A 230,686-nucleotide genomic window follows, 5' to 3' on the forward strand; every position below is an offset into this window, starting at 1 on the left:
GAACACCGAGAAGATCGCGACGATCGCCGGGGCATGGTCCCCGGATGGAACCCGGGCCGCACGCGCTCGCCCAGGCGTCATGCTCGACGGAGCCGTGGCCGGTGCCTCGCGCCGGGGCTCCGCCGGCGTGTCGAATTTCGGTTCACACCCGCGCCGGCGCGGGCTTGCCTGGGGGAACGCCGGCGGAGGGCCGGCCTCACCCGAGGAGCGGAGCCATGACTCGCATCGATTCGAGAGCACACCTGTGGACCAAGGCGGCGCGGATCCTGACGGCGCTGGGCGCACTGCTGGCCGCGGCGGCGGCCCCGGCCAGCGCGCGCGCCGAGATCCTCGCTTACGACGAGCACGACGGCGAGGCGGGCGGCGCCGTCGGCTGGACGGACGATTGGCCCTTCGCGCGGGCGGGCGGCGAGCTCGCACAGACCCACGGCTACTGGCGCCGCCGGTTCGCGGCCCCGCTGTCGGCCGCGCACGCCACCCGGTGGATCGCCGTCACCGGGCGCATGGCCGCGCCCCCCGTCGGCTACGCGTACCACGTGCCCATGGGCGTCAGCTCCTGGACGACCGCCCACCAGCACCACGGCCTCCATTTCGACACGTCGAGCCCCGCGGGCCTGCTCGTCGACGACGCCGGCCCGACGAGCGCCATCGCCGGGACCACGCAGCAGACGTGGCTCGCGCGGTACGTCTTCGGCCCCACCAATGCGAGCGGCCGTCACAGCGCCACCGTGAGCATCTGGGCCGGATCCGGCGCCGGTCGCCGCATCGATCCGGGGGCGCCGCCCGTCGTCGTCCGCACGCTCACCGACACCACGCTGGACAGCCTCTATTCCGGGCAGAGCGACGCCCAGAACATCTTCTTCGTGGAGCGCGAGAGCGTCGCCACCACGGCCAGGGAGGCGCTCGCCGCGCCCGAGCGCGATCTCTACCTGGTCGCGCACCAGGACGACGACCTGCTCTTCATGAACCCCGACATCGCGGATTCGATCCAGGCGGGGAATTTCGTGCAGACCGTCTACGTCACCGCGGGCCTCGGGGGCAATGGCCTGCCCGTCATGGACGAGCGGGAGGCCGGGATGAAGGCCGCGTATGCGGCGATGGCCGGCCTCGCCAATGGCTGGAGCTGCACCGAGGCCGCGGTGCTGGGCAAGGAGCTCGTGCGCTGCGCGCTCGACGGGAGCGCCGGCCGCGTCGGGCTCGTGTTCCTGCGGCTCCCATCGTACCCGGACTCCGCGCTCCTGAGCGACCTCTGGAATGGGGGCGCGCCGACCGTGCCGCGGGTCGACCGCACCGACGACGACCCCGCCGGCGCGGTCCCCGTCGATTACACCCGCGAGGAGCTCGTCGCCGTCCTCTCGCGCCTGATGTCCGATTTCCGCGCGAGCCGCGTCGGCACGCTGAACAGCGACCACGGCCACGCCGGCGACCACACCGACCATTACTACACATCGATGTTCGCGTTCGCCGCGCACCAGGTCTACGCCGCCGGGCACGCGCTCCAGACCTACCGGGGCTACGACATCTCGAGCGAGCAGGCGAACGTCTCCGACGCCGAGTTCGACATCACGTGGGACGCATTCCGGTGGTATGCGCAATGCGACCGGTTCACCTGCACGGACATGAGCGCGTGCGGCACCGGGACCACCTGCGACCCGGACAAGCCGGACTATCGCGCCTGGGCGCGGCGCCGGTACGTGGGCTCGGCGATCGCGGGCGTCTCGGGCCGCCTCGGCGCGCTCGGGGGCAAATGCCTCGCGGCCGGCGGCACGTCGAACGGCGCGCCCGTGGTCCTCGCCGATTGCTCCACGGCCTCGGCGCAGAGATGGACCGTCGCGGAGGACCGCATCGGCGGCATCGGCGGGCGCTGCCTCGGCGTCGCCGGCGGCGGCGCCGCGAACGGCGCCCTCGTGGTGCTCGAGAATTGCGCCGAGGCCGCGGGCCAGGTGTGGACGATGCTGGACGGCGGCCAGATCCGCGGCCTCCAGGGGAGGTGTCTCGCGGTCGCCGGGGGCAACACCGCGAACGGCACGCCGGTGCAGATGATCGACTGCAATGGCGGCGAGGCGCAGCGGTTCGCGATTCAGCTCTCGGCGCCCACGCGCTGGTCGTCCGGCAACGATTTCTCGGACGCCCAGATCGGCACGAGCGAGTCCACGACCCGCACGGTCCGGCTCGGCGACGTGAACGGCGACGGCAAGGCCGACGCGTGCGTGCGGCGCGCCGACGGCGTGTATTGCGCGCGCAGCGACGGCGCAGGCGGGTTCCTCCCCGCGCAGCGGTACACGACGGAGTTCTCCGACGCGAACGGCTGGCAGCCCGCGAGATACGGCAACACGATCCAGCTCGCCGACATCGACGGCGACGGCAAGGCCGACGTCTGCGGCCGCGGCATCCACGGCATCCTCTGCCAGGTCGCGAGCGCCGCCGGCGACGCCTTCGTGATCTCCGGCGACGTCTGGTGGACGTACAGCTTCTCCGACGCGGAGGGGTTCGCCGACGCACCGAGCCATTACCGCTCGATCCACCTCGCCGACGTGGACGCCGACGGCTACGCCGACGTCTGCGGCCGCGGCGCCGACGGGGTGCGCTGCGCGATCAACACGACCGCCGGGAGCTTCGGGGCGGCGACGCTCTGGCTCGCCGAGATGTCCGACGCGAACGGCTGGCTGCCGGAGCGTTACGGCGCCACGATCCAGCTCGGCGACATCGATGGCGACGGCGCGGCGGACGCCTGCGGCCGCGGGCCGTCGGGCGTCGTGTGCGCCGTGGCGAGCGCTTCCGGCCCGGGGTTCGTGCGGCCGCACGTCTGGTCGTACAGCCGCGGGGGCGCGCCCGATTACGGCGACGCGTCCGAGTTCGGCGCGGCGCCGGGCCACTGGGGGAGCCTCGGCCTCGGCGACGTCGACGGCGACGGCGACGCCGACCTCTGTGGCCGCGGCGCCTCCGGCGCGCTGTGCGCCATGTCGAACCGCCTCGATCTCGGCGCGGCGCGCCCCGCGTCGCTCGGCGCCTTCGGCAATGCCCAGGGGTGGCTCGCGGCGCGGTACGGCGCGACGGTGCAGCTCGGCGACGTCGACGGCGACGGCCGCGCCGACCTGTGCGGCCGCGCGTCGGACGGCCTCTGGTGCGCGCTCGCGCCGTGAAGCGGTGTCCACGGTCGAGGATTCGATCACGAGCACGATGAGCGCCGTCGCATGGCGGCGGGATCGTCGACCGCGGAAGGTCGGCGGACGGTGACATCCTCGGCGCCACGATGTCCGTCGATCGAGAGCACCTCGAGCGCGAGGTCCGCGAGCGCTGCGAGAGCGGCGCCGTCACGCGGGCCGCCGAGCTCGCCATTCGCGGCGACGGGCCCGAGATCTCGGCTTCCTGACCGCGCTCCTCCGCCCCGAGGAGGACCCCGACGACGTCTTCTCGCTGTGGTGCGAGCGCATCCTGCGCGGGCTGCCGACCTTCGCGTGGGCGTGCTCGCTACGCACCTTCGCCTACACGATCGCGCGGAACGCGGCGAAGAACCACGCCCGCGACAGGCGCGTGCGCCCCTCGCTCGGGACGACGGAGCTGAGCGCGATCGAGCAGCAGGTGTGTGGCCCAGCGGGGCGCCCTGCGCCGCCGCGTCGCCCGCGGTCGAGGGCTCGCGGCATCACCGGTCCCACCGTACGGCCACGCTGCACGCGCCGGGTGACATAGAGAACCGTGACCTCCCCGAACGCGAGCTCCCCCGCACCGCGCCGCGAGCGCATTCCGTCCCATCGCACATTTGTGAACGCACACACACGTCGATGATCACATCGCCTCTGCGCCAGTCGAGCGGGCCGGCGAAGATCGCGATCCTGCGCCCACCCCGCTGAACGCGGCGCTCCGGACGGACCCTCGCTCGACGCGGCGCTCCGAAGGAGACCCGCTCGCCTCGTCCTCCCTCGGGCTCGAGGACAGCCGCAGGCCGGTCGATTGGCATTGACAATTAACATGTTAACGCTCACATTGGCCTGGAGGTGCATCCTTTTGCTTGGGCGATCGACGGCATGTCGCCGGGGTCCGTGGGGCGCCTGAAGGCCCGTGTACATCTGCCCCGTCAGCACCACGGGAGGATGGCAAGATCAAATCAACCTCGCCCGGTCGGCGCCGGGCCGGACGCTGCCGCATCCGGGTCGCGATGAATATTCATAGTATGAATCGGATCGAGGGCGACGCCTCGGGGTCATACTTGTCTACCAGCGACTCGAATCGCGGAGAGACGCGAATGGGGCCCCTCTCTTCGATCGCTCGATGAAATATGGAATCGCTATGAAGACCAAATCGAATTGGGCTGTCACCTGGGCCGCGCTGGGCATGATTGTCGGCGCTTGCGGCGGCTTGAATGACGACGGCAACCTTGGGGGAAGCGGCGGAGCCTCGGCGGCCACAGGAGGGAGCGTGAGCGGCTCGGGCGGCGAGCAGGCGGGCGCCACCGGAGGGTCTCTACCCACGGGGTCGGGTGGCTCACAGAACACGACCGGAGCGTCCGAGCCCTCCGGCTCGGGCGGCGGATCGCCTGCCGGCGGCGGGGAAATGGCGGGCGGGAACGGAGGCTCGGGCGACGGCAGCGGCGGCGGCTTCACCGGCACGTGCACCGAGTCACAGCCGGTTCGCCGAAACGTGTCGGGGAGCGGCCCTCATGAGGTGGTCGTCGAGACGAACCCAGACCCGGGCATCAACCAGGGAACTATCTTCCGTCCGGCGGATCTCGGTGGGGACGCCAAGTATCCGATCTTCGTCTGGGGGCAGGGCGGATGTTCGCGAGACGGGTTCGCGACTGAAGCGGCCATGGCCGAAATTGCCTCGCATGGCTACTTCGTGGTGGCGGACGGGACACCGGGAAACACGGAGCCCAACCGCGAGCTCGGGGGCGGAGGCGACGTGCTGCTCGCCTACGTCGACTGGGTGATCGCTGAGAACGGGAAGCCTTGCAGCGCCTACTACCAGCGTATCGAAACCACGAAGGTCGCCTCGAACGGCTTCTCCTGCGGCGGCTTGATGGCGGCGGGGACCGCCGCAGATCCCAGAATGACGACCTGGGGACACACGAGCAGCGGCTCTTTCTCGGCGAATCAGGCATTCTACAAATCGATTCATACACCCGTGTTGATCGTCACCGGCACCGAGGATAGCCTGGGCGCGGACGAGAACGGCGCGAGAGACTTCGAGAACATCGCCGCCCAGGGTGATATCCCGGTCATGATGTTCGCCAAGGTCGGCGCGGATCATGGGGGCGATCTGTGGGCTCGGAACGGCGGCGAGTTCACTCAGGTCAACCTGGCGTGGCTCAACTGGTGGCTCAAGGGCGACCAATCGGCCACCGGCAAGGGCATGCTCGTCGGCGCGAGCTGCCGCTTCTGCAGCGACAGAAGCTGGAATATCTCTTCTGCCAATCTGCCCTAGAGTGGATCGCCAACCCGCCTTGCTCCGAGGAGCAGGGCGGGTTGACCGACAAGGAGGGCCCCGCAAGCCGTGGCGTGAAGGCGCCCGGTCGATGCGTGGATAAGCTGTTTGTCACGTCGCAGGGTCATGGCGCCCCCCCCGTCGCAGGGTCATGGGGCCAGGGGGCCGCCCCCGCCCTCCACGGGCTGGCCCCATGAGGCTGCAAGCTGCCATGACCGCAAGCGGGACAGGCCGGCGCCAGCAGACGCACGCGCGGCGCGGCTTGTCCTACATCATCGCCTCCTGCTCGCCCAGGCTGCGCCTCGCGCGCTCCTCCTCGCCCAGGCTGCGCCTCGCGCGCTCCGTTGTTCAACCTTGACAGGTGAACAGTACTGCGCAAAGGTTCGACCGGGTATGCCTGCGCCCGCACCCCCTTCGAACGAGGAGACGACAATGCCCATGATCGGACGACAGTGCACACGCGATGGCAGGACGGTCTGCCTTCCGATGAGTCAGACCGGTCTGCCGGTGAATCAAGAGGAGCCCGGGCTCACGCTCGTTTACGGGTGGTCGAGCGAGGAGCGCCGCGCGCAAGGGCTTCCAGCTTCGATCCAAGGAGTCGAGCTCCGCACCGACTCGGGCAAGGTCCTCGCGTTCGACTATTGCCCGTTTTGCGGCGAGAAGTTCGCGGGGAGCGCGAGGAGCGTCCGAGCGACCGTCGCGCGGCGCACCGCTTCGGAAGGCGCCCGCACCGAGTCGCCGCCGGTGGTGGTCGAGCGCGCGCAGCGGGCCGGGCGCGCGATCGAGGTCGCGCCGCCTCCCCCTCCGAGCGCACCGGCGCGCGCGCAAGCGGCGACGGGCTCGACGACGCTGAAGGTGCTTCGCGAGAAGCTCGGCCTCTCGCAGGCCGAGCTCGGCGAAAAGCTCGGCCTCGCGCGCAGCTCGGTCGCCAACTACGAAAACGGACGGTCGCCTCTGTCGCAGCGGCTCCGCAAGTGGGTCGCAAAGCACGAAGCGAAGCTCACCGAAGGGCGAAACGGCGCAGCCGGCCGCAGGAGCGCGGCCGCCTAGGACCGCGTTCCCCGAGCTCGTCCCTGGATCTGCAGCGTGCCCTCCCCGCTGCGACGCGGCCGACCGGGCTCATGAACGGAGCGGTCGTCGCGGAACAGACGCGACGGCCGACCGCGCAGCGCCACCGCCGAGGGAGCTCCTCGAGGGGCGCGCCGTCGAGCTGTTCTCCATGGCCGGGGCGAACAGGGCGCTCGACCACACCCGCCGGGGCAAGGCGCGGCTCCGCACCGTGATGTCCGGGCTGGCTCGCAGGACCCGCCCCGCGCTCGAAACGACGAGTTTCAGCTGAAGTACAGTTGAATCGTCCTCTCCTGCCCGCTCATTTCACGACGACCTTCGCCGTCGTGAACTTGACTGTCCCGCTGTTGGACTGGGCTTCGAGCAACAGCTTGATCTCGTGCAGATTCCCGAGAGGAAGGCCGAACTTTTCCCACTGGGTGAAGTGTTCGGAAACGGAGATGGTGCCGCACGTGCGAGCCGTCCGACGGATGCTGAAATACTGATCGAACGTTTCACTTGAACCAGTGATGGCCGGCTTGTTCACGCGGGTTTTCTTCCACACGTCGTAGGTCTCGCCATCGGCAGTGAGCGTGCCCACCTCGTCCCGCGGCGTGCCGTCGGAAGAAAACCCTCCCGGCTTTTGGCTCCCCCAGTCGTCGAGGATGTAGAACTCGCGCAGCGGGTTGACGGTCCAGCCGTAGATGCCGATGTACGTGAAGCCGCCGTCCTCCTCCGTCTTTGTATGCGCGAACTCCGCCGAGATGGTGCCGATCTGGGTGTGCTTCTGGGTCTGGTTGAAGTCGAGCCCGACGCGCGCCAGGAAATCCTCGACGTCGTTCCATGCCGCGCTGAACGTGGCGTCGACGCCGTGCACGGTCATGCAGCCCGACCCGCCTCCTTCCGCCCAGAGCTCATAACCGTAACCCCTGCCCGCATTGCCTCGGCGGTTCGAACAATACTCCATGCCTCCGGTCAGGGGTGTCGCAGGCGGGCAGGTGTCCGCGCCGCCGCCCGTGGGCCCGCCGCCGCCGCCGCCGTCGCCGGTGGAGCCACCTCCACCCGTCGCTCCGCCCGCACCAGGGAGCCCGCTGCTGCTGCTGCTCGCGCCGCCACTCCCCGTGACGCCTCCAGTAGCGGAGGCAGCGCCCGCGCCCCCGGCGCCTGGTTGGCCACCGCTGCCGCTCCCGCCGGTGGATCCTGCGATCGAGCCGCCGCTCCCGTCTTCGTCCTTCACCTCCCCGGAGCCGGAACAGCCCGCGAAGGCCACGGCAGCGAGGCAAGCGGCGAGGGTACCCAGCGACCAGCGGGACGGAACGAGAACCTTCATGGCTGGAGCATGCCAGAGTCTGCACAGTTTGATCAAGAGAGGCGAACCGTTTGAAGGATAGCTCGTCGTCGGGTTGCCGCATCGGGCAGAAGTTTCCAGAACCGCGCGAAGATTCCCTTCACTTCGTCACGCCCGACCCTGCCGAGTGAGGACCAAGGTCCCCACTCACCTCACGATCGTCGCCGCGGCGCGCCCTCCCGCTGGTGGACCGTTCGACAAGCCTTTCAACGTAGTCATCGAGCAGGCCGCGCAACCGAGCGGCACCTCAGGTCCGGGACCAGCGCGAACAATGGCGAGCATTGGTTATCTTCACTGCTCGCCTGATCGCCTGAAAGCGCCTGACAAGTTGACCGGTGCGGGGGGACGGGGCGAGCAGGAGCCTGCACGGTTGCCGGGAAGCGTGGGGACGGCCACGGCTTTGCCGTGCAGCAGAGGTTGCCCGAAAGATTCCCCAGCGGGAGGGGAGGATCGGTGGTCGCATTCCGCCCCGTTCGATACTACGATGATTTTACTACGATGATGCTCGGATAACAGCGCCCCTCAACGACGCGAGGGGGGAAACGATGGAGCTGCGGGATTACACGCTGGAGAAGGTAGTCTACGACGGCGACGAGACACGGGTATGGCGCGCGGTCCATGTCCCCTCGCGGGCGCGCGTGGCAATCAAGATCCCGGTGGCCGAGGTGCCCAGTCCGCGCGTGATGGGGCGGCTGATCCACGAGCGCAAGGCGCTCATGCAGCTCGCCGAGGTGCCCGGGGTGGCGCGCGCACGGGCGCTGGAGCAGCAGGGCGGCACGGCGGCGCTGGTGCTGGAGGATCCTGGCCTCGGCTCGCTCGATCGCCTGCTCGCCAAGCAGGGGCGCTTGCCGGTCGGGACCGCGCTGCGGCTCGGCCGGCTCCTGTCACGGGTGCTCGAGGGGGTGCATGCCGCTGGCGTGATGCACAAGGACATCAAGCCGCAAAACGTGCTGGTGGACGAGGCGTGCGAGGGGGTCACGCTGCTCGATTTCGGCATCGCCTCGTTCCTGTCCCAAGAGGCGACCGAGGCGAGCATCCCCGAGGCGCTGGAGGGGACGCTGGTCTATATTTCCCCGGAGCAGACGGGGCGCACAGCGCGCGCGCTCGATACGCGCACGGACCTGTACTCGCTGGGGGTGACGCTCTTCGAGGTGATGTCGGGGCGGCTGCCGTTCACGGAGCGCGATCCGCTCTCGCTCGTGCACGCGCACCTGGCCAAGGACCCGCCTCCGCTCGATTCCGTCGCTCCGGAGGTCCCTGGGGCCGTGGCAGCCATCGTGGCGAAGCTCCTGGCCAAGGATCCGGAGCGACGCTACCAGACGGCCCGCGGCGTGGCGGAGGATCTGGAGGAGGCTCTCCGGCAATGGGACGAGCGGGGCGCGGTGGAGCCGTTCGGCCTGGGAAGAAAGGACTTCTCGCGCAAGCTCCGGTTGCCGCAGGTCCTGGTGGGGCGGGAGCGCGACGTCGAGCGGATGGGCGAGTCCTTTGCGCGCGCCGCGCAGGGCGTGACGGAGCTCCTGCTCGTCGGCGGCCCCTCGGGCATCGGCAAGACGGCGCTGGTGCGCACCGTCTACAGGGATATCGCGCAGGCGGGGCGCGGGCTCTTGATCGCGGGCAAGCACGATCAGCTCGCGCGGTCGACGCCGTACGCGGCGCTAGCGCGAGCGTTCGGGGCGCTGATGCGCCAGTGGCTCTCCAGCTCGGAGGCGGTGCTCGAGGCCTGGCAGGCGCGGATCCGGCGCGAGGTCGGGGACAACGCGCGGCTCATCGCGGACGTGGTGCCCGAGCTCGACCTGGTCATGGGCAAGCTGCCGCCGGTGCCGCCGGTGGAGGGCGAGCAGGTGCTCAACCGGCAGAAGCTGACGTGGCTGAATTTCGTGCGAGCCGTCACGGCGCCGAACCCGCCGCTCGTGATGTTCCTGGACGACATGCAGTGGGCCGACAGCGCGACGCTGATCATCCTGCAGACGCTGCTGACGGACGTGGAGCGTAAATCGCTGCTGGTGATCGCGGCGTACCGCGACAACGAGACGCCGCCCGAGCACCCGCTGTGGAAGCTCGTGGAGGCGGCGGAGAAGAGCGAGGCCAAGGTCTCGCGAATGACGGTGGGTCCGCTGTCGGGAGAGCAGGTGCAAACGTGGTGCTCGCGGACGCTGGAGAGCGAGCCCGCGCGGGTGGAGCCGCTGGCACGCGTGCTTTCGCACAAGACCCGCGGAAACCCCTTCTTCCTGGAGCAGTTGCTGCTCTCCCTGCACCGGCAGAAGCAGGTGGTGAGGGACCCGGAGAGCGGGGCGTGGCAGTGGGAGCAATCGTCGCTGGAGAAGGCGGGCGTCACCGATAACGTGGTGGCGCTCTTGACAGACGAGGTGCGCGAGATGCCCGAGCCGACGCAGCAGCTCCTGGGGCTCGCGGCCTGCGCAGGTCACACGTTCCACCTGCAGGACCTGGAGCGGCTCAGCGGGTGGGAGCGCGCCACGGTGACGGGGGCGTTATGGCCGGCGCTGGATGCCGAGCTGGTGGTGCCGGTCGATGGGGCTTACCGCCCCGCGCAGGCGCTCGGAGGCACTGGCGGGGTGGCGCTGGACGCGGCGTACCGGTTCCTGCACGACCGCGTGCAGCAGGCGAGCTACGAGCGGATCTCGCCGGAGCAGCGGGTGCTCGCGCACTTGGAGATCGGCCGGCGGCTCCAGGCGCGTTATCGTGCCGAGGGGGGTACGGCCCAGCAATTCCTGGAGCTCGTGCGGCACCTGAACCTGGGCTCGGCGCGGCTCGAGTCCGTGGAGGAGCGCGAGGCGCTCGCGCGGCTGAACCTGCAGGCCGCGCGCGCCGCGAAGGCGGCAAGCTCGTACCGATTGATGGCCAACCTGCTGGACAGCGCGCAGGCGCTCCTCGGCGAGCGCGCCTGGGAGCAGGAGCGCGAGCTGTCGGCGGAGATCGGGCTGGAGCGCCTGGAGGCCGCCTATCTGTTGCGGGAGTTCGACGACGTCGAGGCGCGGGCGCTCGCCTTGCTGGACAGGTCTCCGCCGGAGGTCGCCTGGCTCTCGGCGCAGGAGATCCGCACGCGCTGCTGTGTCGCCACGGGGCAGTACGCGCGGGGAATCGGGCTCGGGATGGCCGCGCTTGCGAGGCAGGGCATCACGTTCCCCGACACGGATGAGGCGTGTCAGGCAGCGCTCCTGCAGGAGTCCACCGAGCTGGATCAATGGCTCGAGCACGACCCGGACGGGTTTGATCGAATGCAGGTCGATCAGTCGCAGGAGCACCGGCTCATCGACGCCCTGATGACGCAGGCGCAGCTCTGCGCGATTTACGGTGGCCGGCCGATGTTGTATTCGCTCGTCATCGCCCGCATCGTGTCCGAGGCGATACGGCGGGACGCGCTCACGCCGGCTGCCACCTTCATGATCTGCAGCTTCGCCAACGCATGGTCGGTGGCGACGGGCATGTATCGCCGTGTCATGCGCTGGCTCACGCCCGGGGTGCGCGCCGCAGAGCGTGTGGGCTCCCAGATGCTCCCCGAGTGCATCGCGCTCAAGGGGATCTACCTTGTCCACTCGAGGCCCATCGATGAAGCGTCCCTCGTGTACGAGCAAGCCGTCGCAGCCGGCTTGAAGATCGGGTCGTTTCAAGGCACGAGCTGGGGGCTCCTGTCCGACCTGCTCTACTACCGGGTGTGGCGTGGTCTGCCGCTCGGCCAGGTCGATGCGCAGCAAAAGGCTCGCTGGGAGCTGGTGCAGCGCGCAGGGGACGCCGTCGGGCGACACCACTTCGAGCTGGTCGCGTCCTACTGCGAGGTCTTGATGTCTCCTGACGGAGCCAAGCGCCTCCTGGAGGAGGAGCCGTTGCCACGAGGTTCGCGCTCCCTCCTGGCCGATGGGGACAGGTACACCGGAGGGTTCGCTCGTACCCTGGAAGGGTATCTGTTCTGTGCTGTCGGCAAGTGGGAGCGGGCGCTGGCGAGGATGCGGGAGGCGGAGCTGTTCCAGGCAGACATCCTTGGAGTTCCGCCAGTGACGGACATCGCGCTCTTCCTCGCGCTCGCGGCAGCGAAGTGCTGGCCCAGCGCCGCCACGAGCGAGGAACGGGCGCGGCTGCGGCGGCACATCGAGCACGGCCTCGCGCGATTGCGCTGTTTCACCGAAGGCTGCGAGGCCAATTTCCTCCACAAGCTGCGCCTCGGCGAGGCGGAATACGCCCGCGTCCTGGGCAAGCCCGATGAGGCAGCGGCCAAATACGACGAGGCCATCGAGCTGGCGCGCGAGCACCGCTTCCTGCACATCGAGGCCCTGGCAGCCCAGCTCTCCGCCGAGTTTCGACTGGAGACGGGCAAGAGCCACGTCGGGGCGATGTACCTGCGCGAGGCTCACGATGCCTACGCGCGCTGGGGCGCTCACGCCGTGGTCGCCCATCTGCGCGCGAGGTATCCCGCCGTGCTCAAGGTGTCCGTGCACACGTCGACCCCCGAGCGTACGACCGTAACGGCGACCACCACGACCACGGGTGGGTCCACGGGCGCGCATTTCGACGTGAAGACCGCGGTGCGCGCGGCGCAGGCGCTCTCGGTCGAGCTCGACCCGGGGCGCGTGGTGGGCCGGCTGATGGAGCTCACGCTGGAGAACGCGGGGGCGCAGCGCGGCGCCCTGGTGCTCAGCGAAGGGGAAGCGCTCTCGGTCGTTGCTCGGCTATGGGTGGAGGAGACCCGCATCGAGGCGGGGCTGTCGGAGCCTCTCGGGCAGAGCCACGACGTGCCGGTGGCGGTGGTGCAGTATGCGGCCCGCACGGGCGAGCCGGTGGTGATAGGCGACGCGAGGTCCGAGGCGCGCTTCGCCGGCGACCCGTACCTGGCATTGCACGCGGTGCTCTCGCTGCTGGCGCTGCCCTTGACGCACCGGGGCCATGTAGTCGGCGTGCTGTACCTGGAGCACCGCGACGTGCCGTCGGCGTTCCCTCCCGCGCGCGTGGAGCTCTTGTCGGTGCTCGCCTCACAGGCAGCGATCGCCGTCGAGAACGCCGTGCTGTATCGGGACCAGGAGGTCAAGATCCAGGAGCGCACGGCGCAGCTGCGGATCGCCAAGGAGGCTGCCGACCGCGCCAATCGAGCGAAGAGCGATTTCCTCTCGAGCATGAGCCATGAGCTACGCACGCCCCTCAATAGCATCCTGGGTTACGCTCAGTTCCTCATGCGAGCGCCCGAGCTCTCGCCGAAGAGCCGCGAAGGGGTGCAGATCGTGAAGAGATCGGGCGAGCACCTGCTGGCGTTGCTCAACGACCTCCTGGACCTGGCGAAGATCGAGGCCGGCAAGATGGAGCTCGTCCCCCGGACGTTCGACTTCCCCTCCTTCGTGCACAACGTGGTGGACCTCTGCGGCGTGCGCGCCGAACAGAGGGGCATCGCCTTCACCCACGAGGTGCGGGCCCCGGCGCTCGCCGCCGTGCACGCCGACGAGAAGCGCTTGATGCAGGTGCTCCTGAACCTGCTCGGCAACGCCATCAAGTTCACCGAGCGCGGCGCGGTCGCCCTGCTCGTCGACGTGCTGGACGAGGGCGGAGGAGATGGGCAGCGCGAGGTGCGCTTCCGGATCGAGGACACGGGCACCGGCATCGCCCCGGAGCACCTCGCGCGCATCTTCGACCCCTTCGAGCAGGTGGGAGACCAGAGGGTGAAGAGCGAGGGCACCGGGCTCGGCCTCGCCATCAGCAAGAGGATCATCGAGCAGATGGGCGGAACCATCCATGTCGAGAGCGAGATCGGCAAAGGCAGCGCCTTCACGGTGGCGCTCACGCTAGCCGAGGCGCTCCCTCCCGCGGCCGCCGCCGGGGCCCTGGGGTGGGACACGATCACCGGTTATCGCGGCGAGCGCCGCAAGATCCTCGTCGTGGACGACAACCCCGGTAACCGCGCGTTGTTCGGCGATCTGCTGGTCCCCATAGGCTTCGACCTCGTCGAGGCCGACGGCGGCGAAGCCGCGCTGCGGCTGGCGCTGGAGCACAGGCCGGCGCTGATCCTGATGGACCTGGCCATGCCAGGGCTCGACGGCTATGAGACCACGCGTCGCCTGCGGCAGATGCCCGAGCTCGACGGGGTGGTGATCCTGGCCTCGTCGGCGAACGTCACCGCCGCCGAACAGCCGAAGGGGGCCCACGCCGGCTGGGACGACTTCTTGCCCAAACCGGTGCAGGCCGGCCTGCTCTTCGAGAAGATCGGGCGTTCCCTGGGCGTGGAATGGACGCATGAGCCGGCGAGAGCCGCGGCCCGCATGGCGGTGAAGCGGGATAGCGCGCTGGTGCCGCCCTCGGCCGAACAGCTATCGCGGCTATCGTGGCTGGTGGCGTCGGGCCATATCCGGAACGTGCTGGCGGAGGCGGAGCGGATGCAGCAAGACGAGCCGCGACTCGGCCCCTGGCTCGAGCAGCTCCAGACGCTGGCGCGGACCTATCAGCTGCGGAAGCTGCAGGAGTTCGTCGAGGAGCATGCCGCGGTAGGCCGGGCGGTGGCCGGCGAGAGCACCTGACGAGCAACCGACGAGGAGGCGGATCGTATCATGGAAGCCTGGGCGTGGACCCCGTATCAGATCATATTGCCCTCACGGCTTCCCCTGCGGCCGCGGCCAATCGGATTGCTGTCGCCCTGTCGCGCGAGTGATCGGCGTCCATGGGAAATTTCGGTCCGGCTGCCCCGGGGGTTCGCGTGGAAGGTGATGCCGGGTCTCGGTGCGCGTCTCGGTGCGCGGCGCGCCTGGGGCGGTCAGCGATCATGAGCAGAGCCTCCGCGCCCGGTGCTCGTGAGGGCACGATCCTCATCGTGGATGACATGCCCACCAACCTGGCCGTGCTGGTGGATCATCTGGAATCCGCAGGTCATCGGGCGCTCGCCGCTCAGGACGCGGAGGCGGCCTTGAAGCGGGCTGGCCTCATGAGACCCGACCTGATCCTGCTGGACGTGGTGATGCCTGGGATCGACGGCTTCGAGACCTGCCGGCGCCTGAAAGCGGCGGAGAGCACCCGAGACATCCCGGTGATATTCATGACCTGCCTCGGAGAGGTGGCGGACAAGCTCGTGGGGTTCGAGGCGGGGGGCGTCGATTACATCACCAAACCATTCGAGATTGAAGAGGTGCTCGCGCGGATCAAGACGCAACTGATCTTGCGCGAGGCACAAAAGGAGCTCGTGACGAAGAACGCGCAGCTGCAGCGTGCCCATCAGGAGCTGGAACAACGGGTGCGAAGGCGCACGGCCGAGCTGGCGAGCTCGAACGCTGCTCTCAAAGCGGAGAACGCCGAGCGCCGTCGCGCGGAATATGCTCTGCGCGAGAGCCAGCATCTGCTTCAGGCCATCGTCGAGAACTCGACAGCGGTCATCTACGTCAAGGACCTCGAAGGCCGATATTTGATGGTCAACCGCCGCCACGAAGAGTTATTTCATGTGCCCGCGCGGTCGATTATCGGCAAGACCGACTATGACTTTTTTCCCGTGGAGCATGCCAGCGCACTTCGCGCTTTCGACCAGCAGGTGGCGGCGGCCGGGGGGCCGCTGGAGAAGGAAGAGATCGTGCCCCAGGACGATGGGCTCCACACGTACATCGCGATCAAGTGCCCGCTCCTCGACGAGTCGGGCCGGCCGTATGCGGTTTGCGGGATCTCCACGGACATCAGCGAGCGAAAGCGGGCGGAGGCGGAGCGGGAGGTGCTCCTCTCTCGCGAACAGGCGGCGCGGGCGGAGCTCGAGCGCACCGGGCGGCAGAAGGATGAGTTCCTGGCGCTGCTGAGCCACGAGCTACGGACGCCGCTCACCGCGATTCTCGGCTGGTCGCACCTGCTCCGGATCCGCGGCCCCTCGGACGAGATCCTGCGCCGGGCGCTCGGGACGATCGAGCGGAACGCGCGGGCGCAGTCCAAGCTCATCGACGACCTCCTGGACATGTCGCGTATCATCAGCGGGCGGCTGAGCCTCGACGTGGAGGTTGTCGATCTGGCCAAGATGCTCGAAACGCTGCTGAAATCGGCGGAGCCGGCGGCGAAGACGAAGGGGATCCGCCTGGAGCTCAGCGTCGAGTCGACCGGAGAACAGGTCATCGGGGACCCGAATCGCCTCCAGCAGATCGTGCGGAACCTGCTCAGCAACGCGATGAAGTTCACGCGGCAGGGCGGGCAGGTGAAGGTGTCGCTTCGCCGCGAGGGTTCGTACGCGCATCTCGCGGTGAGCGACACGGGGATCGGCATCGATCCGGAGTTCTTGCCGTATATATTCGAGCAATTCAGGCAAGCAGACGCTTCGACCACGCGTGAGCACGGCGGGCTGGGTTTGGGTCTTTCGATCGTGCAGCACCTGGTGGAGCTGCACGGGGGAACGGTGGAGGCGGCCAGCGCAGGGAAGGACCAGGGGGCGAGCTTCACGGTGAAGCTGCCGCTGGAGGCCAAGCATGCCGAGGCTCTGGCCGGAGGAGAGCCGCCCTCAGCGTAGCAACGACGCTACCGCCGCAGGCTGCGGCGTGAAGGCGGTCAGCGTGGCGGCGAAGCGCGCGGGGCGCCGCACGCCGCGGGCATCCATCCACGCGTCCGCCGAGGCGACGAGCGCGCGCGCGTCGGCGAGGGCGAGGACGCGCAAGGCGATCGCCCGGGCGCCGCCGCGCGCTGCGACCGCGAGCGACGCGAGGGCGCGCAGGTAGTGGAGCTCGCCCCGCACCACCGGGATCGCGACCACGCCGGAGCCGATGAGAGGCGGCGTCCCTGCCAGGACGAAGCGCAGGGCCGGGGCCGCGTCGCCCTCGTAGAGCGCGATCCGCCCGCGGGCGAGGACCTCGCGGAAGCGCTGGAGGTGGTCGCGGTGGCGCGGGGAGCCGCCGGATGCGCCCCGCGAGCAACGCGGACAAGGTCGGCGCGGCGCCGCCCGGAGGGCCGCTCTCGCCCGCGAGGCGCGCGAGCTCGGTGATGAAGAGCGGGCTGCGGTGGGCCTCCGCCGCGATCCGCGCCGCCGCGCCGCCTGACGCGCCCGCGCCCGCGAGCAGCGCGCCCGCGAGCGCCACGGCGTCAGCGGGAGGCAGCTCGCCGACGTCGATCTCGTGCACGCGCACGTCCGCCGCGAGGCCTTCGCGCAGCGCCGCGAGCAGCGCGCGGAGGACGGGGCTCGTGGCGGCCTCCTCCACGCGGTACGAGGCGATGATATCGCGGTGGAGCTTGCCCGCCTCGTGCAGGAACGAAAGCCCCTCGGCGATCTCCCGGAAGGCCGCGCGCAGGCGCGCCTCGTCCGGGCCTTCCTCGCCGCGCACGTGCGTGATCACGTCCGTGCCCGAGACGAGCTCCAGGGTGAAGGACCAGCGCGCGTCGTCCCTGTGCAGCTCGTAGAGCCGGACGAGGCGCGGGTGGACGATCCCGGCCAGCGCGCGAAGCTCCTGCTTGAACAGGTAGATGGCCCTGGCGTCCGGGCGCCGCAGCAGCTTGAGCGCGACGAGCGCGCCGCGCTTTCCGTCGAAGGCTTCGTACACGGTGCCGAACCCGCCGCTCCCGAGGCGCCGGAGGATGGCTGGGATCGGTGCCCCTCGCGGGACAAGCAGGGGCTCCTGGGGAAGGAGCATACCGCGGGCGCGCTTCACGAGTCAGGCTCCGCCGGCGCGAACGCGGGCGTGAGGGGGTGTATTCACCCCCGAGGACGTTGTCACCGCTGCGACTGTTATCGCAGTAGCACGCTGAGGCCGCGCGTCTCCGCGCCGCGCACCAAGTCCATCACGCCGGGCTCGATCTCGGAGCTGTCGTTCCCTCTGGCGCCTCCGGGGCATGGACGCGGTTCCACGTCTCGCCGTCGAAGCGCGCGATGTCCGTGGGGCCGACGCACCAGAGGACGCCGCCGGCCTGTTCGATCGTGTGAATGTAGCGCAGCTCCTGCTCGAGGCCGGTGCGCACCCGCACGGCGCGCCGGCGCTCGAGGTCGTAGCGGAAGAGGCCGAAGTTCGACCCGAGATAGAGGGTCTCCTGGTACAGGGCGACGGCGTGGAAGAGGTGCGGGCTCCTCTCCCTCGACACGCTCTGGAAGCCGTCGCGGTGATTGCCCACGAGCAGCGCTCCCTCGTGCCCGCACACCCAGATGCGCTGCGCGCTCTCGACGTGGACCGCGTTGAGCCCGCCGATCGGCGGCACCTCGAGGCGGCGCCACCGCGGGCCGCCCAGATGATACAGGCTCCCTTCGAGCCCGAGCGGGCCGAGCTGCTGCGCGGCCAGGTAGATGTCGTCCTCCGCCGGCCCCTGGAGGTCGATGGGCCTCACGAGGTCCTTGAAGTCCACGCCGGGCGCCTGGAGGAGGCCCGCGTCCGCGTGCGCCCAGCGGCCTGGACCGAGCCTCCGGTACACCTGCCCCGCGCTCCCGCAGGCGAACAGGCGGTCGCCGACGCGGCGCAGCGCCGTGAGGAAACCGTATCCCTTCGACGTCGGCCGGTAGAGCCCGGCCTCCGGGATCTGCTCGATCACCGCGCCCCGCGCGGACAGGAGCTCGACCTCGCCGTCCAGGGAGAGCGCGCACAGCGTGAGATCTTCCCCGGGGGCGGCGAGCTTCTCCAGCCCGACCGTGAAGAAGCCGGCATCGTGCGCCGTCCACGGCGGGGCGCCGCCCTCGTCGTACAGGAAGAGCCTTGTATGCGGGGTATAATCGCCCGGCGTGGCGAAGGTCGCCGAGAGATAGACGCTGGAGGCGCTCAGGGCGAGCGCGCCCGTGATCGTCATCGGGGTGTCGCTCGGCTCGTCCGGCGTTGCTCGGGGATCCGCGCCGCTCGGGTTCATCTGATCTTCACTCGCTGGGTGGTGTCGATCCCCTGGAAGGCCCTGCCCACCTCGCGGATGATCTGGGCAGTACACTCCGGCTTGAACGCGACGGTCACGCGGAGCGCCGATCCTATGACGTCGGAGAGCGGGAGGGTGCCGTCGGTCGACAGGCCGGCGGCGACCTTGTTGTTGAGGAGGTTGTTCAGGTCCGCGTGGATGGCATTGTGCAGCGTGCCCTTGATGAAGGCATTTCCGGGGATGCAGATGGCGGCGCCGTCGTCCTCGGAGAGGATCCGGTACTGGGAGCCGTTGCGCGTGCCCGATCGCACGAACTCGTCGGGAACGATGTGGTGCGACTGGGAGCCCTCGCCCGGCAGCAGCTTGCAGATCTTCTTGAGGTCGCCGTGCCGCCCCACGAGGCACCGGGGGCCCGTGACCCGGACGTTTGTGTCGAGCCTCGGGGACGCGCGGGGGCCGAGGCCCATGTCCAGGCCCAGGAAGGGCGTGCGCATCGGCCGCTGAGACGGATCGGTGAGCGCGTCCTCGGTGAGGGCACGGGTCCGCGAGATGCCGATCAGGCCGATGCCGCCGGCGATGGCGCCCCACACCCCCGCGCCGACGGCCGCTCCGCCGGCCGCCGGGCCGAGGGTGGACAAGGCGCCCGGCGCCGCCCTCTTGGCGGCCTCCTCCGCCGCTTTCCTGGCGGCCTCCGCCGCGAGCTGCCTGGCGAGCTCCTCGTCGAGCAGCGCCACCTGCGTCCCCTCTCTCTGTGTCGTGTAGACGCGCCCGAGCGCGTTGGCGGCTGGGTTGCCGTCGCCGGGCGTCTCGCCCCGCACGGAGGCGTCGATCTGCGCGCTGGGAGGGAGGGCCACGGCGTCAGGCCTTCACGTTCATCCAGCAGCGATCGCCCCTGCGCACGATGCGCCGGCCGTCGGCGCGGACGTTCGTCGACGCCTCGTGTGACCACACCTTGCCCTGGTTCACGCCCGACTTGACGCCGCCACCGGTGCCGGGCTCGTCGCCCTGAACGGTCGGCGCCAGGCTGTGATCGTAGACGTAGGTGGGCTTGCCGTTGAGGTTCACGTGCTCGATGCACTTCATGCTGCTGTCGAAGCTCGCATAGAGCATGTACGGGACCGGCACCATCGCGCCGCCCACCGGTGTCAAGCACACGTCCGGGGCGAGGGTCACCGCGTAGAAGCTGCTGTCCTTTCGAGCTCCGATCGGCATGTTCTTCCTCCGTCCTTCGACTACGCCGCGCCCGTCTGTTTCATGTACCCGAACGCCAGGAGGCTCATGCCCTCGACCTCGAGCGACGCCGGGATGCACGCGCGCCACACGAGCGACAGGCGCATCTGCTCGAGGTCGACGATGACCGTGTCGATGGGCACGGCGGCGAAGCTCACCGCGTCGTCCTTGCCGGTGAGCCGGACGACCACGGCGGCCTCGGGCACGTGGAAGCGGCAGGCGGTGCCCGCGGTCTCGGGCGTCACGCCCGGCGCGCTCCGCGGCAGCAGGTTCCACAGCTCCGCGAGCTCGCCGCCAAACAGGTAATCGCACTGCATGTCGGGGTGCGCGCCGTTCCAGTAGGCCATGTCGAAGTCGGGCGGCATGTACGGCCAGCGCTCGGCGAGCCAGCGATCATCGAAGGTGCCGGCCAGCTTCAGCCGCGGCTGCCATGGCTTGGCGATGACGCCGACCCCGCGCGGCGACAGCTCCGGCACCTCGCCGGCGCGCACCTCGCCCGCCACCATCCGCGCGAAGATCTCCGCCGTGATCTCGGCGCCGGGCGCCTCGATCTGCGGGGCCGGCCAGCGCTTCACCTCGGCCGCGTCGGCGTACCAGCCCTCGAGGAAGCCGACGCCGAACGGATTGTACGCGCAGGTCGCGTGCGCCACCGGGGCAGCGTCCGCCTCCGGGTGCGCCCGGCGCGCCGCCTCGCTCAGCCGGTGCGCGTCGTCGACCCGCTTCGCGGCCTCGTCCTCGGCGTACACCTTGAGCTGGCCGCCGAAGGCGTGCTCGTAGCGCAGCGGCAGCGCCGCGAAGGGCTCCGGATCCGTCAGCGCCCATCCATCGTCCTTGCGCTCGAACGCCCGCGCTCCGCGGACGGCCAGGTGGTGATCCAGCAGCGTGCCGGCTTCCGCGAGGTTGGGGATCGCGGCCAGGCGCCGGATGCGGGCTCGCACGTCCACGCGCGCCACAGCCTCGCCGGCCGGAGCGTGCGCCGAGCCGATCACGATGACGTCGCACCTCGGCTTGCTCTGCGCAAGATCGCTCTCGTACTTGACGCTGCTGCGGTTGATCTCGCCGTGGACCACATCCGAGAATACGAGCTCCCCCTCGGTGATGGCGGCAACGTGGGTGATCCTCGCGCCGTCGCTCTCGCCCGCCTCCGGCGCGGCGCGCAGCGCGTAGCTGCCCCGCGCGACGACGACGTGCGATTCGTCGCCCCGAGCGTCGACGACGTCGTACTCCAGCGCAGAAAACGGAGTGCGGTTCTCGAGCTCCATCGCGGCCGCGGCAGGATACCCGACCGCTTCGGAGCGGAGCAAGGTCGCTCGCGGTGGGGACTCGCGGCGGGGATCGGCGTGGAATGGGCCGGTGCGGCTTGAAAGGCGAGGCCGCTTGGGGCGTGCGCGCCCGCATCGCCACCACGCTCTCCGCCCTCGCCGCCCGCCTCGAAGGAGGCCGCGACTACCTCGACGGCGACCGCCCGAACGCGCTCGACGTCTACGCAGCCACCTTCCTGACCCCGCTCTGCCCGATCCCGGAGAGCGACTGCCCCCGCCTCCAGCCCTCGCCCCGCCAGGCCTTCGGGACCGCGCGCGAGGAGATCGGCGACGCGGTGCCGCGTGCGCTCCTCGAGCACCGGAGCCGGATGTACGAGCGCCACCTCGGCTGGCCGATCGAGATCTGAGGGCATAGGTACCCATCCAAAGGTCGCCTTGCGCGCATTCGCGGCGAGCACGCTCGTGGCCTGCGGCGGGCCTCCCCGATCGCCCCGCACGCAGGCTGTGGAGTGAAGGCGGCCTCCTTCGATGCTTCGATGCATGGATAAATTGCTGATGTAGGATCGCCTTTTCAGGGGGGCGGATCGCATAGAGAAGCTTCTGTTATTTCGAAGGCCAGGATGGCGGGGTCTATCGCAAGCGACGCCAGCGCTTGAGCACGTGCGCGAGGTGCTTGCGGCCGGCCGAGGGTGAGCCGCGAAGACGCGGCCTCGACGGGCAGCTTCAGGATCCGGGCGACCTGGCTGACCTGGTCGCCTTCGCCGACCAAGAGCCAAAAGGAGGACAATGCGCTCTCCCGGGCCCCACCAGCGGAGCGGGTCCGGGATATTGCGCGTCTCGACCGGCCCGCGAGCGGATCCGCGAATGCCCAACGATGAGGCACCCCTGGTTCACCGCTCAGGGCGCCTGCGCTCCAGCGGGCCCAACTTGTGGCCGCCTCCGCTCCGGCACCTCCGCGACGAACTTGATGTATCCTCCGCCGGAGAGAACGCCACCCCCGATGGCGAGGACTCGACTCCGAGGAGGTCGGAGCGGAGGAGGCGAGGCACTGGCGAGCCGGACATCATCTCGCCCTCCACTCATGCTCGCGGGCGAGGTCGAGCATGTCGGCCGCGCCTTCGCCCTGGGGTGCCGGCGCTCCGAGCAGCCGTCCGATCGCCTCGTGCGCCACACGGGCCCCTTCGACGTCGTCGGCCGCGATGGCCAAGCGGAGCCCCTCCCCAAGATAGGCGAGGAGCTCGGTTCGCGGCGATCGTATCGCTATCAGTGCGCCCTCGTTCAATCGACCCGCCGCCGGTCCGCCCGCGCCCATAGAATAGCCAGCAGCGTCTCCTGAATGGCCAGCTGCCGTAGGCAACGGTGCCGAACAGCTCCGCTTCCCAACCAATTTGCTAGCTGGATCGCGCGTATGCCGCTGTAGCTCGCGTGTTTGCCTCGATCTGAAGCTGACAGAGCGCCTGCTGCGCCTGCAGCTTGAGGGCGAACGCCCGCTGCTGCCCCATCAGCGCGCCAAGCAGCCCCACAAAGCCTCCAAGAACGACGGCGCCAACCGCCGCGAAGATCTCCCAGCTGGACCGGTTGCCCAGAAGGAACGCGCCAGCAGGCGCTCCGACGGCCGTGCCGAGAAGCCCAAAGAGAAGCGCATACGTCGCGACGATCGAGTTGGCCTGCCGGTATAGGCTTGCAGCAAATTGTTGGATGATCTGCGGATCGTACTGAACCTGTGCGGTCATGCCCTCTCCCAGTAAGTGATAGCGCGATGGTGCACCTTTCTGCGGACACTGCGCAAGGAGAGAGGCGAACCGGCGCAGCCTCCGCCAATGCGAAGGTTACCATCCCGGTCTCCGGCCTCCCCCAGTTCGGCGACCCCGCCGCCCGACGGCCATCTAAATATCCGATATTGAATCGGCAACGGGCGAACTGAGCGCAGGCATCAGGATGACGGTTGAGCCTGGGTACAGGGAAAGAGCCTCCAGGCAGTCATCACCTCCTCGCCATCCACCTCCTCGGCGAGTTGGCGGATGCTTGCGCACCGGTGGTTAAGCGTGACGTTGTCGTGAACCGCTTTTCGCCTTGGGCGGCGTCCGAGGGCGCACATTACCGCAACTTCTCCGCGTACAGTTTCTTTACATGGGCATTAATGAATGCATTTAGTCCCTGCCCCGCGCATGCGAGGATCTTCATCCGCTCAACGTTTTCTCGACCAGTATCGTCAAACGTGTAGAGGTAGGTGCCGCCTCTTTTGAACGTAACCTCGATTGACTCTTCTTCGATCTTGCATGTGCTCACTCCGGAGTCGCCACCCAGGTTCTGATACAGAACGTGTCCTTTGTCCATGATTTTCCTCCGTTCATCGGCACACTGCGGGCTGATTGGTCGAGCCCATACAGGAGCATGCAGCCGGCACGTTCCGGGATCTCGCGCGCTCGGCTCACCCTGATCAGTATGTACTCCGTTCGGACCGATGCTATACGCAAATCCACGTATGGTTTGGGGCGCGTAGCCCGACTAGCTAGTATCCCACCCCTTCGAGTCGATCGGCACTGGCACAACACCATCGCTTGCGCCCGCGCCCTCTTGATGAGTTCATTCTCTCATGGCCAAGATAGACGACTTCGACGCGAGCGTACTGGAGCACTCGCCCGAGCGTCGACACGTGCACCACAATCAGGGTGCCTGCAATATAGAACAACTATCTCCATCTGTCGCTTCGGCACGTGGGCGCGGGAAAGGCTCCTCGGGGTAGCGCCGCGGCGCCGGGCCCCGCCCCGACTCACTTGCCTTGCATGTGGAACACGAGGTGCTCGGCTAGCCACCCTTCGCCCCACTGATCGAGCACCATGCGGCGACCCCGCTCAAGCGCGGCGGAGTCGGGCATGATCGCCTCGTCGAGCATCGGTTCGACGAGGCTGCCGCCGCGGCGCGCGGACGGGCCGACATGCAGCAGAAACTGCTCGATCCCACCCACGTCATCGAGCTCGATCTCTAGCGCCGTGGGCTTCGAGGCAAGCAGCTCCTTGCCTTCGACGAGGACAGTCGGCACCTGCGAGCCTCCTGACCCGTGGGTGACGAGCAGGACGCCGAGCGTACCGGCGCACTTCGAGGTGAGCTCGATGCGAACCCGATCGCCGCTGGCGAGGGAGAGGATCTCCCCAGATCCAGCGGGGCGCCACACGCCTTGATGGCGGCCGAAGACCGCCGACGTCGCCGGAGGCCATAACGCCACAATGCCGTGCGCGATTTTTTCGATCAACCCGTGTCTCTCCAGCAGGTCGACATTGCCGTCGAGCGTACGCCGATCGCGCGCCCCCAGCACCGCCTGGACTTCGTCGAGGGAGAGCGGCTCGGGATATACGTCGAGGAGGCGGGACGCGAGCTCCAACGACCCTTTCCGAGACACCGCGGCCTTGGGGCGCGCCCCGCGCCCCGCGAGCTCGTGAATCATCCCCGCATAGCGCTTTCGGTCGGCCAGCGACGGGCTGACGCTCGGCGTGAAGGCGGTGAGGCGCTCCGCGCTTTCGGACGTTCTCCGGCGTGCCCATTCGGCGAGGATCCAGCGTTCTGCATCCTTTACCTCATCGAGCTGGCAGCGCTTCACGAACGTGCCGAGCTCGCGAATGTTGCCCGGCCACGCCGCGAGGTGACGGGCCAGACGCTGAACCGCGGACAGCACGTGAGCCGCGCGCTCCGGCGACATGGTCGAGGTCTTCACTATCTCGGTCGCAATCCGCATGGCGCGCTCCGGAGCGTCGCGCAACGGGCGCAATGCGATCGGGAGGACGTTGATGCGGTGATAGAGATCTTCGCGAAAACGCCCCTGATTGCACAGCTCTAGCAAGTCCCTGTTCGTCGCCGCGATGAGCCGGAAGCTTGCGTGAAGATCGTCGACGCTGCCCACCCGGCGATACGAATGCTCCTGAAGCAGCGTGAGCAGCTTGACCTGCACGGCGAGCGGGAGCTCGCCGATCTCGTCGAGAAAGAGCGTCCCGCCGTCCGCCGCCCTCACGATGCCGTCGGCCGCCTGGTGCGCGTGCGTGAACGCCCCGCGCTCATGGCCGAAGAGGGTGCTCTCCTCCAGCCCCTTGGGTATCGCGCCGCAGTTTTGAACGACGAACCGCTTGCCCCGGCGCGCGCTCTGCGCGTGAATCCACTGGGCCAGCGCGCTCTTGCCCGAGCCGCTAGGGCCGGTGATGAGCACGTCGTCGTCCATGCCGGCCAATTGCAGCGTCCGCCGTTCGACCTCGGGATCGAGGTCGAGCTTGGTTCTGTCCGCCATGATAGTTCTCCTGGGCCTCGAGAGGGACGCCACCTCCGTCGACGATGAGTTTAACAGCCCTGCCGATCCGCCGTACGGCGGCGTCGGCGAGGAGTTAAGCGGCATCGGAGCGTGCATCCCGCAGCGCCTGACAGGCGAAGATGAGCTCGAGGCGCGAGTGGACGCCGAACGCGCGGTAGATCCTCTCCGTGTGCGTCCGGACGGTCCCCTCGCTCCGGCCGAGCTGGGCGGCGATCTGCTTGTAGGACAGCCCGGTCCCGACGAGCAGCTCGACGACGTCGCGCTCGCGAGGCGTGAGCGCCGGGCTCGCCGGTGGGTAGGTGGGCGCGCGCGGGGAGGCGCGTTCCTGGGTGCTGCGCGCCCGGCGGTCGCAGTGAAGCTTGGACGGAAAGGTCCGCTTGGGTCTCATCGATCGCATGCTGTTCGCTCCCGGGGCGCCGGACGGTCAACCCGCCGGAGCCGCTCTCACCAGGCGACCATGCGTCCCCCGGCGTAAAGAAACCATCCTCCGTTCGAAGTAAGGGAGCGGGGCCGGTGGGCCCGCTGCGTGCTGCTGCAGCCTGCAGCAAATCGGGCCCCGAGCGCTGGCCCCGTGAAAACATAACCATCCGATATTGCATTGTTTTTTCGGTGGCCCGCAGGCTGCTCTAGCGGTCCCCAGCGACGGCGAGCGCGGCGGGCCCATGGGAGGGCTCCCGCTCCGCCGTCCGGGAGACATCACGCCATGAGAGACCTCGTTTTCCGGCTTGATCGAGAGACAGACAAGCTGATCGCAAGCCTCGAAGAGCATCCCGTCGCGCGGACGCTCTTCGCCGGGACCATCGCCGCCAGCCACTATGGGGCCTTCCTCGAACAAACGCAGCACTATGTCGGGGTGGCCCACGAGCTGCTCCGCGCCTCGGGCGAGCGCCTGCTGGCCACGCGCCAGCATCCGTCCCTCGCCCGCCTGCTGATCGAGAAGTCCGAGGAGGAAGCCGGTCACGACTCTTGGGCGCGCGACGATCGCGTGGCGCTCGGATTCGGGGCGAACGACTCGGGCCCGAACGTCGCCGTCCAAGCGTACATCTTCGCTCACCGCTTCGAGGCGCAGGAGGGCTCCGGCGCGGCCTTCCTCGGCACTGCGTACGTGCTCGAAGCGCTCTCGGCGCGGCGGGCGTCCAGCATCGTCCAGAACCTCCTCCAGAGGAGCCGTATCCGCGGCATCCGGGGGGCCGTGACCTTCCTGCGCGCGCATGGCGAGGAGGACCGCGGCCACATCGAGCGGCTCGCCGGCATCCTGCGCGGCATCACCGCGAAGGCGGACACCGAAGCGATCCTGCGCTCGGCGTGCCGTACACGGCAGTTCTTCCCCGGATTCTTCTCGTCACATCGCTGAGCCGGCGGCGCTCGACAGCCACGAGCGGTCGCCGCGGGGGCGTTGACGGCGCGCGCCGTCAACGCCCCCGTCTGCCCGCTCCACCAGACCTGTTGCGGAGGAGCCATGAAGAAGCAGATTTACGCCGGCGTCGCCGATACTGAGGCGAGGATCGCAGACGCTCAGCGCGTACGACATCATGTGTTTGTGCAGGAAAAAGGCCTCTTGAGCCATCATGCCACCACGCTCGACCGGGAGATGGATTTTTACGATGATCTCGAGACGACGCTCCACTTCATCGCCTATGTCGACGGCGCCCCGGTCGCGACAGCACGCCTCATGCGCCCCAACCGAGGCGTGGCGCAGAGGATCGGGCAGCCGCTCGGGATCGATCTCGCCGCGCGCTACGACCTCGGTCCGTTCGCAACCGCGCGCGTCTCGCTCGCGGAGGTGTCGCGGATATCCGTCGTCCGGAAGTACCGAGGGACTCGAGTGCTGGGCGAGCTCTATGCCGCCATGGTCCACGAGGGCCTGCGTGTCGGCCTCACGCACTGGGTCGGCGCCGGCAACGCGGAGACCGACGCGCTCGAGGACGCAGAGATCGCCTACCGAGTCGCGGATCGCGACGCACTCGTGAGCCCTCGATGGCGCGTCGCCCCGAGGCCCGGCGCGAGCGTGCCCGGACCTTCGACGCGGCCGCTCTACACCCCGACGCAGCGCGCCCAGGCACGCGCGGGGGACCTCCGAGGGCTGAACCTGCCGCCTATCTTGGCGACGTTCGCTCGCCTCGCGGCGCGTTATATGGGGCGGCCGATCCGGGAACGGGGTTACACTGTGTGTTCGCTGCCGCTCGTCGTTGACCTCGCCGACGCGGCGCGCACCGAGGCGTTTCAGCGTTCTTTCGGCCGTCCCTGAGCTTCCCTCGCGCCGCGACCCCGTGGTAGGCTGGGGCCTATGCGGAAGGGGACCTCGCTCGGGAGCCGCGACCTGCGGAGGATGTTGGAGCTGAAGGATGCGCTCGGCGCGTCGCTCGACATGCACGTCGTGTTGGAAGACACGTTCTCCCTGCTCCTGCCGCTCCTCGAGGCCGACTGCGCTGCGCTGGCCACGACGTCCCCGGAGCGCGGGGGCAAACTCGATTGGGTAGAGAAGGGCCTGCCAAAAGCGTTCTTCGGCGCGTATGAGAAGATGGCGCCCTACGACTTTGTGCTCAGCGCGGTGCAGTCGAACCCCGGTACGGTCCTGCGTGACAGCCGGATGATCGACCGACGGACGCTCGAGCGGAACGAGCTGTACCGGTGGGCGCATGAGCTGGGCGTGCCGATCGAGCAGGTGATGGCCGTCATGTTGCCCGTCGGCGGCGGCTTTCAAAGCGGCCTCTCGCTTTACCGGGATCGAAGGCGCCCGTTCACTCTGCGACATCAGCGGCTGTTGCAGGAGCTCACCCCAGCGATCGCCAACGCGGTCCGCAACTGCTGGGTGTCCGCCAAGGCGGCGCGCCGGGAAAAGCTCCTCGGCGCGGGGGCGCGCCCGAGCGTCCTCGTTCGGCCCTCGGGGCGGGAGCTCGAACGGACAGCGGCGGCGACCCCCTTGCTCGACAAGTGGTTCCCGCCAGCCGAGCGCGTCGCCGGAAGCCTGCCTCGACCGTTGGTCGAGGGGCTGGCCCAGGCGAAGGTCGCGCGGGCGAGGGGCAATGCGCGGCCATGGGAGAGGAAAGGAGCCGCGGCGGATCTCAAGGTGAAGTTTCTCGCCTTGTCCGAGCCGGTGGACGAGCCTTCTTGGGTGGTGCAGCTCCGGGAGGTGCCGCATATCCCGACCTTGCCCGCCGCGCTGGTACAGGATCTCACGGATTGCGAGCGCGAGGTCGCCGCCAGGGTGATGCGGGGGTGGGACAATCGGCTAATCGCCGATGACCTCGGCAAGTCGCCGCTCACGGTGAGGGATCAGTTGAAGAGCATCTGTATCAAGCTCCGCGTCCCGGACCGCAAGAAGCTGATGTCGTTCCTGTGGGAGGCATCGCTCGACGCGTAGCAGGACACGGCAGGGCGCACGCGATTTCTCGTTCGGCGAGGCCTCGGTACGCAGCTCTGCGGATGGCGTTGGGCCCGCGATCGCGGTCAAACCAGGGTGTCTGTTCGAGGCGTGAGGCCCCGGCTTCCCGGATCGCCGGCGGCCTCCCTCTCCACCTGGTCGGTTCACCATGCCTTCCTCCACCCGCTTCATCCACACCGCCGATTGGCAGCTCGGCTTTCGCGCGAAGTTCATCCCCGGCGATGCCGGCGCCCTCGTGCGCAACCAGCGTTTCCAGACGCTCCGCGAGATCGGCAACGTCGCCCGCGAGACCAAGGCCGAGTTCATCGTCGTCGCCGGCGACGTCTTCGAGGACCACGGCTTGCACCCACCGACGCAGCACGGCGCCTTCGAAGCGATGGCCCAGATCCCTGTGCCGATCTACCTCCTCCCTGGTAACCACGACCCGCTCAGCTCGGATGCCCTCTACCGCAGCGAGTTCTGGCGCCGGGAGTGCCCGCGCCACGTCCACCTCCTCAACTCGCGAGAGCCGGTGATCGTCCGCGAGGGCGTCGCGCTCCTCGGCTGCCCGCTCTTCGAACGGCACACCCTCGGCGACGTCACCGAGCACCTCACACCCGAGCTCGGCCCGCGCGATCACGTGCGCATCGGCGTCGCTCACGGCGGCATCAAGGAGTTCCTCGAGCGCGTTGTGAGCGATAGCGAGCGCATCCGCAACGCCATCCCGGCGGACCGCGCGTCTCGCGCGCGCCTCGACTACCTCGCGCTCGGTGACTGGCACGGGCGCCTCCGCATCGACGATCGCACCTGGTATTCTGGCACGCCGGAGGCGACGCATTTCACCGAGAAGGACCCGGGCAACGTCCTCGTGGTGGACATCGACGCCCCTGGCGCGGCGCCGCGCGTGACGCCGCGCCCGGTGGCGGGCCTCGCCTGGGAGAGCGCTGAGCGCCACGTCGACGGCGACGCCGATCTCGTCAGCCTCCAGCGCCACCTCGACGGGTTCGACCGCAAGGGCACCACGCTGCTCGAGCTCACGCTCACGGGGAGGATCGATGCTTCCGCGCGGGCCCGCCTCGACGAGATCATTGAAGCTGCGCGCCATCGCTTTCGCTTCTTGCGGGTGCGCGACGAACGGCTGCAGACCTTTCTCAGCGAGGCCGATGCGGCGACCCTGCCGACCGCAGGCTGGCTCGGGCAGGCTGTCGCGCGGCTCCGTGGGCATATCGAAGGAACCTCGGAATCGGAGCGCGCCGAGGCGCTGCGCCTCCTTCTCCGTCTTCATGGATCGGTGTCATGAGCAAGGGAATCAAGCTCGTCCGCCTCTGCGTGCAGGATGTCGGCCCCCTCGTGGGGCGCGTCCACGTGGGGCCGTTCGCCAGCGGGGTCAACGTGATCAGCGGCCGCAACGAGGCGGGCAAGTCCACCCTCGTCGAGGCCCTGCGGGCGGCGCTCTTCGAGCGGCACGACGCCAGCCACCAGAAGATCAGGGCGCTCCAGACGCACGGGACGCGCAACGCGCCCGAGATCTGGGTCGAGCTGGACATCGGCGGCGAGCGCCTCAGCGTGCACAAGCGGTTCCTCGAGAAGCCGGTCGTCGAAGTGCGCCTGCACCGCGAAGACGCGGTCGTGCGCGGCGCGGAGGCAGAGGAGCTCTTGCTTGCGCAGCTCGAAGGACGGCGCGCGGGCAAGCGGGGAGGCACGCGGAACGACATGGGGCTGTGGGGGCTCCTGTGGGTCGCACAAGACGAGAGCGCGTATGCCGATCCCGGCGAGACGCTCGACGAGCACGTGCGCGGGGCGCTCTCCGACGCCATCGGCAGGCAGGTCGGCCAGGTGCTCGGCGGCAAGCACGGCGAGCGGTTGCGCACCCGCGTGCTCGAGCATGCCGCGCTGTTCACCAACGCGAGGGGCCCGACGGGCGAGTACCGAGCGGCGCAGGACAGGCTCGAGACAGCTCACGAGCGCGTGAAGACGAGCGCGGCGGCGAAGACCGCGGTCGAAGACCTCGCGCGAACGCATGCGGAGCTCAGCGAGCAGCTGCGCGACGTTGAGCAGAAGCTCCCGGAGCTCGACAGCGAGCTCGCGGCCGCCGTCGCGGCGGAGCGCCGCGTGCACGCGCTCGAGGAGACCGCGCGCGATGCCGATGCGCTCGTCGCGACGACAGAAGTGAAGGTCCAGGCGGCTCAGCGGGAGGTGGAGGCCCGCGCCGCGCTGACGGGCGAAGCGGCGGAGCTGGATGCAGCGATCGCTACGCACGACGAGACCGCGGCCGAGCTCGCGATGACGATCGAGAGCGCGGCGCACGACGCCGCCGCCGCCCGCGAGGACGCCGGCCGCGCAAGGGGGGCGGTCCTCGAAGCACGGGCGGCGATGGATGCCGCCGTGTCCGACCTCGACCGATCGCGCCGGCGTGACGAGGTGTTCCGCCTCGTCAAGGATTTGCGCGCGGCTGAGGAGGTGGCCGGCGAGCTCGCGCAAGCGTCGGTTCGCCTGGAGACGGAGACGATCGATGAGCCATTGCTTGAGGAGATCGAGGCCCTCACGCAAAAAGCGAAGGCTCTCCGCGCTCGGCTCGATGCCGAGGGAACGCGCCTTATCGTGCTAACCGCGGCCGGGGACAGGAGCGTCCACGCGGTCAGTGCGGTGTCGACGATCGACGTGCCTGGGCTTGGACAGCTGGAGATCGAGCCGGCTCGCCCGGGGCTCGCGCAGGCGCTCGCAGAGGCCGAGAAACAGCGGACAGGGCTCGAGGAGGCGCTGCGTGCGCTCGGCGTCGCCGACATGGCGGCGGCGCGGGCGCGCCACGCAGCGCGCGCCGAGGCCGCGCGGGAAGACGAGGCGCTCGGCGCGCTGAAGAAGAAGCTCGCGCCGAAGGGGCTGGAGGCGCTCGAACACAGGGTGGCCGCAGATCATGCACAGCGTGCGCGGCTTGAATCCGCGCTCGACGAGGCGATGCGAGCGGAGCACGAGCGCGAGGAGAGCGTGCGCCTTCTTTCGGCGAACCGCATCGACGAGGCGTCGATCGACGCGCTGCGGGAGCGAGAACGGGATCTCGCGATCCAGCGCGCGTCGTGCGATGCGATCGCGACGCGCGTGGAGGTGCGCGCGCTCGCCGACCTGCGTGTTCGCATCGCCGGCGCGCAGGAAGCCAAGAGCGTGAAGGCGGGCACGTGCGAGACGTTCACGTCGACGCTCCGTACGACCGTGGTTCTCGACGACGTCGCCGAGATCACGCTCGAGCCGCGTGGCAAGGATCTCGCGAAATCGCGGGTCGCCCTGGAGCGGAGCGAGCGCGAGCTTTCGGCGATGCTCCAAGCGCTCGGGGTCGCCGACATCGAGGGCGCGGCGCAGGCGGCTCGGGCTTGGGCGCGGCTCGACGCGGTCCGCAAGCAGACGGAGGATCGCCTCGCCAACGTGGCGCCGGACGGCATCGAGACGCTTCGCGCCGAGGTTGAGAAGGTGCGCAAGCGAAGCGTTTCGTCAGAAAGGGCGTTCGTCGAGGCGAGGGAGGCGTTCGCGCGTCACGCCGAGATCGAGGTCGCGCTCGCGCAAAACCACGTCACCGGCGAGGCGCTCACGCGGCTCGTGACCCTCGAACGCGCGCTCGCTGTAGCGGAAGCCACCGTCGCGCGGAGCCAGGCGCGGGTGCGCGCGGTCGCCGGTCCGGTTGCCTCTGGCCCCCAGCGTGCGTGGGCCGTACCGCGCGCGATGCACCCCGACGCCGTGGAGGGGGTCACCTGGGAGATCATCCCCGGCGAGGTCGATCGAGAGCTCGACGTCGACGGGACCGAACGGCGGCTCCGCGAGGCGCTGGCACGGGCGGCGGTGATCGACGTCGGCGCCGCGCGGGCACGCTTGCAGGCGCGCGTCATCACGAGTGCGCAGATCGTCGAGATGCGCAAGCGGCTCATCAGATTGGCACCCGACGGGCTGGATGCGCTGCGATCGCGTGCTGCGGCGCTCGGGAGTTTAGAGGCCGCCGCGACCGCGTCCACTGAGGGCAACGCGGCGGCAGAGAGCGGCGCGCTCCAGCAGGCCGTGGACGCAGCCCGCGAGACGTTGCCCCCGCTAGAGACACGCGCAGAGCGCGCTGCAGAGGCCCTGGATCGCGCGGAGCGGGCGGTTCGCGTGCGCCAGCAATCTCGCGGCGAGGCCCTCGCGGTCCGGAACGAGAAAGCGGCGCGACGCCGTGTGGTGGCCGAAAGGCTCACCGGCCTGCGGGAGACTGCACCCGATGCGGCCCTCTACCAGCGGGCGGAAACCGCCCGCTGGGAGCACACCCAGGCGCGTGCGCGCGCGGAGCGTGCCGCGACCGAGCTCGCGGAGGCAACCCCGCAGCTCTTGCGGGACGAGGTGCCCCGCGCGAAGGGCGCCATCGCGGCGCACAACCGGCGCCTCGCCGACCTGCACGACAAGGAGCTGCAATGCCGGACGCTGCTCGAGCAGGCGTCCGGCGACGGGCGGTCCGAGAGGCTAGACGACGCAGTGGGCGAGCAGCGCGACGCCGAGGAGGAGCTCGCGCGGATCACGCGGGAGGCGAACGCGGCCCGCCTCCTTCGCACGGTCGTCGAGGACGCCTATAAAGAGTCCCAACGCCTCTTCCTCGCGCCCGTCGAGGAGGAGGCGAAGCCGTACCTCGCTCGGCTGCGGCCCGGGACCGCGATCGAGATGACCGGGGATCTCAAGCTCGGTAAGGTGAGGCGCCGCGGCGAGGCGGAGGAGTTCGGCGAGCTTTCCGGCGGCACGCGCGAGCAGCTGTCGGTGATCGTCCGGCTGAGCCTCGCCCGCGTGATGGCCAGGGACCAGCGGTCGCTCCCGCTGATCCTGGACGATACGATGGGGTGGACCGACGACGGACGCTTCTTGTCGATGGTGCAGATCCTCCGGGACGCCGCGAGCGAGCTGCAGATCATCCTGCTCACGTGCCATGGACCGCGGTTCGAGCGGTTCCAGGCGCCGTACGCGGTCGATCTCGACCGGCTACGCGAGGCGCGCCCCTCCGCCGCCGAGGCACCAGCAGCGCATCCCGCTCCTTGATGTTGCCAATAACGCGTGGAATTCCACGCTGTTCGACGAGCATGCCACACCGGAACGACCCAGGTCGCGCTACAGCGTGGACGGAGAGGAGGGAGACTCGCATCGCCGACGTCCGACGCGCTCTTGCAGCGAGGCGTCGCAATGGGGGTTGAGGCCTTCGGCCATCCGCGCGATGGCATGTCCCGGCCGTGAGCCGTAGGAGCGCTCGCGGCGCTGCAGACTGTGAACCCCGAGGGGCCATGACGACGACAGCAGACGCGCAGAAGAAACGCGCGACCAAGAAACAAACCCGACCCGCGCAAGAGAAGCGGACGGCAAGCGACGTTGAGCGAGCCAACGGTGGGCTGACGGGGATGCAGGTGTTTGCCCTCTGGGTGCTGCTGCTTACCGGGGACGGCAAGCCCCTCTCGCAGCAAAAGGTCAAACTCGACAGGGCCGCGTTGAAGGGGCTCGAGAACAGGCGCTTGATCACGATTGAGCCCGGCCGCCGGAAGAAGGACCCAGCGTACGGCGCGAAATTTCACGTAACGGACGAGGGGTGGGCGTGGGCGAACGGTCAGGGGCTCGCGGCGGCGTTCGCGCGGACCCCGTCCGCGGCGATGTTGCTTGAGGAGCTCCTCGCCAGGCTCGGCAGATACATCGAGGTCCACGGCCTCGCGCTCGACCATCTGCTGCGGCCGCGGACCGTTGAGCAGGCAGCGACGGAGAACGCCTCGACAAGACACGAGACGCCCGGCGCATCCGCGCCGCGCGACGCCGAGCCCGCGGCGATCGAGGAGCAGATCCGTGCGGCGTACCTGCGGGTGACGGGCGGGGTCCTAAACGAGTATGTCAGGCTTGCGCTCCTTCGCGCACAGCTGGGCGACGTCCCCGTCGAGGCGGTCGACACGGAGCTCCGCCAGATGCAGCGGCGGGGTGGTGCTGTCCTCTACCCCATCGGCGACCCGAAGCAGATCCTTCCAGAAGACGATGCCGCGGCGCTCCGGGTTTCTGGTGAACGGCGTGACCTGCTCTGTATCGAGAGGTGACACGATGGATGCACTGAGAGCGTTCGAAACCATCGATTTTCAGTCGACGCAGACGTTAGACGGCGTCTGGCAAGATCCTCGCTACGACGTCCCGTCGCTCCATCAGAAGGAGCGGCGGGAGGTGCTCGCCAAAGTGCGTTCGATGGCAGCGAGTGTCGAAACTGGGTCGCCGCTGGGCTGGGTGTTCGTTGGCCCCGCGGGCATCGGCAAGACCCACCTGCTCTCCGCGATCCGGCGTGATGTTCTCACGGTCCCGGCGAGCTTCATCCTGGTCCACATGACCGACGTTCACGACTTCTGGGAGACGGTGCTGCTGAGCTTCATTGATTCGCTCCAGCGGCCTGCTGACGCGACGAACGGCACCCAAGCCCAGCTGGTCGTCCAGCACATCGCCGCCCAGGTGCGCGGCGATGATGGCGCGGCTTTGACCCGCGAGCTGGCGTCGCTCCGCCCGCCCAAGCTCGCCCGGGAAATGGATACGCTGGTGCAGCGGCTCGGCCGTACCCATCGGGCGCAGACGCTCAAACACGCCGATACGCTTCGTGCCCTCGTGTTGCTCAACTCCGACGACATGGAGCTGTCTAACCTCGGATATGCGTGGCTTCAAGGCCACGGTGTCGACGAGAGCGCGATGGAAGTGTATGGGTTCAACATCCGCGAGAAGAGGCCGAGTGCGGTTGTTGAAGGCCTATCCTGGCTCATCAGCCTGCGGTGCCCCATGGTCGTGGCCATCGATCAGCTCGACGCAATCGTGAAAGAGCATCACATGCTCGCGACCGCGGGCTCATTGCCCGAAGAGCAAGTCACGAAGCAGTTTATCTCACGCGGCATCATGGACGGGGTGGGCCGCGGCCTCCTGGAGCTTCGCGACGTGACCCGCCGGACGTTAACGATAGTTTCGTGTGTGGTGGACACATGGATAAAGATCAAGGAGACCGCTCTCAAGTCGACGACGCATCGCTTCGAAGATCAGCGGTCACTGATACACCTATCGGACGTGGCCATGGCCGAGGATCTCGTGAGCGCGCGTCTGGACGACGGCTACAAGCGCGTCGGCTTCACGCCCCCCTACCCCCGCTGGCCGTTCGCGCCCTCGGCGTTCGCTTCCATCGCGGACGGCGGGAAATCACCGCGCGATCTTCTCCGACGCTGCGAGCAGCACCGCCGCAAGTGCCTCGACGAAGAACGGGTCATTGAGCTCACGTCGTTCGTCGCCGAGGACACGCCGCCGCGGAGCACGAAGGTCGTGCCCGAGCTCAGCGAAGCGACTTTGCGCGAGTACAAATGGCTCGATGCTGAGCTCGAGCGCCTCCGCACGTCCGTCAAGGTGCCGAAGGGCGTGACCGAGCCGGATGGCGAGGACGAGCTGGGGGACCTGTTGCTCGCTGGATGCGAGCTCGTTGTCGCCGAGCAGACGCGCGACCCTGATGTGGAGATCGTGATCGACGCCGAGAGCGGTAATCAACGCAACTATCCGGCGCTTCACGCGCGCGTGCGCCAGATCTTCACCGCCCATCACGACCGCGAGCGACACCTTTGCCTGCGCGCGCTCTCGCGGGACAACGCGATCGCCTTCCAGGCACGGCTCACAGCGGCCGTGACCGCGTCCGGAATCGACCGGCAGATCGAGTTTCGCAAGCTCATCCTGGTGCGCAACGCCCCTGTGCCGAGCGGCGCGAAGACGACCTCCTTGATGGCGAAGGCGCGCTCTGCGGGTGCAGAGGTGATGCCGGCCCACGACAGCGATCTGCGCGTGCTGGCAGCGCTCGACGCGTTGCGCAAGAGCAAGCGTGTGAAGCGTGACACGTTCGAGCCGTGGCTGCGCGCGCGCCGACCCGCCTCGCAGCTCGCGCTCTTGAAGCCGGTGGTCGACTGGCTCGCGCGCTCACCGCAGACCGCTGCGCCTGCGAACGCAGCGCCTGCGGGGGCGGCGGCCGCTCAGACGGCCGGTGCGGCTGCGGCGTCGGCTTCATCCGGATCGGCGCCGCGCGCCGCGTCGTCCACGACCGCCGCGCCCATGGTCGCCTCGGGGGCTGCTGTAACCACGCCTGCGTCGCCACCGGCGGCTCACGCGAGGCCCGCAGCTCCGGTGGGGCGGCCGGTCGTCGCGGTCGGGCATCAGGTCATCGGTGACCGGCTGGGCGCGCCGCAGGTGCTCCTCGCCGAGGACCTCAAACAGCACGTGGTCGTGCTCGCCGGCGCCGGATCCGGCAAGACGGTGCTGCTGCGGCGCCTCATCGAAGAAACAGCGCTGCTCGGGATCCCCTCCATCGTTGTCGACGGCGCCAACGATCTGGCCCGGCTCGGCGAGGCGTGGCCCGCGCGCCCCGCTGAGTTCACCGACGAGGACGCGGCGAAGGCCGCCCGCTACCACGCGCAGACGGACGTGATCGTGTGGACGCCCGGGCGGTCGAGCGGCAATCCGCTGCACCTCGGCTTGATCCCCGACTTCGCCGCCGTCGCCCAGGACCCTGACGAGCTCACCCAGACGATCGCGATGACGGCCTCCACCCTGGCGGCGATGTCGGGAAGGAGGACCGATGAAAAGGCTCGCGCAATTCTCGATGCGGCGCTTCGCCTCTTCGCCCAGCAAGGCGGCGGTGATCTTGCCGCCTTTCTCGACGTGCTGAGCGACTTGCCCGAGGCGGCGAGCCTCAAGATCTCGACCGCCCGCAAGGTCGCGACCGCCCTCACCGACTCGTTGCGCGCCGCCATCCAGACGAACCCGCTCCTCCACCAAGAGGGCGAACCGCTCGATCCCGGCGTCCTCTTCGGCGTCGGCTCCGCGCGCCCCCGCGTCTCCGTGCTCAGCCTCGTGGGCCTGCCGGGGCACGATGCGCCCCTCCAGTTCGTCAATCAGCTCGCCATGACGCTATTCACATGGGTGAAGAAGAACCCTTGTCCGCCCGATCGGCCGCTGCGCGGGTTGCTCGTCATCGACGAGGCCAAGGACTTCGTGCCATCGCAGGGCTCGACCCCTTGCAAGGAGAGTTTGATCCGGTTGGCGGCGCAGGGTCGCAAGTATGGGCTCGGGGTGGTGTTCGCCACGCAGGCGCCGAAGAGCATCGACCACAACGTGATCGCCAACGCGAGCACCCAGTTCTACGGAAAGGCGAGCTCGCCGGCAGCGATCGATACCGTGGAAGAGCAGCTCCGCGTCCGCGGCGGCACCAATTTCCGCGTGGCGAGTCTGCCCAGAGGACGCTTTTACCTGGCGGGCAATGGCATGGCAGCGCCGGTCAAGATCGCGGTGCCGATGTGCCTGTCGCACCACCCCGCCTCTCCTCCGGACGAGGACGGCGTCCTCCGACGCGCTCAGGCGTCGCGCGCGAGTCTTCCGTAAGCGAGGGCGCGGAGCGGGAGAGGTGGCCCACGCCCGCAAGGGAGTGGCGAGTCGCGGCGACACGATCGAGCGAAGGTGGTTGTATGGGGACGATGGGGAAGTGGGACCGCGCGCGGATCGAGAAGTTTCAGAAGGCGCTCCTAGACGCCTTTCCGAGTCGTCCCGCGCTCGAACAGCTGGTCTCGTACGGTCTCGACGAGGACCTGGATACGCTCACGTCCGACAAGAGCCTGCAAACCGCCGTCTTCGAGCTGCTCAAGTGGGCGAGGGCGCAAGGAAGGCTCGACGCGCTGCTCGAGCAGGCCCGCCGAAGAAACCCGGACAACCCGGAGCTTCGGACCTTCGTCGAGGAGAGGGTCCCGTTCTTGGTGCCCTTCCGTCAGGAGGCGACGTTCTTCGGTCGCGACGAGGATCTTAGGCGACTTCACCACGTCTTGACGAGCGGCACCGCCGGCGTCCAGCGCGCCGCGCTCGTCGGGATGGGTGGCGTCGGCAAGACGCAGCTTGCCCTCGAATACGCCCACCGTCACCGGAACGATTATCCAGGCGGCGTCTACTGGGTGAACGCGGCAGCGCCTCTCGTGGCGGAGCTCGCAAACCTTGCGGAGAGGCTCGGGCTCAGCGAGGACGCCGTATCCGAGGCCGAGCGACCCGGGCGCCGGGTGCGCGCCTTCGAGCGGCACCTCTACGACAACCCTGACGCGCTGGTGATCTTCGACAACATCGTGGATCCGCTGGCGCTCCGCAAGGCCGCGGCAGGCATCGTCCCCTGGGAGCTACCGTGCCGGCTGCTCGTCACCACGCAGCGGCACGACCCCGATGCGGGCTTCGAGACGGTTCCTTTGGGGGTGCTTCGCGAGGACGCCGCCGTTCGCTTGCTCCTCTCGAGCCATGCGCGGAGAGGCCTCCTTGAATGCGATCGCGCGGAGGAGCGCGACGTCGCGCGGGCAATCTGCCGCGCGCTAGGCCACCTGCCGCTGGCGATCGCCCTGGCCGCCGCGTACCTCGGCAAGTCACCAGGTCTCCCGCTCTCCGACTACTATGCGCGATTACGCCGGGAGGGAGCGCTGGTCACAACGGATGCCGCCAAGGTGTACGCGATCCGTACTCCGCTCCAGCACGAGGTGATGGTGACGGTCACGCTGCGAGCCCAGTGGAACGCGCTCGGGCGCCCCGCAGCGCACCAAGCGCTCAAGGCGGCGGCGCTGCTCCACCGCGCGGCGCACGTGTCGCGGGCGACGCTCGCGCACCTCACCGGGCTGTCGGACAAGGCGAAGAATGGATACACCGCGCCGCTCGAGGAGGCGCTGAACGAGCTCTTCGAATGGTCGCTTGCCGAAGACGCGACGCAACAGGAAACACCGAGCTACAAGGCGATCCGGTTGCACCCGCTCGTGCGGGACTTCGCCATGAGGCAGATCGACAATCAGGAAAGGTTTGCCGCGGCCTGTGCGCAACGGCTCGGTGGGGCACTCGGAGATATCGGCCGGATCGAGGCGGAGGTCCGAGAGCGGGGGCTCGACGCCGTCCTCGCAGATCTGCGCCTGGGCGAGGCGCTAGCTGCCCCCGGAGAGCGGGAGCGCTTCCGACGGCTGCTGCGCCCGCTGGATCGGGTGGCGCACTGTCTGCGCCGATGGACGCCGGAATATGGCGACGGGTTCTTCCTCCAGCAGGTCCGCAACGTCAGCTTCGAGCTTGGCATGGACGAGGTGCAAGCGGAGGCCGAGACCGCCCTGCAGGCGCGTGGAGCGATGTGGCTGCGCGAGCGGCTCCGCACCAGCCGCGAGTCCGATGCGCTGGTGCGAACGCTGGCCGGTCACACCTCGTCCGTATGGGCGGTCGCTCTGCTACCCGACGGTCTATCGGCCATCTCCGCGTCCCACGACGGGACGCTCAAGCAGTGGGACATCTCGAGCGGATGCGAGCTCCGCACGCTGGCTGGCCACCCGGAGCCCGTGAACGCCGTGGCGGTGACGCCGGACGGTCGCTTCGCCGTCTCGGCGTCGGAGGACGCCACGCTCAAGGTGTGGGACCTCGCGACGGGCCATGAGCTCCGCACGTTGCCCGGCCATACGGCGCCGGTGACCGGTGTGGCGGTAACGTCGGATGGGCGCTTCGCCATCTCGGCGTCGACGGACGGCGCGCTCAAGGTGTGGGACCTCGCGACGGGAAGGCCGGTTCGCACGCTCTCCGGTCATTCCCTCCCCGTCAATGCCGTGGCCGTGACGCCGGACGTGAGGCTTGCCGTGTCAGCGTCCGAGGACTGTACACTCAAGGTTTTCGAGGTCGCGACAGGCCGCCTCGTCCACACGCTCGAGGGTCATGTCGAAGGCGTCCTCGATGTGGCGGTGACGCGGGACGGTCGTCGCGCCATCTCCGCGTCAGCGGACCATACGCTCAAGGTGTGGGACCTGCAGCGTGGCCGAGAAATTCGCCCCCTCATGGGGCACAAGGACTGGGTGAACGGCGTCGCGGTGACGCCGGACGGCCGCTTTGCCGTCTCCACGTCGTCGGACAACACACTGAAGCTCTGGGATCTATCCAGCGGCACCGAGATCCACACCCTTGAGGGACACGCCGAGTCGGTCAAGGGGGTGGTGGTTACGCCGGACGGTCGTCTCGCAATTTCCACATCTCATGACAACACCCTGAAGGTGTGGGAACTGTCGAGCGGGCGCGAGGTCTGTGCGCACGAGGGTCACGCGTGCGAAGTGTCCGGGATCGCCGTGACACCCGACGGCCGTCGTGCGGTCACCGCGTCGTGGGACCGCACGCTCAAAATATGGGAGCTGTCGACCCGTGCCCACGTGCGCACCCTGGAGGGGCATACTGCGCTGGTGATGCGTGTCGCGGTGACACCCGACGGGCTTTTCGCGGTCTCGGCGTCGGAGGACACGACGCTCAACGTCTGGGAGCTCTCCACCGGCAAGCGTCGCGCGCTCACCGGTCACACCTGGGGCGTGACAGGGGTGGCGGTGACGCCCGACGGGTGCTTCGCGGTCTCGGCGTCGCGTGATCGATCGCTCAAAATTTGGGAGCTGTCGACCGGTCGTATTCTGACGACGCTTACAGGCCACACCGCTGGCGTGAACGCTGTGGCGGTGACACCGGACGGGCGCACGATCATCTCGGCGTCGGAGGACAAATCTCTCAAAGTTTGGAGCCTGTCGAGCGAAAATGCGCAGTTCGATCTCCCTGGGCACAGTTTGAGCGTGACCGGTGTGGCGGTGACGACGGACGGTCGCTTTGCGATCTCCGCGTCAGAGGATATGACGCTCAAGGTGTGGAACCTCGAGACGAGGAAGGCGACGTGCACCCTGAGGGGCCACACGGCGATCGTGACCGGCGTGGCGGTGACCCTCGATGGACGCTTGGCCATTTCCACCTCGGAGGACGCCACCCTCCGCGTCTGGGATCTCCACGAAGAGCGCTGCATCGCCACGCTCGAAGCGCACACGCCGCTCCTCGGCTGTGCGATCGGCCCTGGAGGTCGCACGTTCCTCGCCGGCGACGGCGCGGGTGGCCTCCACGTCCTCGACTGGATCGATCCCGCGGCGGAGCCGCCCGACGGAGGCGACGCACAGCCCGTCTCTCGGAGCTCCGACGAGGAAGCGCGGCCCCCCGCTCCCGCGACATCGCCGCGAAGACCTCCTGGGGCAGCCGCCCTGCGCGGTGCGTCGGACAAACGCGGTGTCGGCGATACGCCGGCCAAAGGAGGAAAATCCCCTGCCGCGCGGCAGCGCGACCTCGCCGCCCATGAGGTGAGAACCCTGATAAGCGACGTCTTGCGCAGCGACAGCGACCTCGACGCCTTTTGCTTTGACCACTTCCCCGAGGTACATGGACGGTTCACCAATGGGATGGATCGCACCGCGAAGGTCACGTGCCTGCTCCAGCACGCACCGCACAAGCTCATCATCGAGGCCTTGACGAAGCGCCGCCCGAAAAAGCCTAGGTAACCGTGCGACAACAGCGGGACGCTTCATCACCTATCGTTCCGACTCGAACTATCCCGTGAGCCTTCGCGCCGCGGCGTCAATGCCTCGCTTGACACGCAGTACGGGCGTTTGCTCTTCCGGAATTTGCCAGATCTCAAGCGCGGCGCAGGCGAGCCGGAACGCCGGTTCTATCGGCTCGTCGAATGCGATCGCTTCATAGAAGGCCGCGGCGAACGCGGCTGCTGCCTCGTCGCGAATAGCTTGACGCATGCCGACGGCGCAGGCGATGTGCCTTACCAGCGCCCCTGCGAGCGGCTCAGTATCACAGGCGTTGAGCACGACGAGCTGCAAGCGATGCTTGAGAATGCTGATCAGGTTTACCAACGCATTCGCTTCGACAGGAGCGATGTTTCCGTCGTCGTCCTCGAAGAGGAGCTGCGCTCGGCCGGAGCCGTGGCCGGAGAAGTGCAGCACGTGCGGCTTTTCCTCGAGGAGCAGTCGCTGAAGATCGCTGCGCCGGACCGCCCAGCGTGCCACGACGTCGATGACGCGCTGATGCGTACCCGCGCCGAGCCGCTCTTTAATCCGTCGCTCCTCGCGGCTGAGGTCGAGCTGGTTCGTCGACGTCGGGTTGGAGGCGAGGAAGAGGATCTTGATAGGGCCGCCCTCCGCGGGCGTTGGGGCCGCCCGCGGCGATCGCTCGAGCAGCCGCAGGTGCTTGGCGAGCAGCCTGGGGTCCGCGTACTGGAGGAGGATGTTCGTCTTGCGTACCCGGTCCATCCCGTCCGTGAAGCGACGACTCGCCTCGGGGAATCGGTCCCCGACGAATCCCTCAAAATCGGCGTCGGATTGAAGAAGCCTGTCGACGCGCGCACGTAGCTCGGAACGGGTGGGCGGCATGGCGGTGGCGAGGAGCTTACGCCCGATCCAGCGGCGCGCGCCAGGTCGCGTCGGCGGCAGTGGCCATCCGAAATTCTTCGGATGGTGGAACGACGCGCCCGGATCTACCGTCCTGGCCACGTTCGCGCGCCCGCGCGGCGCCTGGGAGGGCCTGCATGTCAATTCCTCACGCTCACGGGTTAGATCTCCTCGACTGGTACACGCGGCGCGCCCGCGCCTTTCTGGAGCTGCATGCGGGCCAGGACCTTCCGGCCATCGATGCGCAGGCGATCCGGCTCGAGCAGCTGTCGAAGACAGTGGGTGAAGAGGTCGCTGTCTGTTTTCTGGGCGCCGCCGGCGTCGGCAAGAGCACGCTCCTGAACGCGCTGGTCTCCGATCGCTACAATATCCTTCCTCACGGTGGTGTCGGACCGCTGACAGCCCAAGCGACGGTCGTCCGATACGCGGAATCGCCGTACTTTCGGGCAAGCTACTTCCCGGCCAAAGTGTTGAACAAGGTGCTCTTCGCGCTGGAACGCGCTCACGAACGCACCGCGACCATCGCCGGGAGCGGCGCCGACGACGTCGCGACGCAGCTCGACGAGGAGGATCGGCGAGAGGCCGAGGCCACCCTGCCGATGCTCGACGAGAGCGGCCGCGCGGAAGGCCCCTGCGACAAGCTGGACGCCTACCGGCACCAGGTGCGCCTGATGATCCAGGGACGGCAGGAGGGCGAGATCGACACGACGTACTTGATGGATGCCCTCCGCGCCGCGCTCGGCCTGCCGGCGCGCTGGGGCCGAGCGCCCACGCCCGACGACGCCGCCCGCATCGAGTGCCTCCGCGCTTGCCTCCAGCTCGCGCGGAACGAAGGCGTCCACCGCGAGCGGCACGCTCAGGGTGACATGCGGGAGCTGCTCATGGATCTGCGCGACCACGCCTCCGGCTATCTGGCTCCACTCATCCAGCGACTCGAGGTCGGCTGGAACGCCGACGTCCTCAGGGATGGGCTCGTGCTTGTCGACCTGCCCGGCGTCGGCGTCGCCAATGACGAGTACCGCCGGGTCACCGCGGAGTGGGTGCGCGTGCGAGCGCGCGCCATCGCGCTCGTCGTCGATCGCGCGGGCATCACCGAGGCGAGCGCCGAGCTGCTCCGATCGACCGGCTTCCTGAATCGGCTACTCCTCGACGGCAACGAGCCGGGCGTCGACCCCGTGTCGCTCTCGACGATCATGGTGAAGGTCGACCAGTCCGCGGACAGCGCTTGGCACGACGAGACCGATTTTGACGAGGTGGGGGCGCGGTCATGGAGCGTTCACTTTCGCGAGCTCCGCGGTCGCGCCATCGAGCTCATGCGGGCGCAGGTGCGGCAGGAGCTCGATAAACTCGCTGCCGATGGCCACGAGACGCTTAGATCGGACCGCGCCGCCGTCCTCGCTCGGGTGCTCGAGACGATGCAGGCGCACGCCGTTTCGGCCCCCCAATTCCGGTCGTTCCAAGTGCCCCGGAAGGACGCTCCGCCGCGCATCGACAGCGCAGAAGAGTCGGGCATCCCCGCGGTGCGCGCGGCGCTCCACGACCTCGCCATCGCCCACCGCGAGCGTCTCCGCGCCCGCGCCGCGGACGCCGCCAAGAGCTTCCGGGAGCGCATCGACGCGGCCATCTCGATGGTTCGCGCGCAGTGGGAGGCGGACGAGCGAGCCGAGCGTGAGGCACAGGCGCTGAGCGATGACCTCGAGGCGTTTCTAGCCCCTCGGCAGCGAGAGCTCGACGCGCGACGAGGCGCCTTTCGGGAGTTTCTTCACGAGAGCGTCTCGACGCTGATTCAGAGCGAGGTGCAGTCGGCGGCGCACGTCGCGCGGGAAGAGATCAACCGTTACCTGCGCCGGCTCGGTGAGCTCCCCTGGGGAACGCTGGCCGCCACCGTGCGCAAGGGCGGCGCGCACGTCAACTCGAAGGGCAAGCGGATCGACCTGCCGAGCGAGCTGGCGCTCCGCTTCGAGGAGCCGGTCGCGGTGATCTGGTCGAAGCAGATCCTCGCGGCGCTGCGCAAGCGCACCTCGGTGCTCGGTCAGGACTATGTGGAGATGGTCGGGGAGGTGGTCGCGTGGGCGCGCGGTCAAGACGCGCGCGTGCAGCCTCGCTTCGTCGAGGCACTGCACGACAACCTCACGGCGCAGACGAAGGATCTCTCTTCGATCGGCAAAGATGCCGTCGACGAGCTCAAGGGCAAGGTCCGGACGCAGCTCTACGAGGAGCTCGTGAAGAAGGTTCGAAGGCGGTGCGAACGATTCGTGTTGGAGGGCAGTAACCACGGCCTCGGGGTAAAACGGCGCATCCTCGAGCTCTACGGCGAGCTCGCGGAAGAGGTGGTTAAAGTAGGACAGCCCATCGCGACAGAAATTCTTCTCGGCAACTACCGCGAAGTCGAACAGGAGATCGCGGGCCGCTTCAACGCCTACCGGAACCCGCTGGACGGAGCGCGCGACGCCATCGTGCGCTCCCATGAGGATAGCGTGCGTCGCAGCGACGCCCAACGCCGCAAGCGCGTGCTGGCGGAGATCGACGCAATCCTCGACGCTCGCCCGAGGGGCGCGAGCTACGCGGTGTACGCATGAGCGCCGCGCGCGTGCTCTTCCGAAAGGCGGGTGAGCCTCAGCTCTACGCCCTGCTCAGACGCTACGACAACTTCGGCATCGAGGAGCTGGATCTGATCCGCCCTCCGCGTCGCTTCTGGGCACCGAGCGAAACGGCGCCCTCCGGCGTGGAGATGAACGTGGACGCTCGCCGTGTGCAGGCGTGCCCCTCGCCGTCCGATCTGCTCGCCACGCCTCCGAGTGATAACTGGTCGGCGCTGACGCGCCGGAGCCTCGCGCGCCTCGCGGCGTGGTTCCTGATCGTCGAGGATCCGCAGCGACGGCTGGACGCGCAGCCGATTGTGACGCTCGCCCACCAGGCGAGCATGGTGCAGCACATCCGCGAGCAGCCCTCGCTCCGCCGCGTGCTGCTTGCGGATGAGGTCGGCCTGGGTAAGACGGTGGAGGCCGCGCTCTTGATCAAGGCGCTCGTCACGGAGCGGCCCGGCGCGCGGGTGCTTTACCTCGCTCCTGCACGCCTCGTGCGCAACGTCCGGAGCGAGCTTTCGAAGCTCGATCTTCTCTTCCGCTGTTGGGTGTCGACGGGCGAGCGCGACGCCACGCTCGACGACGCACGCGTCGTCGCGAGCATCCATCGCGCCTGCCACAAGGGCCGGATCGATGAGGTCCTGGCGGCGCCGCCGTGGGACATGATCGTGGTCGACGAGTGCCACCACCTCTCGGACTGGGCCCCCGGCGGTGGAAGCCCCGTGGCGCAGTACAAGCTGGTGCAGAAGCTCGCGGAGCGCCTCGGCGAGGATGGCCGCCTCCTTCTCATGAGCGGCACGCCGCACCAGGGCCACCCGGACCGCTTTCGCAACCTCCTGCGGCTGTTGCAGGCCAAGGGAGAGGTCGAGTCGCAGCTTGCTGGCCGCGTGCTCTATCGCACGAAAGAGGACGTGCGTGACTGGGATGGTCAACCGCTCTTCCCTGGCCGTCGTGTCAATCCACCTCTCGTTCTCGACTTGGGCCCTGAGCACCGCCGATGGCTCGCTGATATTCACGAGCTGTTCGAACCGGGCAGCCGCGCGGCAGCGGACCGATCGGCGCAACGACGTGCCGCGGGATGGCGAGCCGGTCAGGCGCTTCAGTGGGCCACATCAAGCGTGCAGGCAGGTCTCGGCTACTTGGTACGGCAGGCGCTTCGCGCCGGCTGTAAGCTGGAGTCGTTGCCGGGGCTGCGTGAGGCCATCGGCGCGATACGCCCCTACCGGCGCGGCGTACCGGACGAGCCGATCGACCGCCTCTTCGCGCGTATCGCGGACGAGGTCAAACAGCAGTTCGATCAGGCCGATGTGGAAGACATCGAGGAGATGGATGAGGAAGGCCGCTGGCGCCCGGATCTCGCGCTGCTTTCCGAGCTCCTGCGCGACGGCGTCGCCATTCACGGCGCGTCGGGTGATGCCAAATGGGACTTCGTCTTTGAGCGCGTGCTGCGACCCGCCGGCGAAGAGAAAGTGGTCCTCTTCGCGCAGCCGATCGAGACGGTGACGGCCGTGGCAGGCTGGCTCGCGCGCAAGACGGGACACCGGCCGGCGCTGATCCTTGGAGGTCAGTCCGAGGAGGAGCGCGCCGAACAGATACAGCGCTTCTGGGACCCGAACGGCCCGAGATACCTTGTGTCGTCGCGGGCGGGTGGCGAGGGCATCAACCTCCAGGTCGCCCGCCATTTAGTGCACCTCGATGTCCCCTGGAATCCCATGGATCTGGAGCAGCGCGTCGGTCGTGTGCACCGCTTTCTTTCGAAGCGGACTATCTTAGTAGATACGATCGTGGTCAAGGACAGCCGTGAGGTGGACACGTACGCGTGCGCTCGCGAAAAACTGAAGACGATCGCGAGCACCCTCGTGCCGGAGGAGCGCTTCGAGGCGCTCTTCGGCCGGGTGATGTCGCTGGTGCCACCCGAAGAGCTCTCCGACATCCTCGTCCAGGGCCCGGTCGGTCCACTGAGCCCCGAGGAACGCGAGAAGATCGCCGATCTGGTGACACGCGGCTTCAACCAGTGGAAGGGCTTTCACAGCCGCTACGCCAAGCAGCAGAACGAGATCCGTGGGCTCGACCCCGGGCAGGCGACGTGGGCCGATCTAGCAGCGTTGGTCGAGGACCACCTCGGCGCCAAGCGCGCCGAAGGCTTCTCGGCGCTGCACTTCCTGGAGCAGAACGGCGAAGTCGTGGAAACGTCCAAGGCCGCGCACGTCCTTGCGATCGAGGGCTCGCCCTGGGCCGCCGGCGATTACGGTGGCATGCCGGTCGTGCGCGACGACGGCGTGAAGGCCGAACAGCTCGGCACCAACGTGCTCCCCGTGACCCGCGCACTACGGGCGCAGGGTCTGCCAGAAGCCCCGGTGGGCGCCGCGCACGTGCGCTGGCCGGATGGAGCGCTGCGCCCGCACGAAGGGCTGTTCGGCGTCTTGGTCCTTGCTCGGCAGTCGATGCGCTGGGAGCAGGGCTCGTATACGGAGCATGCGACGACGCTGCACGCCTATGCGATGGCCGCGGACGGGCAAGTGACGCCGGTGAAGGCGCGCGCGAAGGGCGACCTGGTGCGCGTGCTGGTGCGGGCGACGGTGCGGCGCGAGGCGGAGGAGGCGCCGGCGCTTTTGGCGGCGATGCAGAAGGCCGAGGCGGATCTGTGGAACGAGCTGCGCCGTCCGACGGACGCGGATCGGGAGGCGCGGGTGGTGCACGCGGTGACGCCGCTCTTGGCGGCGGTGGTCTCTTGAGGTCGATGGAGACAACGCCGCTGCGCGAGGAGGCGGAGCTCGGCTTCGCAGACGCGGAGGTGATTAAGAACCTTAATCTCCTGTACGAGCTCCACCGGACGCAGCCCAACACGATTATGCAGCCGACGATCTGCAGCAGGCCGCGGATGCTGGCCACACGCTGAAGCCGTGCGACTGGATGATGCGCGAGGTCTGGAACCGAGAGGTAATTGTGTACGGAGGGCGATAAAGCGGCCACGAGCGCGCCGAAGCGGAGCATGAAGGTGCCACGATGAACAGCTCCAGGCAAGCTCCAGGCAGAAACACGGAACGGGCCAACGTCACCACGACGAGGCCACCTGTACACTGCGCATAGTCATAGACAATTAGCTCGGCGACTCTCTCAAGGAGGTCATAACATGTCAACATATTACGTCACGAAGATTCGGAAGCAGAGCGTCACGAACAAGGATGGAAATACTCACGAACATATCATCGGTGTGGTGACGAAGACTGAAGCGTTCTACACGAACAAGGAGGTGGTCGACAGCCTCGACGAAGGCCACGAATGGTATACGGAAGTAAAAAATGAACCCAAGGCAAAGATCAAGAAAAGGGGACATTGCCCAAAGTCGAACTGCGGTCACAAGCCATACCTCACCACTGACCCAGATCATACAACCAAGAACAATCTCGAGAATCTGCCACGTGGCTGAACGATAGGCCCGCCACGCGGAGAGGCGGAGAGATGCGCCGCTGCACGCGCTTCAATTGCCGACCATCGTTCGTTGACAGCGGATGGCAGTTGGGCCCTGCCCAGCCATCCGCGCCGCGGCCGTGCTGTCTGCTCTGGCACCATGTAGCGCGACACCTGTCACCCGGATACCTACCGCTCACGCTCGTACCGCGACCACGCGGCTAGCCAGCCGCGCGGTGGCGCGCTCAACCCGCGGCTCCCCCCCGGTTCGCCTGGACACGCTCTCGTCAGCTCGTCAGCTTGAGCCAGGCTCGAACCAGCCGCGTGGCCGCGCAGCCTACCCTCAATGTCTGGTATGCTCGCGGTGTGCCTTCCGCCCGCTATCCCCGCTCCGCCGCCGAGATCCTCCGCACCGTCCCGCCGCGCCACCGCGCCGTGCTGCTCGGGTTAGGCGTGAACCTGGACGACCCTGCGGACGCGGAGCTCTTCGTCTCGGGTGTCCATGCCGCAGACGACGCGATCGCGGCGCAGGAGCGCTGGGAACGGGAGAGCGGACGACGTTGAGCTGGTCCATCCCGAAGCGCGACCCGGGACCGCCTGCCTGACGCCCCCCGAAAACCGGCGACGGCGAGGCTCGGGCCGGCTATCTGCGTGGCCCGCGGAGACGTGAGCCGTGACCCAGAACATCTACGACGATCCCGGATTCTTCGAGGCCTACAGCCAGCTTCGCCGGTCCGTCGAGGGCCTTGACGGCGCGCCGGAGTGGCCTGCCCTTCAGGCCCTCGTGCCCGACCTGACGGGCCTGCGCGTGGTGGACCTTGGCTGCGGGTTCGGCTGGTTCTGCCGGTGGGCGCGCGAGAACGGCGCAGCTTCTGTGCTCGGCCTGGACGTGTCCGAGCGCATGCTGCAGCGGGCCAGGTCAGAGACCTCGGACGAGGCGATCCTCTATACGCGGACGGATCTGGAGCGCCTCGACCTGCCGGAGGCGGCGTTCGATTTCGCGTACAGCTCCCTCGCCCTGCACTACATCGAGCACCTCGGCGGGCTGCTCGCCGCGGTACACCGGGCCCTGGCGCCTGGAGGGCGCCTGGTCTTCTCGGTCGAGCACCCGATCTACACGGCGCCGAGCCGACCCGGCTGGCGCGTCGAGGCGGACGGGCGCAAGACCTGGCCAGTCGATGGCTATCTGGCGGAAGGCCCGCGCACGACGAACTGGCTGGCCGAGGGCGTGGTGAAGCAGCACCGCACCCTGGGCGCCACGCTCAACGCGCTCATCCGCGCAGGCTTCGTCATCTCGCACGTGGAGAATGGGGCCCGACCGAAGCGCAGATCGCCGCCCTGCCGGAGCTCGCGGAGGAGCGCGAGCGGCCAGTCTTCCTGCTGGTGGCCGCCCAGCGCTAGACCTCAAACAAGCGCTTGGCGACCCTCGAAATGGGCCGAACCGCCGTCTCGAATCGCCGAGCGGATCCGTCCTGCCGGAGAGCCGGGATTCGGTGATCGTCGCTGCGGCTGGTCAAGGATCCCTCGTTTCGTGGTTCGAGGTTGTGGGTTCGCGGTCGGGCTGCCCGTGCCTCAGTGCGTCGGGCAGCCCCGGCCGTCAGAGCGCATCAAGGAAGCGGAAGAAGATGGGCAGCTCGGGACGCCAGGCAAGGAGCCGATAGACGAGAGTTCGACCGGTATGGAGGATCTGCGCCGGAACGAGAATGAAACGCTGCACGAAGGAGCGGAATTCCATGCGCAGAACGCGCTCTCGATCGGCTTGGTGTGCTTCGTGCCATCGCGGCGCCGTGGGCATGAGCAAAGAGAACCAAGCCTTGAGCGACCACGCGAGCGACGCGATCACCATATAGGCCCAGTTCGACTCGAGCGTGTTCAGCGGGGCGCGCAACGCCGGGACGCCGCTCTTCAATTGCGCGAGCAGATTTTCCTGGTTGCAGCGGCAGTTGGCCTCGCGGACGACCTGCTCGCACGTCATCTCGCGATCGTTGGTCACGTAGAAAAAGTAGCGGAAGGTCTGTCCCAGGTACCGCTGGCCCCTTTCCTCAACGATCGTCTTGCGAAGCACGACGAAGCGGTACGATCGCGCCGCCTTGGTGGGTCGATGCTCGAATTCCGCCAACTCCTCACGCTCGAGGCGCATATTACGATACTCGCGCTCACGGACGATCTGCTCCTTGATGCGTGGTTGCTTCGCGCGCCGCTTGCTCTCCTCGAAGAGGGTGTCGGCCTTGCGAACGAGCTCTTGATAATCGCTCACATCGTCACCTTCAGCGCGTGCCACCATCGGCTTGTAGGCATCGTACCCGAACACGAAGCGTACGCCGTCGTCGTGCCAACGGTCGAAGTACGCGGCCTGCGAGAAGGCCGTGTCGCCGCGCAGCAGGATGTCCGTCCAGCCGGCGCGACGGCAGAGCGTGATCGCGCGCGCGAAGAATTCGGGCGCTCTCTCCTCGGAAGGTCGGTTCCCGCTGCGGTTGACGACGAACAGCGGCTCCCCGGTGTTCGCCAGCGAGACCACAAGCGGGTGGTAGCCCCATATTCCGTTGTACGCGATGTCCATGCCCTGCTTGCACTCACCGCTGGTGGCGACGAGCGAGCCGTCCGCGTCGATTCGCGCCGTCTGCTCGAAGAACGCCTGCGACTGCCTCTGCCAGACGCCGACGCGCACGTCGTTCACGACGTCCATCAGGCCCTGGATCTGCTCGGCCCCGAAGCGCCTGCAGAAGTCGCCCGCAGTGGTGGGATCCGGGATCGTACGCGCACCGAGCGCATCGAGGAACGCCCTGTCGTTGCGGCGCACCTCGATGTCATCGAGCACCGCTCCGCCGCACAGGAAATTATAGGCAATGTTGAGAACATGGTCGGCCTCGCTGTACGGGCGCCGGCGCTTCAAGATCGGCAGCCTCGTGTCGAGCGCGGTCACCAGCCCGACCTTCCAGGCCAGTTGATGAATGGCCCCGAGCCCGCCACAGGGGATGGCGTGAACCCGGTCGGACGCCTCGTAACGAATCGTGCGTGCAGCGAACTCGGGACCCGTTCCACGCGGCTCGCGTCCGCCCTCGACGGGCTTCAGTCGGCGCGCGATCTTTCTCGCTTCACTTTCGGCCCAATTTCGTCGATCCTTCACCTGAAAAGCCTCCGGGTGTTTTGTGTCAAGCTTCAGCAACTCGACGAACACCCGGGCTTTTCATTTTGATCCCGCTACGAAGCGATTTCGACGCGCTTGATCGAGGGCTAGAAGGGTCGACGACCTCGCGAGGTCCCGTCGAAGAGCCCGCGCCAGGAAGCCCGAAGCTATCCCGGCGCCCCCGCCCGGGGCGGCCGGCATGCTGTGAACCCATCCGGGTGAGCTGGCACGTCCACGCGGGAGATGGGTCGCACCCATCTCCCGGTGGACGTGCCTCCAACAAAAGATGGGTCGCACCCATCTCCCGGTGGACGTGCCTCCAACAAAAGATGGGTCGCACCCATCTCCCGGTGGACGTGCCTCCAACAAAAGATGGGTCGCACCCGTCTCCCGGTGGACGTGCCATGTGATCTCCGCGGGGATTCCGCGGCGATGTAGGGTCGAACACGGGAGCGACGACGAGACGTCGCTCGTGAGGAGGCCCTCATGAGCCAAGACCCGCGGGCGACGGCGCGCCCGCCACGGGCCGGCAACCCGAGCCTCATGACCACCGAGCTCAAGGCCACGCTCGCCGACCACGCCACCGGCAACTACCGCGTGATGATGAACCTCGCCGACGAGATGCTCGCCGTCGCCGCGGACCGCGAGCTGCCGCGCCTCGACGAGAAGCTCTACCTCGATCTCTTTGGCCAGTCTCCCAAGCCCAAGCCGCGCAAGCGCTGAAGGAGATGCGCGCCATGCTCCGCTCCCCCGCGGTGTCCTTGCCCGTCGCCGAGCCGCTCGCGCTCATCGACGCGACGCTCCTCTTCCTCGTGCAGGTTCTACTCGCCAGGCACCCCGAGCTCTACGCGCCCCCGGAGAGTGGTACCGAACCTCGGCCTCCACCCGGCACACGCGCCGCCCACCACATCATCGACGCCATTCGCGAGGTGCACAACGCCATCGAGATCTACAGCGCCGCCCTTCCTGACACGATGTCCCCCGGCGGCGCCGCTGACGACGAGATTCCGTCTTGACCCAACGCCGGCCCGTGAAGACGGGGACCCCGCCGAACAAGCAAACGCGTTCCGCAAAGTAAAGATTCTCGGAGCCGTTCCTGACTCGTGCAGACCGACCGTATGAGCTCATCGACAGAACGGGCCTTGTGCGCTCAGGCAGGTCTTCCACGCCTGAAACGCCTGGGATTACCGCGACGTAGCACCAAGCGGAAGGCATCCTACCTTATAGCTGAACCCTGCTGGCGTGCTTCCCGGGAAGGGTTTTCGCTGGGACTTGAGCGCGGCCTGATCGCAGGGTGACAAGACAGCGCGAGCGGTTGACGCGACGGCAGGCCCTGGGTCGGTTCATTGACAGCGGCGCCAGCGGATCAGCCCATCAATATAGTTAAACTCGACGGATGCTCTTCCCGTGCCACCGATCGTGGCGCGGAGCTGCACGTCGACCGTAGCCGAGGTGGCACCACACGGGGCGCTGCCCGCTTGTCCCCCGGCAGGGATAGAGAGCAGCTCGAACACCCCTTCGACGTCCGTGTCGATGTTCTCAAACGTCTTGGAGACGCTGGCCGTGCCGGCCAGTGATTGGCTTGCTTGAACCGTGACGACAGCTGCGTCCTCGGTATACACGTCTCCAAACACATCCAAGGACGGCGCATCGAACGTGTAGCCCGCTGGAAACGCATAGCTGACCTCGACGTCACAAGCGACGTCGTACGTGCCAAAGTCGTCGCGGCCCCCGCGAGCGTCATCGAACGTGAGTGCGTATTCCGCGTTGACAGCCCCAACCTGCGTATTCATGGTTCCGCAGCCGGAAGCAGTTGCCTTGATCGAGACCTGGCTCGGGTCAGGCACGTCGCCGCCGTCGAGGGCGGCCGGCTCGCTTTCCACCATCTCGCCTTCGTCGGAGGTGTCGGCGCACGCGACGCACAGGGAGGAACAAAGCAGCATCGCAAGACACGACCGAACATGACGGCTCAAAATCTCGTTGGCAAACTGGAATCGTATCATAACGTCCTCTCATGGTGACCGGACGATGCGTTACCCCCCGGGGGGCCGCGCGGCGTCGCTTCAGTCCGTGACCAGAGGCCCGATGCGGTCGGCGAACGGCCAACCCTGGCTCTCGTCGGTGTGGATCTGCCAGTCGAACGCCCCGCGGAGCGTCGGGTGGTTGCCCTCGACCTCGTTCCACGTGGGGATCGCCTCGTCGATCGACATGTAGTGCTGCGCGTCCCAGATCCCGAAGCCCACGACCACGTGCGTGGGACCGAGCAGCCAGACCCACTGGTCCACGTTGTCCACGATGTAGGACTGCTGGTCGAGGTCGGGGCCGTCGTAGTACTGCGGGGCGGCGTAGTCCATGGCGCCGGCGTCCACCATCGCCTTGCAGAAATCCTTGTCGCGCGGGTTCCAGGGCGCCGGAGGCGCGGTGATGATGAAGCCGGGGAAGCGCCGCTTCAGCTCCAGGCTGATCCAGATCATCTCCTCGGTGTCGGGGTTCTGGTTGGCCTCGAAGGTGTTCCAGTCGATCCCGTCGAACCCACCCAGGTCGTTGTAGATGCCGACCACGCTGTCGACGAACGTCTGCGACTTCCCGCGGTCCGGGAAGCTCATGCCCTGGCCGGCGCCGCCGATGGAGAGGATGATCCTGCGATCCTGGGTCGTCCGGGCGTACTGGATGTCCTCCTTGAGGTGCGTCGCCGCTCCCCTGCCGTCGCCCGGCGGCGTCCAGGTGACGGCGCCGGTGGTGCCGGGCGGCCCTCCCACGGGATGCGCGGCGAAGAGGTAGATGAGGTTGTAATTGCTGTTGATGTCGCGGATGCGGACGGGCGACGGCGTCCAGTTGGGGTAGTAGCCGGCGACGACCTTCGCGGGGAGCGCGCCGACCGCGCCGGGCTCGGGGGTGTCGGTGCAGGCGGAGTAAGGCTCCCAGAAGTACGTGCTGACCGTCGGGATATAGCCGGGATTGCCGTGCTCGGCGATGTAGGCCGATCCCTGGTAATTCACAATGGTACCCTCCTCGTACCACTGACCTTCCTGCCACTCCGGAGAGCCAGCGCACACGGCAGATTCGCTGTGCCCTACATCGACCTCGCCCTGCGACGATCCGGAATCGAGGCATCCGATTCCGCCCGCGGCGATGGCGACAAGGAGAAAAGACATCGCGGTAGCAGTGAAGATAGAACTATGCATCATGGTAGAACCCTTTTCGCACATCGGCCCAGAGCACACAGGACAGCTCGCCTCCCGGATCCGGGCAGCTCATGGACTTGATGGCGCGACGGGGACCAGCCCTTCAGATTATTTGATCAGGGCGTGTTCAGCCCGTTCGCTTGTCCGCCGCGTGATGATGCGGTTACGAACGGGTTGACCATGTACCGAGGCACGGCATTTCCTGCCGCGACAAAATCATCCGTTGTCGCGGGACCACGGATCCACCTGGGTGACGCGGTGTTGACGCTGGAGGTACGAAGCGCGGCGGTCGTCGGGGTGGCGTGCCGATGAGCGGCCTTGGCGCAGCGCTTCCGGCGGCTCCTTGAGCACGCAGAGCGCGATCTCGGGATCGCAGGTGACCTGCTCCTCGAGATCGGGGTTGATCCCGGACCCGGTGAGCCTGCCGGCCGCGATGTCTGCCTGCGGGTCGCAGAGGCCCGGGTCCGTCACGATCTCCTCCGAGCCTTCCATGGCCGGCGCGGCGCACGACACCGACGGCCACAGGCGGATAGGACAAGCAAACGCGTTCCGCAAAGTCAAGATTCTCGGAGCCGTTCCTGACTTGTGCAGTCCGACTGTGCGAGCTCATCGACAGAACGGGCCTCATGCTATCAGGCAGGTCTTCCACGCCTGAAACGCCTGGGATTACCGCGACGTTCGAGCTGTCGAGCGATGAGCGAGCAGTCGACGAGGGGCGGGATGGGGATCGCGGGGAGATTCAAACCGCCGATAAGTGCGCTGGCGAGACGTGCACGGGCTCGCACGGTGCCGCCCCGCCCAACTCGTGATCGAGGTTACGTCACCGGCCGAGGAAGCTCATGAGCCAGCTCATGGCCGGCCGCATCCTGCCGTCCGAATGCTGGAGTCCGGTGTTGTCCCGCCACGTGGCGCCGACGATGTAACCCCAGAGGGTGATGCCGGGGACGGCGGGGTGGTTCCAGAACATCGTGAACTGCTCCTCCATCACCCGCCTCTGCTGGTTGTCGTCCGCGATGCCGATGTCGTACTCGGTGATGTGCACGGGCTTGCCGAGCGAGGCGAGCCTGTCGATGTACCCCTTCACGGTGTTCGTGTTGATCTTGTAGGCGTCGTGGGCCTGCGCGCCGAGGGCGTCGACGGGGGCGCCCGCTCGGATGACCGCCTGCGCGATCCTCATGAAGTTGTCGTGATCGCCTTGGTACTCGATGTTGTTGTAATCGTTGAGGATCAGCACCGCGTTGGGGCAGTACTCGCGCGCCCACTTGAACGAGTTGACGATCCAGTCGTAGCCGCTGGCGCCGTCGCCGCCGATGCCGTTCTTGTAGCTCGGCGTCGTGTGGGGCGGCGGCTCGTTGACAACGTCGATGTACTTCGTGTCCGGGTAGCGCGCGCAGAACGAACGCATCCAGTCCTTCACGGCCGCCTGCTGCTCCGACCCGGAGAGGCCGCCGATCCAGCTCGGCTGCTGGGCACCCCACACGAACGTGTGCTGCTTGAAGATGAGGTTGTTCGCCTTCGCGTAGTTGTAGATCCGGTCGAGCGCTGCCCAGTTCTTGTTCCCGCGCGTCCGCTCGACGGCGTCCCACTTGCCCTCGTTCTCGGGCGTGATCTGGTTCCAGTACCTCGCGAAGCCGTCGCGCACGGCGCCGTTGGTCGTGATGTTGCCGACGAACTTCCCGCCGGTGGCGCCGCCACCGCCGCCGGAGCCGCCGCCGCCGCCGGAGCCGCCGCCGCCGGCGCCCGAGCTGCTGGAGCTGCTGGAGCTGCTGGAGCTGCTGCTCGAGCCGCTCCCCACGGCCCGGAGCGAGAACTTCTGGTTTGCGCCGTTCGCCCAGCCCCACTGCTGGATGCCTGTGCCGTCGGCGCTGCCATAGACGTCCAGGGACTTGCCGCTGTGGCGCGCCGTGAGACGCACGCCGCCGGCGACGTCCGTGAACGACCACTGCTGGTTTGTCCCGCTCCAGCAGGAGTATTGCTGGATGCGGGCGCCGTCGCTGGTGGAGGCGCCCGCGACGTCCATGCAACGGTTGCTGCCTACGTTGCGGACGCGGTAGTAGCCGCCGCCTGTCGACTCCACACGGAACTGTTGCCGCGTCGAGCCGTTGCAGCTGGCGATCTGCAAGCCCGCTCCGTCAGCGGTGCTGCCTCCAGCCACCTCGACGCATTTTCCGCTTTGCACGCCGACGATCGTGTAGGTCGCGCTCGCATCGATCGTGATGGCGCCCTCGAGGGTCCCCCCCTCCTCGGTCTCGGCGTCGTACGCCTCCTCGGGATCGATGACGCACGACACGGCGAGGATACCCGTCGCCGCCGCAAGCAAGGCCTGCATCGTTCCAATTCTCATTTTGTTCTCCTCGACAGCTAAGTAAGCCAAATACGGTTTGCTCTACGGATAGACGCTGCCCTCTGCGAGCGCGCCGTCACAACTGCCCGAGACGACCGAACGACAGAGTCGGTGGAAAAATCGACCCGATGACGGAGATCCCGGCGCTCATGACGACCCACGCAGGGAAGAATCGAAGGATGAGACCATTGTGAGCGCTCACATATTGGATGTCAATTCCGATCTGCCGCCCGCGGCGATCTGCCAGTTTGAACACTTCTTGATCTCCGTGGCGCGGGCGCTCGTCACCGGGCGTCGCGCACACGGCTGCCTCGTCGTTGGGGAACACGGCAGCAGGTCGGCAGCGTGAGTCGCACATCGTACCCCGCGGCGGCGGCGGCGGGCGTCGCGGGGCCGGCGCGGCGGGTCGGGTGAGTCGGTGTGCGACGATCTCCGCGCTGGTGTCTCGGCCGCTTCAGCGTAGGATGGGACGCGCTGCGAGGCAGGGATGGCGCCGATCGTTCCCGACAAGAAGAAGATCAAGAGCTCCCCTGAGGGGCCGCGCTCGAAGCGTGGCTGGCCGCAAACCACGCACGTGAAGCGGCGCTGTGGCTGAAGATCTACAAGGAGGGCTCCGGCGCGCCGACGGCGACCCGCGCGCAGGCGCTCGACGTGGCGATCCGGAACGCGAGCCCGCGGCGTGAAGCAGCGTCAGGACCGCGCGCCGAGAGCGGCGGTGGCGCCGCCGGGCAGCGGGACGACGTGCACCGCGGCGGCGGCGGGCGCGGCGGGCGAGGGGCCGCGCAGGAGGAGCGCGGCCGCGGCGCCGCCGAGCGCCGCCACGCCGACGCCGAACGCGACGTTGGCGGCGATGACCTTGGTCCGCGCCGCGTCGACGTCGGCCTCGGCGCAGCGCGGGGGGCAGGTCGTCCGCAGGCGGCCGGCGTCGGCGCGCGCGCTCAGGCCGAGCGCCGCGTAGGCGACGCCGCCAGCGACGGCGACGCCGCCGAGGCGGATAGGACAAGCAAGCGCGTTCCGCAAAGTAAAGATTCTCGGAGCCGTTCCTGACTCGCGCAGTCCGACTGTACGAGCTCATCGACAGAACGGGCCTTATGCGATCAGGCAGGTCTTCCACGCCTGAAACGCCTGGGATTACCGCGACGTAGCACCAAGCGGAAGGCATCCTACCGTATAGCTGAGGGATCCCCTCATTTCGTGACGAAATTTGGCAAAATTGATGGTCGCATAGGACCGCCCCATGATCGGCACATGCAGGCTCTTTGGCGACAGGATTCATCGATACCCTGAGCTTCATGGAGCTCGAAGCGAGGAGTTGCGTCGTGCGGGTGAGAATTCGTCGTCGCTGACCGGAATATACATTGGTAGGAGGCGACCAGCGAGCTTAGCGCATGCCCCGTTGGTCCAAGCGACCGCGCAGAGAGTGACGCATCACAGGGTGATGGAAGCCGCGGCCGCGTCGATGTTTCAGTTCACAACCACGGGAGGCCGCGGAGTCTTACGGCGCCGCGCTGCTTCCCGTCATCCGTCCTGCGCCCGGGACGGTCGTCCATGCGCGACCGCCGGCGTCGGCGGTCACTGGCATGCCATCCGTTACCCGCCGGGGGTGAACTCGTACAGCTCGATCCAGTCGTACACCGAGGCCGCACCGCGCGTCGCTGCGGTGACGGGCCCCGCCCACGCAGCGCTCGACGACGCCCAGATGGTGAGCAGTACGTTCTGGGGCAAGGTCATCAGGTCGATGCGCTTGGTCCAGGTGTGCCGGAGCACGTCGTCGACACGGAAAAACGCACCTTCCGGCGTCCACTCGATCTCATACACGTGAAAGTCCTCGCTCGAATCGAAGCCGAGGCTCACCTTCGTGGGGTCCTGCGTGGGGCTCACGGACGACGTGACCGGTGGCGTGACGGGAGCTCCGGTGTAGACCATCGCGTTGAACTGAACCTGGGACGGGTCCTGTCCCAGGCACTCGATGTCCAGCTCGTTCCAGTTGTCGGCCGGCCACGGCGTGTAGATGGTGACCAGCGAAGACACCACCGCGGAGCCTCGCGCCAGCTTGGCGCGGGTGCGCACGCGCCCGTACGTCAGGGTCGCGACCGAGCGCACCTCCGCTCCCAGGAAGGACTTGGGTGCACTGCCGTCCGTCGTGCCCTCGGGCGCGGGAAGCAGGGTGAGAGACAAGCGCCCGTCCGCGTTCGACACCGCCTTCGCGGAAAAGAGCGCCAGGTTCGTGTCCCAGGAGTGGGTCATGATGCTCCAGCGGCTCGGGTCGAGCGTGTCGAGCTCGTCGCGGAAGAGCAGGGTGAACGCCGAGTCGGGCGCAGGTTCGTCGCTGCCGCCACCGCCCGAGCCACCGACCGCCGCCGTGCTGCCCGCACCGCCCGAGCCACCGACCGCCGCCGTGCTGCCCGAGCCGCTGACCGCCGCCGTGCTGCCCGCACCGGCCGTGCCGCCGGTGGAGGACGCGCCTCCCCCGACTCCGGAGCCCGAGCCGCCGACGCCCGGCGCACCTCCGGTCGAAGCGGTTCCTCCCGTGTCGTCACCGGTACGGGTCGTTTCTCCCGTGTCACAAGCCAAGAGGAAGCAGGAGAGCAAGAGCGGCGTCCAGCGGGCGAACATGCCGACGATTTGCCGGCGGCCGGCGCGGACTGCATCTCGTTTTTTGCGCGCGGGCGCTCGACGACGCCGCTTCGCTGATCCATCTTGCCGGACGTGACCGAGGCTCTTTACCAGCCCTTTCCCATGCTCGAAGGACGCCAGGCGCAGTCGTGGCGGTACCAGCCTTCGTACACGCGCCCGCGTCACTTTCACGACGAACCGGAGATCAACGTCGTGCTGCACGGGCACGCGACCCTCGGTATCGGGCGCAACGTCCTCGAGCTTGGTCCGGGGCAGTTCGCCTGTTTCGCCCCAGGACAGGATCACGTCTTGCTCCACGCCTCGGACGATCTCGACTTGTTCGTGCTCGCGCTCACGCCCGCTCTCGCAGAGCGAGCCATGGGAGCGCGCGTCCCTCGCTCGTGTCAGCGAGCCCAGCTCTCCGAGGAGGCGCTGTCGAGCTGGCGCGATCGGCTGGTCGAGCTCGATCACACGGCGTGTGCGAGCGCCACCGAGACGTCCCTGGTCGGCCTCTTCGCGGACGCCGAGCCTCGGGTGGGCAGCGGTCACGTGACGGCGCGACGCGCGCTCAAGGAGATCTTGCGTGAGCCGGGCGTCTCGGCGACTACCCTCTCGGAGCGCCTCGGGACCGGCCCCTGTGAGCTGAGCCGCCGCGTCCACGGTCAGTGGGGGGTCCCGTTCGTCGAGCTCCGCGCGCGGGCCAAGCTGATGAAGTTCGTCGCGCTCGTGGATCGCGGATCGGCGCTGACGCGAGCTGCCCTCGAAGCCGACTTCGGCAGTTACGCGCAGTGCCACCGCGTCTTTCGCAAGCGCTTGGGTTGTTCCCCGTCGGAGTACTTCGCAGGCAGGCGCCTCGCCGTGGCCAGCGCGCTCAAAGACGGCGACGCCGCGTAGCAGCACGGCACGGACGGGGAGCGCGGCGACGGGGCTCGCGCTGCTGGTCGAGCCCTTCGGTCCTGTGTTAGAGAGGGCCCATGACCAAGTACCAGTTCGCCAACCACCGAAAGATCGACGGCGCCGACTACAAGGACGCGCGCGTCTGGGCGGGTCCGTGGTTGAAGGTCGAGCAGTTCCTGGGTCACGAGGTCGCGCAGCTGCGCGCCGTGCTGAAGGAGTACGGGATCAAGGGCGACGACCCGTTCGCGATCCCCTGCGGCAAGTTCGAGGGTCTGGCCGAGGTGCCGCTCGAGCGCTGGACGGTGACCGAGGGCGGTCAGCCCATCTTCGACGTGTGGAACTACACCGATAGCGGCACCGTCTTCCGCCACGGCACCACCGATATCGTCGGCGTCTTCGTCCAGTTCAGTGGTGAGTTCGAGGACGCGGCGCTCGCCGCCGCGCTCGAGGCCAGTCGCAAGGCCGCCAAGGTGGCAGATCCGAGCGCGTCGCTCCCGCACAGCTTTACCTGACCCGATCCCGAGTCACGCCGCCAGCAACGCCTTCTCCCGCTCTCTCTGGAGGCGACCGAGCCGATCGGCGCCCTAGCGGCGCTGCCGCTGCTCGGTGACCGCCGCCGCGGCCTCCGCCTCCGCCTGGACGGCGACGTCGTCCGGCAGCGGCAGCGCCTGAACCGCAGGGAACCGCACGCCGAACACGCCAGCGCCCGCGTCGACCGGCGCCACGCGCTCGCTCGTGGTCCGCGCGTCGAGCTCGACGATCCGGTTCACCGTGCGCTGCATGGCGATGGCGACGAACAGCCAGGTGATCGGGCCGGCCAGGAGCTGGATGTACGGGATGACGCGCGCCACACACGCCGCGATGACCAGGCCCCGCGGCACGCCGTCGGGCATGCCCCGCAGGCGGCACTGCAGGTTCACGCGATCACAGAGCCGGAGGCCGTTCCAGAAGATCCAGGCCGATAGGACAAGCAAACGCGTTCCGCAAAATCAAGATTCTCGGAGCCGTTCCTGACTCGTTCCGTTGTTCATGAACACGATTGGTGGAAATGACAACGCTCAGTCGGCGATCTCCTACTCCGCTGCCGAGACCCTCTTCAAGAGCATCTCCGCGTCGCAGGTCTTCAGCAGCCTCACCGGCCTCTTCGAGGCGGGGAAGCCGACGTCTCCGGACACCTACGCGGCGATGCGCGGCAAGAGCATCCTCGACATCATGAGGGATGATCTGCAGACGCTCGAGCGGTTCGACATGAGCCGTGCCGACAAGCAGAAGCTCGCAGCCTGGAAGGAGCTCCTCCACTCGACAGGAAACGTGGTGGTTCCTTCGCAGTGCAACACGTCCCTCGCCGCGGCGCTCGGTGTGACGCGAGAAAACATCGACCTGCAGAGCACGCGCCCGAGCGTCGACGACTGGCTGACGCGGCGAATCTCGGACGGTCTGGACGGAGCCGACCTCTATTCGAACCTCGCCGTGCTCGCGGCGGCGTGCAACGCGAACCCCGTCATCTTCCTGAAGTACCCCGCGGCCTACACCTTCAAGGGGCTCGGCCTGACGCAAGAGAGCGAAGGTCTCTCGAGTCGCTTGGACCACGCGGGAGTGCAGGGCCCCTGCGTCCCGGGTGTGCTCGACATGCTCCTCACGATCGACGACTACCATGCAAGGAAGTTCGCCCACCTCGTCGGGCAGCTGAACGGTATCGACGAGGGCGACGGGACGCTCCTCGACAACTGCGCGGCCGTCTGGTTCCAGGAGATGTCGGACGGCTGCGCCCTCAACCTCAACAACCTGCCGATCGTCCAGGTCGGCAGCGCCGGCGGCTATTTCAAGACCGGCTGGGCCGTGAACGTCGATGACGGCTCGCCCGATCTCACGACCGGCAACAGCGAGATCACGTGTGCCGAGGGCACTCCGGACGAGGTCGACGGGTACTCCCAGGAAACGGGGACCGATCCGTCGCTCGCCAGCGCGCCGATCAACAAGTACTACTGCAACTTGATGAACGCCCTCGGGGTCAAGGCGGGCGCGGATGGTCTCCCGGCGCGGGGCGGTCCGGGACCCGTGACCCACTTCGGCATGTATGACCGGACGGAAGACTTCATCGGTGGAGGGACCAATCCCCCCACCCTCCACGATCCAGGCGAGTTCACCGCGCTCAGGGCGAGCTCCTGAGCGGTCTCGTCCCCGCGCCTGTCGCGCGCCCGGATCATAGGTCCCCGACCTGCGCTGCGCGGACAATCCCGTCCGCGATCACGGAGCCCGCCTGCGCATTGCCTTTCGGTCGCACCGTCGCCCGATACCACCGGGCCCCGTACGACAGAAGTGCTGCCGGTGCGCTGCGAGACAGTTTCCTTGTCTGCGATTTTCCGTTACAGTCGACGATTCGCCCTGTAAAGCGGATGACGCGGAGAGCGCCCGCGGCCTCTCCTCATCTCGGCCTCGTCGGCGATCGAGCCGCGCGCGTCGTCGGAAGCTCGTTGTCACCCTGGCCACAGTTCTCGACGCGTGGGTCCGGTCACTCCTTGAACGGCGCCGCCAGGATGACGTCGTAGAAATTGGGGGCATGAAAGCCCGGGATCAGGCGCTCGGCGATATCGGCCGTGAAGTTGTAGAAGGCGGTCTCCGGCTTGCTGGCGAGCATGTCAGCGATCGCCTGCGGAAATGCGCGCTTGAAATCGAGACGCGGGTACGCCTGGAGCACCTCATCCACCTCGTCCGCAGAGAGCTCCTTCAAATCATTGCCAATGATGTCCATGATAGTTCCGACGTGAAGCAGCGCCACCTCGGGCCGCTTGTATGGCGGGACCCCCCTCACGGTGTGCAGCGCAATTGCGTCCCACACGACGCCGATCGCCTCCTCGGGCACGCCGTGCTGCTTCAGGAACTCGCTCGCCGCGTTTGCGCCTTCGACCTCGTACCGCTCCGGGCCCCGGAACCTCTCGGCCAGGCCGAGGTCATGGAGCGCCGCCCCGAGGTAGAACAGCTCGTGATCGAGCACGAGCCCGCGCCGCTTCGCGAGCAGCGCGCCGAAGAGGTACGTGCGCATGACGTGGTTGAAAAGGAAGGGCGCCGACATCTCCCGCGCGAGCTCGGTCGCTTCCGCAGCCAGGCGGCTGTCAGGGATGCGGATACCAGCGATCTCGTTCTTCACGGTCCTCTCTCCTTCGTGTGGCGCCGAGCCCGGAGGGGATCTTCGGCCTCGCGCCCGGCCGGGCACAGGACGGTGGTGCTGTCATCTGAACATGAATGAACATGAAGGCAGGGAGGTGGGAAGAAAACCTGAAGGACGTTCTCTCCTTCCCGTCTTCATGTGGAACCTCTCTGGGCAAATGACAGCACCATCCACAGGACCTGGGCCCTCGGCTGCCTGGCTCGGTCCGGCTTTGTTCGGCGCTCTTAGCTCCGCGGCATTCGGCCGCCCTTCTTGCCGAACAACCTGCGGGCGACCCGGCGTGACCACCATCAGAAGGATCCGCCAGCTTCGGTCAACTGCATACCCGATGTGCTGTTCACCAGGTCCGCCTGTGCCTTGCCGGGATGAATGGAAATACAGAGGTGAGAAAAAGGTAAAACAATCCCGTTCATGGCTGCCCTCGCGATGTCTTCCGCCAGCGCCTCCCTCGACGCGCACGAGGTCCACTCCATGTTCGTGACGATGCTTCCCAGCTCCACCGACGCCGCCCGAATCCACCGGTTCGGCGGTCCCGAGGTCATCACCATCGAGAAGGTGCCGGTCCAGCTGCCCGGCCCGGGCGAGGTGCTGGTCCGCGTCGCGGCGGCCGGGGTCGGGCCGTGGGACGGCTGGATCCGTGCCGGCAAGAGCGTGCTGCCCCAGCCGCTGCCGCTGACGCTCGGCTCGGACCTCGCTGGTACCGTGGCCGCGGTCGGCCCCGAGGTGACTGGCCTCGCGCCGGGCGAAGAGGTCTTCGGCGTCACCAACAAGCGCTTCACCGGCGCGCACGCCGCCTGTGCCCTGGCGCAGGCGGGCATGATGACGCGCGCGCCTCTCCGGCTCGACGACGTGCAGGCCGCCTCGGTGCCGGTCGTCGCCGTCACGGCGTGGCAGGCGCTGTTCGATCAGGCCCAGCTCGAAGCCGGACAGACCGTGCTGGTGCACGGCGCGGCCGGCAGCGTCGGCGCGTACGCGGTGCAGCTCGCGCGCCGGGCCCGCGCCTGTGTGATCGCGACGGCCTCGGCCAAGGATCGCGACTTCGTCCGCGGTCTCGGTGCGGACGTCGTCGTGGACTACCGGAGCGAGCGCTTCGAGGATGCCGCCAAGGACGTCGATGCCGTCATCGACCTCGTCGGTGGCGACACGCAGGCGCGGTCCTTCGCCGTGCTCAAGCCACGTGGCACCCTGGTCTCGGCGGTGTCGACCCCTGATCAGGAGGAGGCCGCCCGCCGCGGCGTGCGGGCAAGCTTCTTTCTCGTCGATGTCACGACGGCCCACCTCGACCGCATCGCCGCCCTGCTCGACGCGGGCGAGCTCTCGGTCGACATCGGCGCCGTGCTGCCGCTCGCCGAGGCCCGCGGCGCGCATGAGATGCTCGACGGCACCCGCCCCCGCCCGCGTGGCAAGATTGTCCTCGCAATGGGGCCTGCTCGTTGAGGTCCGAGAGCAGCGGGCCTCCGGGCGCGTCCGACGAGGCCAGTCTCCTGAGAACACGCTCAGCAGAGCCTGCGAGCGCGAGCTGCAAGGCCCCGGCGCCGACCCGACGCGAGCAGCGGGCTCGACCACCGGCGCGAGGGCCTCCCCCTCGAGGAGGCCACCGCACAGGCAGAGCACGAGCTGCGCGAGGCCATCGGGCTCGGCGGTTCCGGCTTCGACCCCGGAGCGCCCGACCATTCACTTCAGCCCTTCGGAGACGACAGCGACGGCAACGCGTATCTCCTCGCGCTGAGCGCCGCATTGCTCAGGTCACCGTGCCTGTTGTTGTTGGCGCCCTGCACGCGGGACACGCAGTTCGTGGCCCTGTGCAGCCGCATCGCGGCGGACCTCGCCGATGACGGGCGCATCGCGCCAGAGCTGATGGATCTGCTCAGACCTCGGGTATGGCTTCTCCACGGTCAGCGGCCGCTGTCCGCGGCGCCACGTCGGTATCGTGACGTGCGGCGCATCGCCTCGCGCTTCGCGGGCTGCCCCTGCACCACGTCCGCCTCGCCCTCGACGACGCACGGGGGCTGCCAGGGATTGGAGGACCGCTCCTCGCTCGCGGCAGCGCCCCTGCCGCGCTGCCGCGAAGGAGCGCCGGGTTGCTTCGGACGAGCGCCTCGCCTACCCTCCGCGCTCGCAGCGCAACACGGCTCCTTCACGCGGCCACACACGCCGAGGTAGCAGACGCACATGCGTTCCCAGACCGTCGCGGGCCCCGCGGGCACGCTCCACATCGTCGATCATCCCGCCGCAGGCGCTCCTCCGGCCGCGGGCGCTGGTCCCTCACGCGAGGCGCTGCCGGTCGTGCTCGTGCACGGAATGGTCGGCCACGCCGGCTTCTGGGAGGCGCCGCTCGCGCACGTCTCCGGCCGGCGCCGCGCCGTGGCCATCGATCTCCGGGGGCACGGCGCGTCCGAGCCCCCGCCCGACGCGGACTACGCTCCCTCCGCGTGCGCTGCCGACGTGCTCGCGGTCCTCGACGCCCTGGCTCTCCCCCGCGTGGCGCTCGTCGGCCACAGCTACGGCGCCCTCGTGGCGCTCGCCGTCGCGGCCGCCCGTCCGGAGCGGGTCGCTCGCCTCGTGCTCGCCGACCCGCCCCGCGACTTCACGCAGATCCCGGCGGAGGTCCAGGCGCAGCACTTCCCGCCCTACCTCGCCGCCCTCGAGGCGGACGGCTGGCGCGACACCGCCTTTGCGACCTTCAACGAGGCGCTCGCGGGCAGCACGCCCGCGACGCGGGAGACGGTGCTGGCGCGCGTCGCCTCCACACCGCACGACCGGATGCTCGGCATGTCCCGGAGCTTGCTGCAGTTCGAGGCGGCGAACGCGCTGGACCGCTACCTCGCCGCCCCGGGCGCCCGCGCCCACGCCCTCCTCGCCCCCTCGAACGCGTGGCCGCAGAGCCTGCACGTGCTGAGGCCCGCGCTGGCGTCCGTCGTGCTGCCGGGGACCAGCCACTGGCTGATGCTCGACGCCCCGGCAGCGTTCGCCGCGGCGCTCGAGGCCTGGCTCGACGCCGGCTGACCGAACCGTCCTCTTCCCTTCTCTCCTCTCTGCCTCTGTGATTCCCTCTCATCTCATCTCCTCTCATCGCACGGGCATCGTCGCGCTCCGGCTCAGCGCCGCCCGCGCTTCCCCGCGGCGAGCGCGTTCTGGTCCTCTTCGGCGGGGCGTTCCCGGCCCACACTGCCGCCATGCAGCGGCGCGAAGGCGCATGGCGGCTCGCTCCCCGGCCCGACGTCCCGCGGGAGCGCCAGGGTCCTACCCGACCACCCTGGCGGATATGGTCTTGGTCTCAATATCGATCCACAACCGAGATCTTCGAGCCTGGAGCTCCTTCGCGTAGAAGATCTTCGGGTAGAGCTGACCGTTGAGCGTCACCCCTTGTTTGCAGGCGGCCGCGATGGCCGCCTTCGTCGCGGCGAACAACCTGGCCACGTTGGTCTTCCTGGCCAAAGGGCGGATCGTGACCTGCTCGAGATCCTCACCGCGCTGACGCGCGCCGGCGAACTCGAGCAGATCGGCGGCCTCGCGGTCGACGAAGCTCCAGTCCTGCTCGCTCGCGGGCGCCTTCCGCAGCGCCAGATACACAAGCTCATAGCCGCCGCTCAGGTACTCGTCGGCCGCGAGAGGGGTTGCTTCGACGACGGAGAGCGCCGCGCCATGACGAGCGGTCTCGAAACGCTGGAGCACGAGGCGCGCCTTGTGAGGACGAGCGACGTCGGCGATCATCTGAAAGAGCATCGCTGTCGGAACAAATGCCTCTATCCTGGTCATGCGGCCCCCGCGAGGATGAACGCGTCCGATCTCGCGCGCAAGGCCTCGGCGGCGAGCCCATCGACCCAGGGGTCACTCTGGCCAGGCGGAAGGGCAAGGCGGATAGGACAAGCAAACGCGTTCCGCAAAGTCAAGATTCTCCGAGCCGTTCCTGACTCGTGCAGTCCGACTGTACGAGCTCATCGACAGAACGGGCCTCATGCGATCAGGCAGGTCTTCCACGCCTGAAACGCCTGGGATTACCGCGACGTAGCACCAAGCGGAAGGCATCCTACCGTATAGCTGTACCCTACTGGCTCGGGCGCGCCCCGTAGATGGATCCCCGCGCGCGACCCTAGTCCGCAGCCGAGCTTTGACCAGACGGCACCGCGCCTCCTGGCGCGCGAGCGCCTCGATACCTTCCGCGTGAGCGCACCGTTGAACATTCTCAGAGCGGGCGGGCACTCACCGAAGTAGCACCGACGCCAGGTCGCCGGCCCGTCCGTAGACCTGGGTCGCCGGTGCTCTCACGCGCCAAGTCTCCCGCTGTTCTCGGGAGCTCGCGGCGCGCGTTCTTCGTCCACCCAGTTCGACGGCGTTTTTCGGAATCTCGGTCTTCGACCGCCCTTCCGAAAAGATGCAGATCCGCGCTCGATACCCTCGAACGCCGATTCAGGTCGCACTTTTCCCCGAGGAGATCGCATGAATCGTAGTCGCTATTTGTTCTCGGCGCTGCCCTTCCTATCCGCTCTCGTGGTCGTCGCGTGCAGCGACGCCGAGAAGGGCAGCAGCGGCTCATCCGGCTCCGGTCCGGAGAACGGCAACGCGGAAGCGCTGCCGTGCGACGTCGACAAGATCCTCTCCACGAAGTGCCAGACCTGTCACGGGGCGTCCCCGAAGTTCGGCGCGCCGTTCCCGCTGGTCGACCGGAGCGATCTGCTCGCGCCCGCGGTGAGCGATCCCAACAAGAAAGTCTACGAGCTCGTCGCCGCACGCGCCCGCGACACCGCGCGCCCCATGCCTCCGCCCCCAACCGAGCGCCTGACCGCCGCGGAGCTCGCGATCTTCGATCAATGGATCGCCGCCGGCATGCCGGCCGGTGAAGACACGTGCGTCGACCCGGGCGGCGGCGGAACCATCGACCCTCCGACCCTGAGCTGCACACCGGATGTCCTGCTAGCGCCGTCCGCGCCTTACGTCATGCCGAAGGACGTCCAGGACCAGTATATGTGTTATGGGGTCGATGTAGAGATCGGCCAGAAACGACACCTCGTCGGGATCGCACCCCAGATCGACAACAGCACCATTGTACACCATATCCTGCTCTTCAAGGCGGATGAGGCGTCTCCCTCGACGCCCACGCCCTGTGAGGGGGGCGACATCCAGGGGGCTCTTTTGTCCGTCTGGGCGCCCGGCGGCGAGGCCACGGAGCTGCCGCTAGAGGCGGGCTTCCCGCTGGAAGGCACGGCACACTTCGTAGTCCAGGTGCACTACAGCAACATCAAGGGCCTCGACGGGCAGCAAGACAGCACCGGCTTCAACGTCTGCACGACGACGGAGCTCCGCCCCAACGACGCCGGCATCTTCTCGTTCGGCACAGAAGACATCAACATCCCGCCTCACGGCTCGCTCGACGTGAGCTGCGATTACCAGTTCCCGCGGGATATGGGGGCGATTTCGGTAATCAGTGTTATGCCGCACATGCACGATCTCGGCAAGCACCTGTCGAGCAACACGGTGCCCACGGACGGCAGCGAGCCGAGCAACCTGGGGCTCGCCGATCCGTGGAACTTCGACAACCAGCTCTGGTACGACAACGATACCATCCTTCGAGGCGGCGACACCGTGAGGACGCGTTGCGCGTGGGACAACCCGGGCAACAGGGCCGTGGAATTCGGGGAGCGGACGGTGGATGAGATGTGTTATAATTTCGTGATGTACTATCCGTCTCAAGATATAGAGTTGACTACTCCGACGGACGACGCGTCCTGTGTGACGACAAAATAGACCAGCTCGTGCAAGACGCGCGGCCTGTGCCCAAGCGGAGGCGCGCGCCGTTCGGTGAGAGCGCTCGTAAGCCTGGCGAACAGGAGCACCGCGCGCGCCGCCGGGCGCCTTCGAGGGTCTCTTCGATCCGCGCGCCACCCCGAACGGCCGCGTCGATCGCTTCGCTTTCAGCGAGCGGATAGGACAAGCAAACGCGTTCCGCAATGAAGATTCTCGGAGCCGTTCCTGACTCGTGCAGTCCGACGGTACGAGCTCATTGACAGAACGGGCCTTATGCGATCAGGCAGGCCTTCCACGCCTGAAACGCCTGGGATTACCGCGACGTAGCACCAAGCGGAAGGCATCCTACCGTATAGCTGTACCCTACTGAGCTCGTCCAAACGGCCGCCGTCGCGGTTCGCGGCGCGTCGTGATGGCCGGCGCACGCACCTCAGGGCAGACTTCCCCCCGGCCACGTCGTCGAGCAGCGTCCCTCCCTGTCGGTTTCGTCACGCGGGGTCCGCCGGGTACCGCGCGCGGCACTCCAGCGGCTCGGCGAACAGACCGAGGTGGCTCAAGATCTTCCTCGCCGTCGCCTTATCCGTGATCGCGGCCATGAGGCGCATCCGTCCGCTGCATCGCGGGCACGCGAGAACATCTACGGCGTAAGTCCGCCGCAAGAGCTTCGCCCCTTCGACGCGAGGCGACGTCGCCAGAAGGAGCCCCTCCAGCAGCCGATCAAGGTGCCGGACCGAGATCCCCTCCGACACGAATCCAACCGCGCCCTCCGCACTTGACGCGGTAGGCAAAATTGCGGCGCGGCGGGCCGGTTGTGTCGACGCCACGATGACGCGGGTTCGTCGGCAGCTAGATCGTGGCCTCGTCATCCCTCAGAAGCCCGTCAATCTTGCTTAGCAAATCTCGCTTGACCCGCTGCCGGTTCAGTTCGTCTTCGTAACCGGACTTGACAGATGCCACCTTGACAACGCCCTTGATCATCATCAGCGCGTCGATCGTTCGCTGCGCCTCATCGTCATCCAAGTCGCGCCGAAAGTGGACAACCAGGCCCTTGACGCTCATTGCAATCCCACTCCCCGCACCGAGATCTCGCTGGCTTTCCGAAGCATAATGACATGACGCAATTCACCCATGGCTCCCTACTCCCGGAAGTGTCGTGTTCAGCGGAGAGCGCTCTACGCCCGTGCTCTCGGCCAGCTTTCTCCTCCACGAAGGCATCGTCGCGCAGAACGACTCGAGGACCCTTCCTGGCCAGGGGACGCGGCGCGCACGGGCGTCTGTCAGCTCTGCGAGCACCGCATCGACGTGACAGTCCAGAAGGCGCCGGGTTCGATCCCGGTCCACCACGGCCTGCTCCTTCGCATCGGTGAGGGCTGCCTCCTCGTCGGCACGCGCGTGCTCGCGCGCCTCGCGAAGCCCCCGCTCCCGTCCCAGGGCTTCGCGCGCGGTGACCGCGAAGCCGATCGCGACACAGGCTATCATCGCGAGCCCGAGCGGCGAAATGAGCCACATCGCACCGAGTAGATCCTCCATCGTATTCATCGTGCTTCGCCTCCTGGACGTGATCGCTCATGTCGGGATGCAAGGCGGATCTTCGCCTTGTGCTGTCCGAAGACATCACCAAACTCACCGCCTGTGAGCTGCCGAAAAACAGCCGAGGATTCAGCGAAGCTGCCGGAGGAGTGCTTCGCGCTCGGCGACGAACCGCCCTCGGGGGAACTCTTGCGCGTGGGTGTTCAGCAGCCGGAGAGCCTCGAGGTTCGCCGTGACATTGCGGGCCTCGATGGCCCTCCGGGCCTGGTTGATCAGGCTCCGCTCGCGCTCCCCGCCGGTCGGTCGAACGGCGCTCGCCGGAGACGCGGGCCGGCGATCTGTCGTCGTTGTGGGAACGGGCGTGCTGCTCGCCACCGGCTGCGCGCGCGCGCTTCCTTGCTCCCTCGGCGACGAGATCTCGCGCGCTATCGGCGCGGCGGGTGCTGCGGCGCTGTGCGCGCGTTCTCCGCCGGCGGGCGCCGCGTCGCTGTGCACGCCGTCTCCGTCTCGCGCAGGCGACGCCGCAGCCACCCGCGTAGCGGGCGAGGTTGCAGGGACGCTGACCGCCGCCGCCCCGTACCACGATTCCAGGTCGGGCACGGAGGGCGCTGAGGAGACGAGCGCGCCGGTCAGCAGGACGAGCCCGCCCTGGACGAGGATCCTCACGCCCAGACGGCGCAGCGAGGCCACCCACGACGCGCGACGGCCGAGGCCCAGTGCGAGCGGCACGCAGAGACGATCGTCCCTTCCCTGCGAGCGCTCCTGCGCCTGCCACCGCTCTCGCTGCACCCGGAGCTCCTGGTGCGCCCGCCAGTGTCGCGTCCTCACCGTGTCCAGCGGAAGTCCCTGCTCGGCCGCGATCTCGGCGAGCGGAACCTCTTGGAGGTCGTGCTTGACCACGAGATCCCGGTACTTGGGATCGAGTTGGTCTATCAGCTCCCGCGTGAACTTTTCCCGCTGCCGTCTCCGGAGCAGCTCTTCCGGCGTGGGGTACTCGTCTCGGATCTCGCACTCTTCGAACGACGTCAGCACCTCGCCGCGGCGGCGTGCGTCACGGACGTGGTTGCGCGCCTGGTTGATGGCGATCGTGACGCGGTATGGCGCTGGGGCTCCCCCCGGGTCGAGTCGCTTGTCGGCCTCAAGCCCGCGCAGCAGCGCTTCCTGAGCGACATCGTCGGCGTTTCGCGCCGGCACGCCGTGGCGCCTGGCGAGGCGCCGGAAGAGCTCGAAGCCGGGGAAGACGGTCGGTGGCTTGCCCACGGTCAGCAGCACACTTGAGCGGGCCCAAACGCTTCAAAAAAAAGAACCAACGAGCAACGTTGGTCGGACCATGTAGGCCAAGGTCGCATTTTCAACTACGCGAAAGCGGGTCTAGAGGACGACTAAGCACATTCCGTCAGACGACCGCCAATTCTCGTCCAAACGGCCGAGGCGTCGCGATTTCTGGCGGTTGACGCCGAACGGCCGGCATCAGTAATGTCCCTGGATGCGTTGCGTCGCGCATTCGCTCTCGATATTTCTCGCGCTCGGGGTCGCAACAGGGTTCCCGACCTCGGCCAGCGCCGATGATGCCCGCTCGAAGGCGCAACAGGCTTCACGAAGTCTGCCAGCGCCGGCGATGTCCCCCGCGAAGGCGGGACCGAACGACAGTTCATCGATGAAGGACCATGTTCGCCGTGGTCAGAGAGCGCGCAATGCCGGGCGGTGGAGCGAGGCATACGCTGCCTACAAGGCTGCTTTCGACGCCGCGGACGCGACGACCAGCACCGAGCGAGAGCGCGCGGAGATCACCGGCGAGCTCGGCCTTTGCGAGGTCGCGTTGCACGAGTACCGCGATGCGGCCGAGCACCTTGCCAAGAGCCTCGAACAGCGCGAAGCGCTGCCGGACGCGCTCGAGCGTCGATTCCAGGCAGGCCAGCGCGAGGCAGTGAAGCGCGTCGCTACGCTCGTGCTCTCGGTGGATCCGCCCGACGCCGAGGTGCTCATCGACGGCGAGCGCGTCGGACGGACCGCGCGCACCTATACGCTCTTCTTCGAGCCGGGGGACAAACACATGGTGCGGGGCCGTGCACCGGGCCACGCGGATGCGTTTCAGGGGTTCCTTGGCGTGGCGGGCGTAGAGCACGAGATGACGATGGAGCTATCCCGCGCGGCGGCGGGGAGCGCCACGGAGGCGAGCAGCACGAAGGACGCCGCGCCAGCGACGCCGACCCCCTTGCGCACGTTGCCCGCTGCGCGCGCGAAGGCTCCCAGCCCGTGGGCCTCCTGGCCGGGAACGCTGCGCATCACGGGGATCGCCGTCACGACGGCTGGCGTGGCGGTGGGCACCCTCCTCATGATCCACGCGGGCAAGCTCGATGACGACCTGAGCGCCCGGCGAGATCGGCTCCAAAGCGAGCCGTCATCGAGCGCGTCGATGTGCTGGCAAGCGCCTCGGAACTCGCCATGTGGCGAGCTGGCGCGCCTGCAGGACGCGCGAAACATGTTCGGCCGCGCCGGTCTGGCCACGGTGATCACGGGCGGCGTCGTCGGTGCCGTGACCGCCGCGTCATTCTTCACGGACTTCTCCTTCCTGAGATTCAAGCCGGCGCAGGATCGGGTCAACGTATCGCCCGTGGCGAATGGGAATGAGATCGGCGCGCGAATCGAGGGGGTATGGTGAGCACGCGGGGGGCCGAGAGAATGGGTCCGCTGGCAGACCGAGGCGCCGTGACGTCGGTCGTCGCTCTCGCAGTCTGCGTGTGGGGAGCGAGCCCGCTGACAGCTTGCGCTGCCTATTCCGAGGATTGCTCGGAAAAGCTGGCGTGTGCTCCCGATCCGGAGCCTCCGCCCGACCCGTGCGCGGGAACGCCCGGCACAGCGCCAGCGCTCGACAGGTGCGGGGTGTTCGTCAGCGAGCAGGGCGACGACAAGAACCCCGGCACGAAGGACGCGCCGGTGAAGACCTTGCAACATGCGGTCGGGCTCGCCGCAAGCGGACGAGGGAACGGCGAGACTGCGACCAGGCGCGTGTACGCTTGTGGTGGGGCGTTCAAGGAGGCGATCTCGCTCCCGCAGGGAGTCGACCTCTGGGGCGGCCGTCTGTGTGCCGGCGGCGACTGGTCCTACGGAGGTCCGCTCGACGGGCAGAGCGCGTTGACCGTCATCGCTCCGCCCGTGGGGATCCCGGTGCGGGTCCTCGGGGGGGAGGATGCGGTCATCGCGACGGACGATACGACGTCCGTGATCTTCGGCGTGCGCGCCGTGGCGGCCGACGCCTCCGCGAGCGACGGCAAGTCGTCGATCGCGATGCTCCTGAGCCCTGGGGCCAGGGCGATCGTGCGGGCGAGCGAGATCCTCGCAGGCGACGGAAAGGATGGAGAGCCGGGCGAGGACGCGCCGAGCTACCGCGCGAACGCCGGCGTGGTGGGGAACAACGGCGTAGACGCCTGCACCGCGGATGTGGCGCTGGGCGCCCTTCCGGTCGTGACCGTGTGCGACGACGGCATCGAGTCGACGGGTGGCCAGGGGGGCGATGGAGGCCTCGAGACGGGCGGCGACGGGACGTCAGGATTGCCGGAACCGGTCGGGACTCCGGACAACCGCGGCTTGGCTGGCCGTGGCGCGTCCAGCATGCCGTGCAAGGATGGAGAGAGGGGAGCAGACGGCGCCGATGCCGAGCGCGCTGCCGGAGCGGTTGACCCTGGTCGTCTGGGCCTCGACGGATGGGTCGGCGTCCGCGGGAAGGACGGGGGGAAGGGCGGCGCCGGTCAGGGCGGCGGCGGGGGTGGTGGCGGCAAGGGGCGCGACGACATGAACTCGTGTCCGGCAGGTCGACCCCAGGGCGGTGCGGCCGGCGGATCGGGCGGCAGCGGCGGCTGCGGGGGCAAGGGGGGCCAGGGGGGCGGCTACGGCGGCGCGAGCATCGCGATCGTGGCCTTGCAAGGGAGCGACCTCACGGTCGATGACGCCAGCACGGTCCTCGGGGCCAAGGGCGGCAATGGCGGGGTCGGCGGAACGGGCCAGTGGGGAGGCTTTGGCGTCGGCGGCGGCCGAGGTGGACGCCTTCTTGTGACCGACACGTCGCGAGGGTGCGACGGCGGCTCTGGCGGCCACGGCGGTCGCGGGGGCGATGCCGGCGGCGGTCTCGGTGGCCACTCGCTCGGCATCGGCTCCGTGGGCGCTGCCGTGACCATCTTGCCGCATGGGACGGTCTCGCCCGGCCAAGCCGGCACCGGGGGACTTGGCGGCAATGCAACCCCGGAAAGCCACTCCGGCCAGGCGCATGACGGGACTAACGCGTTCTGGTACCGGTTCGATGCGCCAGACCCGGAACCGCCTCAGTGAACCGCCCTGTGCCGGCCGGCGCACGTCAGGAGACGCACATGAACAAAAGCACCGCAGCGACCTTGGTCCTTCTGCTGTCCCCGTGGGCCACTGGCTGCGGAACTGCTCCCGGCGTGAACGACCCTGGCGTGACGCCTTGTGAAGGCTCCTCGTGCGAGGACGGGCCGCCTCCGGAGTCGGTCTGCGTCGAGCACGTCGCGGCCGATATCATCGACGACGGCTGCGGCGTGTTCGTCGCCGGGGCATTGGGTGGGGGCGACGACGGGAACCCCGGCACGAAGGCGAAGCCGGTGTTCACCGTCGAGCGCGCCGTCGAGCTCGCGCGCACTGGACGAGGGCGCGTGTTCATCTGCAACGACGGATTCCAAGTGCATCAAATCAGGATGCCCTCCGGCGTGGATCTCCTCGGGGGCTTCGACTGCCGGCGATGGAATCGCGACTCTCGAATCCCGCTGTCCTCGTTTTCTCACAAGACGGTCTTCGGCCCCATGGTGATCGTCGAGCCCGCGGGCCCCGAGGACCGGGGGGCCGCGGACGGGGTGTCGACGCTCGCCGATCTCTACGTCCGCTCGGCGGGCGAGATCGGCGTGCTCATTCAGTCCAACACGGTGGTGGAGATCCTGCGGAGCGAGATCTCCACCCGCGGAGGAAATGGAGGCAGTCCTGGCGCGAAGTGGCAGCAGTACAGCCAACCGGATGGACCGGATGGCATGTTCGGTGGGGACGCGTGCTCGGCGGTCGTCGTTGCCGGCGGGCCTGCGGCCGTGAACGAATGCGAGAGCGGGCTCACGAGCGTTGGCGGCAAGGGCGGGGATGGGCTGCCCGACAGCGCCGAGGATGGAGGCGACGGGGAGCCCGCCGACGCTTCGCCCTCGGGACGCGGTGGTACCGCAGAGCAGGACGACGCCAGTTGCTACGTCGGATCCAAGGGGGGCCCGGGGGCTCCGGGGACGCAGGGCGGGCCCGGCAAGGGTATCGGACGCCTCACGGAGACAGGATGGGAGGGCGACACGGGGGGCGCAGGGACCTGGGGCACGCCGGGCCAGGGCGGCGGCGGCGGCGGCGGCCGTCGGGGCGGGCTCGCCCTATGCGACGTGGCCACCAAGGGAGGCCCGGGAGGCGGCTCGGGAGGGGCCGGAGGTTGCGGAGGCCGAGGAGGCCGCGGGGGAGCGAACGGACAGCCGTCCATCGCTGTCCTCGCGCTTGACGCCCGGGTGACCGTGCGCGACACAAAGATCACGGCGGACTTTGGCGGCAGCGGTGGCGACGGCGGGGAACCCCAGCGAGGCGGCCGAGGCGGCCGAGGCGTACGGGGCGGAGCGCTGGGGAATGGGTTTTACTCCTGTCTCGGCGGCCATGGAGGCGAGGGTGGGCCCGGCGGCTACGGCGGCCCAGGGCGCGGCGGCGACTCCATCGGCGTCGCCTACCTCGACGAGGACCAGCTCACGCTCGAGGGCGTGACCATCGAGACCGGACAGCCGGGCGCGGGCGGCACCAGCTGGAACCACGATGGCAGCATGACGGTGGGAAAGAGCGGCGAGGCCCACCCGACGCTTCGCTTTCCCGAATAGCCGAAGTCACGTCCCGGCGAGGACGGCGCAGAGCTCCACGACGGCGACGAGGGAGCTTCGGAATCCGAGTCCACGAGCCAGCTATCCAGGAAGCTGGAGGCCCAAGCGACCCTGGAGGCCGGCGGCTCGCCTTCACCGTCCCACGAAGCGACCAGCGCTTCGAGCTCACGCTTGGCAGCCATGGCGCGGAGAGTCCCCGACGATTCGTCGTGCGGGCGCATGCGCGCGAGCTCCTCCAGCATCTTGTCCTTGTGCAGAAGGTCATCCGTCGACGCTGACAAAAAAACCGCTGCCGACTGCCGATCTGACTCCGGCAATCTTCGAACCATCGCAGGCCACCTGAGAGTCAATCCAATCTGGTGATGCGCCCGGAGCACAGTAGGCACCGCAACGAACCGTTCCGGGAGGCTGCTCTCATCGACCTTTGCACGGGGTGCCGGCACGTCGGACGGCGTCAGGCAGGCGGTCCCGGGTGGCGCTTCGATCCGATGCAGCGCTCGACACGGATCTCGGTGCTCCGGGACGTGGCGACGCCGCGCGCGCACCCGATCCACCGCACGACGACCACGACCAGGCTCTCGCGGCAGGGCTCCGGCGGCTCTTCCGATCCGCGCCGCCAGCCGCGCAGCCTGCCCTCAACATCTGGTATGCTCGCGGAGTGCCTTCCGCCCGCTATCCCCGCTCCGCAGCCGAGATCCTCCGCACCGTCCCGCCGCGCCACCGCGCCGTGCTGCTCGGGTTAGGCGTGAACCTGGACGACCCTGCGGACGCGGAGCTCTTCGTCTCGGGTGTCCATGCCGCAGACGACGCGATCGCGGCGCAGGAGCGCTGGGAACGGGAGAGCGGGCGACGTTGAGCTGGTCCATCCCGAAGCGCGACCCGGGACCGCCTGCCTGACGCCCCCCGAAAACCGGCGACGGCGAGGCTCGGGCCGGCTATCTGCGTGGCCCGCGGAGACGTGAGCCGTGACCCAGAACATCTACGACGATCCCGGATTCTTCGAGGCCTACAGCCAGCTTCGCCGGTCCGTCGAGGGCCTTGACGGCGCGCCGGAGTGGCCGGCCCTTCAGGCCCTCGTGCCCGACCTGACCGGCCTGCGCGTGGTGGACCTTGGCTGCGGGTTCGGCTGGTTCTGCCGGTGGGCGCGCGAGAACGGCGCAGCCTCTGTGCTCGGTCTGGACGTGTCCGAGCGCATGCTGCAGCGGGCCAGGTCAGAGACCTCGGACGAGGCGATCCTCTATACGCCGACGGATCTGGAGCGCCTCGACCTGCCGGAGGCGGCGTTCGATTTCGCGTACAGCTCCCTCGCCCTGCACTACATCGAGCACCTCGGCGGGCTGCTCGCCGCGGTACACCGGGCCCTGGCGCCTGGAGAGCGCAGATCGCCGCCCGGCCGGAGCTCGCGGAGGAGCGCGAGCGGCCGATCTTCCTGCTGGTGGCCGCCCAGCGCTAGAAGGGTCGACGACCTCGCGAGGTGCCTTCGACGAGCCCGCGCCAGGAAGCCCGAAGCCGTCCCGGCGCCCCCGCCCGGGGCGGCCGGCATGCCGTGAACCCATCCGGGCGAGCTGGCTCGTCCACGCGGGAGATGGGTCGCACCCATCTCCCGGTGGACGTGCCTCCAAGAAAAGATGGGTCGCACCCATCTCCCGGTGGACGTGCCTCCAAGAAAAGATGGGTCGCACCCATCTCCCGGTGGACGTGCCTCCAAGAAAAGATGGGTCGCACCCGTCTCCCGGTGGACGTGCCTCCAAGAAAAGATGGGTCGCACCCATCTCCCGGTGGACGTGCCTCCAAGAAAAGATGGGTCGCACCCGTCTCCCGGTGGACGTGCCTCCAAGAAAAGATGGGTCGCACCCATCTCCCGGTGGACGTGCCCGCGTGTCGTGCAGGAGGCGCTGTACCTCGACCTCCTGCGCCTTGTCGCGGCGGGCTTCGGCGTCTCCATCCTCCCGGAATCCATCAAGAACATCCGGCGCCGGCGTATCGACGTGCGCCCCGACCGTCGTCCCCCAGTAACCAACCGTCGCCCCGCCCCCGCCTCCCGAGACGTCCGGCCTCCCGGGGGAGCCGTCAGTCCCCCCCGACGCCCACCTCGCGCCAGCGGATGTCCACCCGCTTCGCCCCGAGCTGGGTCGCGAGCGCCGTGAGCTGCCGCGCGGCCTGCGCCCTCGCGCGCACCATCACGTCCCCCTCGAGCGCGGCCTTCTCGATCGCCGCCGTCGCCTCCTTCCGGGCCCGCGACTCGAGCTGCTCGTTGCGCCGCGCGAGCAAGCTCGTCGACCGCGTGTAGACGTACGTCCCGTCCTCGTCGAGCCGCGTCGAGAAGACCTCCGGCGCCGGCAGCGTCAGCCGCGCGACCCCGGTCTCCGGATCCATCGCGATGTCGTCCTCGCCGAGCCGCGCGAGATCGACGCCGATCGTGACGTGCCCCACCGCGACGAGCAGGAGGGCGTCGCTGGCCTGCACAAGGCCGAACAGGCGGCTCTGGCGGTCGGCCAGATCCACGACCTTCTCGACGTGCACCTCCGTGGTCTCGAGCCGCGACAGGTCGCGGATCGCGACGAGGATCGCAGGAGACGGCCGCACGACCACGGCGCTCTCCGGCGCGGGCGCGCGGAGGCGCGGCGCCACGACGAGCGCGCCGAACCCGATCGACGCGAGCGACGCGACGACGAGCAGCGCGATCCGCGCGGCGCGGCCGGCCTGCGCGCGGGGGCGCGGCGCGTGAACGGCGACCGAAGCGTAAGGATCCTGAAGCGGGCCTTCCATCGGGGGCTACCTCGGAGGGCCACAGGCGCGCTGGCGCCCGCGGCAGCTCGGCTGGACACAGACCCGCGGAGCCGCGCGTCCTCGGGAGAGAGTTCTGGGAACAGGAAGGCCGGAAGGCGAGAAGAATCGACCTGCCGGCCTCACGCCGCCGGCGTCACGCACCGCGGCGCGGACATCGCCGGCCGCGCGGCCGAGGACGAGAGGGCCTGCTCGAGCATCCCGTCGTCGATGTCCCCCTCGGCCGCCTGCTCGATGGCGAGCCGCACGTCGCGGTTCGCGCAGCCCTCGGCCGCGATCCGCAGCCGCTCCGCCGTCTGGACGTCGCGCGACGACGAGAGCGCGAGCGCGGCGCCGATGCGGAGCTCGGCCGGCGCGCCGCCGTCCTCGAGCACCGCGAACGCCTGCTCCCGCGTGAGCGTCGCCGTGCGGTAATCGGCGCCGGCCTCGCTCACGAGGCGGCGCAGCGCCGCCCGCCAGGCCGGCGCAGGCAGGCCGCGGCGCTCGAGGAGCGCGCCGGCGCGCCCCACCTCGCGCGCGCCGCACCCGCTCCGCTCGCGCAGCAACGCGAGCAGGTGCTCGCGGCGCCGCTCGGCGAGCACCATGCTGAGCCCCGTCTCGCTGGGATCGCGCAGCAGCTGCGGCGACACGAGGGTGAGCGGGAGCTCCTCGCCCCCCGTGAGCAAGAGCTCGACCCCGAGCGCGGTCTCGTCGACCCGCTCGATGCAACCGAACGAGACAAAGCGCTCGCCGGCCTCGTCCCGGAGCGAGAGCCCGTCGCTGCCCGCCACGAGCACGCGGCGCGCAGAGCCCTCCCTGAGCAGCGCCGCGAGCGCCCACGCCGAGCCGCCCGTGACGACGCCGAGCGAGAGCGCCAGGTCGAAATCGAGCACCGCCCAGCAGATCAGGGACACGAGCGACGCGACCCCGACGAACAGACGGCGCCGGAGCAGCGGAGACACGTCGTCATAAAGCCGAGCGCTCCACGTGCCCCGCGCCCGCCCGGCAGCGATCGCGCCGAGCAGCCGCTCCGCGTCGACCGGGTCGTCGACGCGCACGCGGATGACATCGCCGTCGTCGGTCCTCAAGGTGACCTCGCCACCGGAGCTCGAGAGCCCCGCGCGCGTGAGCGAGAGGAGCGAGAACGACCTCCGATCACCAGGACGCTCGATCCACAGCGCGTTGCTCACCCGGACGACCGACGCGCCGGACGAGCCCACCGCCGCCCAGAGCCAGGCGATCGGCGTGTACAGCATGCACGCGAGGCAGAGCAGCGCGAGCAGCAAGCCAAGCAGCACGAACGGCGTCAGGAGCACCGTCGCCAGCGGGCCGGCGATGGGCTCGACGAGCGAGGCGATCGAGAAGACGACAAGCAGCCAGGCGAGCGCCGACATGAGCAGCCGGCCGACGAAGCGCGCCTCCGCGTAGGGCTGGATGAGCACCCCGCAACGCTTGAACACGCCGTCACTTCCAGCGGTTCCTGCCACCCCATCACGGTGAGCTCACCCGCCCGCAAGTTCAAGCGTACAGCACAATTCTAACGTAGGGAGAACCCTTGCGCCGTCGCGGCGACGGCCGTCCTCAGTACGCGTCCGCCGGAGCGCGCGCGTCCGCGGGGAGCGTGAGCGGGAGCATCCCCACGGCCGCATCCCCGCCGTCCAGCCACTGATACCGCGCCAGGTTCGAGAGGACACGGCCCACGTAGGCGCGTGTCTCATCATATGGGATCCGCGCCACCCACACGTCGGTGTCCCGGTCGATGCCCCCCTCGAGCCAGTGCGACACGGCCTTCGGGCCGGCGTTGTACCCCGCCGTCGCGAGCGGCAGGCTGCCCTCGAACGTCCGGAGCAGCTTGCCGATGTAGAAGCCGCCAAGGCGCAGGTTGATCGGCGCGCTCTTGAGCTGCCCGAGCTCGAAGCCGAGCGAGAGCTCGCCCGCCGCCTTCCGCGCCGTCGCCGGCATGAGCTGCATCAGCCCGACCGCGCTCGCGGGGCTCACCACGACGGGATCGAACGCGCTCTCCTGGCGCATCAGCGCGTGGACGAGGCCCTTCGGCAGCCCGTGCTGCGCCTCGAGCGCGCGCACCTCGCCGACGTACGGCTCCGGATAGACGCACTCCCACGTCCAGCGATCGGCCCCCGAAGGCGCGCGCTGGAGCGCCGCGGCGGAGACCGCCTGCGTGCCCACCCGGTAGCGCCGCTTCGCGGGCGAGAGCATGCCGTACATCCTGCAGAGCGCCTCGCTCTCCTGCCCCGCATAGGCCGCCGTCACCTCGCGCTCGTTCTCGGCGAGGTAGCTCTCCGCGTCGCGGTCGAGCCCCATCGACGCGAGCAGCGACGCGGCCGGCGGCAGCTTCACCTCCACAGGCAGCGCGTCCGGGAGCGACGCCGGGACGAGCAGCGGCGGCATCGGCGCGCCCACGGCCGCGAGGCGCGACCGCGCGAGCAGCGCGCCCCACGAGAGCGGCTGCTCCTTCATCACCTGCGTCCAGAGCCGCACCGCGCCGGCGCGATCGCCGCCGCGCAGCGCCGCGAGCCCCGCGAGCTCGCGCAGCCTCGCCGCGTCGGCCGCGCGCGCGCCGCGGGCGAGCTGCTCCAGCGGCTTGCGCGCCCGCGCGGCGCCGCTCGTCGAGAGCGTCGCGAGCGCGCGCTCGTAGAGGGCGTCGTCGCGACGCTCGCTCCGCGGGTAGGCGGCGATGAACCGGCCGTACTGCGCGACCGCCTCCGCGTAGCGGCCGACCTGCATGAGGAGGCGCGCGGACAGCAGGCTCGAGAGCTCGCCCCAGCGGGTCTTCCGGAACCTGCGCGCGACCGCGAGGTGCCGCTCGATCGCCTCGGCCTCGCGGTGGAGCCGCGAGAGCGAGCGCGCCGCGAGGTGCAGTTGCTCCGCCTGGCGCGCCGACGGCGAGGCCGCGACCTTGAGGAACGCCTCGGCCGCGCCCGCGTAGTCGCGCGCCTGGTACAGCGCCGTGGCCCTGCGGTGGCGGAGCTCCGACGCCGGCACGCCCGAGAGCTTGTCGAGCTCGGCGATCGCCTCGGCCGCGCTGCCCCCGGCGACCATGGCGTCGACCTTCTGGAGCCGGTCCTCCTGCGAGAGCTGCCCCGGCATCGCGGCGAGGAGCGCCGCGGCCTCGCGCCCGTCGGGCGACGACCGCGCGTTCTTCACGATCCACCGGAGGTCGGCGAGCGCGAGCGCCGCCGCCGCCGCCGCCGCCTTCGCGCCTCCCTTGTCCTGAGGCCGCTCGGCGGCCTCGCGCACGCCGAGCTGGACGCGCGCCCGCGAGAGCCGCGCCGCCGCCTCGTCGCGCGACCTCCGCGCGCGCTGCGCCGCCGTCACGGCCCGATCGGCGAGCGCGCGGGCCTGCTGGAGATCGCCGCCCTTCATGTAGGCGATCGCCGCGCGCGCGAGGCCGGGCGCGCCGCTCGAGGCCTCGAAGTACGCCGCCGCCGCGAGGAACGGCCCCGCCTCGAACGCCGCCTCGGCGCGGTGGCGCGCCACCTCGCGGGCGAGCAGCGGCAGCTCCTGCTCCAGGCCGTGGAGCAGCTCCACGGCCTTGCCGTGATCCCCGTGCTCGAGCGCGACGCGCGCCCGCGCGTACTTCATCGCGGGCAGCGCCCGCTGCTCCATCGGCAGGGCGTCGAGCCGCTCCGCCGCCTCGGCCCAGCGCTCGAGCCGCACCGCCTCGACCCACGCGCCGTCGGCCATGAGCGGCGCGAGCGGCGCGACGGCGGCCGCGGCAGGCGGCGCGGCGGAGGGCGCGGCGCGCGCGGTGCTCTGCGAGGGCGGCGGCCCGGACGCGTGGTGCTCGGCGCACGCGACGAGCGAGGCGCCGAGGAGACACACGGCGGCCAGCCGGCGGCGCGCCTCCCGCGACGACGGCTTCGATGGCGACGGAGCCCGTTTCATAGCCGACCCGGCGCGGTGGACGCCCCACCGGCAGCGCGCCACGAGGACCGGGCCCCGCGGGACGACGGCCTCCGCGCGCAGGCCGCTCGAACCGCAGCGCTCGCGCTGCCGACCCCTCTAGCTAGCAAGCTTCGGCCCGAGGTCGCAAACAAAGTGTCGGGCCCGACGCGATCCACCGCTTTCCGATCTCGACGTCCTCCTCGAACAGAAAAGCCTCGACCTCGTCGAGCGAGCCGGCGCGGTTCGGCGGCGCGCCGAGGCGGAGCGCCGCGGCCTTGCCGAACGCGGCGACCACCGGGTGCGGCGAGCTCGCGAGCCGCAGGAGCTCGGGCACGAGCTCCGCGGCCCCGAGCACGCCCGCGAGGATCGCCGCCAGCGGCCGCGGATCGGCGGGGCAGTCGTAGCTCCACGACAGCGCCGAGCGCAGCACCGCGATCGTCTCGGGCGCCGCCGCGCGCGCCGCCGCCGTGCGGTAGCCGCCCCCCGGGAGCACGAGCTGCGCGGCGCCGCGGCTCGTCGCGCAGACGCCGTCCGCCGCCTGCAGCAGCGCCGCGGCGATCGGCTCGGTCACGCCGTCGCCGAGCACCGTCAGCCCGTCGATGTCGCCGGCGACGGGCCGCGCCGCCTCCTGCGCATAGCCCTCGAGGTTGGCGAGGAGCCGATCGAGGTCCACCGCGCCCGCGGCGCGGCCGGCCAGCACGTCGCGCGCGGTGTGCACCGTCACGAGGCTCGACACGACGGCCGGCGTCCCGCCGCGCATCGTGTGCGAGACATCGACGCTCACCCGCTCCACGGCGGGCCACCGCAGCACCCGCGGCGCGGTGTCCGGGTCGACGAGGATCCCCCAGGGCACGACGGCCATCGCCACCTCGCGCGCGCCGCGCTGGACCCGGAGGCGCTGCTCGGCGCGGGCCAGCGCGAGCGCGCCGAGCGCGCCCCCCATCGCCATGAGCCCCAGCGCGAGCGCCTGGCTCCCGGCGCTCCACAGCGCCGCGGAGGCCCCCGCGAGCCCCGCGGTCCCCGCCGCGGCGAGCACGCCGGTCGAGCCGGGCCCCGGATGGAGCCCCACGTAGCGGAAATCCGGCGGAGGCAGCTTGCGCAGCACGGTGACGACCCCGGACAACGACTCTAGGCCGCCGCGCCGCCGCGCGCCACCGGATGCGCGGGGTCGCCCCCCCCTGCGCGAGGTGGCGCTGGCGGGCGCTGCCGTCGCCACCCCGCGCGCGGGGCGGTGATAACTTCGCGGGCGGTGCTGCTCTCCCGCGTCCGCCTCGCCCATGTCGGCCCGTTCGATGACCTCTCGCTCTCCTTCGAAGACGCCGCCGGCGCACCCCGCCGCCTCGTGGTCCTCTTCGGCGGAGACGGCGTGGGCAAGACCTCGATCCTCTCGGCAATCGCGTCGACGCGGCCCGGGTACGCGGTCGCACAGCTGAGATCGCGCGGAGACGACGGCTCGCCCCCGCTCGTGGTCACCGACTGGATGCTCGGCACCGACGACCCGGCGCGCGCGCACCCGCTGCGCGTCGCGAGCCCGAACGCGCGGCTCGACGAGCCCGAGGACGCGGCGCTCCTGCGGCGGAGGGAGCAGGCGCTGTTCGAGCGGCGCGCGGCGGAGGGGGGCTTCGTCCTCGTGGCGCTCTCGGGCGCGCGCTGGTTCTCCCGCACCTCGATCCTGCTGACGACGCCCGAGCGCAGCATCCTCCGCTACGATGTGCGCGCGGCCGCGAGCTTCGACGACGCGACGCGCACCGATCTCGCCCGCGAGACGAAGCAGGTCCTCTCGTTCATCCACATCGCGGCCGCGATCGCCCGCGACCGCGCGAAGAGCCAGCCGGAGGCGCGGCCTCCCGCGCGCGCGGACGCACAAGGAGAGCGGCTCGGCGCGCTCGAGCGCGCGCTCAAGGAGGTGCTCGAGGCGCTGCTCGAGGGCCACGAGGCGACGTACGCGGGCGTCGATCCGCTCCGGCTCGAGCCGATCTTCGAGCGCGCGGACGGCCAGCGCGTCGATTTCGACGAGCTCGGACGGAGCGCGCGGCACACCATCGCGTTCGGCGCGCTGGCGCTCCGCGCGCTCGCCTCCGCGCACCCGACCGGCGATCCGCGGCTCGCCGAGGGGGTGGTGCTGATCGACGACATCGAGGCGCAGCAGCCGGTGCACCGCCAGCGATCGCTCGCCGCGCGCCTGCGCGCGGCGCTGCCCAACGTGCAGTGGATCGTCACGACGTCGTCGCCCGCGATCGCGCTCGGCTGCGAGCTCTCCGACGTGATCGCCCTCCGCCGCGAGCCCTCGTCGGGGCGCGTCGAGCTGCACGAAGGCCCGGACGCCGCGCTGCACTGAGCCGCGCGGCGGCGGCGCTGCGCGCGCCGCCTCTCCCCTGGCCCGCGGGTCCTGGCGCCGCGCGCGTCAGGCGAGCGGCACGGCGAGGAGCACGATCTCCTTGCCGCGGACCTCGACCTTGTAGCGCATGGGCTTGCCGTGCTTCTGCCCGAGCTCGAGCTCGCTCGACTTGAGGCGGGCGACGAACGCGTCGCGGGTGATGTGATCCATCGGGTCGCCGAGCGACCTCTTCGCGGCGATGTACTCGGCGAAGATGCGCGCGTAGTAGGCGCCCTCCGGCTCCTCGAGGAGCGCCTTGGCGTCGGCCGGGATCTCGCCGGGGGACAGCGCGACCATCCGCTCGTCGACCTCGAGGGCGTCCCGGAACGACGCCGACGTGGGCGCGCGCGACGGGCGCCCCTCGGCGTCGGTCTCGTCCTCCTGCACGCCGAGCAGCTGGTTCAGGAGCGAGTTCAGCCGGAAGACGAGCCCGCCGAGCTCGGCGTGCTCGATCTCGAACCGGAGGTCGGTCCGGCCGTTCATGATCGCGAGCAGGCCGTCCTCGATCTCGGAGACCGGCTGCGAGATGTACGCGTCCAGGAAGTAGGCGGCGATCACGACGAGCACGAGCCCGAGCGCGGTGACGCCGAGCAGCGGCCAGAGCAGCGAGCTGGCGAGCCCCGGCGTCTGGAGCTGCGCGATGCTGAGGAGCACCGCCCGCCGCCCGTCGCCGTATCCGTCGAGCGCGTGCCCGACCGCGGTGTACTCGCCGGAGAGCCCGCTGATGTCGACCGACCGCCCGGAGCTCAGCGCCTGGAGGGCGCTGTCCTTCGCCGGCGACGCCGTGAGCGCCGCGACGAGCTGCGGCCGGGCGTCGCGCGACTTCGCCACCACGTCGAGCCCGTCGCCCGACTGCATCGCGACGACGAGCAGCCGCCCGCTCGTGCGCTCGCTCGCGTTGGTCAGCCGCTCGTCGTTCAGCGCGGTGCCCACCGCGACGGCGCCGATGATCTGCCCGGCGTCATTGCGGATCGGCGCGTAGGACGCGAGCAGCTGCTCGTTGCGCGCCCGGCTCACCCACACGTCCGAGCCGGTCACCCCCTGCTCGATCGCGCGCTTCAGCGACGGGTAGACGGCGCCGAGGTTGTCCCCGCGCATGAGCGCGGAGGCGTTTCGTCCGAGCACCACGCCCTTCGTGTCCACCAGGACCACGAGAGAGGGCGGGGTCCTGGCCAGCTCGGGCGAGGCGGCGACCGCCTCCCGGATGGCGTTGGCGGCGCTGGTGGCCGCCTCGGCGCGGGCCGGGGCGGTGCCGGCGTTGAACGGCTCGCGCAGCTTCGGGTCGCTCGCGTGGGAGGCGAGCCACCGCTCCAGCACGAGGCCGTCCACCTGAAGCTGCGCCATGGCGGCGGCGAGCGCGCGCGACGCCTCGCCCGGACGCCCGATCTCCCCGAGGGGGGCGCGCGTGAGGGCGTACGAGAGCCCTCCGACCATGAGGACAATCACGGCGAAGACTGCGATGATCTTTCCGCGCATCCTGCGTCTCCACTCCTTCTTTCCGGGGCTCAGGGCACGCTACCATCCGCTGCGGCGCTGCTACAACTCTCCACCCAGCTCATGGTGCACTTGAATCAGCCGCACTCCGAGGCCCCGCGCCTCTACGTCGTCGACGACGCGCTGTTCGAACAACATCGCGCGCGCGGCGCCCACCCCGAGCGCCCGGAGCGCCTCGAAGCCGCCCGGCGCGCGATCGAGCGCTGCGCGGCGTCCGGCCTCTCGCTCGAGAGCGTCGCGACGCGCGACGCCACCGAGGAAGAGCTCGTCCGGGTCCACGCACCCAGGTATCTGGAGTCGCTGGATCGGGTCAGCGGGCACTACGCGGCGCTCGACCCCGACACGTACGTCGTCCCGCGCTCGGTCGACGCGGCGAGGCGCGGCGCCGGCGCCGCGGTGGCGCTTGTCGAGGCGGTGCTCGCCGGCCCCGGTCGGCTCGGGGTCGCGCTGCTGCGGCCGCCCGGCCATCACGCGACGCGCGACGCGGGCATGGGCTTCTGCCTCCTGAACAACGTCGCCGTGGCGGCGAGGGCCGCGTTGAACAGCGGGCTCTCGCGGGTGGCGGTGATCGACTTCGACGTGCACCACGGCAACGGCACGCAGGACATCTTCTGGGACGACCCGCGGGTGCTGTTCTGCTCGCTGCACCAGTGGCCGTTCTATCCCGGCACCGGCGCCGCCGAGGAGCTCGGCGGCGGCGAGGGCTCCGGCTACACGGTGAACGTGCCGCTCTCCGACGGGGCGACGGATGCGGTCTACGAGGCGGCGTTCGACGAGCTCGTCCTGCCGGTGCTCGACGAGTACGCGCCCGAGCTCATCCTGGTCTCGGCCGGGTTCGACGCGCACGAGCGCGATCCGATGGCGGCGATGAAGCTGTCGCGCTCGGCCTACGCGGCGATGGGTCGCCGGCTCGCGGCGATGGCGACGGCGAAGGCGGGGGGGCGGCTCGCGATCTTCCTGGAGGGCGGCTACGACCTGGCCGCCCTCGAGAGCTCGCTCACGGCGGCGCTGCTCGCGGCATCCGGCCGCGAGACGGCGGACGAGCCGGCGGGCGCGGCCGGGCCGCCGGCGCAGCGCGCGCCGATCTCGACGCGCCACCGCGCGGACCTCGACCGCGCCCGCCGGGTCGCGCTGCGCCGGTGGGCGACGCTCTGAGCGAGGCGTCCGGGGCCGGGGGGGCGCAAATGTCGGGGCGCGGGAGCGCCAGAGGGAGGCCGCCGGAGGCCGCGGGAGGGAAAGAGCGACGCCCTGAGCGTTTACCCGATTGCACTCTGCGCGGAGCTGAGTATTCTGCCAGGCCTTCGCAGCCCACGGGCCGCGAAGAACGGTGGGTATAGCTCAGTTGGTAGAGCACTGGATTGTGGCTCCAGTTGTCGCGGGTTCGATTCCCGTTACTCACCCCAGGTAGAACAGCCCGAGATCGTTGGCGAACCCCGTCAGGCCGCCCTCGTCGGGGCTCCCCTTCGTTACTTCGACCAGAGCGCCGAGAGGTCGAGCTCGACGGCGTCGAAGGGCTCTACCCGAACCCGCGCCGCGGTGGAGCGGGCCGCGCTCCCAGCCCCGGCCCGCTCGTTGAGGATCCACCAGCCGCCTGGGCCGCCGCGACCGCGATGGAACGGGCCGCCGATCTCCATGATGAGGGCGGCGCTCGCGTTCGCATGGCGCGGCGCTGGCCGGGGCATCACGTGCAGCTGGCCGCCGATGAGCTCCGCCACCTTGTTCGGCGGGACGGCTTCCATGTCGGCGTACGTGGCGCGGCGCTGCTCCTCGGCGGGCTGGCCCATGACCGGAGCCTGCCCGGGGACGCACGGCGGGGCAAGGCGAGGCGGCGGGCGCTGGCGAGGGCGCCGAGGAGCCGGCCGTCGGGCGCCTCTCTCCGGGCACACCGCAGAGTTTGATTCATGGATATCCACCCATCGCGGTGAGCCATTATCCCCTCTCCCGGAGACAGCAAGTCTCGCCTCTGTAACCCGTTCGCCACAGTACCCGCGTAGCGTCCGCGCGCATGAAAACCACTCTCCCTGGGAGCCGCGCGCTGGCCGCGCGCCTCATCTCTGCCGCTTTCCTCGCGGCCTTCGCGCCCGCGCTCGCGGCGTGCGTCGCCCCGCCGGGCGATGTCGCGGATCCTGCCGAGCTGCCGGCACCCGGCGCTGTCGATGTCGTCCAGCCGCTCAAGCTGTCCGAGCGCGCCCGCGTCCCCGAGAAGGAGCCGGGGTTCGTCGCCGCGGAGCTCGGGGATCACGAGCTCGTCATCACCCACGACGGCAGCCTGTCGCCGTTCGCCGCGGGCGACGTGCTCGGCGGCACGCAGGGCGGCGGCTACCTCGCCCGCGTCGTGCGCGTCCGCGTGCTCGACGGGGCGCGGGTCGCGCTCGAGACGACGCCCGCCGATCTCACCGAGTTCATCACCGAAGGGCATTTCCACGTCCACTACGACGCGCGCGAGTACGCGCAGGCCATCGACGAGCACCTCGCGCGCGCTCGCGAGATCGGCGTCGAGGACGGCGAGCAGATCGCGAGCCAGGCGGAAGCCCTGAAGATCTCGTCCGGCGCCTCGATGAAGCTGTTCGAGCTCTCCTCGGCCTCGCTCCCGGCCTCGTGCGGGGTCGACGCGCACGGGACGGCGGCGCTCGACGTCACGGCCGAGCTCTCTCCGGTGCTCGACTTCGAGGTCCACGTCGGCCCGCGGGGCACCATCAACCCGGTGCCGGAGCTGAAGCGGCTCCGCTTCGTGGCGTCGGGCAGGCTCGACGTGAGCGCCGAGCTCCACGGCGCCGGCACGGTCACGGGGCGCTGCACGGTCGATCTGCTCGAGCTCGCCGGGGGCGTCCCCAGCGTGCCGCTGCCGACGCTGACGTTCTGGGTGGGCCCCGTGCCCATCGTCGTCACGACGAACGTCGTGCCGAAGGCGAAGGCCGAGGTGGGGCTGTCCTTCATCGCCGCCGAGGTGGCGGCCGAGGCGCAGACGACCGCCGAGCTCAGGGCCGGGGTCGAGTACAAGAACGAGACGTGGCGCACGATCTGGGAGCCCTCGTGCTCGGCCTCGGGGACGGCCTCGATCGAGGCGCCCGGCCCGATCACGGCGTCCGGCAAGGTGAGCGCCGGCGCGGAGCTCCGAGCGCGCCTGTACGGCATCCTCGGTCCGAACATCGGAGTCCAGGCGTATGCGCGCGTCAGCGCGGAGACCGCGCCGCCCTACTGCTCGTACGACGCGCGGGTCGACGGCGGCGTGCACGCCTACGCCGAGGCGGAGGCCGGCGTGTCGGTCGGCCCGCTCGACCTGACGTTCAAGAGCCTCGATCTGGTCGATCTCGAGCTCCTGCGCTTCGACGGACCGCACACCTCGGGCAAGCTCCGCGACGCGCCCGAGTGCGACGCGGAGCCGTGATCGCGCCGGGCATCATCGCGCCGGACATCCGGCCGGGAGGCGCGGCGCGCCCCGCCTCCCGCGCAGGCGCTCGCCGGGCTCAGGGGTCCGCGCACGCGACATAATCACAGGACGCCTCGTTCACGCACGCCTCGGTTCGTTCCACGAGATCGGCTCCCTCCATGCCGAGGCACGCGGTCTCACAGCCGGTCTGGCTCGGCGGCGGCGCCTCTTGCTCCTCCGCGCAGAGGATGCGGTGCTTGCAGAGCTCACTGCACGCATGCAAGCTCTCTTCTCCCTTGCACCCGGCCGCGCCCGCGACAGAGAGGCCGAGAGCGGCGGCGATGACGAGGGGAATCGATCGGAGTCCTGCGTTCTTCATGGGCAGCTCATCTCGGTTGTAGGGCTCTTCCCGGCGAGCGACCGGCTGCCCGGGTCAGCGCACGAGAAGACGAGCGAGCGACCCGGCACGATCGCAGCGCTCTGCAACAGGCCAGCTGGCCTCACCATGAGGCCACGCCTCCGCCCAGCATAGACGAATCCCAGGCCGCCGCCCACGGCGCGCCGCGCGCGCGGACGCGCAGACGCGCAGACGGCAACCTCCACGCACCGCCGCACCGCCGCACCGCCGCCCGCCGCACCGCCGCGCGGCCGCGCTGGCTCGATGCGCAGGACGTGGTACATTGTGTCATGGGTGTCCCGACACGCCCTCCACGTCCCAGGCCAAATGTCGTCCAAGGAATCCGATACCCTGCTCGCGGCCGACCCAGCCCGGCGGCCGGATCACGAGAAGCCCGAGTCCACGCGGCTCCCTCTCGTGCTCGTGGTCGATGAGGACAGCAGCCTCTGGCAGCCGCTCGGCGCCTTCCTCTCGGAGCGATATCACCTCGTCGTGTGCACCTCGGCCCTCGACGGGGTCGCCGCGTTCACCGAGGATACCTGCGCCGTGATCATCGATGTGCGGATGTCGGGGCAGGACGGCTTCTGGGTCTGCGACCAGATCCGGAAGGTGCAGCCGGAAGTGCCCGTGATCTTCTATTCGGCGTATCAGGACGAGAAGGACTCGTTCGAGGTCATCAACGCGCACCGGCCGTTCGCCTACGTCGACAAGCACGGCGCCGCGCAGAGGCTCCTCGACGCCCTCGAGAAGGCGACGCGGATCTTTCAGAGCACGCTCCGCAGCAGGCGGATCATCGAGCGGCTCCAGCGCCGCCGACAGGAGGCGGTCTGACGCCGCAGACGAGCGAGCCGCGCCAGCGCGACGACCGACGAGATCTGTGGCGCGCGCTGGTCCAGCTGGTGCTCAGCCTGGGCGCGCTCTTCGCGCTCATCGCGCTCGCGGCGCACCTCGCGCGCGACCAGCTCGACGCGCTCGGCCGCGGGTTCGTGCAGCGCTTCGGCCTCGCCGGGATGTTCGTCGGCACCTACCTCGCCGATGCGTTCTCCTTCCCGATCCCGCCGCAGTTCTACATGCTGACGGCGATCTCCTCGGGAGGCTCGCAGGTCGCGCCCATGATCACGATCTCGGCGGCCTCGCTCCTCGCCGGCTGCACGGGGTACCGCCTCGCCGGCCACCTCGCGCGTCTCCGCATCTTCGCGGCGCGCCTCGAGCGGACGCGGCCCAAGATAGACCGGCTCTTCGACCGTTACGGCTACTGGGCGATCGCCGTCGGGAGCCTCTCGCCGATCCCCTTCTCGATGCTCTGCTACATGTCGGGGCTGTACCGGATCCCGCCGCGGTACTTCTTCACCATGGTACTGTTCCGGGTGCCTCGCCTCCTGGTCTTCTACGCCCTCATCCGGCTGGGATGGAGCCAGTGACGCGGGAGGCGTGAGCTCTATCTGGGGCTGTCCGTCTCCTCGGACGGGTTCACCCGGACGCGCTCCAGGATCTGATCGACCATGCCGAGATCGATCCCGGAGCGCTCCACGACGTTCCTGGAGAACAGCCGAGTCGCCTCCTTCGCGAGCTCCTCGTCCGGGAGGAACGGCCGCGCGGGCGACCGCGGCGCCGGCAGGCCGATCTCCTTCTCGAGCTCGGAGATCGCCCGGATCATCTCCTGGTAGCAGGCGGAGGCGATCTGCACGGAGAACGGGAAGACCTGGGCATTGCCCCGGCCGGCGCGCACCGCGTGCAGCGTCGCGGCGGCCTGCTCGGCGAACTGGCGACTCCCGAACGCGTTGGCCATGTGCGCGTACATCGCGATGGACTCCTGGTCCGCCGCGAGGTCCTCCTCCCTCGAGCGCGGCGCCCCGGCCGCAGGCGCCGAGGACCACCGGACGATCGTCCGCGCGTAGTCGTCGAGCGCGCGCCGCTGGAGGGCCAGTCGCACCAGGAGCGCTTCCCGCCGCTGTCTCTGGAGCTCCGCCCTGGCCTCGTGCTCGGCCCGCCGCTCCGCGCTGAGATCTGCCGATCTGCGCGCCAGGTAAGCGCCGATGAAGAGGGCGACGCCGTTGCTAACAGCGATGAAGAGCATCTCCAAGATCTTGGGATCCATGCCGCTCTCAAGACTTCTAGCACGTTCGCGCAGAACGCAGAGATATGCCGCATGACGCGAAGAAAAGTTGGCCACCTCCCTCCCCCCGTGCAGGTGCGTCGCCATCCCACAGGCCGCCGCGGCGCAGCGCTCGCCGGCGAGCTCGCCGCGCCACGGCGCCCGGCGCGCCGGCCGTGGCCCCATGTGCCCCGGAGTGATTCACATGAAGGCGGGAAGGCGGGAAGATCATTGATCTTTTCTCTTCCCGCCTTCCCGTCTTCATGTTCGAATCCGGCCACCACCGGGGCGCCCGGGCGCGCGGGCGGCCGTGATACGATGTTCGCATGACCGGCTCACGCGACGCAGGGGCGGGCCCGCACCTGGCCTGGCTGGAAGGCCCGCTGCGCGAGGCGCTGGAGAGGAGCCTCGCCGACCGGCTCGCCGGCAGCCCCGGGGCGGAGCGCAACCTGGACAACGCGTTCTGGGGCGCCCCCGCGCCCCGCGACCTCGGCGAGGCGCTCACCCGGCTCGGGCCGACGTGCGTCAACGTGGTTGCGCGCGTCTTCGAGCGGTTTCGCGACATCGACCCTACGCTCGGGCTGTGGGCGCAGATCAGGTATCTGCGCAACGTGTGGGTCGGCGGGAGCGCGGGATTCAAGGTGGTCTACGCCGAGCCGGCGGCGATGCGCGAACGCCTCGACGGCCAGTTCGCGGGGACGGGCGGCCGCCGCATGGCGCGCGACACGATCCTCGGGGGGATCGAGCACCAGCGAGGCGCGCTGTTCGGCGCCCTCGCGGGGAGCATCGGCTCGCTCCTCCGGGGCGGCGAGCCGCTCGACGCGGACAGCTGGCGCGAGGTGCACCGGCCCGATCAGGAGGCGGTGCACGTCTGCGTGGGCAAGCGCGAGCCGCGGCCGCCGGAGCTCGATGACATCCACCTCGACTGGAGGTCGCCGGTGGTGGGCGTGAACGAGGCGACCCGCCGCTGCCGGTATGGCCTCCTCATCGGCGTTGTCCACTGGACGCAGGCGCGGTTCGGGCTCGGCAAGCCGGTGTTTCCGTTCCAGAGCATCGATGACCGGATCGCCGCCCTCCCCGCGCGCGAAGGCGCGCCGGCGCGCTGGGCCGAGCTCGCGGCGCGCTGGCGCGACGCGCGGTGGACGCTCGCGATGCGCGGCAGCCACGGCGCGGACGAGGCGCTGCGGTGGCTCCGCGAGTGCGACGAGCTGGCCCCGGCGCAGGGAGAGGGCGGCTGAGGGCCCATGCCCTACCCCGCTCCCGACGGCACCGAGCTTGTCGAGCACCTCGGCGCAGGCGCCACGTTCGACGTGGCGCTGGTCCGGCTCGGACGCCCGCCGCGCGCTCCCGCGCTCGTATGCAAGCGCCTCGTCCCCGGCGTCCTGCACGAGCACGCCGGGCGGGCCGCCATGGTCCGCGAGGCGAAGGCGCTCTCCCTCGCCCGGCACCCTGCCCTGCCCACGCTCGCGCGCGTCGGCGCCGACCGCCACGGCCCCTTCCTCCTCGAGAGCCGGCGCGAGGGCGCCTCCCTCCGCGACGTGCTCGACGGATGGCGCGGCCGCGGCCGGTCGCCGCCCGCCTCGCTCGTCGTCCACGTCGTCCGGACCGCGATCGAGACCCTCGCCGAGCTCCAGGAGCTCGAGGACGCCGAGGGGCCGCTCGGCTTCGTCCACGGCGATCTCGGCCCCGATCATGTGCTGCTCGGTCCGCTCGGCGACATTGGCCTCGTCGATCTCGGCGCCGCGCGGTTCCGCGGCATGGATCCGGATCTCGAGACCGCCGACCGGGGCACCCTCCCGTTCGTTGCCCCCGAGATCGCCCGCGGCGAATCGCCGCCGACCGCGCGCGGCGACGTCTACGCGATGGCGGCGACCCTCGTCGCCTTCGCCACCGGCGCGCCGCTCACGCGCGCGCGCGAGCAGGCCGCGATGCTTGTCGAGATCGGCGAGTCGGGCCTCCGCCTCGACGCGCTCGCCGCGGCGGAGGCGCTCTCGCCGGGGCAGCGCCGCGCGCTCGTTCGCGCGCTCGATCACGATCCGGAGCGCCGCGTGGAGAGCGCGCGGGCGCTGCTCGACGACGTCGACGCAGGCGCTCCGCGGGGCTAGCTCCGCCCGCGGAAGCGGGGGAGGACCCCGCGCGCGCCCGGCCCTCGTGCCCGCCAAAGGTGGACGCACGCGGCCCATGGGATAAGTCTCGCTCGCATGAAGCCCCACCTAGGTCACGACAGGCTCGCCCTCGACACGCTCGCCATCCACGCCGGGCAGCCGCCGGATCCGACGAGCGGCGCGGTCATGACGCCGATCGTCCTCGCGAGCACCTTCGCGCAGGAGCGGCCGGGCGATCACAAGGGGTTCGAGTACTCGCGCAGCGGCAACCCCACCCGCAAGGCGCTCGAGACGTGCCTCGCCGCGCTCGAGGGAGGGCGCCACGGCTTCGCCTTCGGCAGCGGCTCCGCGGCGACCGCCACCCTGCTCCACACGCTCCGGCCCGGAGATCACGTGCTCTCGGGTGACGACGTCTACGGCGGCACCTTCCGGCTCTTCGACAAGGTCATGCGGCCGATGGGCATCAGCTCGACCTCGGTCGACATGAGCGACCTCGACGTCGTCCGCGAGGCCCTCACCCCGGCCACGCGGATGATCTGGATCGAGACCCCGACGAACCCCATGCTCAAGATCTCGGACATCGCCGGGATCGCCGGGATCGCGCGCGCGCACGGGGCGCTGCTCGTTGTCGACAACACGTTCGCCACGCCGGTGCTCCAGCGGCCGCTCGACCTCGGCGCCCACGTCGTGGCGCACTCGACAACGAAGTACCTGAACGGGCACTCGGACGTCGTCGGCGGCGCGCTCATCACCTCGGAGGACGCGCTCGCCGAGCGGGTCGGGTTCCTGCAGAACGCGCTCGGCGCCGTGCCGAGCCCGTTCGATTGCTACATGGTGCTCCGCGGGATCAAGACGCTCGGCGTGCGCGTGCGCCAGCAGTGCGCGTCGGCCGCGCTCATCGCCGCGAAGCTCGCCGAGCACCCCGCCGTCCAGGCGGTGCACTACCCCGGCCTGCCCACGCACGCCGGCCACGCGCTCGCCGCGCGGCAGATGCTCGCGCCAGGTGCGATGATCTCGCTCGTCGTGCGCGGCGGCCTCCCCGTCGCCTCGCGGTTCCTCGAGCGGCTCGCGATCTTCTCCTGCGCCGAGAGCCTCGGCGGCGTCGAGTCGCTCGCCGAGCACCCCGCCCTCATGACCCACGCCTCCGTGCCCGCGGCGGCGCGGGAGGCGCTCGGCATCGCCGACGGCCTCCTCCGGCTCTCGGTCGGCCTGGAGGCCAGCGAGGACCTCTGGAACGACATCGCGCAGGCGCTGGGGGACGCGCGCGCGCCGGCGTCGACCGCGTGAGCGCGCCGGACGCGCGAGCGCCCGCGGCGCGGAGGCGCGCGCGGGGCGCGGAGGCTCGCGCTCGCCGCGTGAGGCGCGGCCGCCGTTTGATCGCGGGCCCCCGAATACGATAGAAGCGAGGTGCGGCCTCGGGGCCGCCATCTACCACCGGAGCTTGCCATGAGTCTCGCCCGCCTCGGCTTCGTGCCCGTGCTCGGTCTTCTACCCCTGCTCGGCCTCGGCTGCAGCGACCCCGAGGCGCCTATCCCGCGCGCCGCCTACTCCCTGAACTTCGTCGACCCAGGCATCAACTGCAACGTGTCAGGGCACTCCGAGACCCTCGGCGACATCACCGCCGACCAGAGGGTCCAGATGCTCGCCGACGGCGAGGACGGCGCCACGGTCGACTGCACCGTGACCGGATCGGGCACCTTCGCCGTCACGGGGAAGGCCAGGAACAGCGCCACCGCCACGGAGATCCGCGTCAAGATCGACGGCATCAGCCCCGCGGCGACGCAGGAGATGCCCGCGACCGGCAGCGTCAGCTTCTCGTCGGCGAGGACGAGCGGCATCACCTTCACCTCCACGACAGAGGAACAGTGCACGTTCTGGTTCGATCCCGACAGCGAGCAGGGGGTCAACGCAGGCAAGATCTGGGTCGTCTTCGAGTGCACGGCCGTGAGGAGCGGCCGGGATATCTGCGAGATCAGGCGGGGCACCCTGGCCTTCGACAGCTGCGGGGGCTGAGCCGACCGGGACGCGCGGGGCGCTGACCGCGCGCCCCGGGCGTCAGCTCTTCTCGGAGCGCGAGCCCGACACCGCCGGGACCGTCGAGCGCTCGCCCAGGGTGACCTGCTGCGAGTCGGCGGGCGGGCCGATGGTCGCGCTGTTCGGGAGCGCGACCTCGTCCTGATCGTCGATCCGGATCACGAGCGCCGTGATGTTGTCCTCGCCGCCGTTCTCGTTGGCCTTGGCGATGAGCTGGCGGCACATCTCCGGCACCTCCGCCGTCGAGCTCACGATCTGGAGGATCTGGTCGTCCGAGAGCATCCCGCTCAGGCCGTCGGAGCAGAGCAGGTAGACGTCGCCGGGCTGCGGCTCGTCGTTGATGAGATCCACGGCGACGCTGTCGTTCATCCCGAGCGCGCGGGTGATGACGTTGCGCGGGAGCTCGGCCCGCTGCTCCTCGGTGAGCTCGGGCATCGCCATGATGTAGTCGTTGAACAGCGAGTGATCGCGCGTGAGCTGGCTGATCGAGCCCTTGCGGACGCGGTACGCGCGGCTGTCGCCGACATGGCCGACGTAGATGCGGTTCTTCTTCTTCGAGAAGAGCGCCCCCACGACCGTCGTGCCCATCCCGGCGCAGTCGCGCGACCGGATGCTGCGCTCGAAGATCTGACGGTTGGCCACGCGGATGCCCGCCTGGAGCCGGTTCTCCTCCTCCGACAGGCTGGTGTCGAAGTGGAACGGCCAGGTGGCGTCCTCCCGCGACGTGGACCGGAAGAAGTCCGCGATCGACTCGGTCGCCAGCCTGCTGGCGACGTCCCCCGCGCGATGGCCCCCCATGCCGTCCGCGACGATGAACAGATCGTACTCCGACAGGACGGCGTAGCTGTCCTCGTTGTGGTCGCGTTGGAGACCAACGTCCGTCATTCCTGAAGCGATCGCTCGCATAACCTCGGGAATCCTTGAGACGGCTCCGGGCCTTCGGCTTCGAACACCAACCGTTTCATGCTACCGAAAACCTGTCAAGCAGGGCCTCTCGCACCGCAACGGGCGTCTTGAAACGTCCACTCGCCGACCTTCCTGATCCTACCGACTCGGACCGGGGGGACCGCAAGCCTCTTTTTCATTGAACGCTTCATTGTCGGCCCCGGGCCTCGGTGGCCTCGGTCCCGGCACGGCCTCGGGTCGCGCGCCCCGACAGCACGGCGAGGCGCCTCCGGGTCGTTTTCGACGAGGCGCACGCGCGGGCGTACGCAGCGCCACCACCCCGCTCTTCGAGCTCGGCGGCCGGCGCCACGCTGCCGCGGATCCCGCTCACACGTCCAGGATGTCCTTTTCCTTGGAGGCGATCACCGCGTCGACCAGCCTCGTCCCCTCGGCCACCACGTCGTCGACCTTCTTCTTCGAGCGGTCGGCCTCGTCTCCGCTGACCTCGCCGTCCTTTTCGAGGGTGTCGATCATCTCGTTGGCGTCCCGACGATGCTTCCGGATGGCAACTTTACAGTCCTCTCCGTTCTTCTTCGTCAGCTTCACCATCTCGCGGCGCCGCTCCTCGGTCAGCGGCGGGATCGGGAGACGGATGAGATCCGCGTCGACCTGGGGGTTCAAGCCAAGGTCGTTCTCCCGGATCGCCTTCTCGATCGCCTTCACCTGGTTCTTCTCCCAGGGCTTGACCGTGATGAGCCGCGGCTCCGGCACGGACACGGTGGCCATCTGCACGAGCGGCGTCGGCACGCCGTAATAATCGACGCGGATGCCGTCGAGCATGGCCGCGTTCGCGCGCCCGGTGCGCACCTTCGCCAGGTCTCGCCGGAGAGCTTCGATGGCCTTGTCGATCCCTTCGCGCAGCTCCTTGATGACGTCCTCGAGCATGATCCGGCTTCCTCCGTGTGGGGCTCGCCCAGCCCACCTTCTTCGCGGGCGGGCGCGGAGCTTACCGCGTATTTCTCGGCCGGCGGAGAAATCGATCCGACCCGGTGCCGCCGGCGTCGCGGGCGGGCGAATGCTCGCCCCCGTCCGGGCGCGGCGCAGGCGCGCGCGCCCGGGCGCGCCACCTCCGCTGCCACGGTCGCGCCGAGCTGTAGTAACTCTGGGAGGCAGGGCGACCCGATGCGCGATCTGGACTGGAACAGCTTCGACGTCCTCGTCGTCGACGACGAGCAGGACAACCTCGATGCGTTCCGGTTCGCCTTCAGGAAGTCGTTCAAGGTCCACTATGCGCTGGGCGGCGCCGAGGCCCTCTCGCTCCTCGCTCGGCTCGATCCTGCGGTGATCGTCGCGGATCAGCGGATGCCGGGGATGAGCGGTATCGAGTTCCTCAAGCAGGCGAAGGAGCGGCGGCCGGACGCCGCGGGCGTGCTGCTCACCGCCCACGCCGACATGACGGTGCTCATCGATGCGGTCAACTCGGGCGCGGTCGACCGCTACGTGCAGAAGCCCTGGAACTCGAAGGAGCTCGCCGTCATCCTCCGGCAGGCGATCGGCGGGGTCGCGACCCTCCGGGAGAACCGGCGGCTGCGCGAGCAGCTCGCGCACTACGCCGGCTACCTCGAGCGCGAGCAGCGGGACCCGATCGATTTCGGGGAGATCGCCGGCGAGAGCGGGGCCATGCGCGAGGTCGCCGCCCGGATCGGCGAGGTGGCGAAGGCCGCGACGCACGTGCTGATCGAGGGCGAGGAGGGGGCGGAGAAGGAGGTCGTCGCCCGGGCGATCCACGTGGGCTCCCCGCGGGAAGAGCAGCCGTTCGTCAAGGTGACGTGCGCCGCGTTCCGGGGCGACGCGCTCGAGCGCGAGCTGTTCGGCTGGCGGCGAGGCGCCTTCGACGGCGCGTTCGCCGAGCGGGCGGGCCGGCTCGAGCTCGCCCACCGGGGGACGATCTACCTCGACGAGCCGGCGCCGCTCACGCCCTCGCTCCAGGCGCGGCTGCTCCGCATGCTCACCGACGGCGAGGTCGAGCGGCTCGGGTCGACCGAGATCACCCGCGTCGACGTGCGCGTCGTGCTGTCGCTCACGCCCGGCATCGAGGAGGCGTGGGCGCGCGCGGGCGTGCTGCCCGAGCTCGTCTCCCGGCTCTCGGTGTTCCCGCTGCGGCTGCCGCCGCTCCAGGAGCGGCGCGAGGACATCCTCGCCCTCGCCGAGCACTTCCTGCGCAAGGTCGCGCGCCGCAACGCGCGCGCGGCCACGACGCTCTCGGACGAGGCGATCGCGAAGCTCACGGCCTATGCGTGGCCGGGGAACACGCGCGAGCTGGAGAACGTGGTCGAGCGCGCCGCCATCCTCTCCCGCGGCGACGTGATCCTGCCCGAGCACCTCGCGTTCACCGCGCGCCCCCAGCCGGCCGAGCCGCCCGCCCGTGCGCCGAAGGCCGCGGACCCGGAGGGGGACGCGACCGGAAAGGCGCTCGCGTCGCCGGCGTCGTCGCGGCCGAAGCTCGACCTGAGCTCGCAGCTCGACGACATCGAGCGGCGGGAGCTCCTCGCCGCCCTCGAGCGCTGCGGAGGGAACAAGGCGGAGGTCGCGCGGCACTTCGGCATGCAGCGCACGACCCTCTATTACCGGCTGAAGCGGCTCGGCATCGACACGTGACGTCGGGCGGGCGGAGCGCGGCACGCGGCGTGACCGCGCCGCCTCGCCTCGCCAGTCGACGCGGGCGGCGACTTGCGGCAGATTGCCGCGACATGCTGAAGGTCGGTGAGCTCGCGCCGGAGATCGACAAGCTGGCGACGGACGGCCAGCGCTTCGTGCTGTCCGGGCAGGGCGGGCTCTGCACGGTCGTGTTCTTCTTCCCGAAGGCGTTCACGCCCGGATGCACCGTCGAGACCAGGCAGTTCCGCGACAACCACGCCGAGCTCGTGCTCGCCGGGGCGAGCATCGTCGGCATCAGCACCGATGATCACAGGACGCAGTGCAGGTTCGCCGGGTCGAACAAGGTCGCTTTCCCCATGATCGCCGACGACGACCGCAGCGTGTGCCGCGCCTACGGCGTCCTCTGGCCGATCATCGGCGTCGCCCGGCGGGTCACCTACGTCATCGAGCCCGGCATGCGCATCGCGGCGGTGTTCCACCACGAGCTCCAGGCCACGAAGCACCGCGACGACGTGCTCTCGTTCATCGACGAGCGCTTCCGGGCGGCGCGCCCCCACTGAGCGGGGCGCGCTCGTCCCGCGCGCCGGACGTCCCGCCGGAGAGCCGAGAGCCCGCCATGCGCCCCACGCCCGAGCCTCACGCGCCCCGCGACGGAGCCGCCGCGCTCCTCGAAGGGGCAGCGCCGCTGCCGCGCGACTTCTACGCTCGACCCCCGCTCCTCGTCGCGCGGGCGTGCATCGGCAAGGTGCTCGTCCACAGGAGCCCCGAGGGCATCGCCGCCGGACGGATCGTCGAGACCGAGGCCTATCGCGGCCCGGAAGATCTCGCCGCGCACAGCGCCGGAGGGCGACGGACCGTGCGGACGGAGGTCATGTTCGGCCCGGCGGGCCACGCCTATATGTTCATGCTCTACGGCATGCACTGGGCGTTCAACCTCGTCGTGGCCTCGGAGGGGGAGCCGCACGTGGTGCTCGTGCGCGCCATCGAGCCCGTGCTCGGGCTCACGCTCATGAGCCGCCGGCGGGGCGTCGCGGCCGGGCGGGTCGAGCTGACAAACGGCCCTGGTAAGCTCTGCAAGGCCCTGGGGCTCGACCGCTCCGCCTACGGGATGGATGTCTGCGGAGCCCAGCTCTCGCTGCTCCCCGGCGCGGCTGGGCCCATCGGCAGGTCGCCTCGCATCAACGTGGACTACGCAGGTGTGTGGGCGAAGAAACCGTGGCGCTTCTACGAGCGCGGCAATCGCTATGTATCGGCGCCGCCTCGCCGCTGAGCGGGCGCGAGGGCGCGCTCGAAGCGCTCGCGCCCGGGCCACGGATCGCGCGAGAATGGCCGCATGGGATTCTGGCCTTTCGGGAGCCGCGAGCCTGCCGACGTCGAGAGCGCTTCGCAGGTCGTCACGGCCGCCATGCGCCGCGAGACCGTGAGGGGAAAGCTGACGCTGTATTTCAAGGATCCGCAGACGCAGAGCGCCGCGGAGAGGGCCGCGGAGCGGTGCGCGCAGCTCGCCGGAAACCTGCTGCGCGAGACCGGCGAGCAGGAGCCGCTCCTCGGCAGGGAGGCAGAGCTCGCCGCGGCGATCGCGGCCCGCGCGCCGCGCGGCGTCCCGGCGCTGCGCGCGATCGAGCTCGCGTCGCTGCACGTCGTGGCGGAGCGCACCACGCAGTCGCGGCGCAGCAGGCCGACCCCGGTGCCGCCGCTCTTCCAGGATGCGCCGCGGAGCGCCGGCGTGCGCGCGCCGTCGAGCCGGCCGCCGGCGGGCGGCGCCGGCCGGCTCGCCAGCCCGGCGCCGCCGAGCAGCCGCGGCTTCGGGCAGGTGCCCGGCGCATCGCCGGTCGTCGACCCCAACCCGCCGTCGAGCATCCCCCCTCCCAACAGCGTGCGCCCGCCGCCGAGCTCGAGCGCGTACCGCCTCCGCGGCGCTGGGGCGGGCAACGGGCGGGGGTCGAGCCCGGGGCTCATCGGCTCGCCCCTCACGGTGATCGCCGCCGCGCTCGCGCCGCTCCTTCGCGACGCGTCAGCGCGGCTGCTCCTCGGATGTCTGCGTGCGCATGACCTGATCATCGTGCGCCGCGTCGCGATCGATCCCGGCTCGGCCGATCACCTGGCGGCGCTCCTGCCGGTCTCCGAGGCGCCGCCGGGCGAGTTCGAGGCGAGCCGGGCCGCCGAGCTCTCCCGCTGGCACGCGGCGCTCGGCTCGCCCGTGATCAGCCAGCTGCGCACCGAGTCGTGCACGATCGGCGCGCAGAAGGCCCGGATGGCGCTGAGCAGCGCGGCCATCGCGCCGGGCATCGTGGGCGAGCTGGTCGACGCGCTCTGCCGCACCGCCTTCCCGGGCCTCGCGCTGTCGAGCGCCCACATCGATCGCTACGTGGAGCGCGATCTGAGCGAGCTGGCGGCCGAGAGCGTGGCGCGCATCCTCCGGCACCCGAACTCGAAGCAGCTGCGGCTCGCGCTCGGCCTGCTGCTCGACGCGGTGCAGACCGACATGGACGCGATCTCCGGCCTCGCGAAGGCCTCGCTCGGCAGCCCGCCGTGAGGGAGGCCGCCGCTCCCCGGGGCGCGTTCCCTTCTCCGCGGGCCTTCGCTAGAAGGCGCAGGTGCGACACCATGGTCTCCTCGATGAGCTCTCCACCGTCCAGAGGTCGCTACGCGGCGGCCTTCCCCTGCTCGTCGCGCTGCTCTGCGCGTGCGGGTCAGCCGAGCCCACGGTCGCGCCGCCCGCGCAGCCCGGGGCGAAGGGGCCCGTCGTGAGCGCGGCCGTGGCGCCGCCCGGCGCCGTGGGCGCGGAGGCGGGCGCCGAGCAGGCGCTCGCGGCGCTGTCGGCGCGCGTGCTCGAGGAGTACCTGCGCGACGAGCCGGTCCGCGCCACCGAGGCGGGGGACCACCGGTACGACGGCGCGTGGCCGGACGTCACCGAGCAGGGCGAGGCGGCGCGCCGGCGCACGATCGAGGCCGCGCTGTCCGAGCTCCGGGGGCTCCCGCTGGAGCAGCTCGGCCTCCAGAGCCGCGTCGACGCGGCGATGATCGAGAACCAGCTGCGCTCGTGGCTGTTCGCGATCGACGAGCTCCGCGAGGCGACGTGGAACCCGATGGTCACCACCGGCCTCATCGGCGACGGGCTCGACCCGCTGATCACGAGGAGCTTCGCGCCGCTCGAGGAGCGCCTGCGGAGCCTCGGGGGCCGCCTCTCGGGCATCCCCGCGCTCGTCCGGAGCGCGCAGCAGCGCCTCACGGCGGCGCCGCCGCGCATCCACACCGAGACGGCGATCGCGCAGAACAAGGGGCTCATCGCGCTCTGCAAGGCCGAGCTCCCGGCGCTGTTCGCGTCCGCGCCGGCGCAGGAGGCCGAGCTCGACGCGGCCGCGAAGGCCGCCGCCGCGGCGCTCGAGGGCTTCCAGGCGTTCCTCGAGAAGGACCTGCTCCCGCGGAGCGACGGCGACTTCCGGCTGGGGCGCGCGCGCTTCGAGAAGAAGCTCCGCTTCGCGCTGGACGACGCGTCCGTCGACGTCGACGGCGTGGTGACGGGCGCCCGCGCGCTGCTCGCGGCGACGCACGCCGAGATGCTGGAGACCTCGCGGGAGCTCTGGCCGGAGCTCTTCGGGAAGCAGCCGTTCCCGCGGGTCGAGACGCAGGACGAGAAGATGGCGGCGATCCGGAGGGTCCTCGACGCGATCGCGGCCGATCGCCCGACGAACGCCACCATCGTGAACGCGTCGGAGGAGCTGCTCGCGGAGGCGACCGACTTCGTCCGCAAGCGCGACCTCGTGCGCGTCCCGGAGGAGCCCTGCCGGGTGATCGAGATGCCCGAGTACCGCCGCGGCGTCGCGATCGCCTACTGCGACGCGTCCGGCCCGCTCGAGGCGAAGCAGGAGACGTTCTTCGCGATCGCGCCGACGCCGAAGGACTGGCCGAAGGCGCGCGTCGACTCGTTCTACCGCGAGTACAACACGAGCATGCTCGCCGACCTCACCATCCACGAGGCGATGCCGGGGCACTTCCTGCAGCTCATGCACAACAACGAGTTCCCCTCGAAGTTCCGCGCGGTCTTCTCGAGCGGCCCGTTCGTCGAGGGGTGGGCGGTCTACACCGAGTGGCTGATGGCCCACCACGGCTTCGGCGGCCCGAAGGTGCGGATGCAGCGCCAGAAGATGGTGCTGCGCATGGCGGCGAACGCCATCATCGACCAGGGGGTGCACGCGGGCGCGATGGACGAGAAGGAGGCGCTCGCGCTCATGACGAAGGACGCGTTCCAGGAGGAGGGCGAGGCCGTCGGCAAGTGGCGGCGCGCCCGGCTCACGAGCGCGCAGCTCACCACGTACTTCCACGGCTTCACCGAGATGATGCGCCTGCGCGCCGAGCACCAGGCCAAGCCGGGCTTCTCGGAGCGCGCCTACCATGACCGCCTGCTCAGCCACGGCTCGCCGTCGGTGCGGCACCTGAAGGCGCTCCTCGCGCAGTAGCGCCGCTCGTTCAGACCGGGGAGATCGAGCCGCCGAGCTCGACGAAGCGCGCCTTCGGGAACGCCTTGGCGCAGGCGTCGAGCTGCCATTCGCCCTTGAAGAGCACGACCGCGTTGCCGTGCACGTCGAGGGCGCCGTAGCCGTAGAGGTTCGACTCGAGCTCGGCGAGGGGCACCGGCTCGCCCTCGACCCAGCGGGCCAGGCTGAACGAGAGCCGCTCGATCCGGGCGTCGACGCCGTATTCGGCCGCGAGCCGGTGCTTCACGACGTCGAACTGGAGCTCGCCCACGACCCCGAGGATGGCCTCGCCCTCCCGCCCCTCCGGCGGCCGGAAGAGCTGGACCGAGCCCTCCTGCGCGAGCTGCTCGAGCCCCTTCTTGAGCTGCTTGCGCTTCATGGGGTCGAGCATGGCGACGCGGGCGAACTGCTCCGGCGGGAACTGCGGCAGCGCGGCGTACTTCACGGGCGGGCCGCTGCAGAGGGTGTCGCCGATGAGGAACAGCCCCGGGTCGAAGACGCCGATGATGTCGCCCGCGAAGCCGTCGTCCACGAGCGTGCGCTCCTGGGCCATGAACTGCACCGGGTTGGTGAGCCGGATGTCGCGGCCGAGGCGCACGTGGTGCACCTTCATCCCGCGCTCGTAGCGGCCGGAGCAGACGCGGAGGAACGCGATCCGGTCGCGGTGGGCCCGGTCCATGTTCGCCTGGATCTTGAAGACGAACGCGGTGAAGCGGTCGTCGTCCGGGGCGATGGGGCCCTTGTCGCTGCCGCGCGGCGCGGGCGGGGGCATGAGCTCGATGAAGGCGTCGAGGAACTGCGGCAGGCCGAAGTTGGTGATGGCGCTGCCGAAGAACATCGGCGTGACCTCGCCGCGGGCGAGCTTGCCGCGATCGAGCGCGTCGCCGGCGGCGTCGATGAGCTCGATGTCCTCGCGCAGCTGGCGCGCCCCCTCCTCGTCGAGCGCCTCGACGAGCTCGGGCGCGTCGAGCGACACGACCTCCATCGGGGCGATCTCGGCGCCGTGCGCGACGAGCTCGAAGAGGAACACCTGCTTGCGCTCGCGGTGGTACACGCCGCGGAACTTGCCGCCCGCCGAGATGGGCCAGGTGACCGGGTAGACGCCGATGCCGAGGACCTCCTCGACCTCACCGATGAGCTCGAACGGGTCGCGCCCGGGGCGGTCGAGCTTGTTGACGAAGGTGAAGATCGGCATCTGCCGGAGCTTGCAGACGCGGAAGAGCTTCTTCGTCTGCACCTCGACGCCCTTCGCGCAGTCGAGGAGCATGATGGCCGCGTCGGTCGCCATGAGCGCGCGGTACGTGTCCTCGCTGAAATCGGCGTGGCCGGGCGTATCGACCAGGCTCAGCAGGCGGCCCTTGTAAGGGAACTGGAGGACGCTGGTGGAGATGGAGATGCCGCGCTCGCGCTCCATCTCCATCCAGTCGCTGACCGCGTGGGCCCGCGCCTTCTTCGCCTTCACGGCGCCGGCGAGCTGGATCGCGCCTCCGTACAGCAGGAGCTTCTCGGTGAGCGTGGTCTTGCCAGCGTCGGGGTGGGAGATGATCGCGAACGTCTTTCGGCGGGCGATCTCGCGGGTGAGCATTGGATCGGGCACAGCGGCGCGGCAGGATAGAGTCCGGGAGGGCTGCGTCAACCCGAGGGGCGACGGAGCCGGGGCGGGCGGGGGCGGGGACGTTATTTCGGGGCGCGGAGGGAGAGGGTGACGGTGACGCCCACGGGGTCGGCGCTGGGGGTGCCGATGTGCCGGTTCTTGAGAAACTGGCGGATGCAGCGCTGAGCGTCGGGGGTCACGCCACGGGAATCGAGGATCTCGACGCCCTCGGCTCGGCCACGGACGCGGACAAGGAACTGGAGCTTGATGCTGCCCGTCACGCCGGAGAGGCCGCCATGATCGGCGACGCACTTCGCCAGGTCGGGGGAGACCTTCTCCAGCCGCTTGGCCACGTTCGGGACGTCGCCGTTCATGAACTCGGGCTCCTTGACCTCCACGAGAGGAGGCGGGGCCGAGACGATCGAGGCGTCAGGGGCGCCGCCGTCGATGGAACCGCCGTCGGGCGGCGGGGCGCCGGCGTCGTCCGGAGGGGGCTCGGGCTGCGGGGACGGCGGCAGCCAGCCGGCGTCCGCCTCGCCTGGCTCGAGACACCGCACGAAGCCACGGTGCGGGTCCTCCAGCGCGCCGTGCGGACACCGCGGGCCGGCATCGGCGTCAGGCGTCGCGGCGGTGATCCACCCCTGCGCCGGCGGATCCTGCGGCGACGCGGCCTGCGCGCCGCCTTCGGTCGCCGCGCCGACGCAGGCGCCGATGGCGCTCATCGAGAGCGCCAAGGAGACCATCCACTGACCCAGACGCCCACCTGCTGCTCGCCACCGCATCGGCCGCTGTGATACTGCGGAACGGGCGCGCGTACAGCGGAAACGGCGCTTTTTTGTCCAGGATCAGAGGGCGACCTGCGCGAGCGAGCCCGCCGAGGCGTCCCAGAGCGCCCGGGCCCGGGCGAGGACCTCCGCGTGCGCCCCGGTCCCCGCGGCGGGACCCGTCACCGAGACCTCGCCGCCAGGCCCGAGCTCCACCCGCTCGACCCCGGCGTCCGGGAACTCGCCGCGGAGCTCCCGGGTCATCCGCTCACCGATGCGCTCGAGGAGACGCGCGAGCCGGTCGGGCGTGATGTCCCGGAACACGAGCACCTGGGGGAGCTTGAGCTCCGAGACGAGGGGGGCGCGATCGGACAGGCCCGGCTCGGCGAGCCGCCGCTCCACGAGCGCCGCGAACACGCTCCCGTAGGCCCGGTCGACCTGCTCGCGCCGGAACCGCTCGTCGATCGCCGGACCGAGCCGCGTCTCCAGCTGCGCGACGCCGTTCAGCCCGTTGGCGAAGCGCCCCTCGTTCTGCGCGAAGTACTCGCCCCGCGCGCGCAGGTCAGACGCCAGCGACGCGAAATGCTCGCCCATCGTCGAGAGGGCCCGCAGCACGAGATCGGTGAACCGGAGCTCCTCCCGGATCCAGCCCACGTCCGTCACACGGTCGGCCATGAACGGCCAGGCGACGAGGTTGTAGTAGTTGTTGAAATCGAGCAGGTACTTCAGCCGGTAGAGCTCGAAGCTGCCGAACACCGGATACATGCGCTCGTAGAGCCGGAGCGTGCTGTCGTACTTGAAGCGATAGTACGCGTCGTACGCCCCCACCCTCTCCTCGAACCCGGACCGGTCGCCGCCCACGTCGGCGAGGATCATCTGCGTGATGAACTCGTTCGCGGTCGCGATGAAATCGGAGCCGGGGCTGTAGAACGGATCGGTGAACGCGCCCGCCTCGCCGGTGACGGCGTAACGGTCGGTCGAGAAGTACCGATCCGCGTGGTACGGCAGGTGCGCATAGCTCTGGAAGTCCTCGAGCTCCGCCCCCTCGAGCAGCTCGCGCACGGCGCGGTGGGCGCCCAGGAAGCGCTCGAAGTCCGCGCGCGTGCGCGGCCCGGGCAGCGCGCCGCCCTCGCCGATGCGGTCCTTGTCGAAGACGACGCCCACGCTCATCAACGCGGGTCGGGGATCCGCGTTCGCGGTCCCCTCCAGGTCGCCAGCGAGCGGGATGAACCAGATCCAGTACCCGTCGTACATGAAGTGGTTCGTCGACAGGTGGCGCGACGTGTACCGCGCGCGCGACCGCCACACCGCGTCGGTGACCGCATCGAGCCCCGCGACGCCGCGGTAGCGCCCCCACGCGGCCGCCGTGTTGAGCCGCGTCTCCTTGTGCACCTTCACGCCGAGCTTGCGGAGGAGCACGTGCCGCCGGCCGGAGGCGTCGCACACCCAGCGGCAAGCGACCTCGCGCCGCTCGCCGCCCTGCTCGTAGACCACCCTGTGCCGACCGCGACCGTCGATCGCGACGTCGACCACCTTGGCGCCGAGCTCGACCTCGGCGCCCGCCGCGCGGTTCATCGCGACGAGATCGCGCTCCAGCCGCGCGCGCTCGAGCTGGAAGCTCGGGTGGAACGGCATGTGGTCGGAGCCGATCTCGCTCATCCGGGGGAGCGGGAGATCCTTGCCCTCGGAGTCGAAGAAGAAGCGGAGCCCGTTCTTGGGAAGCTGGTGCTGGTAGAGGTACGTGCCGAGGTTCAGCCGGCGAACCATGTAGTTCGCCGCGACCTCCACCGTGCTCTCCCCGACCTTGTAGTCCTCCATCGCTCCCGCGGCCTCGAGCACGAGGACCCCGAGGTCGGGGCAAGCGAGGCGGAGCTGCCGCGCGAGGAAGCCCCCGGCGATGCCGCTGCCGATGATGACGACGTCGAACGTGCGCATGACGCCGGCCCTTATACCCCGCCGCGGGCCGGCGGCCCGGGCGCTCCGAGCAGCTCGGCGCGGAGCGCGCCCGGCATCGCCGCCGCCTCGTCCGGGCGGAGCAGCCCGTCGCCGTGGACGATCGACGCCGAGAGGCGCCCGCCGAAGCGGCTGAAGATGACCTGGAAGCCCGGCGGCGTGACGACCGCAGGCAGCGGGTACGCCGAGCGCACGGGCAGCCCCGCGAACCGGTCCACCGTCACCGCGCCGGGGTTCGAGACGATGAGCGAGGCGAGCTCGCCATGGAACGGCTGGTCGCCGAGCCAGCGGTAGACCGGCCCGGGGAGCCAGCGGGCCAGATCGAGCGCGGCGACCATGCCGAGATCGAGCCGTTCGCGCACCATCGCGCGCTGCTGCTCCGCCAGGCGGGCCACCGCGCGGGCGTCGTCGTGGAGCTCGTCGCGGCCGAGCGAGAGCAGGACCATCGTGAGGTGATTGCCGAACAGCCGCCGCGCGCCCCCCTTGGGGTCGAGCGAGACGGGCAGCGGGACCACGTGGTGCGGCGGGGCGAAGCCGCGGGCCACCAGCGCGCGATCGGCGAGCCGCGTCGCCGCGATCAGCAGGAGGCTCGACTCGGCGAGCCGCGCGCGCTGCCGCACCCGGAGATCGAAGGCGCGGGTCTCCTCCGCCGAGAGCGTGAGCCGGACGACGCGGGAGGTCGCGGCCCGCACCCCCGTACAGGCGCGCGCGAGCGACAGGATGGGCGCGCGGCCGAGCGCCAGCACGTGGGCCTTGTACGCGCGCGCCAGCGCGAGCCGCTCGTCGCGGCCCATCGCCGCGAGGAGGCGCTCGGGGGCGTCGTGCCGCTCCTGCCGCAGCGGCGGGTCGTCCGGCGCGTCGCCGCTGCCCGAGCCGAGCCACGCGACGAGCCGATCCGCGCCCCTGCCGTCCGTCAGCGCATGGTGGTGGCGGAGCACGACGGTATCGCCGTCGCCCGCCCCGCGCACGACATCGAGCGCCCACGGCCGCTCGCCCGAGGTCCGGTCCGCGAGCAGCGCCTCGATGCACGCCGCGCGCTCGCGCTCGCCCGCGATCTCGTGGAGGCGCGGCTCGGGGGCGCGCCGGTGGTGATCGACCACCCAGCGGGGCCGCCCCGCCCGCCCGAGCACGCTGTTGTCGAGCCGGAAGCGCAGCTCGGGCAGCGCCCGCGTCGCGCGATCGAGGCGCGCCGCGAGCCGGCCGAGGTCGAGGCGACCGTCGAGCTCGAGCACGAACAGGCAGTGATTGCCCGCCTGCCCGCGCGATCGCATGGCGCGATCGTTCATGAGGTGGAAGTGGTCGATCCCCCCGAGCAGAACGGTCGATGTCATGGTCTCCGCGGGGCGCCGCCGGTCAGGTGGAGCCGCGGGCGACCCTAGCAGCCACCCCGGCCGCCCGACAGCGCCCGCAGGCGCCGGGCCACGCACGTTCCGGCACGCCCGTGCGCTCCGACACACCCCGCGCGCAAGAAAACGTAAGTATCCGTCCTGTGGATATGCATTTAGCTCTATATTCTGCGCGTGAATCTATCGGCGATCGACGTCAACCTCGTCATCGCGCTCGACGCCTTGCTCCAGGAGCGCAGCGTGACCCGCGCGGCCCGCCGGGTGGGGCTCAGCCAGCCCGCCATGAGCCACGCGCTGATGCGGCTGCGCGAGCTCTTCTCCGACCCGCTGCTCGTCCGGGTCGGCCGGCAGATGGCGCTCACCTCGCGCGCCGAGGCGATGACCCCGCAGGTCGCGGCGATCATGCACGATCTCGCGAGCCTCTTCGGCGGGACGAGGCCGACCTTCGACCCGGCGACGAGCGAGCGCACCTTCCGGATCGCCACGACCGAGTACGTGGAGCTCCTGCTCCTGCCGCAGCTCAACGCGGCGCTCGCGGAGGGCGGACCGAAGCTCGCGCTCCACCTGCTCCCCCTCGACGCCCGCGCCGTCGACGCGCTCCGGAACGGCGAGATCGATCTCGCGATCGGCGTCTTTCCGGAGGACACCCTCCCGTCCGACCTGCGCCGCGCGGCGCTCTTCGACGATCGCTTCGCCGGGCTCGCGCGCGCGAGCCACCCGACGGCGCGCAGGCGCGTCGACCTCCAGAGCTACGCCGCCCTCGGGCACATCGTCGTCCCCGGACACGGCGCCCACGACGGGACCGCGGACGACCTCATCGCGGCGCGCGGCATCGCGCGGCGCGAGGCCATGGCGGTGCCGCACGTGTTCCTCCTGCCGCACGTCGTCACGACGTCGGACCTCGTGGCCACCGTGGCCACGCGCCTCGTCAGGGCGTTCTCGAGCCTGCTGCCGCTCCGCACCTTCGACCTGCCGTTCGAGCTGCCGCCCATCGAGATCGCGATGGCCTGGAACGGCCGGACCGAGGACGATCCCGCGCGGGCGTGGCTGCGCGGCGTCGTGACGGCCGCCGTCCCGCCCATGCGGGAGGCGGCCCACCGGAAGCGCGTCTGACGGGGAGTTCTGGCGTGGAACTCTGGCGTGGAACTCTGGCGTGGAACTCTGGCGTGGAAAGGCGCGCGCCGCGGCGAACGCGCGGCGGCGGGAGCGCTAGCGGCCGAGGGACTCGGCGCGGTTCACGATGCGCGGCGTGAGGAAGATGACGAGCTCGCTCCGGGTGTCGCTCGCGCGGCGCCGCTGGAAGAGCAGGCCGAGGACGGGGATGTCCCCGAAGAACGGCACCTGATCGAGGTTCCGGCCGGTGTTGCGGGTGAAGATCCCGCCGATCACCGCCGTGTGCCCGTCCATGATCAGGAGGTCGGTCTCCGCCTCGCGCTTCAGGATGGTGGGATCGCCGCGGGCCGAGGTCTGGTTGAAGTCGGGCTCGTCGCGGTTGATCTTCACGTGCATCGCGACGCTGCCGTCCGACGTGACGTGCGGCTTGACGAGCAGCTGGAGCTTGGCCTCCTGGAACGTCGTCTGCACGCCCTGGGCGCTGATCTGCGAGAACGGGATCAGCGTGCCCTGGCTGATCCGCGCCTCCCGGTTGTCGAGCGTGAGGATGCGCGGGCTCGAGATGATCCGCAGCATGCCGCTGGCCTCGGCCGCGGAGAGCCGGACGCCGAGGTTGACGGTGTTGTTGATCGAGCCGAGCGTGAAGCCGAGCGCGCCGCCCTGCCCGGCGCCGACGATGGCCGGCAGGTTCACCGCGAAGTTCGGGTTCGCGACCTGGCTCGCGAACGGCGAGAGGCCGCCGGTCGGGGTGTTCGAGTCGGTCGCGCCGCCGGCGACGCCGATCGCCGAGGGGAACACGAGCCCCGTCGGGTTGCCGGTCGCCGCGCTGAACGTCCCGTCGCCGCCCCACTGGATGCCGATGTCGCGCACGTAGCGGCTCGTCGCCTCCACCACCCGCGCCTCGATCAGCACCTGCGGCGTCTGCGTGTCGAGCGAGCGGACGAGCTCCTCGATCTGGTTCAGGTTGCCCGCGACGTCGCGGGCGATGAGCACGTTGGTCCGCTCGTCGACCGCGAGCGAGCCGCGCGGCGAGAGCATGTCCTTCGAGCGATCCTGGAGGTCCTTCGCGTCCGCGTAGTTGATCGGGATGAGCCGCGTCTCGATCGGCGCGAGCTGGAGCTCGCTCTTGCGCCGCGCGATCGCGAGCTCCCGCTCCTTGTTGAGATCGGCGATCGGGGCGACGCGGATCATGTTGCCCTGCCGGACCACCCCGAGGCCCTTGGCCTGGAGCACCGTCTCGAGCGCCTGGTCCCACGGGACGTTGCGCATCCGGATGGTGACCGTCCCGCTCACGTTGTCGGCGGTGACGATGTTGACCCGCCCCACGTCCGAGATCAGCCGGAGGACGTTGTGGATGTCCGCGTCCTTCAGGTCGAGGTCGATGCGCCGCCCTGTGAACCGCCGCTGCTGCCCGGCGAGCGCCGGCGTGAAGGCGCCGGCCTGGTCCGGCTCGGCGAGCGACTCCTGGCTGCTCGCGACGCCCTCGAACGAGGTCTCGATCTCCGGCGCCCCGGCGCCCGGGAGCTCCTCGCGCGCGACCGTGCGGGTCCGCCGCGCCGCGCCCCCGTCGACGCCGATCCCCGAGAGGGTCGAGGGCAGCGCCCCCTTCGCGACGCTGAGCACGAGCGCGTTGCCCTCGCGCGCCAGCGCGCCCGCGGCGCCCTCGGCCTGCTCGACCTCGACGACGACCCTGGAGCCGTCGCTGTTGCGCCGGAACGTCGAGATCGCCCGCACCGGACCGCCGAAGGCGCCGACGTCGAGCTTGCGCTGGAGGGCGTCGGGCAGCCGGACGCCGCTGAGCTCGATGACGCGGCGGCCGGCCCTGCCGGTCGACTCGCGGTAGCTCGGGATCGACGAGAGCTCGATGATGACCCGATCGAGCGTCGCCTGGTGCTCGAAGCGCACGTCGGTGATCGTCGCCGGCTCGGGGGCCGGCGCCGCCGCCTCGGGTGAGGCCGGGGCCCGCGCCGCCATGGGCGCGGTCGCGTCGGCGGCGGCGAGCTCGATCACGAGCGCGCCCTGCTCGGCGCGGATCCGGTAAGCCGCCGGGCGCGCGAGCTGCACGAGCACCCGCGTCGTGCGCTGCGCCGCCTTGCCGAACCCCTGGGTCATCACCCCCGCCACGATCGCGTTGCCGTCCGTGATGGCGCCGGGCGCCCCCGCCGACGACTCGGCGCCCTCCAGGTCGACGAGGAGCCGCTTGCCGCCGTCCGCCACGCGCGCCGAGAAGCGCGGCACCCCGCTCGTCGCGACAACGATCTCGGCCCTCCCCTCTGAAGGCGCCATGAGCCTGACGTCGCTGACCTGGATCGGGGCGGCCGCGTCTGCGTCTCCCGCAGGAGCGCCGAGGATCAACATCATCCCGAGTGCCGCAGCACGGCGAAGCGCGCCCCGCCTCGGGCGATAGTCTCGATTGCTCTTCATTGCACTCCCGCTTCGCGGTGACGCGAGATCTGCGTCACGCTGCCGGGAGGCTACTTCGAGTGCCCTGGGCGGGCCCAATTCGTGGCGGTCAGGGCGAGCCGAAGGTCGGCTCGTTCGTCTCGCCGAGCGGCCTCAGCGCGATCACGCGCGTGGTCGGCGGGATCTCCGGGTGCGACGGATCCTCGCGGATGAAGACGAGGTCGGAGTCGCGGATCCGATCGACCCGCCAGTTCACGGCCACGTCGACGCCCGTGGGGCCGCCGGCGTGCACGATCTCGGCCTTGCCGACGAAGTCGCCCACCTTCACCACCCACCCGAGCCCCGTCGGATCGGTGAGCAGCGCGCGGGCGGGCGCGCGCGAGACGACGCCGACCAGCTTGAGCTCGTCGAGCGCGAAGCGATCCACGAGGACCTGCCGCTGGATCGTCACCCGCCCCCGGGCCTGCGTCGCGAAGAGCGACTCGAAGCTCCGGAACGGGTCGCGGCTCCGGCCGCTCTCGGAGAAATCGGCCTCCTGGAACTCCCGGAGCGGCAGCGGCGGCATCTCGGGCGCGCCGGCGTCCGCGGCGGCGGACGCGCCGGCCGCGGGGGTGCGCGCCGACGAGGCGCTGGCCTGCGGCTTGGCCTTCGCGCCCGTCTGGCTGGAGGTGACGACCGGCTCGTCCTCGCACCCCGTGAGCGAGAGGGCCGCGGCGATGGTCGCCCCGAGGGCGAGCAGCAGCATCCGGCCGGCGTTCACCGCACACCTCCGGCGCCCCGCCGCTTCACGCCGCTCGTCGGGCTCTCCCCCGCGCGCACGGCGCGGAACGCGGTCGCGAGGCACTCCACCTGGACCTCCACGTCGGACCCCACGACCTTCGGCTCCTTGATCTGGACCTCCTCGAGGTTGATGATGCGGTCGAGCTGCCCCACGCCGTGGAAGAACTTCGCCACCTGGTGGAATTTGCCGGAGAGCGTCAGCTTCATCGGCACCTTGGAGAAGAACTCCTGCGGGATCTCCTCGGTGGGGCTCCATGACGTCAGGTTGACGCCGGAGACGGTCGCGATGCCCTGGATCGCGGAGAGGAAGGCCGGCGTCTCGGACTCGTCCGGGAGGATCTTCTTCTGCTCGCGGCTCAGCTGCTCGCGGCGGGTTTTCTCGTCGAGGTCCTTCTGGTAGGCGGCCTTCGACGCTTGCGCCTTGGCGAGCTCCGCCTGGAGCGACTGCTGCTTCTGGACGGCGCCCTCGATCTGCGAGTCCACCTCGGCGTAGAAGCCGACGAAGTACAGGATGCCGACGAGCGCCGCGAAGAGCGCGCCGACGCCGACCTTCGCGAGCGGCGGCAGCCGATCGAGCGCCGAGCCGGCCTGCACGGGCTGGGGCTTCGTGGCCATCAGTACCTCACCTTCAGCTGCAGCGCGAACGAGACGAGCTCGAGCCGCGACGCCTTCTCGTTCTCCTTCTTCCCCGGCAGCAGCTGCACGTCGTAAAAGTACGACGACAGCTTGAGCCGCTGGGCGAGCTCGTAGACGTCGGTGCCGTCGCGCGCGAGCCCCTCGACGCGGACGGTCCGATCGGACTCGATGTAGCTCGAGAGCCACAGCCGCCGGCTGTCCCAGGAGGGGTTGTAGACGGCGAGCGGGTTCTCCTTGCGGAGCTGCGCGAGCTTGTCCGGGTCGGCGGTCGGCCCCTTGCCGTTCGTGAGCAGCTGCGCGAGCTCGAGCAGCACCGCCGTCGGCCCGCTGCGCGCCGCCTGGAGCTTCGCGATCGCGTCCTCGCGCGCGCGGAGGACCTCGAGCGACTTCTTGATCTCCTCGTGGTTCGCGACGAGCGTGCGGATGTCCTGGATCTGGCTCTGGAGCACCGAGTTCTTCCGCGTCTGCTCCCCGAGCTCCTCGACCTTCGTCTGGTGGAAGAGGAAGAGCGCGACGATCTCGAGGATCACGACGCCGAGCGTGACGAGCAGCCACCGCTGGCTCGCCTGGGGAGCGGCCCCGCGCGTGCCGCGCCGCTGCGGGAGCAGGTTGACGCGAATCACGAGCGCTTCTCCCGGTCCTTGCGCATCGCGAGCCCGAGCGAGACGCAGAACTGCGCCGCCCGGAGCCGGAGCAGCTCCTGGTTGACTTCCTTTGCTTCCACGGTGATGCGCTCCATCGGCTGGATCAGCTCGACGGCGACCCGGGCGCGCCGCCCGATCGCGGCGGGCAGCGCCGGCAGGTTGGACGAGCCGCCGGTCAGGTAGATGCGGTGCATGTCGCCCTCACCGCTCGTGGCCAGGAAGAAGTCGAGCGAGCGCTGGATCTCGCCGGCGATGGAGTCGCACACCTGCTCGATGGTCTCGATGACCTGGGCGGGCACGCCGCCCGGGCCCGAGGTCACGCTGGCGCACTTGAACTCCTCGGCCTGCTCGAAGCTGATCCCGAGCTTCCGCTGGATCTGCTCGGTGATGTAGTTGCCGCCGTTGCCGATGTCGCGGGTGAACGCGCTCGCGCCGCGCGACACGATGTTGATCGACGCGAGGCTCGCGCCGACGTTGATGATCGCGAACGTCTGGTCCGGCGGGACGCCGCGGTTCACCTCGAACAGGTTCTGCACGGTGAACGCGTCGATGTCGACCACCATGGGCTTGAGCTTCGCGTTCCTGGCGATCTGGGTGTAGTCGTTGATCTCGTCGCGCTTCGCGGCGACGAGCAAGAGGTCCATCTGCCCGGCCTCGGGGCGGCGGCGCAGCACCTCGTAGTCGACGTGCACGTCCTTGATGTCGAAGGGGATGTGCTGCTCGGCCTCCCACTGGATCTGCTCGTCCAGCTCGGCGGCGGTCATGAGCGGCACCGTGATCTTGCGGATGATGACCGCCTGGCCGCTGATACTGAGCGCGATCTCGCGCTGGCGGATCCTGGCCTCCGAGAAGGCGCGGCCGAGCGCCTCGACGATGGCCTGCGCGTTCATCACATGGCCATCGACGATGGCCTGCGGCGCGAGCGGCGCGTAACCGAGCCGCACGAGGCCGTAGCCCTTACGACCTTCCTTGATCTGAGCGATCTTGATCGCGCTCGATCCGATGTCGACCCCGACCAAGTTCTTGCCTTCCGACATCCCGTCCGTCCTGCTCCGCGCCCGCCTCGATGAAGAAAGGGAGGCCGGGCCGCGTTGCCCGGTCTCCCGGGCGCCCGATCCCCTCTGATCGCTTCTGGCCGCTTCTGGCGAAGCTTCGCACCACAGCCGATCGCGGGGCAAAAAACCGCTTTACGCTTGCCTCTCGTCCGCCTATCGAAGCTCGATATGCGGCACGGCGCCGCCGGTCGAACCGGCAGGCGCGCGCCAGCCCAGGGTAGCACCGTCCGGGGCTCGGTCGTCGGGCACGGATGAGGTCAGGTCAGAGTCCCCTCATGCATCCGGAGATCTCCCGTTTGTGCGGCACCGGCGGCCTCCGTGCCGGGACCGCGATGGAGCCCCGCCCTCGGCCGTCGCGGCTGCGGTCCATGGTCGCCGCCCTCGCGGCGGCCTTTCTCCTGAGCGCCGCCCCGGGCGCGGCGCTCGCCGAGCGCGCCGAGGACGGCCAGCACACGGTCTACGCCGGCCAGACGCTCGGCAAGATCGCGAAGCGGTACCGGATCACGGTCGACGCGCTCCGCGAGGCGAACGGGCTCAAGCCTGGCCAGCGGATCCACCCGGGCCTCGTCCTCGTGATCCCCGAGCGGGGCAAGCCCGGCGCGCGCTCCACGCGGACCACGCCGGGCCGGGCGGCCTCCCAGCGCAACGAGCCGGAGCGGGGCCGCGGCGCCAGCGCCAAGCAGCGGGTCGCCGAGACCCGTCCCCCGGGCAAGGGGTCGACGAAGCGGGACGCGAAGGCAGATGCCCGGTCGCTGCCGCCGAACAAGCGTTACACCCAGCGGCCCAAGCGCCCCGGATGGGTCCGCCTGGTGCGCGGCGCCGAGCGGCTCGAGCTCCGGGTGCTCACGCCGAAAGGGCGCCTCGTCCCCAAGGCCCTCCCCAAGCTGAGCCGGCTGATGCGCGCGTCCCCCACCGCCTCGGTCCCGATCGACCCGCGCCTGGCCACGCTGCTCGGCATGGTCAGCGACCACTTCGGCGGCAGGACCCTCCGCGTCGTCAGCGGTTATCGCCCCTACTCTCCGACCCAGTACACCCCGCACTCCAACCACAACTTCGGTCGCGCTGTCGACTTCATGGTCGAGGGCGTGCCCAACACCGTGGTCCGCGATTTCTGCCGCGGTTTTCGCAACGCGGGTGTCGGATATTACCCCAACTCGACCTTTGTTCACCTGGACGTTCGTTCAGACAAGGTCTACTGGGTGGATTACTCGGGGCCTGGAGAGGCGCCGCGCTACGGGGGACCGAAGGGCTCTGTCGCGGCCGACGAGGCAGCGCGCGATGTCCCCGTCTCGGCGGAGGAGGAGGTGTATGGGTCAGGTGAGCCCCGCGCCACCCAGGCGCAACCCTCGAATACCACAGGGACAAATTCGGACGCGGGGCGCAGCGGTGGCGAGCCGCCGAGGAACGTGGGTGCAGGTACACCCACCCCGGCTCCTGCCACGTCAGTGGTGGAAAGGTGAGCTGCCCAGGCCGCTGGCTAGTATCCACACACTGAACATCCGCACCAGACACAATTGCACGGCTCTACCTTGCACGCTGCGAGAGTTGTGGCACCAATCCACCTCACGTGCAGCAATCGACCCGACTGCAGCGGGAGGAGTTTGCTCCTCCCAGGCCACTCCCCCCGTGCTGTGACGGGGAAGAGTGTGTCCAGCCGGTCATCCTGGGCACGACGTGCCCGGTCGTCACGTGTGATCGCGCGCTGATCGAGGCGCCCGACGCGGTCGACCTCGACGCGCTGGACGCTGTGCGTGGCGCCGCGGTGCAGGCGCCCGTCGCGGCGCTCGCGCACGATGCGTGGGAATCCGTGGAGGTCACGTCAAGCTGCGCGCACGACATCTGGGAATCCGCGGAGACCCCGTCCCCCTGCGCGTACGACGAGGGGTGGCCCGCCGCGGAGCCGGACAGCGGCGCGAGCTGCCCGCCGTGCTGTACCGAGGCGGCGTGCGCGAGCGAGTCGCAGCGCCGCGAGCCGCCGGGCGCGCCGCTCCGTCCGGAGGTGCTGAAGGGGTACTTCCCGCTCGTCCGCAAGCTGGTGCGCCAGGTGTCGCGGCACCTGCCGCCCAACGTGCAGCGCGACGATCTGCTCAGCGCAGGGATGCTCGGGCTCGTCGACTCGCTCCGCAAGAACGGCGGCAGCGGCGGCGAGACGTTCGCCGGCTACGCGAAGCTCCGGATCCGCGGCGCGATCGTCGACGAGCTCCGCGCGCAGGACTGGCTCTCGCGGCGGGCGCGCGAGGCGGTCGAGGCCGAGGCGGCGGCCGGCAAGGTCGGCGGAGCGGCCGTCTTCGTGAGCCTGAGCGAGGTGACGCCCACGGAGGAGTCGGCGCACATGTCCGGCGGCGACGACCCGATCGAGGTGATCGCGGCGCAGGCGACCCGGCGTGCCCTGTCCTTCGCCATCGCGCAGCTCCCCGAGCGAGAGCGGCGCGTGATCGGCATGTACTACTTCGAGGGGGCCAAGCTGAAGGAGATCGGCGCCGAGCTCGGGGTCGGCGAGCCGCGCGTGTCGCAGCTGCACACGCGCGCGCTCGGGATGCTGCGCGGCATGCTGTCCCACGCCTGACCGCCGCGCCCGACCGCCGCCCGCACCGACCGCGGTCGATCAGGGGCCCGCCCCCTCCGTGAGCCACCGCGCCCGGCCGGGCATCGCGAGGCCGACCGCGAAGAGCGCGGTCTCCTCGTAGGCCTGCTGCAGCGCGGGGTCGCCGGAGGCGCGGTGCACGAACGCGTTGCGGTGCGCGCCGCGATCGAGGGCGACCACGCGCGCGCAGCCGAGGTCGAGCAGCGCCTCGGTCGTCGCCTCGTCGCTGTCGAACGTCGTCGTGGCCACGAGGAACGTCCCGTCCTCGAGCACACAGGCGGCGCTGCGCCGGCGCATGGTGCCGATCTCGCGCGCCTCGGGCCGCAGCCTGCCCTCGTCGGCGGTGAGCGGCAGCTCGGTCGCGTCCATGCCCGGCGCGACCTCGACGCCGCCGGCCGGGCGGATCTCGACGCGGCCGCGGCGGACCAGCAGCAGGCCCCCCTCGCCCCGGAAGCGGAGCCCGACGGTGCCGCCCACGGCGAGCCCGCGCGGGCCGCGCCGCCGGCCGGTGCCGACGCCGATCGCCGCCATGACGTGCGACCGCTCGTCGGCCGGCACGTCGGCGTCGAGCTTCGGCGCGGTCCGCGGCGAGATCTCTCGGGAGCCGGCGCGGAGGCGGAAGAGGAACCGATCCGGCGCGAGGGCGTGGACGCGGACCTGCGCGCCGAGGTGCACGGTGTCGGCGGCGTACACGGCCGGGCTCCACGCCGGCGGCGGCTGCGCGCCGCTGTCCGCGGTCCAGCCGACGCGCTCGCCCGGGAGCGACAGATCGGGCGCCGGCGGGCCGTCCGTCGAGCGCGACTCGAAGTAGAGGAAGGGGCGCGGGGAGGCCGACGCGACGTGCGCCGGCGGCGCGAGCGACATCGCCGGCGCGAGGCGCTCCGCGGTCAGGCTGCCGTCCTGCTGGCGGCTCAGGAAGGCGACCCCGAGGGGCTCCGGCGCCCGGCCCAGCGAGACGCCGGCGAGGCACCGCGCGCGCTCGAGCGCCGCCCGGATCGCGGCCGCGTCGGCGGCGCTGCTCCACGCGTGGACCACGAGGCCGCGATCGGTCATGCACAGCGCCGAGCGCTCGACGACGGGGTCGTCGCCGTCGCCGGGCGAGAGCGTCGCGTCGGCCGGGGCGCGCTCCCCGAGGGGGGCGGCGAGCGCGGCCGCGGGGCTCGCCGCTTCGAAGAAGGAAGGGCCCTGCCAGAGCGCCCAGGGAAAGCGCTTGCCGCCCCCGTCGCGAAGATCGCGGGGGCTCGCGGCCGGCGGGCCCTGCCAGAGCGCCCAGGGCACGCGATCGACGTCGCCGCGCGACGGCCACGCGCCGAAGTACGGCCGGCCCGAGAGGTCGACCGCGAGCGTCGCGGCGCCGTCGCGCGGCGGCACGAGCGCGCGGCCGCCGACGACCATGCCGAGCGCCTCGGCCCCGGCGGGGGGCGCGGCCGGGTCGCGCGGCCCGACGCCGAGGCCGATGGCCCCGCGGAGCGTCGAGGCGTCGGGGAGCTGCCCCGTGCCGCGCGGGCCGACGGACGGCCTGGGCGCCTCGAAGCCGGCCTGCAGGGTGAGCTTGATGTGCCGCGTGTCGATGGCGAACAGGTGAACGCGCACCTGCTCCCGCTGCGGATCGGGGCGGATCGTCGTCGCGGCGAAGGGGCTGGACGGGCGCTGCGGGTCGCCCTCGATGCCGGGGAGCACGCGCGGGAGCGAGGGCGCCACGAGCACCCAGTCTCCCTCCCCCGGGAGCGGGGGCTGGATCGCGGGCAGCACCTTCGGCGGCGGCCAGAGCGAGGGCCACCCCTCCGGCGCAGGCTCCGGCGACGCGGCGCCGTGGGTCAGGTACGCGGCGGCCGGCTCGGCGCCGAGACCCACCGCGGCGCGATCCGCGCCGAGCGCGAGCCGCTCGACCGCGGCCGCCGCCCCCGGACCGAGCAGGCGCCCGGCGGACGGCCCGGCGAGCTCCAGGAACGACGGCACGCGGGGCGGGACGAGGTGCACGCGGGCGCCGAACGGATTGCGCCCGCCCGTGTCGATCTCGCCGGTGGCGGTGTTGAGCGCCGCCGGCAGCGCCTCGGGCCCGAGGGCCATCACCAGGCCCTCGTCGACGAGATCGAGCCGCGCCGACGCGGGCGGGCTGTCGAAGGCGATCTCGCTGCGCGACGCGCCGTCCACGCTCCCGGTCTCGAGCCAACCGTCGACGGCCACGCGGAGCCGCTCGCCGAGGGGCCGAGAGCCCGGGGGCGCGCCGCCGCCGAGATCCAGCAGCGTGATCCCCTGCACGACGCCGAAGGCGGAGGTGGTCACCGCGACGCGGCGACCGCGGGCGACAAGGCTGCGATCGTCGCCGAGGGGCGTCTCGGTCAGGTTGCGGACGCCGCCGAGGCTCAACGGCCGGCCGGAGCGGGTGAGCCGCACGCGCGCGCGGTACAGGTCGGCGGCGCCGCGCCCGTCCGCCGCGGGCTCCGCGCCCGCCGCGGGCTCACCGGCCGGCGGCCGCGGGACGCCCAGGAACAGCACCCGGCGGCCCAGCAGCGCGTCGGAGAGGAACCCGCCGCGCTCCTCCCAGACGAAATCGTCCGGGCTGACGGCGCCGCCGATCGCCTCCCCGAGCATCCGGGCGATGGCGTCGGTGGTCCGCGCCGGCGGGGACGGCGTCGAGAGCCCCGCGACCGCCCCGAGCAGGGCGACGCCGAGCGCGATCGGGAGCCGGCCCCGGAGGTGATCGATCCACGTGGAGAGCGGTCTTTCGGTCATCCCTGCGCGAGCGCGCTCCCTCCTTCAGTCCCGCCGGCCTGGGCCGCCGCGGCGCGCGGGCCGATCCCGAGGAGCTGGCGCGCCCGGTCCGGATCGACCACCTCTCGGCCGATGCTCCGCGCGAAGGCGGCGGCGCGCGCGACCAGCGGCGCGCTCCCCTCGGCGAGCACGCCCTTGTCCAGGTAGATGTTGTCCTCCAGCCCCACCCGCGCGTGCCCGCCGAGCTGCATGGCGAGCTCGGTCATCGGGCGCTGGTGGCGGCCGACGGCGGCGACTCCCCAACTGGAGCCTCGCGGGATCTGGCTGATCATGAACCGGAGCACGTCCTCGCGCGCCGCGATGCCGCCGGGCACCCCCAGCACGAACTGGAAGTGGAGCGGCTCGGCGAGGAGCCCCTCGGCGAGCAAGCTGAGCGCCTCATGGATATGGCCGACCTCATAGCACTCGAGCTCGGGGACGCTCCCCGCCGCGCGGATCCGGGCCGCCATGTCCCGGATGAGCGGCCGGGTGTTGTCGAAGATCCCGTCGCCGAAGTTGAGCGTGCCGCAGTTCAAGGTGGCCATCTCGGGGTTGCAGAGCAGCGGCTGGGCGCGCTCGTCGACGTTCATCCCGACGGCGCCGCCGGTCGACGTCTGGACGATGACGTCCGTCGTCTCCTGGATGGCGGCGATCGCCTCGGCGAAGAGCGCGCGCGACTGGCTCGGCGTCCCATCCGGGTTCCTGACGTGCAGGTGGACCACCGCGGCGCCAGCGTCGCGGCAGCGCGCCGCCTCGTCGGCGAGCTCGCGCGCCGTGACCGGCAGGTGCGGCGTCTGCGCCCGGGTCGTCTCGGCGCCGACGATCGCCGCCGTCAGGATCAGGGCGCTCTGCAGCGGCGTGACGATGATCCGGGGGGGCGGCGTGATGATCGGCCGCGGCTCCGGGAGCTGCGCGTGGTCCGGGGGCGGCGCCGACAGCGCCGGCAGGACGAGGCGCGGCCTTCGCTGGAGCTCCTTCGGGACGACGCAGGTGCCGAGCGCCCGGCAAACGATGATCGGCTCGGCCAGCGCGTCCGCCGCCGAGGGCGCTACCCCGGCTTCGCGGACGCTGGCGACGACCTTGCGCGCCTCGAAGGCCATCGCGCGCGACGTGGCGCCGACCTTCGTGACCACCCCGGTCGCCTCGATGAAGTCGCCTGCTCGGACCGGGGCGAGGAACTCGACCGCCTCGTACGCACGGAAGAGCCCCTCGTCGCCGTCCAGACGGATGAGGAGCTCGGTGGCGACGTCGCCGAAGAGCGCGAGAATACGCGCGCCATCGCACAGCTCCCCCGCGTAATGTGCGTCGTGCGCGCCCATCCTGACGCGCAGCGTGATCGTGAGACCAACCCCAGTGCTCATGGGCGTGAAGACTCAACAGTCGACAGTCGTTAGTCAACAAGGGAAACTCCCCCTGCCGATGAACCTCGTAGAAGCCAGAAATCTCCCGCGCCACGTCGGAATCATCATGGATGGCAACGGCCGCTGGGCGGAGCTGCGCGGCGAGCCGCGCGAGGCCGGGCACAAGGCCGGCAGCGCCGCCGTGCGGCGGATCGTGCGCGTCTGCCGGAGGCTCGGCGTCGAGGCGCTGACGCTGTACGCGTTCAGCGAGCAGAACTGGGCGCGGCCTCAGAACGAGGTCGACGCGCTCATGGGCCTCTTGCGCGAGTTCCTGATGACCGAGCGCGGCGAGATCCTCGAGAACGACATCCGCCTGGTCGCGATCGGCGACATCAGCCGGCTCCCCGAGGCCGTGCGCGACGTGCTCGACCCGCTCCGGAAGGCGTCCGCCACGAACCGGCAGATGACGCTCGCGCTGGCGCTGTCCTACGGGGCGCGCGAGGAGATCGCCGCCGCGGCGCGCGAGCTCGCGATGGAGGCGGTCGCCGGCAGGCTCGATCCGGAGGCGATCGACGGGGCGCTGCTCGCCGCGCGGCTGCCGAGCCTGAGCGTGGGCGAGCCGGATCTCATCATCCGCACCGGCGGCGAGCAGCGGCTCTCCAACTTCCTGCTCTACGGGGCCGCGTACGCCGAGCTGTCGTTCACGGAGCGGCTGTGGCCGGACTTCACCGAGGACGACCTCTTCGCGGCCATCGCGGCCTACCAGCTGCACGACAGCGACGACGAGCCCGCGGAAGGCGCGGAGGGCGGCGGCGAGGGCGAGGCGGTCCGCGCGAAGGGCGCGCTCGACGCAGGACGGCCGTGGCGCGCGCGCGACCTCGCCTCTCACAACGGTTCACGAACGGGAGTCTGACGCTTGGCTGCTTCCAACCTCACGACGCGGGTCATCACCGCGATCGTGGCCGCTCCGCTCCTCCTCTCGCTGCTCTACCTCGGCCCGAGCTGGGGGTGGGCCGCGCTCGTCGCGGCCGCCGCGGCCATCGGCGCGCTCGAGTTCTTCGCGATGACGCACGCGGACGACCGCGCGGCGCGCGTCGCCGGCGTCGCGCTCACCCTCGCCGTCGTCGGCGTGCTCTGGCGCTTCGGGGGCTCGCCGGGCGCGCTCCTCGCGCTGATCTTCCTGCTCCCGTTCGTCGCGATGCTCGTCACGCTGGTGCGCCTCGGCGAGATGCGCACCGCGGCGCTGCGCGTGCTGGCGATGACCTTCGGCCCGCTCTACGTGGGCGGCGGGCTCGGCGCGCTGGCGCTCCTCCGGCGCGACGCCGGCGCCGACGGCCCCTCGTTCGTGGTGCTGGCGCTGCTGCTCTCCTGGTTCTCCGACACGGGGGCCTACTTCGCCGGCCGCTTCCTCGGCCGGCGCAAGCTCTACGAGGCGGTGAGCCCCAAGAAGACCGTCGCGGGCGCCCTCGGGGGCCTGCTGTTCGCGGTGCTCGGCGCGCTCCTCGCCCACGTCTGGTTTCTCCGGTCGCTGCCGGTCGTCGACGCTATCGCGCTCGCGATCGTCGCGGGCGGCCTCGGTCAGGCGGGGGATCTCGGGGAGTCCCTGTTCAAGCGCTCCTTCGGGATCAAGGACTCTGGCGGGATCGTGCCCGGCCACGGCGGCATCCTCGACCGGGTCGACGCCCTGCTCGTCACCGGGACCATCACCTATCTGTACGTCCTGTGGTCGAGATCATGAACGGCGCCTCGCGTCGCGCGGCGCCGCGTCGCGCACTGCCAGACTGACGCATTGTCCCGGCCGTCTGGAGCCGCGATGACGCAGCGCACGATTGCGCCCGCAGGCATTGAAATGGGGGGCGCGGCGCACTAGAGAGTTATAGAGCCATGGAAGATCAAGTCAGTACCAAGGTCACGACGGCGTCGGTGAGCACGCCTCCTGCGCCGGGCCAGAAGCACAAATACGAGTTCTTCAAAGTCATCCAGGGTTATCTCGACGAGGCCGCCCGCCTGATCGAGGTGCCGGGTTACATCACCACGATCTTGAGCCAGCCCAAGAACGAGGTCATCGTCAATTTCCCCGTGCGGATGGATGACGGCAGTATCCGGCTCTTCAAGGGTTACCGGATCCAGCACAACAACCTCCTCGGGCCGTTCAAGGGGGGTGTTCGCTATCACGAGACGGTGTCGCTCGACGACCTCAAGGCGCTCGCCGCGATGATGACGTGGAAGTGCGCGCTCATGAACCTGCCGCTCGGCGGCGGCAAGGGAGGCATCAAGTTCAACCCGAACGAGGTGTCGCGCGCCGAGCTCCAGCGCATCACGCGCCGCTTCTTCCATGCGCTCGGCTCGAACATCGGCCCGGAGACGGACATCCCTGCTCCCGACGTCGGCACCGACGCGAAGACCATGGCGTGGGCCATGGACACGTACATGAACACCGTCGGACAGCTCTTCAAGCAGGCGGTGAAGGGCGTCGTGACGGGCAAGCCGGTGGCGTCGGGCGGCACGTACGGGCGAGAGAAGGCCACGGGACAGGGGGTCGTCCACTGCATCACCGAGTGGGCCGAGGACAACGACGTGAACCTCGGCGGCGCGACGCTGCTCGTGCAGGGGTTCGGCAACGTCGGCTCGAACACGGCCGTGCTCCTGTCGAAGCTCGGCGCCTCGACCGTCGCGGTCGGCGACCACACCGGGTATCTCTACAATCCGGAGGGGTTCAATCCGCACAAGCTGCAAGACTACGTGAAGAAGCACCGCTCGATCGCGGGCTACCCGGCCGGCAAGCCGATCAGCCGCGAGGAGTTCTTCCGGCTCAAGGCGGACATCTTCATCCCGGCGGCCCTGGAGAACCAGGTCGGCGTGGAGGAGGCGAGCTGGCTGCAGGTCCGGCTCGTGGCCGAGGGCGCGAACGGGCCGTGCTCGCCCGAGGGGGAGAAGGTCCTCCTGGAGCGCGGGATCGACATCCTGCCGGACGTCCTCGCCAACTCGGGCGGCGTCACGGTGAGCTACTACGAGTGGGTGCAGAACAAGCGCTCCGAGACGTGGACGCTCGAGGAGGTCGACGCCCGGCTCGAGAAGGCGATGAAGCGGGCCTACCGCGAGGTGACCGAGATGGCGCGGCAGAAGAAGTGCACGCTGCGCCTCGCCGCCTACGCCGTGGCGCTGCAGCGGCTCGCCGCCGTGTACGGCGAGCGCGAGATCTTCCCGTGAGCCCGCGCGGGCCGCGCCCCGCTACGCCGTGAACTCGATGAGGAGAGGGAGGTGGTCCGAGCCCACCTTCCGATCGGGGAAGCCGCGATGTACATCGCAGAGGGCCGTCGAGCCCGCGTGCGTCAAGAACGTCACCTTCGGCTTTCCGCAGCGAACGATCTCGGCCGACACGAGCGCCTGATCTGGCATCGACCACGGCCCCGCGCTGTGCGTGCTCTTGCCGCGGCAGCGGCTCCCGTAGGGCGGCCCGCCGCGCTGCAAGGCGGAGAGCGTCGCGTTGTACAGAGGTCGATACGACATGTCTCGCCGGCTCGCCTTCGACAGCACCCATTCAGGGTCGCCGCGCGCATGGAAGCCGTCGCGGCCCGTCATTGAACTGTCGTGGGGCTCAAGGTTGAAGTCGCCGCTCACGATCTCGCCCCGGGCGGGATGGTGCGCCCTGAACCTGCGGAGATCGGCGAGCGGCTCGCACCGCGCCAGGGCCCGCCGCTCCTCGGAGTCCTTGAAGAGGATCGATAGGTGCATATTCCAGAACCCGAGGCCGAGCCCTCCGGCGCGGGGATCGATCAGGACGACGAGCGCCCTCCAGCGCTCCATCCCGCTGTAATCGAGCACCTTCCATGCCGGCTGAAGGATGACGGTCGCGATGCCTCCCGGAGCCGAGATGACCTGATATCTGGGGCCGAGGACCCGCTGGCGCTGGAGATCTTCGGGCGCCTCCTGAAGCGCCACGATGCTCGGAGCGTGCTCGGCCACCAGCGTCCCGAGGACGCCGAGCCGCGACCGCCGGACATCCTCCGAGAGATCGCGGTCGTAGTAGATGCCCATGTTCCACTGGAGGACGGTGTGCCGCCGGCCGATCATGGCGCTGGTCGCCCCCCGGGCAGGCATCCGCGGTCCGCGAGGCGGCGGATCCCGAGCTCGGTCATGGCTCCGGCGGCTCCCGAGCAGCCAGCATGAGCCCCTCGACGAGCTGGCGCGTCTCGTCGCTGTGCGCGAGGTCCGTCACGAAAGAGGCGATCTTCGACTCCCTTGTGAACGTGCGCTCCCTGTTGCTCCAGTCCTCGATCTTGATCGCTCCGCTCAAGGTCTCGTGGATCTTGAGCAGCAGGATTCGAGCCTTAGGTTTGCCCACGGGCGCCAGGACAAACTCGAACGTGGCGAGCTCTCCAGGGGCCGGGGCGACGGGCTTGACGCTCGCGGTGACCAGCCCGTTGGCCTTGGCCTCCAGCCCCTCCGCGAAGGAGGCGATCGCCGCGATCGGTCCCTGGATCGGCACCTTCGGTTCGACGAAGAAGGGCCAGGAGTCGCGCATATCGCGCGGCATCTGGCGCGCGCGAGCAGGGGCGACGAACCGCTTGATTCGCTTGCCGGCGCTCCTCTCCGCGGGCCACCACGGGCGGGAAGGAGCGTCGGACGGCTCGGAAGGCGACCTCTCCCACGCGCAGATGGGCCCCTTGTACCCCACCGCCTTCGCCACGAGCGCCACCAGGACGGCCTGAAGGATCGCCGCGCTCCTGCCGTCCGGCCGCGCCTTGTCCTCTCCCAGGAGGTAGGCTTCGGCGGAGGAGAGCGCCGCGTCGATCTCATCGAGCGGGGCTAGCCGGACCTTCGCGAAGGCCGCGCGGATCAAGGCGCTCGCGCGCCCCTGCTCTGCGCGCTGCAGGGAGGCGAGGAGCTCGGCCGACAGCGCAGGCCCTTTCCGCGCCTCGATCCTTCCGCGGTGCTGCGCGAACCAGTCGTTCCAGCGCTGCCTGTCCGCGGCCTGGAGGGCCTCGTCGCCGAGCACGCTCCTCGCGGCCATGCTCGCTCCGTGCAGCAGCTTGAGCGCGGCGCCCTCGGTCGAGGTCTCGTGGATCGCCTCGACGAACCTCGTGACCGCCGCGGCGAGCGCGCCGCTCTGCGCATCGTCGCGCGCGACGTGGCTGGACAGGACCGTGAACAGCGCCACGGGCCAGGGCGCATCGTCGCCGCGCAGCGGGACGGGAGGGCGCTCGCGCTGACGCCCTGGAAGGCGCGCCTCGACGCCCATCCTGAAGAGGCCGGCCCGCCCGCCGTCCCCGTCCAGGCCGTGGAGCACCCCCACGTGGAACGGTTGTCCGAAGCAGAAGGCGATGCAGGTCAGGTCACGGCGGAGGACGTCGCGGTCCAGCGTCGTCGCGTCTCGCGGATCCAACGCGAGGATCCAGCGGGTCTCACCGCGGTGCGCGCAATGAACCAAGTAGTAGGTGTACGATGGCCCCTCGAGGCAATAGTGCCGCCACGAGCCGGTGCCTTCGCCCGCGGTCGTGCGGTGGCCGGGACGAAGCGCCGGCTGCGCAGAATCGCCGGTCCGATGGCGGCTCGTCGGCCCACGCTCCGCGACCAGGTCCAAGTTGCCGTTGCTCGAGGGCAGCGCAGCATCGGTGATCCCCGCCCACAGCAGCGGCCTGGCCGCGGGCCAACGGATGGCCCAGTCGTCGTACGTGAGCTCCACCCTGCAGACGCGCTCTTCCCTCTTCTTCCACGACCGGACGGCCGCGTTGCGCGCAGAGAACGTGGCGCCGTCCTTGCAACGCCCCTCCAGCTGAAGGCGGCTCAGGTCCTCCCGCGCAATGTCGCTCAGCGAGCCGTCCGGGCTGTCGACGTCGCACGAGACGATCAGCGTATCGCCGTCCACCCGGAGCGTACCCGCGGTGACCCTCGGCTTCGAGCCCACCGCCCGGAGCTCGACGAGCTCCTGCAGCAGCCCCGAGCTCGGCAGGGAGCCGAGCGAGAGGCGATGGAGCGTCACGAGCTTCGGCCCGGATATCTTGACGGGCGCGCCGCCGCCGGTGGTCATGACCGTGAGCGGCCTGGGGCGCGGCAAGACCGGACGGCGACGGGCAGCACGTGGGCGACCATACACCAGGAGGCGCTGCGATTTCAAACCGGGTCGAGCCTAGGCGCCCTCCGAGTCCGAGATGACGAGCACGTCACGTCCCTCGCCGTGCGCGAAGGAGAGGGAGAGCCCCGTGAGCTTGCAGAGCTCCTGAAGGAAGCCGAAGTCGGTCCGATCGTGCTGGACCAGGCGCGCGTGCGGCGGGTGCTTGCGCCGCAGGCGAAAGAGGAAGTCCTCACCCTCGTTGAAGCCGGCGGCCTTGAGCTTCCGGGCGACGAGCTCGGGGACGGTGCGGTTGAGGAAGGTCCCCTTCGCGGACGCCTGCGTCATCTCCCAGACGCGTGGCACGACGGCGAGACGGAGGCTGTTGCGGTCGAGGTCCGCGCGCTGGATCTGCTCGAGATCCACGACCATGCCGTGCACGGAGCTCTCCTCGCCGTCCGTCACGAAGATCAGGGTCGCGCGGCTCTTCCAGAGCGCACGGTCAGCCAGGCTCGCCGGCACCTCCATCGCGAGCTCAACGTCATAACGGTACAGACCATGGATGTCGACCGAGGGTTGTATCCTGCGCACAGCGAAGGGGATGCCCGCCAGCGCGGTCCACTCCAGGCGATCGAACTGTTGAGCCATCGCGAGCCCTCGGCGCCTCTCTCCTCCGAGAGATGATGGAACAACGCGACCCTATCAGGAGCGAAGTCCACGTCAAGGCGGCTCAACGCGCATGATCAGCAAGACCCCCTGGCTCCTCGCGCAGGAAGCAGCATTGTTATCCAACTCCATAAATTACCACGATAAAGAGACATTTATTTTTGACGATCTGTGATAATTTTCTGACTTACAAAGCAATGCACGCGGCTGTGCGTTCTCTTTTCTTCGCGCACGTGCACGCCCGCCACATTTCCGCTCACGCGCGCTCGCCCCTCCTCTTCGCGTTGTCCCCGGCCCTCTCGGCGGACGAGCACGCCGCCGGGAGGATCGGCGGTCCGGAGTATCCGTTCTGTAGACCGCATCCTCGCGAGGTGCGCGCCGTCGCCGTAGATTCGCGACGCGATGCGAGAGCAAGAGCGGCCTGCGACGACGGGTGGCTGGGCGCAACAGCAACCGGGGGCGGCGGTACGCCTTCACTTCGCGGCCTAGTGGACGGCGACAGCGGGCAGCTCGGCGCCGGTGGCGTTCAGGATGGGCTTAAGATCGCGCGCGCCGGGCGCTAGCGAGGTCGACAACAGGCGCTGTCCGCGGCGTCGCCTGCGGGGCGCTGAGGAGCTCCGAGAGGGTGCGAGCGGAGATCTGCGCGGTCGCGAGATCGCCCGCCGCATGGGCAGCGGCGATGGTCTGCGTGAGGGTCGCGACGAGCACCTGGCGCGGGCTGCGCGCCGGGGGCGTGTTCAGGGCCGCTTCGGATCGGGGGGAGGTCGCCGGCGCTGCCTCATACGTGGGCGCCGAGGGCACCGCCGGAAGCGTCACGGAATCGTCCGGCCGACCAGAGATCGCGGGGTTAGCGCCCACGATCGGCAGACTGACACCGGCCTCGGCCCCCTCGAAACCCGCCCGATCGTGTCATCCTGCTCCCCCACCCCGCGCGACGAACACCCTCTCCGCGGGCCGGGTCGCTCGGCAAGACCTCCTGCCGAACCGGGGACGAACTCGGCCGACGAGGTACTAGACCTTCGCCTGCCCCGGCGCGCCCCCCGCCCCCGGCGCGCGCGTGATCTCGGCCGCCCGGCCGGCGACCCGGAGCGCCGTGCCCTGGAGGGCGTGCTTGTACTTGACGTAGCCGAGCGCGAGCACCCGCTGCCCGCGCGGATCCTTGACCTGGCTCGTGACGGCGCCCACGGCGGCGCCGTCGGGCAGCGCGATCTCGGCGCCCGCGGGCACGTCGCCTTCCCCCTCGACGGCGAGCTGCACGAGCCGCTTCTTGGCGTGGCCGCGCATCTGGAGCATGAACACCGTCTCCTGCCCCAGGTAGCAGCCCTTGTTGAACGAGACGGCGCGCTCCTCGAGCGAGGCCTCCTGCGGGAAGTTCTGGTCGTCGAAGTCGACGCCGAACCGCGGGACGTTGTTCTCGACCCGGAGCACCTCCCACGCCGCCGCCGTCGTGGGCAGGACGGGGCCGGCCTCGCCCGGGGCCTGGAGGAGCGCCGCGAGCACGGCGCCCTCGGCCTGCCGGGGCGCGACGAGGAGCGCGCCCCCGAGGCCGGTCCAGTCGACGATCGCCGCGTCCGCGCCGGCCGCGCGCCCGGCCACGGAGAGATCGGCCGCCCGCGGGCCGTGGGCGAAGACCCAGGCGTGCTCGCCGGAGGCGTCCGCGACCTCGGCGTCCTCCATGATGAGGTAGCGCTCGAAGCTCTCGCGCAGCGCCTCGACGCGATCCCGCAGCGCGCCGACGTAGATGCGGTCCTCCGCGATCACGATCCACACCTCGGCGAAGATCTTCCCGGTCTTCACCACGTTGAGCCCGTACGCCCCGCCCGCGGGGGGCGGGACCTCCGCCCCGGCGGGCAGCGGCTTCTGTGGGGCGAGATCGCAGGTGACCAGGCCGTTCAACCAGGTCTGCCGGTCCGAGCCGGTGACGATCAGCGTCCCGAGCTCGGGCATGGCCTGCACGAGCGCCCCTTCGCGGAGCGCGCGCCGCTGCTCGTCCAGTTCGTGGGCGTTGTTCATCGGGGCCTGATCGTGGAGGCGGGAGCCCGGGGCGTCGAGGGGCGGCCTGACATTTCGGCGGCCGCCCCGCCCGCGCTCAGGGATCGACCTCGGCGACGAGCGCCGGGAACTGGGCCGACGTGTGGACGGCCGGCGGGACGATCACCGCGTCGACGTGGCCCACGAGCCGGCGGAGCGCGTCGGCGTCGGCCGAGAGCACCTCGGCGACGACGGTGAGCGCCCTCGGGAGCGACGCGATCGACGCGATCACCGCCTCCGCCGTGGCGCCCCGGACCAGGATCGCGCGCGCGCCGACCTTCGCGGCGGCCTCGACCCCCTCCGGGCTCTCGGCCAGGGCGAGCGGCAGCATGCGCATCGTCCTCGCCCCCTTCGCGAGGCGATCCCACTCGTCGAGCGGCAAGAGCGCGTCGATGCAGACCCCGTCCGCCCCGTGGTAGCGCGCCGCGAGCGCGCCGTCGCGATCGCCCACCCGGGACAGGCAGAGCGACGGCACGGTCCTCGTCGCGCGCGCGGCCCCCTGCATGGCGGGCCCCGCCTCGACAAACGCGAGGGCAGAGATGTTCAGCTCATGGAGCCGCAGCGCATCCTCCGCGGGCGACTCCGAGCCGACGAGCCCGACCAGAGCCATGTTCTTTCTACGGGTGGAGATCACCTGGAGAAGATCGCGTGTGGACGGGACGATCGATCCCGCATCGAAATCCGGCATGGGAGGGCCGGTAGACGAGCCGAACGCGCGGGTCAAGCGAGGGATCGCTCGAGCTCCTCGAGCGCGGGTCGGGAATCCATGGCTGGAACGTCCTGCGCGCGCATCCACACCGCCGTCTGATCGCCCTCGTAGCAGACGCGGTCTTCGTGCCGGAACTCGAACGCATAGCGGATCATGTGCCGCTTTTCGCCGAGCCGGGAGCGCGTCGCCACGCACGTGGCCTCGATGGGCGCGCCCGGCTGGACCAGCTTGCGAAAGACCACCCGGTGGATGTTTGTGCCATAGCCGATCCAGCCCGCGCGGTGCCGCAGGCCGAGCAGGTGGTAGGCGTGCACGAAGCCGAGCATCCCCGTCGCGTGCACGAGGATCGCGCCGGCGACGTGGCGCGGGTGCAGCAGCGGGTGCGCCCGCTGCGCGTCGACGAGCGGCATCGGCCGGTCGGTCGGCATGCGACAGCGCACCAGGCTCTTCCCGGCGTCCACCTCGAGGAGCTCGTCGAAGAAGAGGACCGAGGGGTCGTAGGGCAGGTCCGCGAGGAACTCGGCGTCGAACGGACCCAGCTTCACAGGAGGGGGCGCGCCGCTCGCCGCGCCGGGTGCAGAGGTCGTCATCGGTTGGCTCCGGGATCCCGGATCCCAAGAGGCAGCTCCTAGCAGCGGCCGATCGCGTGGGCAACGGTCGTCACGAGCTGGAGAAAATTCGGCGCCTCATCGGAATGAGCCAAGAGGGGTACCTCTGGAAATCATTGGAGCTCCATGGATTTCCAGGCGCTCTATCGAAGGTCTGCGGCTAAGGTTCCGTGATGCACACGACAGACTCCCTCGACCGCTTCATGGCGGATGTCCGGGCGGGCCTGAACGCGTCGCCGAAGCACCTCTCGCCGGAGTATTTCTACGATGCGCTCGGCTCGCACCTCTTCGAGGCGATCTGTCAGCTCCCGTGGTATCCGCTGACGCGCGCGGAGCGGGCGCTGCTCGAGCGGCACGCCGAGGCGATTGTCGCGCCGTTCGGGGCCGGCGCCTCGATCGTCGAGCTCGGCTGTGGCAGCGGGGAGAAGCTCGCCTTGCTGGCGGCGCCGCTCTGCAAGCGGGTGCCTCGCCTCGACGTGCACCTCGTGGACGTGTCGGAGACGGCGCTCGACCTCTCGCGCCGGACCCTGGGCCGCCTGCCGCGCGTGGAGACGTCGGCCCACCGGGCGAGGTACGAGGAAGGCCTGTCCCGCGCGACGGCGCGGCGCGCGATCGACGCGCGGGGCGGCGATGGCGCCGTCCTCGTGCTGTTCCTCGGCTCGAACATCGGCAACCTGGCCCCGGCGGCCGCGGCGGCGTTCCTCGCGGCGCTGCGCGCCTCGCTCCGCGCCGGGGACGGGCTGCTGCTCGGCGCCGACCTCGTGAAGCCCGCGGCGGATCTGGTGCTCGCGTACGACGATCCGCTCGGCGTGACCTCCGCCTTCAACAAGAACCTGCTCGCGCGCATGAACCGGGAGCTCGGCGCGACGTTCGACCTCCGCTCCTTCGATCACCGCGCGGCGTGGAACGCGCAGGACTCGCGCGTCGAGATGCACCTCGTCAGCCGCCGGCGGCAGTCGATCCGCGTGGACGCGCTCGACCTCGAGGTCGCCTTCAAGGAGGGCGAATCCATCTGGACGGAGAGCTCGTACAAGTACGAGCCGGACGACGTCGTGCGCATGGGGGAGCGCGCGGGCTTCCGCTGCTTCAAGCAGTGGATCGAGCCGATCGGGCGGTTCTCGACGACGCTGCTCCTCGCCGAGGAGCGCGCGGGGAGATGAGCCGGCAGGCTCAGCGCGGCGCGCCGTCCGGCGGGATCGCGACACGGCGCGCCGCGCGTCATGCGCCATCAGGAAATGCCCGTACGCACAGGCATCCTAATTTGACGCGTTGCCCGGCGTCGCGTAATCCACTCGGTCATGTCAGGCAGTCGTAGTCCTCGCGGGCCTGCGGCGCTCGCGCTCTGCGGGTCGTTGCTGGGACTGGCGTTCAGCGCCTCGTCGACGTTCGACTACATCCGGCACCTCGACCGGCAGGTCCATGATCTGCACTGCAGCTTCATTCCCGGCCTCGACGCGCAGGCGGGCGCCGACACCGCGTGCCGCGTGGCCATGTACAGCCCCTACTCCGCGCTGTTCCGCGAGAGCTTCTGGGGCGGTATCCCGATCTCGCTGTTCGCGCTGGGCGCGTTCGCGTTCTTCGCGGCGTTCGCGCTCTACGTGCTGCTCTCGGGCCAGCACGCGCCGCGGCGCGCGGCGCACTTCCTGTTCGTCGCGGGCCTGACGCCGCTCGCCGTGTCGATCCTGATGGCGCTCATCTCGGCGGTGCGCCTCGGGGTGTTCTGCAAGACGTGCGTCGGCATGTACGTCTCGTCGGCGCTGCTCGCGGCCGGCGGAATCTGGGCGTTCGTCGAGGACCGCAGGGCGGCGCGCGCCGCGGCCTGGTCCAGCGCGACGCCGCGCCCGGCCGGGGCGGCCGGGGTGGGGCCCACGGTGCCCATGGCGCCCCTGGGCGTCGACGGGCCGGGCCGAGCGGCCCCCGCGCCCGCGCGCCGCATGGGCTCGAAGCTGCTCCTGCCGGGGTGGCTCGTCGCGCTCGGCGCGTGCACGGTGACGCCGGCGCTGCTCTACGCGAGCGCGCTGCCGAGCTACGCGAGCTACCTGACCGGCTGCGGCAAGCTGGAGAAGCCGACCGAGCCGAACGGCGCGCTGCTCCACGTGAAGCAGCCGGGCGCGGTCCAGCCGGCGACGATCTTCGTCGATCCGCTCTGCCCGACGTGCAAGGCGTTCCACCAGCGGCTCGTGTCCGAAGGCGTGTTCGAGAAGCTCGACACGACGCTGGTGCTGTTCCCGCTGGACAGCGAGTGCAACTGGATGCTCGACCGGCCGGTGCACCCGGGCGCGTGCCTCCTCTCCAAGGCCATCCTCTGCGGCGATCACCGGGCGATGGATGTGCTCGAGTGGGCCTACGACAACCAGGAGGATCTGCTCGAAGGGGCGAAGGCGGGGGCCGGCACCGCCAACGTGCAGGCGGCGATACGGCAGCGCTGGCCGGGGCTCGACGCGTGCATGGACTCGAAGGAGACGGCGCTGCGGCTGAACCGGATGCTCCGTTACATCGTCGACAACAAGCTCCCTGTCTCGACGCCGCAGATGTTCCTGGGCACGACGCGGCTCTGTGACGAGGACACGGACATCGGGCTGTCGTATGCCATAAGGCAGCTCGCGCCGGCCCTCCGGACGAGGTGAGGTGGTCATGAGAGGCGCAGGGATCATCGGGATCGTGGCCGGGTGCGCGATGCTCGTCGCGTCCGGCGTGACGGTGCACGGGGAGGTGCAGGCCGCTTCGCAGCGCCTGAAGACGGGGGTGGCCGCGGCGGTGAGGCCGGCGGTGGCCATCGCCAACGACGCCGAGGCGCCGTACTGCACGCCGGCGTTCAAGACGGTGCTGCAGCGGGTGCTCAACGCGTGCGGCCTGGTCGGGGCCGAGGCGCGGCGCGGGTGCCAGCCGGCCGACGTGAAGACGCTCGCGTCGATCAGCGACGACGACTTCAACGCGCTCTTCACGCCGCTGAAGACGCGCGGCGGGGTCGTGATGTTCGACGATGCCTCGGAGAAGCTCGACGACGACTCGAGGAAGATGGTCGAGGAGATGTGGCTCGATCGGCGCGGGGCGCGCTACTTCTTCATCGTCGCCCGGGCGTCGAAGACGGGGACGCCGGAGTTCAACCGGACGCTGTCGCACAAGCGCGCGAACAGCGTGCTCTTCGACATCTCGGACAAGTTCAAGGAGCCGGACCTGGACAAGAAGGTCGGGATGCTGTGGCTCGGGAACGAGTTTGCCCAGCTCGGCGCGGAATACTGCCAATGGAACGTCTCGCGCAAGAACAAGGCATGTACGGCAGAGGCCATCAACCGGAGCGCGTTCGTCTCCTGGGTGGACTGCCAGCTGTGAGCGCCGTCAGGAGGAGCTTCGCGCTCGTCGCGCTCGCCGTGGCCGCGGGGCTCGCGGGCGGGTGCGATGGGGAGAAGGCGGATCTGCCGCCGCCCCCGACGCCCGGCCAGGGGCGGAGCAACGCGGTGACGGCGCCGGGCGCGGCCGCGACGGCGAGCGCCAGGGCGCCCGCGAGCGCGGCGGCGCCGGCCGCGCCGCGGCTGCTGTGCGCGGGGCAGTCGCCGCGGCCGGCGCCCTCGTCGGGTGGGCTCACGGCGGTCGCGGCCCAGGGCGCGGAGCCGCTGCCGGCGAACATTGGGTTCGGCGTCGGCAAGTGGGTGTGGGTGAACTTCTGGGCGGCGTGGTGCAAGCCGTGCCTGGAGGAGATGCCGCGGCTGCTCGCGTGGCAGCAGAAGCTGCGGGCGGCCGGCGTGCTCGTCGATCTGGCGTTCATCTCGATCGACGACGACGAGCGGCAGCTGTCGCGGTTCCTGGAGGCGCAGCCGGGCACCGGCGTGCGCGCCTCGTACTGGCTGCCCGACGGGCCTCAGCGGGCGGGGTGGCTGCGGGCGCTCGGCGTGAAGGAGACGACCGAGCTGCCGGTCCACGCGCTCGCGGCGCCGAGCGGACAGGTGACGTGCGTGATCCAGGGGGCCGTGGAGGACAGCGACTATCCGACCATCGCGGCGCTGCTCGGGGCGAAGAAGTAGGAGCGCAAGAAACCGCCGCTCGCGCGGCTTGTTCGATGGTCGCGATCGCGCTTATGCTCGAAGAAGGGCCTCGTGAGAACCTCCCTGCCGAGACATCCTATCGCCTTTCTCTTTCGCCTTTCCTTGCTGAGCGCGTCGACGGCGCTCCTCTTCGCGAGCTGTGGCGGCGGCGCGCCGCAGCAGCCGCAGCAGGGGTCAGGGGAGCCCTGCGAGAGCGCAAAAGACTGCGCGGACGGCGTCCCCTGCACCGTCGACAGCTGCTTCGGCGGTCGGTGCGAGTCGGTGGCGGACGACACCCGCTGTCCGGGCGGGCGCTGTGATCGGGCGAGGGGTAGCTGCGTCAACGAGAAGCCGTGCGCGACGCCGGCCGATTGCGTGGACGCGGATCCGTGCACCCAGGAAGAGCGCTGCGACGAGTCGCTCCGGCAGTGCGTCTTCGAGGGGCTGGACGGCGATGGGGACGACGAGCTGCCCGTGATCTGCGGCGGCGCGGACTGCGACGACGACGATCCACGCAACGCCCCGGCGCTCGGCGAGCTGTGCGACGGCGCCGACAACAACTGCAACGGCGCGGCCGACGAGGGCGAGGGCAGCGCCCTCTGCGGCGCCGAGGACGCGCGCTGCGTGAGCGGGCGCTGCGAGTGCCCGGCCGGGCAGGGTTACTGTCCGCTCGAGACCGCCTCGGGGTTTCACTGCATCGACGTGCAGTCCGATCCGGAGAACTGCGGCGCCTGCGGGCGCTCGTGCCCCACGATCACGACCTGCGTGGGCGGGCAGTGCACGTGCGCGGAGGGCCTCGCGCTGTGCGGGTCCACGTGCGTCGACCTCTCCGAGGACGAGCTCAACTGCGGCGCGTGCGGCGAGTCGTGCGGCGGGAACGACTGCATCGACGGCGTCTGCACGGCGTGCGGCGGGGTCGGCGAGCCCTGCTGCGACGGCGTGAGCTGCGGGGACGATCTCAGCGAGTGCGGGCCGGGCGGCACGTGCGCCGCGAAGGCGTGCGCGGAGCCGTCCGAGCCGCTGCCGGACACGCACCTCCCGCGGTGCTCGGCCGACACGCGGCCGTGCATCCAGGCGTGCACGGTGAGTTCGTGCGTCGACGACTGCTACGAAGCGGACACCACGACTCCACGCATGTTCGACGGGGTATGGGTCGACTGCGCCGGCTGCGTCGACTATCAGGTCCAGGCCTGCGCGGCGCGGAGTTGCCAGCCGAGCCTGTCTGCGGCGTATTGCTGCATCGTGGAGCACTGCGGCGGGACCCTCGACAGCGCGTGCGAGGACCGATGCGCCGTGGAGCTCGACGAGTACTATCGCTGCTTCGACGCGACAGACTGCGGCTTCTTCCTACGAGCGGAGGAGCCGCGCTCCTGTTTCCCCTGAGGCGCCCTCGTGCGCGAGCAGCCACCGCTTGCGCGCGAGGCCGCCCGCGTAGCCCGTGAGGTCCCCGCGGGCGCCCACGATGCGGTGGCAAGGGATGACCAGACAGACCGGGTTCCGGCCGTTGGCCAGGCCCACGGCGCGTGACGCCGACGGCTGCCCCAGGGACGCCGCGACGTCGCCGTAGGAGCGCGTCGCGCCCGGGAGGACGCGCTGGACCTCCGCCCAGACGCGGCGCTGAAACGGCGTGCCGCCGGGCTCGACCGGGAGGCCCGAGAGCGCGCCGAGATCGCCGCGCCAGTAGGCCCTCAGCCGGCCGGAGAAGCCGTGAGGATCCGCGGCGCTGCGCAGCGTGACCGCGCCGTAGCGCGCCTCCAGCGAGGCGCGGAGGCGGGGCGCGCAGTCCGCGAACTCGAGCCCGTGGACCGCGCCGCCCCCGGCCGCGAGGAGCATGGCCCCGAGCGGCGACTCGACCTCATCCAGCAAGAGCTCCATTCGATACCTCCCTCTCCGCGGGCCGCGCTCCCTGCACGTCCTCCGTCCACAAGAGCATCGCCGCGTAGGCGCGCCACGGGCGCCACGCCTCCGCCATCTCCAGGAGGCCTGCGCCGGAGACGCCGCCGAGCGCGCGCCGCAGGCCGAGATCGGTGGCCGGGAACGCGTCCGGCTCCCGCAGCGCCCGCATCGCGACGTACTGGGCGGTCCACTCGCCGACGCCCGGCACCCGGCAGAGCGCGCGCACGGTCTCCTCCAGGCCGCGCGAGGCGTCGAGCGCGACCTCGCCGCGAGCCACGTGCGCCGCGAGCGAGGTGATCGCTGCCGCGCGCGCCCGCGGCACGCCGAGGTCCGAGAGGTCGGCCGCGGCGAGCGCCCCGGGCGTCGGGAAGACGAGGCGGAGGCCCTCGGCGCCCTCGGGCGGGCCGCCGGGCAGCGAGAGCGGCTCGCCGTGCCGCTCGACAAGGCGGCCCGAGAGCTGCGTGGCGGCGCGCACGCTCACCTGCTGGCCCAGGATCGCCCGCACCGCGAGCTCGAAGCCGTCCCACGCGCCCGGCACGCGCACCCCCGGCAGCGCCGCGACCCGGGGGGCGAGCTGCGGGTCGGCCCCGAGGTGCGCCGCGATCGCGTCGGGATCGGCGCCGAGGTCGAAGAGCCGCCGCAGGCGCTCGGCGCAGTGGATCAGCCCCTCGGTGCCGGGCAGCCGCAGCCGCGCGAGGAGGCAGGCCTCGCCGGGCACCGGGCGCACCTCGACGACGCCGTGCCCGCCGGCGACGCGCACCGTGCGGCGGTACGCGCCGGGGCCCGCCGACTCCACGCCCGGGATGGCGCGGGCGCCGAGGAAGCCGGCGAGGGCGTCCCAGTCGAGCGGCGGGCGGAACGGGAGGCGGAGCGCGATGTCCGGCGCGCTGGCGTCCGCGCGCGCCGCCCCGCCGCCCCGCCGCGACGCAGCCTGCCGCAGCTCGCGCGGCGTCCGCGCGTAGGTGGCGCGGATCGCGTCGTTGAACCGGCGGACGCTCGAGAACCCCGACGAGAGCGCCACCTCGGTCATGGAGAGCGCGGTCTCGTCGAGGAGCTTCTTCGCGAACAGGAGGCGCCGCGTCTGCGCCACCGCGAGCGGGGAGGCGCCGACGTGCCGCAGGAAGAGCCGCCGCAGGTGGCGCTCGCCCACGCCGAGCCGCGCCGCGAGCGCCGGGGCGTCCGCGTCGTCGAGCGCGCCCTCCGCGATGAGCCGCAGCGCCCGCGAGACGACGGCCGAGGTGCCGAGCCACGCGGGCGTCCCGGGCGAGGCCTCGGGGCGGCAACGCAGGCACGGGCGGTAGCCGGCCTCCTGCGCGGCGGCCGCCGAGGGGAAGAAGACGCAGCGCTCCCGCTTCGGCGTCCGCGCCGGGCAGATCGGGCGACAGTAGATGCCCGTCGACTGCACGCCCGTGAAGAAGCGACCGTCGAAGCGGAGGTCGCGGGTCTCGATCGCGCGATAACAGGCGTCTTCGTCGAGCCGCATGCAAAGCGTCGTAGCGCAGGCGCCGCCGCGCCTCTGGCGCTTTTCGGACCTGTGAGAGCGGACGGTACCCGCCGCTCCCGATCGCCCCCCCGGCTGCCCGCCGCTCCCGATCCGCGATCCAGCCCCCTCAGCGCGCCGGGCCGGGCGCCGGCTCGACGGCCGGGCCGTTCTTCAGGGCCTTCACCGCCTCGACCATCAGCGACAACGCGAGCCCGATCAGCGCGAGCCCCACGAGGCCGTTCAGCGTCGTCGCGTTCAGCGTGAGCCCCTCGGCCCGCACGGCGACGAGCGCGCTCCGCACCTGCAGGATGAGGGCCCACACGGTGATCGTCATGACGAACACCATCGGGATCGCCGTGTACCAGATGCGCCGCTTCTCGCGGTGCAGCCAGACCGTGACCGAGAGGAGCGTCAGCGCCGCGAGCAGCTGGTTGCTCGTGCCGAACAGCGTCCAGAAGTCGAGGTACGCGGGCCGCACGCCGGGCGCGGGCGGGCGCGCGGTCATGATGAACAGCGTGGGCGGCGCCAGCGAGAGCGCGGTCGCGGCCGCGGACAGCACCCTCCCCTTCCAGTGGAACAGCTCCTCGAGGATGTAGCGGCTGAGGCGCGTCGAGACGTCCAGCGTGTCGAACACGAAGGTGGAGAACGCCATCGCGCCGAACGTCGCGGCGAAGAGGAAGTGCTCCTTGCCGATGATCACGGTGAGGAACTTGCCGATCCCGTCGCCGTAGATCTTGCCCGGGCCGCCCAGCTTCGTCCCCTGCGCCACGATGACGAGCGTCGCGAGCGCGATCAGCGCGACGAACGCCTCGGCCAGCATCGCGCCGTAGCCCACGGAGTGGGTGTGCGTCTCCTTCGAGATCTGCTTCGACGTCGTCCCCGAGCAGACGAGCCCGTGGAAGCCGGAGCAGGCGCCGCAGGCGATGGTGACGAAAAGGAACGGGAAGAGCATGCCGGTCGCGCCGCCGGCGTCCCACGTCGTGAACGCGGGCTGTCGGAGCTCGAACTCCCCCGGGTACCGGAGGTTCCCGAAGAAGATCCCGATCACGCCGACCGCGAGCGCGATGTACAGAACGAACCCGCCCAGGTAGCCGCGCGGCTGGAGGAGCGACCAGACCGGCAGGAGCGAGGCCACGAAGCAGTAGACGAGGATGATGAGGCCGAAGGCGCGCTGCGGGTTGTCGACCGGCAGCACGAACGCGGTCGAGATCTTCGTGCCGAGCCAGACGACGGCGAGCGTCGCGGGGACGAAGAGCAGGGTGGTGAGCCAGAGCGGCGGCTTGAGGTACCGCTCGACCACGCCCATGGTGAGGGAGAGGCCGAGGTAGGCGGCGCTCGCCGCCGCCACGGCGCCGCCGGGGTTGAAATGGAACGCGCCGCCCTCGAACTCCTCGGTCTTGCCGACGAAGGTGCTCGCCGTGATGTCCGTGAAGGCGACGATCACGTAGGAGAGCGCCAGCCAGATGAAGATCATCATCGACAGCCAGGCGCGCCGGCCGATGTGCCGCTTCGCGATCTCGGCGACGCTCTCGGCCTCGTGGCGGACGCTCGCGATGAGCGCGGAGAAGTCGTGCACCGCGCCGATGAACACGACGCCGATCGCGATCCAGAGGATGCACGGGAGCCACCCGAACGCCTGGCCGGCGAGGATGGGGCCGGCGATCGGCCCGGCGGCGGCGATGGCGCTGAAGTGCTGCCCGAAGAGGTAGAACGGCTTCGTGGGCACGTAGTCCTCGCCGTCGTTCACCTTGACCGCGGGCGTCACCGCGCCGTCGTCGAGCGCGTAGTTGCGCGCGACCAGCCTCCCGTAGAAGCGGTAGCCAAGGCACAGCACGACGATGACGGTCAGAGCGAGCAGCGGCAGCACGCGGCGGAGTATAAGTCCAACCGCGCGCAGCTGTGAGCCTGCAAACGCCCCGAGCCAGGAGGGGCGACGGGGTGGACGCGCGCCGCTCCGGGACGCGAGCGCCGCAGGGCCTCCCTGGACGGCGCAGGCTCAGGACGGCAGCATCATCGGCGCGCGCACCTTCGCGGCGACCTCCTCGCCGCGGAGCCGCGCGACAAGCGCGAGCGAGAACGCCATCGCGGTGCCGGGCCCCTGGCTTGTCACGAGCTGCCCGTCCTCGACGACCGGGCTCGCGACGAGCGCGCCGTGCGCCGACACCACGTCGTTCACGGACGGGTGGCACGCCATCTTCTTCCCCTGGAAGAGCCCGTGCGCCGCGAGCGCGATCGGCGCCGCGCAGATCGCCGCGACGAGGCGGCCCGCCTGTGTTTGCGCGCGGAGGCGCTCGCCGACGGCCGGCGAGCCGGCCAGACGGTCGGCCCCGCCCTTGCCGCCCGGGAGGACCACGACGTCGAAGTCGCCCGCAACCGACGAGAGCTCCGCGTCCGGCACGAGGCGCACGCCGCGGCTGCAGCGCACCGGCCCCGGTCCGTCCAGCCCGGCGAGGACGACCTCGACCTCGGCGCGGCGGAGGACGTCGACGAGGATGGTCGTTTCCATCTCCTCAGCTCCCTCGGCCAGGATCACGAGCGCTCGCGGTGTCTTCATGAGCGCCGGCATGGCGCCACGAGCCACCGGATGCAAGCGGGCGTGACGAGGGAAGTAGAGGGAAGAAGCGGAGGGAAGCAGAGGGAAGCAGGGGGAACAGAGAACGCAGGCTGGCGGCGCCGAAGCCCCTTTGCCTGCGAACGGCGACGCGCTAGGAGCGGGGCATGGTGGAGCCGTCCGACGATCCTTTCGGCCTCTCGGGGCAGACCATCGAGGGGAAGTACCGCGTCGCGGCCGTCATCGGCGATGGCGGGTTCGGCGTCGTCTACCGCGGGATTCACGAGGGATTTGGCGAGCTCATCGCGATCAAATGCCTGAAGATGCCGACCTCGCTCGACGCCGAGCAGCGCGACGCGCTGCTCGAGACGCTGCGGGGCGAGGGGCGGATCTTGCACCGGCTGTCGCGGGCCACCTCGGGCATCGTGCAGGCGCTCGACGTCGGCGCGTTCACGACCCAGGCCGGCGTGTGGGTGCCCTACCTCGTGCTGGAGTGGCTGGAGGGCCAGACGCTCGGGCAGCACCTCCGGGACCGGCGCGACCGGGGGGAGTTCGGCATGTCGATCGCCGAGGCGATCCAGCTGCTCGCGCCGGCCGCGCGCGCGCTCGCCGTCGCGCACGCGCACAAGGTCGCGCACCGCGACGTGAAGCCGGCCAACCTGTTCCTCACCGACGTCGGCGGGGTGCGGACGCTGAAGGTGCTCGACTTCGGCATCGCGAAGGTGCTGGCCGACCACCCCACGTTCACCGAGGCGCTCGCGGCGACCCGGCAGGGGCCGAGCGCGTTCACGCCGCGCTACGGGGCGCCCGAGCAGTTCAACAAGGCCCGCGGCGCGACCGGCCCCTGGACCGACGTGTTCGCGCTCGCGCTCATCTTCGTCGAGCTCGTGAGCGGCAAGCGCGCGCTCGAGGGGGACGACCCCACGCAGCTCTACATCGCCTCGGCCGACCCGGCGGTGCGCCCGACGCTGCGCGCGCGCGGGCTCCCGGACGCGCCGGAGGCGATCGAGCGCGTGCTCGACAGGGCGCTCTCCATCGAGCCCAAGCACCGCTTCACGAACGCGGGTGAGTTCTGGGACGCGCTCTCGGCCGCGGCGCGCGGCGAGCGCGCCGGGTCGGGCGCGGGGCTCGACGCCCCCGGCGCGGAGCACGCGGGCGGGCTGTCGACCGCGGAGTACGCGGCCTCGCGCGGGCTCGGCATCGCGACCGGACACGCCGGCTTGCCGATCGAGCCGACGATGCTCGCCGACGCGCACGCGCCCGCCCCGGCGCGGCCCGCCGTGGTCAAGGTGAGCCACGGCGCGAGCGGGCATCCGACGGGCGGCGCCGCCGGCGCGGCCGGCGCGGCTGCCGCGCTGGCGACGGGGGGCTCCCGGACCGCGCAGGTCGACGACTCCATGATCGAGACGGTCGCGCCCGCCGCCTACCCCGCGGCCCGCCCGCCGCCCCCGCCGCCCGGCGCCGCCCCGCCCCCACCGCCCGCGGCGGGCGGGCCGCCGCACGCCGCGCCGCCCGTCGCCCCGCCGCAGCAGCGCCGCAGCCCTGCGCGCGCGGCGCTGCCCTGGCTCCTCGCGACGCTCCTGCTCGGCGGCGCCGGCGCGGCGGCGTACTTCCTGACGCAGGCGCCCGACGGCAAGAAGCCGGCGCGGGCGCCGGCCGCGCGCGCCCCGGCGAAGGCCTCGCCCACCGGGCGCGCCGCGGCGGCCCCCGCGGGCGCGGCGGAGGCGATCGCCACCGCCGCGCCCGCGGAGAGCGCCGCGGCGGCGGCGTCGGCCGCCGTGCCCGCCGCCGTGACGGCGCCGCCGGCCGACATGGTCTTCATCGGGCCGCTCACGACAACGATCGGCGCCGCGGGCGAGGCCCGCCAGGTGACGCTCACCCGCGGGTTCTACATCGATCGCAACGAGGTGACCGTCCGCGCCTACCGCGCCTGCATGCAGCAGCGCATGTGCTCCACGGCGGATCACGTCTCGCTGACCCCCGAGCTCCTGCCCGGCGCGCTGGCGCCGGCGGCGTCCGAGGACCAGAAGGAGGCCGAGCTGTGGTCGCGGCGCTGCAACGAGCCTCGCAACGCGACCGGGCACCCCATCAACTGCGTCGACTACTCCCAGGCCGAGAGCTACTGCCGCTTCCGGGGCCGGCGGCTGCCCACCGAAGCGGAGTGGGAGGTCGCGGCGCGCGGCGCGGCGGGCCGGGCCTTCGTCTGGGGCGACGACGCGCCGACCTGCGAGCGCGCCTGCTACGACCGCAACGAGGCCTGCCTCGCGCGCGGCACCGAGGTCGCGACCTGCGCGTCCGGCGCCCACCCGAGCGATCGCACGCCCGAGGGCGTCTACGATCTCGCCGGCAACGTGTCCGAGTGGGTCTCGGACGGCCTCGTCTTTCCGCCGCCCGGCGGCGAGGACCCGCAGGGCGACCCGTCCTTCCCGCTCAAGGTGGTGCGCGGCGCGAACTTCCTCGACGGCCCCGAGAAGCTCTCCACCACCTACCGCACCGCCGCGGCGCCCGTGACGGCGCACGCCTGGATCGGCTTCCGCTGCGCCATGGATGCGCCGGCGCAGGAGGACGCCGCCGCGCAGCCGCCCGCCCCCGCGCCGCAGGCTGCGCCGGCCGAGCAGGGAGCGGCGGCCCCCTGAGCTGAAGCGCTGAGCCCCTCGTCCTCCCGCACGGCATGGCCGGATCCGGTGCCGTGCGTCCACGGATCACCGATCCGACAGGGCCCGGGCGGGCCGTTTCGCTCGATTCCTGAGTGTTTTCTCTGGATCCTGGGCAGATTGTTCTGGTTCCCAGAGTCGATTCTCTCGATGTGGCTTTCGATCACCTGGATCTGACAGATTAAATTCTGAACGGAGCCTTCATTTAGCCAGAATACAGAATTGATTCTCTAAATTCCGTCTATATTTAGCCAGTTTACTGGCTAAACAGAACCTCCCGTCGCCTGCCCGGGGCGGGGCGGCGGGGCAAGGCGGGGCGACGTGGTGCGCGGCGAAGCGCTTTGCAGGCCGGGCACTCGAGGACATCGATCCTGCGAACGTGCGGCGCAGAAGCTCGGCGCGGGTCGTCGACCGCTCCGCCCCGCTTGCGTCTGGGAGCACGGCGCCCCGGAGCGCCGCGTCCATCGCCTGCGGGCCGGAGCAGGCCCCCCCGCCCTGCAGCTCACAGGACGATGAACTTGTCGTCCGTGTACACGAGGACGAAGCGCGTGTCCGTCGGCGCGCCGCTGGCATCGAAGCAGGCGACGTTGACGTTCGTGTTCGTCTCGGTGCCGGACCAGCCGACGACCTTGCAGTGCTCCGGTCCGGTGCCGTACGCCGTGATCTGCACGTTCGAGCCCGACGCCGACATGCCGGGCAGGCTGACGGAGTAGCGGCCTGCGGACGTGCGCCCTGCGGTGATGTCGGTCTCCACCTCGCCCAGGTCCCCCGCGATGTAGCCTTCCTGATAGGAGAGGCTCGGCGTGTACGCCGCCGCCGTGGCGTTGTTCGCCCAGGCGTAGCTGTAGGAGAGCCCGCCGTTCACCTGCCTCGAGCGCGCGAAGTTGAGGGTGAACTGGCTATCCGACGGGGCGCCCGAGCTGTCGAAGCAGCGCACGCCGACCACCGCGTCGCCTCCGGACTGCCCCCAGCTGCTGACCTTGCAGTGATCGCTACCCGGGCCGTAGGCCGTCACCTCGACCGTCGCGCCGCCCGCGGTCTGCCCCGGCAGGGTCACCGCATAGTAGCCCACCCCCTGGCGCGCGATCGTGTTGTTCACGCCGCTCGAGTTGAACTGGTACGTCGCGACGGGCGCGTACGCCGACGCCGTCGGGTTGTTCGCCCAGACGTACGCCTCGTCCGAGGATCCGGTGCCCGACTTGTGGACATATGCGACGCTGAACTGGGTGTCGACCGGCGCGCCGCCGGCGGTGAAGCAGTTGACATAAACATCCACGTCATCGCCGCTCCTGACCCAGGAATTGACCTTGCAGCGCTCGGCGCCCGCGCCGTAGGCCGTGACCTGGACATGACCGCCCGGCGCCGCGCCCACGTCCGGAAACCGCACGCGATACTGGCCCGCACCGAGCTGCGTGACGGTGTTGTTCACGCCCTGCCCAGATGCGTCTCCGGAGGAGTTCCGCGAGTAGCTCGAGCTCGCGGTGAACGAGCCCGTCGCCTGGTGCGCCCACGCATACGCCCACGCATGGGACACGAACGCTTGCTGGGCGTCGCCCACCTCGCCCTCCTCGGCCTCGTACGCCACGGCGCAACCTGCGCCCATGATGCCGACGACGAGCGATCCCAGCAGCAGTGCATTGCTCCTCATGACATGCTTCCTTTCCACTCCACGAGTTCGATGTTGGATAACGGCCATCGCTGCCCCAGCGCGACCGCGACGAGGCGATTGCAACGCGCATGCCGCGCGCGGCCGCCCGGCGCGTCCAGCGATGGCTCTGCCTCCTGTTCCGGGGGCGAGACGCCGGATCGGGCGCGATCAGGCCGTGATCGCGACACGCCGGCCGCGACCAGCGACCGGGTTGCTGCACGTCGCTGTCACGCGCTCCTGACACCCTCGCTGTCACGCTCCCATGACAGGCGTCATCTCCGCGTGTAGGGTCGGTCCGGCGCGCGTTCAGCGAGCAAGAGGCCGGCACCGCCGCTGCCGCCGGCTCCGCCGTCACTCCCGCCCTTCACGGGGCCGATGCACGCCGCGAGAGGCGTGGCGGTGCCTGGTCGCCGAGCCGGACCTCCCCATGTTCTCCCCCCGCGCGCGCAAGTACCTCCTGGCGGCGCACGCGCGGCTCCGAAGGAGGCCGAGCTGTGGTCGCGGCGCTGCAACGAGCCTCGCAACGCGACCGGGCACCCGATCAACTGCGTCGACGACTCCCAGGCCGAGAGCTACTGCCGCTTCCGGGGCCGGCGGCTGCCCACCGAAGCGGCGTGGGAGGTCGCGGCGCGCGGCGCGGCGGGCCGGGCCTTCGTCTGGGGCGACGACGCGCTGGCCTGCGAGCGCGCGTGCTACGACCGCAACGAGGCCTGCCTCGCGCGCGGCACCGAGGTCGCGACCTGCACGTCCGGCGCCCACCCGAGCGATCGCACGCCCGAGGGCGTCTACGATCTCGCCGGCAACGTGTCCGAGTGGGTCTCGGACGGCCTCGTCCTTCCGCCGCCCGGCGGCGAGGACCCGCAGGGCGACTTCGAGGAGCCGCAGCGGCGCTGGCCCGACGCGCTGCGCGAGCAGGGCGCGCCGCGTGGCCGCGACGCGCGAGGCGACCGTCGCGACAGCGGGCGCGCGGGGCTGTGGCTACTCGACCCGCTCGCGGACCCGCTTCACGGCGTTCCTGACCATGTCGCCGTACGGTCCCGCGGGGAGCTCGTCGAGCCTCGCCGCCGCGCGCTCGTAGAAGGCGCGCGCCTCGGCGATGTCGCCGAGCACTTCGTGCGAGTGCCCCATGTTGAGGAGGAGCGACGGATAGAACCCGCGCACGCGGTCGTCGCCCACGGCGTCGGCGCGGCGCAGGGCTTCCTGGTTCCACGCGAGCGTTCCCTGATCGCTCCCCTGGTGGCGGGCGAGGTAGTGGGCGGCGAGGCACGCGTCGTAATCGTCGGCGCACGCGGCCCATGCTCGCTCGAAGAGGGCGCGGGCGTCCTCGTGCCGCCCCTCGCCTTCGGCCTGCATGCCCTCGGCGCAGAGCCGCACGACGGGATTGTTCGGGTCGATACTGTCCATGCTTCGAATCTCCCGGCTCCACGGAGCCACCTGGAGCCAGACCGAGGAGCGCAGGCTCACGACCGTGCCTGCAGGCGTGTCACCTCCTGGCGCGGTGAGCTCCTGTCGCCCTCGTGCTCCGCGCCGGATGGTCGCACGAGGGCCTCGTCGCACGAGGGCCTCGCCCGCCGGTCAGGTCTCCAGGCGCTCGCCGGGTCGACCCCCCGCGTCCTGCACCGCGGGCGCCGGGCCGCCCGCGGCCCCGGCGAGCAGCACGATGGCGAGCGCCCCGACCACGATGAGCGACAGCGCGACGGGGAGGCTCGTGGCCGCGGCGATGTGGCCGACCACGGGCGGACCGCCGAGGAAGGCGAGGTAGCCGAACGTCGCGACGGCCGCGATGGAGCTGCCGGTGGGGCCGGTGCGCGCCGCCGCGCTGAAGACCGTGGGGATGACGCACGAGAGCCCGAGCCCCACGCTCGCGAACCCGAACAGGCCGGCCATCGGACGGCCGATCAGCAGCGCCGCGGCGAGCCCCAGCGTCACGAGGACGGCCCCGCCCCGCACCACCGCGACCGGGCCGAGCCGGGTGCTCACCCCGTCGCCGAGGAAGCGGCCCGCCGCCATCGCCACCGAGAAGGCCGCGAACCCCGTCGCCGCGAAGGCCGCCGACGTGCCGAGCGTGTCGCGGAGGTACACCGCGCTCCAGTCGGCCATCGCGCCCTCGCCGAACATGCACAGGAAGGCGATCGCGCAGAGCGGCCACATCGCGCGGGGCGGCAGCGCGAAGGGGTTCCTCGGCGGCTCCGGCGCCGGGACGCCGGGCCGCACCCAGGCCGAGAGCAGCCCGACGAGGAGCAGCGCCGCCACCGCCGCGAGGGAGAGGTGCGCGGCCGGCGCCACCCCCGCGTGCGCGAGCCCCCCCCCGGCCGCCGCGCCGGCGAGCCCCCCGACGCTGTAGAGCGCGTGGAACGACGACATGATCGGCCGCCCCCACGCGAGCTCCACCTCGGCGGCGTTGGCGTTCATCGACACGTCCATCACGCCGTTCGAGACGCCGAAGAACGTCAGCGCCAGGAACAGCTCGACCGGCGTCCGCGCGAACCCCAGCCCGAACAGGCTGAGCGCGAACGCCGCGCCGGAGGACACCGCCACCGCGCGGCTCCCCAGGCGCGCGACGAGCCACCCGGCCATCGGCATCCCCACGAACGCGCCGAGCGCCGGCGCGAGCAGCACGTTGCCCAGGGTCGCCTCGTTCAGCGCGAGCGCGTGCTTGAAGTCGGGGATGCGCGTCACCCACGTGCCCATGCAGAAGCCGTTGGCGAGGAAGATCAGGAGCCCGGCGATGCGCTGCGCCCCGAGCCGCGCGGCGGGCGCCCGCTCCCCGGCCTCCCTGGAGGTCTCCACGTCGCGCGCCGCCATCACGAGACCGCCGCCCGGGCGGGGATCTCGCCGCTCACGGCTCCACGGGCGCCCCGTCCCGTAGCCCGAGCGTCTCCTCGCGCGCCGACAGGCACGCTTCGCTCCCCACCACGAACGCGCGGCAGTTGTCCGGCCTGAGCTCGTAGATCGCGCAGCGCAGGTCCTCGCCGAGGTGCTGGCACCGCCCGCTCGCCGCGAAGCGCAGCGTGATCTTCCCGTCGCGCGCCCGCCGCACGTAGGCGCGCGCCGTGAGGTCGCCCCGCCCGGCGTCCCGAAAGCGCGACAGGTCCACGTCGTCGAGCACCACGTGCGCGTCGTGGCAGCACGCCCCGCACGCAAGGCAGTCGAGCGCCACCTCGCGGATCGCCCCGGGGTGCACGCTGTCGCGCTCGCACCAGTCGAGGACCGAGCCCTCGTACTCCCGCTTCACCCGCGCCGTCGCGAGCCCCAGGGCCGGGCCCTCGCTCACGCGCCGGAAGCGCTGCTGCTCGATCGACAGGAGCGACCACAGCCCGAGCTCGGTCAGCTTCCCCTGCGCGTCGACGGTGAGGAGGAGATCGACCCGCTCGTCCGGCAGCACGATGGCCGCGTGCCCGCCCGCCCTCACGTGCGCGGCGGCGCGGGGCAGGAAACGCGGACGAAACCGACGCCACACCGGGCGCGGCACGACATAGGAGGACATCGGGGAGCATCTTCGCGCCCCGGCCCCGCGCTGCCAAGTCCCGCTCTCGCCCGCCGGCCGCTCTGCTATGTTGAAAGGGTGGGGCATCCGAAGAAGATCGTCATCGTCAAGACCGGTGAGCCCGTGCCCCCGGTCCTCGAGCGGCGCGGCGACTTCGCGGCCCTGATCGAGCAGACGATCGGCGCCGCGTGGCGCGGCGGCTACGCCACCTTCGACGCCCGCACGGGCGACCTCCCCGCGCCCGACGCCCCCGGGACCGCCGCCTTCGTCCTCACCGGCTCCTCGGCCAACGTCCCCCACCGCGAGCCCTGGATGCTCCGCTGCGAGGCGTGGCTGCGCGACGTCGTCCGCGCCGGCGCCCCCACGTTCGGCATCTGCTTCGGCCACCAGATCCTCGCCCAGGCCCTCGGCGGCGAGGTCATCCGGAACCCGCGCGGCCGCGAGATCGGCCGGATCCGCGTCCAGCGCCGCGCCGACGACGTCATTTTCGACGGGCTCCCGTCGAGCTTCGAGACCCACGCGACCCACGTCGACACGGTCGGCGCGCTGCCCGAGGGCGCCCGCAGCCTCGCGTTCACCGAGCTCGACGACCACCAGGTCATCCGCTTCACGAACACCTGCTACGGCGTGCAGTTCCACCCCGAGATGGACCACGACGTCATCGCCGGCTACATCGCGTGGCGCCGCGATGTCTTGCAGGCCGAGGGCCTCGACGTCCCGGCGCTCCTCGCCCGCGTCTCGCCGGATCAGCTCGGCACCCGGACCCTGCTCAACTTCATCGCGCACATCGTCGCGCCGCGCCTCGGCCGTACGCCGCCCACCGGATCGGCGTCGTCACGGCCCTGACTGACGCGCCGGTCAGTCCCCCTTCGGCCTGGCGCGGCGGGCGCGCGGCGGGCTCGCCCGCTCGGGCGCGGCGTCCTCCGGCGCCGGCGCCCCGCGCTCGCCCTCCCCGCGCTGCGCCGGCTGCCCGGGCGCGGCGTCCATCCGGAGGTAGCCGCGCCGCAGGAGATCGTAGAGCGCCGTGACGATCCGCTCGCGCGGGCGGGCCTGGTCCTCGAGGGCGTTCTCGAAGAGCACCTCCTTCAGCGCGCCGATCGTGAACGTCGCGTAGAGCTCGGTGTCTCCCGGCTCGATGATGCCGAGCCGCTGCCCCTCCGCGAGGCTCCGCTCCAGCAAGAGCTTCACCTCCTGCCGGAAGGCGCGCAGCTCCTTGACGAACGCCGGGTCGAGCCCCGCCGCGTGCGACAGGAGGATGCTCGTCAGCGCCGAATCGTCGAGCAGGACGGCCACGATCGCGCGGATGTTGTGCTTGATCTGCGCCTCCACGTCCGCCGACGGATCCACGCGCAGGATGGCGCCGCCGAGGCGCGAGAAGAGCCCGCCCACGAGCTCGCCGAACACCGAGCGCTTGTCCGGGAAGTAGAGGTAAAACGTCCCCTTCGCGACCTTCGCGAGCGCGACGATGTCATCGACCTTCGCCTCGTGATACCCCTTCTCGGAAAACACGGTGCGCGCCGCGCGGAGGAGGGCTTGGCGACGCTCGGACTTGTTCATGGGCCGGTCGCTTTACCATCACCGGCCCGTCCTCTGGGGCTCGATGTCTCCCTGCGCCGTCGCGCGGCCGCGCCGCCCGAAAAGCGCCTGGAAAGATCGGAGGCAGGCGGACGACACGCGTGGGACGCCGTGCCGAGCCCAGCGACGAAATCGTGCGCCCTGGACGCAGATCCCCGGGAAAACGGCGTTCCACGCTCTCCAAACCCGACCGAGACACACCGAATCATTTTGATTTTCGGGGCATCTCGTTGTAGCCATCACGACTGACCAGCCAGTCAGTCGGACGCTGGTGACCGGCGACGGCGGTGGGAGGAGCTCCGATGGGAAGGCAGATCCAGGATCCGGTCGTGGTCGGCATCGATGTCGGCTCGACGACCGTGAAGGCGGTCGTGCTCGATCCGCAGACGCTCGAGATTCTCTGGAGCGACTACCAGCGGCACCAGACGAAGCAGCCGGAGAAGGTGCTGGAGCTCCTCGAGGTGATCGAGGCGTCGTTCCCTGCGTCGCCCCGGGAGCGCTGGCGGGTGTTCATGACGGGCTCCGGCGCGGCGCCCCTCTGCGCCGGCCTCGGCGCCAAGTTCGTCCAGGAGGTCAACGCGGTCACCCTCGCGGTCGAGAACCTGCACCCGGACGTGGGCAGCGTCATCGAGCTCGGCGGGCAGGACGCGAAGATCATCATCTTCCAGCGGGACGCGAAGACGGGCGACAAGACGGCCGCGCCGTCGATGAACGACAAGTGCGCCTCCGGCACGGGCGCCACCATCGACAAGTGCATGATCAAGGTGGGCCTGCCGTCGAGCGATGTGGTCAAGATCCACTTCGACGACTCGAAGCTCCACCACGTCGCCGCGAAGTGCGGAGTCTTCGCCGAGACGGACATCGTGAATCTCGTGAAGAGCGGCATCCCCTCGACGGAGATCCTCTGCTCGCTCGCCGACGCGATCGTCCTCCAGAACCTGTCGGTGCTGACGCGCGGCTCGACGTTGAAGCACAAGGTCCTCCTGCTCGGCGGCCCCAACACCTACCTCCCCTTCCTCCAGGAGTGCTGGCGCAAGCGGATCCCCGAGACCTGGGACGAGCGCGGCTACGCCTGGCCGAAGGACCAGCCGGTCGAGGAGACGATCTTCGTCCCGGAGAACGCGCAGTACTACGCGGCGTTCGGCGCCTGTGTCTACGGGCTCAAGGAGGCCGCCGAGGTCGGCCTCTACGCCGGCAAGGCGGGGCTCATCGAGTACATGACGAACGGCAGGAAGGCCCGGCTCGGCGAGAGCGCGGGCCCGCCGCTCGTGAAGACCCGGAACGAGGTCGAGGACTTCCGCAAGCTCTACAGCATCCCGCGGTTCACGCCGATGAAGCTCACCCCCGGCCAGGTGGTGCGCGGGGTCATCGGCCTCGACGGCGGCTCCACCTCGTCGAAGGCGGTGCTCATCGACGAGGACGGGGGCATCGTCTGCAAGGCCTACCAGCTCTCGAAGGGCAACCCGATCCAGGACGCGAAGGAGCTCCTCGCCCAGCTCCGGCAGTACGTGCTCGACGAGGGCGCGACGCTCGAGGTGCTCGGGTTCGGCGGCACCGGGTACGCGGCCGACGTGCTCCAGGAGTGCATGCGGGCCGACGTCAACATCGTCGAGACCGTTGCCCACATGATGAGCGCGGTGAAGTTCTTCGGCGACGTCGACGTCATCTGCGATATCGGCGGACAGGACATCAAGGTCCTGTTCATGAAGAACGGCGATATCGCGAACTTCCGCCTCTCCAACTCGTGCTCTGCGGGCAACGGCATGCTGCTCCAGGCGATGGCCGACCAGTTCGGCCTGAAGGTGACCGAGTACGCCGACACGGCGTTCGGCGCCGAGCTCGCGCCGAAGTTCAGCTACGGCTGCGCCGTCTTCCTCGACACGGACCGGGTGAACTTCCAGAAGGAGGGCTTCTCGAAGGAGGAGCTGCTCGCCGGCCTCGCCCAGGTGCTGCCGAAGAACGTGTGGCAGTACGTCGTGCAGATCCCGCGGCTCGCGGCGCTCGGCACGCGCTACGTGCTCCAGGGCGGCACGCAGTACAACCTCGCCGCGGTCAAGGCGCAGGTCGACTACATCAAGGAGCGCGTCCCCGGCGCCGAGGTGTTCGTCCACCCGCACACCGGCGAGGCCGGCGCGCTCGGCGCCGCGTTCGAGACGCTCCGGGTCGTGAAGCGCAGGGGCCGGTCGACGTTCATCGGCATCGATGCGGCGATCGCCCTCGAGTACACGACGAAGAACGACGAGGAGACCGTCTGTCACTTCTGCCCGAACGAGTGCAAGCGGACGTTCATCGACACGAAGCGCCCTGACGGGTCGACGAGCCGCTACATCTCGGGCTTCTCGTGCGAGAAGGGCACGGTCGAGAGCGAGCAGGCGATGCTCGCGCTGGTCGCCGAGCGGAAGAAGATCGCGAAGCAGTTCCCGAACCTCGTCGACTACGAGTCGAAGCTCGCCTTCCGCCACTTCTACGACACCGCGCCGCTGCCGGAGGGCGGGGCGCCGGTGAAGGACGTTGTCGTCAAGAAGGGCTTCCTCGGCATCCGCCGCGTGGAGACGACGCGCCCGTTCCGGCGGAGCGGCCCCGAGACGCGCGAGCGCCTCCGCCGCGTCCGCATCGGCATCCCGCGCGTCCTCAACATCTACTCGACGGGCCCGTATTACCGGTCCTACTTCGAGGCGCTCGGCGTCCCGAAGCAGAACGTCGTCTTCAGCGACGCGACGAGCGAGGAGATGTGGGTCGAGGGCGGCAAGTACGGCTCCATCGATCCGTGCTTCCCCTCCAAGGTGGCGCAGGCCCACGTCCACAATCTCCTCTTCCACCACCACACGGACGAGAAGAAGCTCAATTACATCTTCTTCCCCATCCTCACGCACGTGCCGAGCTTCGGCGAGGGCGTGATGGACAAGACGAGCTGCCCCATCGTCGCGGGCGTGCCGGACGTCATGAAGGCGGCGTTCACGAAGGAGGTCGACTTCTTCAAGACGCGCGGGATCGAGTACCTCGATCCGCCGCTCACGTTCTCCGAGATGACGCTGACGGCGCGCCGGATGTTCGAGACGTGGGGCCCGCGACTCGGCATCACCGAGGACGAGAGCGATCACGCGCACCGCGAGGGGATGCGGGCGCTCTCGCAGTTCGAGCGCGACCTGCAGGACAAGGGGCGGGCGATCCTCGAGACGGTCGAGGCCGAGAACCGCGTCGCCATCCTGATGATCGGGCGGCCGTACCACTCCGATCCGGGCCTCAACCACGGGATCCCGGAGGAGTTCCAGGTGCTCGGCTATCCGGTCCTCTCGGTGCGGTCGATCCCGCGCGACATGGAGTACCTCGCGCGGTACTTCAAGGACGAGATCGCGGCGGGCCAGCACCCGCTCGACATCAACGACGTCTGGCCGGAGAACTACTCGGCGAACAGCGCGCAGAAGGTCTGGGCGGTCAAGTTCGCCGCCCGCCATCCGAACGTCGTGCTGCTCGACCTCTCGAGCTTCAAGTGCGGCCATGACGCGCCGACGTACGGCATCATCGACAGCATCGTGACCTCGAGCGCCACCCCGTACGCCGCGCTGCACGACATCGACGCGAACAAGCCGGGCGGCTCGATCAAGATCCGCGTGAAGACCTACGCGCACAGCCTCAAGCTGCACGAGGAGGCGCTCGAGGACGCGGCGAAGAAGAAGGCGCAGCTGGTCCAGCGCATCGACGAGAAGCGCCTCGAGCTGCTCCAGGTGAAGCGGGAGCAGCAGGCGGCGCGCAAGATCACGGATCCCACGCTCGAGCGGGAGATCGCGGCGCTCGCCGACAAGGTGAGGAGCTACGTCGCGCCGGTGTCTCCGCCCGAGGCGCCGAAGACGGGGCTCGTGCAGCTCAAGAGGAAGCAGTCCGACGGGACCGTCGTCCCCTTGGAAGCCTGAAGACACGACCGAGGTCGAGGGGGGGACGGCGCGGCCGGCCCCCTTCCAGCATCCAAGTGAAGGGAAGCCACGCCATGGAACAGACGATCACGCAGAAGACGCGCCTTCCTCTGGTGGGCGAGACGAGATCCAGCAAGACGGACATCGACGTCGAGGCGGAGCTCCGGGCGTTCGAGGAGGCCGAGCGCGAGCGGCTCGGGATCAAGGCCGAGCGGCGGCAGTGGGTCGACGGCATGCTCAAGCCGAAGATGACGAAGAAGGAGCGCGACAACGTGACGCTCCTCATCAGCGGCCTCACCGCCGCGCAGGACTTCCTGTGCGAGGGCGCGCTGAAGGGCCTCGGCTACAACGTCACCTACTTCGGGATGAGCGACAACGCCGGTCTCCAGACGGGCAAGGAGTTCGGCAACCGCGGGCAGTGCAACCCGACGTACTTCACCGTCGGCGGCCTCGTGAAGCACCTCATCGATCTGCGCGACAAGCAGGGGATGTCGACCGAGGACATCATCAAGAACTACGTGTTCCTGACGGCGGGCGCCTGCGGGCCGTGTCGGTTCGGCATGTACGTGACCGAGTACCGGAAGGCGCTCCGCGACGCCGGCTTCGACGGCTTCCGGGTGATGCTCTTCCAGCAGACGGGCGGCCTCTCGCAGGCGACGGGCGATGACGTCGGCCTCGAGATGAACCCTGCCTTCTTCATCGCGATCATCAAGGCCATCGTGTGCGGCGACACGCTGAACGCGCTCGGCTACCGCGTCCGGCCTTACGAGATCGAGGCCGGCGCGACGAACCGCGCGATGGAGAGCGCGAAGCGCATCCTCTACACGGCCCTCTACGAGCAGACGAACATCTTCCGGGCGCTCTACGAGGCGCGCAAGGAGTTCGAGGGCGTCCGGGTGGACAAGCTCCGGCCCAAGGCGAAGACGTCGATCATCGGCGAGTTCTGGGCCATGACGACCGAGGGCGACGGCAACTACGCCCTTCAGCGGTTCCTCGAGAGCGAGGGCGGCGAGAACGACATCCAGCTCACGACGGCGTGGCTCCTCTACAACATCTGGGAGTGCGCCCGCGACACGCGCGAGCGGCGCGACCTGCGCGGCGCCGACGAGGGCAATTACGGCCTCGCCAGCCTGGACGAGTTCGGCGTGGCCAAGCGCCTCGCGACGATGCGCCTCGCCGAGGGGGCGCTCCGCGTCGGCTTCCAGGCGTTCGCGCTGCCGCTCGGCCTGTTCGATTACCACCTTCCGGACATGGAGCTCGTGGCGGATGTGGCGAAGGACTACTACTCGAACGACCTCCGCGGCGGCGAGGGGCACATGGAGGTCGGCAAGCTCATCGTGAACGCCGTGAAGGGGAAGGCGCACGTCACGGTGAGCGTGAAGCCGTTCGGGTGCATGCCCTCGTCGGGCGTCTCCGACGGCGTCCAGTCGCTGATCACGTCGCGCTACCCGGGCACGATCTTCTGCGCGGTCGAGACGAGCGGCGACGGCGCGACGAACTTCTACTCCCGCATCCAGATGTACATGTTCAAGGCGCGCATCCTGGCCGAGCAGGAGCTCGCCCGCGTCTACGAGGAGACGGGCGTCACGGAGGCCGAGGTGCGCGCGTTCCTCGAGAAGAACCCGAAATACGCGAGCCCGCTCCACCACGCGCCGCACCGCGTTGCCGGCTCGGCCGCCAACCTTGTCTACGAGGTGGCGCCGCTCATCAAGCAGTCGGCGGCCGAGCGCGCCGTGGTGAAGGCCAAGGCGGCGGCGGGGGCGCTCCGCGATGCGGTGATGTCCGCCCCGGCGAAGGCGAACGCCGCCAGGGCGTTCCTGACGAACCCGGAGACGCTCTCCCGGGCGCGCGAGGACGTCGCGCTCCTCCGCGACATCGTCGGCGGCAAGGCCTCGGAGCGGTTCAAGCCGCTCGTGAAGCGCCTGGCCGGCAAGGCGTACTTCGAGAACAACCCCGAGGTGAGCCACACGGCCTACAGCGGGGAGGCCATCGCGGCGGAGTGAGGTGGACGCCGCCGGGCTCATCCCGGCGGTCGCCTCGGCTCCTCCGGATCCACTCGGGTCGCGACGTGGCGGCGAAATTCTGCTAGATATCGCCCGCCATGACTGAACTGCGTTCGTTGTCCCCCGAGGCTCTTGCCTCGCTCACCCGGGAGCTCGAGGCACGTTATGCTGCCTTTGAAGCCCGGGGCCTCAAGCTCGACATGACGCGCGGCAAGCCGTCGTCCGAGCAGCTCGACCTCGCGAACGGCATGCTCGGCCTGCCCGACGCGAGCGACCTCGTCGCCTCGGACGGCTCGGATACGCGCAATTACGGCGGCCTCGACGGGCTGCCCGAGATGAAGGCGATCTTCGCCGAGCTGCTCGAGGTGCCCTCGGCGCAGGTCATCGTCGGCGGCAACAGCAGCCTGACGATGATGCACGACGCGGTGGTCCGCGCGCTCGTCCACGGCGTGCCCGACGGGAACGGCGCCTGGTCGAAGCAGTCGAAGGTCAAGTTCCTGTGCCCGAGCCCCGGCTACGATCGTCACTTTGCGATCTGCGAGCACCACGGCATCGAGATGATCACGGTCGATCTGAACGACGCCGGCCCGGACATGGATCAGGTCGAGCGGCTGGTCGCCGAGGACGCGGCCATCAAGGGCATGTGGTGCGTCCCCAAGTACAGCAACCCGACCGGCACCACGTACGCTCCCGAGGTCGTCCGCCGGCTCGCCAGCATGAAGACGGCGGCCGCGGATTTCCGCCTGTTCTGGGACAACGCCTACGCGGTCCACCACCTCTACGCCGAGGGCGATCGGCTCGCGGACATCGTGTCGGCGTGTCAGTCCGCGGGCAACCCCAACCGGCCGTTCGTCTTCGCCTCGACGTCGAAGATCTCGTACGCGGGCAGCGGCATCGCGGCCATGGCGTCGAGCCCCGCGAACGTGGCGGACGCGAAGAAGCACCTCGCCATCCAGACCATCGGCCCGGACAAGGTGAACCAGCTGCGGCACGTGCGGTTCTTCAAGGATTACAAGGGCTTGCTGAGCCACATGCAGCGCCACGCCGAGCTCCTGCGGCCCAAGTTCGAGGCGGTGACGAGCATTTTCGAGCGCGAGCTCGGCGGCAAGGGCATCGCCAGCTGGACCTCGCCGCGCGGCGGTTACTTCGCCAGCCTCGACACCCTCGACGGCTGCGCGAAGGAGGTCGTGCGTCTGGCCAGCAAGGCGGGCGTGAAGCTCACCGGCGCCGGGGCGACGTACCCGTACGGCCGCGATCCTCGCGATCGCAACATCCGGATCGCGCCGTCGATGCCCCCGCTCGATCAGATCCGCGTCGCCATGGACGTTGTCACGGTCTGTGTCCAGCTCGCGAGCGTGCGCAAGCTCGCTGGCTGATCGCCCTTATCCCCCTCATCGCCATCCGCCTCGCCGCTCGCGCGCGTTGCGAGCGGCGGACCCCCGTGCCAGGCTCGCCGCTTCCTCCTGGAGCGCCTCATCATGCAGCAACTCACCCCCGAAGGTCAGCGGCGAGTCTCCGACCTGTCACAGCGCTATTACGTCAGCACCGACGCGGTGATGACGCTCCTGCAGGCGCTCGTGAACGGCCATGGGACGATGGCGCAGTTCTACCACCCCGAGCTGGGCGGTGGAGGGCAGTGGATGCAGGGCGGCATGACCATGATCGGGGACATGTTCAACAGCTCTCTCAAGGCCAAGGTGGAGGGCCTGTGCGCCGAGCTGTCGAGTCTCCTGGCGAACCAGCCGTTCGCTCCGGCGCCCGCGAGCCATCAGTCCCAGGCGCAGGGAGGGCAGCAGCAGCAGGGTGGCAATGGCGGCTTCGGGGGCTCGCCGGTCAGCCTGTTCGTTCCGGCGTCGGGGGGCGGTTCTGGCAGCTGGTGGCCCGGGGAGCTCGGCGTGCCGAGCTCCAGCGGGTCGCAGAACGACATCCGGTATGCCTATTTCCCCGGAGCGCGCCGCGTGGCGGTCGACGTCAACGGGCGAGTCAGCGTCTATGACACGCTCGATCATCAGATCAGCGGTGTGTCGCAGCAGCAAGGGTCGGGGTCGTCGGTCACGTTCACGAGCCAGTACGGCGTGGTGAGCGTGCTGAGCTTGCCGATCATCTCCGGCGACCTCGCCGTGCAGCAGGCGCCGAGCGCTGCCCCCGCGCAGGCGCCCGCTCCGGCGCAGGCCGACGCCGCCCTGCCCCGCTCCGCGTCGGCTCCGGAGGCGGATATCTTCGCTGCCATCGAGCGGCTCGCGGACCTGCGGCAGAAGGGGATCCTCACCGAGCAGGAGTTTGCTGCGAAGAAGACGGATCTCCTGAGCAGGCTCTGAACGCGAGCCCGCGAGACGCGCGATCGCCGAGGGCGAGAAGGAAGCGGGCGAGAAGGAACCTACCTCGCGGACCGCGCGTCCTCGCGCTCCAGCCCGCGGAGGACCTCCTCGAGCGCTTCCTGGGGGATGAGGCCTACGTGTCGGAACGCCTCCCTCCCCTCGGGGTCGAGGATGACGACGCTCGGCACGTGGTGTAGCCCGGCAAAAGGCCCCTCCCCGGCGATCGTCGGGGCGTCCGCGAGCGCAACCGGGTACGGGAGCTTGAGCGTCGCGACGAAGGCCTCGACGAGCGGCCGGTTCTCGGGCGCCTCGAGGACGAGGAGCGCCGCGTTGATGCGCGGCGTGTGATCGCGGAACAGCCCCGCGAGGAACCGCGCCTCCACCTGAGACGCCACGTCGTAGGTCGCGACGAAGGCGATCACGCTGAACCTGCCCGCAAGCGACGCGGTGGAGATCTCGCCCCCGTCGAGCGTCTCGTACGAGAAGCTCCGCGCCTGGCCACGCGCCGGGGCCGCCGCCGCGACCTGCGGCGCCGCCGCAGGCTCCCGGACCGCGTCGCCCCCGCCGCCGGCGCAGCCGCTCGCGAGCAGCACGAGCGGCAAGCAGACTGGCGCCAGCGACCTCATGGCAGCGGATCCCCCTCCAGGTGCGCGTCGAAGAGATCGGCGCAGAGCTGCAGCGACGGCGGGAGCTCGGCCCCCTTGCGCTGCTGCGCGAGGATCGCATGGCACAGCTCCTCGATGACCAGCTTGATCGGCGTCACCTCGATCTGCGCGCCGTCGAGCAGCATCCCGGGGCCGGGCGCCTCCTCCGCCCGGACGATCGGGTCGTGCCGCGCCCAGGTGATGCCGTCCTCGGGGAGATAACGACACCAGAGCACCCGCACGAAGCGCAGGTAGAGCGGCGTCACGAGCGCCACCACCCGATCGCCCCCCGCGGCGATGCCGCGCAGCGCGAAGCCCCCGGCCGGACGCGGGGCGAGCTCCCCCTCCCCCATCGCGATCGCGATCTCGATCCGCTCGCGGCGCGCCGCGTCGCTCTCGACCGACAGCAGCGGCGCGTAGATCGCGACCGTCGGGACCTGCAGCTTGGGCACGTCCTCGGCGAGCACGTCGAGCCACGCCTCGCGCGCCTCGGGGCCGAGCTCGCCGTACACGTGCGCCGCGGCGATGGCGGCCTCGGCGTCGGTCGCGAGCGCGGCCAGCCACTCCCGCCAGGCGGCGAGGATGCGCGGATCGAGCAGCGCGCCCGAGGACGCCGGCAGGCCCTGCGCCGCGCCGTCGTGCGCAGCGACATCCAGCGAGGCGTCCTGGACGAGATCGACCGAGCTCGGATCGCGGTGCTCCGTCATGCCCGCCTCAGCGTTGCGCGCCGCGGCGCCGCGCGCCGATGTCCTGCTCCAGATCGCGCAGGAGCTCGGCGAACTCGTCGCCCCGACCGAGCGGCGCCGCGAGGGTGATCTCACCGCCGCGAGCCGCGAACAGGAGCGCGATGCCCTCGCTCGCCTCGAGGATACCCTTCACGAACACGACGTCCGCTGGATGGACCAGGACATCCTGGACCAGCATGCCGGCGCTCGCCTCCGCGATCGAGAGCGGGCCGCGAGCGGGCCCGAGCGGCCCCACGCCCGCCTCCGAAAAGTGCCCATCGGCCGGAGACGCGGGGGCGACTCGGCTTGAATTGCTGTCGCGCCGGCCCATCGACGGCGGAGCTAAGCACCGCTCGCCGGAGGGATCCAGCAGGCATACCGGGCGGGGATGACCAGGGCCCTCGCCGCGTCAAGAGGCCGCGGTCGTCCCTCGATCCGCGGACCCCGAGCCGCTCTCGAGCCAACCGAAACGCTTCGCGAGATCGTCGGGCCGCTCACCTTCGAACGAGCGGAGCTCGAGGCGCGGCGGGCCACGGGCCGGCGTCGGGCGGCGGTGGCGGTCCGCGCGCCGCGGCAGGCGGGCTCTGGGGGGCGACGGTGCGCGTGGAGGAGGCGCCGCGAGGGGCGAAAGCGCCGCGAGGGGCGAAAGCGCCGCGAGGGGCGCTACACTCCCGCCGATGTCAGCTTCACGAGCCTGCAGCGAGCGTACGGAGCAGCGCCGCGAGACGTGCCCGGCGCCGCAGCCGAAGACCGCGGTCGACGAGGATGAGCGCGAGCACGACGAGCACGACGAGCACGACAACAAGCTGATCGACCTGCCGCCGCTCGGACACGAGGAGGAGGCGGCGGGCGACGAGAGCTTCGAGGAGCTCCTGCAGACGCTCGACGACGCGGAGCACGGGCTCGACGACGCGAACGCGAGCGACCTCGAGGTAGGCGTCGAGCTCGCCGTGGACGAGGGCGCGAGCGGGGAGGACGAGCCCGCGGAAGAGGGCGTCGACGTGGGGGCGCTCCACGAGGGGATCGCGGACGCCGACGCGGGCTCGTGGCTGTCCGACGAGGCCGCCGAGCACGACGACGCCGAGCACGACGATCTCGACGACGGCGAGGGGCACGGCGACGACGGCGGCGCGGAAGGGACAGGAGAGGATCCGTCGGACGACGTCGACGAGGGCGAGCTGCCCGCGCTCGACGCCGATCAGGACGGCACCTACGAGGGCGAGGATCTGCTCGCGGAGCTGCCCGACCTCGCGGACGACCCGGCCCCGGTCTGGGACGCGCTGCCGTGGACCGTGGTCGAGGGCGCCGGGGCCGCGGTCCCGTGCAGCACGCTCGCGGTGGCCGGCGGCCACGTCGTCGCCGGAGGCGCCGGCGCCGAGCCCGCGCTGGCGAGCGAGCCGTCCCCGCGCGCGGCAGGCCGCTCGCGCCGCGCGGACCGGGCGGGCGGCGATCGCGGGACCGTGCTCGTGATCGACGCGGGAGCGCTGTCGGCGCGCCGCGCCGGCGTCGATACGTCGGCGTCGTCGATCGTGCTGTCGGACAGCGCGCTCCTCATCGCCACGCGCCGCGGCAACCTGCTCCTGAGCGACGACCGGGGGAAGACGGCGAGCCCGCTCGGCGCGTGGGGGTCGGGCGGGGCGCCGGTGACGCTCGCGACGACGCCGGGGCGGCTCTGGGTGCTGGCCGGCAAGACGCTGTGGTCGCCCGCGACCGGCGCGATCGCCGTCCCGCCGGAGACCGGCTCCGCCGTGCCCCCCGGATCGCCGCGCAGCGACGCCGCGCCGTCGCCGTCGCGGGGCGCCCCGTCGCTGTCGCCCGGGCCCGCGCTGCGGGACGGCGTGCTCCGGATGAGCGCGAGCGAAGGGGTGATCGTGGCGCTCACGATCACGGCCGGGGGCCCGCAGCTCGAGCGGCTCCGCGGCGACGACGAGGGCTCGCCTGTCGTGCCGCTGTCCGGGGCGGCGCGGCGCGCGGCGGAGGCCGACGACGGCCGGCTCGCGGCGGCGGCGGGCGGGCGCTCGATCGCGCTGTCGGGCGCCGGGCTCCTGTGCGTGTCGCGCGACGGGGGTGAGAACTTCCGCGTGATCGAGGGCCTGAGCGCGGTCGTCGCGCTCGCCTTCGCGGGCGACCCCAAGGGCTCGCCGCTGCTCGCGCTCGTCGCCCGCGAGGGCGAGCGCCGGGCGCAGCTGGTCCACGTGCCGTCGAACGCCGCCCCCACGGTGGTCGCCGAGATCGGGGCGACGCTCCACGGCGCGGCCGAGGAGGACGCCGCGTCCGTCGGTCCGGCCGCGATCGCGTGGGACCCGTCGCGCGAGGTGGTCTGGATCGCGTGCTGGGCAGGGCTCATCGCGCTCACCCGGCAGCGCAAACACTAGCGTCGCGCGGCGCTCAGGTCTCGACGAACGACGCGTGGAGGAGGCGCTGCGCGGGCGCGGCGTCCGCGGCGTCGACGAGGGCGCCGAGGCGCAGGGGGCCGGCCACCGTGAGCCGGGAGGCGATGCCGGCGCGGCCGAGGACCTCGACGAAGCGGGCCAGCGGCTCCGCGGTCGCGGTGAGGCCGTCGCCGACGACGCTGACGGCCGAGAGGCCCTCGACGAGCTCGATCGACGGCAGCAGCGCGGCGAGCTTTCGCCTCGCGCCCTGCCAGTCGGGCACGTTGAGGAGCGGGAGCACGAACGCCCCGCCGCCGTGGCCGAAGGAGAGATCACGGAAGCCCAGCCCGAGCTCACCGGCCGCGCGGAGGAGCTCGTCGAGCCGGTGCCCGGCGTGAGCCCGCGCGAGGACGACGTTGCCCTCGGCGACGATCGCGCGCGCGGAGAGCGTCGAGGACGCCGAGCCCGGCGCGAAGCGGCGCACCACCGTCTCCCGCGCGCCGGAGCCGGCGTCGAAGGTCGAGCGCGCATGGAGGGCGACGCCGGAGCGCCGCGCCCACTCGACCGCCTGGGCGCAGACGACCTTCGCCCCGCACTCCGCCATCTCCTGGAGGACCGCGCAGTCGAGCTCGGGCAAGTGACGCGCGTCCGGGACGACCCGGGGGTCGGCCGAGTACACGCCGTCGACGTCGCTGTAGATCTCGCAGCGCTCGGCGCCCAGCGCCGCCGCGAGCGCCACCGCCGTTGTGTCGGAGCCGCCGCGGCCGAGCGTCGTGATCTCGCGGCGGTAGCTCATCCCCTGGTAGCCGGCGACGATCACGATGCGGCCGCGCGCGAGCTCGTCCTCGATCCGGAACGGGCGGACCTCGATGATGCGGGCGTCGAAATGGCGATCGTTCGTCAGGATGCCGGACTGGGAGCCCGTGAACGAGATCGCCTCGAAGCCCCGGGCCTGGATCGCGATCGAGAGCAGCGCCATCGAGACGCGCTCGCCCGTCGAGAGCAGCATGTCGAGCTCGCGCCGGGGAGGATCCGCGGCCGCGCCCGCGCTCGCCGCCTGCCGGGCGAGGGCGAGCAGGCCGTCGGTCGTCTTGCCCATCGCGCTGACCACGACCACGACGTCGTTGCCGGCGCGCTTCGCGGCGACGACGCGCTCGGCGACCTTGCCGATCCTGTCGACGTCGGCGACGGACGAGCCGCCGTACTTCTGCACGAGGATCGAACCGCCCGGCTTCGCGGGCGAGGCGCCCGACGCGCACGGCGAGCCCTCCTGCTGGACGCGGTTCGGCGGCTGCTCCGGCTCGGCCATGCTGCACCTCCAGGCGCAGCGCGCGCTGCGCAGGAGATCCGGCTATCACGGGCGCGGAGCGCGGGCCAAGCGCGCGGCGGCGCCGGGCGAGCTCCGCGCCGGCGCCGTCAGGTGAGCTCGCTGTGGAGCAGCATCTCGTAGAGCTCCGCCTCGGAGTCGCGCCCCTCGGCCCGCGCCCTCCTGGCGAGCCGCGCGAGCACGTCGCGCCGCCGCGGCGCGACCTCCAGGCGGGCGGCCTCGTCCCCCTCCTCCAGGCGCGCGGAGAGCAAGGCGAGGAGATCGAGATCGCGGCCGAGCCGCTCCAGCACGTCGGCGAGCGCCATCGCCACTCCCTGGTCGGTGGGATCGGCGCGGACCCGATCCGCGAGCCGCTCGGCCAGGAGCTCGTCGTCGACGCCGAACGCGCGGGCCAGCGGCACCTGCCCCTCCGCGAGCGTGACGCTGTTCGGGACGGGCGCCATGTCGGTCGACGTGTCGCTGCCGTCGAGCGTGGGCATCTCGTCGAGGAGCCCGGAGTCGCCCGGCGCGATCGGCGCGGCGACGGCCGGCGCGATCGGCGCGGCGACGGCCGGCGCCCGGGCGACAGGGGCAGGCACGATCGGCGGCGAGCGAGGGGGCGCCGGGGTGATCACCACGGGCTCGGGCGGGGCCGTGCGCCGGCGCGGCACAGGGACGTGGACCTCGATCTGCTGCTCGGTCGCGCGGGGCCGCTCAGCCGGGCTCGACGACGCCGCGGGCGGGGGCGCGATCGGGGGCGCGAGCTCGCGCGAGACGCGGCGGAAGGCGGCGGTGATGGCCGGGTCGCGCGGGCGGAGGCGCAGCGCGAGGCCGAGGTGGCGCTGCGCGGCGAGGAGGTCCCCCCGGGAGCGCTCCTCGATCTCGGCGGCCTCGGCGAGCATGGCCGCGACGGCGGTGGGGCCGCCGCCGAGCAGCGAGCCCGCGGCGCGGGCGGATCCGATGTCGCCGGCGGCGCGGCCCTGCAACGCGAGCTCCACCGCGTCGCGCAGCCGCCCGAGCGCGACCGACGCGCCCCCGAGATCGCCGAGCTCGGCGCACCAGCGGCCCTCGAGCAGCCGCGCCTCCAGCGCCTCCGGCACGCCGGGCGGGATGGCCCGCACGCGCGCGACCGCCGCGGGGAGATCCCCGGCGATCTCGGCGAGGCCGCGGCCGAGCTCCAGGTCGAGCGCGCCGGCGGGCGCCCCGCTGCGCGCGGCGAGCGCGCGCGCCCGGGCGAGGAGGTCGAGCGCGCGCCTCCCCTCCCCGGCCGCCCGCAGCGAGCGCCCGAGGCCCGCGACGACGTCGGGGCTCTCCGGGGCGTAACGGAGCGCCCGCTCGAAGAGCACCCGCGCGTCGGCCACGTGGCCCCGCGCGAGGAACGCCTCCGCGGCCCCGCGGGAGACGGCGTGGCGCGCCTCGGCCCCGCGCGCCGAGGCCTCGAGGTGCTCGGCGTCGGCGAGCGCGCCGCGCACGTCGGCGACGTCGAGCCGCGCCGCGAGCCGCGCCCAGCGCAGCGCCTCGATCCCGGGCGCGCGCGCGACGCCGAGGTTCAGCGCGTCGAGGCGCACGTCGAGGGCGTCCGCGAGCCTCGCCGCGCGCAGCCAGGCGAGCGCGGCGAGCGGGCCGTACGGCTCCGCGTGCGCGGCGCGCGCGAGCGCCGAGAAGGCGCCGTCGCGATCGCCGACCGCCTCGAGGAGCGCGCCGCCGAGGAGGCCGGCGTCCACGGCGGGCATGGCGTCGACGACGGTCGAGAGCGCCCCCTCGGCGCGCTCGCCGATCACGAGGTCGATCCAGGCGAGGCGCGAGGAGATCTCGGGGTGCCGCGGGGCGCGCTCCAGCGCGGCCAGGTAGGCGCGGCGCGCGTCGTCGAGGCCGCCCGCGAGCGCGAGCTCGTCGGCGGCGCCCGCGAGCTCGGCCGCCTCGAGCGCCCGGAGCGCGCGGTCGCCCAGCGCCGGAGGCGCCGCATCGAGCGCGCCCTCGGCGCGGAAGCGGCCCGCCTCCGCGACGACCGCCATCCACTGCACCCCGGCCACGGCGGGCGCCCTCGCGCCGGCGGCGGGCAGGAGCAGGCGGACGATCCGCTCGACCGCGGCGTCCAGCACGATCGCGCCCTCGACGATGCGGCCGTGCGCGCCCGCCATCATCGAGAGCGCCTGGAGCGCGAGCGCGTGCGGCGGGGCCGCGAGGCCGACGCCGCGCGCGCGCTCCGGCAGGAGCCTGAGCGCGCGCTCGCCGGGCGCGACGGCGACGTCGAACGCGAGCGCCGCCTCGCCCGATCGCAGCGCGACGAGCGCGCCCTCCTCGATGGGCGCGATGATCAGCTGCGGCGCGCCGTCGCCGAGGAGGCCGCGGAGCCGCGGCGCGGCCCAGCCGGCGAGCTCGGTCCCCTGCGCCTCGACGGCGAGCCGGACGAGCTGGCCGCGCCGGTGCCGGAAGCGCGCGACCCCGCCGGAGAGGTCGACCGGAAACCGGATCCCGGCGAGCCGCACGACGAGCTCGGTGACGCGGAGCGGACCGAGCGCGAACGGCTCCCCGAGCTCGATCGCGAGCGCCCCCTTGCTGACGGCGAGCCGGAGGACGGGTCGGTCGTCGGGCGGGCGCGGGGCCGCACCGCCGCCGGGCGCGAGCGCGCGGAGCGACGGCGACAGGCCCAGCGCGCGCGCCGGCCGGCCGCGCCTCTGTCCAGCAGCCATACCCGCCAAGGGTATCAACCCTGCGGCGATCCAGGCGAGTTAGCGGCGATCACGCCGGACGAAGCGCAACGTGACGGAACGGGCGCTCAGAGGTCGCCCTTGGCGAGCTTGTCCTTCATTTTCTGGATGAGCACGGGGAACCCGTCCTTCTTGATGATCTTCGTGAACTGGGCGCGGTAGCTCCCCACCAGGCTGACGCCCTCGGTGACGATGTCCCGCACGAGCCAGGTGCCGCCCTTCTGGGCGAGCTTGAAGGCGATCTCGACCGGCTCCTCGCGCGCGTTCTTCCTGGAGACGGCCCTCGTCTTGACCGTCATGACGCCGCCGCTCTCGGTCTCGCCCGTGTACTCGATGTTGAAGTCGAGCGTCTTCTTCAGGTTGCGCTCGTAGGCCCTGCGGACGAGCTGCTTGAGCAGATCGCTGAACTGCTTCTTCTCGGCGTCGGTCCGGGCCGCCCACTCGCTGCCGAGCGAGCTCTCCGCCAGCGCCGAGTAGTCGAGCATCTCGTCGAAGACCGAGCCGACCTGCTTCTGGCTCTCGCCCCCTCCCTTCTTCAGGAGGTCGAACAGGACCGTCTGCTTGGCCTTGACGACGTCCGTCGCCGGCCCGGCGTTCGCGAGGCCCACCGGGCCGAGCGTGAGCGCGAGCAGCGAGAACGTCGCCGCGAAGAGATGGGTCATCGTGCGTGTCACGTAGGGTTCTCCTTCTGTGCCTGCGGGCTGCCAGCGAGCCTCGCGTCGCTTGTACCGCTCGCCCTCTGTCCGCGCACTCTATGCGCGAGGCAAGCGGCCTGCCACGTCGGACGGGGGCCACGGCGGCCCGGTGACGTCCTGTCCCTGCTCTCCATGAACACAGCGAAACGACACGGCAATCCGCCGGCGCTGGGCCGCGCTCCAGGGGCAGACGACGGTCTCCGCGGGCTATTCATCCGCGGGAGCGGGCTCCGCGGCGACCTCCGGCTCCCCGGCCGCGGGCGGCCGGTCCGGGACCCGGACCCGGAACGCGGTGCCCTCGCCCTCGCGGCTGTCGACCTCGATGGCGAAGCCGTGATCGTCGAGGATCCGCTTCACCACGGCCAGGCCGATGCCCATGCCGTGCGTGCGGGTCGTGAAGAACGCATCGAAGAGGCGGTCGCGGGCGGCAGCAGGGATGCCTCGCCCCTGATCGCGGATCTCCAGGAGCCAGGCGCTCGCGTCGCGCCAGAGGCGCACGGTCACGACCGCCCCCGCCGAGCTCGCCTGGATCGCGTTCCGCGCGAGGTTCCAGACGACCTGGCGCATCTGGGCGGCGTCGGCGATCACCGGGGCGGACGGCGGCCCCTCGAAGCGGACCTCGACGTCGCCGCCGCGGCCCGAGCGCGCGGCGAGCACGACGACGTCGCGGGCCGTCGACGAGAGGTCCACGCCCTCGAGCGCCGGCACCCGCGGGCGCGACAGATCGAGCATGTCGCCCACGAGGTCGTTCAGGCGCGCCGTCTCGCGCTCGATGATCTCGCAGAGCTTCCGGTCCTCGTCGGAGAGCGTCCCGCCCGTGCGCAGGAGCTCGATCGAGCCCGCGATCGAGCCGAGCGGGTTGCGGATCTCGTGGGCCAGCCCCGCGGCGAGGCGGCCCAGCGCCGCGAGCCGCTCGGCCTGCTCCGCGCGCGCCGTGGCCTGCACGAGCCGGCCGCCGGTCGCGCGCAGCCGCTCCGCCAGGTAGCTCGCGAGCAGCGTGACCACCACGATCGCGAGCAGGTTGACGAACATGGGGTACCGGAGCTCGCCCCACTGCGTCACGTACGCGCCGGAGGGCTGGTCCGGCGGCACGCCGAGCAGGTGCAGCCCGAGCGCGGCGCACAGGAGGAGGTACGCGGCCGCCCCCGACGCGGCGGCGACGATCGCGCCGGGGAGCCCGAGGAGGATCGCCCCGGTCAGGCAGGTGAGGCCGTAGAGCGACGTGGCGCCGCTCGTGGCCCCGCCGGTGATGTACACGAGCGCGGTCCAGGTGATCTGGTCGGTCACGAGCTGCGCCCGGGCGATCGCGCGGAGGGCGCGCTGCATGCGCAGGAACACCGCGTAGATCCCCGAGACGCCGTACGCCGCGGCGACCGTCACGAGCGCGACGATGCTGGAGAAGCCCCCGGAGGTGAACCCGCGGAGGTACACCGCCGCGGTCACGACGAGGAAGACCGTGAGCACCGCGAGGCGCAGCGCGATGAGCCAGGTGAGCCGGCTCGCGAGCGGCGCCTCGGCGCCGCCGGGAGCGCCGGACGGGAGCGGCGTCGCGACCGGCGAGCCGCGGGCGTCGATCGACGGCCCGGCCCCGCCCCGGTCTCGCCGCGCGACGGCCTCGCCGCCCGGGCTCGCCGGCGAGGCCGAGGGCGACATCACTCCGCCTTGATCTTGCCGGCGAGATCGAAGATCGGCAGGTACATCGAGATGAGCACGACGCCGACCATGCCGCCGACGACGACCATGAGGAGCGGCTCGATCAGCGACGTCAGCGCGGAGACGGCGACGTCGACCTCCTCCTCGTAGAAGTCGGCGATCTTGTTCAGCATCGTGTCGAGCGCGCCGGTCTGCTCGCCGACCGCGACCATCTGCACGACCATGCCGGGGAAGACCTGCATCTCGCCGAGCGGCTCGGCCATGTTCTTCCCCTCCGAGATCTTCTGGCGCGAGTACATGAGGCCCTCCTCGACGACGACGTTGCCGGCCGTCTTCGCGACGATGTCGAGCGCGTCGAGGATCGGCACGCCGGAGCCGAGCAGCGTGCCAAGCGTGCGCGCGAACCGCGCCACGGCGATCTTCTGCATGACCGGGCCGAGGATCGGGAGCCGGAGCAGGAGGCGGTGCACCATCCGCTTGCCGGCCGGCGAGCGGTAGAAGTAGGTGGCGCCGACGGCCCCGGCCACGGTCAGCACGACGATGAGCGGGAGGTAGGTGACGAACGCCTTCGAGGTCGCGATGACGATCTTCGTGAGCTGCGGGAGCGCGTCCTTCGCCCCGAACTCGGCGAACATCGTCTCGAAGGACGGGATGACGAACGACATCAGCACGATCATGACGACGATCATGATCACGATGACGGCGATCGGATACGCGAGCGCGCCGCGCACCTGGCGCGCGAGCTTGACGCGCTTCTCGATGTAGATCGCGAGCCGGTTCAGGATGCTGTCGAGGATGCCGCCCACCTCGCCGGCCTGGACGAGGTTGACGAACAGGTCGTCGAAGATCTTGGGGTGGCGCCGGAGCGCGTCGCTGAACGTGGCGCCCTGCTCGACCGTGTTCTTGATGTCCCGCAGCGCCGCCTGGAAAACCTTGTTCGGCTCCTGGTTCGACAGGATCTCGAGGCACTGGACCAGCGGGAGGCCCGCGTCGATCATCGTCGCGAACTGGCGGATGAACTTGACGAGGTCCTTGGCCTCGACCCCCGAGCCGAAGCTCAGGTTGAAGCTGAGCTGCGCCCCCTTCTTCTTGACCCGGGTCGGGCTCAGCTGCTGAGCGCGGAGCCGGTTCTGCACCGCCGCCTCGTTCTCGGCCTCCATCGTGCCCTTCCGGATCTCTCCGGAGCGGCCGCGCGCCTCCCAAACGAACTCCGCCATAGTGCTTCCGGTCTTCTCCCTGGGTCCACGGCGGGCCGAGCCGGCGCGCCGGGGCGGCCCCGCCTCCGGGGACGCCAGGATAAAGTTCGGCGAGGCCGGGGGTCAAAGACGGTGGGTCGTTCTCTGAGCCAGCCGGTGAGGGGGTGGTCCGACGTGGGCGCTGGGGGGGCTCGGGCGGGCGCGGACGCGGACGCGGACGCGAACGCGAACGCGGAACCGGAAGGAGCGTCGTGCCCAGCGGCACGCGCCGGCATGGCGCTCGGTGCGCCCCGACGTGAACGGATGGCACACATCGTCGCAGTTCGCGCCTGAAAGGTGTGCCACCAGGACGCCGAAGCGCGTCGTCTGGACATCGAGATGGGCCATCTGGACATCGAAGTGGGCCATCTGGACATCGAGGTGGGCCATCTGGACATCGGGATGGGCCCATCCGGACAACACAGCCCTCCCCCGCCTCCGTCTCCACCGCCACGGACCCCCGGCGCCGGCCGAAGCGGAGCTAGGGCTGCCCCCGCTCCGCCACGTAGCGGACCGCGCCGTGCACCTCGCGGAGGAGCGCGCCCTGCCGGCGCTCGACCCGCATGAGCTCCTGGTGGCCCTCCCACGCGCCGACCGGCGCGACAAGGACGCCGCCGTCGGCCAGCCGCTCCTCGAGCGCGGCGGGCGGCTCGGTCAGCGCGTAGGTCACCGCGACCTTCCACGAGCGCTCCGAGGGCGGCGTCGGGCCGCACGCGAGCACCCGCTCGGCGAGCGAGCGCCCGTCGCCGCACAGCAGCGTGACGCTCGCGCCCTCGTCGGAAGGGCCGGCGCCGCTGCTCGCGAGCGCCTCGTCGTCGCCCCGGCGATCCGGCCGCGCGCCGAGGAGCCGCGCCGCGCGCGCGTGCAGGGCAGGGTCGATCTCGATCGAGGTGACGTGTCCGGTCGGGCCCAGGATGCGCCGCGCGAGCGCCGCCCCGTAGCCGGTGCCCGTGCCCAGCTCGAGCACGCGATCGCCGGGCACGAGGCCGAGCAGGCTGTACGTGAGCAGGTACGCGTGCGGCGCGCTCACGGTCGCGTGCCCGGCACGGTCGAGCGGCAACGGCGTGTCGTCCGCAGAGGCCGCGACGTCCTCCGGCAGGACGAAGCGCTCGCGCGGCACGAGCAGGATCGCGTCGAGGTAGCGCGCCGGGAACTCGAAGCGGCGCGCGAGCTCGGTCACGAGCGGCGCACGCGCCACGCGCCCGGCCTCGGCGAGCTCGACGTCGCGCTCGATGGCGGCGTCGAGCGGCTCGGGGACCTGTGCCCAGCGATCGGGGCGGCGATCGTCGTACCTCGCCGCGAGCGCAGCGAGCGCCGCAACGGCGGCGCGGGAGTCGATGCTCGGGGGAGAAGCCACGGCGAGATCCTGAAGCAGGACCGACCGCACCGCTCGATCTTTCGGGAACCTTTCGGGGATCTTTCGGGGATTACTCGGCGTTTCTCCGGGCCCATCCGGCCCACCGCCAGAGCTCGTTTGACAAGGGTGCACGAGCCTCTTCATCCTCGGCCATGGCCCTCGTCGATCTCACGCCGATCGCAGCGATCGCGATCGAAGAGCACCGCGCCGCGCCCTGCGCCTGCGTCGCCGCCGCGGTGCGCACGCGAAACGACGTCCGGTACGGATCCGGCGCCGCAGGACGGCTGTGGTTCGAGGACAGCCCGCCGGCCGGCGCGCGCGGCGCGACGCCGCCCGCGGCGACGGGCGACGCCATCTTCGATCTCGCGTCGGTGACGAAGCCGTTCACCGCGCTCGCGTTCGCCCGGCTCGTTCGCGCCGGCAAGCTGAGGCTCGACGAGCCGCTCGGGCAGGCGCTCCCCGAGCTCGCGGGCACGCGATCGGCGCGCGTGCCGCTCGAGCTCCTCGCCGCGCACCGGGCCGGGCTCGAGGCGCACCGCCCGCTCCACCCGCCCGGCGACAGCGCGCCGATCGATCCGCTCGAGGCGCTGCTCGCCTGCGCGGACGGGCGCCGCGAGGCGTGCGCGGGCGATCCTCCCGACGGCGGGTTCCCGCCTGTGTACAGCGACCTCGGCTACCTGCTCCTCGGCGCCGCGGTCGCGCGGCGCGGCGAGGCCGAGCTCGACGAGGTCGTCGCGCGCGAGGTGACAGGCCCCCTCGGGCTCGCGGTCGCGCCGCCGCGCCGGCTCCGGCGCCGCGATCCGCGGTTCGACGAGCGCGTCGTCCCCACCGAGGACGTCGGGTTCCGCGGGGGAATGATCCGCGGCGCGGTGCACGACGACAACGCCTGGACGATCGCGCGCGACGGGATGGCCGGGCACGCGGGCCTCTTCGGCGACGCGATGTCCGTGGCGCGGCTCGGGGTCGCGCTGCTCGAGGCGCTCGCGGGCGAGCGGCCGGAGTGGCTCTCGCGCGAGGAGGTCCGGCGGCTGATCGAGCCGCGGCCGGGCGGGTCGCTGCGCGCCGGGTTCGACGGCAAGAGCGGCGAGAGGCCGAGCGCCGGCGCCCGCTTCGGCCCGCGGACCTTCGGCCACCTCGGCTTCACCGGGACGAGCCTCTGGATCGACCCGGACGCCGAGCTCGTCGGCGTGCTGCTCACGAACCGCGTCCACCCGACGCGCGCATCCGACGCGATCCGCCGCGCGCGACCCGCCGTCTACGACGCGATCGCGGAGGCCATGGCGCGCGCGCGATGACGCGAGGAGGCGACGGCGCGCCGCATCGAGCCCGCGTTTTCGCGGGCTGACGCCGGGCGATGCTAGGCTGCCGCGGTGTCACACGGCGCCGCCTCCGAACCGCTGGGCCCGTCCTCCGGGTCGCTCCGCTCGCCCGCCGAGCCCGCGCGCGCGCCCGGCGAGCTGCGCCCCGGCGCGGTGGAGCTCGAGCCCGACAGCGCGCCGAGGCCGCCCGACGCCGCGGACGATACGTGGCCGTCCGGCGGCGCGGTCAGCGCGCCGAGTCCGTCCGGCGGCGCGCCGAGTCCGTCCGACGGCGCGGGCGCTGCCCCGCCGCCCGCGGCGCTCCATCCGGCGCAGCGCCCCGCGGCGCAGCCCCGCTCGCTCCGGCAGAACGCCGCGCAGAGCGGCCGCTTCATCCGCGCCTACCTGACGACGTTCACCGTCATCGCGAGCTACCTCTGGTTCTTCTTCCTGCGCCGCCTCTTCGGCGACGCCTGGGCGCAGAGCCGCGTGGACGAGGTCCACGCGAGCAACGCCCGGCGCATCGAGCGCACGATCGTCGAGCTCCAGGGCCTCTTCATCAAGGTCGGCCAGATGCTCAGCATCATGGCGAACTTCCTCCCCGCGACGCTGCGCGCGGGGCTCGAGGGGCTGCAGGACCAGGTGCCGCCGCGGCCCTACGAGGAGATCGAGCAGCGCATCGCCGAGGAGCTCGGGCGCCCCATCGACGAGGTCTTCGCCCGCTTCCACAAGGAGCCGCTCGCGAGCGCCTCGCTCGGCCAGGTGCACGAGGCGTGGCTCATGGACGGCACGCGCGTCGCCGTGAAGGTGCAGCACCGCGACATCGACGAGATCGTCCGCCTCGATCTGCTCACCATCCGCCGCATCATGGCGATCGTCGCGAAGTTCGTCCCCGTGCAGGGGCTCGACGCCTACTACCACCAGATCCGCTCGATGATCCTGGAGGAGCTCGACTTCGTGGGCGAGGCCAGGAACATCGTGCGCATCGCCGACAACTTCGCGAAGCAGCCGCAGGTCCGGTTCCCCAGGCCGATCGAGCCCTACTGCACGCGGCGCGTGATGACGACGACGTTCGTCGAGGGCATCAAGGTGGGCGACGTCGCGGCGCTCGACGCGCACGGCGTCGACCGCAAGGCGCTCGCCCGCCACATCGTGCAGGTCTTCTGCCAGCAGATCTTCATCGACGGCGTCTACCACGCGGATCCGCACCCGGGGAACATGCTGGTCGGGCCGCGCGGAGAGCTCATCCTGCTCGACTTCGGCGCGGTCGCCGAGCTCTCCCAGGAGATGCGCGAGGGCATCCCCGAGTTCCTCGAGGCCGTGATCCGCCGCGACACGGAGGGGATCATCAAGGCGCTGCGCAAGATGCGCTTCTTCTCGCGGCGGGACGCCGTCGACATCAGCGAGAAGGTCGTCGAGTTCTTCCACCAGCGCTTCCAGGACGAGGTGAAGCTCGAGTCGTTCAACCTGAAGGACATCAAGCTCGATCCGCAGAAGGGCATCGAGAGCCTGATCGACCTCAGGCGCATGAACATCGGCCTGAAGGAGCTCTCCGGCGCGTTCCACGTGCCGCGCGACTTCGTGCTGCTCGAGCGCACGCTCCTCCTGCTCACCGGGGTCTGCACGCAGCTCGATCCCGACCTCAACCCCATGGATGTCGTGCGCCCGTACCTGCAGGACTTCGTCCTCGGCAGCCGCGACTGGGCCCAGATCGCCCTCGAGGCGGCGAAGGACATGGGGATCAAGGCGCTGACGATCCCGGACGACCTGCGCAAGTACCTCACGCGCGCCAACCGCGGCGAGGCCGAGGTGAAGGTCCGCGGCCTCGCCCAGGCCGCGTCGCTGGTCTATACGGGGGTGCGCCAGCTCATCTACGCGGCGCTCGCTATCGCGGCCGGCTTCGCGGGGCTACAGCTCTACCTGGCTGGCCACGCGGCGCTCGCGCGCTATTGCCTCTACGGCGCCGCGGCGGCCGGGGCGCTGCTCGCTGGGAGCATCCTGTTCACGAACCGAGGTTGACGACACGCCATGAGCTCGATCGATCTGTCGCAGTACGAGGCCGAGGTCGCGGCCGCCGAGGCCGAGGTCACGCGGATCAGGGAGGCGAACGCGGAGCTCGCCGAGGAGCACCGCGGCGATCGGGCGCACGGCGCGCACGAGATCCTGCGCCGCGGCGCGGCGGCGCTCGCCGCCGCGCGGGACCGCCTGGAGACGGCGCGCGTGGCGCTGAAGCTCGCGGAGACGACCGGCTCGCCGCACGGGCTGCTCGCGCGCGAGGGGTTCGTCCTGGGCTCGGTCGCCGTCGCCATCCCCGCCGGCACGACGAGCGGCGAGCGGGTCCGGCTCATCGAGGAGGCGCTGGCGGCCGAGCTCACGGGCGCGGCGCGCGACGTCGGGGTGGTGCTCGCCGCCCCGGCGGAGCGCTACACGCGGGAGCGACCCGGGCGCGACGCGGAGGGGCGCACCGTCCTCGATGTCTCCGGGCACGTGGAGGGCGACGTGCTGATGCCCGCCATCTCCAGGAACGCCAAGAACGCGCGCAGGAGCTGAGCGCCGCGCGGCGCTCAGGCCTTGAACGCGGCGATGACCGCCGCGGCGCGCTCCTCGACCCGCGCGCGGAGCGGGGCGAAGCGCGCGTCTGCCCGCGCGCGGTCGAGCACCGCGCAGCGCTGCATCCAGAGGGCGTCGAAGAGCCCCGCCTCCACCGCGCTCGCGAGCGTGCGGAAGAGCGCGTCGTCCTCGCCGAGGAAGGCGAGGATCTCGGCGTACATCTGGAGGAAGAGCGGGCGCAGGCGGCTGCCCGGCTCGGAGCCGTCCGCCGTCGAGCGCAAGAACGCCCGCTGCTCGTCCGACAGCCGCGACGTCGCGAGCACGTCGCGGTAGAGGCGCGCGTACTGGACGGGGACGTTATCCATCCCGTGCGGCAGCTCGTCGACGGAGAACGGAGCGCCGTGCCACAGCCCGAACCGAGCGCGCATGATCGCCTTGTGAAAGCGGCTCGACGGGTCCTCGGTCGGCATGTCGAGCAGCGCGCCGGCCGCGGCCCAGTCCCCCAGCAGCGCGCGGCCGCGCGCGAGCTCCCAGCGCGGGAACAGCTCGCCCGGGTCGAGCGACAGCGCGGTGTCGAGCCGGAAGACCGCCTCGTTGACGAGCCCCGCCTCGAGGAGGATACGGCCGAGCAGCTCGTGCGCCTTGGCCAGGCTCGGCGCGCACTGGAGCGCCTTGCGCAGCGCCGGCACGGCGCCGACGGGGTCGCTCGCGCTGAAGCGGACCGTCGCGAGCGCCACCCACGGCTCGCCGAGCGAGGGGGCCTGCGCGATCGCGCGCTCGGCGGCCTGCTGCGCCTTCGCGAGCTGCGCCCTGCCGTCGCCCCGCGCGGCCATCAGCCGCGCCGAGGCGACGGCGTAGCCGGACAGGATGTTCGGGTCGTTCGGCGAGAAGGACAGCGCCTCCTCGAAGAGCGCCACGGCCGGCGCGGCGTCGCCGTACCAGAGGTGCCGCAGCTGGTGGCGCGCGCGCAGGTACAGGTCGATCGCGCGCGGGTCGCTCGGCGCCTCACGGTCGCGGCTGGCGGCGTCGACGGTGAGCGCCCCGGAGATGGCGCTCGCCGCGTCGTCGCTCACCGCGAGCAGCGCCTCGGGCGAGCTGTCGAACCGCTTCGCCCAGAGCTGGAACCCGTCCTCGACGCTGATGACGCGCGCGGTCACGCGCACGCCGGCGGGCGCGAGGCGCGACCCCGGCCGCGAGTACGGCGCCTGAGGCTGCGAGCGCGGCCCGTCGTGCCCGTGGCTGGCGCCGCCGGTGCGGCGGATCGACCCCTCGACCACGACCTGCACGCCGAGCTCGCGGCCGATGTCCCGCGGGTCGCGGTTGTCGAGCCGCACCCGGGACACCGCGGCGTGCGGCCGCACCTTGAGGCCCGCGGTCATCGAGAGGGTGTCGGTGAGGTCCTCGGTGAAGCCGTCGGCGAGGTAGTCGTCGTCCGGGGCGCCGCCGTTGCGGAACGGGAGCACGGCGACGGTCTTCAGCGCCGGCGAGGACGCGGACGAGGGCGCCGGCGCGGGCGCGGGCGTGAGCACAGGCGCCGAGAGCGTGGGCGACATGAGCCGCGGCTGCGGCGCGGTGATCGCCTCGGCCGACGCGGCGACCCGGGTCGGGCTCTGCTCGACGGGCTGCGGCGCGGTCGGCGCGGCCGTGGCCGTCGACGCGGCGATGGCCGAGACGAGCGACTGCGCCGGCTGCGGGGCGATCGACACCCGCGAGCGCGCGAGCAGCAGCGCGCGGTGGGCCTCGGCCGCGCCGGCGTAGCGGTCCTCGCGCCGGATCGCCATGCACCTCAGGACGACGTCCACGACGACGAGGGGGACGTCCGGACGGACGGAGCGCGGGTCGGGCGGCGGGGACCGCAGCCGGGACATGGCGGCGGCGATCGCGCCGGCGCCCGGCCACGCGCGCCGGTGGGTCAGGCACTCGAAGAGGATCATGCCGAGCGCGTAGATGTCGGTGCGCGCGTCGATGTCGGGCTCACCCGTCAGCTGCTCCGGCGACATGTACGCGGGGGAGCCGAGCACGAAGCCCGCCGACTCGCCGGCGCTCGGCCCGGACGAGGTGCGGGCGATGCCGAAGTCGGTGATGACGACCCGCCCGCTCCTGTCGAGGAGCACGTTCTCGGGCTTGAGGTCGCGGTGCACGATGCCCGCCGCGTGCGCGGCGCCGAGCCCGTCGCAGAGGGAGCAGCCGATGCCGATGGCCTGCTGCGTCGGCATCGGGCCGGTCCGCGCGAGGACGCTGTGCAGCGACTCGCCCTCGACGCACTCCATCGTGAGGAACTTCTCGCCCTCGTGGTCGCCGAAGTCGAACGTCCGCGCGACGTTCCGGTGCGTCACGCGCCGCGCGAGCTTCACCTCCTGCCGGAAGCGCTCGATCATCCCGGCCGTGCTGGCGAGATCGCGCCGCAGCATCTTGAGGGCGACCACCTCGTCGAGCTCCACGTCGCGGACGCGGTAGACGCTGCCCATGCCGCCGGTGCCGAGCAGGCCGAGGATCTCGTAGCGCCCGGCGATGCGCTGGGGCGCGGCGACGAAGCCGGAGCCCTGGCTCTCGCTGCGCGGCTCCGCGCGGGACGTCGGCTCGGAGGCCGTAAGTCGCCTGTCGCTCACGCGCTCAGTCTACCCACGCCGAAGGGTAGAAGTCAGCGCGAGCGAGCCGCTGGACAGAAAACATGAAATTCGCCGCGCTCCGCTCACCCCGACACACCTCCTTGCACCTTCTTCCCGCTTCCGCTTCCGGCGTGGGTCCGTTATATGTACGTGCCCCGCAGGTGGACGAATGCAGCATCGCACCAAGCATGAGCCGTCGTCCTCGCTGCTGGAGGTCAGCCTCGATCCGGGCGAGGCGCTGCTCGCGGAGGCGGGCGCGATGGTCGCGCGCTCGCCGAGCCTGCGGACGATCGTCCGGCTCAACGCGGGCCGCGGGGCCGGGCTCTTCGGGCGGCTCAAGGCCTTCGTCATCGCGCTGCTCCGGAAGCTCGCGGGCGGCGAGACGTTCTTCGTGAACCACATCGAGGCGCCCGAGGGCGGCGGGTGGGTGTGGCTCGCCCCGCCGCTCAGCGGCCGCGTGAGGCACGTCCCCCTCCAGGGGGAGACGATGCTCTTCAGCGCGGGCTCGTACCTCGCGAGCGCGGGCGACATCGACGTGAAGGTGCGCTGGGGTGGGCTGCGCGCCGTGCTCGCGCGGGAGGGCATCTTCTTCATCGAGGCCTCCGGCGTCGGCGATCTCTGGATCACGAGCTACGGCGCGATCGAGGAGCTCCCGTGCGACGGGTCGCTCGTCGTGGACAGCGGGCACCTCGTCGGGTTCGACGCGTCCCTCGCGCTCAAGATCAGGAGCCCTGGCGGCGGGCTCATGGGCCTCATGGTCTCCGGCGAAGGTGTCGTGTGCGAGTTCACCGGCCGCGGCCGCGTGCTGATCCAGTCGCGCAGCGCCGGCGCGCTCGTGGGCTGGCTCGCGCCGCTGCTCCCGCCCTGAGCGGGCGACGGAGACATTCGTCCGATGCAGGTGAATCTCCTCTACCGTCCCTCCCAGGCCCTCGCGCAGTGCTGGCTCGCGCCGGGCGAGCGCGTGATCGCCGAGAGCGGCGCGCTCGTGGGCATGTCGACCAACGTGCGGGTGGAGACGCAGGCGGGCGGCATCATGTCGGGCCTGAAGCGGATGCTGGCCGGAGAGTCGTTCTACCGGAACGCGTTCGCCGCCGAGGGCGGCGGCGGAGAGGTGCTGTTCGCGACGCCGCTCTCGGGGGACATGGCGGTGCTCGAGGTGGGCGACAGGCAATGGTGCGTCCAGAGCAGCGCGTATGTCGCGTCCAGCCCGGCGGTCGAGGTGAAGACGCGCTCGGGCGGCCTGCGCGGCTTCTTCTCGGGAGCGGGGCTCTTCGCCCTCGAGACGGCGGGGCAAGGTCAGATGATCATCGGCGCCTTCGGCGCGCTCGAGGAGCTCCCTGTGAAAGGCCACGTCGTCGTCGACACGGGCCACCTCGCAGCGTGGGAGTCGACGCTCTCCTGCCGGATCGACAAGAACACGTCGACGTGGCTCGGCACGTGGCTCTCGGGCGAGGGCCTCGTCTGCCACGTCGAGGGGCGCGGCAGCCTGTGGGTCCAGTCGCGCAACGCCGGCAGGTACGGCGCGGCGATCGGCGCGCGGCTCGCCCCGCGGCAACCCTAGAGATCCAGGGGGCGGCGTGCGCGACGAGATCCGAGACAACCCCGAGTTCGGCGTCCTCCACGTGACCTTCGAGCACGCCGGCGAGCAGATCATCGCCGAGAGCGGCGCGATGGTGGCGCGCGACGCGGCCATCGACATGAAGACGAGCCTGCAAGGGGGGCTCGCCAGCGCGCTCAAGCGCAGGCTGACGGCGGGAGAGAGCCTCTTCCAGAACACCTTCACCGCGACGGCGCCCATGCAGTCGATGCGGCTCGCGCCGGCGCCCGAGGGGTCGGTCGAGCGCATCGTGCTGCGCTCGGGGATGGAGGTCTTCCTCCAGTCGGGCGCCTACCTCGCCTCCACGCCCGGCATCACGCTCGACACGAAGTGGCAGGGGGCCAAGGGCTTCTTCGCCGGCGGCCTGTCGCTGCTCCGGGCCTATGGCGAGGGCCTGATCTGGTTCTCGAGCTACGGCGGTATCCACGCGATCGACGTCGGTCGCCAGCACGAGGGATATATCTGCGACAACACACACCTGCTCGCGTTCACCGAGGGCCTGCGGTATCAGGTGCGCAAGCTGGCCGGCCTGAAGGGCCTGTTCCTGTCCGGCGAGGGGCTCGTCTGCGAGTTCCAGGGGCACGGGCGGCTCTGGCTGCAGACCCGGAACCCGGGGGCGCTCTCGGCGTTCCTCCACCCGTTCCGGCCCGTGGGAGGCGGCCATTAGCCCGCTGCGCGTCACGAAGGCCGCGGCCCCCGGGCGGGTCGCCGGCGGATCGCCCAACGGACGCGATGTTCCGCCGCGGCTGCGCGCGGGCCCGGCGCCGCCGCGTCCCGCCGGCGGGCTGCGGGCGGCTGGCCGCGCAGGGACGCGCCCCTGCCGCCGCGCCGGCAGGCTGGCCCGCCCGGTGCTTGCCCGGCGCTGGCTGCCGGCGGCCGGTGAGACGTTGCGGTCCGGGCCGCCCGCCATGGGGTGGTGCGCCGTCATTGCCTTCCCGGAGGCGGACTCGCTAAAGTAGGCGGGCCTCGCTGAGGAGGCTCGTACGGCGAGCGGTGGATGCCACGGATCTACAGGCGCTCGCGGAGCGTGCCTGGCTTCGCCTGAATGCCCCGAACCCGCTATGTGGAAGCTGACGATCGAGGATGACGAGGGGAAACAGACGGGGCTCCCCCTCGCCCATGAGGAATATGCGCTCGGGCGCGGAGAGTCGAACTCGATCCGGCTGACCGACCGCAACGTCTCGCGGCAGCACGCGACGCTGGCGAAGAACGGCCAGGGTTGGGTCATCCGCGATCTCGACAGCTACAACGGCACGTACGTCAACGGCGGACGGGTCACCGGCGAGCAGCACCTGCGCCACGGCGACCTCGTGCAGCTCGGCGACTACCGCATCGAGATCGTCGATGAGGCGCTGTCGTCCGCGGTGACGAGCCCGACGCCGCCGCCCGGCAGCCGCAGCACGGCGCACCTGCCGCTCCACACCCGCCCCAACCGGCTCGTCATGGTCGTCGGCCCGACCCCCGGCGCCGAGTTCCCGCTCGACGGCGAGCGGTTCACGATCGGGCGCTCCGAGGACGCGACGATCTCGATCAACCACAGCTCGGTGAGCCGCCTGCACGCCGAGCTCATCAGCCTGGGCAACGGCCGCTACGAGGTCGTCGACAAGCAGAGCGCGAACGGCGTGCGCATCAACGGCGTCGAGCTGAAGCGAGGCCTGCTCGAGGCGGGCGACGCGCTCGAGCTCGGCGACGTGCGGCTCCGCTTCGTCGCCGCCGGCAAGATCTTTCGCGCCGGGCCGGACGGCGCTTCCGGCTCGGCGGCCGCGCCGGGATCGTACGGGAGCGTGGCCCCGTCGGTGCCGTCGTCCCGTTCGCTCGGCGGGACGAGCAAGGCGATGGGGCTCCTCCTTGCGGTCGTCGTGATCCTCATCATCGCCGTGGTCGCGGTCACCCGCGCCCGCTCGCAGGGGCCGGAGGCGCCCGAGCCGGACCCGCGGCCCCCGACGCCGGAGCTCGGGGGGAACGACGCGCAGCTCCTCGACGCGGCGGAGGAGCACTTCCGCGCGGGGAACATCGACGTCGCGCACCGGAAGCTGCAGGAGATCGCCGAGACGGCGCCGGTCCGGGAGACGCAGCGCTTCCGGGAGATCGAGGAGCGCTGGGCGGAGGCGATGTTCCAGCAGGTCGAGCGGGCCGGGACGAAGGAAGAGAAGCTCGCGCTGCTCAACGAGATCGCGAAGACGACGAGCGTCCCGACGGCGCTCCGCGCGCGGGTGGCCGAGATGCGGCGGCAGGTCGACCCCGAAGCGCCGCCCGAGCCCGAGCCGGAGCCCGCGCCGCAGCAGAGCAGCCCGCAGACGTCCTGGTCCCCGCAGCATACGCCCTCGCCGGCGCCCGCGCCCACGCCGTCGGCCTCGACGCCCAAGGTCGCCGACGCGGGCACCCCGCAGGCGAGCTCTCCGCTCGACTCGAGCGCGTACCCGGCGCAACGAAAGACGCTCGAGCCGAGGGTCTGGGGCGGGCGCGCGTCGGCCAGCGAGATCAAGCTGCTGCGCGCGATCTGCATCCACCAGGGCGACATGAGCTGCCGCGACAGGGCGACCGCGGCCCTGGACAAGCTGGAGAAGCGCACGCCTCCGCCCGATCGGGATGCGTCCCCCTGAGCGGGGCGTGTCGCCGCAGAGCGCCTCCCTCTCCCGTCCGCGCGCGTCGATGACCTCCACGAGCAGCACAAGCGCCCACGAGCCGGCCGTCCACGAGCCGGCCGTCCACGAGCCGGCCGTCCACGAGCCGGCCGTCCACGAGCCGGCCGTCCACGAGCCGGCCGTCCACGACGTGCCTCCGCCCGGCGGACGCGACGCTCCTCCAGCGGGCGGCGCGCCGGTGGGCTCGCCGCGGAATGGGCTCGTCTCGTCGGCTGCCGGGGCGCTGGCGACGCTCGCGTTGCTCGTGCTGTTGCCCTACGCGCACCCGAGCCTGTCGCGGCTGCGGCTGCTCACGCCGCTGCCCGAGGGCGAGGGGCTCGTCGTGGTCCCGGCGCCGGCGCCCGTGGCATCGATCGGCGAGACGACGCTCGCCACGGAGACCACCGAGCAGGCCGAGCTGCGCCAGCCCGAGGAGGTCGCGCTGCCGGCCGCGGCCGCAGAGCTCTTGCCGGCCGCGGTCGCCTCCGAGGGGAAGCCGCCGCGCCCGATCGAGGACCCGAGCGGCAAGGCGATGACGCCGTTCTTCCGCGCGCTCGCCGCCGTGGAGCGCAAGGCGCCGGGCTCGATCGCGCGCATCACCTACTTCGGCGACTCCATCGTGGCGAGCGACTTCGTGACGTCGACGCTGCGGCGCAAGCTGCAGAAGCGGTTCGGCGACGCGGGCCACGGGTTCATGCTGATGGCCAACGCCTGGCCTGGATATTTCCACAACGACGTCGTCCGCTTCGCCAGCCGCGGCTGGCAGGTGAGCCGCGTCGTGGGCCCGTTCGCCAAGGACGGGCTCTACGGGCTCGGGGGCGTGTCGTTCCGCTCGCAGGGCGCGGGGGTGTTCTCGCGCTTCGCCACCGCGGAGACCGGGACCTACGGGCGCGCGGTCTCGCGGTTCGCCGTCGATTACCTGAAGCACCCCGAGGGTGGGCGGATGGAGATCAAGATCGACGGCGAGAGCCGGGAGATGATCGACACCCGGGCCGCGGAGGCCGGCTCGGCGATCGCGACCTACGAGGTGCCCGACGGGCCGCACGGGATCGAGGTGCGCGCGCACGGCCCGGGGGTGCGCGCGTTCGGCGTCTGGATGGAGCGGGACGAGCCGGGGGTGGTGCTCGACGCGATCGGCATCCAGGGCTGCCGCATCCGCTTCCTCGACAAGAGCGATGACGCGCACTTCGCCGAGCAGCTGCGCGCGCGGAGCCCGTCCTTGACGGTGTTCCACTACGGCATGAACGAGAGCGAGGACGGCGAGCTGTTCCCGCTCGATCAGGTCGAGTCGACGATGAAGGCGGTGCTCGAGCAGGTGACGGCGGCGCTGCCCGAGTCGTCGTGCATGCTCGTGGGCCCGATGGACCGCGCCGACAAGAAGGGCGAGGTCTACAGGAGCCGCCCGGTGATCCCGAAGCTCGCGGCGATCCAGCGCCGGGTGGCCGCGCAGGTCGGCTGCGGCTACTTCGACACGTTCGGCGCGATGGGAGGCTCCGGGTCGATGGGGGTCTGGGTCCAGCGGGGGCTCGGCGGCGCCGATCTCGCGCACCCGTCGGGCGCGGGGGCCGAGGTCATCGGCCGCTGGCTGTACCTGGCCTTGATGGAGGCCTACGAGGCCTGGAAGGCGAGCGCGGCCGCGGGCCGGCCCTGACGCGGGTTCGGTGCGTCGGAGATCCCGCCAGAAACGAGCTGGGTGAAGAGGCCGCTCAGCGCTTCATTTGTGCGGCGCTGCTTGCTGCGGGTGGCGCTCAGCTCCTCGACTTCCTTCAGCCGGTAGCTCTCGGCCTCGATCTCGATCACCTCGGCGCGGTGCACGAGCCGGTCGACGAGCGACCTCGAAGAGCAGGTCGACGTAGCGTCGCCCTGCTTCAGTAGGGCTCCTCGTCGCGCCTAGCGCTGCACCCACCCTCGGCTGCCTGGCTCGGTCCGGTTTTGTTCGGCGCTCTTAATCGTCGGCCACGCTACCTACCCACCATGGACAGGGGAAGGACATGCGGGGGTGGAAAGGATATCCAAGCGCGTCATTCAGGGGGGTCAGCGGTCGAGATGGCCAATGACGCCGAGCGGGCTGTGATCGATAATATGGACCGTGGGACCGGAGGGCGGGCTCGAGCGCCACGCATGAGACGAGCCACGCTGAGCCAGAATCGACATGGCATGCATTTTCATCCAGACTGACCATGGAGGTGGCCTTGAAGACGCACACGCTCGTCACAACGCTCGTTTCATTGCCATTTATCTCCAATACCGCGCCCGCGGAAACACCACACGAGTCTTCCCAGCCATTCAATGTTAGCGGACTTCAAGAGAAGTCCTACAAGCGCTCTCTTCGCGCGTGCGACCCGTACTCCGACGCCCTCTTGGCCCCATCGGACCCGCCAACTTACCGAATTCGTGCATGTTTCCGGCGCATCGAGACGGCGTCGCGCTCCGGGCATCACGTCAACGGGCATGTGGGGCAGGATGGCACTGGACCGCCGGAAGGCGTCTGGAAGCGCTACCATCCTACCCTCTACCCTCTACCCTCTTTCCGCGACAGCGTTCGGCGCGCGCTCGAGGGTCGACCGGCGCTAAGGTTGCGCTCATGACGTCCACCGTGACCCGCAACACCGGCTCCACCATCAAGTACGCCGTCATCACGGCGGTGCTCGTCGGCCTCTCGTTCCTCTGTTTCCGCGCGATGATCGGCCGCTCCGGTCCGCTGTGGCTGCTCTGTCTGGTCGGCGGCATCGGGTTCGCGGTGTTCGCGTTCGGGTCGCTCCTTGTCGCCAGGGACCTGGCCGGCACCGCGACGTGCCCGCGCTGCCAGGCGACGCTCGCGGAGATCGAGCTCAACCACACCGACGACCCGGCGTTCTGCGACAAGTGCCAGGCCGCGTACCTCGTCGACAAGCGCGTCCTCACCGTGCTCGCCGGCGACTACGTCCACCCGCAGCCGGGCTTTCCGGTGCCGGTGACGAGCGAGACGATCAGCTGGCCGGAAGGCTGCTGCGTGTGCGCGAAGCCGGCGACTCGCGGCATCGAGGCGAAGGCGGACGACGGCCAGACCGGGACCAACGTGGCCGTCGCCGCGGCCGGGCTCGCGCTCGGGAGCATCGCGGTGCGCACCGGCGGCGGCACGAGCTACACGCTGCGCATCCCGCACTGCGCCGAGCACGACGACGGCGCGAAGCTCGAGATCAAGAGCGGCAACGAGCCGCCGCTGCAGATCCGCTTTCGCTCGTACGCCTACCAGCGCCGCTTCCTCCAGCTGAACCCGAGTCCGGCGAAGGCCGCGTAGCTCCGCTTCAGCCCGACCTTCTCGAGGTCATCGACGGCACCCGCTTCGTCGTGGAAGCGACGGATCGCGACGGTTCGGCGCCGCAGAACAGTCCCGCCAGGAATCCCGCCAGGGGAGCTACGCGGCCTTCAGGCCCTCGGCGTCCGGCTCGTCCGCGGCGCGCCGCTTGTGCTCCCGGGCGATGCCGATCACGACGCCGAGCCACACGAGCGCGAGCGCGATGTTGATCATCGCGAAGTGGCGGATGGAGAGCGCGAGCACCTGGCCGACGATCACCCCGACGGCGGCGAGCACGTCGCCCGCGCGGACGACGAAGGTGTCGATGGCGGCCTTGGCGCTGTACTTCGCGTCGCGGCCGACCGGCAGGAAGAGCGCCTGCCGCGCCGTGTTCTGGACCGAGTAATCGGTGCTGTTCTCGGCGATCTTCGCGACGCGCACGACGGCGAGCGCGGGCAGGACGGCGAGGGACGCGTAGCCGAGGACGGCGATGGTCGGGAGGAGGAACAGGGCGAACCGCACGCCGAGGTACTTGAAGATGCGCGAGACAAGGAAGAGCTGCAAAATGACGCCGAAGGTGTTCACCCAGTAGAAGAAATCGCCCTTGAAGGTGCCGATGATCGCGCCGAGCGCCGCCTCTTTCCCCTTCTCGGTGCGCGGGTGGACGAGCCCCTTCCCGGCGCCCTCGACGACCTCGCCGCCGGCCTCGACGTCGAACGCCCCGCCCTTGACGGCGGCGATCTTCCCCTCCAGCAGGCGCGACGCCGCCGGATCGACGAGGTAGACCGGGGCGCCCGCCGCGAGGGGCGCGCCCGGGTCTGCGCCCTCGGCCCCGGCGGCGGCCGGCTCCCTTTCGTCTGCGTCGCGCGGCGCGCTCTCCGGGCTGAGCGCGCTCGTGGCGGACTCGATCAGGGTGCGATCGAGGATGTACTCGCCTGTCGAGTTCACCCAGTTGAGGACGAGCGTCAGGCCGGCGATCAGGAGAAGATAGCGGTCGCGCGCGATGATCTTGAATCCGCCGGCCGCGCCGCCGGGCGGCGCGTCGGCCCTGGCCTTCTCGCCGCCGAGGCGCGCGAGGTCGTCGCGGTGGACGATGTACGTGAGCCACAGGCAGGCGAGCAGCACGCCCGCCGCGAGGAGCATCATGTTGTAGGGGCCGATTGGCACATAGACGCGCTTCGCGATCTGCGCGCCGAGCATGGCGCCGAGCGAGCTCCCGATACCGACGATCGCGAAGAGCCGTTTGCCCTGCTCGGGGGTGTAGACATCGTTGGCGAACGACCAGAACTGCGCGATCACGGTGAGGTTGAAGCAGCCCACCCACAGATAGAACGGCACCCCGAGGGGGACGCCGAGGCGCGCGAGAAGGAAGAAGAGGACGAGGTTGCCGGCGAAGAAGAGCGTCAGCGCGGTGGTGAGCTGCATGCGTCCGAAGCGCCTGGCCATGGCGCCGTAGGCGCGGACCACGCCCACGAGGAGCAGCGCCTGGCCCGCCGCCGCGTAGGCCTTCACCTCTGGACCGTCGAGGTCGAGCTGCTGTCCTCCGATCTCGAGCCCGCCGCCCGCGAGGATCAGCGGCTCGCGGACCACCTTGAGGAGGTAATAGCCCGTGAGCAGGAGGAAGACGTTCAGCGTCAGGACGAGGACGCTGAAGACCTCGCGCGGCTTCACCTCGGCGAAGATGGAGAGGAGCCTGTGGAGCCCCCCTCGGGATCGTGCCTCGTTCTCGCCTGTGCTCGCCACGCGCCGCTCCATCCCGGGAAAACCGCCGTTCAGGCGGCACCGGAACAGGACCGATGCCCGAACGCGGGAGGCTATCGAGCCTGGTCCCGGCCGGCAACATCCCTCTCGGCGCCGTCCGTGTGAAGCGCCGCACAGGGGGTTCGACAGGGGCGCGTGGCGCGGACAAAAGTCTCTCGGGCCGGGAACTCCGCTAGGCTCCCGCGTGGCGACGTGCGAGAGACGAGGCGGATTGGGCACGAACGAGAAGGGATGGACGCGCGCGCTCGGCCCGGGTTGGCGGCGGCGCACGGCCGCGCTCGCGAGCTGCGCCGTACTGTCGCTGTGCGCCGAGGCGCTGGCCGCGCCGGAGGCGAGGGAGGCTGAGCCGGCCCCGCCGGGGCGATCTCCCGCCGCGGCGCCGCAGGCGCCCAGCGCGAAGCGTCCTCTGCCGGACTACGATGGTCGTCCGGACGAGGGGGCGAGCGTCGGCGACGCGCTGCTCTGGGTGCCGCGCGTCGCGCTCTTCCCCGCCTACCTCGTCAGCGAGTACCTGGTCCGGCGGCCGCTGGGCTATCTCACGGTCGCGGCGGAGCAGGGCAAGTGGATCGAGGAGCTCAAGGACATCTTCACCTTCGGGCCCAACGACACCATTGGCATCGTCCCGACGGCGCTCCTCGACTTCGGGTTTCGCGCGAGCGTCGGTGTTTACATCTTCTATGACGACCTGTTCTTCCCCGGCAACGAGCTCCGCGTGCACGCGGCGACCGGCGGGATCGACTGGCTGAGGCTCACGATCGCCGACCGCATCCCGCTCGACGAGCGCGCGTACGTGAAGCTCCGCGGCGAGGCGGACGCCCGGCCTGACTGGCTGTTCTCGGGGATCGGCCCGAGGTCCCTGGGGCGCGACTGGGCCCGCTACAGCGCCCGCAGCGTCGAGGGGAGCGCGACGGTCCACGTCGGTTTCGACGCGTTCAGCTTCGTCGAGGCGTACACCGGCGCGAAGACCGTCGATTTCGACGACATCTGCTGCGAGCCGACGGTCGGCTGGCGGGTCGCGAACGGCCGCTATCCGCTGCCCCCCTCGTTCGACGCGGGGTACACGGCCTACCGGATCGGCGCCCGGGCCGCCCTCGACTCGCGGCGGCCGCGCCCCGAGCGGGGCCACGGCGTCCGGCTGGAGCTCTCCGGGGAGCACGCCGTCGACCTGGAGCGACCGTTGCAGAGCCGATGGCTCCGCTACGGCGGCACGCTGGGCGGCTTCGTCGATCTCACCGGGCACGATCGCATCGTGAGCCTCGCCCTCTCGGCGGCCTTCGCGGACCCGCTCGGCCCCGCCGAGGTCCCCTTCGCCGAGCTCGTCGAGCTCGGCGGCGGCGCGCCGATGCATGGGTTCCGCGAAGGGCGCCTCCGCGGGCGGAGCGCCGCCGCGGCGACGCTCGAGTACCGTTACCCGGTCTGGGCGTTCGTCGACGGCACGGTGCAGGTCGCCGCGGGCAACGTGTTCAGCGAGCACCTCCGCGACTTCGATCTCGACCTCCTGCGCATGTCGTTCGTGCTCGGCCTGCGCACGAGCGGTTCGCGCGACCACTCCTTCGACTTCCTGATCGGCTCGGCGACCGAGACGTTCGAGCAGGGAGCCAGTCTGCAGGAGCTGCGCCTCATGATCGGCGCCAGCCGCGGATTCTGAACGGCGGGGGGGAGCTCAGTCGGGCGGATCGGCCTCGTCGGGGCGCTCGATGCCGACGAGCTTGTAGCCGCGGCGCGGGCCGAGATCGTAGAGGTGGGCGCGCAGCGGGCCGGGCGCGTGTCCGTTCAGGAGGTCGACGATGGCGTAGCGTGAGGGCGCGTCGTCGGGCGCGCCGCCATCGGCTTCGATGTGCGGGAGCGAGAGGCACACGCGGCCGTCCGGCGAGGGGCGCACGACCGGCCGCGCGCGCGGGGAGAGCGCCTCGCCGGCGTACATCGCGGCCTCGTAGCGGAGGTCTTGCGCGCGCGCGACGCCGGTGCGCCGCGCGAGGTCGACGCCGCACAGCTCCGCCGGCGAGGCCAGGGCGACGTCGGCGATCGGCGACAGGCGCGTGAGGTAACGCGCCATGATCGCGCGCTTTCGCTGGATGAGCTTGTCGATCAGGAACGCTGTGTGCCGCGGGGCGGTGAAGTCGCCGATCCGCACCGCCGCCTCGATGAGCTCCGGCGTGAAGCGCGCGAGCGTCCGGGCGGCCCAGGCGCCGTCGAGCTCGGTCATGCGCGCGAAGGCCGGGTTGGGGTAGCCGCCGCGCCAGCCCTCCGGCCGGAAGTCGCGATCGCTGAAGAAGCCGAAGATGTCGCCCTGCGGGTCGCGGGTCGCCCGGTCCCACGGCCGCTCGGGGATGCCGAGCGAGGCGAAGTCGAGGAGCGCGTACTCGGCGTCGAAGTAGTAGGCGTGGCCGAGGCGCTTCGAGATGTCCTCCCACTCCCACTCGCTGCCGAAGCAGTCGCCGAGATCGATGGCGTAGTGCCGCACGTGGCCCGGCGATGCGTCCTTGTCCTCCCCGTCCTCGGCGAGCCAGACATCCATCGAGTTCTGCTCGCGCGAGTCGAAGTGGTTGAGCCACGCGGCGAGCAGGCGCCCCCCGCGCAGGTCGCGCCGGTCCTCGTGCGGGATGACGTCGTTCGGGTCGTCCTCCCGGGTCCCCTCGTACTTGAAGGGCCCGAGGGCGCGGCCCGGCAGCCAGCGCGAGGCGACCATGCGGACCCGGTCTCCTCGCTTCGAGGCCTTGGCGAGCACGCCGTCGAGCGCCGCCCGGTCGAAGGGCCTCGTGGTCCCGCTGTTGTCGGTCACGGTGAGCCCGGGCGAGAGCTTCAGGACCGACGGCTTCAGGTAGACCACCGAGTCGCACGGCGCCCAGAAGCCGGCGGCGTGATAGAGGCGCGCCGCGATCGCTGTGGCGCCGGTGGCCCGCTCGGGCTGGTCCGAGGGGTCGGCCTTGAGCATGAACTTGCCGATCCCCTCGACCTTGATCCGGAAGCCGGGGTTCGCGCCGTTCGGCTTGCCCATGTCGATGACCCAGGACCCGTCCGGCGCCTCGTCGTCCAGCGTCCTGTCGCCGCACGGCCCGCGCACGAGCTCCTCGGCGGAGAGCGGCCGCTTCCCGATCCGGTTCGTGAACCAGCTCGAGTCCGGCACCTCGTCGAGGCTGTTGACGTTGACCGCCTCGCCTCCCGGATCCACCGCGAAGAACCGCGTCACGGGCCGGAAGACGAGGTTGTCGGCCGCGTCCCACGCGAACGACGACTCGTACGGCTCAGGCGTGCAGAGGCGGTGCTGCGGATCGTCCCTGGGCGCCTCGGGATCGGGGCTGCAGGGCACCGAGACGGGGTTCAGGTCGGCGTCGCGCCAGACCGGATCGCGCAGGGGAAACCGGCGCACGTCGCCGCTGCAGGCCGCGCTGAGCAGGGCGAGCAGCGGGAGCGAGCAGGTGAGCGGCGCCTTGAGCATCGGCCCGGAAGGGTACTGGACGGGGCGCCGATCGGGGCGGCTTTCGCTCGTCAGAAGCCTTCTTGCCGGAGCCGCTCGATCACGGCGCGGTAGAAGTCGATATAGAGCCAGGGGTTCCCGTCGCCCGGGCTCTGCCCGAAGAGCTGACCGATCTCGTCGAAATGGTCGGCCGGGAGACAGCCCCAGAAGTGGCCCCATCGCGCGTCCCGCGCGCGCACAAGGCCGTCGTTCGGGATCGACTCGCCGAAGCCGCCGTCGAGGATCGTCTCGGTCAGCGAGAGCAGCGGGTGCACCGGATCGAGGCCGTCGTCGAACTGCGCGACGAAGGGCGCCGGGACGAGCGTCGTGCAGTCGCGGCCGCCGAGCGCGCGGTCGGTCCGGCCGCCGAAGGAGGCATAGAACACCCCGGGCGCGTCTGTGTACTTCGCGTTGAACTCCGCGATGCCGGGCGTCGAGAACTGCTCGAGCGAAGTGAAGACGCTCGTCTCGTTGCCTATCTGGTCGTAGAGCGGCGCCCCGATGGCATTGAGGAGATCGTCGAGGACGTCCTGCAGCCGCTCGTGGGCGACGAGCTGGAGCGCGATGTCGGCGATCTTCGAGCCGAGATGAGGCGTGGCGACGGTCACGACGGAGGCGACGAGATCGGGCCGCTCGTGCGCGACCACGCGGGCGTCGAGGCCTCCCTGCGAGTGGGCGATGAGATTCACCTTCTCGTGGCCCGTCTCGGCGAGGATGTGCTCGATCCGCGCGAGCAGCTGGGCGCCGCGGTACGTGGAGCTGTTGAACGGATCGACCGAGGGCGTGAAGACCACCTCGCCGCCCTCGCCGAGGGTGTGCTTGAGGTTGTAGAAGTAGCTGACGTATCCCGCGCCCGCGAAGTCCTCGAATCCGAAGAAGCCGTGGGCGAGGACGATGGGATAAGGCGGCCCGAGCTTCCCAGACGACGGCCAGCCGCCCCCGCCGCCGCCCGAGCCCTCCGCGGCGCCCTCCCAGCCGCCCGAGGCGGAGCTGCCGCCCGCCCCCGTGATCACCTCCTCGCCGGTGCCCCACGGATCGAACTGCTCCTCGGCCGCGCCGCAGCCGGCGAGGAGCGCACAGGATGCGAGTGTTGCACACCTCCGGAGACCAGCGGACACCCGTCGTCCCTCTGGACGCGCGTCCGTGTGAGACTTGCACTTACGCAAACCGCCAATACGCGATGATGAGAGTGCGGACGAAGAAAGATCCAGCACGACCACCTCCTGCCGGAATCAGCTCAGACTCTGCTGATGGGGCTCTGATGTCAAGTGCTGTCGGAAAACTGAACCATTCGAGACGGTCTGGCGAGACGGTCTGGCGAGATCGGCGCTCGAGAGCGACGTTCGAGACTGACGAGAACGTCGAGGGCGTCGAGAACCTCGAGGTCGTCGAGGAGGTCGTCGAGGAGGTCGTCGAAGAGGCCGTCGAGACGACTGGCGCATTGCGTCGTGAACGGTGGCGCAGGTTTCCTGCATTGCGCCATGGGGTTTCGATGCCGCGTTAGCGCATTGCGTCGCGGGGTGATGTTATTTTTCCATGCGGAGGGGCGTGCCGGCTCCGGTAGGTTCGTGGGCCATGCGATCTGTCCAGAGCTCTTTTGCGCTTGTTCTGATGGGTTCCCTGGTCGCTTGCGGCGGCGCGATGCCTCCTCCGTCGGAGCCGGATCCTGCGGACGCCGACGTGGCGGCGACGCCGGCCGCGGCGTCGGGCGGCGAGGCGGCGGAGGAAGGGGACGGGAAGAAGGAGGAGGACGCGGCGGCGGATGCGTCGAAGCAGGTCCCGACGACGTGCGAGCAGCGGGACAAGATGTGCTTGCCGCCGGCGGCGTTCGTGAAGCGGCTCTGCGGCGGGTTCTATCCGGACGTGGCGCTCAACCTGTTCGCCAAGGGGACGCCGTTCACGCGCGGGTACCTCACCCGCGATACCGAGGCGTGGAACGCCTCCGGCGGATCGTCATCGAACGACAAGCTGCTCTTCGATGAGGAGGTGCTGATCCTCTATCAGCGGGTGCCCGACACGGGCGGCATGGTCGTGAGCGGCGCCGGGGGCGGCTACGACGTCCTGCGCTGGGACGGGACCTGCGCGTCGCTGATGACGGAGGAGGTCCGGCTGCACGTGCCGCCGAAGCCTAAGTTCGCGCCGATCCCGTGGAAGAGCCTCGATCAGAAGACGCGCGACGCGTTCCAGGCCGACGAGAAGGTCGGCAAGGTGGTCGCCGAGCGGCGGAAGGAGTGCAAGGGCGCGACGATGGGGGCGGTCAGCGCGAAGTGCGAGAAGGTCGACAAGCAGATGGGCGCAGCGCTGATCGAGTTCGTGCGCGGCGGCGGAGCGCTGCCGGCACCGGGGCCGCTGCCGTGAGGGGCGGGCGGGGGGAGCCGGGGGGGTGAGCCGGGGGGCGGGCGGTGCGGATGAGGGGGCCGGGAGCGCAGGACCGCGGCCGGCAGGTGACGGGAACGCAGGACCGCAGCCGGCTGGTCACCGGAACGCAGGACCGCAGCCGGCAGGTGGACGGGAGCGCCGCCGGCGACAGGGCCGACGGGGAGCGGCTACTCCTGCTTGTCCTTGGGCGCCACGTAGTCGGGCGGGAGCTGCGGGGCGTCGTTGCCGCCGCTGAAGAAGTACTTGTCGAGCTCGGTCATCCAGAGCCGCTGGCCGGCCTCGGAGATGAGATCGAGGCGGTACTCGTTGATCAGCATCTTCGAGTGCTCCAGCCACATCCGCCACGCCTCCTTGGAGACGTTGTCGAAAATCCGCTTGCCCACCTCGCCCTTGAGCGGCGGCTTCTCCAGCCCCTCCGCCTCACGGCCGAGCTTCACGCAGTGGACCATCCTCGCCATAAGTTGCCCGTCTCCTTTTCCTTTTCGCGGGGTTCTTAGCCGAGCCAGGGGGAGCCGTCGAGAGCAGCAGGCAGGCAGGCGACGTCGGCAGGAAAAAGCGGGGGGCGGCCGGCGTGGGAGGGAGCGGCGGGTGCGACCGGCGTGGGGGAAGCGGACCGGGGTCGGGGAGCGGCGGGTGCGACCGGCGTGGGGGGAGCGACCGGAGTCGGGGAGCGGCGGGTGCGACCGGAGGCACGCGCGAGCAGCTCGCCGGGGAGCGGACGGGGAGCACGGTGGAGCCGGGACGCAGGCAAAAACGCAGGCCAGAACGAGCCGTGCCGGCTGGACGCGCCCGGACCGAGCCGGCAGAACCGGAGAACCGCGGATCGACGGTGGACGGCGGATGGCGGACGGCGGACGGCAGACGGGAAGCGCGCTCAGCGGCAGAGCGATCTGACGCCGAGGGGCGCGGAGGGGTTGACGGCAGCGCAGTTTCTAGCAATGTTTGGTCCGTCTGAACGAACCACGAGGGGGCGATCGGCTTCGACGTGGGGACTGAAGGTCTGTCTGCGTGCTGGCGGCTCCTGCTCCGCCTATCAAGCGGGACGTACAATTGCGAACGACAACGCATACGCTGTTGCGGCCTAAGAACCGCTAAGCCATCCGAAGAGAAGGTCGTCCTAGTACTCCAAGGGTGTCAACCACAGGGCTGGGCCGCGTGAGGATGCCCTCGATAACGCGACCGAGATTCAGTGAGGGATAGGTCGTAGCCGAATCTACGAACGCCGTCGTCAGCGTAAGGCGACTACGCACGTGAACGAAGGTAGACTGGATGCCTTGCGGACCCGGGTTCGATTCCCGGCGCCTCCACTAAAAAGACACGGTGAGAACCGTGTCTTTTTTTTGCGTATGATCTGATAAATTTCGGCGACGCTGGATTACTACGCTGCCGGATGTAGGTGTGACCACCGACCGCGGACGCGGCGGGTGACGCGGGGGGTACGGAGGGATCGGAGCTCCATGGCCGGCGCCCATCCGGCGGGGCCGACCCCGGGTCCGAGTCTGCGACGCCGGATCCCGCCAGCGAGGCCGAGCGAGCAGGCGCGGCTGCCCCCTGCAGCGCCGGCCTGGTCTCACCCTGCCGGGGGCACGAGCGGTCCCATGTTGACACCGGACGGCATCTCCGGCGGCCTCGCAGCGTGGGGCGGCCATGGGGGGTAGCTGGAGCAGCAACGAGGACCACAAAGATACCGCCGGATGTGCGGCGCCTTTGCCGGAGCAAAGGCTTGGCGGCAATCGCCGCGATGTCAGTGGAACGGTCGTCTCGTCGTCAATCTTCGCGAACGTTCTGGACTCCAAGCATGACGACGCCGCCCGTACCCTCCACAGAACGCCCCAACGGGAAACCATCGTGCTTGGCGACCCTGGAGTGTCTCGACCGCGACGCCGCCCTCGCCCCACCAGGTAGCAGGATCCGCGGGGTTGCCGATGCCCGCCCTCGCCGGGTCTCCGCAGCGGCGGCCTATCGTCGGAGATGCGCAGATAGGTCGCGGAAGTCGCTGCCTATTCACGGGAACACGCAGATATGCCGCGGAGCGTCGCGACCTATTCGCGGGAATACGGAGATTGGCCGCGGCGCCTCGCCGCCTACATGATATAACCCGCCGCTAGGCCCTGAGACGCAACTGATTGCGACGTTGGGCCGGCGGACGTAGAGGCGTCGGATGCTATGGGAACTGGAAACACTCGAGCCAGAGAGGGACAGGATCGGCCTCGGTGGCGGGCCAAGCTGCGCCATCGTCATGATCGGGCTCGACTGCCCGTATCGGACCCGTACGAGCAACTCAAGACCTGGATCGACGAGCGCGGATGGGACAGGCTCGGAGTGGACGAACTCGATACATTGGATCTCACCGCGTACCTCCGCGAAACGACCCATATCAATCTTCCGCCGGCGGAGCGGCTCCGAAAACTGGCCATCGCGCTCGAAGACCAATTGAGCGCGCCCGAGCAGCCACGAGGTTGGCTTGCCTTGGAGCGGATCTTTGCGGCTGGAGTGGCGCTCGATCCGGATGACGCAGAGATCCAAGTCTCCAGAGCCATCACGGCTGAGCTCTGCGCATCTTGCATCGATAATCGGCCCGAAGCTCGCCGCAGAATGATTCAGGTGGGCCGAGCGGCGGCTGCACGGGCCATCGAACTCCGACCGAATGACGCGGCTGCACACTACGCCCTCGGGATGATGGAATACTCGTTTGAGCACGGTTCGATGCTGTCGGCGCTCGCCAGCTTCGAGACGGCGGTCGCTTGCGATCCGAGCTTTGGCTGGGCCCGGCTCTACCGCGCGCACTGCCTACACGATCTACGGAGGTGGCCCGAGGCCGCGCAGGCCTACTCGGAAGTCGACCCATCGTTCCTGGTCGGCCCGAAGACATGGCGCAACGACCTGCTTCGGGAGCAGCGTGCATGGTGTTTGCTGCAAGCGGGCCACACGGAACAGGCACTCACCGAGTTTCTCGGCATCCTGCATAGGTACGAGCAGCAACCCGGGCTCGCGAAGTATCAGATGCTGAAGGAGCTGACCGCTGTCGCGGAGGGGCCGTTTCACGCCGAACTCTCGGACCGTCTCGCTCGTCTGCGCCACACGATCGATGCCGACGAGTTGGGGGGCGAGTGAGCATCACACGATACGTCGATGGGCAGGGAGCGGCCAACAAGGCGCTGCAGTCCGACGGGGCACCTGTGCCGGCCTCCGGCCGGCACGGCACCCCGCGGCTGACCGCCAGGTCGTTAGACCGCTTACGCGCCGGAGTGCTCGACCTCCTTGTCTCTGCTTCAGCGAGCAGCCGCCCGATGGTCTCGTGGGCGATGCGCGCCGCCTCGACGTCGCTCGCCGCGAGCGCGGGCCCAGCCGGGGCTACCCGCCGCGCCGGGTGCGCTCGGCGGCGAGGTTGATGACGCCGGCCGCGTCGCAAGCGGCCGAGGTGTGGCGCCCCGTTCACGCGTCGCGTCTCGCGCCGCGATTTGGGCGGAAAGTCCGCATGAATCGGGGAGGTACGAGCTTTGCTCCCACTGCCGTCATGAGTAACTACTTTCGTTCGCTGGTTCTCGTGGGGGCTCCTTTCATCTTCGTCGCGGGCTGCGGCGGATCGGACGGCGACACGATCGCCGAGCCCACCGCGGCGCCGGCAACCCCGTCGACTCCGGCGGAGGTAGACACCACCTATGAACAGATCGGGCGCGGCTGCGGTGACAACGGCTACCTCGTTCGCTCGCTGACGCACGTCTCCGCGCTCACCACCAACAACCTCTGGATCGCCCCAAACAACGACGCCGCCGGCCTGGCCGCGTCCAAGAACGACAATGGCTGGGGAGCGAGCGTCGGCGTCTACGAGCTCGGGTTCGAGTCGAGCGGGGACAACATGGAGAGCCGCTCCGCCGAGCAGGCCGCACGATGCGACGCGGTCGGCGAGATCTTCGACCCCGCCGGGGACGGCGCGCGGCAACGCTTCCTCAACGTCCTCGTCTACGCCGGCGATCACCCGCGCGCCGAGGCGATGCCCGCTGAGGGGCTCCCCGCCGCGGTCGAGGCGCCGGTCCGCCTGAAGGGCTATCTGGACGTGGCCGCGGGCACGCGCGAGGAGATCAAAGACGGCGTCGTGTACCGGGACGCGCAGCACCAGTACCTGCCCATCTACGTTCGCTGCGAGAAGCCCATGAAGATCACCTACGAAGAGCGCCTGTTTTCGCGCGAGGAGGTCGAGGCGCTGAAGATCGACACCCGCATCTGTCGCCCCGTCGCCGAGGACGGCTACGGCTGCCTCTTCGAGCGCCCGCAGCCGATCGAGGGTGCGTGCACGTTCGTGGCGGCCGACGCGAAGTACGTGGCGACGAGCGGCGAGGAGCACAACATATCGCTCGGTGGCCGCATCGAGCGCGGCGAACAGCTCAGCTACAGGATCACGGTCGACCGCTTCGCCTTCCGCTGAACGAGGGTCCTCGGTCAGGGAGCGTGACGTCGGAGCGCGTGCACGTGCACCGGGATGCGCTCGAGGGCGCACCGAGCAGCCGCCCGATCGTCTCGTGGGCGATGCGCGCCGCCTTGACGTCGCCCGCGGCGAGCGCCGCCCGCATGCCTTCCGCGAGCTGGCCGAGCAGCACCGTCTGCTTCGGCCGGGCCTGCATCCGCGGGCACCGGATCTGGGTGTCGCTCGTGCTCGACTTCCTCGCCAGCGGCCTGTCCGTCAAGGAGGTGATGGACGAGTACGGGATCGAGGAAGCCGACGTGCTCGCCTGTATCGCCTACGGCGCCGAGATGGCCCGGTTCGCCGATCTTCCAGTGCCACCGGATCGACCGAGCTAGCTGGATACGGAGACGTCCTCGCAGAGTCGGAGTTCCACGGCGGGCACCAGGCCGGCAGGGCGGATGCCGGGTCCGAGCTTAAGCGCACCGCTCGGGTCCTCCCGCGGGTCCGGGCTGTAGAGGCCGCACCTCACCGAGTCCCAGGCGCCGATGAGCACCTGCTGCTCGACGTCGGCGCGGTCGCGCGCAGGCACGCCGCTGGCGAGGAGCACCGCCCGGTTGAGCGGGCGCTCCATGAGGCGAGAGGATCTGCGCCCCTCCGCCGTCGCCTCAGGTGTCCCGCGCCCGCCGCGCCGGCCCGCGCTCGACGGGCAGGTGCTCGCGTCGGCTCCAGACTCGTCTGGCGGGCGCGCGTCCACGAGCACCACGCCGGGATCGTCGAGGTGGGCAGCCACCCAGTCCGCGTCCACGACGCGCTCGGGCTCCGGCTTGCTCGTCAGCGTGCCCGGCCGAGGCTCCGCGGCCTCCGACGAGATGGGATGACCCTCGGCCCGCCAGGCACCGAGACTCCCGTCGAGCAGGGCGGCCCGATGGCCATGCCCGATGACATCGAGCGCGAAGAACGCGCGCGCGGGCGCGAGGCCGTCCATCCCGCCGTAGAGCACCACCTGGGAGCCATCGACGACCCCGGCGCGCTCGAAGGCGGCCTTCACGTCCGCGAGCGGAGGCAGCTCGTTGGGGACGTCCCGATCGACCGCCAGGGCGTCGACCGACAGGAAGCGCGCGCCGGGGATGTGCTCCCGGTCGTACGTGCGGCGATCGCGGTCGGCGTGGATCACGACGACGCTCGGATCATCCAGGTGCGCCGCGACCCAGGCCGGCGACCGGAGGAGGCTCGCTCCTGGCTGGGGCGCGCTGGCGCTGGTCTCCAGGGCCTCAGCGCGGGTCACGCAGCCGGACAGACCGAGGGCAGCCGCGATCAGGGTGGCTCTTCGGGATGCGCTCTTCATGGTGGACCTGCGGAGAGCAACCGGCGTTCCGCGCCGGCGCGGCGCAGAGGACGAGCCCGACGCCGCGCTTGCCGCATCGGCCGTATCCGGACGAGAGCCGCCCGCGCGGATGAGCTCATCGAGCGGCTCCCTCTCGGCTATCAGACCCTGATCGGTCGCGGCGGTGTGGCGCTCTCCGGCGGCGAGCGGGCTTGTCGGGCCGAGAGAGGGGCGCCGCCGCCATCTCGCCATCCCATGAGAGCGCGCTCCGCCCTCCCCCGCTCCCGATGCTCGCCCGGGCTGCGGGAGGGGGGAGGGAGAAGGGAACTTGGCCCGAGGGGGCGCCGCCCGGCAGCGTTACGCGACGATGGTTGGAGCTCGCCGGTGAGCAATGGCACACGAGGCGGCGGAGACGGCCGGGGGGAGGGCGCGCGCCCGCCGCACCCGGCGACCGTGGCGCAACGCAAGGGGCTGCCGCCTCACCCGGCGACGGTGGTGCAGCCGAAGGCGCCGCACCCCGCCACGGTGAGCCAGCAGCGGCCACCACACGCCGCCGCGGTGGCTCAGCAACGGCGCGCGGCGGGCGCACCGGCCGGCCGGACGGCGCCGGCGCCCGCCGTGGCTCAGCGGTGGTGGATCCTCGACGCCATGTTCGGCAGTTGCACCGATCGGTTCCGGCCAGCCCGTGCCTATGTGCCGCTGGGAAACGTGGCCATCGGTCCGTCGCTCGCCGACCTGCGGGCCATCGCTGATGCCGACGCCATGTTGCAGAGGAGCAACACCATCTCTGGAGACCAGTGCTCGGGGAACGCTAGGGCGGCGTTCGAGGTGCTCACCGGAGAAGATGGTCCGAGCATGCGTGATGGGCGCCGGGACGACTGGGAAGGGTTCGAGCGAGCCTGGGAGCTGGGAGACGGCGTCTTCAGATTGGATATCTCGATCGGGGAGGCGATGCCCTCCTGGGGTCATGCGTTCGTGCTGCTCAAGGTCGGCGGCGCGAGTATGCTCTATCAGGCGTTCCTCGGTCACTACACCATGAGGGAGTGGATCGCCGGCGTCTTCGAAGACGACACGAAGCGCCCCGCGAGGCTCAGAGACCGATGGGACGCGGCGCTGTTTTTCGCGGAGATTCGAGCCGTGCTGCAGCTGGTCGCTCGCGGCTCGCTCGACGAGGTCAAGGGGGCGTTCGGACCGCTCAACCGCAAATGGTTCGCGAACGAGACCGACCACGACATGAGACTAGGCTGGTTTCGCGACTGCTCTGAGTTTCACACGTACTGGCGCCGCGGGGTGCCGCAGATCGGGTGAGCGGCGCCGGAGAGGCCGACGACTTGGCCGCGCCATCATCCGGGCCTGCCCATCGGCACGAACCGCCAAGCCGAACAACAGGGAAATCAGGCCTCGGCCGAGGCCGCCGCCGAGGCGCCGACGCCCTCGCGCTTCGTCGAGGAAGCGCGCGGCGCCTTGCTGCGCGTGGCGCTGCGCCGACCGTCGACGCTGACGGGCACGTCCCCGTCCACCGTCACCCGGCGCACCACGCGGTGCTGGTCGCCGTAATCGTTGATCGCATAGTGCTGCGTGGCGCGGTTGTCCCAGACCGCCACGTCGCCAACGGCCCAGCGCCACCGCACGGTGTTCTCGAGGCGCGTCACGTGCTCCTGGAGCACCTGGAAGAGGTGCGCGGAGTCATGGGACGAGACGCCGACGAGGTTCTTCACGAAGTGCCCGAGCACCAGCGAGCGCTCCCCGGTCTCCGGGTGGACGCGCACCACGGGGTGCTCGGTCTCGTAGACGGTCGACGTGAACACCTCGTGATAGCGACGCACGTCCTCCGCCGAGGACTTCGGCTTTCGCGCCTGGTAGTCGTACTGGTTGCTATGGACCGCCCACAGCTTGTCGGCGAGCTCGCGGAGCGCGGGCGTGAGGTCCTCGTACGCGGCCACCGTGTTGGCCCAGACCGTGTCGCCGCCGTACGGCGGGACAACGAGCGCCCGGAGGATCGATGCCTTCGGGTACGCGTCGACGAACGTCACGTCGGTGTGCCAGGAGTTGGCGCGACCGCCGTACCGCGAGTCGAGCTCATGAATGAACTCGGTGCCCTGCACGACCGGGACCGTCGGGTGCGCGACCGGCTTGCCGCTGAACAGCGCGGTCAGCGACTCCTGGCTTCCATCGTCGAGGTGCTGCTGGTTCCGGAAGAAGATCACCTTGTAACGGAGCCATGCCTTGCGGATCTCGCTGACGGTCGCGGCGTCGAGATCGGCCGAGAGGCGCACGCCGCGCACCTCCGCGCCGATCCGGCCGGCGACCGGCACGATCTCGAGAACATTGCTTGTGGGATTGACCTGGGCGCTCATGCGTCTCTCTCTCCTCGTGGCCATTCGGCCGATGGACAAACTGGGATGGCGTCGCGGGACGGCCGTCGGCAGACGGACAGGCCGGCTCAGTGCGACGCGGGCTTGTGCGCGATGGCGAAGAGCCTCTTTCCCTCGAGCCGGATGCCCTCGGGCGTCCGGAAGGCCTCGAGCTCGCGCTTGATGTCCTCGATGGCCTGGCTCCGCAGCGACTCGGGCAGGTGCCCGAGGAAGTTGCCGAACGAGCTCGCCTGCGAGAACGCAATGGCGGTGTTGCCGTCGGGCTGATGGTGGACGTTCGCCTGCGCCTCGATCCTCTGCGCGGTGAAGCCGGCGCCGCTGAGCAGCTCCGCGAGCTCCTGCGCCGTGACCCAGTGGGGCGTGCCGGCCTGGGCCTCCGGGTACCGGGCGTACGGCTCCCTCGACAGCACCTGCTTCTTGATGCTCTGCAGCCGGTTCGGCTGGTCCTTCGCGCCCGTGGTGATCCCGAGCCGGCCACCCGGCTTGAGCAGGCGATGGATCTGCCTCAGCGGCTCCGCCTTCTCGGGGAGCCAGTGAAAGACGGCGTTGAGGTACACGACATCGAAGCTGCCCGCCGGGAGCTCGCCGAGCGCATAGGCGTTCCCGACCTGGAACGACAGGTTCGGCCGCGCCTTGCGCTGGGCGATCTCGATCCGCAGGGGGAGCGGGTCGATCCCGAGCACCTTGCCGGTCGGCCCCACCAGGCCCGCCACGTGCTCCGCGAGCAGCCCGGTGCCGCTCCCGATGTCGAGCACGTGCTCGCCCGCGCGGACGCCGAGCTCGGCGATCAGCCGCTGGCCGTGGAGGAACTGCCGCTCGGCGCTGCGGACCTCGTATTGCTGGGCGAGCTGCGGTGTATCGAAGGAAAGACTGAGTCCGCTCATGGGATGCTCCAGGTGAAGGGGTTATTCCGGACGTTGACGGCGGGGCGACGCCCTGCTCCGCGTCTTCGCCCCTGTCCTCATCCTCGCCATCGCCGCTATCGCATGCGCCGTGCCAGGCGTCTCCGCGCGATCTTTCGGGGTCTCGCGCGCCGGGTGCTGCGGTATGAGCACGCGGTCAGCAGCTCGTGCTGCGCAGGCCGCATCTCGCCCGCCGCGGGCCCCTCCCCTCAATGACCCGACACGTCGTCGACCCGCGCAAACGCCTCGATGAGGCGCTCGCGGGCCCTCGCCGTCAGCGGCGGGGCGTCGATCGATCGCGCGTTCTCCAGCAGGTGCGCCGCGCTGCTCGTCCCCGACAGGATCACGTGAGCGCCTGGCTCGTCTCTGCAAAAGCGGTACGCCGCGTCCGGCAGCGAGGCGATGTGCTCCCCCTCCAGGAGGCCATCCAGCCCCTCGGCGGCGAGCTCGGGCGACACCTTGCCCCGCGCTGCCAGGTCGGCGAGGAGCTCTCTCAGCCGCTCGGGTCGGCTCAGCGCGCGCCGGACCGCGAACATGATCAGCGTGCCGACGTTCTTCGCCCGCGTCAGCGGGAACACGCTCGTCCGCGCCGACTGGTTCAGGAGGTTGAACCCGACCATCACCACGTCCCAGAGGTCGTCTCGAAGCGCCTGCTCGAGCATCGCGTGCGACGGGTCGGCGGCGAACGCCTCCGTGATGCCGAGGAACCGGATTTTTCCCTGCTCGCGCAGGCGCAGGAGGACAGGGACGATCCGCTCGCGCAGGTCGGCGTAGTGGTGCGGGAGCACGCCGTGCAGGTGATAGACGTCGACGTGGTCCGTGCCGAGCCGCTCCAGGCTCGCGTGCAGCGACGAGACAACGTCCTCGGGCCGCACCGGCGCATCGAGGCGCGTCGTCTTCTTCGTCGAGAGCACCACGCGCTCGCGCGGCACCTCGCGGAGCGCCTTCCCGAGGAGCGCCTCGGTCCCGTACGCCTCCGCCGTGTCGATGAAGTTCACGCCCCGCTCGATGGCGGCATGGACGAGCCGGAGCGAGTCGGCCTCGGCGATGCGCCCGGTGCCGAGCCGGCTGTCGCCGCCGGCGCCCAGACCGAGCACGCTGACCTCCAGGCCGGTTCGACCCAGGATGATGCGATTCACGTGGTCCTCTCTTTCCGTGTGCGGGGGTGAGCGCCATGGCGCCGCGACGCGGGGCGCTCGCGCGGCCGCGGGCTCACTCCTTCGGAGCGACCTTCCACGACGTGAAGCGCCGCTCGACGCGCATGAGCAGGTGATTGAACGCCAGTCCGAGCGTCGTGATCGTCAGGATGCCGACATACATGCTCGGGATCTGGAAGTTGTACTGTGCGTAGATGATGAGGTAACCGAGCCCCGCCTTGGCCCCGATCATCTCCGCCGCGACGAGGACGAGCAGGGAGTACGCGCCCGAGAGGCGGATGCCCACGAAGATCGTCGGGACGGCCGCCGGCAGGATCACCTTGCGGAACAGCTGGATGGACGAGAGACCCATGGTCCGCGCCGACTTGATGAGCAGCGGATCGACACCGCGCACGCCGCTGATCGTGTTGAGGAGGATCGGCCACGTGCACGAGTAGATCACGAGCGACACCTTGGAGGCCTCGCCGATCCCGAGCAGGAGGAGGAACACCGGCAGGAGCGCGAGCGCCGCGGTGTTGCGCAGCACCTCGAGCAGCGGGTTGATGGCGTCCGCCACCCCCTTGTACCACCCGATCGCGAGCCCGAGCGGCACGCCCATCACGATCGCGAGGGTGAAGCCGAGCAGGGAGCGCGACAGGCTCGCCTTGATGTGACTCAGGAGCTGCCCGTTCTGGAGGAGCTGCCACCCGGTCGCCAGGACCTCGGAGAGCGGCGGCAAGAACGCCGGCTCCACGAGGCCCACCCGCGGCGCCGTCTCCCAGATGGCGGCCACGAGCAGCAGGATCCCGGAGCGGGCGACGGCGCGGCCGAGCCACCTCCCCACGTCGGAGAGGAGGCGCGTCGGCTGCGCCTCTTCGCGCAGATCGAGCGATTGTTCCAGGCTAGCCATTGACCGCGACCGCGACGGCGCGGCTCTCCACTGCGAGCTTGAGCTTCTTGCTCCGCTCCTGTTCCTCTGCCCTGAGCACCTCGTCGCGCAGGAGCGTCCAGATCTCGTGGCGCAGCCGGCCGAACTCCGGCGTCGACCGCGCGTCCTCGTAGCCCCGGAGCTCCTGCGGGATGTCGATGACCCGCTTCACGCGGCCGGGCCGCGAGGTCATGACCGCGACCCGCTGACCGAGGAACACCGCCTCATCGATGCTGTGCGTGATGAAGAGGATCGTCTTGCGCGACTTCTCCCAGATACGGAGCAGCTCGGCCTGCAGCGACTCCCGCGTCTGCGCGTCGAGCGCCGCGAACGGCTCATCCATCATCAGCACCTCCGGGTCGTAGGCGAGGCTCCTGGCGATGGCCACGCGCTGCTTCATGCCGCCCGACAGCTCGTGTGGATGCCGATCCTCGAAGCCCGAGAGGCTCACCAGATCCAGGTAGCTGCGGGCGATGTCCCGGCGCTGGCCCACCGGGACGCCCTTGGCCTCGAGGCCGAACTCGACGTTCTCGAGCGCCGTCCTCCAGGGGAAGAGCGCATACTGCTGGAACACGATCCCCCGATCGAGGGCCGGGCCCGTGATCGGCTTGCCGTCGAGCAGGAGCTTCCCGCTGCTCGGCTTGGACAGCCCGCCGAGCAGGTCGATCAGCGTCGATTTACCGCAACCGCTCGGCCCGACGAGGACCATCAGCTCGCCCGCCCGCACGTCGAGGCAGAGGTCCTCGATCGCCGTGAACCGCGCGCCCTCCTTCGACCCCGACGGCCCCTTGACGGCGAACGTCTTGCTCACGTTGTGAAACTCGATCTTGTTGCTCATGCCTCCTCCTACTTGTGCTGAGCTCATCCAAGCGCGCTCGCGGGGGCGCCCGTCTCGATCTTGCCGGAGTGGTTGAGAGGGCCGCCCGCCCCGCACGCGGCTGCGCCAGGGGCGGGGGTGCACGAGCGCGAGCGCCGCGCGAGCTCGCCGAACTGGGCGAGGCGAGCGCGCACCACGTTCCGGCTGATGCCGAGCAACCTCGCTGTCTGGAGCTGGTTGCGCTCGCAGTACTGGTAGGCGGCGCGGATGATCGTCTCCTCGACGTGCTCGTAGAGGTTCGGGACATTCTGGTCGAAGAGGTCGAGCAGCGCGTCCTCCAGCGAGCTCCGCTGCGCATTGCCGGGCGGCGGCGCCGGCGTCTTCGGCTGGAGCGTGGAGAGCCGCAGATCGGCCACGGCGATCCGGCTGCCGTGGCACACAAGGAGGGCGTGATGGATCGCGTTCTCCAGCTCGCGGATGTTGCCAGGCCAGGGGTGCTCCACCAGGCGCTCCGCGGCCTCCCGCGTGAGCGTGACGGCGCCGGAGCCGAGCCGGCTCGTGTAGAGGTCGAGGAAGTAACGCGCGAGCGCGAGGATGTCGCCGGGCCGCTCGCGCAAAGGCGAGAGCGCGAGCGTCGCGACGTTCAATCGATAGAACAGATCCTCGCGGAACTTGCGCGCGACCACCGCCTCTTCCAGGTTGACGTTGGTCGCCGCGATGAGCCGCACGTCGATGGGTATCGGCTGGCGCGACCCGAGCCGCACGACCTCGCGCTCCTGCAGCACCCGGAGCAGCTTCACCTGCAGCGGCAGCGACAGATCGCCGATCTCGTCGAGGAACAGCGTGCCGCCGTCCGCGGACTCGAACCAGCCCGCCTTGGCCCCGATCGCCCCGGTGAACGCGCCCCGCTCGTGACCGAAGAGCTCGCTCTCGATCAACGATTCGGACCATGCGCCGCAGTTCACCGTGACGAAGGGCTCCTTGTTGCGGCGACTCAGCTCATGAATATGGCGGGCGACGATCTCCTTCCCCGTCCCTGTCTCGCCCGTGATCAGCAGCGTCGCGTCGCTCGGCGCGAGCTGGTGGATGCGTTCGAGCAGCTCCCGCGATCGCGGATCCTCGAAGACGAATGCCCTCGCGCGGACCGATGGAGGAGTGGAGCCGACATGAGGGAGTGCAAGCAGCGGTATTGTCATAGACGTTCGCCGTGTACTTCACCAACGGATGCGTATCCATTATAGCGGATGAACCGATCTTGCCAAGTGACAACTCGCACCGGTGAGGCGATTGCGCGGCCCGCCGGGAAAATCGGGGGCCGGCGCGGCACGGCGGCTGCCAGCGGTGGACGTTCACCTCCACGCACCGCAGCGCCGTGCATTACACTGACAATGAAATATGCTGGTACTGTCGGCAGGTGCGGCGATCGGCGGAGGACCACCTGGAAGAGCGCCACTCGAGGCCAGGGAGCTCCCTGCCTCGCCCGAGCTCCTACGAGCCTCTCGGCGTCTCGAGGATGTAGCTGCGCACCTCGTCCGCGAGGGTCTTCAGCGCGTGGTCCGTCCGATCGCGCGGGTGCGGGACGCCGACGGGGACGACGCGCTTGATGCGCCCCGGCCGCGGCTGGAGCACGACCACCCTGTCGCCCAGGAACACCGCCTCTTCCACGTCGTGGGTCACGAGGACCATGGTGATCCCCTCCTGCTGCCAGATGCGCTGGAGCTCCTGCTGCAGCTTCGTGCGCGTGAGCGCGTCGAGCGCGCCGAACGGCTCGTCGAGGAGCAGGATGCTCGGCCTGTTGACGAGCCCGCGGGCGATGGCCGCCCGCTGCGCCATCCCGCCGGAGAGCTGGTGCGGATAGGCGCGCTCGAAGCCGGACAGGCCCACGAGGGCGATGTGCTCCTCGACGGCCCGCGCCTTCTCGTCGCTCGACCACGTCGAGTTCTCCAGCCCGAGCGCCACGTTCTGCTCGATGGTGAGCCACGGGAACAGCCGGTGCTCCTGGAACACGATGCCTCGATCGAGGCTCGTCCCCCGGACGCGCGATCCGCCGACGAGGATCTCGCCCTGGTAGTCGTCGTCGAGGCCGATGACCAGCTTGAGGAGCGTCGATTTGCCGCACCCGCTCGTGCCCACGATGCTCACGAACTCGCCGGGCTCGATGGTCAGGTTCAGCCCGTCCAGGACCGGGAGCACCTCGTGCTTGACGACGTACTTCTTGCTCACATCTCGAATGCTGATGACTTCGGGCTCACTCATGATCGACTCCTTGAATTGTCACACGCTGCGGACGCGCCAGCGGAGCAGGCGGCTCTCCACGACCGAGGCGACGGTGTTCAGCCCGAACCCGACGAGGCCCGTCACGATCACCCCGAGCAGCACGATGTCCATGGCGAACCGCTCGCGTCCGTCGGTCATCAGGTTGCCCACCCCCGGAGCGGGCTCCAGCAGGTACTCGGCGCCGATGGTGCCAAGCCACGCGTAGATGAGCGCCTGCTGCACGCCCGCGAAGATCGACGGCGTGGCCGCCGGGAGGATGACCTTGCGCAGGACCTGCCAGCGCGAGAACCTGAACACGCGGGCGACCTCGATGTGCTCCAACCCGACGCTCCGGACACCCTCGTGGGTGTTCACGACAACCGGATAGAACGCCGCGAGCGCGATGAAGACGACCTTGGCGGCCTCGCCGGACCCGAGCCACACGGACATGAGCGGGATCCACGCGAACAGCGCCACCTGCTTCGCGGCGTGGAAGCTCGGGCCGAGCAGCCTGTCGGTGAGGCGCGACAACCCCATCGCGCCGCCGACCAGGAGGCCGGCCGTCGTACCCAGGGTGAACCCGGCGAGATCCCGGGCGAGGCTCGCCTGCAGGTGCTCGAGGAGACTGCCGCTCGCGAGCTGCGCCTTCGCGGCCGCGAAGACCGCCTGCGGCGGGACCAGGATGTGGGTGTTGACGAGGCCATACGCGCAGGCGAGCGTCCAGCCCGCGAGCAGGGCGATCGGGAGCGACAGACCCCGGCGCGCCCTCGCGCCGATGAAGAAGTGAGCTTTTGAGTTCATGATAGGACCGCCTCGCGAGAGGTCACACCGCCCCGCGCCGCCAGTGGAGGAGGCGCGCCTCGATCTTCCCGAGCCCCGAGTCGAGCAGGAGGCCGACGACGCCCACGACGAGGATGGACGCGAGCACCAGGTCGAGCTGGAAGAGCTGCCGCCCCCACACGATCAGGTACCCGAGCCCCTCGGACGACGCGAGCAGCTCGACGGTCACCAGCGCGAGCCACGCTTGCGTGAGCCCGTACCGTATCCCGACGAAGATCGAGGGGACCGCCGAGGGGAGCACCACCTTGCGGAGCAGCTGCGCGCGCGAGAACCGATAGACCCGCGCGACCTCGAAGTACGAGCGGGGCACGCCGCGGATGCCCTGGAGCGTGTTCAGGGCGATCGGGATGAGGCTCGCCTGCGCGATGATGATGAGCTTGAGCGGCTCGCCGATGCCCACGATCATCATGAGCAGCGGCAGCCAGCCGAGGACGGGCACCTGGCTGAGCGCCTTGAACGTCGGATGCAGGTAGTCCTCGACGCGCCGCGAGAGCCCCATGCCGACGCCGAGCAGCAGGCCGGCGGCGCTGCCCGCGGCGAACCCGGCGAGCACGCGTCCAAGGCTGATGGCGATGTTGCTGGGCAGGTCCCCCGTGCGCACCAGATCGACGAGGGTCGCCCAGACGACGCCCGGCGCGGGGAGGATCTGCGGCGGGACGAGCTCGCGCTCCGCCGCCACGGTCCACGCGACGAAGAGCGCCGCCGGGAGGCAGAGCCCGAGCGCCGCGCTCGCCGCCTTCGACCCGAGCCGCGAGACCGCCGTGCCGGGGAGCGCCGCCCGCGACGGCGCGAGGTTGTACGCAATGTCCGGCTGATCGCTGTGAACTGTGGACTGAGTCATCTCTTGAGTGCCTTTCTCACAGCGCGACCGCCGCCTGGCTCACGGCGGCGGTCGCGCTCGGCTATCCGGCTTTGAGGCGCGAGCGGAGCTCAGCTGCCGGGGCGCTTCAGGTTGCCGCCCGCGTCGAACTCAGGCCAGTAGCGCTCGAGGTTCAGCTCCTTGAGCGCTTCTCTCAGGAAGCGCTGATCGATCCACGCGTCGACGTCGAACGTGTTCCGGATGAGCCCGAACTTCTTCGCGTCGGCGACGGCGCTCTTGTAGCGGGCGATCAGGAACTCGTCGAAGACGGGGCTCGAACGGACCTTCAGCGACTCGCCCGTGTGGTCCTCCTTGTAGTTCGCGAAGGGCACCCCGGACTTCGACCACAGCTGGTAGACGGCGGCCGGGTTCTTCTCGTTCTCCGAGACCCAGTGGGCCGCCTGGACGAGGACCTTCACCACCCGCTTCGTCGCGTCCGGGTACTTGTTCGCGAACTCCTCGGTGACGATCAGGTGAGCGTTCCGGAGGAACGTCGGCGACTGGTTCTTTGTCGAGTAGACGATCTTCACGATCCCCTGGTCCCTGAGCGACAGGAGGTCGGTCCCACCGAACGCAGCGTCGATGTCCTTGGTCGCCAGCGCCGCCTTGGCGGTCGCGGTGTCCATGTTGATGACGCGCAGGTCGCGCTCCGTCAGCCCGCTCCCCGCGAGGATCTTCGCGATCGCGAGCTGGATGTTCGTCCCCTTGAAGATCGCGACCTTCTTCCCCTTCAGGTCGGCCAGCGACGTCACCGGGGAGTCGGCGGGCACCGCGAGGTACGTGTGCTGCCGGATGGCCGTCCCCGCGAGGAGCTTGGTCTTCAGCCCCCCGGCCCTCCCGATGGTCGACGGGAGATCGCCCTGCAGCGCGAAGTCGAGGAGGCCGTTGGCATAGGCCTCGTTCACGGCGGGGCCAGCCCCCCGGAAGAACGACCACTCGATCTTCACGTTGTCGCGCTTGAACTCCTCCTCGAGGAGCCCTCGCCCGTGCACCACGCTCAGGCTGCTCCCGCCGACGACGGGCCGGTTGCCGACGCCGACGCTGGCGAACCCGATCCGGATGACCTTCGGTGCGTCCGCGAGGGCCGCGCCCGCCGGGAGCGCCAGGAACACCACAAAAGCGAGCTTCAGTATCGTGATAAGTCTTTTCATGAAGTGCCTTCTTCCTGCATCTGTCTACGGGCGAAATGGCGCCTAGAAGCCGCCCTGAAGCTGAGCGAGCACCTCGTTCCCCGCCCCGAGCGTGTCCGCGCGGTCGTTCCGCCTGTTGTAGTTCAGCTGAAATTTCGACGTCTCCGCGAAGAACACGTTGAGACCGAGCGTGTAGGTGTCGACGCGGCTCCTCGCCTGGTCGATGTCCGGATCGAACGTGTCGATGCGGATGAACGGCTGGTAGGTCTTCGGCCACCAGTCGTCGTACCTCCCCTGGTTCCTCATGCTCTTGAGGAACTGCGCGCCGAAGCTGTAGAAGAACGTCGCCACGTGCGAGACGCTCTGCAGCTCGGTCTTCCGCGGGTCCTCGGCCGTCGTGCCGAGCGTCACCTCGTCCTGGCCGTAGATGAACTCGTACGTGATCCCGAACGGGAAGTGGTTGTAGTAGAGATCGGCGCCGTACCGGCGCTTGATCCCCTTCCCCGACAGCGTCTTCTTCTCGTCCTTGAGGAACGTGTTCTGCCAGCCGAAATAGACGCTCCCGCCCAGCGTGATCTGCCGGAGCCACGAGTGGTAGTCGGTCGGCACGGTGAACGCGAGGCGCCCGATGAAGTCCTTCTCGGTGTTGTCGTCGGTCGTGTTGGGGCCGTTCCCGTCGATGACGCCGAGCGCGTACGCCAGCGTGCCGACGCGGTAATCGTAGCCGTAGTCGACCTGAGGGAACAGGTCGCCGCGGATGATGAGCCCGATGTCGCGCCGGGCGAGCCCGAGCCTGCTCGTGAACTGGGCGTTGGTGATGACCGGCTTGAGCTCCTCGCTGGCCGGCACCTCCAGGCCGAACGGCAAGAGCTGCTGCCCCAGGGTGATCAGGAGGGTGGACTCTTCCGGGCTGATCGTGGGGACCGGAGAGTACGAGATCTGCGCGTCGAGGAGGTTGAGGAAGCTGTTGTTCGTGGCCTGCTGCGGCGAGGCGCCGAAGCGCAGCTGGTAGGTCAGGTTGCGCCCTTCCTCGTAGTCTCGATAGAGCGAGCCGTTGAACGAGAGGAGCGCCGCGCCGATGCTGAACGTCGCCCTGCGGTCATTGACGGTCGCAGAGTTCACGGGCTCGTCGCTCCACCCGACGCGCGTCTGGACGACCCCCCCGATGAGGAGGCCGCGGGTCGTGCGGGCGGTGTGCAGGTCACGCTCGCGCTGCCATTGAAACTTGAAATTTTCTACATCGGAGCTCAACCCCCGCAGATCGTCCTGCGTCACCTCGTTGGGATCGTAGTCCGGTATCTCGGCCGCGGGCTCCGCCGCCGCGGCGCCGGCGCCTGGCTGCGGCGCCGCGGCGTCCCCCGGAGGGGAGCCCGCGCCGGGTGCGGCGGGCTGCGCTGCGGCGGGCGCGGCGGGCGCTGCATCGGGTGCGGCGGGCGCAGCGCCGGGTGCGGCGGGCGCCGCCGGCTGCGCAGCGCCGGGTGCGCCCTGCGCGTGTGCCCGTCCCGCGCCGAGGACGAGCCCGCACGCGAGGGCCGCCCATAAGGCTCTTTTCGAAGGGTCAAACGTTGTCATCCATCGATCCCGAAAGCTCGTTGTATCGTCACGCATGATTGGAGTGTCGCAGGCGGGTCTACCTGGGCCCTGCGGAGCTCGAGGCTCGGCTCCGCGTCGGCGCCGCGCGGGGCTCATGAGGGCGAGCCCGGCGCGGCGCCCGGCCTGTCAGGCCGCCTTCACCTTCCGGAGCTTCTGCTCCACGGCGGTGCCCTTGAAGAACTCCGGGTTCTTGCCGGCGAAGAAGTTGTACGGGTGCGTGAACACGAGGTCGCGGAAGTTCGCCTCCGTCAGCGCCCCGCGCTCGACGAGGCTCCACGTCTCCGCGAGCACCTCGGTGAGGTCCGGAACATCCCAGTGCCCGCTGTCCGACGCCCAGAAGGCGTTGAGCTGCACGCCGAGCGGGTTCACCTTGGTGTTGAACGCGTACGCGATGGTCGGGTCGTCCGCCTCCGAGCCGAAGTAGAAGTTCGGCACGTAGCGATCGCGGATGTCCTCGATCCGCTCGATGCCCGCCGCCGCGAAGTCGTCGAGCGCGCGCGGATCCTGCGGCTGCCTCCGGGAGTTGTTCGACACGCCGAGCGCGCCGCCGAGGACGGCGTTGATGTCGCCGAGGCGCGCCTCGACCTCCTTGCCGCCGTACTCCTGGTACAGCGCGTGGAGCAGCTTGGCGTCGATGTGATCGGGGTTGTAGTTCTGAACGGCCTTTCCGTTGCGCTTCTCCCAGTGGCCGACGAGATCGGCGTAGAGCGTCGCGCCCCAGGCCGCGCCCCCTTCGAGGAAGCCGACGCGAAGATCCGGGAATCGCCGCGTCACTCCGCTGAAGAAGAGCGACTTCGCCAGCGCCTCCGAGGCAGAGGCGAAGTGGCCGATGTGGTTGTACATGTAGCTCGTGACCGAGCTGCGGCTCGTCCACCCCATCCCCGCGGAGTGGGTGGTCAACACGGTCTTGAGCGCGACCGCCTTGGCCCAGAACGGATCGTAGTTGTGCTCGCTGTCCACGCCGAACGTGTCGAGCCAGTTCGCGTGCCGCGCGACGTCGGGATGGTGGCGCGACGGATACTTGTCGGCGATCTCCCGGATGGGCCGGCGGAGGTTGCCCGGGATGAGCGCGACCTTCAGGCCGAGCTGGTTGACCGCGAACTCGAGCTCCTCCACGCCCTCCTCCGGGGTGTGCAGCGGGATGGCGGCGACGGGGGTGAGCCGGTCGGCGTAAGGCCGGTAGACGTCGGCGTGGTAGTGGTTGACCGCGCGGACGAGCACGCGACGGAGATCCTGCTTGCCCACGTGGGTGGCGAAGGTGGAGACGTTCGGGAACAGAACGGCGTAGTCCGTCCCGGACTCCTCCAGGCGCTCGTGCAGCAGCCGGGGCAGCGACACCGTCGCGAGGTCCAGGGTGTTCTTCGTCGGAAGAGCCCACCACGGCGGCCGCGTCGCGCGCCGGGCGGCGCGCTGCTCCGGCGAGAGCTCGTACCACTCGTTGCTCAGGTAGCCGAAGCCCTGGTTGATGGCCTTGCGGAACTCGTCGACCGCGCTCGCACCGCCGTACTTCGCGATGTAGTCCTCCAGGATCGGCGCGAACTCGATGGTGTGCAGGTCGGTGTCGATGACCGGGTAATCGAGGTTGGCGCGGAGCGCCCTCGAGCGCGACGGCTTCTTGAACTGCGTGGTTCCCATGATGGTATTCTCCTCGCGCGGTCGCCGGCAGGACCGCCGGGCCGCGTTCGCTTGGCCTGTTAAGGTGACGTATCGAGCCGGAGCGCCGGCTACCTCGGGTTGCCCTCTCTGTCGTACGAAGGACAGCGGTCCACGAGGCGGATCAACGCGAACGACACGGCGGCGAGGCGAACCAACAGGTGCTTCATGGGATTGCGAATGAGGACAAGCGGGTGCGGCTGGCATCGTGTCGCTCGTGGTCGAGCCCTCGAAGCCGGGGTCGCGCTCCTCGCCGACGCGTGCTCAGCTGGTAATTGCAGAGAAATGCAGGCGGCGTGCCAAGATCCGGATCCGTTTTAACGGACGAAACTCACGTGAAGCGGGCAGCGGGTGCTGCGCCAGCAGCAGTTCCGTGCTTCCGGGGTGCTGCGCCAGCAGCACCAGGCGGTGCGGGACGCCGGGTTCAGCCACGGGCTCGGCGCGCTGGAGGCGAAGCGCGAGCTCGTGGCGTGGATCATCCGCGCGCGGGGCGCGGGCCGCACAGCGGGCGCAGCGCGTCGCGCTCGGCCGGGGAAAGCACCGTGATCGGGTGCTTCGGATGGCCGCTCGCGCGGTCGAAGAACGGGTGTGGCCACGCCTTGCCGCGCAGCTTCCAGCCGAGCACCTTCCGGATCGTGCGCGCGAGGAGGCGCACGTTCGGCTTCACCGACCCGGGAGGCGGCTCCCCGACGGCGAACTTGCCGAAGATCCCGCCGCGCGGCGCGCCGAAGACCTCGTCGCACGGGAGCGCGCTCGGCGCGTGCTGGAACAGCTCGGTGACGATGCCGACGAACGGCAGTCGCGGCGCGACCGTGTTGCCGAGCGGCGTCTTGCAACAGCTCGCGTACCAGCGATAGAGGCCCTTCGGCGTGAGGCGCACGGCGGTGACGAGCTCGCTGCCGCGGTCGAACGAGATCGACGAAGGAGCGACCTGCACGATGTCCGAGCCGCCGTGCTCGTCGAGCAGCTCCGCGCGGCCGAGATGGTGCAGGAACGCCTGACAGTCGCCGCAGTAGCAGACGGCGCGGTTCACCGTGCTCGGCGAAGCGTCGCGCAGCCATCCGTGGACCTTTCCGCAACGACACTGGAGCTCGACGTCTCTGGACATGAAGCTCGCATATCATGTCTCGATGGCGCCGTCATAGCTCCTGATCATGGCGGGCCTGGATCGACGCGAACGTCTGTCCCGGCCGCTCAGGTCTTCACGGCGCCCGCGGTGAGCCCCTGGACGAGGTAGCGCTGGAGCAGCAGAAACCCGGCCACCACGGGCACGCTGACGACCACCGAGGCGGCCATCACCTGCACTTCCCCTTGCGCTCGACGTGGGACCGATCTCGTGGGCGTCAACGCCTGTTGCACGTTCCCGTCCGGCTGGAGCGGCCCGGCTCCGCGGCCGCCCCCCCCCGGCGGCCGCGGACGCTCGGTCACCGGAGCGCCGCCTTCTCCTTCGCCGGCGCCGCCTCGAGCCCGAGCTGCTTGAACAGGAACGCGAACACGTCGGCTTGCTCCTCGATCTCCTCCGCGAGCGGCGTCCCGATCCCGTGGCCCGTCGAGCCGCTCGCCCTGAGCAGGATGGGCGCCGAGCTCGACGTGGTCGCCTGCATCCGCGCCGCCATCTTCCGCGAGTGGAACGGGTCCACCCGCGCGTCGTTCGCGCCCGTCAGGAGCAGCGTGGCCGGGTACGCGGTCCCGTCCTTGACGTGGTGGTACGGCGAGTAGGCGTGGAGCGCCTTGAACTGCTCCGGGTCCTTCACCGTGCCGAACTCGGTCACGTTGAACGCCCCGTTCGGCGTGAGCTCCACCCGGAGCATGTCGTAGATGCCGACGTGCGAGACCACCGCCTTGACCATCTCCGGGTGCTGCGTGAGCTGCGCGCCCATCAGCAGGCCGCCGTTCGAGCCGCCGAGGATCGCGAGCCGGTCCGGGCTCGTCATGCGCCGGTCGACGAGGTGCTTCGCGCACGCCGCGAAGTCGTCGAAGACGTTCTGCTTCTTCGTCAGATTGCCGCCGCGGTGCCACGCCTCGCCGAACTCGCCGCCGCCCCGCAGGTTGGCGACCGCGAACACCCCTCCCTGGTCGAACCACAGCCGCCAGATCGGGTTGAACCCGGGAGATACGCTGAGCCCGTAACCTCCGTATCCGGTGAGCAGCGCCGGCGCGGTCCCGTCGAGGACCGTGTCCTTGCGGCGCAGGATGCTGATGGGCACCTGGGTCCCGTCCTTCGAGGCGCACGTCTCGCGGGCGACCTCCACGTCGGCATAAGAGACGGGGGAGGCCATCGCGAGCGGCGTCTTCGTCACCCTGCCGTCCCTGGCCGAGTACGCGAACCAGGCCGCCGGCTCGGTGTAGCTGACCCCGCGGAAGAGGATGTCGTCGCCGGTCGCGCGCACGAGCTGCCGCACCGACGAGACCGGCGGGGTCGGCACGGTCCCCAGCGCCTTGCCCTTCAGATCGAAGACGCGGACCTGGGACGGGCCGCCGAGCAGATCCCGGACGTAGAGCCGCCCCCTCGTGGGCAAGAAGCCCTGGATCACCGCCTCGCTCTCGGGCACCACGAGCTCCGCCTTCGCGAGATCCGGCTTGCCCGGCGCGAGGCGCACCACCTTGCCGCGCGGCGCGTCCTTGCGCGACAGGAGATAGAGCCGATCGTCGTCGCCGAACCCGGCGTGGATGATCTTGTCGGGCAGGTCGGCGAAGCGGGTCCATCGGCCCGAGGCGTCGAGGAGGTAGTGCCAGTACTCGCCTCCATCGCCGTTCTGCACGCTGGCGAGCACGAGCCTGCCGCTCTCGCTCGTCGTGAGCTCCACCTCGGCGATGCGGGGGAACTCCTTGCCGAGCGAGTACGTGTCTTCCTTCTCCGGCGCGCCGAGCTTGTGGAAGTAGATCTGCTGGAAGAAGCCCATGTCCTCCTGCGGGCGCTCGCCGGGGCGCGGGTGGCGGGTGAAGTAGAACCCCTTGCCGTCGCCGCTCCAGGCGACGCTGCCGCCCGCCGTGCCGCTGCTCGCGTAAGGGATGGTGTCGCCCGTCTCCTTGCCTGTCGCGACGTCGTAGACGCGCACGGTGCCGTTCTCGGTGCCGCCCTCGGAGAGGGAGACAGCGACCTTCTTGCCGTCGCGCGACGGGACGAACCAGTCGATGGTCGTGTGCCCTTTCGGGTCGACGACCTCCGGGTCGACGAGGATCCGCTCGGAGGCGGGCTCGCTCGCCGACCTCAGGACCACCAGGAACGGCTGCTGCTTGGGCGGCTGGTCCTTGAGCGCGAAGAGCTGCCCGCCGGCGTCGTCGAGCGCGTAGTAGTTCGCGGAGGTCGCCGACAGGATCTCCTGCACGCGCGCCCGGACCGCGCTGCGCGCGGGCAGCGCGTCGAGGTAGCCGCGCGAGAGCCGGTTCTGCTCCGCGATCCAGCGCTGGACCTCGGGAGCGTTCGCGTCCTCGAGCCACTGGTAGTCGTCGACGACCTTGGTGCCATGGTACTCGTTCGCGACCGGCCGCTTCGCGGTCTGCGGGTACGGCAGGCGAGCTCCCCCTGCCGGGAACGCGGCGGGCGCAGCGAGCGGCGGCGGGGCCGCGGCGCCGGGGGCCGCGGCCGGTCCGTCCGGCGGCCTCGGCGCAGGCGCGCTGCACGCCGCGAGCAGCGGCAGCGCCAGGGTGATGGCGGAGATCGTGCGCAGGCGGTTCATGCCGTCGAAGCTAGCCCCCACCACGACCGCCGCGGAAGAGAATCGGCCCGGCGGGCGGGCGCGCCTCGCGGTCCTGCAACGGTGCAAGGCCGCCCTCGCAGGATCGAAACCGCAGGTCGATGTCCGAGACAAAAATGCGGGGAAATCCGCAGGGATGGACCTGGTACGGGGGATGCTTATCTCCCGACCAGCACCGCCGGCGGCCTCCGCTTCCCCCCGAGGCGCCCGGCGGCGCTGCTATTTTGTCTCTCGATCTCGGGCGGCGCGCCCAGGATCGCGCGGGCTGCTTGCGAGCTGGCCTGGGTCGACCGCGCGGGCTCCAGCGCCCTGCCTCGATGGCAGAGGTCGCTCAGGCGCCGCGGGCAGCGACGCGCTTCGTGCTAGCGTGCGTCGCATGGCGACATACGAGAAAGAGGGAGCGACCGCGACCGCAGACGTCGAGGTCCGCGAGGTCGACGACAGCGTTCTGAAAGATCTCGAGTCGAAGTACGCCGAGGTGGCCTGCCCGATGCACGGCGGGCCGCCGAGCTTCGAGCTCGCCTCCGACGGTTCCGTGGTCGAGCGCTTCTGCTGTCCGGCCCTGCTGTCGATCGTCCGCGAGCTCCAGGTCGCCGCGGGCGAGCGGCCTCCGCCGGCGGAAGAAGGCGAATAGAAGGAGCCTGTGCTCCTGAGCTACCTCTCTCCACGACAGATGGCCTGAAGGGTCTCGCGCGTGTGCCCGCGCAGCCATGCGTGTGCCTTGTCGCTCTCGTAGCGCTTGTGCCACAGCTGGACGAACGGAATCTGCCGCCCGCGCGCGGCCCCCGGTCTTCCTTCGCTCGAACCGCCCCCGATGACGTCGTTCTCCCGCTGAGCCGCCCGCGGTTGTCGAGCTTGCCCGGCCGCGCGGGTGCTCGCGCATGCGGCCAGCGGCGGCGATCGGCGCACCTGAGCGCATACCGCCTGCGCGGCAGGGCCGAGCGCGAGAATTCGTCAGCCATCTCTAAAGGACCCGGGGGCTGACTCGGATCGTATGATCTCCTCGGGGAGGAGGACGACGACGGGCTCGCCGTCCTGTTCGGCGTCGAGTTCTATCGACTCGACCTCAGGTACCGGCATCGGTTCCAGGGTCCTCGCCACCGGCGAGTGCGGCTTTTTCTACTATATCGGGCCCCTGCACCGCGAGCACCACGACGACCTCGAGGTGAAGGAGTGGCTGGGTCCTGGCGTGACCGACAAGGATCTGGCCCTCCTCGAGTCGCTGTCGGCCGGCGTGTACGTGGAAGGCAAGGCGACGAAGGCGGCGGTGACAAAGGTCTTCCGGTGGAGCTTCGTCTCCCAGGATTTCTGCCATCCAGGGTTCGACGAGGGCGCTGGCGAGGGCTCGGGCGCCACGTTTCGTGTGGGCTCCGGCGCGACCAGGCGGCCAGCGCGCGGCGGCGACTACCCCGCCAGCGCCTCCGTCAGCTTCCAGAGCCGCTCCTGCGCGGCCTCGTCGAGCGCCGCCGCCGCCGCCGGCTTGATGCGGCTCTTCTCGAAGTACTCTCCCGTCACCCCGGCGAGATCCGGCGCGGTGGCGACGTGCAGCGAGCACGCCGCGCCCAGCTCGGGCGTGAGCATGAACAGGCTGAGGATCTTCAGGACGAGCTTCGGGTAATCGCGCGAGAGCTCCGTCGCGACCACGCCCGGATGGACCGCGTTGACCGTGACGCCGGTGCCCTCGAGCCGCCGCGAGAGCGCCCTGGTGAAGAGCACGTTCGCGAGCTTCGACTGGCAGTAGGCCGCAAACGCGCTGTACTTCCGCCGCTCGAACTGCAGATCGTCCCAGCCCATCTGCCCGCGGTAGTGCACAGCCGACGACAGGACCACGATCCGCGACGGCGCGCTCCGCTTCAGCAGCGGCAGGAGCTCCTGCGTGAGCAGCGACGTGCCCACGTGGTTCACCCCGAACGTCGCCTCGAGCCCATCCTTCGTCGTGCTGCGCGAGCGCGGCCACACCCCCGCGTTGTTCACCAGGACATCGAGTCGATCGTGCTTCGCGCGGAGCTCCTCTCCGAAGGCCCGGACACTCGCCTTGCTCCCGAGATCCAGCGCGATCACCGCCACGTCCCCGCGGCCGGTGGTGCGCGCGATGTCGTCGCGCGCGGCCTCGCCCTTGTTCACGTCGCGGCACGCCAGCACCACCGTCGCGCCACGCTGCGCCAGCCCACGCGCCGTCTCCTTGCCGATACCCGTGTTGCCGCCGGTGACGACGCAGATCTTCCCGTTCATGCCGCTCTCTTTCTCAGGTTCTGGTGGCCAGCGCAAGGCCGACCGCCCGATTGACCCTCACGCCGCCGGGCGGGTAAACCCCGGAGCGCCTGCCAGAACGCCCATCAAGGCGAGCGCTTCAGGCGCGGCGCTCGCCGGCCATCGGCTCGCTGTCGGCGAGCAGCCGCTTGAGCGTGGCGAGATCGACGGGCTTCACGAGATGCTCGTTGAACCCGGCTCCGCGCGCCCTCTCGCGGTCGCCCTGCTGCCCGTAGCCGGTGAGCGCGATCAGATAGACGTTCTCGTGCTGGCGCTTCTCGCGCACGCGGCGCGCGAACTCGAGGCCGTCGATCCCGGGCAGCCCGATGTCCACGATGGCGACGTGCGGGAGCACCTCGTCCATGAGCTCGATCCCCGAGATCCCGTGGTCCGTCGAATGGCACTCGAACCCGGCGCGCGCCAGGAGCGCGCAGAGCGCCTCGCGGCTGTCGGCGTTGTCCTCCACGACGACGATCCGCGATCCCCTCGGGAACTTCTCGAGGTGCGAGCCGCGCGTCGCCTCCTTCTCGGACGTCCGCTCGGTGATCGGCAGCCGCACCTCGAACTCGCTGCCTTTGCCCTCCCCGTCGCTGCGCGCGCTCACGGTGCCGCCGTGCTTCTCGACGAGGCCCCGGACGAGCGTGAGCCCCACGCCGAGCCCTCCTGCCGACCGGTCCAGGGTGCGGCTCGATTGCACGAAGAGCTCGAACACGGTGTCGATCATCTCCTTCGGGATCCCGACGCCGTCGTCCTTCACACGGACCACGGCGTGCCCGTCCACGCGCCTGGCCTCCAGGGTGACATGACCGCCCCGCGACGTGTACTTTGCGGCGTTGTTCAGCAGGTTCACGTGGACCTGCTGGAGCCGCGCCGGGTCGCCCTCGACCCAGATCGGCTCGGGATCGACGAGCGCCGTGAAATCGACGCCGCGCGTGTCCATGAGGTTCCTGACCGCGTCGGCGGCGTCCTTCACCACGGCGCCGAGGTCGAGCACGCGCTTTCGGAGCTCGATCTTGTTCTGCGTGACGCGGCTCGCCTCCAGCAGATCGTCGAGCAGCCGCGCCATCTGCGCCGACTGACGCTCGAGGATCTGGAAGACCTTCTCGTCGAGCCCGGACGCGCCGTTCGACGCGGCGCAATCTTCCTTGAGCAGCGCCGTGGCGTGGACGATCGCGCCGAGGGGGTTGCGGAGCTCGTGCGACAGCATGGCGAGGAACTCGTCTCGCCTTCGTACGGCGTCCTTGATCTGCTCCTCCGACCGCCTCTGCGCGGTGACGCTCCTGAAGATCCCGATGATGCCCACGATGCGGTGCGCGGCATCGATGAGCGGGAGCCGCGTGACGAGGTCCCACTCCACGCCGCCATCCTGCCCCAAGCGCCTCTCCAGCTTGTAATGCTGCGCCTCGCCGGTCCGCAGCACCACCTCGTCCTGCTGGTGAACGGCGAGCGCCGTCCGGTGCCCCGGCAGCTCGAAGCCGGTCTTGCCCGCGGCCTCGCGCGGATCCGAGAGGCCGAGGCGCTCGGCCATGGCGTGGTTCGTGCGAATGAACCGGCCGCGCGCGTCCTTGAAGTAGATCGCGTCGGGCACGCTGCCGAGCAGGCTATTCAGGAGATAGCGCTCGTGGAAGAGCGCGTCCTCCGCCGCTTTCAGGCCGCTCACGTCGATGAGCGTGAGCACGACCCCCGCGACGGTGCCCTTGGCGCGGTAGGGGAGGATGCGGAGAAAGAACGAGCGATTGTGCCGATCGCGCAGCTCGCGCTCCACGCGCTCCCCCGTCGCGAGCACGCGCTTGAGATCCTCGGTGAGCTCCGGGTGGTCGACCGCGTACGTGAACGTCTCGATCGGCCTGCCCACGTCCTGCAAGAGCAGGTTGAAGCTCTCCGCGATCTGCGGCGTGAACTTCCTGATCTTGAGCTCCTTGTCGAGGAAGATGGTGCCGATGTCCGTGCTCGACAGGAGGTTCTCCATGTCGTTTCCGAGCTCGGTGAGATCGGCGATCTTCCGCTGGTACTCCGCGTTCACCGAGTAGAGCTCCTCGTTGACGCTCTGGAGCTCCTCGTTCGTGCTCTGCAGCTCCTCGTTGGAGGCGAGGAGCTCCTCGTTCGCCGCCTGCAGCTCCTCGTTGCTCGCCTCGAGCTGCTCGGTCGTCGCCTGCAAGGTCTGCTTCGTGTAACCGAGCTCCGCCTCGAGCGCGCCGAGCTGCTCGCGCGAGACGTCGTCCAGGTCGATCTCCTTCTCCGGGATCGCCGCCCGCCGCGGCGCCCCCTCGATCGCGTCGAAGGTGATCAGGACGTGGGGCAAGGTACCTCGTCGGCTCTCGGCCCGGCGCATCGTGATCTTGTAGACGCCGCCCTCCGCTTGCACCCCCTTGAACACGATCGCCGTGCGCTCCTTGATGACGCGCTGCAGGCCCCCCGTCAGCACCATCTTGAGGTCGCAATCCAGCATCTCGAAGGCGTCGAGCCCCTGTCTGCCATCCTTGACCTTCAGGAACCGGCTCGCGCCGCCGAACGCGTGGACGAGCTCGCCGGCGTCGTTGACGAGCAGGCTCGGAGGCATGAACTCGTCGAGCAGCGCGTCGTAGGTCCCGAGCAAGTGCGACACCGGGTGGCGCGCGACGGGCGCGTTGATCCCCGAGCGCGGGGCGCTCTGGCCCTTCGGCGACGCCGGCTGAAAGCGGGGCTCGACCTGCATCCGCCGGTCGCTGTACTTCCGGTAGATCCGCCATTGCTTGTCGACGATCTCGAAGTCGTGCGCGAGGTGCCCCGGGGTCTCGCTGGGCCCGAGGAGGACCACGCCCCCGCGGTTCAGCGCGAAGTGAAAGAGGCTCAGGACCTTCTGCTGCGCCGCCGGCTGGAGGTAGATGAGCATGTTACGGCAGCTGATGAAGTCGACGCGCGTGAACGGCGCGTCCTTGATCACGTTGTGGTGCGCGAAGACGACCGCCTGGCGCAGATCGGGGACGATCTGGTAGCTGCGCCCGCGCCGGATGAAGTGCCGGTCGAGGCGCTCGGGCGAGACGTTCACCACCGCCTCTTCCTCGTAGAGCCCGCGCGTCGCGACCTCGAGCGATCCGTGGTGCACGTCGGTCGCGAAGATCTTGAACGGGCGGTGGCCGCTCCGGGACGTGAGCTCGTGGAGGAGGATGGCGAGCGAATAGACCTCTTCGCCCGTCGCGCAGCCGGCGACCCACACGCGGAACGGCGCGTCGCGCGGCCCCGCGCGCAGGAGCTCGGGGAGCACCTCCTGCTCGAGGATGTCGAACGCCTCCTCGTTCCGGAAGAAGCGCGTCACGCCGATGAGGAGGTCACGGTAGAGGACGTCGAGCTCGCTCGACTCGCTCTTCAGGCGCTTGATGTACTGTTCGATATCGTCCGTGTGCGCGAGCTGGATTCGTCGCTCGATGCGCCGGGTGACCGTGCTCGGTTTGTAGTGCGTGAAGTCGATGCCGAACTGCTCCTCGAGCATCGTGTAGACCGCGCTCATCCCCTGATCGACGCCGGCCGCGCTCCGCTCCGGCCGGCGCCCCTCGGACCTCACGTGCTCGAGGAGGACGCGCGGCATGTCCTGGGGAGGCAGGACGCAGTCGGCCACGCCGGCGTCACGCGCGGTCTTCGGCATCCCATCGAACTGCGCGCTGTCGACGTCCTGCACGACGACCAGGCCGCCCGCCTCGTGGACCGCGCGGATCCCCCGTGAGCCATCGCTCCCACCCCCGGAGAGGACCACGGCGATCGCCCGCGGGCCGCAGTCCTGCGCGAGGGATCGAAAGAACACGTCGATCGGCAGCGCGAGCTCCTGGTCGCGGTCCCGCTCGCTGAGGAGGAGGCGGTCGCCGGAGATGATCATCTCCTTCTTCGGCGGGATCAGATAGATGTGGTCGGGCTCGACCAGCATGCCATTCTCGACGAGGTGAATGGGCAGCTCGGTGCGGCGCCCGAGGATCTCGTCCATCAGGCTCTTGAAGTCCGGCGACAGGTGCTGGACCACGACGAAGGCCATCCCGCTCTCCTTCGGGATGTTGTCGAAGAAGTGCTCGAGCGCCTCGAGCCCCCCCGCCGAGGCGCCGATCCCCACCACGTAAGGCGCCACGGCGGGTCGGGCTGCGCGGGGTCTCGTCGTCATGGGGTCGCGCACATCGCGTTCGGTCGACATAGCCGACCTCAACGGCAGCAAGCATGCCCAGGCTGTGACCGCTCTCAAATGGCCTTCACCGGGGCCAGATCCTCGGAATTTGGGCGACCAATGGGCGTCCGACGTGTGACAAAATGTCACGCTGTGCGCCACCTGTGGTGGTCTTGCGGAGTCGATGTCCGACACGAGCGAGGAACTGACGGCCGCGCGCCACGTCACGCCGCCGGGCGGGCACCTCGCAGCTCCGCCGGACCTCCAGGAACAGCGCTCGTCGCGAGCGTTGACACGGCGAGCGCGCGCCGCGAGCATCGTGCGCTCCAGCCATGCGTCGACCTTCGCTCTCTGTGTGTCTCGTGGTGTCGGCGCTCGCGTACGGCGGCCCCGGCTGCGGTGATGACCAGCTCTGCGCCCCGGGCGCGCGCTCCGTGTGCTTCCTCCCCGACGGGGCGCTCGGCGCGCAGCAATGCAACGAGGATGGCACCGCGTTCGGCGCCTGCGGCAGCGCGCCGGGGGGGCGCGGGAGCGGGTGCGGCCACCTGAGCGAGGCCTGCTGTCCCGCGCTCCCGGCCGAGCTCCGGGCGAGCTGCGACGCGGCGGCGGCGGCGGCAAACGACGCCGCGTGCGACGACTATGCCGGCAGCGCCAGCGCGGCCGGGTTCTGCGGCGGCGGCGCCGCGCCGGACGGCGTCCCCTACGGCCCGGGCTGCGCCGGCCTGCTGAACGACTGCTGTGCGTCGTTGCCCGCGCAGCTCGAGTCCGCCTGTCACGCCACCGGATTCCGCGGCAATGAGGGGCTCTGCCATGGCTTCCTCGAGCGGGACGCCCAGGCGAGCGGCTTCTGCGAGGGGGCCGATCACGCGGCCGAGAGCTGCAGCTACCTCGCCGACCGATGCTGCCCCTCGCTCCCTGGAGGAGCGCGCGAGCGCTGCGAGGAGCTCGCCGCCGAGGCGGACACGGACCTCTGCGTGGACTACCTGAGCGGCGCCGCGGACGCGGGCCGCTGCCCCACGCTCGGCGGCGGCGAGCCGCCCTCGGCGGCCGCGTGCGACGCGCTGCTCGAGACCTGCTGCGGCACGCTCGAGCCCACGCTCGCCCACGAGTGCGATCTGAGCGCGCTCTCCGGGAGCCGCGCGCGCTGCGAGGCGTTCGAGGGCGCCGCCCGGGCCGCCGGCCTGTGCCTCGGCGACGGCGGCGGCGGCGCGGGCGGCGGCTGCGGCGACACGTCGAGCGACGTGGACAACTGCGGCTTCTGCGGGAACGTGTGCGGCGACCAGCACGCCGTCCCCTCCTGCGCGGCCGGGGCGTGCTCGCTCGCCTGCGACCTCGGCTTCGGCGACTGCGATCGCGACGCCGCGACCGGCTGCGAGGTCGATTTCGAGAGCGACGTCGACAACTGCGGCGGCTGCGGCGAGGCCTGCAGCGACAGGAACGCCTCGGCCGCCTGCGAGGCGGGCGCGTGCGTGCTCGCGTGCGATGCGGGCTTTGCCGACTGCGACGGCGCGCCCTCGACGGGCTGCGAGGTCGAGCTCGCCGCCGACCCGTTCCACTGCGGCGCCTGCGGCAACAGCTGCTCCGGCGGCGCCTGCGAGGACGGGACGTGCGGCCCCGGCGCGCTCCAGCTCGCCTCGGGCCTCGCGGTCCCCTCCGCGCTCGCGGTCGACGCCACCTCCGTTTACGTCGTCGGCTTCCAGCCCGCCGGCGGCATCGCCGTCCGCGTCGACAAGGCGTCCGGCGCGACGACCTGCCTCGCCACCGGCGCGACGCCGGGCGCCGCGGCGTGCGGGAGCGAGCGCTTCGAGGGCATCGCCCTGACGGGCGCCGGCGCGTTCGTCACCGGCTCCACCGGCGTGCTCCGGTTCCCGCCCTCCGGCGCCGCGGCCACGGTCACCGCGAGCGTGCCCGACCCGTGGGCCGTCGTCAGCGACGGCGCCGCGGTCTGGTTCACGTCGCTCTCCCAGGGCGGCCTGTACCGCGCCGAGGCGCTCTTCGCCGGGCAGCTCGCCGCCGAGATCAGCGGCGCCGCCCGCGAGGTGGGCGGCGCGCTCGCCGCCGACGCCGATCACCTCTACTGGACCTGGTCGGACGGCACCGTCATGAAGCTCCGCAAGGACGGCTCCGAGCGGCGTCAGATCGCGTCGGCGCAGGATTTCGAGCGCACAAACCTGACGCCGCAGTACCTCGCGGCCGACGCCGCGCACCTCTTCTGGAGCACGCCGAGCGGCTATCTCTTCCGGCTCGACAAGGACGGCGCCGGGCTCGTGGCGCTCGCCGACGGACAGCCCGGTCCGGCGGGGATCGCGGTGGATCCCGAGGGCGGCGGGGCCCTCTACTGGGTCAACCGCCTCGGCTCGGTGCGCAAGGTGTCCAAGGCGGGCGGCGACGTGGACACGCTCGCCGTGGGGCAGGTCGGCGCGATCGCGATCGCCGTGGACGAGGCGTTCGTCTACTGGGCGACCCAGGCGGGCGACCTGCGGAGGATCGCCAAATGAGCCCCGTTCATCGACCCGCCCGTCGCTCGCTCGCGCGTCTGTGCGGCGCGACCGCCCTCCTGCTCGTGGGCGGAGGGCTGCTCGGCGTGGGCTGCAGTCAGGAGCCGCCGGCGGGCGCCATGGCGCCGCCGCCGCTCGGGCCGCAGGCCGACAGCGACGCGTGCGAGTGCGCCGCGGGCTTCTATTACAACAACGAGCCGATCCCGCCCGAGGAGACCCGCTGCGACGCCTTCGTGTGCGGGCGCGACCTCATCGCCTATCAGTGCCTCGACGGCGACACCGCCGCCGACACGTGGCGGAGCTATCCCGAGAACCGGTGCGGCGAGCTCGCGTGTACGGCCAACGGGACGTTCTGCGGCGAGGACGTGGTCAACGGCGAGCCGGCCGCGCTCTACGAGTGTCCCGGCGCGGGGCAGATCCCGCTCTCGTGGCGCATCTGCCCGGGCGGCTGCGAGGACGGCGCCTGCACCGGCGCGGCGAGCGGCGAGTGCCCGTGCCCGAGCCCGCCCATCCCGGGGGGCGATCGCATCCCGCCCCGCTGCGGGATGACCCTCTGCTTTCCCACGGGCGTCGGCAACGCCGGCGCGAGGCAGGTGTGCTCGGCCGAGGGCTGGCGCAGCCTCGGGCTCTCATGCAATCAGCCGCGAGGCGCCTGCCCGGCGTGCCGCGGCGTGCAGGACAGCTCCGGCCGCGAGGTCACGATCACGGCCTGCGGCGAGGAGGTGTGCGGTCTCGGCGTCGGGAACCGCAGCCGCTGGGTGTGCGGGGAGGAAGGCTGGATCGACCTCAACCTCCCCTGCGATCCCGGCAAGTCGACGGGAGAGGCGGGCGCGGAGCTCGGCCGATGTCCGGTGGAGTTCCGCGACAACGATGGCCAGTGGAAGGGCGTCGAGCCGGGCCAGACCTTCTGCGGAGATCAGGTGTTCGGCGGCCGCGCCAACAAGGACCTCGCCATCAACGCGGGCGAGCGGGACCTCCGCATCCATGGCCGG

The 230,686-nt window shown here is 70.6% G+C and carries 180 protein-coding genes, 1 tRNA gene, 1 other RNA gene and 5 pseudogenes (2 of these 187 only partly in view); 88 read left to right on the plus strand and 99 right to left on the minus strand.

The features are described from left to right. Positions 1 to 240 carry the beginning of an AAA family ATPase gene (locus WMF28_RS30390; RefSeq protein ID WP_437596857.1) on the minus strand. Its footprint begins 5,250 nt before the window's first position, so 240 of the gene's 5,490 nt are visible here — the first part of the coding sequence; it begins with the start codon at positions 238 to 240; the stop codon falls past the left edge of the window. Between WMF28_RS30390 and WMF28_RS30395 the strand changes: the two genes are divergently transcribed. The 4 genes from WMF28_RS30395 (at position 216) to WMF28_RS30410 (ending at position 6,471) form a co-directional block, all read left to right on the plus strand. Continuing rightward, on the plus strand, positions 216 to 3,143 hold the full coding sequence (locus WMF28_RS30395; protein ID WP_437596858.1) for an FG-GAP-like repeat-containing protein: 2,928 nt from the start codon (positions 216 to 218) through the stop codon (positions 3,141 to 3,143). The two genes, WMF28_RS30390 and WMF28_RS30395, sit on opposite strands and share 25 nt — an antisense overlap. Positions 3,144 to 3,417: 274 nt before the next feature. Beyond that, positions 3,418 to 3,690, plus strand: coding sequence for a hypothetical protein (locus tag WMF28_RS30400; protein WP_437604324.1), 273 nt, complete (start codon positions 3,418 to 3,420; stop codon positions 3,688 to 3,690). 597 nt (positions 3,691 to 4,287) lie between these two features. Next, a complete protein-coding gene (locus WMF28_RS30405; protein ID WP_437596859.1) occupies positions 4,288 to 5,421 on the plus strand; it encodes an alpha/beta hydrolase family protein in 1,134 nt (377 codons plus the stop codon). 486 nt (positions 5,422 to 5,907) lie between these two features. Then, entirely contained in the window at positions 5,908 to 6,471 is a 564-nt protein-coding gene (locus tag WMF28_RS30410) for a helix-turn-helix domain-containing protein (protein WP_437596860.1), read from the plus strand. Between the two features lie 319 nt (positions 6,472 to 6,790). Here WMF28_RS30410 and WMF28_RS30415 read toward each other — a convergent pair whose 3' ends face one another. Next, positions 6,791 to 7,798, minus strand: a complete 1,008-nt coding sequence (locus tag WMF28_RS30415) for a glycoside hydrolase family 11 protein (protein ID WP_437604325.1) — start codon at positions 7,796 to 7,798, stop codon at positions 6,791 to 6,793. Between the two features lie 563 nt (positions 7,799 to 8,361). On the opposite strand from WMF28_RS30415, the gene WMF28_RS30420 reads away from it, so the two are divergent. Further along, a complete protein-coding gene (locus WMF28_RS30420) occupies positions 8,362 to 14,328 on the plus strand; it encodes an AAA family ATPase (RefSeq protein ID WP_437596861.1) in 5,967 nt (1,988 codons plus the stop codon). Between the two features lie 242 nt (positions 14,329 to 14,570). Next, positions 14,571 to 16,277 carry a hybrid sensor histidine kinase/response regulator gene (locus WMF28_RS30425; RefSeq protein ID WP_437596862.1) on the plus strand — a complete coding sequence of 569 codons (1,707 nt, stop codon included), beginning with the start codon at positions 14,571 to 14,573 and terminating at the stop codon, positions 16,275 to 16,277. Here the strand turns inward: WMF28_RS30425 and WMF28_RS30430 are convergent. The 6 genes and pseudogenes from WMF28_RS30430 to WMF28_RS30455 form a co-directional block, all read right to left on the minus strand. Next, positions 16,269 to 16,517 carry a hypothetical protein gene (locus WMF28_RS30430; RefSeq protein WP_437604388.1) on the minus strand — a complete coding sequence of 83 codons (249 nt, stop codon included), beginning with the start codon at positions 16,515 to 16,517 and terminating at the stop codon, positions 16,269 to 16,271. The genes WMF28_RS30425 and WMF28_RS30430 overlap by 9 nt on opposite strands. A gap of 511 nt (positions 16,518 to 17,028) precedes the next feature. Beyond that, positions 17,029 to 17,388: pseudogene (locus WMF28_RS30435) on the minus strand (protein kinase domain-containing protein); the annotation flags it as partial. A gap of 148 nt (positions 17,389 to 17,536) precedes the next feature. Continuing rightward, positions 17,537 to 18,583, minus strand: a complete 1,047-nt coding sequence (locus WMF28_RS30440) for a hypothetical protein (RefSeq protein ID WP_437596864.1) — start codon at positions 18,581 to 18,583, stop codon at positions 17,537 to 17,539. Then, positions 18,580 to 19,437 (minus strand): hypothetical protein, encoded by an 858-nt coding sequence (locus WMF28_RS30445; RefSeq protein WP_437596865.1) that lies wholly within the window; start codon positions 19,435 to 19,437, stop codon positions 18,580 to 18,582. The genes WMF28_RS30440 and WMF28_RS30445 overlap by 4 nt, the downstream gene beginning before the upstream one ends. A gap of 4 nt (positions 19,438 to 19,441) precedes the next feature. After that, on the minus strand, positions 19,442 to 19,795 hold the full coding sequence (locus WMF28_RS30450; protein ID WP_437479048.1) for a DUF4150 domain-containing protein: 354 nt from the start codon (positions 19,793 to 19,795) through the stop codon (positions 19,442 to 19,444). Positions 19,796 to 19,815: 20 nt separating this feature from the next. Then, positions 19,816 to 21,117 (minus strand): DUF2169 family type VI secretion system accessory protein, encoded by a 1,302-nt coding sequence (locus WMF28_RS30455; protein WP_437596866.1) that lies wholly within the window; start codon positions 21,115 to 21,117, stop codon positions 19,816 to 19,818. An 80-nt stretch (positions 21,118 to 21,197) separates the two neighbouring features. On the opposite strand from WMF28_RS30455, the gene WMF28_RS30460 reads away from it, so the two are divergent. Beyond that, a complete protein-coding gene (locus WMF28_RS30460) occupies positions 21,198 to 21,482 on the plus strand; it encodes a glutathione S-transferase C-terminal domain-containing protein (RefSeq protein WP_437596867.1) in 285 nt (94 codons plus the stop codon). A gap of 656 nt (positions 21,483 to 22,138) precedes the next feature. Here the strand turns inward: WMF28_RS30460 and WMF28_RS30465 are convergent. The 5 genes from WMF28_RS30465 to WMF28_RS30485 form a co-directional block, all read right to left on the minus strand. Further along, on the minus strand, positions 22,139 to 22,282 hold the full coding sequence (locus WMF28_RS30465; RefSeq protein ID WP_437596868.1) for a hypothetical protein: 144 nt from the start codon (positions 22,280 to 22,282) through the stop codon (positions 22,139 to 22,141). 184 nt (positions 22,283 to 22,466) lie between these two features. Next, the gene (locus WMF28_RS30470; RefSeq protein WP_437596869.1) at positions 22,467 to 22,808 is read right to left on the minus strand and encodes a hypothetical protein; all 342 of its coding nucleotides are present in this window, start codon (positions 22,806 to 22,808) and stop codon (positions 22,467 to 22,469) included. Positions 22,809 to 23,172: 364 nt separating this feature from the next. Continuing rightward, positions 23,173 to 23,412 carry a hypothetical protein gene (locus WMF28_RS30475; protein WP_437596870.1) on the minus strand — a complete coding sequence of 80 codons (240 nt, stop codon included), beginning with the start codon at positions 23,410 to 23,412 and terminating at the stop codon, positions 23,173 to 23,175. A 436-nt stretch (positions 23,413 to 23,848) separates the two neighbouring features. Continuing rightward, positions 23,849 to 25,351 (minus strand): sigma 54-interacting transcriptional regulator, encoded by a 1,503-nt coding sequence (locus WMF28_RS30480; RefSeq protein WP_437596872.1) that lies wholly within the window; start codon positions 25,349 to 25,351, stop codon positions 23,849 to 23,851. A gap of 94 nt (positions 25,352 to 25,445) precedes the next feature. Continuing rightward, positions 25,446 to 25,760, minus strand: coding sequence for a response regulator transcription factor (locus tag WMF28_RS30485; protein WP_437596873.1), 315 nt, complete (start codon positions 25,758 to 25,760; stop codon positions 25,446 to 25,448). Between the two features lie 315 nt (positions 25,761 to 26,075). On the opposite strand from WMF28_RS30485, the gene WMF28_RS30490 reads away from it, so the two are divergent. From WMF28_RS30490 to WMF28_RS30525, 8 genes are all read left to right on the plus strand, one after another. Further along, the gene (locus WMF28_RS30490; RefSeq protein WP_437596874.1) at positions 26,076 to 26,726 is read left to right on the plus strand and encodes an iron-containing redox enzyme family protein; all 651 of its coding nucleotides are present in this window, start codon (positions 26,076 to 26,078) and stop codon (positions 26,724 to 26,726) included. A 42-nt stretch (positions 26,727 to 26,768) separates the two neighbouring features. After that, positions 26,769 to 27,620 (plus strand): GNAT family N-acetyltransferase, encoded by an 852-nt coding sequence (locus WMF28_RS30495; protein WP_437596876.1) that lies wholly within the window; start codon positions 26,769 to 26,771, stop codon positions 27,618 to 27,620. 81 nt (positions 27,621 to 27,701) lie between these two features. Beyond that, complete coding sequence (locus tag WMF28_RS30500; protein WP_437596877.1) at positions 27,702 to 28,736, plus strand: helix-turn-helix transcriptional regulator; 1,035 nt, start codon at positions 27,702 to 27,704, stop codon at positions 28,734 to 28,736. A 169-nt stretch (positions 28,737 to 28,905) separates the two neighbouring features. Then, entirely contained in the window at positions 28,906 to 30,036 is a 1,131-nt protein-coding gene (locus tag WMF28_RS30505; RefSeq protein ID WP_437596879.1) for a metallophosphoesterase family protein, read from the plus strand. Continuing rightward, positions 30,033 to 33,776 carry an AAA family ATPase gene (locus WMF28_RS30510; RefSeq protein WP_437596880.1) on the plus strand — a complete coding sequence of 1,248 codons (3,744 nt, stop codon included), beginning with the start codon at positions 30,033 to 30,035 and terminating at the stop codon, positions 33,774 to 33,776. Before WMF28_RS30505 ends, WMF28_RS30510 begins: the two co-directional genes overlap by 4 nt. 239 nt (positions 33,777 to 34,015) lie before the next feature. Continuing rightward, positions 34,016 to 34,804 carry a hypothetical protein gene (locus WMF28_RS30515; RefSeq protein ID WP_437596881.1) on the plus strand — a complete coding sequence of 263 codons (789 nt, stop codon included), beginning with the start codon at positions 34,016 to 34,018 and terminating at the stop codon, positions 34,802 to 34,804. A gap of 4 nt (positions 34,805 to 34,808) precedes the next feature. After that, complete coding sequence (locus tag WMF28_RS30520; RefSeq protein WP_437596882.1) at positions 34,809 to 38,147, plus strand: helicase HerA domain-containing protein; 3,339 nt, start codon at positions 34,809 to 34,811, stop codon at positions 38,145 to 38,147. A gap of 92 nt (positions 38,148 to 38,239) precedes the next feature. Further along, the gene (locus WMF28_RS30525) at positions 38,240 to 42,106 is read left to right on the plus strand and encodes an effector-associated domain EAD1-containing protein (RefSeq protein ID WP_437596883.1); all 3,867 of its coding nucleotides are present in this window, start codon (positions 38,240 to 38,242) and stop codon (positions 42,104 to 42,106) included. 48 nt (positions 42,107 to 42,154) lie between these two features. Here the strand turns inward: WMF28_RS30525 and WMF28_RS30530 are convergent, their stop codons facing one another. Continuing rightward, the gene (locus WMF28_RS30530; RefSeq protein ID WP_437596884.1) at positions 42,155 to 43,105 is read right to left on the minus strand and encodes a CHAT domain-containing protein; all 951 of its coding nucleotides are present in this window, start codon (positions 43,103 to 43,105) and stop codon (positions 42,155 to 42,157) included. A gap of 35 nt (positions 43,106 to 43,140) precedes the next feature. Between WMF28_RS30530 and WMF28_RS30535 the strand changes: the two genes are divergently transcribed. From WMF28_RS30535 to WMF28_RS30560, 6 genes and pseudogenes are all read left to right on the plus strand, one after another. Beyond that, complete coding sequence (locus tag WMF28_RS30535) at positions 43,141 to 45,582, plus strand: dynamin family protein (protein WP_437596885.1); 2,442 nt, start codon at positions 43,141 to 43,143, stop codon at positions 45,580 to 45,582. Then, positions 45,579 to 48,323, plus strand: coding sequence for a DEAD/DEAH box helicase (locus WMF28_RS30540; RefSeq protein ID WP_437596886.1), 2,745 nt, complete (start codon positions 45,579 to 45,581; stop codon positions 48,321 to 48,323). Before WMF28_RS30535 ends, WMF28_RS30540 begins: the two co-directional genes overlap by 4 nt. Positions 48,324 to 48,328: 5 nt before the next feature. Further along, entirely contained in the window at positions 48,329 to 48,487 is a 159-nt protein-coding gene (locus tag WMF28_RS30545) for a hypothetical protein (RefSeq protein WP_437596887.1), read from the plus strand. A gap of 234 nt (positions 48,488 to 48,721) precedes the next feature. Then, positions 48,722 to 49,018 carry a DUF3892 domain-containing protein gene (locus tag WMF28_RS30550; protein WP_437596888.1) on the plus strand — a complete coding sequence of 99 codons (297 nt, stop codon included), beginning with the start codon at positions 48,722 to 48,724 and terminating at the stop codon, positions 49,016 to 49,018. A gap of 347 nt (positions 49,019 to 49,365) precedes the next feature. Further along, positions 49,366 to 49,563 (plus strand): hypothetical protein, encoded by a 198-nt coding sequence (locus tag WMF28_RS30555; protein ID WP_437596889.1) that lies wholly within the window; start codon positions 49,366 to 49,368, stop codon positions 49,561 to 49,563. A 109-nt stretch (positions 49,564 to 49,672) separates the two neighbouring features. Next, positions 49,673 to 50,400, plus strand: a pseudogene (locus tag WMF28_RS30560) (class I SAM-dependent methyltransferase). Between the two features lie 196 nt (positions 50,401 to 50,596). Here the strand turns inward: WMF28_RS30560 and WMF28_RS30565 are convergent. Continuing rightward, positions 50,597 to 52,126 (minus strand): IS1380 family transposase, encoded by a 1,530-nt coding sequence (locus WMF28_RS30565; RefSeq protein ID WP_437604211.1) that lies wholly within the window; start codon positions 52,124 to 52,126, stop codon positions 50,597 to 50,599. A gap of 486 nt (positions 52,127 to 52,612) precedes the next feature. On the opposite strand from WMF28_RS30565, the gene WMF28_RS30570 reads away from it, so the two are divergent. Together WMF28_RS30570 and WMF28_RS30575 are read left to right on the plus strand one after the other, a co-directional pair. Further along, positions 52,613 to 52,849, plus strand: a complete 237-nt coding sequence (locus WMF28_RS30570) for a hypothetical protein (protein ID WP_437596890.1) — start codon at positions 52,613 to 52,615, stop codon at positions 52,847 to 52,849. A gap of 14 nt (positions 52,850 to 52,863) precedes the next feature. Next, positions 52,864 to 53,142, plus strand: a complete 279-nt coding sequence (locus WMF28_RS30575) for a hypothetical protein (RefSeq protein ID WP_437596891.1) — start codon at positions 52,864 to 52,866, stop codon at positions 53,140 to 53,142. Between the two features lie 327 nt (positions 53,143 to 53,469). Here the strand turns inward: WMF28_RS30575 and WMF28_RS30580 are convergent, their stop codons facing one another. The 7 genes from WMF28_RS30580 to WMF28_RS30610 all read right to left on the minus strand — a co-directional run bounded on the left by WMF28_RS30580 (position 53,470) and on the right by WMF28_RS30610 (position 60,577). Then, a complete protein-coding gene (locus tag WMF28_RS30580) occupies positions 53,470 to 54,129 on the minus strand; it encodes a DUF4360 domain-containing protein (protein WP_437596892.1) in 660 nt (219 codons plus the stop codon). A gap of 60 nt (positions 54,130 to 54,189) precedes the next feature. Continuing rightward, positions 54,190 to 55,125 (minus strand): glycosyl hydrolase family 18 protein, encoded by a 936-nt coding sequence (locus tag WMF28_RS30585; protein WP_437596893.1) that lies wholly within the window; start codon positions 55,123 to 55,125, stop codon positions 54,190 to 54,192. 402 nt (positions 55,126 to 55,527) lie between these two features. After that, the gene (locus tag WMF28_RS30590) at positions 55,528 to 55,782 is read right to left on the minus strand and encodes a hypothetical protein (RefSeq protein WP_437596894.1); all 255 of its coding nucleotides are present in this window, start codon (positions 55,780 to 55,782) and stop codon (positions 55,528 to 55,530) included. Between the two features lie 349 nt (positions 55,783 to 56,131). After that, positions 56,132 to 57,640, minus strand: coding sequence for an endo-1,4-beta-xylanase (locus WMF28_RS30595; protein ID WP_437596895.1), 1,509 nt, complete (start codon positions 57,638 to 57,640; stop codon positions 56,132 to 56,134). A gap of 91 nt (positions 57,641 to 57,731) precedes the next feature. Then, the gene (locus WMF28_RS30600) at positions 57,732 to 57,983 is read right to left on the minus strand and encodes a hypothetical protein (RefSeq protein ID WP_437596896.1); all 252 of its coding nucleotides are present in this window, start codon (positions 57,981 to 57,983) and stop codon (positions 57,732 to 57,734) included. Between the two features lie 362 nt (positions 57,984 to 58,345). Next, positions 58,346 to 58,675 carry a hypothetical protein gene (locus tag WMF28_RS30605; RefSeq protein ID WP_437596897.1) on the minus strand — a complete coding sequence of 110 codons (330 nt, stop codon included), beginning with the start codon at positions 58,673 to 58,675 and terminating at the stop codon, positions 58,346 to 58,348. A gap of 570 nt (positions 58,676 to 59,245) precedes the next feature. Next, the gene (locus WMF28_RS30610; protein ID WP_437596899.1) at positions 59,246 to 60,577 is read right to left on the minus strand and encodes a glycoside hydrolase family 16 protein; all 1,332 of its coding nucleotides are present in this window, start codon (positions 60,575 to 60,577) and stop codon (positions 59,246 to 59,248) included. Here WMF28_RS30610 and WMF28_RS30615 point away from each other — a divergent pair. Together WMF28_RS30615 and WMF28_RS30620 are read left to right on the plus strand one after the other, a co-directional pair. Next, the gene (locus tag WMF28_RS30615; protein ID WP_437604326.1) at positions 60,476 to 61,165 is read left to right on the plus strand and encodes a helix-turn-helix domain-containing protein; all 690 of its coding nucleotides are present in this window, start codon (positions 60,476 to 60,478) and stop codon (positions 61,163 to 61,165) included. The two genes, WMF28_RS30610 and WMF28_RS30615, sit on opposite strands and share 102 nt — an antisense overlap. 80 nt (positions 61,166 to 61,245) lie before the next feature. Further along, positions 61,246 to 61,680: a hypothetical protein gene (locus WMF28_RS30620; RefSeq protein WP_437596900.1), complete on the plus strand. Its 435-nt coding sequence runs from the start codon at positions 61,246 to 61,248 to the stop codon at positions 61,678 to 61,680. A 72-nt stretch (positions 61,681 to 61,752) separates the two neighbouring features. On the opposite strand, the gene WMF28_RS30625 is transcribed toward WMF28_RS30620, so the two are convergent. Continuing rightward, the gene (locus WMF28_RS30625) at positions 61,753 to 62,142 is read right to left on the minus strand and encodes a hypothetical protein (protein WP_437596901.1); all 390 of its coding nucleotides are present in this window, start codon (positions 62,140 to 62,142) and stop codon (positions 61,753 to 61,755) included. Positions 62,143 to 62,197: 55 nt separating this feature from the next. Between WMF28_RS30625 and WMF28_RS30630 the strand changes: the two genes are divergently transcribed. Next, on the plus strand, positions 62,198 to 63,337 hold the full coding sequence (locus WMF28_RS30630) for a DUF1552 domain-containing protein (RefSeq protein WP_437596902.1): 1,140 nt from the start codon (positions 62,198 to 62,200) through the stop codon (positions 63,335 to 63,337). Positions 63,338 to 63,680: 343 nt separating this feature from the next. Here the strand turns inward: WMF28_RS30630 and WMF28_RS30635 are convergent, their stop codons facing one another. Next, positions 63,681 to 64,316 (minus strand): HD domain-containing protein, encoded by a 636-nt coding sequence (locus tag WMF28_RS30635; RefSeq protein ID WP_437596903.1) that lies wholly within the window; start codon positions 64,314 to 64,316, stop codon positions 63,681 to 63,683. 311 nt (positions 64,317 to 64,627) lie between these two features. Next, positions 64,628 to 64,750 (minus strand): hypothetical protein, encoded by a 123-nt coding sequence (locus tag WMF28_RS30640; RefSeq protein WP_437596904.1) that lies wholly within the window; start codon positions 64,748 to 64,750, stop codon positions 64,628 to 64,630. A gap of 58 nt (positions 64,751 to 64,808) precedes the next feature. On the opposite strand from WMF28_RS30640, the gene WMF28_RS30645 reads away from it, so the two are divergent. Together WMF28_RS30645 and WMF28_RS30650 are read left to right on the plus strand one after the other, a co-directional pair. Beyond that, positions 64,809 to 65,774 carry an NADP-dependent oxidoreductase gene (locus WMF28_RS30645; protein WP_437604327.1) on the plus strand — a complete coding sequence of 322 codons (966 nt, stop codon included), beginning with the start codon at positions 64,809 to 64,811 and terminating at the stop codon, positions 65,772 to 65,774. A 735-nt stretch (positions 65,775 to 66,509) separates the two neighbouring features. Next, positions 66,510 to 67,343 carry an alpha/beta fold hydrolase gene (locus WMF28_RS30650; RefSeq protein WP_437596906.1) on the plus strand — a complete coding sequence of 278 codons (834 nt, stop codon included), beginning with the start codon at positions 66,510 to 66,512 and terminating at the stop codon, positions 67,341 to 67,343. Positions 67,344 to 67,580: 237 nt separating this feature from the next. Here the strand turns inward: WMF28_RS30650 and WMF28_RS30655 are convergent, their stop codons facing one another. Continuing rightward, positions 67,581 to 68,051: a hypothetical protein gene (locus WMF28_RS30655; RefSeq protein WP_437596908.1), complete on the minus strand. Its 471-nt coding sequence runs from the start codon at positions 68,049 to 68,051 to the stop codon at positions 67,581 to 67,583. A 726-nt stretch (positions 68,052 to 68,777) separates the two neighbouring features. On the opposite strand from WMF28_RS30655, the gene WMF28_RS30660 reads away from it, so the two are divergent. Then, positions 68,778 to 70,082, plus strand: coding sequence for a peptidylglycine alpha-amidating monooxygenase (locus WMF28_RS30660; RefSeq protein WP_437596909.1), 1,305 nt, complete (start codon positions 68,778 to 68,780; stop codon positions 70,080 to 70,082). Between the two features lie 846 nt (positions 70,083 to 70,928). Here the strand turns inward: WMF28_RS30660 and WMF28_RS30665 are convergent. The 3 genes from WMF28_RS30665 to WMF28_RS30675 all read right to left on the minus strand — a co-directional run bounded on the left by WMF28_RS30665 (position 70,929) and on the right by WMF28_RS30675 (position 72,872). Beyond that, positions 70,929 to 71,141: a hypothetical protein gene (locus WMF28_RS30665; RefSeq protein WP_437596910.1), complete on the minus strand. Its 213-nt coding sequence runs from the start codon at positions 71,139 to 71,141 to the stop codon at positions 70,929 to 70,931. 63 nt (positions 71,142 to 71,204) lie between these two features. Continuing rightward, positions 71,205 to 71,621, minus strand: coding sequence for a hypothetical protein (locus WMF28_RS30670; RefSeq protein ID WP_437596911.1), 417 nt, complete (start codon positions 71,619 to 71,621; stop codon positions 71,205 to 71,207). Positions 71,622 to 71,741: 120 nt separating this feature from the next. After that, positions 71,742 to 72,872, minus strand: a complete 1,131-nt coding sequence (locus WMF28_RS30675; RefSeq protein WP_437596913.1) for an RNA polymerase sigma factor — start codon at positions 72,870 to 72,872, stop codon at positions 71,742 to 71,744. Positions 72,873 to 73,098: 226 nt separating this feature from the next. On the opposite strand from WMF28_RS30675, the gene WMF28_RS30680 reads away from it, so the two are divergent. The 5 genes and pseudogenes from WMF28_RS30680 to WMF28_RS30700 all read left to right on the plus strand — a co-directional run. Continuing rightward, positions 73,099 to 74,274 (plus strand): hypothetical protein, encoded by a 1,176-nt coding sequence (locus WMF28_RS30680; protein ID WP_437596914.1) that lies wholly within the window; start codon positions 73,099 to 73,101, stop codon positions 74,272 to 74,274. A gap of 221 nt (positions 74,275 to 74,495) precedes the next feature. Continuing rightward, positions 74,496 to 75,938 carry a hypothetical protein gene (locus WMF28_RS30685; RefSeq protein ID WP_437596915.1) on the plus strand — a complete coding sequence of 481 codons (1,443 nt, stop codon included), beginning with the start codon at positions 74,496 to 74,498 and terminating at the stop codon, positions 75,936 to 75,938. Between the two features lie 38 nt (positions 75,939 to 75,976). After that, a complete protein-coding gene (locus tag WMF28_RS30690; RefSeq protein ID WP_437596916.1) occupies positions 75,977 to 77,509 on the plus strand; it encodes a hypothetical protein in 1,533 nt (510 codons plus the stop codon). Between the two features lie 658 nt (positions 77,510 to 78,167). Beyond that, on the plus strand, positions 78,168 to 78,365 hold the full coding sequence (locus tag WMF28_RS30695) for a hypothetical protein (RefSeq protein WP_437596889.1): 198 nt from the start codon (positions 78,168 to 78,170) through the stop codon (positions 78,363 to 78,365). A gap of 109 nt (positions 78,366 to 78,474) precedes the next feature. Then, positions 78,475 to 78,882 (plus strand): annotated as a pseudogene (locus WMF28_RS30700) (class I SAM-dependent methyltransferase); the annotation flags it as partial. Between the two features lie 697 nt (positions 78,883 to 79,579). Here the strand turns inward: WMF28_RS30700 and WMF28_RS30705 are convergent. The 4 genes from WMF28_RS30705 to WMF28_RS30720 all read right to left on the minus strand — a co-directional run bounded on the left by WMF28_RS30705 (position 79,580) and on the right by WMF28_RS30720 (position 85,304). After that, positions 79,580 to 80,278, minus strand: coding sequence for a DUF4230 domain-containing protein (locus WMF28_RS30705; protein WP_437596917.1), 699 nt, complete (start codon positions 80,276 to 80,278; stop codon positions 79,580 to 79,582). 140 nt (positions 80,279 to 80,418) lie between these two features. Continuing rightward, positions 80,419 to 81,735 carry a hypothetical protein gene (locus tag WMF28_RS30710; protein WP_437596918.1) on the minus strand — a complete coding sequence of 439 codons (1,317 nt, stop codon included), beginning with the start codon at positions 81,733 to 81,735 and terminating at the stop codon, positions 80,419 to 80,421. A gap of 121 nt (positions 81,736 to 81,856) precedes the next feature. Then, positions 81,857 to 84,181 carry a transglycosylase SLT domain-containing protein gene (locus WMF28_RS30715; RefSeq protein ID WP_437596919.1) on the minus strand — a complete coding sequence of 775 codons (2,325 nt, stop codon included), beginning with the start codon at positions 84,179 to 84,181 and terminating at the stop codon, positions 81,857 to 81,859. A gap of 121 nt (positions 84,182 to 84,302) precedes the next feature. After that, on the minus strand, positions 84,303 to 85,304 hold the full coding sequence (locus WMF28_RS30720) for a hypothetical protein (protein ID WP_437596920.1): 1,002 nt from the start codon (positions 85,302 to 85,304) through the stop codon (positions 84,303 to 84,305). Between the two features lie 126 nt (positions 85,305 to 85,430). On the opposite strand from WMF28_RS30720, the gene WMF28_RS30725 reads away from it, so the two are divergent. Continuing rightward, on the plus strand, positions 85,431 to 86,519 hold the full coding sequence (locus WMF28_RS30725) for a hypothetical protein (protein ID WP_437596922.1): 1,089 nt from the start codon (positions 85,431 to 85,433) through the stop codon (positions 86,517 to 86,519). A gap of 66 nt (positions 86,520 to 86,585) precedes the next feature. On the opposite strand, the gene WMF28_RS30730 is transcribed toward WMF28_RS30725, so the two are convergent. Next, positions 86,586 to 88,034 (minus strand): MXAN_5187 C-terminal domain-containing protein, encoded by a 1,449-nt coding sequence (locus tag WMF28_RS30730; RefSeq protein ID WP_437596924.1) that lies wholly within the window; start codon positions 88,032 to 88,034, stop codon positions 86,586 to 86,588. 81 nt (positions 88,035 to 88,115) lie between these two features. On the opposite strand from WMF28_RS30730, the gene WMF28_RS30735 reads away from it, so the two are divergent. After that, positions 88,116 to 89,207: a histone deacetylase family protein gene (locus WMF28_RS30735; RefSeq protein WP_437596925.1), complete on the plus strand. Its 1,092-nt coding sequence runs from the start codon at positions 88,116 to 88,118 to the stop codon at positions 89,205 to 89,207. Between the two features lie 172 nt (positions 89,208 to 89,379). Further along, positions 89,380 to 89,455: transfer RNA gene (locus tag WMF28_RS30740), tRNA-His, on the plus strand. Positions 89,456 to 89,620: 165 nt separating this feature from the next. Here the strand turns inward: WMF28_RS30740 and WMF28_RS30745 are convergent. Further along, positions 89,621 to 89,836 (minus strand): annotated as a pseudogene (locus tag WMF28_RS30745) (Uma2 family endonuclease); the annotation flags it as partial. A 221-nt stretch (positions 89,837 to 90,057) separates the two neighbouring features. Here WMF28_RS30745 and WMF28_RS30750 point away from each other — a divergent pair. Next, the gene (locus WMF28_RS30750) at positions 90,058 to 91,440 is read left to right on the plus strand and encodes a hypothetical protein (protein WP_437596926.1); all 1,383 of its coding nucleotides are present in this window, start codon (positions 90,058 to 90,060) and stop codon (positions 91,438 to 91,440) included. A gap of 79 nt (positions 91,441 to 91,519) precedes the next feature. Here the strand turns inward: WMF28_RS30750 and WMF28_RS30755 are convergent, their stop codons facing one another. Beyond that, on the minus strand, positions 91,520 to 91,801 hold the full coding sequence (locus WMF28_RS30755) for a hypothetical protein (RefSeq protein ID WP_437596927.1): 282 nt from the start codon (positions 91,799 to 91,801) through the stop codon (positions 91,520 to 91,522). Between the two features lie 345 nt (positions 91,802 to 92,146). Between WMF28_RS30755 and WMF28_RS30760 the strand changes: the two genes are divergently transcribed. Next, entirely contained in the window at positions 92,147 to 92,650 is a 504-nt protein-coding gene (locus WMF28_RS30760) for a response regulator (RefSeq protein WP_437596928.1), read from the plus strand. A 68-nt stretch (positions 92,651 to 92,718) separates the two neighbouring features. Next, a complete protein-coding gene (locus WMF28_RS30765) occupies positions 92,719 to 93,240 on the plus strand; it encodes a YqaA family protein (RefSeq protein WP_437596929.1) in 522 nt (173 codons plus the stop codon). A gap of 17 nt (positions 93,241 to 93,257) precedes the next feature. On the opposite strand, the gene WMF28_RS30770 is transcribed toward WMF28_RS30765, so the two are convergent. Then, positions 93,258 to 93,917, minus strand: coding sequence for a hypothetical protein (locus WMF28_RS30770; RefSeq protein ID WP_437596930.1), 660 nt, complete (start codon positions 93,915 to 93,917; stop codon positions 93,258 to 93,260). A gap of 323 nt (positions 93,918 to 94,240) precedes the next feature. Here WMF28_RS30770 and WMF28_RS30775 point away from each other — a divergent pair, with 323 nt between their 5' ends. From WMF28_RS30775 to WMF28_RS30790, 4 genes are all read left to right on the plus strand, one after another. Continuing rightward, positions 94,241 to 95,152, plus strand: coding sequence for a hypothetical protein (locus WMF28_RS30775; RefSeq protein WP_437596931.1), 912 nt, complete (start codon positions 94,241 to 94,243; stop codon positions 95,150 to 95,152). A 6-nt stretch (positions 95,153 to 95,158) separates the two neighbouring features. Beyond that, the gene (locus WMF28_RS30780; protein WP_437596932.1) at positions 95,159 to 96,019 is read left to right on the plus strand and encodes a protein kinase domain-containing protein; all 861 of its coding nucleotides are present in this window, start codon (positions 95,159 to 95,161) and stop codon (positions 96,017 to 96,019) included. 96 nt (positions 96,020 to 96,115) lie between these two features. After that, complete coding sequence (locus tag WMF28_RS30785; RefSeq protein WP_437596933.1) at positions 96,116 to 97,306, plus strand: cystathionine gamma-synthase; 1,191 nt, start codon at positions 96,116 to 96,118, stop codon at positions 97,304 to 97,306. 159 nt (positions 97,307 to 97,465) lie between these two features. Continuing rightward, positions 97,466 to 98,032 carry a hypothetical protein gene (locus WMF28_RS30790; RefSeq protein ID WP_437596934.1) on the plus strand — a complete coding sequence of 189 codons (567 nt, stop codon included), beginning with the start codon at positions 97,466 to 97,468 and terminating at the stop codon, positions 98,030 to 98,032. Positions 98,033 to 98,074: 42 nt separating this feature from the next. Here the strand turns inward: WMF28_RS30790 and WMF28_RS30795 are convergent, their stop codons facing one another. Continuing rightward, on the minus strand, positions 98,075 to 98,938 hold the full coding sequence (locus WMF28_RS30795; RefSeq protein ID WP_437596935.1) for a Stp1/IreP family PP2C-type Ser/Thr phosphatase: 864 nt from the start codon (positions 98,936 to 98,938) through the stop codon (positions 98,075 to 98,077). A 387-nt stretch (positions 98,939 to 99,325) separates the two neighbouring features. Beyond that, positions 99,326 to 99,883, minus strand: coding sequence for a ribosome recycling factor (frr, locus tag WMF28_RS30800; protein WP_437596936.1), 558 nt, complete (start codon positions 99,881 to 99,883; stop codon positions 99,326 to 99,328). Positions 99,884 to 100,120: 237 nt separating this feature from the next. On the opposite strand from frr, the gene WMF28_RS30805 reads away from it, so the two are divergent. The 5 genes from WMF28_RS30805 (at position 100,121) to WMF28_RS30825 (ending at position 106,056) form a co-directional block, all read left to right on the plus strand. Next, entirely contained in the window at positions 100,121 to 101,596 is a 1,476-nt protein-coding gene (locus tag WMF28_RS30805; RefSeq protein ID WP_437596937.1) for a sigma-54-dependent transcriptional regulator, read from the plus strand. A 92-nt stretch (positions 101,597 to 101,688) separates the two neighbouring features. Next, positions 101,689 to 102,156, plus strand: coding sequence for a peroxiredoxin (locus WMF28_RS30810; protein WP_437596938.1), 468 nt, complete (start codon positions 101,689 to 101,691; stop codon positions 102,154 to 102,156). A gap of 56 nt (positions 102,157 to 102,212) precedes the next feature. Continuing rightward, complete coding sequence (locus tag WMF28_RS30815) at positions 102,213 to 102,866, plus strand: DNA-3-methyladenine glycosylase (protein ID WP_437596940.1); 654 nt, start codon at positions 102,213 to 102,215, stop codon at positions 102,864 to 102,866. 63 nt (positions 102,867 to 102,929) lie between these two features. Then, entirely contained in the window at positions 102,930 to 104,132 is a 1,203-nt protein-coding gene (locus tag WMF28_RS30820; RefSeq protein ID WP_437596941.1) for a hypothetical protein, read from the plus strand. 61 nt (positions 104,133 to 104,193) lie between these two features. Further along, positions 104,194 to 106,056 carry a DUF885 domain-containing protein gene (locus WMF28_RS30825; protein ID WP_437596942.1) on the plus strand — a complete coding sequence of 621 codons (1,863 nt, stop codon included), beginning with the start codon at positions 104,194 to 104,196 and terminating at the stop codon, positions 106,054 to 106,056. Positions 106,057 to 106,066: 10 nt separating this feature from the next. Here WMF28_RS30825 and WMF28_RS30830 read toward each other — a convergent pair whose 3' ends face one another. The 4 genes from WMF28_RS30830 to WMF28_RS30845 all read right to left on the minus strand — a co-directional run bounded on the left by WMF28_RS30830 (position 106,067) and on the right by WMF28_RS30845 (position 111,716). Continuing rightward, the gene (locus WMF28_RS30830; protein WP_437596943.1) at positions 106,067 to 107,659 is read right to left on the minus strand and encodes a peptide chain release factor 3; all 1,593 of its coding nucleotides are present in this window, start codon (positions 107,657 to 107,659) and stop codon (positions 106,067 to 106,069) included. A 92-nt stretch (positions 107,660 to 107,751) separates the two neighbouring features. Then, positions 107,752 to 108,411: a hypothetical protein gene (locus tag WMF28_RS30835; protein WP_437596944.1), complete on the minus strand. Its 660-nt coding sequence runs from the start codon at positions 108,409 to 108,411 to the stop codon at positions 107,752 to 107,754. 102 nt (positions 108,412 to 108,513) lie between these two features. Next, positions 108,514 to 110,367, minus strand: a complete 1,854-nt coding sequence (locus WMF28_RS30840; protein ID WP_437596945.1) for an NAD(P)/FAD-dependent oxidoreductase — start codon at positions 110,365 to 110,367, stop codon at positions 108,514 to 108,516. An 11-nt stretch (positions 110,368 to 110,378) separates the two neighbouring features. Further along, positions 110,379 to 111,716 carry a wax ester/triacylglycerol synthase domain-containing protein gene (locus WMF28_RS30845; RefSeq protein ID WP_437596946.1) on the minus strand — a complete coding sequence of 446 codons (1,338 nt, stop codon included), beginning with the start codon at positions 111,714 to 111,716 and terminating at the stop codon, positions 110,379 to 110,381. Positions 111,717 to 111,905: 189 nt separating this feature from the next. Here WMF28_RS30845 and WMF28_RS30850 point away from each other — a divergent pair, with 189 nt between their 5' ends. Continuing rightward, positions 111,906 to 112,844: a LysR family transcriptional regulator gene (locus tag WMF28_RS30850; RefSeq protein ID WP_437596947.1), complete on the plus strand. Its 939-nt coding sequence runs from the start codon at positions 111,906 to 111,908 to the stop codon at positions 112,842 to 112,844. A gap of 96 nt (positions 112,845 to 112,940) precedes the next feature. Here WMF28_RS30850 and WMF28_RS30855 read toward each other — a convergent pair whose 3' ends face one another. The 5 genes from WMF28_RS30855 to pilM all read right to left on the minus strand — a co-directional run bounded on the left by WMF28_RS30855 (position 112,941) and on the right by pilM (position 118,344). Next, positions 112,941 to 115,205: a type IV pilus secretin PilQ gene (locus tag WMF28_RS30855; RefSeq protein ID WP_437596948.1), complete on the minus strand. Its 2,265-nt coding sequence runs from the start codon at positions 115,203 to 115,205 to the stop codon at positions 112,941 to 112,943. Between the two features lie 151 nt (positions 115,206 to 115,356). After that, positions 115,357 to 116,007: a pilus assembly protein PilP gene (locus tag WMF28_RS30860; RefSeq protein ID WP_437596949.1), complete on the minus strand. Its 651-nt coding sequence runs from the start codon at positions 116,005 to 116,007 to the stop codon at positions 115,357 to 115,359. Further along, on the minus strand, positions 116,004 to 116,642 hold the full coding sequence (locus tag WMF28_RS30865) for a type 4a pilus biogenesis protein PilO (protein WP_437596951.1): 639 nt from the start codon (positions 116,640 to 116,642) through the stop codon (positions 116,004 to 116,006). Before WMF28_RS30865 ends, WMF28_RS30860 begins: the two co-directional genes overlap by 4 nt. Then, positions 116,642 to 117,286, minus strand: a complete 645-nt coding sequence (locus WMF28_RS30870) for a PilN domain-containing protein (protein WP_437596952.1) — start codon at positions 117,284 to 117,286, stop codon at positions 116,642 to 116,644. Before WMF28_RS30870 ends, WMF28_RS30865 begins: the two co-directional genes overlap by 1 nt. Further along, positions 117,283 to 118,344, minus strand: coding sequence for a type IV pilus assembly protein PilM (pilM, locus tag WMF28_RS30875; protein ID WP_437574671.1), 1,062 nt, complete (start codon positions 118,342 to 118,344; stop codon positions 117,283 to 117,285). The genes WMF28_RS30870 and pilM overlap by 4 nt, the downstream gene beginning before the upstream one ends. Before the next feature lie 386 nt (positions 118,345 to 118,730). Here pilM and WMF28_RS30880 point away from each other — a divergent pair, with 386 nt between their 5' ends. Together WMF28_RS30880 and WMF28_RS30885 are read left to right on the plus strand one after the other, a co-directional pair. Beyond that, complete coding sequence (locus WMF28_RS30880; protein ID WP_437596953.1) at positions 118,731 to 119,822, plus strand: DUF882 domain-containing protein; 1,092 nt, start codon at positions 118,731 to 118,733, stop codon at positions 119,820 to 119,822. Positions 119,823 to 119,929: 107 nt separating this feature from the next. Then, the gene (locus WMF28_RS30885; protein ID WP_437596954.1) at positions 119,930 to 120,928 is read left to right on the plus strand and encodes a sigma-70 family RNA polymerase sigma factor; all 999 of its coding nucleotides are present in this window, start codon (positions 119,930 to 119,932) and stop codon (positions 120,926 to 120,928) included. Between the two features lie 39 nt (positions 120,929 to 120,967). On the opposite strand, the gene WMF28_RS30890 is transcribed toward WMF28_RS30885, so the two are convergent. Continuing rightward, complete coding sequence (locus WMF28_RS30890; protein ID WP_437596955.1) at positions 120,968 to 123,682, minus strand: hypothetical protein; 2,715 nt, start codon at positions 123,680 to 123,682, stop codon at positions 120,968 to 120,970. After that, positions 123,679 to 125,061, minus strand: coding sequence for a 3-keto-5-aminohexanoate cleavage protein (locus tag WMF28_RS30895; RefSeq protein ID WP_437596956.1), 1,383 nt, complete (start codon positions 125,059 to 125,061; stop codon positions 123,679 to 123,681). Before WMF28_RS30895 ends, WMF28_RS30890 begins: the two co-directional genes overlap by 4 nt. 58 nt (positions 125,062 to 125,119) lie before the next feature. Between WMF28_RS30895 and uppS the strand changes: the two genes are divergently transcribed. From uppS to WMF28_RS30910, 3 genes are all read left to right on the plus strand, one after another. Beyond that, positions 125,120 to 125,953: a polyprenyl diphosphate synthase gene (gene uppS / locus WMF28_RS30900; RefSeq protein WP_437604328.1), complete on the plus strand. Its 834-nt coding sequence runs from the start codon at positions 125,120 to 125,122 to the stop codon at positions 125,951 to 125,953. 3 nt (positions 125,954 to 125,956) lie between these two features. Then, positions 125,957 to 126,778, plus strand: a complete 822-nt coding sequence (locus tag WMF28_RS30905; RefSeq protein WP_437596957.1) for a phosphatidate cytidylyltransferase — start codon at positions 125,957 to 125,959, stop codon at positions 126,776 to 126,778. A 146-nt stretch (positions 126,779 to 126,924) separates the two neighbouring features. Further along, on the plus strand, positions 126,925 to 128,250 hold the full coding sequence (locus WMF28_RS30910) for a Glu/Leu/Phe/Val family dehydrogenase (protein WP_437596958.1): 1,326 nt from the start codon (positions 126,925 to 126,927) through the stop codon (positions 128,248 to 128,250). Between the two features lie 21 nt (positions 128,251 to 128,271). Here WMF28_RS30910 and WMF28_RS30915 read toward each other — a convergent pair whose 3' ends face one another. The 6 genes from WMF28_RS30915 to WMF28_RS30940 form a co-directional block, all read right to left on the minus strand. Continuing rightward, positions 128,272 to 129,114: a hypothetical protein gene (locus WMF28_RS30915; protein ID WP_437596959.1), complete on the minus strand. Its 843-nt coding sequence runs from the start codon at positions 129,112 to 129,114 to the stop codon at positions 128,272 to 128,274. Positions 129,115 to 129,175: 61 nt separating this feature from the next. Continuing rightward, positions 129,176 to 131,071 carry a hypothetical protein gene (locus WMF28_RS30920; protein WP_437596960.1) on the minus strand — a complete coding sequence of 632 codons (1,896 nt, stop codon included), beginning with the start codon at positions 131,069 to 131,071 and terminating at the stop codon, positions 129,176 to 129,178. 99 nt (positions 131,072 to 131,170) lie between these two features. Next, on the minus strand, positions 131,171 to 131,740 hold the full coding sequence (locus WMF28_RS30925; RefSeq protein WP_437596961.1) for a contractile injection system protein, VgrG/Pvc8 family: 570 nt from the start codon (positions 131,738 to 131,740) through the stop codon (positions 131,171 to 131,173). Between the two features lie 1,029 nt (positions 131,741 to 132,769). Continuing rightward, positions 132,770 to 133,771: a CAF17-like 4Fe-4S cluster assembly/insertion protein YgfZ gene (ygfZ, locus tag WMF28_RS30930; protein WP_437596962.1), complete on the minus strand. Its 1,002-nt coding sequence runs from the start codon at positions 133,769 to 133,771 to the stop codon at positions 132,770 to 132,772. Between the two features lie 76 nt (positions 133,772 to 133,847). Further along, entirely contained in the window at positions 133,848 to 134,477 is a 630-nt protein-coding gene (locus WMF28_RS30935) for a hypothetical protein (RefSeq protein WP_437596963.1), read from the minus strand. A gap of 32 nt (positions 134,478 to 134,509) precedes the next feature. Continuing rightward, a complete protein-coding gene (locus tag WMF28_RS30940) occupies positions 134,510 to 135,088 on the minus strand; it encodes a hypothetical protein (protein ID WP_437596964.1) in 579 nt (192 codons plus the stop codon). A 191-nt stretch (positions 135,089 to 135,279) separates the two neighbouring features. Here WMF28_RS30940 and egtD point away from each other — a divergent pair, with 191 nt between their 5' ends. From egtD to WMF28_RS30965, 5 genes are all read left to right on the plus strand, one after another. Then, the gene (gene egtD / locus WMF28_RS30945) at positions 135,280 to 136,266 is read left to right on the plus strand and encodes an L-histidine N(alpha)-methyltransferase (RefSeq protein ID WP_437596966.1); all 987 of its coding nucleotides are present in this window, start codon (positions 135,280 to 135,282) and stop codon (positions 136,264 to 136,266) included. 138 nt (positions 136,267 to 136,404) lie between these two features. Then, positions 136,405 to 137,733, plus strand: a complete 1,329-nt coding sequence (locus WMF28_RS30950) for a vitamin K epoxide reductase family protein (protein ID WP_437596967.1) — start codon at positions 136,405 to 136,407, stop codon at positions 137,731 to 137,733. A 7-nt stretch (positions 137,734 to 137,740) separates the two neighbouring features. Then, on the plus strand, positions 137,741 to 138,439 hold the full coding sequence (locus WMF28_RS30955) for a hypothetical protein (RefSeq protein ID WP_437596968.1): 699 nt from the start codon (positions 137,741 to 137,743) through the stop codon (positions 138,437 to 138,439). Further along, on the plus strand, positions 138,436 to 139,128 hold the full coding sequence (locus tag WMF28_RS30960) for a thioredoxin-like domain-containing protein (RefSeq protein ID WP_437596969.1): 693 nt from the start codon (positions 138,436 to 138,438) through the stop codon (positions 139,126 to 139,128). Before WMF28_RS30955 ends, WMF28_RS30960 begins: the two co-directional genes overlap by 4 nt. Positions 139,129 to 139,200: 72 nt before the next feature. Further along, complete coding sequence (locus tag WMF28_RS30965; RefSeq protein ID WP_437596970.1) at positions 139,201 to 140,511, plus strand: MopE-related protein; 1,311 nt, start codon at positions 139,201 to 139,203, stop codon at positions 140,509 to 140,511. On the opposite strand, the gene WMF28_RS30970 is transcribed toward WMF28_RS30965, so the two are convergent. From WMF28_RS30970 to WMF28_RS30985, 4 genes are all read right to left on the minus strand, one after another. After that, entirely contained in the window at positions 140,476 to 141,003 is a 528-nt protein-coding gene (locus tag WMF28_RS30970; protein ID WP_437596971.1) for a methylated-DNA--[protein]-cysteine S-methyltransferase, read from the minus strand. The two genes, WMF28_RS30965 and WMF28_RS30970, sit on opposite strands and share 36 nt — an antisense overlap. After that, positions 140,984 to 142,507 carry an AlkA N-terminal domain-containing protein gene (locus WMF28_RS30975; RefSeq protein WP_437596972.1) on the minus strand — a complete coding sequence of 508 codons (1,524 nt, stop codon included), beginning with the start codon at positions 142,505 to 142,507 and terminating at the stop codon, positions 140,984 to 140,986. Before WMF28_RS30975 ends, WMF28_RS30970 begins: the two co-directional genes overlap by 20 nt. Positions 142,508 to 142,634: 127 nt before the next feature. Beyond that, complete coding sequence (locus tag WMF28_RS30980) at positions 142,635 to 144,374, minus strand: carbon starvation CstA family protein (RefSeq protein ID WP_437596973.1); 1,740 nt, start codon at positions 144,372 to 144,374, stop codon at positions 142,635 to 142,637. 129 nt (positions 144,375 to 144,503) lie between these two features. After that, complete coding sequence (locus tag WMF28_RS30985) at positions 144,504 to 145,061, minus strand: DJ-1 family glyoxalase III (protein WP_437596974.1); 558 nt, start codon at positions 145,059 to 145,061, stop codon at positions 144,504 to 144,506. 164 nt (positions 145,062 to 145,225) lie between these two features. Here WMF28_RS30985 and WMF28_RS30990 point away from each other — a divergent pair, with 164 nt between their 5' ends. After that, the gene (locus WMF28_RS30990) at positions 145,226 to 147,694 is read left to right on the plus strand and encodes an SUMF1/EgtB/PvdO family nonheme iron enzyme (protein ID WP_437596975.1); all 2,469 of its coding nucleotides are present in this window, start codon (positions 145,226 to 145,228) and stop codon (positions 147,692 to 147,694) included. A 520-nt stretch (positions 147,695 to 148,214) separates the two neighbouring features. Here the strand turns inward: WMF28_RS30990 and WMF28_RS30995 are convergent. Continuing rightward, the gene (locus WMF28_RS30995) at positions 148,215 to 149,360 is read right to left on the minus strand and encodes a hypothetical protein (RefSeq protein WP_437596976.1); all 1,146 of its coding nucleotides are present in this window, start codon (positions 149,358 to 149,360) and stop codon (positions 148,215 to 148,217) included. Between the two features lie 375 nt (positions 149,361 to 149,735). Here WMF28_RS30995 and WMF28_RS31000 point away from each other — a divergent pair. Continuing rightward, positions 149,736 to 150,179 (plus strand): annotated as a pseudogene (locus WMF28_RS31000) (formylglycine-generating enzyme family protein); the annotation flags it as partial. A gap of 159 nt (positions 150,180 to 150,338) precedes the next feature. Here WMF28_RS31000 and WMF28_RS31005 read toward each other — a convergent pair. From WMF28_RS31005 to WMF28_RS31015, 3 genes are all read right to left on the minus strand, one after another. Further along, on the minus strand, positions 150,339 to 150,764 hold the full coding sequence (locus WMF28_RS31005; RefSeq protein WP_437596977.1) for a hypothetical protein: 426 nt from the start codon (positions 150,762 to 150,764) through the stop codon (positions 150,339 to 150,341). A 171-nt stretch (positions 150,765 to 150,935) separates the two neighbouring features. Next, the gene (locus WMF28_RS31010) at positions 150,936 to 152,165 is read right to left on the minus strand and encodes an MFS transporter (RefSeq protein WP_437596978.1); all 1,230 of its coding nucleotides are present in this window, start codon (positions 152,163 to 152,165) and stop codon (positions 150,936 to 150,938) included. Positions 152,166 to 152,199: 34 nt separating this feature from the next. Further along, positions 152,200 to 152,847, minus strand: coding sequence for a YkgJ family cysteine cluster protein (locus WMF28_RS31015; protein WP_437596979.1), 648 nt, complete (start codon positions 152,845 to 152,847; stop codon positions 152,200 to 152,202). Between the two features lie 78 nt (positions 152,848 to 152,925). Here WMF28_RS31015 and WMF28_RS31020 point away from each other — a divergent pair, with 78 nt between their 5' ends. After that, a complete protein-coding gene (locus tag WMF28_RS31020; protein ID WP_437596980.1) occupies positions 152,926 to 153,693 on the plus strand; it encodes a glutamine amidotransferase in 768 nt (255 codons plus the stop codon). A gap of 12 nt (positions 153,694 to 153,705) precedes the next feature. On the opposite strand, the gene WMF28_RS31025 is transcribed toward WMF28_RS31020, so the two are convergent. Further along, entirely contained in the window at positions 153,706 to 154,404 is a 699-nt protein-coding gene (locus WMF28_RS31025; RefSeq protein ID WP_437596982.1) for a TetR/AcrR family transcriptional regulator, read from the minus strand. Positions 154,405 to 154,724: 320 nt separating this feature from the next. On the opposite strand from WMF28_RS31025, the gene WMF28_RS31030 reads away from it, so the two are divergent. From WMF28_RS31030 to WMF28_RS31045, 4 genes are all read left to right on the plus strand, one after another. Further along, positions 154,725 to 158,333 carry a BadF/BadG/BcrA/BcrD ATPase family protein gene (locus tag WMF28_RS31030; protein ID WP_437596984.1) on the plus strand — a complete coding sequence of 1,203 codons (3,609 nt, stop codon included), beginning with the start codon at positions 154,725 to 154,727 and terminating at the stop codon, positions 158,331 to 158,333. A 74-nt stretch (positions 158,334 to 158,407) separates the two neighbouring features. Beyond that, positions 158,408 to 160,336 (plus strand): 2-hydroxyglutaryl-CoA dehydratase, encoded by a 1,929-nt coding sequence (locus WMF28_RS31035; RefSeq protein WP_437596986.1) that lies wholly within the window; start codon positions 158,408 to 158,410, stop codon positions 160,334 to 160,336. Between the two features lie 98 nt (positions 160,337 to 160,434). Then, on the plus strand, positions 160,435 to 161,712 hold the full coding sequence (locus WMF28_RS31040) for an aminotransferase class I/II-fold pyridoxal phosphate-dependent enzyme (protein ID WP_437596987.1): 1,278 nt from the start codon (positions 160,435 to 160,437) through the stop codon (positions 161,710 to 161,712). 102 nt (positions 161,713 to 161,814) lie between these two features. Beyond that, positions 161,815 to 162,654 carry an SHOCT domain-containing protein gene (locus tag WMF28_RS31045; RefSeq protein WP_437596989.1) on the plus strand — a complete coding sequence of 280 codons (840 nt, stop codon included), beginning with the start codon at positions 161,815 to 161,817 and terminating at the stop codon, positions 162,652 to 162,654. Positions 162,655 to 162,713: 59 nt separating this feature from the next. Here WMF28_RS31045 and WMF28_RS31050 read toward each other — a convergent pair whose 3' ends face one another. Genes WMF28_RS31050 through WMF28_RS31060 form a run of 3 tightly spaced genes read right to left on the minus strand, consistent with a single transcriptional unit; the run spans position 162,714 to position 164,279 of the window. Further along, positions 162,714 to 163,280 carry a TlpA family protein disulfide reductase gene (locus WMF28_RS31050; RefSeq protein ID WP_437596990.1) on the minus strand — a complete coding sequence of 189 codons (567 nt, stop codon included), beginning with the start codon at positions 163,278 to 163,280 and terminating at the stop codon, positions 162,714 to 162,716. Continuing rightward, a complete protein-coding gene (locus WMF28_RS31055) occupies positions 163,277 to 164,005 on the minus strand; it encodes a hypothetical protein (RefSeq protein WP_437596991.1) in 729 nt (242 codons plus the stop codon). Before WMF28_RS31055 ends, WMF28_RS31050 begins: the two co-directional genes overlap by 4 nt. A 7-nt stretch (positions 164,006 to 164,012) precedes the next feature. Beyond that, the gene (locus tag WMF28_RS31060) at positions 164,013 to 164,279 is read right to left on the minus strand and encodes a DUF4911 domain-containing protein (RefSeq protein WP_437596992.1); all 267 of its coding nucleotides are present in this window, start codon (positions 164,277 to 164,279) and stop codon (positions 164,013 to 164,015) included. A gap of 421 nt (positions 164,280 to 164,700) precedes the next feature. Here WMF28_RS31060 and WMF28_RS31065 point away from each other — a divergent pair, with 421 nt between their 5' ends. Next, positions 164,701 to 166,398 carry a hypothetical protein gene (locus tag WMF28_RS31065; protein WP_437596993.1) on the plus strand — a complete coding sequence of 566 codons (1,698 nt, stop codon included), beginning with the start codon at positions 164,701 to 164,703 and terminating at the stop codon, positions 166,396 to 166,398. Positions 166,399 to 166,411: 13 nt separating this feature from the next. On the opposite strand, the gene WMF28_RS31070 is transcribed toward WMF28_RS31065, so the two are convergent. From WMF28_RS31070 to WMF28_RS31095, 6 genes are all read right to left on the minus strand, one after another. Beyond that, positions 166,412 to 167,704 carry an aspartate kinase gene (locus WMF28_RS31070; protein ID WP_437596995.1) on the minus strand — a complete coding sequence of 431 codons (1,293 nt, stop codon included), beginning with the start codon at positions 167,702 to 167,704 and terminating at the stop codon, positions 166,412 to 166,414. A 107-nt stretch (positions 167,705 to 167,811) separates the two neighbouring features. After that, a complete protein-coding gene (locus WMF28_RS31075) occupies positions 167,812 to 170,394 on the minus strand; it encodes a tetratricopeptide repeat protein (RefSeq protein WP_437596996.1) in 2,583 nt (860 codons plus the stop codon). Between the two features lie 86 nt (positions 170,395 to 170,480). Next, positions 170,481 to 171,086: an MlaC/ttg2D family ABC transporter substrate-binding protein gene (locus WMF28_RS31080; protein ID WP_437596998.1), complete on the minus strand. Its 606-nt coding sequence runs from the start codon at positions 171,084 to 171,086 to the stop codon at positions 170,481 to 170,483. Between the two features lie 228 nt (positions 171,087 to 171,314). Further along, positions 171,315 to 172,760 (minus strand): sensor histidine kinase, encoded by a 1,446-nt coding sequence (locus tag WMF28_RS31085; RefSeq protein ID WP_437596999.1) that lies wholly within the window; start codon positions 172,758 to 172,760, stop codon positions 171,315 to 171,317. Beyond that, complete coding sequence (locus WMF28_RS31090) at positions 172,760 to 173,977, minus strand: type II secretion system F family protein (protein ID WP_437597001.1); 1,218 nt, start codon at positions 173,975 to 173,977, stop codon at positions 172,760 to 172,762. Before WMF28_RS31090 ends, WMF28_RS31085 begins: the two co-directional genes overlap by 1 nt. 499 nt (positions 173,978 to 174,476) lie before the next feature. Beyond that, positions 174,477 to 175,352, minus strand: coding sequence for a protein-L-isoaspartate O-methyltransferase family protein (locus WMF28_RS31095; protein WP_437597003.1), 876 nt, complete (start codon positions 175,350 to 175,352; stop codon positions 174,477 to 174,479). 152 nt (positions 175,353 to 175,504) lie between these two features. Between WMF28_RS31095 and WMF28_RS31100 the strand changes: the two genes are divergently transcribed. From WMF28_RS31100 to WMF28_RS31110, 3 genes are all read left to right on the plus strand, one after another. Further along, a complete protein-coding gene (locus WMF28_RS31100) occupies positions 175,505 to 176,647 on the plus strand; it encodes a serine hydrolase domain-containing protein (protein WP_437597004.1) in 1,143 nt (380 codons plus the stop codon). Between the two features lie 75 nt (positions 176,648 to 176,722). Further along, on the plus strand, positions 176,723 to 178,669 hold the full coding sequence (locus tag WMF28_RS31105) for an AarF/UbiB family protein (protein WP_437597006.1): 1,947 nt from the start codon (positions 176,723 to 176,725) through the stop codon (positions 178,667 to 178,669). A 9-nt stretch (positions 178,670 to 178,678) separates the two neighbouring features. Continuing rightward, positions 178,679 to 179,200: a hypothetical protein gene (locus tag WMF28_RS31110; protein WP_437597007.1), complete on the plus strand. Its 522-nt coding sequence runs from the start codon at positions 178,679 to 178,681 to the stop codon at positions 179,198 to 179,200. A 14-nt stretch (positions 179,201 to 179,214) separates the two neighbouring features. Here WMF28_RS31110 and WMF28_RS31115 read toward each other — a convergent pair whose 3' ends face one another. Beyond that, the gene (locus WMF28_RS31115; RefSeq protein WP_437597008.1) at positions 179,215 to 181,809 is read right to left on the minus strand and encodes a protein kinase domain-containing protein; all 2,595 of its coding nucleotides are present in this window, start codon (positions 181,807 to 181,809) and stop codon (positions 179,215 to 179,217) included. A 169-nt stretch (positions 181,810 to 181,978) separates the two neighbouring features. On the opposite strand from WMF28_RS31115, the gene WMF28_RS31120 reads away from it, so the two are divergent. From WMF28_RS31120 to WMF28_RS31140, 5 genes are all read left to right on the plus strand, one after another. Further along, a complete protein-coding gene (locus tag WMF28_RS31120) occupies positions 181,979 to 182,677 on the plus strand; it encodes a TIGR00266 family protein (protein ID WP_437597010.1) in 699 nt (232 codons plus the stop codon). A 24-nt stretch (positions 182,678 to 182,701) separates the two neighbouring features. Further along, positions 182,702 to 183,370 carry a TIGR00266 family protein gene (locus tag WMF28_RS31125; protein WP_437597011.1) on the plus strand — a complete coding sequence of 223 codons (669 nt, stop codon included), beginning with the start codon at positions 182,702 to 182,704 and terminating at the stop codon, positions 183,368 to 183,370. A gap of 16 nt (positions 183,371 to 183,386) precedes the next feature. Next, the gene (locus WMF28_RS31130; protein ID WP_437597012.1) at positions 183,387 to 184,073 is read left to right on the plus strand and encodes a TIGR00266 family protein; all 687 of its coding nucleotides are present in this window, start codon (positions 183,387 to 183,389) and stop codon (positions 184,071 to 184,073) included. A 394-nt stretch (positions 184,074 to 184,467) separates the two neighbouring features. After that, the gene (locus tag WMF28_RS31135) at positions 184,468 to 186,009 is read left to right on the plus strand and encodes an FHA domain-containing protein (protein WP_437597013.1); all 1,542 of its coding nucleotides are present in this window, start codon (positions 184,468 to 184,470) and stop codon (positions 186,007 to 186,009) included. Positions 186,010 to 186,058: 49 nt separating this feature from the next. Beyond that, the gene (locus WMF28_RS31140; RefSeq protein ID WP_437597014.1) at positions 186,059 to 187,681 is read left to right on the plus strand and encodes a GDSL-type esterase/lipase family protein; all 1,623 of its coding nucleotides are present in this window, start codon (positions 186,059 to 186,061) and stop codon (positions 187,679 to 187,681) included. On the opposite strand, the gene WMF28_RS31145 is transcribed toward WMF28_RS31140, so the two are convergent. Further along, positions 187,639 to 187,845, minus strand: coding sequence for a hypothetical protein (locus WMF28_RS31145; protein WP_437597016.1), 207 nt, complete (start codon positions 187,843 to 187,845; stop codon positions 187,639 to 187,641). The genes WMF28_RS31140 and WMF28_RS31145 overlap by 43 nt on opposite strands. Positions 187,846 to 188,614: 769 nt before the next feature. Between WMF28_RS31145 and WMF28_RS31150 the strand changes: the two genes are divergently transcribed. Further along, positions 188,615 to 189,310, plus strand: a complete 696-nt coding sequence (locus tag WMF28_RS31150) for a hypothetical protein (protein ID WP_437597017.1) — start codon at positions 188,615 to 188,617, stop codon at positions 189,308 to 189,310. A gap of 117 nt (positions 189,311 to 189,427) precedes the next feature. On the opposite strand, the gene WMF28_RS31155 is transcribed toward WMF28_RS31150, so the two are convergent. Continuing rightward, positions 189,428 to 191,050: an NTP/NDP exchange transporter gene (locus tag WMF28_RS31155; RefSeq protein WP_437597019.1), complete on the minus strand. Its 1,623-nt coding sequence runs from the start codon at positions 191,048 to 191,050 to the stop codon at positions 189,428 to 189,430. A 229-nt stretch (positions 191,051 to 191,279) separates the two neighbouring features. On the opposite strand from WMF28_RS31155, the gene WMF28_RS31160 reads away from it, so the two are divergent. Then, positions 191,280 to 192,716 carry a BamA/TamA family outer membrane protein gene (locus WMF28_RS31160; RefSeq protein WP_437597020.1) on the plus strand — a complete coding sequence of 479 codons (1,437 nt, stop codon included), beginning with the start codon at positions 191,280 to 191,282 and terminating at the stop codon, positions 192,714 to 192,716. 15 nt (positions 192,717 to 192,731) lie between these two features. On the opposite strand, the gene WMF28_RS31165 is transcribed toward WMF28_RS31160, so the two are convergent. Continuing rightward, entirely contained in the window at positions 192,732 to 194,507 is a 1,776-nt protein-coding gene (locus WMF28_RS31165) for a hypothetical protein (RefSeq protein ID WP_437597021.1), read from the minus strand. Between the two features lie 50 nt (positions 194,508 to 194,557). Continuing rightward, the gene (locus WMF28_RS31170) at positions 194,558 to 195,643 is read right to left on the minus strand and encodes an esterase/lipase family protein (protein WP_437597022.1); all 1,086 of its coding nucleotides are present in this window, start codon (positions 195,641 to 195,643) and stop codon (positions 194,558 to 194,560) included. Positions 195,644 to 195,786: 143 nt separating this feature from the next. Here WMF28_RS31170 and WMF28_RS31175 point away from each other — a divergent pair, with 143 nt between their 5' ends. Together WMF28_RS31175 and WMF28_RS31180 are read left to right on the plus strand one after the other, a co-directional pair. Continuing rightward, positions 195,787 to 196,029 (plus strand): hypothetical protein, encoded by a 243-nt coding sequence (locus tag WMF28_RS31175; protein WP_437597023.1) that lies wholly within the window; start codon positions 195,787 to 195,789, stop codon positions 196,027 to 196,029. A 71-nt stretch (positions 196,030 to 196,100) separates the two neighbouring features. Then, entirely contained in the window at positions 196,101 to 196,883 is a 783-nt protein-coding gene (locus WMF28_RS31180) for a hypothetical protein (RefSeq protein ID WP_437597025.1), read from the plus strand. 188 nt (positions 196,884 to 197,071) lie between these two features. Here WMF28_RS31180 and WMF28_RS31185 read toward each other — a convergent pair whose 3' ends face one another. After that, complete coding sequence (locus tag WMF28_RS31185) at positions 197,072 to 197,362, minus strand: oxidative damage protection protein (RefSeq protein WP_437597026.1); 291 nt, start codon at positions 197,360 to 197,362, stop codon at positions 197,072 to 197,074. Between the two features lie 508 nt (positions 197,363 to 197,870). On the opposite strand from WMF28_RS31185, the gene ssrA reads away from it, so the two are divergent. From ssrA to WMF28_RS31205, 4 genes are all read left to right on the plus strand, one after another. Next, positions 197,871 to 198,214: a transfer-messenger RNA gene (ssrA, locus tag WMF28_RS31190) on the plus strand. A 1,012-nt stretch (positions 198,215 to 199,226) separates the two neighbouring features. Further along, positions 199,227 to 200,018, plus strand: a complete 792-nt coding sequence (locus WMF28_RS31195; RefSeq protein ID WP_437597028.1) for a hypothetical protein — start codon at positions 199,227 to 199,229, stop codon at positions 200,016 to 200,018. 403 nt (positions 200,019 to 200,421) lie between these two features. Continuing rightward, entirely contained in the window at positions 200,422 to 201,330 is a 909-nt protein-coding gene (locus tag WMF28_RS31200) for a hypothetical protein (RefSeq protein WP_437597029.1), read from the plus strand. A gap of 23 nt (positions 201,331 to 201,353) precedes the next feature. Beyond that, positions 201,354 to 201,704 (plus strand): DUF433 domain-containing protein, encoded by a 351-nt coding sequence (locus tag WMF28_RS31205; protein ID WP_437597030.1) that lies wholly within the window; start codon positions 201,354 to 201,356, stop codon positions 201,702 to 201,704. On the opposite strand, the gene WMF28_RS31210 is transcribed toward WMF28_RS31205, so the two are convergent. After that, complete coding sequence (locus tag WMF28_RS31210; RefSeq protein WP_437597031.1) at positions 201,701 to 202,594, minus strand: sulfurtransferase; 894 nt, start codon at positions 202,592 to 202,594, stop codon at positions 201,701 to 201,703. The genes WMF28_RS31205 and WMF28_RS31210 overlap by 4 nt on opposite strands. 492 nt (positions 202,595 to 203,086) lie before the next feature. Between WMF28_RS31210 and WMF28_RS31215 the strand changes: the two genes are divergently transcribed. Continuing rightward, entirely contained in the window at positions 203,087 to 203,941 is an 855-nt protein-coding gene (locus WMF28_RS31215) for a hypothetical protein (protein WP_437597032.1), read from the plus strand. Between the two features lie 86 nt (positions 203,942 to 204,027). Here WMF28_RS31215 and WMF28_RS31220 read toward each other — a convergent pair whose 3' ends face one another. The 15 genes from WMF28_RS31220 to WMF28_RS31290 all read right to left on the minus strand — a co-directional run bounded on the left by WMF28_RS31220 (position 204,028) and on the right by WMF28_RS31290 (position 220,802). Beyond that, positions 204,028 to 204,990, minus strand: coding sequence for a TauD/TfdA dioxygenase family protein (locus WMF28_RS31220; protein WP_437597033.1), 963 nt, complete (start codon positions 204,988 to 204,990; stop codon positions 204,028 to 204,030). 86 nt (positions 204,991 to 205,076) lie between these two features. Beyond that, positions 205,077 to 205,892 carry a class I SAM-dependent methyltransferase gene (locus WMF28_RS31225; RefSeq protein ID WP_437597035.1) on the minus strand — a complete coding sequence of 272 codons (816 nt, stop codon included), beginning with the start codon at positions 205,890 to 205,892 and terminating at the stop codon, positions 205,077 to 205,079. Between the two features lie 227 nt (positions 205,893 to 206,119). Continuing rightward, positions 206,120 to 207,049, minus strand: a complete 930-nt coding sequence (locus WMF28_RS31230) for an aldo/keto reductase (protein WP_437597037.1) — start codon at positions 207,047 to 207,049, stop codon at positions 206,120 to 206,122. A gap of 73 nt (positions 207,050 to 207,122) precedes the next feature. Continuing rightward, a complete protein-coding gene (locus WMF28_RS31235) occupies positions 207,123 to 207,956 on the minus strand; it encodes an ABC transporter permease (RefSeq protein WP_437597038.1) in 834 nt (277 codons plus the stop codon). Next, positions 207,949 to 208,812: an ABC transporter ATP-binding protein gene (locus tag WMF28_RS31240; RefSeq protein WP_437597039.1), complete on the minus strand. Its 864-nt coding sequence runs from the start codon at positions 208,810 to 208,812 to the stop codon at positions 207,949 to 207,951. The genes WMF28_RS31235 and WMF28_RS31240 overlap by 8 nt, the downstream gene beginning before the upstream one ends. Positions 208,813 to 208,835: 23 nt before the next feature. Next, positions 208,836 to 209,987: a sigma-54 interaction domain-containing protein gene (locus tag WMF28_RS31245; protein ID WP_437597040.1), complete on the minus strand. Its 1,152-nt coding sequence runs from the start codon at positions 209,985 to 209,987 to the stop codon at positions 208,836 to 208,838. A gap of 292 nt (positions 209,988 to 210,279) precedes the next feature. After that, positions 210,280 to 211,047: an ABC transporter ATP-binding protein gene (locus WMF28_RS31250; RefSeq protein WP_437597041.1), complete on the minus strand. Its 768-nt coding sequence runs from the start codon at positions 211,045 to 211,047 to the stop codon at positions 210,280 to 210,282. A gap of 18 nt (positions 211,048 to 211,065) precedes the next feature. After that, the gene (locus tag WMF28_RS31255) at positions 211,066 to 211,848 is read right to left on the minus strand and encodes an ABC transporter permease (RefSeq protein ID WP_437597042.1); all 783 of its coding nucleotides are present in this window, start codon (positions 211,846 to 211,848) and stop codon (positions 211,066 to 211,068) included. A 22-nt stretch (positions 211,849 to 211,870) separates the two neighbouring features. Then, positions 211,871 to 212,728 (minus strand): ABC transporter permease, encoded by an 858-nt coding sequence (locus WMF28_RS31260; RefSeq protein WP_437597043.1) that lies wholly within the window; start codon positions 212,726 to 212,728, stop codon positions 211,871 to 211,873. A gap of 89 nt (positions 212,729 to 212,817) precedes the next feature. Continuing rightward, positions 212,818 to 213,897 carry an ABC transporter substrate-binding protein gene (locus tag WMF28_RS31265; protein ID WP_437597044.1) on the minus strand — a complete coding sequence of 360 codons (1,080 nt, stop codon included), beginning with the start codon at positions 213,895 to 213,897 and terminating at the stop codon, positions 212,818 to 212,820. Between the two features lie 42 nt (positions 213,898 to 213,939). Further along, complete coding sequence (locus WMF28_RS31270) at positions 213,940 to 215,151, minus strand: porin (RefSeq protein WP_437597045.1); 1,212 nt, start codon at positions 215,149 to 215,151, stop codon at positions 213,940 to 213,942. A 444-nt stretch (positions 215,152 to 215,595) separates the two neighbouring features. Beyond that, positions 215,596 to 217,104: an amidohydrolase family protein gene (locus WMF28_RS31275; protein ID WP_437597046.1), complete on the minus strand. Its 1,509-nt coding sequence runs from the start codon at positions 217,102 to 217,104 to the stop codon at positions 215,596 to 215,598. A 282-nt stretch (positions 217,105 to 217,386) separates the two neighbouring features. Further along, complete coding sequence (locus WMF28_RS31280; protein WP_437597047.1) at positions 217,387 to 217,554, minus strand: hypothetical protein; 168 nt, start codon at positions 217,552 to 217,554, stop codon at positions 217,387 to 217,389. Positions 217,555 to 217,597: 43 nt separating this feature from the next. Then, positions 217,598 to 218,230 carry a DUF6151 family protein gene (locus tag WMF28_RS31285; RefSeq protein ID WP_437597048.1) on the minus strand — a complete coding sequence of 211 codons (633 nt, stop codon included), beginning with the start codon at positions 218,228 to 218,230 and terminating at the stop codon, positions 217,598 to 217,600. A gap of 316 nt (positions 218,231 to 218,546) precedes the next feature. Then, entirely contained in the window at positions 218,547 to 220,802 is a 2,256-nt protein-coding gene (locus tag WMF28_RS31290; protein ID WP_437597049.1) for a prolyl oligopeptidase family serine peptidase, read from the minus strand. 394 nt (positions 220,803 to 221,196) lie between these two features. Here WMF28_RS31290 and WMF28_RS31295 point away from each other — a divergent pair, with 394 nt between their 5' ends. Then, positions 221,197 to 221,454: a hypothetical protein gene (locus WMF28_RS31295; RefSeq protein ID WP_437597050.1), complete on the plus strand. Its 258-nt coding sequence runs from the start codon at positions 221,197 to 221,199 to the stop codon at positions 221,452 to 221,454. 320 nt (positions 221,455 to 221,774) lie between these two features. Here WMF28_RS31295 and WMF28_RS31300 read toward each other — a convergent pair whose 3' ends face one another. The 3 genes from WMF28_RS31300 to WMF28_RS31310 all read right to left on the minus strand — a co-directional run bounded on the left by WMF28_RS31300 (position 221,775) and on the right by WMF28_RS31310 (position 227,196). Then, the gene (locus WMF28_RS31300) at positions 221,775 to 221,900 is read right to left on the minus strand and encodes a hypothetical protein (RefSeq protein ID WP_437597051.1); all 126 of its coding nucleotides are present in this window, start codon (positions 221,898 to 221,900) and stop codon (positions 221,775 to 221,777) included. 324 nt (positions 221,901 to 222,224) lie between these two features. Continuing rightward, the gene (locus WMF28_RS31305; protein ID WP_437597052.1) at positions 222,225 to 223,052 is read right to left on the minus strand and encodes an SDR family oxidoreductase; all 828 of its coding nucleotides are present in this window, start codon (positions 223,050 to 223,052) and stop codon (positions 222,225 to 222,227) included. A 118-nt stretch (positions 223,053 to 223,170) separates the two neighbouring features. Beyond that, positions 223,171 to 227,196, minus strand: a complete 4,026-nt coding sequence (locus WMF28_RS31310; RefSeq protein ID WP_437597053.1) for a chemotaxis protein CheB — start codon at positions 227,194 to 227,196, stop codon at positions 223,171 to 223,173. A gap of 332 nt (positions 227,197 to 227,528) precedes the next feature. Here WMF28_RS31310 and WMF28_RS31315 point away from each other — a divergent pair, with 332 nt between their 5' ends. After that, positions 227,529 to 229,694, plus strand: coding sequence for a hypothetical protein (locus tag WMF28_RS31315; RefSeq protein ID WP_437597054.1), 2,166 nt, complete (start codon positions 227,529 to 227,531; stop codon positions 229,692 to 229,694). After that, positions 229,691 to 230,686, plus strand: partial view of a hypothetical protein gene (locus WMF28_RS31320; protein WP_437597055.1) — the 5' end (the start) only. 1,794 nt of this gene lie beyond the right edge of the window; 996 of the gene's 2,790 nt are visible here — the first part of the coding sequence; its start codon is at positions 229,691 to 229,693; its stop codon lies off the right edge, out of view. Before WMF28_RS31315 ends, WMF28_RS31320 begins: the two co-directional genes overlap by 4 nt.

Source organism: Sorangium sp. So ce590 (assembly GCF_051521365.1).
In the GTDB taxonomy this organism is placed as follows: domain Bacteria; phylum Myxococcota_A; class Polyangia; order Polyangiales; family Polyangiaceae; genus Sorangium.

Excerpts from the sequence above, each read along its gene's own strand:
- WMF28_RS30690 (WP_437596916.1), top strand. The coding sequence starts at position 75,977 with ATGAACAAAAGCACCGCAGCGACCTTGGTCCTTCTGCTGTCCCCGTGG.
- WMF28_RS31310 (WP_437597053.1), bottom strand. The coding sequence starts at position 227,196 with ATGACGACGAGACCCCGCGCAGCCCGACCCGCCGTGGCGCCTTACGTG.
- WMF28_RS30780 (WP_437596932.1), top strand. The coding sequence starts at position 95,159 with ATGCCCTACCCCGCTCCCGACGGCACCGAGCTTGTCGAGCACCTCGGC.
- WMF28_RS30985 (WP_437596974.1), bottom strand. The coding sequence starts at position 145,061 with ATGAAGACACCGCGAGCGCTCGTGATCCTGGCCGAGGGAGCTGAGGAG.
- WMF28_RS30820 (WP_437596941.1), top strand. The coding sequence starts at position 102,930 with ATGGGATTCTGGCCTTTCGGGAGCCGCGAGCCTGCCGACGTCGAGAGC.
- WMF28_RS31100 (WP_437597004.1), top strand. The coding sequence starts at position 175,505 with ATGGCCCTCGTCGATCTCACGCCGATCGCAGCGATCGCGATCGAAGAG.
- WMF28_RS30670 (WP_437596911.1), bottom strand. The coding sequence starts at position 71,621 with ATGAATACGATGGAGGATCTACTCGGTGCGATGTGGCTCATTTCGCCG.
- WMF28_RS30940 (WP_437596964.1), bottom strand. The coding sequence starts at position 135,088 with ATGACGACCTCTGCACCCGGCGCGGCGAGCGGCGCGCCCCCTCCTGTG.
- WMF28_RS30640 (WP_437596904.1), bottom strand. The coding sequence starts at position 64,750 with ATGAACGGGATTGTTTTACCTTTTTCTCACCTCTGTATTTCCATTCAT.
- WMF28_RS30785 (WP_437596933.1), top strand. The coding sequence starts at position 96,116 with ATGAAGCCCCACCTAGGTCACGACAGGCTCGCCCTCGACACGCTCGCC.
- WMF28_RS31120 (WP_437597010.1), top strand. The coding sequence starts at position 181,979 with ATGCAGCATCGCACCAAGCATGAGCCGTCGTCCTCGCTGCTGGAGGTC.
- WMF28_RS30490 (WP_437596874.1), top strand. The coding sequence starts at position 26,076 with ATGAGAGACCTCGTTTTCCGGCTTGATCGAGAGACAGACAAGCTGATC.
- WMF28_RS30665 (WP_437596910.1), bottom strand. The coding sequence starts at position 71,141 with ATGAGCGTCAAGGGCCTGGTTGTCCACTTTCGGCGCGACTTGGATGAC.
- WMF28_RS30925 (WP_437596961.1), bottom strand. The coding sequence starts at position 131,740 with ATGGCTCAACAGTTCGATCGCCTGGAGTGGACCGCGCTGGCGGGCATC.
- ygfZ (WP_437596962.1), bottom strand. The coding sequence starts at position 133,771 with ATGAACAACGCCCACGAACTGGACGAGCAGCGGCGCGCGCTCCGCGAA.
- WMF28_RS31090 (WP_437597001.1), bottom strand. The coding sequence starts at position 173,977 with ATGGCGGAGTTCGTTTGGGAGGCGCGCGGCCGCTCCGGAGAGATCCGG.
- WMF28_RS31125 (WP_437597011.1), top strand. The coding sequence starts at position 182,702 with ATGCAGGTGAATCTCCTCTACCGTCCCTCCCAGGCCCTCGCGCAGTGC.
- WMF28_RS31055 (WP_437596991.1), bottom strand. The coding sequence starts at position 164,005 with ATGACGGAGCACCGCGATCCGAGCTCGGTCGATCTCGTCCAGGACGCC.
- WMF28_RS31140 (WP_437597014.1), top strand. The coding sequence starts at position 186,059 with ATGACCTCCACGAGCAGCACAAGCGCCCACGAGCCGGCCGTCCACGAG.
- WMF28_RS30770 (WP_437596930.1), bottom strand. The coding sequence starts at position 93,917 with ATGGATCCCAAGATCTTGGAGATGCTCTTCATCGCTGTTAGCAACGGC.
- WMF28_RS31040 (WP_437596987.1), top strand. The coding sequence starts at position 160,435 with ATGACTGAACTGCGTTCGTTGTCCCCCGAGGCTCTTGCCTCGCTCACC.
- WMF28_RS30995 (WP_437596976.1), bottom strand. The coding sequence starts at position 149,360 with ATGAGGAGCAATGCACTGCTGCTGGGATCGCTCGTCGTCGGCATCATG.
- WMF28_RS31085 (WP_437596999.1), bottom strand. The coding sequence starts at position 172,760 with ATGTCGCCCTCGGCCTCGCCGGCGAGCCCGGGCGGCGAGGCCGTCGCG.
- WMF28_RS30515 (WP_437596881.1), top strand. The coding sequence starts at position 34,016 with ATGACGACGACAGCAGACGCGCAGAAGAAACGCGCGACCAAGAAACAA.
- WMF28_RS31315 (WP_437597054.1), top strand. The coding sequence starts at position 227,529 with ATGCGTCGACCTTCGCTCTCTGTGTGTCTCGTGGTGTCGGCGCTCGCG.
- WMF28_RS30790 (WP_437596934.1), top strand. The coding sequence starts at position 97,466 with ATGAGTCTCGCCCGCCTCGGCTTCGTGCCCGTGCTCGGTCTTCTACCC.
- WMF28_RS30970 (WP_437596971.1), bottom strand. The coding sequence starts at position 141,003 with ATGGAGCTCTTGCTGGATGAGGTCGAGTCGCCGCTCGGGGCCATGCTC.
- WMF28_RS31255 (WP_437597042.1), bottom strand. The coding sequence starts at position 211,848 with ATGAACTCAAAAGCTCACTTCTTCATCGGCGCGAGGGCGCGCCGGGGT.
- WMF28_RS30830 (WP_437596943.1), bottom strand. The coding sequence starts at position 107,659 with ATGCTCACCCGCGAGATCGCCCGCCGAAAGACGTTCGCGATCATCTCC.
- WMF28_RS31185 (WP_437597026.1), bottom strand. The coding sequence starts at position 197,362 with ATGGCGAGGATGGTCCACTGCGTGAAGCTCGGCCGTGAGGCGGAGGGG.
- WMF28_RS30575 (WP_437596891.1), top strand. The coding sequence starts at position 52,864 with ATGCTCCGCTCCCCCGCGGTGTCCTTGCCCGTCGCCGAGCCGCTCGCG.
- WMF28_RS30510 (WP_437596880.1), top strand. The coding sequence starts at position 30,033 with ATGAGCAAGGGAATCAAGCTCGTCCGCCTCTGCGTGCAGGATGTCGGC.
- WMF28_RS31275 (WP_437597046.1), bottom strand. The coding sequence starts at position 217,104 with ATGGGAACCACGCAGTTCAAGAAGCCGTCGCGCTCGAGGGCGCTCCGC.
- WMF28_RS31015 (WP_437596979.1), bottom strand. The coding sequence starts at position 152,847 with ATGTCCTCCTATGTCGTGCCGCGCCCGGTGTGGCGTCGGTTTCGTCCG.
- WMF28_RS30645 (WP_437604327.1), top strand. The coding sequence starts at position 64,809 with ATGTTCGTGACGATGCTTCCCAGCTCCACCGACGCCGCCCGAATCCAC.
- WMF28_RS30650 (WP_437596906.1), top strand. The coding sequence starts at position 66,510 with ATGCGTTCCCAGACCGTCGCGGGCCCCGCGGGCACGCTCCACATCGTC.
- WMF28_RS30395 (WP_437596858.1), top strand. The coding sequence starts at position 216 with ATGACTCGCATCGATTCGAGAGCACACCTGTGGACCAAGGCGGCGCGG.
- WMF28_RS30500 (WP_437596877.1), top strand. The coding sequence starts at position 27,702 with ATGTTGGAGCTGAAGGATGCGCTCGGCGCGTCGCTCGACATGCACGTC.
- WMF28_RS30425 (WP_437596862.1), top strand. The coding sequence starts at position 14,571 with ATGAGCAGAGCCTCCGCGCCCGGTGCTCGTGAGGGCACGATCCTCATC.
- WMF28_RS30730 (WP_437596924.1), bottom strand. The coding sequence starts at position 88,034 with ATGCGCGGAAAGATCATCGCAGTCTTCGCCGTGATTGTCCTCATGGTC.
- WMF28_RS30935 (WP_437596963.1), bottom strand. The coding sequence starts at position 134,477 with ATGCCGGATTTCGATGCGGGATCGATCGTCCCGTCCACACGCGATCTT.
- WMF28_RS31065 (WP_437596993.1), top strand. The coding sequence starts at position 164,701 with ATGTCAGCTTCACGAGCCTGCAGCGAGCGTACGGAGCAGCGCCGCGAG.
- WMF28_RS30955 (WP_437596968.1), top strand. The coding sequence starts at position 137,741 with ATGAGAGGCGCAGGGATCATCGGGATCGTGGCCGGGTGCGCGATGCTC.
- WMF28_RS31045 (WP_437596989.1), top strand. The coding sequence starts at position 161,815 with ATGCAGCAACTCACCCCCGAAGGTCAGCGGCGAGTCTCCGACCTGTCA.
- WMF28_RS31245 (WP_437597040.1), bottom strand. The coding sequence starts at position 209,987 with ATGACAATACCGCTGCTTGCACTCCCTCATGTCGGCTCCACTCCTCCA.
- WMF28_RS30795 (WP_437596935.1), bottom strand. The coding sequence starts at position 98,938 with ATGACGGACGTTGGTCTCCAACGCGACCACAACGAGGACAGCTACGCC.
- WMF28_RS30915 (WP_437596959.1), bottom strand. The coding sequence starts at position 129,114 with ATGATCGGCCGGCGGCACACCGTCCTCCAGTGGAACATGGGCATCTAC.
- WMF28_RS31035 (WP_437596986.1), top strand. The coding sequence starts at position 158,408 with ATGGAACAGACGATCACGCAGAAGACGCGCCTTCCTCTGGTGGGCGAG.
- WMF28_RS30540 (WP_437596886.1), top strand. The coding sequence starts at position 45,579 with ATGAGCGCCGCGCGCGTGCTCTTCCGAAAGGCGGGTGAGCCTCAGCTC.
- WMF28_RS30535 (WP_437596885.1), top strand. The coding sequence starts at position 43,141 with ATGTCAATTCCTCACGCTCACGGGTTAGATCTCCTCGACTGGTACACG.
- WMF28_RS30485 (WP_437596873.1), bottom strand. The coding sequence starts at position 25,760 with ATGAGACCCAAGCGGACCTTTCCGTCCAAGCTTCACTGCGACCGCCGG.
- egtD (WP_437596966.1), top strand. The coding sequence starts at position 135,280 with ATGCACACGACAGACTCCCTCGACCGCTTCATGGCGGATGTCCGGGCG.
- frr (WP_437596936.1), bottom strand. The coding sequence starts at position 99,883 with ATGCTCGAGGACGTCATCAAGGAGCTGCGCGAAGGGATCGACAAGGCC.
- WMF28_RS30655 (WP_437596908.1), bottom strand. The coding sequence starts at position 68,051 with ATGATCGCCGACGTCGCTCGTCCTCACAAGGCGCGCCTCGTGCTCCAG.
- WMF28_RS30910 (WP_437596958.1), top strand. The coding sequence starts at position 126,925 with ATGGAAGATCAAGTCAGTACCAAGGTCACGACGGCGTCGGTGAGCACG.
- WMF28_RS30660 (WP_437596909.1), top strand. The coding sequence starts at position 68,778 with ATGAATCGTAGTCGCTATTTGTTCTCGGCGCTGCCCTTCCTATCCGCT.
- pilM (WP_437574671.1), bottom strand. The coding sequence starts at position 118,344 with ATGTCGGAAGGCAAGAACTTGGTCGGGGTCGACATCGGATCGAGCGCG.
- WMF28_RS30805 (WP_437596937.1), top strand. The coding sequence starts at position 100,121 with ATGCGCGATCTGGACTGGAACAGCTTCGACGTCCTCGTCGTCGACGAC.
- WMF28_RS30405 (WP_437596859.1), top strand. The coding sequence starts at position 4,288 with ATGAAGACCAAATCGAATTGGGCTGTCACCTGGGCCGCGCTGGGCATG.
- WMF28_RS31030 (WP_437596984.1), top strand. The coding sequence starts at position 154,725 with ATGGGAAGGCAGATCCAGGATCCGGTCGTGGTCGGCATCGATGTCGGC.
- WMF28_RS30680 (WP_437596914.1), top strand. The coding sequence starts at position 73,099 with ATGCGTTGCGTCGCGCATTCGCTCTCGATATTTCTCGCGCTCGGGGTC.
- WMF28_RS31260 (WP_437597043.1), bottom strand. The coding sequence starts at position 212,728 with ATGACTCAGTCCACAGTTCACAGCGATCAGCCGGACATTGCGTACAAC.
- WMF28_RS30595 (WP_437596895.1), bottom strand. The coding sequence starts at position 57,640 with ATGCAGGCCTTGCTTGCGGCGGCGACGGGTATCCTCGCCGTGTCGTGC.
- WMF28_RS31290 (WP_437597049.1), bottom strand. The coding sequence starts at position 220,802 with ATGAACCGCCTGCGCACGATCTCCGCCATCACCCTGGCGCTGCCGCTG.
- WMF28_RS30580 (WP_437596892.1), bottom strand. The coding sequence starts at position 54,129 with ATGATACGATTCCAGTTTGCCAACGAGATTTTGAGCCGTCATGTTCGG.
- WMF28_RS31240 (WP_437597039.1), bottom strand. The coding sequence starts at position 208,812 with ATGAGCAACAAGATCGAGTTTCACAACGTGAGCAAGACGTTCGCCGTC.
- WMF28_RS30950 (WP_437596967.1), top strand. The coding sequence starts at position 136,405 with ATGTCAGGCAGTCGTAGTCCTCGCGGGCCTGCGGCGCTCGCGCTCTGC.
- WMF28_RS30775 (WP_437596931.1), top strand. The coding sequence starts at position 94,241 with ATGACCGGCTCACGCGACGCAGGGGCGGGCCCGCACCTGGCCTGGCTG.
- WMF28_RS30410 (WP_437596860.1), top strand. The coding sequence starts at position 5,908 with ATGAGTCAGACCGGTCTGCCGGTGAATCAAGAGGAGCCCGGGCTCACG.
- WMF28_RS31175 (WP_437597023.1), top strand. The coding sequence starts at position 195,787 with ATGTCAAGTGCTGTCGGAAAACTGAACCATTCGAGACGGTCTGGCGAG.
- WMF28_RS31165 (WP_437597021.1), bottom strand. The coding sequence starts at position 194,507 with ATGCTCAAGGCGCCGCTCACCTGCTCGCTCCCGCTGCTCGCCCTGCTC.
- WMF28_RS30920 (WP_437596960.1), bottom strand. The coding sequence starts at position 131,071 with ATGACCACCGGCGGCGGCGCGCCCGTCAAGATATCCGGGCCGAAGCTC.
- WMF28_RS30620 (WP_437596900.1), top strand. The coding sequence starts at position 61,246 with ATGACCAAGTACCAGTTCGCCAACCACCGAAAGATCGACGGCGCCGAC.
- WMF28_RS31235 (WP_437597038.1), bottom strand. The coding sequence starts at position 207,956 with ATGGCTAGCCTGGAACAATCGCTCGATCTGCGCGAAGAGGCGCAGCCG.
- WMF28_RS30705 (WP_437596917.1), bottom strand. The coding sequence starts at position 80,278 with ATGGAAGGCCCGCTTCAGGATCCTTACGCTTCGGTCGCCGTTCACGCG.
- WMF28_RS30630 (WP_437596902.1), top strand. The coding sequence starts at position 62,198 with ATGAACACGATTGGTGGAAATGACAACGCTCAGTCGGCGATCTCCTAC.
- WMF28_RS30865 (WP_437596951.1), bottom strand. The coding sequence starts at position 116,642 with ATGGCCACGAAGCCCCAGCCCGTGCAGGCCGGCTCGGCGCTCGATCGG.
- WMF28_RS31220 (WP_437597033.1), bottom strand. The coding sequence starts at position 204,990 with ATGAGCGCCCAGGTCAATCCCACAAGCAATGTTCTCGAGATCGTGCCG.
- WMF28_RS30855 (WP_437596948.1), bottom strand. The coding sequence starts at position 115,205 with ATGATGTTGATCCTCGGCGCTCCTGCGGGAGACGCAGACGCGGCCGCC.
- WMF28_RS30570 (WP_437596890.1), top strand. The coding sequence starts at position 52,613 with ATGAGCCAAGACCCGCGGGCGACGGCGCGCCCGCCACGGGCCGGCAAC.
- WMF28_RS30480 (WP_437596872.1), bottom strand. The coding sequence starts at position 25,351 with ATGGCGGACAGAACCAAGCTCGACCTCGATCCCGAGGTCGAACGGCGG.
- WMF28_RS31075 (WP_437596996.1), bottom strand. The coding sequence starts at position 170,394 with ATGGCTGCTGGACAGAGGCGCGGCCGGCCGGCGCGCGCGCTGGGCCTG.
- WMF28_RS30415 (WP_437604325.1), bottom strand. The coding sequence starts at position 7,798 with ATGAAGGTTCTCGTTCCGTCCCGCTGGTCGCTGGGTACCCTCGCCGCT.
- WMF28_RS31070 (WP_437596995.1), bottom strand. The coding sequence starts at position 167,704 with ATGGCCGAGCCGGAGCAGCCGCCGAACCGCGTCCAGCAGGAGGGCTCG.
- WMF28_RS30420 (WP_437596861.1), top strand. The coding sequence starts at position 8,362 with ATGGAGCTGCGGGATTACACGCTGGAGAAGGTAGTCTACGACGGCGAC.
- WMF28_RS30550 (WP_437596888.1), top strand. The coding sequence starts at position 48,722 with ATGTCAACATATTACGTCACGAAGATTCGGAAGCAGAGCGTCACGAAC.
- WMF28_RS31250 (WP_437597041.1), bottom strand. The coding sequence starts at position 211,047 with ATGAGTGAGCCCGAAGTCATCAGCATTCGAGATGTGAGCAAGAAGTAC.
- WMF28_RS30450 (WP_437479048.1), bottom strand. The coding sequence starts at position 19,795 with ATGCCGATCGGAGCTCGAAAGGACAGCAGCTTCTACGCGGTGACCCTC.
- WMF28_RS31305 (WP_437597052.1), bottom strand. The coding sequence starts at position 223,052 with ATGAACGGGAAGATCTGCGTCGTCACCGGCGGCAACACGGGTATCGGC.
- uppS (WP_437604328.1), top strand. The coding sequence starts at position 125,120 with ATGAACCTCGTAGAAGCCAGAAATCTCCCGCGCCACGTCGGAATCATC.
- WMF28_RS30845 (WP_437596946.1), bottom strand. The coding sequence starts at position 111,716 with ATGACATCGACCGTTCTGCTCGGGGGGATCGACCACTTCCACCTCATG.
- WMF28_RS31200 (WP_437597029.1), top strand. The coding sequence starts at position 200,422 with ATGAGTAACTACTTTCGTTCGCTGGTTCTCGTGGGGGCTCCTTTCATC.
- WMF28_RS30475 (WP_437596870.1), bottom strand. The coding sequence starts at position 23,412 with ATGGACAAAGGACACGTTCTGTATCAGAACCTGGGTGGCGACTCCGGA.
- WMF28_RS30715 (WP_437596919.1), bottom strand. The coding sequence starts at position 84,181 with ATGAAACGGGCTCCGTCGCCATCGAAGCCGTCGTCGCGGGAGGCGCGC.
- WMF28_RS30505 (WP_437596879.1), top strand. The coding sequence starts at position 28,906 with ATGCCTTCCTCCACCCGCTTCATCCACACCGCCGATTGGCAGCTCGGC.
- WMF28_RS31135 (WP_437597013.1), top strand. The coding sequence starts at position 184,468 with ATGTGGAAGCTGACGATCGAGGATGACGAGGGGAAACAGACGGGGCTC.
- WMF28_RS31300 (WP_437597051.1), bottom strand. The coding sequence starts at position 221,900 with ATGCCGGTACCTGAGGTCGAGTCGATAGAACTCGACGCCGAACAGGAC.
- WMF28_RS30760 (WP_437596928.1), top strand. The coding sequence starts at position 92,147 with ATGTCGTCCAAGGAATCCGATACCCTGCTCGCGGCCGACCCAGCCCGG.
- WMF28_RS31225 (WP_437597035.1), bottom strand. The coding sequence starts at position 205,892 with ATGAGCGGACTCAGTCTTTCCTTCGATACACCGCAGCTCGCCCAGCAA.
- WMF28_RS30815 (WP_437596940.1), top strand. The coding sequence starts at position 102,213 with ATGCGCCCCACGCCCGAGCCTCACGCGCCCCGCGACGGAGCCGCCGCG.
- WMF28_RS30750 (WP_437596926.1), top strand. The coding sequence starts at position 90,058 with ATGAAAACCACTCTCCCTGGGAGCCGCGCGCTGGCCGCGCGCCTCATC.
- WMF28_RS30755 (WP_437596927.1), bottom strand. The coding sequence starts at position 91,801 with ATGAAGAACGCAGGACTCCGATCGATTCCCCTCGTCATCGCCGCCGCT.
- WMF28_RS30520 (WP_437596882.1), top strand. The coding sequence starts at position 34,809 with ATGGATGCACTGAGAGCGTTCGAAACCATCGATTTTCAGTCGACGCAG.
- WMF28_RS30835 (WP_437596944.1), bottom strand. The coding sequence starts at position 108,411 with ATGGTCTCCTTGGCGCTCTCGATGAGCGCCATCGGCGCCTGCGTCGGC.
- WMF28_RS30975 (WP_437596972.1), bottom strand. The coding sequence starts at position 142,507 with ATGCGGCTCGACGAAGACGCCTGTTATCGCGCGATCGAGACCCGCGAC.
- WMF28_RS30890 (WP_437596955.1), bottom strand. The coding sequence starts at position 123,682 with ATGACCGAAAGACCGCTCTCCACGTGGATCGATCACCTCCGGGGCCGG.
- WMF28_RS31110 (WP_437597007.1), top strand. The coding sequence starts at position 178,679 with ATGAGCTCGATCGATCTGTCGCAGTACGAGGCCGAGGTCGCGGCCGCC.
- WMF28_RS30470 (WP_437596869.1), bottom strand. The coding sequence starts at position 22,808 with ATGACCGCACAGGTTCAGTACGATCCGCAGATCATCCAACAATTTGCT.
- WMF28_RS31050 (WP_437596990.1), bottom strand. The coding sequence starts at position 163,280 with ATGAGGTCGCTGGCGCCAGTCTGCTTGCCGCTCGTGCTGCTCGCGAGC.
- WMF28_RS30990 (WP_437596975.1), top strand. The coding sequence starts at position 145,226 with ATGGTGGAGCCGTCCGACGATCCTTTCGGCCTCTCGGGGCAGACCATC.
- WMF28_RS30545 (WP_437596887.1), top strand. The coding sequence starts at position 48,329 with ATGGAGACAACGCCGCTGCGCGAGGAGGCGGAGCTCGGCTTCGCAGAC.
- WMF28_RS30810 (WP_437596938.1), top strand. The coding sequence starts at position 101,689 with ATGCTGAAGGTCGGTGAGCTCGCGCCGGAGATCGACAAGCTGGCGACG.
- WMF28_RS31265 (WP_437597044.1), bottom strand. The coding sequence starts at position 213,897 with ATGAAAAGACTTATCACGATACTGAAGCTCGCTTTTGTGGTGTTCCTG.
- WMF28_RS30895 (WP_437596956.1), bottom strand. The coding sequence starts at position 125,061 with ATGAGCACTGGGGTTGGTCTCACGATCACGCTGCGCGTCAGGATGGGC.
- WMF28_RS31025 (WP_437596982.1), bottom strand. The coding sequence starts at position 154,404 with ATGAACAAGTCCGAGCGTCGCCAAGCCCTCCTCCGCGCGGCGCGCACC.
- WMF28_RS31285 (WP_437597048.1), bottom strand. The coding sequence starts at position 218,230 with ATGTCCAGAGACGTCGAGCTCCAGTGTCGTTGCGGAAAGGTCCACGGA.
- WMF28_RS31295 (WP_437597050.1), top strand. The coding sequence starts at position 221,197 with ATGGCGACATACGAGAAAGAGGGAGCGACCGCGACCGCAGACGTCGAG.
- WMF28_RS31180 (WP_437597025.1), top strand. The coding sequence starts at position 196,101 with ATGCGATCTGTCCAGAGCTCTTTTGCGCTTGTTCTGATGGGTTCCCTG.
- WMF28_RS30440 (WP_437596864.1), bottom strand. The coding sequence starts at position 18,583 with ATGAACCCGAGCGGCGCGGATCCCCGAGCAACGCCGGACGAGCCGAGC.
- WMF28_RS30840 (WP_437596945.1), bottom strand. The coding sequence starts at position 110,367 with ATGCGCACGTTCGACGTCGTCATCATCGGCAGCGGCATCGCCGGGGGC.
- WMF28_RS30880 (WP_437596953.1), top strand. The coding sequence starts at position 118,731 with ATGGTCGCCGCCCTCGCGGCGGCCTTTCTCCTGAGCGCCGCCCCGGGC.
- WMF28_RS30525 (WP_437596883.1), top strand. The coding sequence starts at position 38,240 with ATGGGGAAGTGGGACCGCGCGCGGATCGAGAAGTTTCAGAAGGCGCTC.
- WMF28_RS31005 (WP_437596977.1), bottom strand. The coding sequence starts at position 150,764 with ATGGACAGTATCGACCCGAACAATCCCGTCGTGCGGCTCTGCGCCGAG.
- WMF28_RS30735 (WP_437596925.1), top strand. The coding sequence starts at position 88,116 with ATGGTGCACTTGAATCAGCCGCACTCCGAGGCCCCGCGCCTCTACGTC.
- WMF28_RS31150 (WP_437597017.1), top strand. The coding sequence starts at position 188,615 with ATGACGTCCACCGTGACCCGCAACACCGGCTCCACCATCAAGTACGCC.
- WMF28_RS31010 (WP_437596978.1), bottom strand. The coding sequence starts at position 152,165 with ATGGCGGCGCGCGACGTGGAGACCTCCAGGGAGGCCGGGGAGCGGGCG.